This is a genomic window from Enterococcus sp. DIV2379, from assembly GCF_050542965.1.
GTDB lineage: Bacteria > Bacillota > Bacilli > Lactobacillales > Enterococcaceae > Enterococcus_D > Enterococcus_D entomosocium.
Genome location: NZ_CP172938.1, coordinates 1,625,001 through 1,855,686 on the forward strand (window position 1 = coordinate 1,625,001; position 230,686 = coordinate 1,855,686).

225 protein-coding genes, 1 rRNA gene, 1 other RNA gene, 1 pseudogene and 1 riboswitch (2 of these 229 only partly in view) are annotated in these 230,686 nt (G+C 41.6%); of the genes and pseudogenes, 156 read left to right on the forward strand and 72 right to left on the reverse strand.

Annotation, left to right across the window (positions count from 1 at the left end):
- The 5 genes from rrf to IGI92_RS07505 form a co-directional block, all read left to right on the forward strand.
- Positions 1 to 77 (forward strand): 5S ribosomal RNA (rrf, locus tag IGI92_RS07485) (it extends 39 nt beyond the left edge of the window).
- Positions 78 to 216: 139 nt separating this feature from the next.
- Positions 217 to 1,131 carry a hypothetical protein gene (locus tag IGI92_RS07490; protein ID WP_008381990.1) on the forward strand — a complete coding sequence of 305 codons (915 nt, stop codon included), beginning with the start codon at positions 217 to 219 and terminating at the stop codon, positions 1,129 to 1,131.
- Positions 1,100 to 2,161, forward strand: a complete 1,062-nt coding sequence (locus tag IGI92_RS07495) for a hypothetical protein (RefSeq protein WP_430608401.1) — start codon at positions 1,100 to 1,102, stop codon at positions 2,159 to 2,161. The genes IGI92_RS07490 and IGI92_RS07495 overlap by 32 nt, the downstream gene beginning before the upstream one ends.
- A 71-nt stretch (positions 2,162 to 2,232) precedes the next feature.
- Entirely contained in the window at positions 2,233 to 3,240 is a 1,008-nt protein-coding gene (locus IGI92_RS07500) for a zinc-binding alcohol dehydrogenase family protein (protein ID WP_086372859.1), read from the forward strand.
- Positions 3,241 to 3,954 (forward strand): class I SAM-dependent methyltransferase, encoded by a 714-nt coding sequence (locus tag IGI92_RS07505; protein ID WP_086372860.1) that lies wholly within the window; start codon positions 3,241 to 3,243, stop codon positions 3,952 to 3,954. It abuts the gene before it with no gap.
- 130 nt (positions 3,955 to 4,084) lie between these two features.
- On the opposite strand, the gene IGI92_RS07510 is transcribed toward IGI92_RS07505, so the two are convergent.
- Positions 4,085 to 5,188 (reverse strand): SLC13 family permease, encoded by a 1,104-nt coding sequence (locus tag IGI92_RS07510; protein WP_315042057.1) that lies wholly within the window; start codon positions 5,186 to 5,188, stop codon positions 4,085 to 4,087.
- Between the two features lie 162 nt (positions 5,189 to 5,350).
- Between IGI92_RS07510 and IGI92_RS07515 the strand changes: the two genes are divergently transcribed.
- The 20 genes from IGI92_RS07515 (at position 5,351) to dat (ending at position 26,814) form a co-directional block, all read left to right on the forward strand.
- Positions 5,351 to 6,820 (forward strand): helix-turn-helix domain-containing protein, encoded by a 1,470-nt coding sequence (locus IGI92_RS07515; RefSeq protein ID WP_008381983.1) that lies wholly within the window; start codon positions 5,351 to 5,353, stop codon positions 6,818 to 6,820.
- Positions 6,817 to 8,181 carry an FAD-dependent oxidoreductase gene (locus tag IGI92_RS07520; RefSeq protein WP_430608402.1) on the forward strand — a complete coding sequence of 455 codons (1,365 nt, stop codon included), beginning with the start codon at positions 6,817 to 6,819 and terminating at the stop codon, positions 8,179 to 8,181. Before IGI92_RS07515 ends, IGI92_RS07520 begins: the two co-directional genes overlap by 4 nt.
- 635 nt (positions 8,182 to 8,816) lie before the next feature.
- A complete protein-coding gene (locus IGI92_RS07525) occupies positions 8,817 to 9,767 on the forward strand; it encodes an ABC transporter permease (RefSeq protein WP_008381981.1) in 951 nt (316 codons plus the stop codon).
- Positions 9,764 to 10,708, forward strand: a complete 945-nt coding sequence (locus tag IGI92_RS07530; RefSeq protein WP_315042068.1) for an iron chelate uptake ABC transporter family permease subunit — start codon at positions 9,764 to 9,766, stop codon at positions 10,706 to 10,708. Before IGI92_RS07525 ends, IGI92_RS07530 begins: the two co-directional genes overlap by 4 nt.
- The gene (locus IGI92_RS07535) at positions 10,705 to 11,463 is read left to right on the forward strand and encodes an ABC transporter ATP-binding protein (protein WP_315042070.1); all 759 of its coding nucleotides are present in this window, start codon (positions 10,705 to 10,707) and stop codon (positions 11,461 to 11,463) included. The genes IGI92_RS07530 and IGI92_RS07535 overlap by 4 nt, the downstream gene beginning before the upstream one ends.
- A gap of 25 nt (positions 11,464 to 11,488) precedes the next feature.
- Positions 11,489 to 12,460, forward strand: coding sequence for a siderophore ABC transporter substrate-binding protein (locus IGI92_RS07540; protein WP_315042073.1), 972 nt, complete (start codon positions 11,489 to 11,491; stop codon positions 12,458 to 12,460).
- Between the two features lie 185 nt (positions 12,461 to 12,645).
- Entirely contained in the window at positions 12,646 to 12,978 is a 333-nt protein-coding gene (locus tag IGI92_RS07545) for a PadR family transcriptional regulator (protein WP_016612097.1), read from the forward strand.
- On the forward strand, positions 12,975 to 13,934 hold the full coding sequence (locus IGI92_RS07550; protein ID WP_061054073.1) for a permease prefix domain 1-containing protein: 960 nt from the start codon (positions 12,975 to 12,977) through the stop codon (positions 13,932 to 13,934). Before IGI92_RS07545 ends, IGI92_RS07550 begins: the two co-directional genes overlap by 4 nt.
- A 153-nt stretch (positions 13,935 to 14,087) precedes the next feature.
- On the forward strand, positions 14,088 to 14,291 hold the full coding sequence (locus IGI92_RS07555; protein WP_034871989.1) for a hypothetical protein: 204 nt from the start codon (positions 14,088 to 14,090) through the stop codon (positions 14,289 to 14,291).
- 309 nt (positions 14,292 to 14,600) lie between these two features.
- Complete coding sequence (ahpC, locus tag IGI92_RS07560; protein WP_005226227.1) at positions 14,601 to 15,164, forward strand: alkyl hydroperoxide reductase subunit C; 564 nt, start codon at positions 14,601 to 14,603, stop codon at positions 15,162 to 15,164.
- Between the two features lie 9 nt (positions 15,165 to 15,173).
- Entirely contained in the window at positions 15,174 to 16,703 is a 1,530-nt protein-coding gene (gene ahpF / locus IGI92_RS07565; protein WP_430608403.1) for an alkyl hydroperoxide reductase subunit F, read from the forward strand.
- Positions 16,704 to 17,062: 359 nt separating this feature from the next.
- A complete protein-coding gene (locus IGI92_RS07570; protein ID WP_430608404.1) occupies positions 17,063 to 18,958 on the forward strand; it encodes an endonuclease MutS2 in 1,896 nt (631 codons plus the stop codon).
- 288 nt (positions 18,959 to 19,246) lie between these two features.
- Positions 19,247 to 19,422: riboswitch (M-box (ykoK) riboswitch) on the forward strand.
- 126 nt (positions 19,423 to 19,548) lie between these two features.
- Positions 19,549 to 20,703, forward strand: coding sequence for an FtsW/RodA/SpoVE family cell cycle protein (locus tag IGI92_RS07575; protein ID WP_008381965.1), 1,155 nt, complete (start codon positions 19,549 to 19,551; stop codon positions 20,701 to 20,703).
- The gene (locus tag IGI92_RS07580; RefSeq protein ID WP_005236186.1) at positions 20,681 to 21,874 is read left to right on the forward strand and encodes an FtsW/RodA/SpoVE family cell cycle protein; all 1,194 of its coding nucleotides are present in this window, start codon (positions 20,681 to 20,683) and stop codon (positions 21,872 to 21,874) included. Before IGI92_RS07575 ends, IGI92_RS07580 begins: the two co-directional genes overlap by 23 nt.
- Entirely contained in the window at positions 21,871 to 22,524 is a 654-nt protein-coding gene (locus tag IGI92_RS07585; RefSeq protein WP_430608405.1) for a phosphatase PAP2 family protein, read from the forward strand. Before IGI92_RS07580 ends, IGI92_RS07585 begins: the two co-directional genes overlap by 4 nt.
- A gap of 1 nt (position 22,525) precedes the next feature.
- Positions 22,526 to 23,449: an LCP family protein gene (locus tag IGI92_RS07590; RefSeq protein WP_430608406.1), complete on the forward strand. Its 924-nt coding sequence runs from the start codon at positions 22,526 to 22,528 to the stop codon at positions 23,447 to 23,449.
- Between the two features lie 200 nt (positions 23,450 to 23,649).
- Positions 23,650 to 24,066, forward strand: coding sequence for a GNAT family N-acetyltransferase (locus tag IGI92_RS07595; RefSeq protein WP_061054078.1), 417 nt, complete (start codon positions 23,650 to 23,652; stop codon positions 24,064 to 24,066).
- A gap of 73 nt (positions 24,067 to 24,139) precedes the next feature.
- On the forward strand, positions 24,140 to 24,568 hold the full coding sequence (locus IGI92_RS07600) for a hypothetical protein (RefSeq protein ID WP_244733605.1): 429 nt from the start codon (positions 24,140 to 24,142) through the stop codon (positions 24,566 to 24,568).
- Positions 24,569 to 24,729: 161 nt separating this feature from the next.
- Positions 24,730 to 25,830, forward strand: a complete 1,101-nt coding sequence (locus tag IGI92_RS07605) for an AI-2E family transporter (RefSeq protein WP_008381956.1) — start codon at positions 24,730 to 24,732, stop codon at positions 25,828 to 25,830.
- Between the two features lie 129 nt (positions 25,831 to 25,959).
- A complete protein-coding gene (dat, locus tag IGI92_RS07610; protein WP_142424832.1) occupies positions 25,960 to 26,814 on the forward strand; it encodes a D-amino-acid transaminase in 855 nt (284 codons plus the stop codon).
- A gap of 98 nt (positions 26,815 to 26,912) precedes the next feature.
- On the opposite strand, the gene IGI92_RS07615 is transcribed toward dat, so the two are convergent.
- Together IGI92_RS07615 and IGI92_RS07620 are read right to left on the reverse strand one after the other, a co-directional pair.
- On the reverse strand, positions 26,913 to 27,086 hold the full coding sequence (locus IGI92_RS07615; protein WP_005236169.1) for a hypothetical protein: 174 nt from the start codon (positions 27,084 to 27,086) through the stop codon (positions 26,913 to 26,915).
- On the reverse strand, positions 27,086 to 27,751 hold the full coding sequence (locus IGI92_RS07620; protein ID WP_315042116.1) for an NAD(P)H-dependent oxidoreductase: 666 nt from the start codon (positions 27,749 to 27,751) through the stop codon (positions 27,086 to 27,088). The genes IGI92_RS07615 and IGI92_RS07620 overlap by 1 nt, the downstream gene beginning before the upstream one ends.
- 164 nt (positions 27,752 to 27,915) lie before the next feature.
- Here IGI92_RS07620 and IGI92_RS07625 point away from each other — a divergent pair, with 164 nt between their 5' ends.
- The 4 genes and pseudogenes from IGI92_RS07625 (at position 27,916) to IGI92_RS07640 (ending at position 31,907) form a co-directional block, all read left to right on the forward strand.
- Positions 27,916 to 28,098, forward strand: coding sequence for a hypothetical protein (locus IGI92_RS07625; RefSeq protein WP_430608408.1), 183 nt, complete (start codon positions 27,916 to 27,918; stop codon positions 28,096 to 28,098).
- A gap of 170 nt (positions 28,099 to 28,268) precedes the next feature.
- Complete coding sequence (locus tag IGI92_RS07630; RefSeq protein WP_005236161.1) at positions 28,269 to 29,051, forward strand: MurR/RpiR family transcriptional regulator; 783 nt, start codon at positions 28,269 to 28,271, stop codon at positions 29,049 to 29,051.
- Positions 29,052 to 29,154: 103 nt separating this feature from the next.
- Positions 29,155 to 30,716, forward strand: a pseudogene (gene malX / locus IGI92_RS07635) (maltose/glucose-specific PTS transporter subunit IIBC).
- 30 nt (positions 30,717 to 30,746) lie between these two features.
- On the forward strand, positions 30,747 to 31,907 hold the full coding sequence (locus IGI92_RS07640) for a MalY/PatB family protein (protein ID WP_087664168.1): 1,161 nt from the start codon (positions 30,747 to 30,749) through the stop codon (positions 31,905 to 31,907).
- A 63-nt stretch (positions 31,908 to 31,970) separates the two neighbouring features.
- Here IGI92_RS07640 and IGI92_RS07645 read toward each other — a convergent pair whose 3' ends face one another.
- Entirely contained in the window at positions 31,971 to 32,141 is a 171-nt protein-coding gene (locus IGI92_RS07645) for a hypothetical protein (RefSeq protein ID WP_005236154.1), read from the reverse strand.
- A gap of 185 nt (positions 32,142 to 32,326) precedes the next feature.
- Entirely contained in the window at positions 32,327 to 33,727 is a 1,401-nt protein-coding gene (locus IGI92_RS07650) for a C69 family dipeptidase (protein ID WP_430608409.1), read from the reverse strand.
- Positions 33,728 to 33,892: 165 nt separating this feature from the next.
- Here IGI92_RS07650 and IGI92_RS07655 point away from each other — a divergent pair, with 165 nt between their 5' ends.
- From IGI92_RS07655 to IGI92_RS07665, 3 genes are all read left to right on the forward strand, one after another.
- Positions 33,893 to 34,312, forward strand: coding sequence for a DUF4430 domain-containing protein (locus IGI92_RS07655; protein WP_016612115.1), 420 nt, complete (start codon positions 33,893 to 33,895; stop codon positions 34,310 to 34,312).
- Positions 34,296 to 34,841 (forward strand): hypothetical protein, encoded by a 546-nt coding sequence (locus IGI92_RS07660; protein ID WP_005236149.1) that lies wholly within the window; start codon positions 34,296 to 34,298, stop codon positions 34,839 to 34,841. The genes IGI92_RS07655 and IGI92_RS07660 overlap by 17 nt, the downstream gene beginning before the upstream one ends.
- 173 nt (positions 34,842 to 35,014) lie before the next feature.
- Positions 35,015 to 35,386, forward strand: coding sequence for a hypothetical protein (locus tag IGI92_RS07665; protein WP_005236147.1), 372 nt, complete (start codon positions 35,015 to 35,017; stop codon positions 35,384 to 35,386).
- 89 nt (positions 35,387 to 35,475) lie between these two features.
- Here IGI92_RS07665 and IGI92_RS07670 read toward each other — a convergent pair whose 3' ends face one another.
- A complete protein-coding gene (locus IGI92_RS07670) occupies positions 35,476 to 35,748 on the reverse strand; it encodes a hypothetical protein (RefSeq protein ID WP_005226206.1) in 273 nt (90 codons plus the stop codon).
- A gap of 135 nt (positions 35,749 to 35,883) precedes the next feature.
- Between IGI92_RS07670 and IGI92_RS07675 the strand changes: the two genes are divergently transcribed.
- Entirely contained in the window at positions 35,884 to 36,081 is a 198-nt protein-coding gene (locus tag IGI92_RS07675) for a hypothetical protein (protein WP_005236143.1), read from the forward strand.
- Positions 36,082 to 36,117: 36 nt separating this feature from the next.
- Here the strand turns inward: IGI92_RS07675 and IGI92_RS07680 are convergent, their stop codons facing one another.
- From IGI92_RS07680 to rsxC, 3 genes are read right to left on the reverse strand one after another with little or no spacing between them, the layout of a single operon-like run.
- Complete coding sequence (locus IGI92_RS07680; RefSeq protein WP_008381938.1) at positions 36,118 to 36,690, reverse strand: hypothetical protein; 573 nt, start codon at positions 36,688 to 36,690, stop codon at positions 36,118 to 36,120.
- Positions 36,691 to 36,713: 23 nt separating this feature from the next.
- Positions 36,714 to 37,784 carry an RnfABCDGE type electron transport complex subunit D gene (locus IGI92_RS07685; RefSeq protein WP_005236139.1) on the reverse strand — a complete coding sequence of 357 codons (1,071 nt, stop codon included), beginning with the start codon at positions 37,782 to 37,784 and terminating at the stop codon, positions 36,714 to 36,716.
- The gene (gene rsxC, locus IGI92_RS07690) at positions 37,777 to 39,114 is read right to left on the reverse strand and encodes an electron transport complex subunit RsxC (RefSeq protein WP_042890379.1); all 1,338 of its coding nucleotides are present in this window, start codon (positions 39,112 to 39,114) and stop codon (positions 37,777 to 37,779) included. Before rsxC ends, IGI92_RS07685 begins: the two co-directional genes overlap by 8 nt.
- Positions 39,115 to 39,298: 184 nt before the next feature.
- On the opposite strand from rsxC, the gene IGI92_RS07695 reads away from it, so the two are divergent.
- Positions 39,299 to 41,233, forward strand: a complete 1,935-nt coding sequence (locus tag IGI92_RS07695) for a heavy metal translocating P-type ATPase (protein ID WP_430608411.1) — start codon at positions 39,299 to 39,301, stop codon at positions 41,231 to 41,233.
- Between the two features lie 31 nt (positions 41,234 to 41,264).
- On the opposite strand, the gene IGI92_RS07700 is transcribed toward IGI92_RS07695, so the two are convergent.
- Together IGI92_RS07700 and IGI92_RS07705 are read right to left on the reverse strand one after the other, a co-directional pair.
- The gene (locus IGI92_RS07700; RefSeq protein WP_008381931.1) at positions 41,265 to 41,708 is read right to left on the reverse strand and encodes a hypothetical protein; all 444 of its coding nucleotides are present in this window, start codon (positions 41,706 to 41,708) and stop codon (positions 41,265 to 41,267) included.
- A 120-nt stretch (positions 41,709 to 41,828) separates the two neighbouring features.
- Positions 41,829 to 42,356, reverse strand: a complete 528-nt coding sequence (locus tag IGI92_RS07705) for an HdeD family acid-resistance protein (RefSeq protein ID WP_008381929.1) — start codon at positions 42,354 to 42,356, stop codon at positions 41,829 to 41,831.
- 137 nt (positions 42,357 to 42,493) lie between these two features.
- On the opposite strand from IGI92_RS07705, the gene IGI92_RS07710 reads away from it, so the two are divergent.
- Entirely contained in the window at positions 42,494 to 42,988 is a 495-nt protein-coding gene (locus IGI92_RS07710; RefSeq protein WP_005236128.1) for a hypothetical protein, read from the forward strand.
- 68 nt (positions 42,989 to 43,056) lie between these two features.
- Here the strand turns inward: IGI92_RS07710 and IGI92_RS07715 are convergent, their stop codons facing one another.
- Both IGI92_RS07715 and IGI92_RS07720 read right to left on the reverse strand, forming a co-directional pair.
- Positions 43,057 to 43,653 (reverse strand): nitroreductase family protein, encoded by a 597-nt coding sequence (locus IGI92_RS07715; RefSeq protein WP_008381927.1) that lies wholly within the window; start codon positions 43,651 to 43,653, stop codon positions 43,057 to 43,059.
- A gap of 112 nt (positions 43,654 to 43,765) precedes the next feature.
- On the reverse strand, positions 43,766 to 45,217 hold the full coding sequence (locus IGI92_RS07720; RefSeq protein ID WP_430608412.1) for an NAD-dependent succinate-semialdehyde dehydrogenase: 1,452 nt from the start codon (positions 45,215 to 45,217) through the stop codon (positions 43,766 to 43,768).
- A 215-nt stretch (positions 45,218 to 45,432) separates the two neighbouring features.
- Here IGI92_RS07720 and lepB (IGI92_RS07725) point away from each other — a divergent pair, with 215 nt between their 5' ends.
- The 6 genes from lepB (IGI92_RS07725) (at position 45,433) to pheT (ending at position 57,608) form a co-directional block, all read left to right on the forward strand.
- Entirely contained in the window at positions 45,433 to 45,981 is a 549-nt protein-coding gene (lepB, locus tag IGI92_RS07725) for a signal peptidase I (protein WP_142424844.1), read from the forward strand.
- A gap of 124 nt (positions 45,982 to 46,105) precedes the next feature.
- On the forward strand, positions 46,106 to 49,723 hold the full coding sequence (locus IGI92_RS07730) for a PD-(D/E)XK nuclease family protein (RefSeq protein ID WP_430608413.1): 3,618 nt from the start codon (positions 46,106 to 46,108) through the stop codon (positions 49,721 to 49,723).
- Positions 49,716 to 53,393 carry a helicase-exonuclease AddAB subunit AddA gene (gene addA / locus IGI92_RS07735; RefSeq protein ID WP_430608415.1) on the forward strand — a complete coding sequence of 1,226 codons (3,678 nt, stop codon included), beginning with the start codon at positions 49,716 to 49,718 and terminating at the stop codon, positions 53,391 to 53,393. Before IGI92_RS07730 ends, addA begins: the two co-directional genes overlap by 8 nt.
- A 67-nt stretch (positions 53,394 to 53,460) precedes the next feature.
- On the forward strand, positions 53,461 to 53,781 hold the full coding sequence (locus IGI92_RS07740; RefSeq protein ID WP_005226192.1) for a winged helix-turn-helix transcriptional regulator: 321 nt from the start codon (positions 53,461 to 53,463) through the stop codon (positions 53,779 to 53,781).
- Between the two features lie 359 nt (positions 53,782 to 54,140).
- Positions 54,141 to 55,187: a phenylalanine--tRNA ligase subunit alpha gene (gene pheS, locus IGI92_RS07745; protein WP_005236117.1), complete on the forward strand. Its 1,047-nt coding sequence runs from the start codon at positions 54,141 to 54,143 to the stop codon at positions 55,185 to 55,187.
- Positions 55,188 to 57,608: a phenylalanine--tRNA ligase subunit beta gene (pheT, locus tag IGI92_RS07750; protein ID WP_430608416.1), complete on the forward strand. Its 2,421-nt coding sequence runs from the start codon at positions 55,188 to 55,190 to the stop codon at positions 57,606 to 57,608.
- 402 nt (positions 57,609 to 58,010) lie between these two features.
- Here pheT and trpS read toward each other — a convergent pair whose 3' ends face one another.
- Positions 58,011 to 59,018, reverse strand: a complete 1,008-nt coding sequence (trpS, locus tag IGI92_RS07755; protein WP_005236112.1) for a tryptophan--tRNA ligase — start codon at positions 59,016 to 59,018, stop codon at positions 58,011 to 58,013.
- 267 nt (positions 59,019 to 59,285) lie between these two features.
- Between trpS and IGI92_RS07760 the strand changes: the two genes are divergently transcribed.
- The 8 genes from IGI92_RS07760 (at position 59,286) to cbpB (ending at position 65,706) form a co-directional block, all read left to right on the forward strand.
- A complete protein-coding gene (locus IGI92_RS07760; protein ID WP_008381909.1) occupies positions 59,286 to 60,023 on the forward strand; it encodes an amino acid ABC transporter ATP-binding protein in 738 nt (245 codons plus the stop codon).
- Between the two features lie 18 nt (positions 60,024 to 60,041).
- A complete protein-coding gene (locus IGI92_RS07765; protein ID WP_008381907.1) occupies positions 60,042 to 60,851 on the forward strand; it encodes a transporter substrate-binding domain-containing protein in 810 nt (269 codons plus the stop codon).
- 11 nt (positions 60,852 to 60,862) lie between these two features.
- Complete coding sequence (locus IGI92_RS07770) at positions 60,863 to 61,510, forward strand: amino acid ABC transporter permease (protein ID WP_005226186.1); 648 nt, start codon at positions 60,863 to 60,865, stop codon at positions 61,508 to 61,510.
- Positions 61,511 to 61,527: 17 nt separating this feature from the next.
- Entirely contained in the window at positions 61,528 to 62,184 is a 657-nt protein-coding gene (locus tag IGI92_RS07775) for an amino acid ABC transporter permease (RefSeq protein WP_005236107.1), read from the forward strand.
- Between the two features lie 231 nt (positions 62,185 to 62,415).
- A complete protein-coding gene (racE, locus tag IGI92_RS07780; protein ID WP_008381904.1) occupies positions 62,416 to 63,231 on the forward strand; it encodes a glutamate racemase in 816 nt (271 codons plus the stop codon).
- The gene (rph, locus tag IGI92_RS07785) at positions 63,232 to 64,584 is read left to right on the forward strand and encodes a ribonuclease PH (protein WP_061054088.1); all 1,353 of its coding nucleotides are present in this window, start codon (positions 63,232 to 63,234) and stop codon (positions 64,582 to 64,584) included.
- Positions 64,581 to 65,093 (forward strand): metallophosphoesterase, encoded by a 513-nt coding sequence (locus IGI92_RS07790; protein WP_005236103.1) that lies wholly within the window; start codon positions 64,581 to 64,583, stop codon positions 65,091 to 65,093. Before rph ends, IGI92_RS07790 begins: the two co-directional genes overlap by 4 nt.
- A gap of 109 nt (positions 65,094 to 65,202) precedes the next feature.
- A complete protein-coding gene (cbpB, locus tag IGI92_RS07795; RefSeq protein ID WP_005226181.1) occupies positions 65,203 to 65,706 on the forward strand; it encodes a cyclic-di-AMP-binding protein CbpB in 504 nt (167 codons plus the stop codon).
- 35 nt (positions 65,707 to 65,741) lie between these two features.
- Here cbpB and IGI92_RS07800 read toward each other — a convergent pair whose 3' ends face one another.
- Positions 65,742 to 66,659 carry a mechanosensitive ion channel family protein gene (locus IGI92_RS07800; RefSeq protein WP_061054089.1) on the reverse strand — a complete coding sequence of 306 codons (918 nt, stop codon included), beginning with the start codon at positions 66,657 to 66,659 and terminating at the stop codon, positions 65,742 to 65,744.
- 147 nt (positions 66,660 to 66,806) lie between these two features.
- A complete protein-coding gene (fabI, locus tag IGI92_RS07805) occupies positions 66,807 to 67,562 on the reverse strand; it encodes an enoyl-ACP reductase FabI (RefSeq protein WP_005236100.1) in 756 nt (251 codons plus the stop codon).
- Positions 67,563 to 67,768: 206 nt separating this feature from the next.
- Between fabI and fabZ the strand changes: the two genes are divergently transcribed.
- Positions 67,769 to 68,209 carry a 3-hydroxyacyl-ACP dehydratase FabZ gene (gene fabZ, locus IGI92_RS07810; RefSeq protein WP_005226178.1) on the forward strand — a complete coding sequence of 147 codons (441 nt, stop codon included), beginning with the start codon at positions 67,769 to 67,771 and terminating at the stop codon, positions 68,207 to 68,209.
- 51 nt (positions 68,210 to 68,260) lie between these two features.
- Here fabZ and IGI92_RS07815 read toward each other — a convergent pair whose 3' ends face one another.
- Positions 68,261 to 69,010, reverse strand: a complete 750-nt coding sequence (locus IGI92_RS07815) for a peptidylprolyl isomerase (protein WP_008381897.1) — start codon at positions 69,008 to 69,010, stop codon at positions 68,261 to 68,263.
- A 182-nt stretch (positions 69,011 to 69,192) separates the two neighbouring features.
- Between IGI92_RS07815 and IGI92_RS07820 the strand changes: the two genes are divergently transcribed.
- Positions 69,193 to 70,284, forward strand: coding sequence for a DUF871 domain-containing protein (locus tag IGI92_RS07820; protein WP_005236098.1), 1,092 nt, complete (start codon positions 69,193 to 69,195; stop codon positions 70,282 to 70,284).
- 177 nt (positions 70,285 to 70,461) lie between these two features.
- Positions 70,462 to 71,412, forward strand: a complete 951-nt coding sequence (locus IGI92_RS07825; protein WP_430608419.1) for an alpha/beta hydrolase — start codon at positions 70,462 to 70,464, stop codon at positions 71,410 to 71,412.
- A 50-nt stretch (positions 71,413 to 71,462) separates the two neighbouring features.
- Here the strand turns inward: IGI92_RS07825 and gap are convergent, their stop codons facing one another.
- The gene (gene gap, locus IGI92_RS07830; RefSeq protein WP_061054148.1) at positions 71,463 to 72,473 is read right to left on the reverse strand and encodes a type I glyceraldehyde-3-phosphate dehydrogenase; all 1,011 of its coding nucleotides are present in this window, start codon (positions 72,471 to 72,473) and stop codon (positions 71,463 to 71,465) included.
- 248 nt (positions 72,474 to 72,721) lie between these two features.
- Here gap and obgE point away from each other — a divergent pair, with 248 nt between their 5' ends.
- From obgE to IGI92_RS07865, 7 genes are all read left to right on the forward strand, one after another.
- Positions 72,722 to 74,035, forward strand: coding sequence for a GTPase ObgE (gene obgE / locus IGI92_RS07835; RefSeq protein WP_207490520.1), 1,314 nt, complete (start codon positions 72,722 to 72,724; stop codon positions 74,033 to 74,035).
- A 180-nt stretch (positions 74,036 to 74,215) separates the two neighbouring features.
- The gene (locus tag IGI92_RS07840) at positions 74,216 to 74,791 is read left to right on the forward strand and encodes a DUF456 domain-containing protein (protein ID WP_086299462.1); all 576 of its coding nucleotides are present in this window, start codon (positions 74,216 to 74,218) and stop codon (positions 74,789 to 74,791) included.
- Between the two features lie 72 nt (positions 74,792 to 74,863).
- Positions 74,864 to 75,820 (forward strand): ribonuclease Z, encoded by a 957-nt coding sequence (gene rnz, locus IGI92_RS07845; protein ID WP_008381890.1) that lies wholly within the window; start codon positions 74,864 to 74,866, stop codon positions 75,818 to 75,820.
- On the forward strand, positions 75,804 to 76,592 hold the full coding sequence (locus IGI92_RS07850; protein WP_016612306.1) for an SDR family NAD(P)-dependent oxidoreductase: 789 nt from the start codon (positions 75,804 to 75,806) through the stop codon (positions 76,590 to 76,592). Before rnz ends, IGI92_RS07850 begins: the two co-directional genes overlap by 17 nt.
- Positions 76,593 to 76,604: 12 nt before the next feature.
- A complete protein-coding gene (locus IGI92_RS07855) occupies positions 76,605 to 77,042 on the forward strand; it encodes a lipopolysaccharide assembly protein LapA domain-containing protein (protein ID WP_086299461.1) in 438 nt (145 codons plus the stop codon).
- 147 nt (positions 77,043 to 77,189) lie between these two features.
- A complete protein-coding gene (gene recJ / locus IGI92_RS07860; protein ID WP_430608420.1) occupies positions 77,190 to 79,490 on the forward strand; it encodes a single-stranded-DNA-specific exonuclease RecJ in 2,301 nt (766 codons plus the stop codon).
- Between the two features lie 11 nt (positions 79,491 to 79,501).
- On the forward strand, positions 79,502 to 80,014 hold the full coding sequence (locus IGI92_RS07865; protein WP_430608422.1) for an adenine phosphoribosyltransferase: 513 nt from the start codon (positions 79,502 to 79,504) through the stop codon (positions 80,012 to 80,014).
- A gap of 75 nt (positions 80,015 to 80,089) precedes the next feature.
- Here the strand turns inward: IGI92_RS07865 and IGI92_RS07870 are convergent, their stop codons facing one another.
- Together IGI92_RS07870 and lexA are read right to left on the reverse strand one after the other, a co-directional pair.
- Positions 80,090 to 80,302: a hypothetical protein gene (locus IGI92_RS07870; protein WP_005236082.1), complete on the reverse strand. Its 213-nt coding sequence runs from the start codon at positions 80,300 to 80,302 to the stop codon at positions 80,090 to 80,092.
- A 129-nt stretch (positions 80,303 to 80,431) separates the two neighbouring features.
- The gene (gene lexA / locus IGI92_RS07875; protein ID WP_008381880.1) at positions 80,432 to 81,052 is read right to left on the reverse strand and encodes a transcriptional repressor LexA; all 621 of its coding nucleotides are present in this window, start codon (positions 81,050 to 81,052) and stop codon (positions 80,432 to 80,434) included.
- Positions 81,053 to 81,188: 136 nt separating this feature from the next.
- Between lexA and IGI92_RS07880 the strand changes: the two genes are divergently transcribed.
- The 17 genes from IGI92_RS07880 (at position 81,189) to IGI92_RS07960 (ending at position 100,243) form a co-directional block, all read left to right on the forward strand.
- On the forward strand, positions 81,189 to 81,428 hold the full coding sequence (locus tag IGI92_RS07880; RefSeq protein ID WP_005236078.1) for a DUF896 family protein: 240 nt from the start codon (positions 81,189 to 81,191) through the stop codon (positions 81,426 to 81,428).
- Positions 81,429 to 81,528: 100 nt separating this feature from the next.
- Complete coding sequence (gene tkt / locus IGI92_RS07885; protein ID WP_430608423.1) at positions 81,529 to 83,526, forward strand: transketolase; 1,998 nt, start codon at positions 81,529 to 81,531, stop codon at positions 83,524 to 83,526.
- Positions 83,527 to 83,898: 372 nt separating this feature from the next.
- The gene (locus tag IGI92_RS07890; RefSeq protein WP_016611726.1) at positions 83,899 to 84,768 is read left to right on the forward strand and encodes a glucosaminidase domain-containing protein; all 870 of its coding nucleotides are present in this window, start codon (positions 83,899 to 83,901) and stop codon (positions 84,766 to 84,768) included.
- Positions 84,769 to 84,968: 200 nt separating this feature from the next.
- Entirely contained in the window at positions 84,969 to 85,898 is a 930-nt protein-coding gene (gene cysK, locus IGI92_RS07895; protein ID WP_005236064.1) for a cysteine synthase A, read from the forward strand.
- 167 nt (positions 85,899 to 86,065) lie between these two features.
- Positions 86,066 to 86,506, forward strand: coding sequence for a Fur family transcriptional regulator (locus tag IGI92_RS07900; RefSeq protein ID WP_005226158.1), 441 nt, complete (start codon positions 86,066 to 86,068; stop codon positions 86,504 to 86,506).
- Positions 86,503 to 86,889, forward strand: coding sequence for a RidA family protein (locus IGI92_RS07905; RefSeq protein WP_430608424.1), 387 nt, complete (start codon positions 86,503 to 86,505; stop codon positions 86,887 to 86,889). The genes IGI92_RS07900 and IGI92_RS07905 overlap by 4 nt, the downstream gene beginning before the upstream one ends.
- A gap of 111 nt (positions 86,890 to 87,000) precedes the next feature.
- Entirely contained in the window at positions 87,001 to 87,702 is a 702-nt protein-coding gene (locus IGI92_RS07910; protein WP_005236055.1) for a DnaD domain protein, read from the forward strand.
- Positions 87,703 to 87,726: 24 nt separating this feature from the next.
- Positions 87,727 to 88,383, forward strand: coding sequence for an endonuclease III (gene nth / locus IGI92_RS07915; protein WP_005236053.1), 657 nt, complete (start codon positions 87,727 to 87,729; stop codon positions 88,381 to 88,383).
- 595 nt (positions 88,384 to 88,978) lie between these two features.
- Complete coding sequence (locus IGI92_RS07920) at positions 88,979 to 89,353, forward strand: LPXTG cell wall anchor domain-containing protein (RefSeq protein WP_005236050.1); 375 nt, start codon at positions 88,979 to 88,981, stop codon at positions 89,351 to 89,353.
- 14 nt (positions 89,354 to 89,367) lie between these two features.
- A complete protein-coding gene (locus IGI92_RS07925; RefSeq protein WP_430608426.1) occupies positions 89,368 to 90,171 on the forward strand; it encodes a WxL domain-containing protein in 804 nt (267 codons plus the stop codon).
- A 42-nt stretch (positions 90,172 to 90,213) separates the two neighbouring features.
- The gene (locus tag IGI92_RS07930) at positions 90,214 to 91,026 is read left to right on the forward strand and encodes a WxL domain-containing protein (RefSeq protein ID WP_430599996.1); all 813 of its coding nucleotides are present in this window, start codon (positions 90,214 to 90,216) and stop codon (positions 91,024 to 91,026) included.
- Between the two features lie 13 nt (positions 91,027 to 91,039).
- Positions 91,040 to 92,167 carry a DUF916 and DUF3324 domain-containing protein gene (locus tag IGI92_RS07935; RefSeq protein WP_016611732.1) on the forward strand — a complete coding sequence of 376 codons (1,128 nt, stop codon included), beginning with the start codon at positions 91,040 to 91,042 and terminating at the stop codon, positions 92,165 to 92,167.
- Position 92,168: 1 nt separating this feature from the next.
- The gene (locus IGI92_RS07940) at positions 92,169 to 95,222 is read left to right on the forward strand and encodes a pectate lyase-like adhesive domain-containing protein (RefSeq protein WP_430608428.1); all 3,054 of its coding nucleotides are present in this window, start codon (positions 92,169 to 92,171) and stop codon (positions 95,220 to 95,222) included.
- Positions 95,223 to 95,521: 299 nt separating this feature from the next.
- On the forward strand, positions 95,522 to 97,573 hold the full coding sequence (locus IGI92_RS07945) for a glucosaminidase domain-containing protein (RefSeq protein ID WP_430608429.1): 2,052 nt from the start codon (positions 95,522 to 95,524) through the stop codon (positions 97,571 to 97,573).
- Between the two features lie 18 nt (positions 97,574 to 97,591).
- Positions 97,592 to 98,071: a signal peptidase I gene (gene lepB / locus IGI92_RS07950; RefSeq protein WP_430608430.1), complete on the forward strand. Its 480-nt coding sequence runs from the start codon at positions 97,592 to 97,594 to the stop codon at positions 98,069 to 98,071.
- Between the two features lie 121 nt (positions 98,072 to 98,192).
- The gene (locus IGI92_RS07955) at positions 98,193 to 99,044 is read left to right on the forward strand and encodes a hypothetical protein (RefSeq protein WP_430608431.1); all 852 of its coding nucleotides are present in this window, start codon (positions 98,193 to 98,195) and stop codon (positions 99,042 to 99,044) included.
- Positions 99,044 to 100,243, forward strand: a complete 1,200-nt coding sequence (locus IGI92_RS07960) for a hypothetical protein (protein ID WP_430608432.1) — start codon at positions 99,044 to 99,046, stop codon at positions 100,241 to 100,243. Before IGI92_RS07955 ends, IGI92_RS07960 begins: the two co-directional genes overlap by 1 nt.
- Positions 100,244 to 100,318: 75 nt before the next feature.
- On the opposite strand, the gene IGI92_RS07965 is transcribed toward IGI92_RS07960, so the two are convergent.
- Complete coding sequence (locus IGI92_RS07965) at positions 100,319 to 102,646, reverse strand: PBP1A family penicillin-binding protein (RefSeq protein ID WP_369596971.1); 2,328 nt, start codon at positions 102,644 to 102,646, stop codon at positions 100,319 to 100,321.
- Entirely contained in the window at positions 102,636 to 103,274 is a 639-nt protein-coding gene (recU, locus tag IGI92_RS07970; RefSeq protein ID WP_086372968.1) for a Holliday junction resolvase RecU, read from the reverse strand. Before recU ends, IGI92_RS07965 begins: the two co-directional genes overlap by 11 nt.
- A gap of 70 nt (positions 103,275 to 103,344) precedes the next feature.
- Here recU and IGI92_RS07975 point away from each other — a divergent pair, with 70 nt between their 5' ends.
- From IGI92_RS07975 to IGI92_RS08010, 8 genes are all read left to right on the forward strand, one after another.
- Positions 103,345 to 103,890, forward strand: a complete 546-nt coding sequence (locus IGI92_RS07975) for a DUF1273 domain-containing protein (protein WP_042890769.1) — start codon at positions 103,345 to 103,347, stop codon at positions 103,888 to 103,890.
- 71 nt (positions 103,891 to 103,961) lie between these two features.
- Positions 103,962 to 104,372 carry a cell division regulator GpsB gene (gene gpsB, locus IGI92_RS07980; protein ID WP_005226142.1) on the forward strand — a complete coding sequence of 137 codons (411 nt, stop codon included), beginning with the start codon at positions 103,962 to 103,964 and terminating at the stop codon, positions 104,370 to 104,372.
- 19 nt (positions 104,373 to 104,391) lie between these two features.
- An RNA gene (gene rnpB, locus IGI92_RS07985) (RNase P RNA component class B) lies at positions 104,392 to 104,757 on the forward strand.
- A 66-nt stretch (positions 104,758 to 104,823) separates the two neighbouring features.
- Positions 104,824 to 105,987: a THUMP domain-containing class I SAM-dependent RNA methyltransferase gene (locus IGI92_RS07990; protein ID WP_142424853.1), complete on the forward strand. Its 1,164-nt coding sequence runs from the start codon at positions 104,824 to 104,826 to the stop codon at positions 105,985 to 105,987.
- A complete protein-coding gene (locus IGI92_RS07995; RefSeq protein WP_005236028.1) occupies positions 105,984 to 107,498 on the forward strand; it encodes a carboxypeptidase M32 in 1,515 nt (504 codons plus the stop codon). Before IGI92_RS07990 ends, IGI92_RS07995 begins: the two co-directional genes overlap by 4 nt.
- A gap of 147 nt (positions 107,499 to 107,645) precedes the next feature.
- Entirely contained in the window at positions 107,646 to 108,305 is a 660-nt protein-coding gene (locus IGI92_RS08000; protein WP_430608433.1) for an HD domain-containing protein, read from the forward strand.
- Positions 108,306 to 108,388: 83 nt separating this feature from the next.
- A complete protein-coding gene (locus IGI92_RS08005; RefSeq protein WP_430608434.1) occupies positions 108,389 to 108,769 on the forward strand; it encodes a hypothetical protein in 381 nt (126 codons plus the stop codon).
- Positions 108,766 to 108,999 (forward strand): hypothetical protein, encoded by a 234-nt coding sequence (locus tag IGI92_RS08010; RefSeq protein WP_005236021.1) that lies wholly within the window; start codon positions 108,766 to 108,768, stop codon positions 108,997 to 108,999. The genes IGI92_RS08005 and IGI92_RS08010 overlap by 4 nt, the downstream gene beginning before the upstream one ends.
- Positions 109,000 to 109,157: 158 nt before the next feature.
- Here the strand turns inward: IGI92_RS08010 and IGI92_RS08015 are convergent, their stop codons facing one another.
- Positions 109,158 to 109,484, reverse strand: coding sequence for a hypothetical protein (locus IGI92_RS08015; RefSeq protein ID WP_005236019.1), 327 nt, complete (start codon positions 109,482 to 109,484; stop codon positions 109,158 to 109,160).
- Between the two features lie 93 nt (positions 109,485 to 109,577).
- On the opposite strand from IGI92_RS08015, the gene IGI92_RS08020 reads away from it, so the two are divergent.
- Positions 109,578 to 110,741, forward strand: coding sequence for a VanZ family protein (locus IGI92_RS08020; RefSeq protein ID WP_008379845.1), 1,164 nt, complete (start codon positions 109,578 to 109,580; stop codon positions 110,739 to 110,741).
- A 58-nt stretch (positions 110,742 to 110,799) separates the two neighbouring features.
- A complete protein-coding gene (locus tag IGI92_RS08025; protein WP_430608437.1) occupies positions 110,800 to 112,146 on the forward strand; it encodes a DEAD/DEAH box helicase in 1,347 nt (448 codons plus the stop codon).
- Positions 112,147 to 112,183: 37 nt separating this feature from the next.
- Here the strand turns inward: IGI92_RS08025 and IGI92_RS08030 are convergent, their stop codons facing one another.
- The gene (locus IGI92_RS08030) at positions 112,184 to 112,621 is read right to left on the reverse strand and encodes a GNAT family N-acetyltransferase (protein ID WP_430608438.1); all 438 of its coding nucleotides are present in this window, start codon (positions 112,619 to 112,621) and stop codon (positions 112,184 to 112,186) included.
- A gap of 70 nt (positions 112,622 to 112,691) precedes the next feature.
- On the opposite strand from IGI92_RS08030, the gene IGI92_RS08035 reads away from it, so the two are divergent.
- The 4 genes from IGI92_RS08035 (at position 112,692) to cls (ending at position 119,649) form a co-directional block, all read left to right on the forward strand.
- Positions 112,692 to 113,744 (forward strand): DUF7278 family profilin-like fold-containing protein, encoded by a 1,053-nt coding sequence (locus IGI92_RS08035; RefSeq protein ID WP_430608439.1) that lies wholly within the window; start codon positions 112,692 to 112,694, stop codon positions 113,742 to 113,744.
- A 351-nt stretch (positions 113,745 to 114,095) separates the two neighbouring features.
- Positions 114,096 to 116,738: an alanine--tRNA ligase gene (gene alaS / locus IGI92_RS08040; protein ID WP_430608440.1), complete on the forward strand. Its 2,643-nt coding sequence runs from the start codon at positions 114,096 to 114,098 to the stop codon at positions 116,736 to 116,738.
- 277 nt (positions 116,739 to 117,015) lie between these two features.
- On the forward strand, positions 117,016 to 118,158 hold the full coding sequence (locus IGI92_RS08045; protein ID WP_005236009.1) for a cation diffusion facilitator family transporter: 1,143 nt from the start codon (positions 117,016 to 117,018) through the stop codon (positions 118,156 to 118,158).
- 24 nt (positions 118,159 to 118,182) lie between these two features.
- Positions 118,183 to 119,649 (forward strand): cardiolipin synthase, encoded by a 1,467-nt coding sequence (gene cls / locus IGI92_RS08050; protein ID WP_008379854.1) that lies wholly within the window; start codon positions 118,183 to 118,185, stop codon positions 119,647 to 119,649.
- On the opposite strand, the gene IGI92_RS08055 is transcribed toward cls, so the two are convergent.
- A complete protein-coding gene (locus IGI92_RS08055) occupies positions 119,629 to 120,045 on the reverse strand; it encodes a ribonuclease HI family protein (RefSeq protein WP_005236004.1) in 417 nt (138 codons plus the stop codon). The genes cls and IGI92_RS08055 overlap by 21 nt on opposite strands.
- A 65-nt stretch (positions 120,046 to 120,110) precedes the next feature.
- Here IGI92_RS08055 and IGI92_RS08060 point away from each other — a divergent pair, with 65 nt between their 5' ends.
- The 19 genes from IGI92_RS08060 (at position 120,111) to IGI92_RS08150 (ending at position 139,392) form a co-directional block, all read left to right on the forward strand.
- The gene (locus IGI92_RS08060) at positions 120,111 to 120,521 is read left to right on the forward strand and encodes an EbsA family protein (protein ID WP_016611747.1); all 411 of its coding nucleotides are present in this window, start codon (positions 120,111 to 120,113) and stop codon (positions 120,519 to 120,521) included.
- Positions 120,522 to 120,730: 209 nt separating this feature from the next.
- Entirely contained in the window at positions 120,731 to 122,401 is a 1,671-nt protein-coding gene (locus tag IGI92_RS08065; protein ID WP_430608441.1) for a formate--tetrahydrofolate ligase, read from the forward strand.
- A gap of 228 nt (positions 122,402 to 122,629) precedes the next feature.
- Positions 122,630 to 123,037, forward strand: coding sequence for a hypothetical protein (locus IGI92_RS08070; RefSeq protein WP_061054169.1), 408 nt, complete (start codon positions 122,630 to 122,632; stop codon positions 123,035 to 123,037).
- Entirely contained in the window at positions 123,030 to 123,737 is a 708-nt protein-coding gene (locus IGI92_RS08075; protein WP_430608442.1) for a CBS domain-containing protein, read from the forward strand. The genes IGI92_RS08070 and IGI92_RS08075 overlap by 8 nt, the downstream gene beginning before the upstream one ends.
- Complete coding sequence (gene lspA / locus IGI92_RS08080) at positions 123,734 to 124,219, forward strand: signal peptidase II (protein ID WP_015509729.1); 486 nt, start codon at positions 123,734 to 123,736, stop codon at positions 124,217 to 124,219. The genes IGI92_RS08075 and lspA overlap by 4 nt, the downstream gene beginning before the upstream one ends.
- A complete protein-coding gene (locus IGI92_RS08085; protein ID WP_430608445.1) occupies positions 124,203 to 125,111 on the forward strand; it encodes an RluA family pseudouridine synthase in 909 nt (302 codons plus the stop codon). The genes lspA and IGI92_RS08085 overlap by 17 nt, the downstream gene beginning before the upstream one ends.
- Before the next feature lie 243 nt (positions 125,112 to 125,354).
- Positions 125,355 to 125,891 carry a bifunctional pyr operon transcriptional regulator/uracil phosphoribosyltransferase PyrR gene (gene pyrR, locus IGI92_RS08090; protein WP_005235992.1) on the forward strand — a complete coding sequence of 179 codons (537 nt, stop codon included), beginning with the start codon at positions 125,355 to 125,357 and terminating at the stop codon, positions 125,889 to 125,891.
- 19 nt (positions 125,892 to 125,910) lie between these two features.
- Positions 125,911 to 127,191: a solute carrier family 23 protein gene (locus IGI92_RS08095; protein ID WP_430608446.1), complete on the forward strand. Its 1,281-nt coding sequence runs from the start codon at positions 125,911 to 125,913 to the stop codon at positions 127,189 to 127,191.
- Between the two features lie 47 nt (positions 127,192 to 127,238).
- Positions 127,239 to 128,165, forward strand: a complete 927-nt coding sequence (locus tag IGI92_RS08100) for an aspartate carbamoyltransferase catalytic subunit (RefSeq protein WP_005235988.1) — start codon at positions 127,239 to 127,241, stop codon at positions 128,163 to 128,165.
- Positions 128,166 to 128,201: 36 nt separating this feature from the next.
- Positions 128,202 to 129,485: a dihydroorotase gene (locus tag IGI92_RS08105; protein ID WP_008379867.1), complete on the forward strand. Its 1,284-nt coding sequence runs from the start codon at positions 128,202 to 128,204 to the stop codon at positions 129,483 to 129,485.
- A gap of 1 nt (position 129,486) precedes the next feature.
- Positions 129,487 to 130,566 carry a carbamoyl phosphate synthase small subunit gene (locus tag IGI92_RS08110; RefSeq protein WP_005235984.1) on the forward strand — a complete coding sequence of 360 codons (1,080 nt, stop codon included), beginning with the start codon at positions 129,487 to 129,489 and terminating at the stop codon, positions 130,564 to 130,566.
- Position 130,567: 1 nt separating this feature from the next.
- The gene (gene carB, locus IGI92_RS08115; RefSeq protein ID WP_005235983.1) at positions 130,568 to 133,753 is read left to right on the forward strand and encodes a carbamoyl-phosphate synthase large subunit; all 3,186 of its coding nucleotides are present in this window, start codon (positions 130,568 to 130,570) and stop codon (positions 133,751 to 133,753) included.
- Positions 133,754 to 133,774: 21 nt separating this feature from the next.
- The gene (locus tag IGI92_RS08120; RefSeq protein ID WP_008379873.1) at positions 133,775 to 134,551 is read left to right on the forward strand and encodes a dihydroorotate dehydrogenase electron transfer subunit; all 777 of its coding nucleotides are present in this window, start codon (positions 133,775 to 133,777) and stop codon (positions 134,549 to 134,551) included.
- Positions 134,551 to 135,474: a dihydroorotate dehydrogenase gene (locus IGI92_RS08125; protein WP_430608448.1), complete on the forward strand. Its 924-nt coding sequence runs from the start codon at positions 134,551 to 134,553 to the stop codon at positions 135,472 to 135,474. Before IGI92_RS08120 ends, IGI92_RS08125 begins: the two co-directional genes overlap by 1 nt.
- Positions 135,474 to 136,193: an orotidine-5'-phosphate decarboxylase gene (gene pyrF, locus IGI92_RS08130; RefSeq protein WP_008379878.1), complete on the forward strand. Its 720-nt coding sequence runs from the start codon at positions 135,474 to 135,476 to the stop codon at positions 136,191 to 136,193. Before IGI92_RS08125 ends, pyrF begins: the two co-directional genes overlap by 1 nt.
- Positions 136,190 to 136,825 carry an orotate phosphoribosyltransferase gene (pyrE, locus tag IGI92_RS08135; RefSeq protein WP_430608449.1) on the forward strand — a complete coding sequence of 212 codons (636 nt, stop codon included), beginning with the start codon at positions 136,190 to 136,192 and terminating at the stop codon, positions 136,823 to 136,825. The genes pyrF and pyrE overlap by 4 nt, the downstream gene beginning before the upstream one ends.
- A 157-nt stretch (positions 136,826 to 136,982) precedes the next feature.
- Positions 136,983 to 137,660 carry a carbonic anhydrase family protein gene (locus IGI92_RS08140; protein WP_016620153.1) on the forward strand — a complete coding sequence of 226 codons (678 nt, stop codon included), beginning with the start codon at positions 136,983 to 136,985 and terminating at the stop codon, positions 137,658 to 137,660.
- A gap of 323 nt (positions 137,661 to 137,983) precedes the next feature.
- Positions 137,984 to 138,901 (forward strand): helix-turn-helix domain-containing protein, encoded by a 918-nt coding sequence (locus tag IGI92_RS08145; protein WP_430608450.1) that lies wholly within the window; start codon positions 137,984 to 137,986, stop codon positions 138,899 to 138,901.
- The gene (locus tag IGI92_RS08150) at positions 138,901 to 139,392 is read left to right on the forward strand and encodes a pyridoxamine 5'-phosphate oxidase family protein (protein ID WP_430608451.1); all 492 of its coding nucleotides are present in this window, start codon (positions 138,901 to 138,903) and stop codon (positions 139,390 to 139,392) included. The genes IGI92_RS08145 and IGI92_RS08150 overlap by 1 nt, the downstream gene beginning before the upstream one ends.
- A gap of 254 nt (positions 139,393 to 139,646) precedes the next feature.
- On the opposite strand, the gene efbA is transcribed toward IGI92_RS08150, so the two are convergent.
- Both efbA and IGI92_RS08160 read right to left on the reverse strand, forming a co-directional pair.
- Positions 139,647 to 141,347, reverse strand: coding sequence for a fibronectin-binding protein EfbA (gene efbA / locus IGI92_RS08155; RefSeq protein WP_016620149.1), 1,701 nt, complete (start codon positions 141,345 to 141,347; stop codon positions 139,647 to 139,649).
- A 108-nt stretch (positions 141,348 to 141,455) separates the two neighbouring features.
- Positions 141,456 to 141,854, reverse strand: coding sequence for a DUF1622 domain-containing protein (locus tag IGI92_RS08160; RefSeq protein ID WP_005235970.1), 399 nt, complete (start codon positions 141,852 to 141,854; stop codon positions 141,456 to 141,458).
- 126 nt (positions 141,855 to 141,980) lie between these two features.
- Here IGI92_RS08160 and IGI92_RS08165 point away from each other — a divergent pair, with 126 nt between their 5' ends.
- From IGI92_RS08165 to IGI92_RS08280, 24 genes are all read left to right on the forward strand, one after another.
- On the forward strand, positions 141,981 to 142,556 hold the full coding sequence (locus tag IGI92_RS08165; protein WP_005235969.1) for a hypothetical protein: 576 nt from the start codon (positions 141,981 to 141,983) through the stop codon (positions 142,554 to 142,556).
- A 376-nt stretch (positions 142,557 to 142,932) separates the two neighbouring features.
- Entirely contained in the window at positions 142,933 to 143,985 is a 1,053-nt protein-coding gene (gene trpX, locus IGI92_RS08170) for a tryptophan ABC transporter substrate-binding protein (protein WP_010748363.1), read from the forward strand.
- A gap of 78 nt (positions 143,986 to 144,063) precedes the next feature.
- A complete protein-coding gene (locus IGI92_RS08175; RefSeq protein ID WP_430608453.1) occupies positions 144,064 to 144,948 on the forward strand; it encodes an ABC transporter permease in 885 nt (294 codons plus the stop codon).
- Positions 144,948 to 145,706 (forward strand): ABC transporter ATP-binding protein, encoded by a 759-nt coding sequence (locus tag IGI92_RS08180; protein WP_008379891.1) that lies wholly within the window; start codon positions 144,948 to 144,950, stop codon positions 145,704 to 145,706. Before IGI92_RS08175 ends, IGI92_RS08180 begins: the two co-directional genes overlap by 1 nt.
- 414 nt (positions 145,707 to 146,120) lie before the next feature.
- A complete protein-coding gene (locus IGI92_RS08185; RefSeq protein WP_430608454.1) occupies positions 146,121 to 146,990 on the forward strand; it encodes a shikimate dehydrogenase in 870 nt (289 codons plus the stop codon).
- Between the two features lie 38 nt (positions 146,991 to 147,028).
- Entirely contained in the window at positions 147,029 to 148,054 is a 1,026-nt protein-coding gene (gene aroF, locus IGI92_RS08190) for a 3-deoxy-7-phosphoheptulonate synthase (protein WP_005226100.1), read from the forward strand.
- A 36-nt stretch (positions 148,055 to 148,090) separates the two neighbouring features.
- A complete protein-coding gene (aroB, locus tag IGI92_RS08195; protein WP_430608456.1) occupies positions 148,091 to 149,146 on the forward strand; it encodes a 3-dehydroquinate synthase in 1,056 nt (351 codons plus the stop codon).
- A 19-nt stretch (positions 149,147 to 149,165) separates the two neighbouring features.
- Positions 149,166 to 150,332: a chorismate synthase gene (aroC, locus tag IGI92_RS08200; protein ID WP_430608458.1), complete on the forward strand. Its 1,167-nt coding sequence runs from the start codon at positions 149,166 to 149,168 to the stop codon at positions 150,330 to 150,332.
- Positions 150,333 to 150,377: 45 nt separating this feature from the next.
- Positions 150,378 to 151,460 (forward strand): prephenate dehydrogenase, encoded by a 1,083-nt coding sequence (locus IGI92_RS08205; RefSeq protein ID WP_430608459.1) that lies wholly within the window; start codon positions 150,378 to 150,380, stop codon positions 151,458 to 151,460.
- A gap of 9 nt (positions 151,461 to 151,469) precedes the next feature.
- Entirely contained in the window at positions 151,470 to 152,759 is a 1,290-nt protein-coding gene (aroA, locus tag IGI92_RS08210) for a 3-phosphoshikimate 1-carboxyvinyltransferase (protein WP_430608461.1), read from the forward strand.
- The gene (locus IGI92_RS08215; protein ID WP_008379901.1) at positions 152,756 to 153,262 is read left to right on the forward strand and encodes a shikimate kinase; all 507 of its coding nucleotides are present in this window, start codon (positions 152,756 to 152,758) and stop codon (positions 153,260 to 153,262) included. Before aroA ends, IGI92_RS08215 begins: the two co-directional genes overlap by 4 nt.
- 1 nt (position 153,263) lies before the next feature.
- Positions 153,264 to 154,145, forward strand: coding sequence for a prephenate dehydratase (gene pheA, locus IGI92_RS08220; protein WP_430608462.1), 882 nt, complete (start codon positions 153,264 to 153,266; stop codon positions 154,143 to 154,145).
- A complete protein-coding gene (locus IGI92_RS08225) occupies positions 154,120 to 154,590 on the forward strand; it encodes a GNAT family N-acetyltransferase (RefSeq protein WP_005235950.1) in 471 nt (156 codons plus the stop codon). The genes pheA and IGI92_RS08225 overlap by 26 nt, the downstream gene beginning before the upstream one ends.
- A gap of 116 nt (positions 154,591 to 154,706) precedes the next feature.
- Positions 154,707 to 155,981, forward strand: coding sequence for an LCP family protein (locus tag IGI92_RS08230; protein WP_430608463.1), 1,275 nt, complete (start codon positions 154,707 to 154,709; stop codon positions 155,979 to 155,981).
- A 93-nt stretch (positions 155,982 to 156,074) separates the two neighbouring features.
- Positions 156,075 to 156,923, forward strand: coding sequence for a DegV family protein (locus IGI92_RS08235; RefSeq protein ID WP_005235946.1), 849 nt, complete (start codon positions 156,075 to 156,077; stop codon positions 156,921 to 156,923).
- Positions 156,924 to 157,100: 177 nt separating this feature from the next.
- The gene (locus IGI92_RS08240; protein ID WP_008379907.1) at positions 157,101 to 157,643 is read left to right on the forward strand and encodes a GNAT family N-acetyltransferase; all 543 of its coding nucleotides are present in this window, start codon (positions 157,101 to 157,103) and stop codon (positions 157,641 to 157,643) included.
- The gene (locus IGI92_RS08245) at positions 157,636 to 157,893 is read left to right on the forward strand and encodes a TfoX/Sxy family DNA transformation protein (protein ID WP_005235943.1); all 258 of its coding nucleotides are present in this window, start codon (positions 157,636 to 157,638) and stop codon (positions 157,891 to 157,893) included. The genes IGI92_RS08240 and IGI92_RS08245 overlap by 8 nt, the downstream gene beginning before the upstream one ends.
- Positions 157,894 to 158,082: 189 nt before the next feature.
- Positions 158,083 to 158,562, forward strand: coding sequence for a DUF6530 family protein (locus tag IGI92_RS08250; RefSeq protein WP_005235941.1), 480 nt, complete (start codon positions 158,083 to 158,085; stop codon positions 158,560 to 158,562).
- An 18-nt stretch (positions 158,563 to 158,580) separates the two neighbouring features.
- Positions 158,581 to 160,848, forward strand: coding sequence for an AAA family ATPase (locus tag IGI92_RS08255; RefSeq protein ID WP_061054175.1), 2,268 nt, complete (start codon positions 158,581 to 158,583; stop codon positions 160,846 to 160,848).
- Between the two features lie 137 nt (positions 160,849 to 160,985).
- Entirely contained in the window at positions 160,986 to 161,624 is a 639-nt protein-coding gene (locus tag IGI92_RS08260; protein ID WP_042890746.1) for a hypothetical protein, read from the forward strand.
- Positions 161,625 to 161,711: 87 nt separating this feature from the next.
- Positions 161,712 to 162,380, forward strand: a complete 669-nt coding sequence (locus IGI92_RS08265; protein ID WP_008379910.1) for a hypothetical protein — start codon at positions 161,712 to 161,714, stop codon at positions 162,378 to 162,380.
- Between the two features lie 15 nt (positions 162,381 to 162,395).
- Positions 162,396 to 163,244 carry a sce7725 family protein gene (locus IGI92_RS08270; protein WP_005235936.1) on the forward strand — a complete coding sequence of 283 codons (849 nt, stop codon included), beginning with the start codon at positions 162,396 to 162,398 and terminating at the stop codon, positions 163,242 to 163,244.
- A 120-nt stretch (positions 163,245 to 163,364) separates the two neighbouring features.
- Complete coding sequence (locus IGI92_RS08275) at positions 163,365 to 163,517, forward strand: hypothetical protein (protein WP_008379912.1); 153 nt, start codon at positions 163,365 to 163,367, stop codon at positions 163,515 to 163,517.
- 1,533 nt (positions 163,518 to 165,050) lie between these two features.
- Positions 165,051 to 165,398 carry a hypothetical protein gene (locus IGI92_RS08280; protein ID WP_301388650.1) on the forward strand — a complete coding sequence of 116 codons (348 nt, stop codon included), beginning with the start codon at positions 165,051 to 165,053 and terminating at the stop codon, positions 165,396 to 165,398.
- A gap of 161 nt (positions 165,399 to 165,559) precedes the next feature.
- Here the strand turns inward: IGI92_RS08280 and IGI92_RS08285 are convergent, their stop codons facing one another.
- The gene (locus IGI92_RS08285; protein WP_301388649.1) at positions 165,560 to 165,946 is read right to left on the reverse strand and encodes a hypothetical protein; all 387 of its coding nucleotides are present in this window, start codon (positions 165,944 to 165,946) and stop codon (positions 165,560 to 165,562) included.
- A 213-nt stretch (positions 165,947 to 166,159) separates the two neighbouring features.
- Here IGI92_RS08285 and IGI92_RS08290 point away from each other — a divergent pair, with 213 nt between their 5' ends.
- From IGI92_RS08290 to IGI92_RS08305, 4 genes are all read left to right on the forward strand, one after another.
- Positions 166,160 to 166,528: a hypothetical protein gene (locus tag IGI92_RS08290; protein WP_008379938.1), complete on the forward strand. Its 369-nt coding sequence runs from the start codon at positions 166,160 to 166,162 to the stop codon at positions 166,526 to 166,528.
- Positions 166,529 to 166,569: 41 nt separating this feature from the next.
- Entirely contained in the window at positions 166,570 to 166,848 is a 279-nt protein-coding gene (locus IGI92_RS08295; RefSeq protein WP_016611786.1) for a hypothetical protein, read from the forward strand.
- Positions 166,845 to 167,132, forward strand: a complete 288-nt coding sequence (locus IGI92_RS08300; protein WP_008379940.1) for a hypothetical protein — start codon at positions 166,845 to 166,847, stop codon at positions 167,130 to 167,132. Before IGI92_RS08295 ends, IGI92_RS08300 begins: the two co-directional genes overlap by 4 nt.
- Before the next feature lie 96 nt (positions 167,133 to 167,228).
- Positions 167,229 to 167,582, forward strand: coding sequence for a DUF2200 domain-containing protein (locus tag IGI92_RS08305; RefSeq protein WP_008379942.1), 354 nt, complete (start codon positions 167,229 to 167,231; stop codon positions 167,580 to 167,582).
- A gap of 313 nt (positions 167,583 to 167,895) precedes the next feature.
- Here the strand turns inward: IGI92_RS08305 and rsgA are convergent, their stop codons facing one another.
- On the reverse strand, positions 167,896 to 168,837 hold the full coding sequence (gene rsgA / locus IGI92_RS08310; RefSeq protein ID WP_430608466.1) for a ribosome small subunit-dependent GTPase A: 942 nt from the start codon (positions 168,835 to 168,837) through the stop codon (positions 167,896 to 167,898).
- 152 nt (positions 168,838 to 168,989) lie between these two features.
- Positions 168,990 to 170,354 (reverse strand): magnesium transporter, encoded by a 1,365-nt coding sequence (gene mgtE / locus IGI92_RS08315; RefSeq protein WP_430608467.1) that lies wholly within the window; start codon positions 170,352 to 170,354, stop codon positions 168,990 to 168,992.
- Positions 170,355 to 170,763: 409 nt separating this feature from the next.
- Between mgtE and IGI92_RS08320 the strand changes: the two genes are divergently transcribed.
- A complete protein-coding gene (locus tag IGI92_RS08320) occupies positions 170,764 to 171,750 on the forward strand; it encodes a DNA/RNA non-specific endonuclease (RefSeq protein ID WP_301388644.1) in 987 nt (328 codons plus the stop codon).
- A 32-nt stretch (positions 171,751 to 171,782) separates the two neighbouring features.
- Here IGI92_RS08320 and IGI92_RS08325 read toward each other — a convergent pair whose 3' ends face one another.
- Positions 171,783 to 172,037, reverse strand: coding sequence for a LexA family protein (locus IGI92_RS08325; RefSeq protein ID WP_301388642.1), 255 nt, complete (start codon positions 172,035 to 172,037; stop codon positions 171,783 to 171,785).
- Positions 172,038 to 172,378: 341 nt separating this feature from the next.
- On the opposite strand from IGI92_RS08325, the gene IGI92_RS08330 reads away from it, so the two are divergent.
- Positions 172,379 to 172,864: an AmiS/UreI family transporter gene (locus IGI92_RS08330; protein WP_005235922.1), complete on the forward strand. Its 486-nt coding sequence runs from the start codon at positions 172,379 to 172,381 to the stop codon at positions 172,862 to 172,864.
- 15 nt (positions 172,865 to 172,879) lie between these two features.
- Here the strand turns inward: IGI92_RS08330 and IGI92_RS08335 are convergent, their stop codons facing one another.
- The gene (locus IGI92_RS08335) at positions 172,880 to 174,124 is read right to left on the reverse strand and encodes a glycosyltransferase (protein ID WP_301389455.1); all 1,245 of its coding nucleotides are present in this window, start codon (positions 174,122 to 174,124) and stop codon (positions 172,880 to 172,882) included.
- Positions 174,125 to 174,285: 161 nt separating this feature from the next.
- Between IGI92_RS08335 and IGI92_RS08340 the strand changes: the two genes are divergently transcribed.
- The 4 genes from IGI92_RS08340 (at position 174,286) to IGI92_RS08355 (ending at position 176,539) form a co-directional block, all read left to right on the forward strand.
- The gene (locus tag IGI92_RS08340) at positions 174,286 to 174,678 is read left to right on the forward strand and encodes a hypothetical protein (protein ID WP_005235919.1); all 393 of its coding nucleotides are present in this window, start codon (positions 174,286 to 174,288) and stop codon (positions 174,676 to 174,678) included.
- Positions 174,679 to 174,739: 61 nt separating this feature from the next.
- Positions 174,740 to 175,279 carry a sigma-70 family RNA polymerase sigma factor gene (locus tag IGI92_RS08345; RefSeq protein WP_005235917.1) on the forward strand — a complete coding sequence of 180 codons (540 nt, stop codon included), beginning with the start codon at positions 174,740 to 174,742 and terminating at the stop codon, positions 175,277 to 175,279.
- Entirely contained in the window at positions 175,269 to 176,063 is a 795-nt protein-coding gene (locus IGI92_RS08350; RefSeq protein WP_005235915.1) for a hypothetical protein, read from the forward strand. Before IGI92_RS08345 ends, IGI92_RS08350 begins: the two co-directional genes overlap by 11 nt.
- A gap of 308 nt (positions 176,064 to 176,371) precedes the next feature.
- Entirely contained in the window at positions 176,372 to 176,539 is a 168-nt protein-coding gene (locus IGI92_RS08355; RefSeq protein ID WP_005235914.1) for a hypothetical protein, read from the forward strand.
- A 242-nt stretch (positions 176,540 to 176,781) separates the two neighbouring features.
- On the opposite strand, the gene IGI92_RS08360 is transcribed toward IGI92_RS08355, so the two are convergent.
- Positions 176,782 to 178,107, reverse strand: coding sequence for a dihydrolipoyl dehydrogenase family protein (locus IGI92_RS08360; RefSeq protein WP_301389456.1), 1,326 nt, complete (start codon positions 178,105 to 178,107; stop codon positions 176,782 to 176,784).
- A 180-nt stretch (positions 178,108 to 178,287) separates the two neighbouring features.
- On the opposite strand from IGI92_RS08360, the gene IGI92_RS08365 reads away from it, so the two are divergent.
- Positions 178,288 to 178,476 (forward strand): hypothetical protein, encoded by a 189-nt coding sequence (locus IGI92_RS08365; RefSeq protein ID WP_005226063.1) that lies wholly within the window; start codon positions 178,288 to 178,290, stop codon positions 178,474 to 178,476.
- Positions 178,477 to 178,538: 62 nt separating this feature from the next.
- On the opposite strand, the gene IGI92_RS08370 is transcribed toward IGI92_RS08365, so the two are convergent.
- The 3 genes from IGI92_RS08370 to IGI92_RS08380 all read right to left on the reverse strand — a co-directional run bounded on the left by IGI92_RS08370 (position 178,539) and on the right by IGI92_RS08380 (position 181,078).
- Positions 178,539 to 179,516, reverse strand: a complete 978-nt coding sequence (locus tag IGI92_RS08370) for a Gfo/Idh/MocA family protein (RefSeq protein ID WP_005235909.1) — start codon at positions 179,514 to 179,516, stop codon at positions 178,539 to 178,541.
- A 23-nt stretch (positions 179,517 to 179,539) separates the two neighbouring features.
- Complete coding sequence (locus IGI92_RS08375; RefSeq protein ID WP_308810356.1) at positions 179,540 to 179,980, reverse strand: heme-binding protein; 441 nt, start codon at positions 179,978 to 179,980, stop codon at positions 179,540 to 179,542.
- Positions 179,981 to 180,052: 72 nt separating this feature from the next.
- A complete protein-coding gene (locus IGI92_RS08380) occupies positions 180,053 to 181,078 on the reverse strand; it encodes a Gfo/Idh/MocA family oxidoreductase (protein ID WP_430608469.1) in 1,026 nt (341 codons plus the stop codon).
- A 204-nt stretch (positions 181,079 to 181,282) separates the two neighbouring features.
- Here IGI92_RS08380 and IGI92_RS08385 point away from each other — a divergent pair, with 204 nt between their 5' ends.
- The 4 genes from IGI92_RS08385 to IGI92_RS08400 all read left to right on the forward strand — a co-directional run bounded on the left by IGI92_RS08385 (position 181,283) and on the right by IGI92_RS08400 (position 184,175).
- A complete protein-coding gene (locus IGI92_RS08385; protein WP_301389458.1) occupies positions 181,283 to 182,176 on the forward strand; it encodes a MurR/RpiR family transcriptional regulator in 894 nt (297 codons plus the stop codon).
- Positions 182,173 to 183,138 carry a Gfo/Idh/MocA family protein gene (locus tag IGI92_RS08390; protein ID WP_005235903.1) on the forward strand — a complete coding sequence of 322 codons (966 nt, stop codon included), beginning with the start codon at positions 182,173 to 182,175 and terminating at the stop codon, positions 183,136 to 183,138. The genes IGI92_RS08385 and IGI92_RS08390 overlap by 4 nt, the downstream gene beginning before the upstream one ends.
- 159 nt (positions 183,139 to 183,297) lie before the next feature.
- A complete protein-coding gene (locus IGI92_RS08395; protein WP_005235901.1) occupies positions 183,298 to 183,522 on the forward strand; it encodes a hypothetical protein in 225 nt (74 codons plus the stop codon).
- Positions 183,523 to 183,698: 176 nt separating this feature from the next.
- A complete protein-coding gene (locus IGI92_RS08400; protein ID WP_008379975.1) occupies positions 183,699 to 184,175 on the forward strand; it encodes a GNAT family N-acetyltransferase in 477 nt (158 codons plus the stop codon).
- 69 nt (positions 184,176 to 184,244) lie between these two features.
- Here the strand turns inward: IGI92_RS08400 and IGI92_RS08405 are convergent, their stop codons facing one another.
- The 8 genes from IGI92_RS08405 to IGI92_RS08440 form a co-directional block, all read right to left on the reverse strand.
- A complete protein-coding gene (locus tag IGI92_RS08405) occupies positions 184,245 to 185,288 on the reverse strand; it encodes an AI-2E family transporter (protein ID WP_008379977.1) in 1,044 nt (347 codons plus the stop codon).
- A 172-nt stretch (positions 185,289 to 185,460) separates the two neighbouring features.
- Positions 185,461 to 186,318, reverse strand: a complete 858-nt coding sequence (locus IGI92_RS08410) for a triphosphoribosyl-dephospho-CoA synthase (protein ID WP_301389459.1) — start codon at positions 186,316 to 186,318, stop codon at positions 185,461 to 185,463.
- A gap of 12 nt (positions 186,319 to 186,330) precedes the next feature.
- Complete coding sequence (locus IGI92_RS08415; RefSeq protein ID WP_086372982.1) at positions 186,331 to 187,416, reverse strand: acyltransferase family protein; 1,086 nt, start codon at positions 187,414 to 187,416, stop codon at positions 186,331 to 186,333.
- 24 nt (positions 187,417 to 187,440) lie between these two features.
- Entirely contained in the window at positions 187,441 to 188,034 is a 594-nt protein-coding gene (locus IGI92_RS08420; RefSeq protein WP_005231351.1) for a malonate decarboxylase holo-ACP synthase, read from the reverse strand.
- 3 nt (positions 188,035 to 188,037) lie between these two features.
- Complete coding sequence (gene mdcD / locus IGI92_RS08425; RefSeq protein WP_301389460.1) at positions 188,038 to 189,720, reverse strand: biotin-independent malonate decarboxylase subunit beta; 1,683 nt, start codon at positions 189,718 to 189,720, stop codon at positions 188,038 to 188,040.
- Positions 189,710 to 190,009: a malonate decarboxylase subunit delta gene (locus tag IGI92_RS08430; RefSeq protein WP_005226050.1), complete on the reverse strand. Its 300-nt coding sequence runs from the start codon at positions 190,007 to 190,009 to the stop codon at positions 189,710 to 189,712. The genes mdcD and IGI92_RS08430 overlap by 11 nt, the downstream gene beginning before the upstream one ends.
- Before the next feature lie 25 nt (positions 190,010 to 190,034).
- Complete coding sequence (mdcA, locus tag IGI92_RS08435; RefSeq protein ID WP_301389461.1) at positions 190,035 to 191,681, reverse strand: malonate decarboxylase subunit alpha; 1,647 nt, start codon at positions 191,679 to 191,681, stop codon at positions 190,035 to 190,037.
- A gap of 5 nt (positions 191,682 to 191,686) precedes the next feature.
- Positions 191,687 to 192,601 carry an ACP S-malonyltransferase gene (locus tag IGI92_RS08440; protein ID WP_005235886.1) on the reverse strand — a complete coding sequence of 305 codons (915 nt, stop codon included), beginning with the start codon at positions 192,599 to 192,601 and terminating at the stop codon, positions 191,687 to 191,689.
- 117 nt (positions 192,602 to 192,718) lie between these two features.
- On the opposite strand from IGI92_RS08440, the gene IGI92_RS08445 reads away from it, so the two are divergent.
- Positions 192,719 to 193,573: a LysR family transcriptional regulator gene (locus tag IGI92_RS08445; protein WP_042890734.1), complete on the forward strand. Its 855-nt coding sequence runs from the start codon at positions 192,719 to 192,721 to the stop codon at positions 193,571 to 193,573.
- Positions 193,574 to 193,782: 209 nt separating this feature from the next.
- Here IGI92_RS08445 and IGI92_RS08450 read toward each other — a convergent pair whose 3' ends face one another.
- The 10 genes from IGI92_RS08450 to IGI92_RS08495 all read right to left on the reverse strand — a co-directional run bounded on the left by IGI92_RS08450 (position 193,783) and on the right by IGI92_RS08495 (position 204,072).
- Positions 193,783 to 194,202, reverse strand: coding sequence for a cupin domain-containing protein (locus tag IGI92_RS08450; protein ID WP_128489504.1), 420 nt, complete (start codon positions 194,200 to 194,202; stop codon positions 193,783 to 193,785).
- A complete protein-coding gene (locus IGI92_RS08455) occupies positions 194,203 to 194,547 on the reverse strand; it encodes a carboxymuconolactone decarboxylase family protein (protein ID WP_005235882.1) in 345 nt (114 codons plus the stop codon). It abuts the gene before it with no gap.
- Positions 194,516 to 195,082, reverse strand: a complete 567-nt coding sequence (locus IGI92_RS08460; protein ID WP_087664121.1) for a flavodoxin — start codon at positions 195,080 to 195,082, stop codon at positions 194,516 to 194,518. Before IGI92_RS08460 ends, IGI92_RS08455 begins: the two co-directional genes overlap by 32 nt.
- Before the next feature lie 164 nt (positions 195,083 to 195,246).
- Positions 195,247 to 196,128, reverse strand: a complete 882-nt coding sequence (locus IGI92_RS08465; protein ID WP_301389463.1) for a LysR family transcriptional regulator — start codon at positions 196,126 to 196,128, stop codon at positions 195,247 to 195,249.
- Positions 196,129 to 196,393: 265 nt separating this feature from the next.
- Positions 196,394 to 199,711 (reverse strand): polysaccharide lyase family 8 super-sandwich domain-containing protein, encoded by a 3,318-nt coding sequence (locus IGI92_RS08470; RefSeq protein WP_086372988.1) that lies wholly within the window; start codon positions 199,709 to 199,711, stop codon positions 196,394 to 196,396.
- A gap of 127 nt (positions 199,712 to 199,838) precedes the next feature.
- On the reverse strand, positions 199,839 to 200,651 hold the full coding sequence (locus IGI92_RS08475) for a PTS system mannose/fructose/sorbose family transporter subunit IID (RefSeq protein WP_016611814.1): 813 nt from the start codon (positions 200,649 to 200,651) through the stop codon (positions 199,839 to 199,841).
- Entirely contained in the window at positions 200,641 to 201,435 is a 795-nt protein-coding gene (locus tag IGI92_RS08480; protein ID WP_086372989.1) for a PTS mannose/fructose/sorbose/N-acetylgalactosamine transporter subunit IIC, read from the reverse strand. The genes IGI92_RS08475 and IGI92_RS08480 overlap by 11 nt, the downstream gene beginning before the upstream one ends.
- Positions 201,436 to 201,446: 11 nt before the next feature.
- Positions 201,447 to 201,944: a PTS system mannose/fructose/N-acetylgalactosamine-transporter subunit IIB gene (locus tag IGI92_RS08485; protein ID WP_086372990.1), complete on the reverse strand. Its 498-nt coding sequence runs from the start codon at positions 201,942 to 201,944 to the stop codon at positions 201,447 to 201,449.
- Between the two features lie 22 nt (positions 201,945 to 201,966).
- Positions 201,967 to 203,154: a glycoside hydrolase family 88 protein gene (locus IGI92_RS08490; protein WP_086372991.1), complete on the reverse strand. Its 1,188-nt coding sequence runs from the start codon at positions 203,152 to 203,154 to the stop codon at positions 201,967 to 201,969.
- Positions 203,155 to 203,310: 156 nt separating this feature from the next.
- A complete protein-coding gene (locus tag IGI92_RS08495; protein WP_016611818.1) occupies positions 203,311 to 204,072 on the reverse strand; it encodes a GntR family transcriptional regulator in 762 nt (253 codons plus the stop codon).
- Between the two features lie 368 nt (positions 204,073 to 204,440).
- On the opposite strand from IGI92_RS08495, the gene IGI92_RS08500 reads away from it, so the two are divergent.
- On the forward strand, positions 204,441 to 205,991 hold the full coding sequence (locus IGI92_RS08500; RefSeq protein ID WP_087665201.1) for an IS1182 family transposase: 1,551 nt from the start codon (positions 204,441 to 204,443) through the stop codon (positions 205,989 to 205,991).
- Positions 205,992 to 206,146: 155 nt separating this feature from the next.
- On the opposite strand, the gene IGI92_RS08505 is transcribed toward IGI92_RS08500, so the two are convergent.
- The 6 genes from IGI92_RS08505 to IGI92_RS08530 form a co-directional block, all read right to left on the reverse strand.
- Positions 206,147 to 206,851 carry a flavodoxin gene (locus IGI92_RS08505; RefSeq protein WP_301389845.1) on the reverse strand — a complete coding sequence of 235 codons (705 nt, stop codon included), beginning with the start codon at positions 206,849 to 206,851 and terminating at the stop codon, positions 206,147 to 206,149.
- A 191-nt stretch (positions 206,852 to 207,042) separates the two neighbouring features.
- Positions 207,043 to 207,984 carry an ABC transporter ATP-binding protein gene (locus tag IGI92_RS08510; protein ID WP_301389846.1) on the reverse strand — a complete coding sequence of 314 codons (942 nt, stop codon included), beginning with the start codon at positions 207,982 to 207,984 and terminating at the stop codon, positions 207,043 to 207,045.
- A 103-nt stretch (positions 207,985 to 208,087) separates the two neighbouring features.
- Entirely contained in the window at positions 208,088 to 209,518 is a 1,431-nt protein-coding gene (locus tag IGI92_RS08515; RefSeq protein WP_430606754.1) for an ATP-binding cassette domain-containing protein, read from the reverse strand.
- Positions 209,519 to 209,524: 6 nt separating this feature from the next.
- A complete protein-coding gene (locus tag IGI92_RS08520) occupies positions 209,525 to 210,421 on the reverse strand; it encodes an ABC transporter permease (protein ID WP_430606756.1) in 897 nt (298 codons plus the stop codon).
- A gap of 11 nt (positions 210,422 to 210,432) precedes the next feature.
- A complete protein-coding gene (locus IGI92_RS08525) occupies positions 210,433 to 211,362 on the reverse strand; it encodes an ABC transporter permease (RefSeq protein WP_016620097.1) in 930 nt (309 codons plus the stop codon).
- A 61-nt stretch (positions 211,363 to 211,423) separates the two neighbouring features.
- Positions 211,424 to 213,001 (reverse strand): ABC transporter substrate-binding protein, encoded by a 1,578-nt coding sequence (locus IGI92_RS08530; protein WP_042890729.1) that lies wholly within the window; start codon positions 212,999 to 213,001, stop codon positions 211,424 to 211,426.
- A 492-nt stretch (positions 213,002 to 213,493) separates the two neighbouring features.
- On the opposite strand from IGI92_RS08530, the gene IGI92_RS08535 reads away from it, so the two are divergent.
- Positions 213,494 to 214,006 carry a GNAT family N-acetyltransferase gene (locus IGI92_RS08535; protein ID WP_016620095.1) on the forward strand — a complete coding sequence of 171 codons (513 nt, stop codon included), beginning with the start codon at positions 213,494 to 213,496 and terminating at the stop codon, positions 214,004 to 214,006.
- 85 nt (positions 214,007 to 214,091) lie between these two features.
- Here IGI92_RS08535 and IGI92_RS08540 read toward each other — a convergent pair whose 3' ends face one another.
- The 8 genes from IGI92_RS08540 to IGI92_RS08575 form a co-directional block, all read right to left on the reverse strand.
- Entirely contained in the window at positions 214,092 to 216,134 is a 2,043-nt protein-coding gene (locus IGI92_RS08540) for a glycosyl hydrolase 115 family protein (protein WP_430608489.1), read from the reverse strand.
- A 498-nt stretch (positions 216,135 to 216,632) separates the two neighbouring features.
- Positions 216,633 to 216,884: a hypothetical protein gene (locus IGI92_RS08545; RefSeq protein WP_016620092.1), complete on the reverse strand. Its 252-nt coding sequence runs from the start codon at positions 216,882 to 216,884 to the stop codon at positions 216,633 to 216,635.
- A 274-nt stretch (positions 216,885 to 217,158) separates the two neighbouring features.
- Positions 217,159 to 218,109: a zinc-binding dehydrogenase gene (locus IGI92_RS08550; protein WP_430606760.1), complete on the reverse strand. Its 951-nt coding sequence runs from the start codon at positions 218,107 to 218,109 to the stop codon at positions 217,159 to 217,161.
- Between the two features lie 529 nt (positions 218,110 to 218,638).
- Positions 218,639 to 219,205, reverse strand: a complete 567-nt coding sequence (locus tag IGI92_RS08555; RefSeq protein WP_016620090.1) for an NUDIX domain-containing protein — start codon at positions 219,203 to 219,205, stop codon at positions 218,639 to 218,641.
- Positions 219,206 to 219,229: 24 nt separating this feature from the next.
- A complete protein-coding gene (locus tag IGI92_RS08560; RefSeq protein WP_016620089.1) occupies positions 219,230 to 219,679 on the reverse strand; it encodes a pyridoxamine 5'-phosphate oxidase family protein in 450 nt (149 codons plus the stop codon).
- A 10-nt stretch (positions 219,680 to 219,689) separates the two neighbouring features.
- Entirely contained in the window at positions 219,690 to 220,535 is an 846-nt protein-coding gene (locus IGI92_RS08565) for an SIR2 family NAD-dependent protein deacylase (protein ID WP_005235847.1), read from the reverse strand.
- Positions 220,489 to 221,298 (reverse strand): protein-ADP-ribose hydrolase, encoded by an 810-nt coding sequence (locus tag IGI92_RS08570; RefSeq protein WP_005235845.1) that lies wholly within the window; start codon positions 221,296 to 221,298, stop codon positions 220,489 to 220,491. Before IGI92_RS08570 ends, IGI92_RS08565 begins: the two co-directional genes overlap by 47 nt.
- Before the next feature lie 60 nt (positions 221,299 to 221,358).
- Entirely contained in the window at positions 221,359 to 222,204 is an 846-nt protein-coding gene (locus tag IGI92_RS08575) for an SDR family oxidoreductase (protein ID WP_005235843.1), read from the reverse strand.
- A gap of 115 nt (positions 222,205 to 222,319) precedes the next feature.
- Between IGI92_RS08575 and IGI92_RS08580 the strand changes: the two genes are divergently transcribed.
- Positions 222,320 to 222,787 carry an Rrf2 family transcriptional regulator gene (locus IGI92_RS08580; RefSeq protein ID WP_008380035.1) on the forward strand — a complete coding sequence of 156 codons (468 nt, stop codon included), beginning with the start codon at positions 222,320 to 222,322 and terminating at the stop codon, positions 222,785 to 222,787.
- Positions 222,788 to 223,894: 1,107 nt separating this feature from the next.
- Here the strand turns inward: IGI92_RS08580 and lepA are convergent.
- Positions 223,895 to 225,730: a translation elongation factor 4 gene (lepA, locus tag IGI92_RS08585; RefSeq protein WP_005235823.1), complete on the reverse strand. Its 1,836-nt coding sequence runs from the start codon at positions 225,728 to 225,730 to the stop codon at positions 223,895 to 223,897.
- A 145-nt stretch (positions 225,731 to 225,875) separates the two neighbouring features.
- Here lepA and IGI92_RS08590 point away from each other — a divergent pair, with 145 nt between their 5' ends.
- The 4 genes from IGI92_RS08590 (at position 225,876) to IGI92_RS08605 (ending at position 228,755) form a co-directional block, all read left to right on the forward strand.
- Positions 225,876 to 227,090, forward strand: a complete 1,215-nt coding sequence (locus tag IGI92_RS08590) for a GNAT family N-acetyltransferase (RefSeq protein WP_301389866.1) — start codon at positions 225,876 to 225,878, stop codon at positions 227,088 to 227,090.
- A gap of 51 nt (positions 227,091 to 227,141) precedes the next feature.
- On the forward strand, positions 227,142 to 227,627 hold the full coding sequence (locus IGI92_RS08595; protein ID WP_010748216.1) for a nucleoside 2-deoxyribosyltransferase: 486 nt from the start codon (positions 227,142 to 227,144) through the stop codon (positions 227,625 to 227,627).
- Positions 227,628 to 228,293: a hypothetical protein gene (locus IGI92_RS08600; RefSeq protein ID WP_008380055.1), complete on the forward strand. Its 666-nt coding sequence runs from the start codon at positions 227,628 to 227,630 to the stop codon at positions 228,291 to 228,293. It begins immediately after the preceding gene.
- Positions 228,294 to 228,569: 276 nt separating this feature from the next.
- A complete protein-coding gene (locus tag IGI92_RS08605) occupies positions 228,570 to 228,755 on the forward strand; it encodes a hypothetical protein (RefSeq protein WP_005226019.1) in 186 nt (61 codons plus the stop codon).
- Between the two features lie 59 nt (positions 228,756 to 228,814).
- Here IGI92_RS08605 and lepB (IGI92_RS08610) read toward each other — a convergent pair whose 3' ends face one another.
- From lepB (IGI92_RS08610) to IGI92_RS08620, 3 genes are all read right to left on the reverse strand, one after another.
- Positions 228,815 to 229,384, reverse strand: coding sequence for a signal peptidase I (gene lepB / locus IGI92_RS08610; RefSeq protein ID WP_008380056.1), 570 nt, complete (start codon positions 229,382 to 229,384; stop codon positions 228,815 to 228,817).
- 167 nt (positions 229,385 to 229,551) lie between these two features.
- Positions 229,552 to 230,505 carry an ABC transporter ATP-binding protein gene (locus IGI92_RS08615; protein WP_005235811.1) on the reverse strand — a complete coding sequence of 318 codons (954 nt, stop codon included), beginning with the start codon at positions 230,503 to 230,505 and terminating at the stop codon, positions 229,552 to 229,554.
- On the reverse strand, positions 230,502 to 230,686 hold the end of the coding sequence (locus IGI92_RS08620) for an ABC transporter permease/substrate-binding protein (RefSeq protein ID WP_061054205.1). 1,357 nt of this gene lie beyond the right edge of the window; 185 of the gene's 1,542 nt are visible here — the last part of the coding sequence; its start codon lies beyond the right edge, outside the window; the stop codon is at positions 230,502 to 230,504. Before IGI92_RS08620 ends, IGI92_RS08615 begins: the two co-directional genes overlap by 4 nt.

Genomic DNA, 230,686 nt, shown 5'->3' on the forward strand with positions numbered 1-230,686 from the left:
CCGAACACAGAAGTTAAGCTTCTTAGCGCCGATTGTAGTGAAGGGTTTCCCTTTGTGAGAGTAGGACGTCGCCACGCAGTCAAACACATGTCTTCATTGACATGTGTTTTTTTGTTATTACAACGATGTATCATTTTACTAAAAACAATCACTTAAAATAACTTTTTATGGAAAAAAATGATACACTAGTAGTGAAGTATTTTTAGGAGGGATCATATGACTGACGATGCCAAAAAAGAACAAAATGTTGTTCAAGATCAAGACGTTGTTTCAGTTTCAACGAATGAAGAAGTATCCTTTGGCGATATAAAACAAGTGGCCTCAAAAAATATAGGTCAGATGCTGCAAGACCTGCAAGATTTTGAAGTCGCGATCGAAAAAGAGGATATTCCTGAAATTTATCGTATATATAATGGTCGATTACACAAACAGTTAAAAGAAACATCAAATCAAAATCATGAGATTGATGAATTGTTATCAAGGAAGTTCCACGATAACTTTACCCAAGCTTTCCCATTTATGATGCATTGTGCCAAAATATCTCCTACGGTGCATTACTATAAGTTAGGAACCTATTATCATGAGCGAGCGACGATTGGTATCGATGCGAGTATTCCCGAAATTTTTGTTATCCCTGAGATAGATGAAGAATGGGAAAAGTTCCAACGAGGCAATCGTGAGATGCTGACAGCAATCGAACAGCAGATGGACAAGCTGGAAGCCAAACGGATCACTGCGTTATCAGAAGTGAAGGAAATCCAAAATCAGATCGATAAACTTACGGAAGCCGAAAATGAATTGACGGAATCAAAGGGCTTTTTCAATCGGACAAAAATCGATGAAGAACTAGAGCGTTTGACTTCTGACCGGAAAGCTCTAGAAGCCAAACGTAGAGAATGGGAAAGATATTCAAATAATAATGAAGAAGTTTTTGCTGAAAAAGAACGCCTGCAGCAGCAATATCAAACATTGCGTTTAAAGAAAGCAATCGTAGAAAAAGAATTCCGACAAATTGATACTTTTTTTGGTTCTTTTGAAGAATTCAATACTAAATTATTGGCTTTCTTAGCTCAGTATACGGGAAAGGAGCTGATTGAAATTGACGAAAGAAACACAGAAAAATCCTCTTGAACCACAACTGATGGATCAGGAAGAGACTCTAGAAGTTCAACTAGAAGAAGTCAATGAGGTCGACGAAAATTCAGCAACCAATGCGTCTACCACAGTTGATGATCGCTCTTTAGTAGAAGACAATGTAGAGAATGATTCTTTCAAATTAGTGGAAGTGGAAGAGGAAGCGGAATATGAAGATGATTACTATGCTGTAAAAGCACAAGATCATCAGCGCATCGAGTCCCTTATTGAACAAGCCGAAAATGAGCTAGCTGATTTAAAATTGCGAAAATCAATCATGGAGGCTGATTTCTCCGGGTTGCTCAACCATTATCGTCATTTGATCTTAACAGAACAAGAAATCTCTGTCATTGCAAAAAAAACCTTGCTTGAGTACTATGCCTATGAATTCTTGAAACCATTAAAAGTGATTCATTTAACAGCTACCGACAATTACGATACCTGGAAGACAAAGCACTTCAATGTCCGCTTTCGTTTAACAGAAACAAAAGAACTAGAGTTTAGTTTTAAGTTAAATCCGGTCAATTCAAGTTACCAATCAAACTATTTGCCGCTGTTGACAATCAATTCAAATTCCCAGTCGGTGGTGGTCAACGATGAACAGATTTTACATCTGATCAGTCAATGGCATGCCGATAATATTTTCTCAGTCAATCAACTTTCACTGTTTAATTACGATGTAAATTTGATACTGGCTCATTTAAAAGAATTGGATTTTACTGTCTCGCCAAGTTTGATCGACAATACCCAAACCTTAGCTGTCGATATGGAAACAGATTTTCCTGTTGCAGCGGAAGTCCTTGACCAAATTTTCATCATCACGATGGAGAATCAGTCGTATGATTTTATCACAGAAAACAAAGGCGAGATCCTTGTTCTGCTTGATAAAAATCAGCGTTTGACGATTCATTTGTACACAGAATCAACGTTACTCACGATTGACTCGGATCAATGGAAGCGATCTTTATTGGATTTCTTCACAAGTTATCCGTTTTTGGTTCCGCTTGTCGTTCAAGGTGAAGAATAAATGTTCTAAATTGGTTAAAAGTGCTAGAATGGTTTTTATAACTATTCAGCACTTTTTTTGGAAGGAGCAGTATGATGATAAATAAAGCACTAGGTTTTTATGAAGGACGATCTTTAGATGATCCAGAAGTATTTATTGAAAAGGAATTTCCAATACCAACTTGTCAGGCAAACGATCTATTGGTGGAAGTGCAAGCTGTTTCTGTGAATCCAATTGACACGAAACGCCGCCAAACAACCACTTTAAGTGAGAAATTCCATATCCAGGGATATGATGCAGTAGGTATAGTACATGAAATCGGCTCAGCAGTTAATGGCTTTGCCGTTGGTGATCGGGTGTTTTATGCTGGAACCACACAACGACCTGGTGCGAATCAAAGGTTTCAAGTCGTTGATTTTCGAATCGCAGCAAAGGCGCCAGCCGGCTTTTCTGACGGTGATCTTGCAGCTATGCCATTAACGAGTATTACGGCATGGGAATTGCTTTTTGAAAAATTTGGGTATGTGCCTGAAGAGAACGCGAATGAAGGATCAATTTTATTGGTCAATGCCAGCGGTGGTGTTGGCTCGATTGCGGCGCAACTAGCAAAATGGGCAGGATTGACAGTCTATGGCACTGCGAGTCCTAAGAACGATCAGTGGCTTAAAGACAATCAAGTGGATCAGGTACTGAATCACCGCTTGCCGTTAGCTGAACAAATCACTGAACCTTTTTCAGCCGTTGCACTTTTTTATGACGCATCTGCCTATTTGCCACAATTAACAAAAGCAATCTTGCCATTTGGCAAAGTCGGAATGATCGTGAATACGAAAGAAGCGCTAGATTTAAATCCATTTAAAAACCTCGGCATCGATTTTTATTGGGAGTATATGTTCACAAAAACAGATGCTCAGTTGATGATTGAAACACAAGGGGGCATTTTGCAACGGATCGCCTCGTTGCTCGCTGACAAAAAGATCCATACGACTGCGGTCCAAACGTTTGATGGAGGAATTACCATCGAGACCTTAAAGCACGCTACAAAAGCGGTTGAGCAAGGAACGAAAGGAAAGACAGTGATCACTGGAGGCGTCCGCTAAATGGAAGAAGAGGAAGCGATGCTGTTTTGGGATGAATTCGCGCAAGAATATGCGCAAATTCAAAGAGAATCCCAATTGAAAATCGCCGAAGAGGCAGCAGCTTTTTTGGTGGAGCAGAAAGTGTTTCCGATATCGACCTTCGTTGACTTTGCTGCGGGCACTGGTCGCTACATTTCAGCTTTTTATCCTTATGTAGATGAGTATTACGCAATTGATTTTTCAAAAGAAATGTTAAAAATCATCGAAGAAACGATGGAAGATCCGATGAGCAAGCTCCATCTGGTTCAGCAGAGCCAAAAAGACTTTTTATCTGCAGACCAGCACTGGCCCTGTATTTTTATGGCAATGAATCCAGCAGTCAGAGACAAAGAAACCTTGCTTCAGTTTCAAAGAAAGGCCCATCAATTAATTATTCTAAGAATGATCGCAGAAGAAGAGAACGTGTTTCAGCCTTATGAAAAAAATCATTCAGCGAAGAACGATCTGAACCTAAATACTTGCTACAAGAAGTGGTTTTCAGAAGAAGCGATCGATTGGCAGAGTCGGCAATTCGAGTATATTTTGAAGGAAGAGATCGATCAAGAATTATTTCATCTTTATTTTGAGGAGGATTATTCATTGGAACAGCGGCAAGAAATGGTTCAACATGTCTTTGGTGAGGCATTGACTGTCGAAAGCCAAACGAAAATCACCTTTGAGCTTCTCTTAGCCTAGGAGAAATAACACAATGGACATCAAAAAACGAGATTCTGACATAAGATCAAGAAACAGGACAGCAGGTAAACTTCTGTTGACTGCTGACTGGAAACATCTTATGCTGGAATCTCGTTTTAAAGAGAGTTTGCTACAATAAAAGGTAGACGATGCTGCCTAATAACAGTAAAAAAATGACATTGACGATAAAAAACAGCTTTTGAAATGTTCCCGCTTCTTTGGGTCTGGCTTGTTTCAATAATTTGTACCCAATCAAATTCGCCAAAGAAGCAATCAATGTACCCAAACCACCCACATTGACGCCCAAAAGAACGGCTTTTTCTAAATCGGTGAAAGGAGCAATCAAAATTGCTGCTGGAACGTTAGATATTCCTTGGGAGAGTAAAATACTACCTAAAAAAGCGCGATGCGTTTCTTGAAAATACGGTCGAATGAGATCGGTGACCAGAGATTGGTCTTGAATATTCCCAACGATCAAGAAGAAGCAGAGGAAGGTAAGTAGTAACCGATAATCAACTTTTGCGAATAATCGTTTGTTGCTAAACCAAACCACGGCTGCGACGACAAGCACGGCGATTGAAATAGGGAGAACACTAAAAATACCAAGAATCATAAGGACAAATAATCCTGCATTGAGCAGCGCTGGCTTTTTTTCAAAGGGTTCTTCTTGCAGGGCGATTTCCAATGGAGTCTTTGGGATGAGCTGGATCGAAACAAGGAGTAATAGCAAAGAAAGTCCCACAAAGGTGCCGGTAGTCCACATGAATTGTGGCAGCGAAATCTGATAGTAAGAAAATAAAAATAGATTTTGCGGATTTCCAAATGGAAACAGGCTACTTCCTAAATTGGCTGCCACAATCAAATAGACAGCGCCTAATAAGACACTGGTGCGCTGTTGTTCTTTCCTCGCTAAGAGTAAGTAGATGGGCAATAATGTTAAGATAGCCACGTCGTTTGTTAAAAACATCGAACTGAAGAAGCTTAGCAAGACGATTGAACGGATCAAGTCACGCAGATTGCGACTTTTTTCCACTAATTTTTGTCCAAATGCTCGTAAAAGACCAGCTTCTTCTAACCCATTGATTACTAACATCAATCCAAACAGTGAGAAAATCACTTTAAAGTCAATAAATGACCAACGGAAGGTGCCGAAAAAACACGCAATGAGTGCTAGTAACAGGGAAATCGAAAATAATCGATCCGTTCGAAAAAATGCTAACATTCGTTTTCCCATAGTTCACCACCTTTCTTCTCAAGAATTTTACCATTCCCGCGCTTTAGGAACAATAAATAACGCTTTTTCTATATAACTCAAAGGCATTCAGGCAATTTTTATAGTTGACAAACGACCCATTAATTGGGAAATTAGTATGTGAAAGGTGAAGGAGGTTCAAAAATGAATGTTATGCAGCTGCTTGAAAAAAATCAGCAGGTTCATTTTCAAATTTTAGCTGTTTTTTTTCAGAACGGCTCAGAAATCTCTTACAAGAAACTTGCAAAAACATTATCCATTTCCGCACCCACTTTGCAAAAAGAACTTCAAAATCTTCATCAAAATTTAGTCGCTTTCCATGAGGATGCGGCATTGACTTATTTAGAAAATGATCAAGTACAGTTAACACTTCCGCTTGATTTCTCACTAAAAAAATTCTTTTATGCGTATCTTTCAGAAGCAATCGATTTTCAGATATTGTCGTATTTGTTTTTTCATCGAGATGAGTCAACGACGAAAATGATGTTAGAACTGATGTTGAGTGAAGCTTCATTGTTTCGTCGATTCAAAGCCATCAATCAGTTATTGAAAGAATTCGACATCCAATTAAAAAATAAAAAATTGCTTGGGGATGAAAAACAGATTCGCTTTTTCTATTATCAGTTTTTTTCACAAAGTTATCCCAATGAAGAATTGATCGCTCGCTTGAATGCACCAGCCATCAACAATTTGATTCGAGTAATCGAAAAACAGCTACAGACAACGTTTAGTCAATCCGAACGCTGGAAAGTCGGGCTGTGGTTAGGTATTATGGAAGCCCGTTTTGATTATCGTGGCTCGCAGCAGCATGAAGCATCGTATCCATTGTTGAAGTCATTGGAAAATGAAGCGATGTTCCAGCTTTTGCGGAATATATTAGGACGCTATCTCAGTCGTTTTGCCGTATCCTGGAGCGATTATGAAACGGTTTATTTCTATTTATTTTTATTAGCTGAAGGCTTGATTCGCCCTTCACTGGATGACTCCTTGCAAAAATCACTTTTCTTCCAAGAGATCGATGCGTTAAATGGGGAGCTGCTGCAGGCAATTGGTGATAGTGAGAGAAAGACTACAGAAACTTCTACGGAATTATGCGTCTTCTTGACGAGTGTGACGATCCAAGCGTTGTATATTCATGGCGGCATTATTGCCTTTGCTGAATTTCAGCCGCAAAGTGTTGCGAATGAGAGCTTGATTGAAGTGGCACAGCAAGCAATCGAACAGTTGGAGAAAAACGTAAACCAGTCCTTTTCTCTTGAGAAAAAGCAGCATTTGACCAATGAATTGCTTTTGATCCGTCAATGGATTCAAGTAAAACAGGAAAAAGCATTTACGGTCGGCATTTTGTTGACTCAATCACGATTACGCAGTGGCTTTTTGCGGCGTTTTTTGATCAAAGAATTGGCTGGCTATCCGAATATTCATTTTGAGGGGACGAAGGAGAAGGATTATGATTTATTGATCGTTGATCATTCTGAGATCTCGGAAGGCTATCGTTATAAAAAACGATTGATTTTAACAGGTGGGGCAACCCCATTTGAAGAAGAGCGGCTTCATCAAATCGTGGATGAAATACGCAATGAGAACCTTGAAAGCGAGTTGGAAAAGATATGAGAATAGTGATTATTGGAGGCTCTCATGCAGGAATTGCTGCTGCCCGTCATTTAAAAAAAGTTGACCCAAAAGTCGATGTGATAATTATTGAAAAATCAAGCGTTCTGGGTTATGTTGCTAGCAGTTTGAATTTAGTGCTGGAAGGCTACATTCAACGATTGGAAGATTCCCGAACGGCAACTGCGAGTGAGCTTCTTTCTGAAGGAATCAATGTGATGTTAAACAGTGAAGTCACAAAAATCTTTCCGCAAGAACAAACGGTTCATTTTGTCACATCAACGGAATCTTATCAGCAAGAAGACGAAGTGAGTTATGATGGCTTGATTTTGGCGATGGGATCGAGTACTTTCCGTTCGGAGTTTGCCTCAGATGTCGAAGCACATATAACGACCTACAAAACCATTGGTCAATCAAAGCAAGCGTTAGAAAAAATCGAAAGTGCGCAAACCGTGGCGATCGTTGGGGCGGGTCTGATTGGGTTTGAATTGGCGGAATCTTTAAGTGGCCAGCAAAAAGCCGTTCATTTGATTGATCGAATGGATACCCTTTTGTTCCGTTATTTTGATCAAGAAATTGCTGAAATTTTGATGGCGCGCTTTCCAGAGAACTTACAAATCTATCTTAACAGCAATGTCGCCCATACGATCAAAGACGAGAAGGGTGAATATCAGGGAATCGAGCTTTCAAACGGAACCAAGATTCGAGCTGACGTGGTCGTTTATGCCGTAAATCCGCGACCGAATGTCGCATTGGTTGAAGACTTTTTAAAACTAAATCTCGATGGCACGGTATTTACAAATGAATATTTACAAACGTCTGACCCAGCGATTTATGCAATTGGTGACCTGGTTTCGATTCCTTTCAATCATTCGGATAGCTCTTTGTATATCCCTTTAGTGACTAATGCTTATCGGACGGGGATCGTTGCTGCCACCAATTTATTGGCAAATGAACGGGGAACGACGAAAATTCCTTTTCCAAATATGCAACGGACCGTCGTTAGTAAACTGTTTGGCTATTTCGTCAGCAGTTCAGGTATTAATGAGACCGAGGCACCGTATTACGGCTTTGAAGTAGCTTCAGTGACGCAGACATTTCATTCTCGGACATTTTTCGCGACAGATGAGGATTTTGAAGTAACGTTAAAACTGATTTTTGATCAGCAAACGAAAGTGATTATGGGGGGACAAATCATTACGAGTGATCGTGGAAGTTTGGAGATCATCAATACGATCTCAACCTTGATCAATAGCAAGACGACCTTGCACCAACTAGCGACAATGGATTACTTTTTCAATCCAACCATTTCTTTCCCTTTGCACTTTTTGAATCAATTAGCCCTTGATGGCTTGTTAAAGTAAAATAATAACTCTTGATAAACCTGCGATGATCGTAGGTTTATTTTTTTTAATTACAGATAATCGGGAAAGACTATCGATTACAATCAGTGACTGGTATCGCGTATTGAAAACAGGTAGGCTTTTGTCGGAGATTGAATTCAACTGGTATCATGATTTTTTGGAAGAAGAAACTCAAAACGAAAACTATAAAACTCGTTCCACGACTAAACTGTTTTTACTCACAAATTCTTATCGATAGACGAATGGTGTTTAGGTGGAGGAGACGGCGCGTCATTTGCTTTTATCTGAAAAGTTACATCACCATTGCATCAGTAAGTGCTGGCTTTACAAGGGTTTCAATAGATGAAAATAATTGCAAATCTAAGTGATCTGTTATTGAATGATCCTCATAAAATGAATATAGTATGAGCGAGCATTTTATAATTAAAGCAATAAAATAGACAATATTGAGATAAAAATAAGTTTTCTCGCAAGGATATAAGAGAAAAACATCACATAATCCTTTTCTTTACACACTCATTTTTTAGAAATTGCGATAGGAAAGGGATTTTTTTAAAAAAATTCTTGTGATTTTAAGTGAAATACGTTACCCTATTAAAGAGAGTGAGAATCATTCTCAATAAGGAGGGCGGGGCATGTTTAAAAAAATCGGATTACTGCTGATCTTTGTTCTTCTAGTGGGTTGCTCCTTGTTGGCAGGCACCCATGAATTGTCTTTATCAGGTTTACAGCAGGGTGATCCGAATCATTGGCTTGTTTTGGTAAAAGTTAGGCTTCCACGGACGATCAGTTTGATCATTGCAGGTGGGATCATTAGTATCTGTGGAAAAATTATGCAACACATGATGCAAAATAAATTTGTGGCCTCGGAGTCGATTGGACTGACGGATAGCGCCCGTTTAGGAATTTTGCTGGTTATGCTCTTTCTACCAAATGCCTCAAATTTGATTCGCACTACAGCAGCATTTGTGTTTGCCTACGCAGGTGTGTTGTTCTTTTTATTTTTAAGCCAATTTCTACCAAAGAAAGATCCAATGATGCTGCCTTTAACAGGGGTGATGTTCGGTAATATCATCGGGGCTATCAGTAGCTTCTTAGCCTATCGCTTCCAATTGGTTCAAAACGTTTCTTCTTGGCTGCAAGGAAATTTTGCCACCATTATGGTTGGACAGTATGAACTTTTGTATTTGACGATTCCCGTTTTCGGTCTATTGTATTTCTTGGCTTATGAGATCACGATCGCCGGTTTAGGAGAAAGTGCGGCTAAGAGTCTGGGAATCAATTACTTGTTCTTGCGTTTTGCTGTATTTGCGCTGGTGGCGTTTGCTAGCAGTATCGTTTTATTGACTGTGGGGCAAATTCCTTTTTTAGGGATCGTTATCCCAAATATGATCGGCATGGTTTTTGGGGATCATTTGAAAAACAATCTGCTTTTAATCAGCTTTGCCGGAAGCGCGTTCTTGCTATTGTGTGATGTATTGGCGAGAATCGTCATCGCACCTTATGAAATGCCGGTCAGTGTTGTTGCCGGCGTACTGGGTGGCTGCTGTTTCTTGATTTTGCTTCTGGGGAGGAAATTTCGATGAAGAAAAAACTCTTTCTTTTGTTGTTTCTGATCCTTTGTGCATGTGGTGCCTATCTGACCTATAACACCTATGGAAACTGGTCATTTGCTTTTGCATTAAGGGGACGCCGAATCGTGGCTTTTGCCTTAGTTGCAATCGCCATCTCCTTTAGTACCATCACCTTACAGACGCTGACAAGCAATCGCTATCTGACCCCTGGAATTTTAGGCTTGGACCAACTGTATGTTCTTGTTCAAACCCTTTGTTTCTTTTTTATCGGCGGAATTCAGATGCTGAGCCAAGAAACAGCAACGATGTTTTTGTTTTCTGTCGGCTTAACTGCCGTTCTAGGTAGCTTCTTAATTGGCTTTTTCTATCAAAAAGCAGTCGCTGGGTTGTTTTTGTTATTGATGGCAGGGATGGTCTGTGGCACGATGTTCGGTAGTCTCAGCACCTTTCTGCAAGTGTTGATGGATCCAAATGAATATGATTTACTACAAGGTCGTTTGTTTGCCAGCTTTGGCAATATCAATACCCAGCATCTACTGATTGCTGCCGCGATCATTTTGCTAGGGAGTTTTTGTCTGGTTCTGCTGATTCCAGAATTGAATTTGCTCCATTTAGGAAGTGGGCAAGCCAAAAGTTTAGGTGTATCTGTTCAATGGCTTCATAAAGGTGTTTTATTTTTGATTGCTTTACTGACAGGCACCGCCACTGCTTTAGTTGGTCCAGCAGTTTTTCTAGGCTTTGTGGTGGCAACGATCACCTATCAGCTTTTCCCAACTTATCGTCACGGCTGGTTGTTTTTCGGTGGGAGTTTGATTGGTTTTCTCCTGTTGGTAGGAGGTCAATTCCTAGTGGAACAGGTCTTTCAATGGCAAACGACCATCGGCACCGTGATCCAATTATTAGGCGGTATCTTCTTTATAAGCAAATTGCTGCTGGAAAGGAAAAAATCATGATCGAAACCAAAAATGTATCCAAGAATTATGCAAAAACACAAGTTTTGACGAAATGTTCCATAGCGTTGCCGGAACAGAAAATGATTGCCTTCATCGGGCCCAATGGTGCCGGAAAAAGTACCTTGCTTTCTTTAGTCAGTCGGATGTTGGATCAACGCACCGGTGATATTTATCTGGATGGAACGGAGATTCGTCAATGGAAGTCCAAAGAGCTAGCAAAAAAAATGGCTTTTTTGCAGCAAAGCAATCGCTATGCCGTCAATCTGACTGTAAGAGAACTGGTGGCATTTGGTCGCTATCCGTATAACCGGGGGCGACAATCGGCAGCAGATGATGGGATCATTGATGACGCTTTGTCTAAGTTATCTCTAACCGAATATAGTGATCAATCGATTCATGAACTTTCTGGTGGTCAGTTACAACGAGTTTACTTGGCGATGATTTTAGCCCAAGATACAGATTATCTACTCTTGGACGAACCGTTAAACAATTTAGATTTAAAACACGCCAACCAGCTGATGAAGCTATTGACAACCTTGGTGGAAGACTATCAGAAAACTGTTGTGATCGTTTTGCACGACATTAATTTTGCAGCACGGTATGCCGATCACATCGTCGCGATGAAAGATGGTCAGATTTTTAAAGCGGCTGACACAGAGGCAGTGATTCAAGAACAACTATTAGAATCATTGTATGAGATTCCAATCAAACTGGTACAAGTGGATGGGCGGCAATTTTGCTACACCTTCCAATAAAAAATATGTTTCAAAGGAGGAAAAAATGAAAAAAATAGTAGTAAGTTTTATGAGTATTTTCGTATTAGCGGGGTTGACCGCTTGCGGCTCGAATAATACAGGGACAACAGATTCAACGGGTACAGCTCAAACCCAAGTAGAAGAAAGTACACAAACGCCGACAGAAGTCGAGATTACGGACAGCAATGGGACTGTCACTGTTCCTTATGCGCCGGAAAAAGTTGTTGTCTTTGACAACAGTGCATTAGATACGATGGATGCACTTGGCCTTGGGGATCGAATCGTTGCTGCCGCAACCAGCAATTTGCCAGATTATTTATCAGCGTATGCGGATGTTGAATCAGCAGGGGGAATCAAAGAGCCTGATTTAGAAAAAATCAATCAACTGCAGCCAGACCTAATCATTATTTCTGGTCGACAACGTGATTTCCAAGAGGAATTGTCTGCAATCGCGCCAACCGTTTTCTTAAGCGTTGACAATAGTGATACTTGGGCATCGATCGAAGCCAACATTACGACCATTGGTCAAATTTTTGGTAAGGAAGAGGAAGCGCAAGAACAACTAGCATCGTTACAAGGTCAGATTGATACCTTGAAGGAGCAAGCGCAAAATGCTGACGAGAAAGCCTTGGTTGTTATGGTAAATGAAGGCAATCTTTCTGCTTTTGGTCCAGGTTCTCGTTACAGTATCTTGTATGACACGTTTGGTTTCCCAGCAGTAGATGAGGAATTAGAGGCGTCGACACATGGACAAAGTATTTCTTATGAGTACTTGCTTGAAAAAAATCCTGATGTCATTTTCGTGATCGATCGGACAAAAGCGATCGGTGGCAATGAAAGCGAAAGTGAATTTGTTGCAAATGAAATTGTTCAAGAAACAAATGCAGGGCAAAACGATCAAGTGATTGAATTGGATGCTGCGGTTTGGTATTTAGCTGGTTCCGGATTGGAGTCGATCCAATTGATGATGGATGATGTCAAGCCAGCCGTTGAATAAATAGGTGAAAAAAATTAAGTAATAAGGGACACGCTTATCAGTTTACTGAGAAAGCGTGTCTTTTTATTCGAACTGTTTCTAGGACCTGCGACTGATTTTTGACAAGTTATCCAGCTTTACTTTACCTGTCGTAGTAATTGATTTATAATTAGTACGACAGATGAAGTAATTTAGGAGGCGATTGCGTGATCTCGAGTGACGGAATTCGCGGCTATAACGACGCAATCATTTTATCCATTCTTTCGAAAGAAGACTCTTATGGATATGAAATATCCAAGCGTATTCGTGAAGGAACAGATGCTTTATATGTGATCAAAGAAACGACGTTGTATTCCGCTTTTACTCGGTTAGAAAAACAAGGATTGATCCGTTCGTATCCCGGAGAAGTGACACATGGCAAAAAGCGGACCTATTACCAGATAACTGCAGACGGAAAAGCAAGCCTTTCGGAGAAACTATTGGAGTGGCAGCAGACGAAGATCGTCGTTGACCAGTTCTTACAAGGAGGAGACAAATGAAAACCATTCATGACTATCTAGACAGCTTATTTTTATCAGTACCCATCACACCGGAAACGAAGAAGGCAAAAGAAGATCTTTTAGCGATTATGGAAGACCATTACTTGGAACTGATTCACCAAGGGAAAAGTGAGCATGAAGCCATCGGTGCGGTGATCAGCGAGTTTGGTTCGGTGGATGAACTGCTGCAAGAGTTAGATGTTTCAAAAGAAGAAGAGCCGATTGATGATTGGTCCGATGCCATCACAGAAGACGATGCGTTTGATTATTGGGGAACTGTGCGGCACTTTGCTTTTTCGTTGTCTTTGGGAATCGGCTTTTGTATCGCAGCTTTTGCAGCTTTGATGCTTTTTGTTAGTTTCTATGCGGAATTATTTGGTGTAATGGTGATGATCCTTTTTATCGCCATCGGGGTTGGTTTTATCATCTCTAGCAGTTTGCACTTTTCCGGTGCTCGTAAACAGTTAGATGATCGTCCGATCAAAAGGGATGCTAAACGAGAAGCCGCTCAGCAACTCGCAAATTATGAAAAAAGTTTTCGAATTGGTCTCGTTTTAGGAATTGGCGCCTGCATTTTTTCGATTGCGCCTGTTCTGTTAAGCGAGCTGATTTATTACTCTGTCGAATTCGGTATTGCGCTATTTTTCTTGACGGTTGCAGTAGGTGTGTTCTTTATTATTTATGTAAGTATTATTCGGGCAGGGTTTGCGAAATTGGCTTCGGAAACGTATTTTATTCGCGACGAAGATCATCCCGGTGATCGAGCAACACGTCATAAATATGGCGAATCCGCTGGTAGAGTTACCTTTTTTCGAACAGTCTACTGGCCAGTGATTTTGGTCGTTTACATGCTTTGGTCCTTCATGTTTCATGCCTGGGCTTACTCTTGGGTCATTTTTGTTATTGGTGGTGTTTTAGAAGACTACTTTATCGGTCAGACAAAAGCCAAAAAATAAGAGACATTTCAACCGAGAGTGCTTTCTTTACTTTTAAAAAAAGGAAGACTATAATACGCCTTGTAACTGAATTAAGCAAAAAAGAACGGCGGGAAATGAGATGTTCTCATTGCTTTTTTAAAAGTTCAGAATACAAGAAAAGAGGCAATGGATATGTTAGAAATTCATTATCTGAAAAATGGCAGCAAAGAAGTAACAACAGTTGAATCCCCGGAGCGCTTTCTTGCGAGCCAATACTTGGAAGTCCCACCTTTTCAAGACCATTACCCAGTCGAAGAAGTTTTTCTAGACGGCAAGCGGATCACGTTGAGGGAGCGAACGATCGGTGGATTGTTCAACTATTTCAATACTAAATAAAAAAATTGTCTTTTTTTATGACTCACTTTCCATTGTGAGGAATCATAGGAAGAGGCAATCTTTTTTTTGTTTAATTGAGAATAAGAGATGTAATTGAGAATCTAACAGGTAGGAACTTTGCTTAGAAATGATTAGCCAAACTTATTACTATACTCCATTTGCTTTCGATAAAAAATAAATATGCTCATTTCTGAGGATGATAACATTTTTTTTGACTATTTCTGAATAAACTATTGCATTTTGTAGTTAGATATACTAATAATTAATAGAGATTATTCTCAAATAATTATTCTAATTGGAGGAAATGATATGTCATTAATTGGAAAAGAGATTGGTTCATTCGAAGCGAAAGCTTACCACAATGGAAAATTTATCGATGTTTCATCAGAAGATTTTAAAGGAAAATGGAACGTTGTTTGTTTTTATCCTGCAGATTTCTCATTTGTTTGTCCGACAGAACTTGAGGATTTGCAAGACCAATATGCATCATTAAAAGAATTAGGCGCAGAAGTTTATTCTGTATCAACTGACACCCACTACACACATAAAGCGTGGCATGACCACTCTGATGCAATCAATAAAATCGAATATATCATGATTGCTGATCCTTCTCATGTGATCTCAGAAATCTTTGATGTATTAGACGAAGCATCAGGTTTGTCTCAACGTGGTACATTTATCATCGATCCGGATGGTGTGGTACAAACGGTTGAAATCAATGCGGATGGTATCGGTCGTGATGCTAGTGGTTTGATCGATAAAATCCGTGCCGCACAATATGTCCGTACCCATCCAGGTGAAGTATGTCCTGCAAAATGGAAAGAAGGCGAAGAAACTTTAACGCCAAGCTTAGACCTTGTAGGCAAGATTTAGGAGGCGCTCATGGCATTAGATAAGGCAATCAAAGACCAACTGACGCAATATCTAGCGATGCTAGAATCAGAGGTTGTTTTTGCGGCGACTTTAGGTGAGGATGATTCTTCAACGAAAGTACGTGAATTCTTAGAAGAAATCGCAGAAATGTCGTCAAAAATCACGATTCAAGCTGTAGCAAGTGAACGGACACCAAGCTTTTCGATCAATCGTCCCGGTGAAGAAAGCGGCATCGCTTTTGCTGGTTTACCGTTAGGACATGAGTTCACTTCATTTATTTTAGCGTTGCTTCAAGTAAGCGGTCGTCCGCCGAAAATTGACGAAGCACTACAAAAGCGTATCAAAGCGATCGATAAGCCATTATATTTTGAAACCTATGTCAGTTTGACCTGCCATAACTGTCCTGATGTTGTTCAAGCGTTAAATATCATGGCAGTGCTAAATCCTTCCATCAGCCACACCATGATCGAAGGTGGGATGTTCAAAGAAGAAATTGACAAGAAAAAAATTATGGCTGTGCCAACCGTCTTTTTAGACGGTGAAGAATTTGCAAGCGGCCGACAAACGATCGAGCAGTTGTTGGAAAAAGCAGCTGGTCCGACGAGTAAAGATGACTTTGCTGAAAAAGAGCTTTTCGATGTATTAGTTGTCGGTGGCGGACCTGCAGGCGGAAGCGCAGCGATTTATGCAGCGCGTAAAGGTATCAATACTGGGATGGTCGTCGAAACAATGGGTGGACAAGTAATGGAAACCCTGGGGATCGAAAATATGATCGGTACCCCTTATACCGAAGGTCCAAAATTAATGCGTCAGGTAGAAGAGCACATCAACGAATACAATGTAGACGTGATGAAAGGTCAGCGTGCGAAAGATATTCGCCGCAATGACGTCATCGAAGTTGAATTAGAAAATGGTGCAGTATTAAAAACCAAAACGGCCATTTTAGCAACTGGCGCTCGCTGGCGCAACATCAATGTTCCGGGAGAAAAAGAATTCAAAAATAAAGGTGTTGCCTATTGTCCGCATTGTGACGGTCCGTTATTTGCTGGGAAAGAAGTTGCCGTCATTGGTGGCGGAAACTCTGGGATCGAAGCAGCAATCGATTTAGCTGGCATGGCGAAACATGTCTATGTTCTTGAATTTTTACCAGAACTAAAAGCGGACCTTGTGCTACAAAACCGTTTGAACACGTTAGATAATGTGACTGTTATTACGAATGCGGCAACGAAGGAAATTGTTGGATCCGATCATGTCGAACAATTGACCTACGTTGATCGTGAAACGAATGGTGAATTCACTTTAGCTGTGGAGGGTGTCTTCATTTTGATTGGCTTAATGCCGAATACTGAATGGTTAAAAGACCGCATCGTTTTAAACGAGCGTAATGAGATCGTGGTAGACAAACATGGCGCAACCAACATTGAAGGCGTCTTTGCAGCGGGAGATTGTACCGATAGTGTATACAAACAGATTATCACTTCAATGGGTTCAGGTGCTACTGCTGCGTTAGGTGCGTTTGATTACCTGATTCGCTCGTAAGTAGGTAAGTAGCTTATTATTTGATCTAGATCAGAAACGTCTCAGGAGCTTCTAGCAGCTTCTGAGACGTTTTTTCTTTGAGGGGAAGGAGATTTGAAGGAAGTTGACAGAAGGACAGTTTCTATATTACAATGAAAAAAACTCGTTCAAAAAAGAAAGAGGTATATTAATGAGTGTCGTAGGTATCTAACCAGCCAATTAAAACAAATAAGCAAAAACAGACTGTTTATTTGTTGTGCCTGTAGATACCGATAAAAATCGTTATTGATGAATCAGGTGATGGGAGACTGTCGCTTTTTTTGTACACTTTTTTGGACGGGGATATTACCGGGATCCTCAGGCACAAGAAAGGATCACTCATGAATATACCAAAAGCAACTGAATTTGAACAAATCAAAGAACAAGTAAGTAAAAAAATAATCAGCGATTATGGTAAAGCACGTTTTGCCAATGAAAAACCAGCAGCTACGATCCACTCTGCACAAAAACGAGTGACAGAGACCACTGAAGCGATGGCGCTATTAGCCGCCGGTCGTCAAGTGCCTTTTATGGGGCTGCAGCATGTCTTACACCATACGGAGAAAATTGAAAAAGGGTTTGTTTTAGAACCAAAGGAGCTTATCGAATACGGAGACTTTTTACGGTCTTTTCGAATCATCCGTCAATTGTTTGAAAAAAATCAATCGATTGCCCCAAGATTGCATCACTATGCTCAAGGGTTGGACGACTTTTCTGATATCGCCGAAATGATTTTCCAAAAGATTCGCAATGGTCAGGTTGATAGTAATGCCAGCCGAGAATTACGGAAAATTCGTGGCACAATTGAGAAATATGAGGCCGATTTAAAAAAAGTTTTTGCAAAGTTTTTTAAGGAAAGTCGCTATCTACAAGAAAACCGTGTGATCAAAAAGAACGACCGTTATACGCTGCCGGTACGTGCGGAATTTCAACAACAATTTAAAGGGACGATCATCGAACGTTCTAATAAACGCGCGACTGTTTTTATTGAACCAGAGGCAGCTGCTCGTCTGAATGATCGATTGATTTTGACACAGGCGGAAGAAACGGCCGCTCAATACCAAGTTCTATCAGAATTGACCGGGGCAATCGCCGAACAAATGAATGCAGTATTTGCCTGTCTTGATATTTTAGTGGTACTAGATATTATTTTTGCTCGCGGAAAGTATTGTCGCGAAATCAATGGTCAACCGATAGCAATTACTGAAGAAGAAGTTTTGCTTCTTGATCAAGTCCGGCATCCTTTACTGGGCACTGATGCTGTTCCTCTATCTTTAAAACTAGGAGAAGAGAACCGATGTATGGTCATCACAGGGCCGAATGCTGGTGGTAAGACGGTTGTCTTAAAAACCGTCGGACTCGTTTGTGCGATGGCACATTACGGCTTGTTTCCAGCGCATAATGGCAACAGCAGCGTGCCGTTTTTAAAAAGTCTTTGGATGGATATCGGGGATCAGCAAAGTCTAGAAAATTCTTTAAGTACCTTTTCTGGACACATGTCGAATATTGCACAGATCATGACGAATGCCAGCCGGAACAGTATCGTTTTGTTAGATGAAATTGGCAGCGGGACTGAACCAAATGAAGGGGCAGCTTTAGCGATCGCCATTATGGAATCGATCTATCGATCGGGGGCGTTAATGATCGCCACGACTCATTATGGTGAAATCAAGCAGTTTGCTCTTGATCACCAAGATTTTGAAACAGCGGCGATGGCTTTTGATGCCAAGACCCTGACGCCGAAATACCGCTTGTTGACCAATGCGGTCGGTGAAAGTAATGCGTTTTGGATCGCCGAAAAAATGGCGATTCCTGCTGAGGTCGTGCAAACGGCAAAGGACTATTTAAAGAATAAATCTTATTCTTTTGAGAAGCAGCCTTTTGAGACGTCCAGAAAACGAACCGATCCTCAGGAAACAAAGTCTGAGCACATTTTTCAAAAGGGAGACCAGGTCTTTTCAGCAGAGCATGAAAAACGGGGAGTCTTTTATGAATACTTGGAACAGGGACAAGCGAAGATTTATATTGAGAAACAATGTTTCGTTGTTGCTGCTCGGCGATTGCAACTGCTCACCAAACGAGAAGCACTCTATCCAGCCGGCTATGATCTAGATCAATTATTTTCCGATTTTGCCCAACGTAAATTTACCCGAGATATTGAACGTGGGTCTAAAAAAGCGCAAAAGCAGTTACGAAAAGCAGCGCAAGAGCGTCAGGCCAAACGATCATTGGATTGATCGGCACAGATATATTTAGAGCGGGAGTATAAAATCAAGAAAGCAGCTCTTTTTCGAGTTTTAGAAAAAGAGCTGTCTTTTTTTGAAAATGACCGTTTTTTAATAACGTGTATGATCGAAGGGAATCCAGTGATGGTCGAATGATTTCCATTGATTTTTCTTTAAATATCGGAAATTACTCGAAATATCTAAATTCTTTAAGAAAAGTTAAAGAAAAATAAAAATAACAAAGAATGGGTTGTATCTTTATACGAGGAAGGGTACCATTCATAGTGGATTGAAAATAACATATAACCTTGTTAGGTGAGGCTCCTATACAAACATAAGCTATTGCGCAGAAACGTCGAAAGACGCCAATGTGTAAAACAGGAATTGTCGGATTAAGGCTTTTCATAAAATAGCTAAGAAAGGGAACAACTTTCTTTACGTTGTATAGTGCTAAAACTCGGACGATGAGATTGCTAGCAAAGTCTGACGTCCTAAGAGAAGTGAGACTTTTTTGCTTTTCTCTTTGATGGATGACTAAGCTCAAAGGGCATAATAACTGGTACCGTCTGAACACCTACTCCAAGGCAAGAGGAGTGGAAGCAATGATAGAAAAAAAGAAGATCGATTGGCTGCTGATCATAGCTTATTTGCTATTGAGCCTTATCGGTCTTTTAATGATTTATAGTGCAAGTTCTTATCGTTTATTAACGAGAGATCAGCCGCCAGCAAGCTTATTTATGCGTCAGCTTGTCTTTCTGTTACTCAGTTGGGTGCTCCTTTTCATTATTCAGCGAACACGGCGTGAGATTCTGCTCAGTAAATATTTAGCGATCGGTCTGTTGGCATTTGGCGTCTTTACTTTACTATTGGCACGTTTGCCGTTTTTCGGTGTTTCTGTCAACGGAGCGCAACGATGGGTCTCGATTGTAGGGATACAATTTCAGCCCTCAGAGATCGTGAATGTGGGCATGGTCTTATACCTTGCTCATTACTTTCAATCAGCAAAAACTACCTTGCAGGAAATGAAACGTCCGCTTTTCGTTTTATTTTTGTGCTGTGTGTTGATCCTCATTCAACCAAAAGTAGCCGGCGTGATGATTTTACTTTTCTTGGCTTTTATCATGATTACCACGGTTCAGGTACCCGTTAAACTCACGGCTCTTTTGTTTGGCGGGTTATTAATCAGTCTGTTCTTGGTTGCTATGTTGATCCTCTTTTTAGGAAACAATGATTTATTGCCCCACATGTTTATGCATGTGTATAACCGAATTCGATTAGTGGGAGATCCATTTTCCGACCCATATAATCAAGGATTCCAAATGATCCATTCCTACTATGCTTTGTTCAATGGTGGTCTTACGGGCCTTGGTTTAGGAAATAGCATCACCAAGAAAGGCTTTTTACCAGTAGCAGAGACTGATTTTATTTTCTCCGTTTTAGTAGAGGAATTAGGGTTGATTTTCGGCATTTTTGTCATCGCTTTATTATTCGTAATCATTTTACGTCTGTTTATACGATCAGCGGCAATCGCAAATCCTCAGATTGGCTTAATATTATTGGGAACCAGCACGTTGCTGTTATTACAAACAAGTATCAATATTGCCAGTATTTTAGGGTTGATGCCGATGACGGGGGTACCTTTGCCATTCATTAGTTATGGTGGCTCCAGTTACTTTATTCTTTCATTTGCCTTCAGTTTATGCCTGAAACTAGAACGAGAGGAGGGTATACTTAATGAAGTTCCTCAAACGACATGAAGCAAACTATGCTTTATTGCTGCCGATTTTCCTGCTGTTTTTGTTAAGTATCTGGGTACAACATCAGGCTTCTGTGATGGATGGCAATGATCCTTCAGGGATTGTTTTTCGGCAGATCCTCTTTTGTATCCTTTCGGCGATTGCTCTTTTTGTAACGAGTTTGATTCCTACGAATTTACTCCTCCGCTTTTCTGGTCTTTTGTACTTACTATCACTTGGTTTGATGGCCTCTCTTCATTGGTTTTACGATCAAACGATGTTTGAACAAACGCACACCAAACGGTGGATCAGATTTGGTGCGTTTACGATTCAGCCTTCTGAGTTTATGAAAGTGGCCTTTATGCTCTTTATGGTCTATCTCACTTTAGTCTATGAGAAACGTAAAGCAGAACGAACAATCAAATCCGATTTGATCTATGTTACTAAGATCCTGCTATACAGCTTACCCACATTTTTATTGATGTTTATGCAGCGGGACTTTGGAACGAGTTTGGTGTTTATCGTGATGTTAGGTGCCTTATTCATCATTTCCGGTGTTCATTGGAAAATACTGACCGTCGTGATCGGTTTGATTGCCGCTCTTGGTGCTATTTTGTTGCTACTCGTATTCACGGAATGGGGCAATCGTGTGTTGTTTCGCCTTCACTTTTCACAATATCAATTGGATCGGGTGAGAGCCTGGGCAGATCCACTCGCGTACCAAGATTCCATCGCTTTCCAACAAGTCCGCAGTATGTGGGCGATTGGTTCTGGCGGCTTATTGGGGGCACCTGATACCCATACAACGGTGTATGTGCCGGTTCGGGAGTCAGATATGATCTTTACAGTCATTGGAGAAACGTATGGCTTTTTAGGAAGTACTTTAGTCATCTTCCTTTATTTCTATCTGATCTATCAAATCATTTTTGCTGCTTTAAAAACAAATAACAAAGCATCGGTCTATATTGCGATTACCTATGTGTTTGGTTTGGTTTTTCAAATTTTTGAAAACATCGGAGCGGCGATCGGTTTGCTGCCTTTAACCGGCATTCCCTTACCATTCTTAAGTCAAGGAGGAACCTCTCTGATTGCGATCAGCATTGCTATGGGAATTATCTTTGGGTTAGACAAATTTCCGATAAAAGCCAAAAATAGGTCGTATCCATTAAAAGAAAGTAGGGGCTTAACATGAGTAAAACAGCAAAAAAAGGAGTGATAGGCGGAATACTCTGCAGCTGTTTTGCATGGCTGTTTTTCCTCGTTGCATTAGCACCGCACTGGTTCCAAAGCATCGACAACCTGTTTTCCCAGTTGCCTCAATGGCGGACACCTGCTGTGGAATCGCTTTTTCTCCCACTTGCCAGTACGGCCACGATCATTCCCATAGCGGCCATTCATTTTCTGTTAGCAAGTATTTTATTTATGCGCAAGCAGCGTTTAGAAAGTTTTTGGTTGATGGGGAATATGATTGTGATCAGTGGTGTTGGTCAAGTGATCAAGAAAGTAGTTGATCGACCGAGACCGGATTTTGCTGACAGTATGGAACGGGCATCAGCAAGTTTTCCGAGTGGACATACATTATTAGCGACCACGTTGATTATTTCTCTCCTCTTTTTCTTGGGGCAAACAGTTCCTGCCAAAAGAGGCAAGCGTCACTTTATCCAAAACATGGCCCTATTTCTAGGATTGATCTATTTGTTGCTGATTATGATGAGTCGGTTGCTATTTGGGGTTCACTATCCCAGCGACTTGCTAGCAAGTATTTTATTGGCAAGTGGGATCAGTTATATCACCTATGCTTTCGTCTTTTCAATCAAAAAATATGTACTTAGGGGGAGATAAATTGAGTACAGCAAAAAAACTAATAATCATTTTCCTGGTATTGCTGACCGGAATTATCTCAGCAGGAACTGTCTATGCGGTTAAGGTGTATTTTCAAGTAGAGGATGTTGCCCACTCGATCCATCGTCCAATCGAAGGACGAGAAGAGGCGGAAGTCATCGAAAATGCCGAGCCTCTAAGCCTTCTTTTGTTAGGGATCGCCAATGACTCTCGTCGCAAAACCGATTTTCGCGCCAACACCATCATGGTAGCAACGTTGAACCCTGCCACAAGAAAAACCACCCTCACGAGTATTCCTAGAGATGCTTATGTGGAAATCGTGGGACAAGGGTACCATGATAAAATCAATCATGCCCATTCTTTTGGTGGAGCAAAAATGATGATTGAAACCGTCGAACAATATCTTGATATACCGATCCATCATTATTTCTCCTTAAACATGGATGGGATGGCAGATCTTGTTGATGCAATTGGTGGCATCACGGTTGAAAATGAATTTGCTTTTACTGCTGAGAAAATCGATTACCCAGAGGGGGTCCTCGATTTAGATGGCTGGGAGGCGCTTCAGTATACTCGTATGCGAAAGGATGATCCAGAAGGTGACTATGGCCGTCAGCGCCGTCAGAGAGAAGTGACTGAGATTCTGGCAAAAGAGTTAGTTTCACTTTCCAGCGTGATGCGGATTCAGGATCTGCTAACGATCATTGGAGAAAATGGTGAAACCGATCTAACTTTTTCGCAAATGAGTCAATTATTTATCCAATATCAATCAGCATTAGGGACTGTCGAGTCTTACCAAATGGCTGGCAGTGGGTTCACCGGCGATGGCTTCAGAGGAGAATATGGAATTTCCTATCAAGAAGTAACGCCTGAAGAGCAACAGACGACGAGCCAACGTTTAAAAAATGAGTTGTTGATTGATTAACGTCCTGGCTTAGAAACAGAACCAGTTCAATTTTGTTCTTCAAGTATTTCGTAATTAGAGTTGACAGCCGCTTTTCCTCAGGATACTCTTTAGTCAAGCAATGCATTACGGCTTGATAACAAGAGTTTGTTTGGAAAAGAGCTGTCAACTCTATTTCTATTGTTCCACCCTGTCGCTAAGTTATTACAAGGAGGAAAAGTATGAAGATCGTCTTTAAAGACCAATTACCATCTGATTCAAATCAAGTACTCGCTTTGTATGAGGGAGTTGGCTGGAGCGCCTATACTAAAGATCCCGAGCGTCTTTTAAATGCGTTAGCCCACTCAGAGGTGATCACGGCCTATGTTGAAGAGCAGCTAGTGGGGCTTATCCGTTGCATAACCGATGGACAAACCATTCTTTATATTCAAGATCTATTAGTAGCATCCGAGTTCCAAGGTCAAAAAATTGGTCAGCGATTACTCAAAAAAATGCTGGCGAATCATCCATCAATACGGCAAAAGGTTTTGATTACGGACAACACAGAAAAAACGCGTCATTTTTATGAGGCGTGTGGCTTTTCCTCTGTGGAAGAGCAGCAAATTGCCGCATTTATCTATTCAGCAAAAAGCGAATAAGGAATAAGAAAATCGATGTGTCACTGAGAATATTTTTTTAGTTGCGTTGGGTTTGAAGAAGGAGTGGAGAAAAATGAAGATGCGCTTTGCGTTACTTTTTTTGTGTCTCTTTATTGGTGTTGGCGCTTGTGGAGGAAGTCTATTGGCGTTTAAAAGCATTGAGCCGTTAAGCAAAGGGGAGACATTTGCTGGTTTGGAAGCGGCCATGCTGCAAGGAACACCCTTCACGACCTTCTTAATTCCCGGCTTGTTTTTGTTCGCTATCTTAGGTTTGGGTAATCTGATTGTTGTTTTCCTCTTGCGGCTTAACAAAGGGTACCACGGGGTAATGCTTTTAGGCATGAGTTTAGTTGTCTGGATCATCGTGCAGGTCATCTTATTACGAGAATGGAATGTCTTGCATGTGATTTTCTTTTTGCTAGGGTTGCTCCAGTTTGCTTCAGCAGTCTACTTTGTCAGACGGTTGCATATTCCGTTGCCGTTTTCAGCTCATCAAAATTGATTAGATTCGAGATATAGAGATGAAAAAAATTAAATTAATTGAAAGTTTGCTATGAAAAACATGGATTTTTGAAAAATTCTTCTTGAAATCATCCTTCGTTTTTAAAATTATGCTAAACTGAAAGAAGTTGAATTACTTTCTAGAATCAGGAGGATTTATTATTGGAGTTTCTTAAAAAATCAAAAATTTTTGCAGGTCTAGTGATCGTCTGTCTCTTAGGGATCGCGGTCTGGATCTATTCAAATATACTGTTTGTCTTTCGACCACTGGAAGCCATTTTTTCTAGTGTCTTTTTACCAGTATTGATTTCGATTTTTATTTTTTACATCTTTTTACCTTTCTTTAATTGGGTGAAAAAAAGAACGAAAAAGAAAAGCATTGCGCTATATTCGACATTGCTGCTGATCGTTTTTGCAGCGTATTTGATCGTTCAGGTGATTGGACCAGCATTAGCCTATGAGATGGGGCGTTTTATCAATCAAATTCCCATCATCATCAATTTGGTGATCGATACTATAGATCATTCTTATTTAGAAGAATTATTTGGTCCTTTTATTGATTCGATTGATATTTCCCAAGCTAGCAACTTTGCCTTACAGTTTATTACCGGGGCAACCAATAGTCTGACGAGTTTGATCTCCATCGTTTCTCATTCAGCGATCGTCTTGTTTACGATCCCACTGTTATTAGTGTATATGTTTAAAGACGGTGAGAAAGTTCCTGATTTTTTGGCAAGTAAGACACCGAAAAACTATCAAGGCTTAATGCGACAACTTTGTAGTGATTTTCATCAAGCAGCGTCAGCGTACATCGGTGGGAAATTGCTGGTTTGTTCTTATGTTGCGGTTTCAAGCTATTTCATTTTTTCTTTGCTAGGCTTACAAAATGCCTTACTATTAGGATTAATTTGCGGCGTTCTGGACATTATTCCTTATTTCGGCCCCTTTATCGGAGCAGCACCAGCCTTTTTATTTGCGTTAAGTCAAGACATTCGAACAGCTATTTTTCTGATTGTCGGAATCACGATCATTCAGTTAGGTGAATCATATCTTGTTTCACCATTAGTGATGAAAAAAGTATTGCATATCCATCCAATCATTGCGGTTTTCTTATTATTGATTGCCGGCAACTTGCTTGGATTTGTAGGCATGATTGTGGCACTGCCAGTGTATTCGATCGTGATGGCAATGTCTGGTACATTGTTGCGTTTTTTTCAAGAACGAAAATTAGAACGATCTGTAATTGATAAAGATTCATTATAACGAAAATGTTCTACCTTGCTGTTGGAGCGGTCTCCATCAGCAGGTTTTTTTGTTTTTAAGCACTACGTAGCAAGGCCTAAAGACAAATGCTATACTTATTGAAACGAGAAGGACGATAGGAGTGAGGAAATGAAGGTTTTATGGAACGATCAAATCGTTGATCGAGAAGCTGTGAAAATTGACATTGAAGATCGCGGTTATCAGTATGGTGACGGAATCTATGAAGTGATTCGAATCTATAATGGTCGCTGCTTTATGTTAGGGGAGCATATGACTCGCTTAGAAAGTAGCGCGCAAAAAATTAAACTGACGTTGCCTTATACAATTCCCCAATTAACTGAAAACCTTAAGTTACTGGTTAAAACCGAAGGAATCACAGAAGGAGAGATCTATCTTCAAATCACCAGAGGAATCGCCTCTCCCCGCAATCACGAGTTTCCGTCTGCTGGAGCAGTCAAAGGAGTCGTGACCGCAAATGTGATCCCCTTTGAACGACCTCTGGAAATGCAGCATGCAGGGCTAACTGCGACCGTTCTTCCAGATGAGCGTTGGTTGCATTGTGATATCAAATCATTGAGCTTGTTAGGAAATCTGTTAGCGCTAGATCAAGCGATCGAAGCGGGGTTCGATGATGCACTCTTGCAACGAGATGGATGTTTCACGGAAGCTTCGGCATCAAATCTCTGGTTTGTCATTGATGGTATCGTCTATACACATCCGGATGGACGCTTGGTATTACCAGGTATCACGAAAATGAAGGTGCTACAGTTGTGTCAGCAATTAGAAATTCCTTATCGAGAAGAACCTGTCCCTGTTGAGGTACTAAACAACGCGCAAGAATGTTTTTTGACCAATTCTGTCTGGGAAATTGTGCCTATCGTCAAAGTAGATGGGAAATCAGTTGGCGATGGTACATTGGGTTCGATCACGAAACGTTTGCAAGCAGCCTATATCGCTGCTACAAAGAGTATGTGCGAATCCTAGTTAACAAGCAAAAGAAACGATTCAAAAAAACTTTGGCCCACCCAGCATGTTTTATAGCTAGGTGGACCAAAGTTTTTTCTTGGATACAAGTGCAGATTTTACCATTCACTAGGATTCCACAATTTTCCGTCAAGTTCTCCTTGTTTCAATTCGATTCGAATTTCTTGCTGATGAAGCAACTTCTCTAGTTCTTGCAAAAATGCTTTTTCGTGATAGTCAGCTGTTTCTTTTATTGACTGCTCTATCAGTGGCTTCAGCCATTCGTGATCCATCACAGCACCTCCAATTCAGTTAAAGCGTCTTCTAATTCGGTCAATGTTTCATGGTTTTCCTGCAACAGGGATAGCAAAGGAGCAAGCTGCGGTTTTTCAGAAACCAAACGCGCCAGCTTTTCGCTAAACCATTGTTGCTTTTGATCAAATGTAAAGGGAGCCGGCATTGATAACAGTTGCTGATAGGCAATGACAAAGGCTCGTTTCTCTTGTTCTGATTTATACATCAGTTGATCGAGGACAACGATGGGGAGTACCGTCATTTGGTGTTTTTTTGCCATGAGTACCAGTGGGTGCAAAATTTCATTGAAGGTCGTATTTTCTCGGCCGCCTAGCTGAAATTCTTTGGCGGCAACGCCGGTAGAAACGGCGAAACTAATTTCCTTGCCCACCAATGCAGGGGCACATTTTTCCCAAACCGTATCGATCCAAGCTTTCATTTTTGCTGGAACGCTGTACCAATATATGGGGAATTGTAGAATCAAACGATCGCATGTTTGCAACAGCATCCGTTCATTGGCGAGAGAAAAATCAGAAAGATCATCAAGGAAATGCATGGTGACGTTAGGAAGCTTGGCACTTTCACTAAAGAATCGTTGGGAAAGCGAATTGTGGAAATCCGGATGGCTGGCTACCACTAAAGTTTTTATCATGAGACTGATCATCCTTTCCTATTACATTTACCATATTTTACCAAAAAGAGAAACTAGTCTGCTTTTCTTTTTGTCGAAGTTCTTCTCTTTTAGTTTCGTTTAAGGTACTTCTTTTATACTTGTTATAAGAAAAAGCCAGTAGCGGCTTAAGCGTGATAGAAATGGGGGAATAGAGGATGGAATCAAATGATCCCTTGATGAAAGGTCTAGCAACTATAATAAGGATCGTTGCAAATACAGTGAACTATGTCGAAAATGGACTTGCCAGTTGCAAACAACGAATTGATGTAAAGCGTCAAACGAAAGAAAATGATTACGGCAACGGGCAAGAGTTTACTGAAGTGACTGTCTACAGATGACCGATGCAAAGAAAATAACAAAGATGGCTCACTCCTCAAAGGGTGAGTCCTTTTTTTTATTTCAAGCCATTCATCATCAGTTTGTACTTTTGTTGAGGGAAGGTATAATGAGTAAATGAAGCATAGTGGAGACGGAAGAATGAAGCAATAGTAGGGAGGAGAAGCAGGTGATGAATCATTTATATAAACGAATCCAATACAAAATTCCAGAGCTGAACCGAGTAGAAAGAACGGTCCTTAACTATTGTTTAAGGGCGCCCGAGAAAGTTTCAGAAATGACGGCCGATGAGTTAGCTTCCCAAACGTACACCAGTCAAGCGACGATCAGCAGAATGGCAAAAAAGCTTGGCTTTACCGGTTTTCAAGAATTCAAATTTTCACTGAAGAATTATCAAACTCTTGAAAGAAAATCATCTACTCAAGCTTCTCTTGGCTTATCCCCACTGATCAAGCAAATGATTGACCAGCTGACGACATCCTTATCAATGATTGAAGAGGCTGACTTTCAGCGTGCCGTGGAAATGTTGCAGCAAGCACAACGAATCGAATTTTTTGCTTTAGGGCAAAGTGCGCCGGTTGCATTATCTGCGAGTCGAAAGTTGCGGTTCTTAGGAAAAACGGTTGGCGCTTCAACGGATTGGGATGAATTGACAACCATCGCTAATCAACTATCAAAAAAAGATATGGCTATTTTTATTAGTCATAGTGGGGAAACAATCGGGATGCTAAATTATGCTAACCGGTTGAAACAAAGAGGTGTGCCGATTTTAGCCTGTATTGGTCAATCAACAAGCACGTTGGAAAAGCTTGCCACCTTCTCTTTTTCTGTTGAAATGACAACGATTTATCATCATGAAGTCGATTTGAGCCCACGGATCTCTTTAGCAGCGTTACTGGATATTTTAATTATTCAATACGCCAATCAAATCGAACCAGGACTTGATCCTGAATGACCATTCCATTTTGTGAATGGTCATTCTTGTTTTGGTAACTGTATTGTAAGCCTTCTTGATATCGTTTACATTTTAAGAGATAAAAGTGTTAGGAGGAAATGATATGCAAAAAGGAAAGAAAGCAAGCTGGATGGAAATTTTTCAAGGACTTGGGAAAACATTTATGTTGCCAGTCGCTTTACTCGCATTCATGGGTTTATTTTTAGGGATTGGTAGTTCATTTTCATCTTCTTCAACGATCGACGTTTTCCCATTTTTAGGTGCCTCTTGGCTTCAAGTGGTTTTTCGTTTCATGTCAACGATCGGTGGCTTTGCCTTTAGTTACTTACCCGTCATGTTTGCGATGGCGATTCCTTTAGGTCTAGCACGAAAAGAGAAGGGAGTTGCGGCATTTTCAGGCTTTGTGGGCTATGTCGTGATGCATTTATCCATCAATTTTTATTTACAAGAAACGAATCAATTAGCTACTGCAGATCAACTTCGAGAAGCAGGACAAGAGATCGTTTTTGGCATTCAAACATTATCAATGGGTGTTCTAGGTGGTATTATCGCAGGATTGATCGTTTATAAATTGCATACGCGCTTCTACCATTTTCAATTGCCAGATAGTTTTGCCTTCTTTTCAGGAGCCCGGTTTGTTCCAATCATCACCTCGCTTACTTTAGCTGTGGTCGGGGTGATCATTCCGATGATTTGGCCATTGTTTGCTATGATCATCACAGGAATCGGACATTTGATCCAACAAGCTGGTCCTTTCGGTCCGTTCTTATTTGGTTCAGGTGAGCGCTTATTACTGCCATTTGGGTTACACCATATTTTGGTTTCCATGATTCGCTTTACCGAAGCAGGGGGAAGTCAGCTGATCGATGGTCAGCAAGTCTTTGGGGCGTTAAATATTTTTATGCGGAATTACAAAACGGTTTAAGCATCTCACCAAGTGCAACGGCGTTCTTGTCTCAAGGGAAAATGCCAACCTTTATGTTTGGCTTACCGGCAGCAGCATTAGCTATGTACCAGACAGCAAAACCTGAGAATCGTTCAAAGATAAAAGGCTTGTTGATTTCAGGCGTCATTGCAACTTTTGTGACAGGAATTACTGAACCAATCGAATTTTTATTCTTATTCATCAGCCCTTTATTATGGATTTTTCATGTCATCATGACAGGTGCTGGATTTATGGTAATGAGTCTATTGGGTGTCACGATTGGAAATACCGATGGGGGCGTGCTTGATTTTCTTATCTTTGGCGTGATGCAAGGCGCATATACAAAATGGTGGCTCGTTCTGATCGTAGGAGCTTGCTGGTTTGCCCTGTATTACTTTGTTTTTAAAACAGTGAGCCTTCGCAAGAACTTGAAGACACCTGGTAGAGAAGAGAACAACGATCAAACGAATGAGTTGGAAGAGGAAATGACCTATTCTGGAAAGAGTGGCTACGATGCCCATGGTATTTTGGCAGCTTTAGGGGGAGCAAGCAATATTGATTCTTTAGACAATTGCATTACACGGCTACGCCTCGTTCTAAACGATGGTACATTGGTTGATGATGAACGGCTAAAAAAACTAGGTGCGCTTGGGGTCGTTCACTTAGATGATACGAACGTTCAAGTAATCATTGGAACGAAAGTAACAACAGTCAGAAATCAACTTGATGCGATTCTTTAGCAAAATTGTCAAGTAGTAGGAGTGAAGAAAATGTTTTTTGATGAGCCAATCAATCGTAAAGGAACCCATTGTACCCAGTGGGATTATGTGGAAGACCGTTTTGGTGAAAAAAACTTGTTGCCATTTACGATTTCCGATACGGATTTCAAGGTGCCAGCTGCAGTTGAAGCGGCACTTATCAAGCGGATGCAGCACCCGGTATTTGGGTATACACGTTGGAATCATAATGAATTCAAGCAAGCGGTCTGCAAATGGTATTCTGAACGCTTTAAAAGTAGGATCGACAGCGATTGGCTGGTCTACAGTCCTTCCGTCATGTATAGCATCAAACTACTCGTCACCTTACTCAGCAATCCAGGAGATGGGATCATTATTCAGACGCCAGCGTATGATGCGTTTTACAAAATGATCAGGGAAAATAGACGGGAAGTTGTGTCCAATGCTCTCATCTATGATGCCGGTTCTTATTGCATGGATTTTGAAGACTTAACCCAATTGATGGCACAGCCTGAAAACAAAGTTCTTCTCTTATGTAGTCCTCATAACCCAACTGGGAGAGTCTGGCAAAAAGATGAGTTGCAACGAATGATCGAATTGGCGAGAATCCATGATGTATTTATCATCTCTGATGAGATTCATATGGATATTGTAAGAAAAGGACAAAGGCATCAACCAATCATTGAATTGTTGCAAAAAAATGTAGCCCTTGTTACTTCGGGAAGCAAAACGTTTAATTTCCCAGGGTTGATTTATTCTTATGGAATTATTCCTGATTCCAAGTTGCGTGATCGCTTCTTAACTCAGTTGAAAGAAGCCGATGGGTTGAGCTCCACCAGTATTTTTGGCATGACCGCAACGATTGCTGCCTACGATAATGAAAGTAAGTGGGTGGATCAGCTCAATGACTATCTGGATGATAACATTGCTTATGTGATTGCTTATTTACAGGAATATCATCCAGAACTCGTGGTCACGAAAAGCGAAGCCACGTATCTTATGTGGATTGATTGTACAGCACTGGATTTAACGATGGTGGAATTGCAGCAACGAATGATTCGTAAGGGAAAAGTCGCGATTATGTCAGGGGAAATCTATGGGAATGAAGGGAGAAATTTTTTACGCCTAAACGTTGGCTGTTCGCGAGAAAAACTCATTGATGGATTGAACCGATTCACATTGAGTTTGACATAACAAAAAAGAACCCACTGAGCAATCAGAAAGATCCTGTATTCTTTCTGATCGCCAGTGGATTTTTTAGTCTTTCGTCCTGTGGGGAGTTGATGTAGTAGTAGCGGGGATTGGTTCAACGACATGGAAATAGCCTTTTTTGTCTTGAATGATCAGCATATCTTGCTGACTCTGGCTCTTGATGATTTCACCTTTAACAATTTCGTTGGTGACAGTCCGATAAATACTTGCAGTCATGCTCATTCCTCCCAACGTTTTTTCCCAACTGGTCTTCAATAGGGGGACCAGTACAAATCAATTGCTTGATTTGTACCAGCAAGGAAAAAGAAAACGAATTGGTATCTTTAGTATAGGAGAGCAATGTTTAGATTGCTGCAATTCCATGTAAAGTTTTTGTTAATCCTTTTATTTTCAACGATTGACTAATCGGCTAAAGAAAAACGCAAGGCCATTTTATTACTGCCAGACTCCACCATTTTTCCTAGTAACGTTGTTGCATTTTTTAAATACAGTTCGGCCATCTCAGCGTTGGCTTCTTCAAGCAGACGAGTAGGCTCCTTTTCAGCGGAAGCTTTACGATCAGTTTCTTGTTGGATGCGGCGACAAGCCGCCATCGTTTCCATTTCAAAACGGTTGGCAAGATCACTATAGCGATCGTAGTCGCTGTCCCCAATCAACGCCAAGGTGCGTCCTAACCAATAGCTATTTGTTGGATCGTAGGTCTTTGTCGTATCACAATAGCCAAGTGGGGTCTTAGTGATAGCTGCATAAAAGGGCACAACGCCGTTGAAGGTATTGGGGCCAAAGGCGAGCCAATGAATGCCAGCGATTGCTGCAGGCACGTGGTTGCGGATCTGCAAAATATGGACTTGCTGGTTGCGATTGAGAGCAATCGATCGAAATTGTGTTTTTTGTGTCTCGGTCCCTGTACCGTAAGGGTCAAAAGGCGTATTTTGGAAGTGGGAGCTCAATGCCCATTTTACATCTTCCACGGATAGCTTTTGTTTTGGGTAGCATACAAACGGGAGCTCTTGATCGATCGGTTCAGCAACTGTTCCGCTAAAGTGTTTTTGAATGTACCATGCCCGCGGGTTGTTGTAACGGGTATCTTTTTCTGAGGAGCTGCCAAAAATATGGCGTAGATTAATGCCTTCAAAATCAGGATTTAATTGATAGTCTTCAATCAACTGTTCGAGATCATGCGAACACAACGTCATTTCTGAGGCGAAATCGAAGTGATCAATGTTTAAGCGATTGGGTGCCACGACATAGGCATCATCTGGTATGCGAACAGCTGCCCAGTGATGTCCACCGATGGTTTCCATATACCAAATTTCCTCGGCATCAGAAAACGCGATCCCGTTGGCTTCGTAGGTCCCATAGGTTTCTAAGAGTTCCCCTAGGCGAAGAACACCTTCTTTAGCGGAATGAATGTAAGGCAGTACAATGCTGACGAAATCAGCTTCCCCGATACCATCTTCCACATATGGATTAATGGCCAAAACGCGTGAATTGGTCGTAATCGTTTCTGTCGCAGTCATGGCGATATTTACTTCATTGATTCCTGAAGCTGCCCAGACTCCTTGGGATTCATCTGCTTCAGGTGTCGAAGTATAACGTAAGGGATCCTTAGGTAAACGGATTCGACAGCCGCTTAAAACGGCGTAAAATTCATTTCCTTGCTGTTCTGGAGTGATGACGACGAATTTTTGCGGTTCCGAACCGCTCCCTGAATCTTCATTACGGGCAATCATGGTCGAGCCGTCAATCGATGCTTTTTTTCCTACTAGTAAAGTGGTACAGGACGCTTTTTTTCTATCCATCTTTCCAACACTCCTTCATTTCTTCTTACGAATGATTGAAGCTAGTATACCCATAGTCACATGGATTTACAATGCTTTCTATAGAGGGGAACAAAAAAATTTCGCCTTTTTTATTTATTTTTAGTACAATAAGGTGTTGTAAAAAAAATCAAAGGAGCCATTATTATGAAGAAAACAGTAATTTTTAGTTATATTTTTTTACTAAGTCTGGTTTTTGCCGGATGTGCCAAACCATCGATGGATGCGGGTAACTCCTCTAGTGACTCTTCGTCAGTCCAACAAAATGCCGAAGAGCGCACTGCCCAAATCAGCTTCAATAATAAAAGTGAAGAGCAAGACCAGGAGATCGAAACCAAAACGGTCACTTTTAAAGAAGGGGTTTCTTTGATGACTATCATGAAAGAGAACTTTGACTTGGAAGAAAATCAAGGGATGATCACCAGCATCGACGGTTTAGCCCAAGATGAAAAAGCTGGCTATTATTGGACATATACGATCAATGATGAAATGATTACGACTGGGGCAGATGATACCTTTTTAGGAAACAACGATAAAGTGGTTTTCACCTATGAAAAATTCGAATAAACCACTTGTATTTGCTGGAAAAGAAATTGCTTATTTAGGGTTGCTTGTAGCAGCAGCCGTCGTCGGCAGGACACTTTTTCAACCTTTACCCAATGTTCAACCAATGACGGTGATCTTTTTATTAGTAACCATCCATTTAGGTCTTAGTCGTGGATTGATCGTTTGTCTGCTCTCGATGCTGATTACCAATTTTTACATGGGAATGGGGGTATGGACGATTGCCCAATTGATTAGCTATGCCGTCGTAATTTTTGGAATGTATCTATTATCAAAAAGCAAACTGTTTATGAAAAAGTTGTATTTACAAGTCATTTATAGTGTATTTGCAGGTTTTGCGTATGGCTTTGTGATATCTTGGATCAGTGTCAAGCTTTATGGGTTTCCTAGCTTTGGGGCTTACTATTTTCAAGGAGTGAGCTTTGATGCGTTGCATGCAGCGGGGAATGGCATCTTTTATTTGATGCTGGCACCGATTTTTCTGCGACTTTTCCAACACTACTATCCAAATAAAGACAGCGAAGGGCACTAAGCGCCTCGCTGTCTTTTTGCTTGACTCAGCAGTCGTGGTGACAAAAACGTCTATGTCTAGAGGAAAAGTCTTTGATGATCAAACGTGTTGAATGGGGCTATGTGAGGAAACAAGCAGGCATATTGTTGTGCAAAAGCGTTTTCTGCAGGTATCCTTAAGGTATCTAAGGAAGGATGTGGCTTTTGATGAAATGGATCGTGAAAAAAGATGATTTAGAAAGCTACCGTGCGAAGTTCCATGGAAAACTGGCTGGTTATGCCGAGGAAGCCAAAATGATTGCCCTGCCAACACCAAAGTATTTTATCGTGGTGGTTGACGAAGAAAAAATCCACTTGATTCAGTTAGATCTGCAATTTCATGAAAAAGGGATGCAGACAATTATGATCCATGAGATCACAAAATTACAACTAGGCGGTGTGGTAAATAAAAAAGTTCAGATTCAGACACCTTCGTCCACTGTCAAATTAATGATCAAACCGTTGGCGATCGGTATCAAAGAGGAGCAAAAAGCCTTGATCGATCGGTTTACCAGAATGTCGCGATAAACATCGGAGGAACACGCGGGAAAAATCAGCTGGATTTTTTCAGAAAAAAAGCAAGGGCAGTTGTCTGCACTTGCTTTTCGTGAGTCCTGTTATTCTGGCGTACCGACGATTTTAATAAATTCATCGATATTCTTGATCTTCATATGTTTGATCACTAACTGTTCCCGCTTGTTCCATTTTCCTTCAACTTCTAATTGGTATTTATTTAATGGAAGGCGTAAGACATAGCTGGCTAAGTAGCGATCCTTAATAATGCAATTTACGATTTTGTGGTCTTCTAAAAGTTGGATACCTGTCAGCATCATTGGCGTTTCTTGAAAAACGCGGCTATTGACTAACAATCCAGTGTGGGTTTCGTTCATGGGATCTTCCTTTCTGATAAACCTGGGATAAATCATCTTTCTGTCTGTTATGTTACCTGATTTGCATCAGAAAGGCAATTCCTATAATAAATCCTCGTTATTATAGGTCAAGCACAAAGAAAGGAGGGAAACGACATGGTTGGGTATAATCGTTTCTCAAATGAGTTTCAAAAGGCTTCGAAAGAACTCCGTGAAGGGAAGAAGTCCAAAAATGCCAATAAGGGGCTGCGAACCCGACAAAAAATCGCTGCTGAAAAAGAGCAAAAAGCACAAAATGCTTTTTCGACTGGTTTTTTGATCGGTTCCTTCAGAGAGTTATTCCGCAAAAAATAAGCAAGTTCCGCTGCCAAAGCGGGACTTGCTTTTTGTTTAGAATAAATAATTGAAGAAGACACCATTGAGAAAGGAAAAGCTTAGATAGAATAGAAAAAGTGTTACGATATCCAGCGGTAAACCTTTTAGAATTGGCGGAATCGTGGCAATTTGATTCCGTGTATGAACCCCTGACAAAGCACAAGAAAAGAGGAAATACATGCCTACAGCAACAAATAAATTGGTTAAATAATCGGTATAGGGAAATTGGGTCACGGTGGCGATCGTCAGCAATAGAACATTGACTAGGAGCGTTTTTTTTAGATCAGTCGTCAAGAAACGTTTTTTTGCAGGAACGATCAGTAAACACAAGCCCCCCGCAATCAAGGCGATGATGGCAGCACTTACCAAGTTGGTGACCACTTGATTGCCATAGACGAAACGATTTTGAAGTAAAAGATAAAAGCTTAACCCACTGAACAAGTAAGCGACCGCAATGATCCCTGAGAGGAAAACCACCCGTGTCGTCACGTTCGGTTTTTTCTCTTTGACGGTCGGTGCCAAATTTTGACAGGCGTAATTTGTGAGTAGAATGACTAGAAAGACCACTAGCCGATTGGCGATCATCATAAGGAACCCTCCTTTTTTACGATTTAGCTCATGATTTTAAGGTTGAACGGGGTCTTTTTTCCTTCCCCTAATATGCGAAGGCGTAAGAAGCGATCAATAAGTGGGGTGAAACAATTCATGATCAAGATGGCATAGCTCATGCCTTCATTTGTAAAACCAAAGAAACGGAAGAGCACAACGAGGAGGCCAACGCCTAAGGCAAAAAGATTTTCTCCTGCTTTTGTTCCTGGTGTCGAAGAATAATCAGTCGCCATATAAATCGCACCCAACATGGCACCACCACTGATGATATGACCGATGACCGTTTGCCAACTGCCAGTAAAAAGTCCTTCTGGACCAAGGATAAAAGCAAAGAGCCCGATCGTCGCAAAGATAATCAGTGGGATACGAGGGGAGATGATTTTCTTGTAAACGAGAAAAATCCCACCCAACAGTAAAAGTAAGGCACTGGTTTCACCGATTCGTCCTCCGGTAAATCCTAAAAAGGCATCCACTAGTTCAGAGCCACTCAACGTTTCTCCTGCTTTCATGACAGCTAATGGTGTGGCACCAGAAACAACATCGTTCGCTGTAGCCTGCGAAACGACATCAGGTGCGATGCTGCCAAAAGGTGGATCAGGCCAACTGATTAGAAACATTTGGTTATAAAACAAGCCAATCAACAGGGCTCGACCGCCGAGGGCTGGATTTAGAAAATTATAACCAATACCGCCAAAAAATTCTTTGACGATGATTACGGCAAACGCCACCCCAATCACGGGAAAATACCAAGGTGCGGTTGGTGGGAGGTTCATCGTTAAAAGCAAGGCCGTCACGACGATGCTTAAATCGAAGCGAAACGGCCGTTTGACAAGATAGGACCAAAGTCCGTCGGCAGCAAACGCCGTGGCTAGTGCAATGAAAAACAAGCCATAAACTTTCAATCCAAAAAGGTAGCCAGAGAATAAAACTGCTGGCAGCAAGGCTAATACCACACACCCCATGATTTTAATGGTCTCGTCATTGCTGCGAATATGGGGGCTTGGGGGTGTTTCTTGATTTTTCCTTTGCTGAAAGAGACGTTCGCTATCGGAATCCTTGTAATAATCAGGCACTTTCCTTCGCCTCCTTTTGCAACTGGGCAACTTTGCCTTTTGCGGCAGTGATATTGGCAGCTAAGGAACGTTTAGCTGGGCAGACGAAGGTACAGGCACCACAATTGATACATGCTTCTGCCAATAATTCTTCACACTTTTGATAATCCCCCGCTCGATAAAACTGATCGATCTCCATTGGCATGAGGCGCATTGGACAAGCTTCGACACATTTGTTGCAGCGAATACAGGGGTTTTCGGCATAGAGCCAATCGGTTTCTTCATTAAAAACAACGATGCCATTGCTGCCTTTGGTGACCGGAACTTTCAAGGTTTTGACGGATTTTCCCATCATTGGTCCACCAAGAATCAATTTGCTGGGGGCTCCTTGAAATCCGCCGGCAAAGTCGATCAATTCTCCTGCGAGTGTTCCTAACGGATTTTTGACGATGCAGGGATTTTGAACATCGCCGGTAACGGTTGTATAGCGTTCAATCAACGGTTTGTCATAACAGACCGCTTCGGCGATGGCAAAGCTGGTGGCAACATTGATCAAGACGATACCGATATCGGCAGTCAAACCACCTAACGGCACCTCTTGATCGGTCAATAACTCTACTAACTGCTTTTCACCACCGGTTGGATAAACAGTTGGGACAGTAACGACTTCTATCGTGTCATCCTCTGCACTTGCGGCTTGCATGGCTGAAATGGCTCTTGGTTTGTCATCTTCGATGCCTATTATGATTTTTGGACCATCCAGTAACTTTTGGGCAATCTTTGCACCGTGAATGATTTTCTGGGCTTCTTTTTGCATTAAGAAAGCATCACTGCGTAAGAACGGTTCACATTCAGAACCATTTAAGATCAAAGTATGGATTTTTTTGGTTTCATCAATACTGAATTTGACATGGGTGGGAAACGTTGCACCGCCTTTGCCGGCGACGCCGCCTTGACGGATTTTGTTGAGGATGGTTTCGTTAGCAGCAGATTGCCAGTCGAAGGGGGCTGACAAAAAATCATTTTGATAAGCATAATCATTTTCAATGATGATGGTTTTTCCTTCTTCATTGTTTTGATTCGGCCAATCGACCATGTCGACGATTTTACCCGAAACAGATGCATGAATTTTGGCAGATACAAACGCATCAGACTCAGCGATCACTTGCCCTTGCTTGACGTAATCACCAACGGAAACAATCGGTTCCACCGGAGCACCAATATGTTGTGCTAAAGGGATAAAGACCATCGTGGGTGAAAAGGTAAGAATTTCATCTTGTTCGATCATTAATTTTTCTTTTAACATTTTTAATGGGGGACTTAGTGAAATACCGCCAGTAAATGTTCTCATAACCAACACTCCTTTCTCTCCTAAGTTTATTCTAGCATGCCATAAGGAATCACAAAACCCAAAACGCTTACATTTCACAAGAAAAACTTCTTTCGGTTGACATATGATTGTTTATTCATATATAATAAGTCTATAAATATGATTGATCGTTCATATGACAGATGGACTAGAGGAGGTTTTAATGATGGCTGAACATACTTGTCAACATGATCACACAAAAACGGAGGGGCATTCTCATACTCACGATCATGGGACTCTCCCACGTAACATTTATTTTGTAGGCTTACTGCTCTTTATACTGGCACTTTTTGTTCCGAACCAATGGGTGAAAGATGGGTTTTATTTTGCTGCGGTTTTATTAGCAGGTTATCACATTTCGTGGGAAGGAATCGAGGATACCATAAAGAGTACCAGAGCCAATCGGCGATTCACACCGAATGTACATCTTTTGATGTTGTTGGCAGCGATTGGTTCCATGGTCATAGGAAATTTTAATGAAGCAGCTTTGTTGATTTTGATTTTTGCAGGCGCTCACTTCTTAGAAGAATACGCCGAGGGACAAAGTCGAAGAGAAATCACCAATCTTCTCAAATTGAATCCCACGGAAGCCCGTTTGATGGGTCCGGATGGGAAAACCAAAAAAATTGCCGCTTCTGAGATAAAAAAAGGAGATATTTTGCAAGTGCTACCTGGTGATCAGTTAGCAACAGATGGCGTAATCCTTTCTGGAACGAGTGCCATCAATGAAGCTTCGATCAATGGGGAAAGTATTCCTCGAGAAAAGACTACAGGAGACGAAGTCTATGGGAGTACGATTAATGGAAACGGCACATTTTTGATGGAAGTCACGAAAGACAGCTCTGAAACAGTCTTCGCAAAAATTCTTTCAGTGGTGGAAGCGGCGCAATCAAATCAATCACCGACCGAAACACGAATCAAAAAAATCGAACCAATCTATGTAACAGTTGTTTTCGTTGCAGTCCCTTTGTTCATTTTGACTGCACCGTTTCTCTTTGGTTGGGATTGGTATACAAGTTTTTATCGTGGGATCGTAATGATGATTGCGGCTTCTCCTTGTGCTTTAGCGGCAAGCGCCGTCCCTGCTAGTTTGTCGGCGATCTCGAATCTAGCGAAAAAAGGGATTCTTTTTAAAGGGAGCAATTACTTGACCAATTTCGCTCAGATCAAAGCGGTAGCTTTTGACAAAACGGGAACTTTGACCGTCGGAAAACCTACAGTCACGGAAGCCGTTTTCGCTGATACGATCGATCGAGCAGAGGCAGCAGCGGTCATCGTTTCGATGGAAAAGCAAGCCAACCACCCATTAGCAGATGCGATCGTTACTTATTTCGAGAAGACAGAGAAAATACGAGAAATCGAACAGTTGACTGTCACAAACGAGATTGGTTCCGGTTTAGGTGCCGTCTCAGGAACCAAAACCTATCGATTAGGAAAAAGAACCGAAAACAACCAGTTAACAGGTTTGATGGAGCAACAGTACCGTCAATTGGAAGCGCAAGGAAAAACAATGGTCGTGTTTTCCATCAACGAAGAGGTTACGGCGATCATCGCATTGATGGATGAGCCGAACGAACAGGCAGCTTCTGTGATTCATTATTTGAAAAATGAAGGTATCCATACTGTTATGATCACCGGAGACAGTGCTTCTGCTGGTGAAGCAATCGGTCAGCGCTTAAAGGTTGACCAAGTGGCTGCCAATGTTTTGCCTGAGAACAAAGCGGAAGCGGTACGAGCACTCCAAGAAGCATACGGACAAACCGCCATGGTGGGTGATGGTATCAATGATGCCCCTGCACTTGTTCAAGCAGACATCGGCTTTGCGATGGGGGAAGGGTCAGATGTTGCGATTGAAGTAGGAGACGCAGTGATCATGAAGAATGATCTTTCGCGTTTTGCATATGCCTATCGCTTAGCGAAGAAGATGGATCGGATCATTTGGCAAAATATTTTTTTCTCCATGTTTATCGTCGCGTTATTAGTCGGCTTGAATCTATTCGGCTTGATGAACATTGGGTTGGGGGTATTTGCCCATGAAGGCAGTACATTGATCGTATTGTTTAACGGGTTACGTCTTTTGCGTAAACTGCCAGAAGCATAAAAAAAGCGGCTATCGAAAGATAGCTGCTTTTTTAATGACTGAATTGTGTCGAAGTTGGAAAATCAAAGGCATCGATTTTTTGTAATCGATTTTCGATCCTTCTTAGAATTCCTTCAGAGGATTCTAACGGTTTGATTGCATGATAAGCAGTCAGCAATAGGACTTTTTCTTTAGCAGGACGATTTTCGATGCGATAGATATTGGCTAATCGTTCAACATATTCGTAATGACTATAGTCCGTTTTATTGATCAAGAAGTGCAAGAGATCTTTTGCTTTCGCATAGTCTTCTTGAAGATAGAAACTGATCGCTTCACGATACAATTTGATATCGAGTTCTTCGATTTGTTCTGGATTCGCTTTTAACGCACGCCACTCATTGATCGAGATTTTTCGTACGACTTTGCCAGTTGCATCGGTCAAAAAAATTACCGGCACATCATTTGGATGTTTTGCTTCTTGCTTAATTTTCTTCATGTCGCACCTCCCGCCTCTCAATGGACTGACTGTTTGATATCTCCTATTTTAAAAGGAATAGCGGGAAAAGTCTACATGTAGATGTTAGATTCGTAGAAAATTTTAAAACATTCTCATTTATTAGGCTCTTTTTCGTTGAAAATGATTAATAGCGTCGGATGCCCCCATGAAAATCAAGATACCGCCAAAAATTTGGAAGAACAGTAGCCAAGTGGCGAATGGATTCAATACGAGAACGAGTCCAGCAGCAATAATCAAAAGACTGATGATTAAGCTCGTGATGTAAGGTAAGCCAATGCGTTTTTGGTTAAAGCTTGCCATTAAGCGGGTGCATCCGCTGATGGTGATCATGATCCCTAAGAAAAATGGCACGATGGCAAGTAATCCTTTGGCAAAAACTAAAATCGCAGCTGCAGCAATCAACAGTAAGATACCAGAGACCGACTGCACATTGCGATAGCCCTTTTGTTTTTCTTTGTAGCTCGTATACAAGCTGATAATCCCTAGACATGCGATGTATCCGGCAACGAGATAAACGATCGTGTTGAAGACAGATCGTGGTGCAATCAAGATAATGAAGCCGAAGACGATATATACGACGGCACGAAGCAAGTCATAGCGTTGTAATTTATCAAAAAATGCATTCATGATAATTCCTCCTTTTTTTCTTATTGTACCGAATTCTGGTGAAAATAGATATCAAAAAACCTAGGAAATAGGCTAAGCCTTTTGTAACAGATCATTTTTTGGTAAAATAGGGAAAAGAAAACAGAACGGAGAGTTTTATGAGTGGGTTAACGCTATTGATGTGTGCCTTTACGATCGTTTTGTACCTCTATTTATTGGTGGTACGCAAAGAGATTCACTTTATTGCTGTTGAGCGCAAACTAAGCAAAATCGCTATTACGATCTTTTCAGTAATGATTATCCTATCCATGTTGATGATGGATGACCAATTGGATAATCAGGTGCGAGGAATCGTTTCAGGTTTTGTCTTTTTAAGCTTTGTGCTAGACAGTCGCGGGTTAGCCCTAGATCGAATTATTGTCCATCCAATGAGTATTAAAGGGGTACTGTACCAAGACATTGATCGGGTCGTATTATTTCAAGAAAAGGAAGGGCAGCCCATCAAGATGAACTATTTTCGAAAAGGGATGCGGGGACCATTAATGAAATTCAAACAACCGTTAGCTGAATTGGTGGTATTTTTGTCGGAGCACTTGAATGAAGGAACACCGATCGATATTCTGGTCGATCATGATCAAGGAAAAAATGACTAAAAGACCCTTGATTGCTGCCTTATGTGGCCGTAATCAAGGGTCTTTTGTTTAAAAATCGGGAATCGTTTTTAATGGAAAACGCGGAAACGTTCGTCATCATTTAAAAATTCTTTTTCATTTGGTTCGCTTTGTTTTGAACCAAAAACTAATTGGGCCCGCAGCTGCCAATTTTCAGGAATTGACCATTCAGCTACAACAGCATCATCAATTACTGGATTATAATGTTGTAAGTTGGCGCCTAATCCGGCTTCTTCTAAAGCTACCCAAACATTCGCTTGGGCAATCCCATTCGATTGTTCTGCCCAGACCGGGAAGTTATCTGCATAAAGGGCAAATTGGTCTTGCAAGTTCTTAACGGTATCTGTGTGAATAAAGAATAGAACGGTTCCATAACCTGCTTTAAAGCCAGCAAGTTTTTGTTTCGTTGCTTCAAACGCCTCCGGTGGTGTCAATGGTTCTAAAGCAACCTCCGTTAACGTCCATAATTTTTCGTGGGCATCGCCAAATAAAATCACGGCACGTGGCGATTGTGCGTTAAAAGCAGTTGGACTGTTTTTTACTGCTTCTTTCACGATGGCTTCGATTTCTGTATCTGAGAGTGAAACATCTTTGCCTAATCCATAGATTGAACGGCGCTGTTTGATCGTATCAAGAAATTTTGTCATAGTATTCCACCTTTTCTATTGTCATAGAATGAAGTATACATTCTTACTTAATGTTAGTAAAACAAAATGCTTTGTAAGAAAAAAGTCAGGCAAACGCGCCTGACTTTTTTTCTTACTGAGCATCAATGGCGATAAATTTGACAGTCACGTATTCTTCAGGACCATATTTGCCGTTTTCACGACCAAAACCGGAATCTTTGACGCCGCCGAAGGGAGCCGCCGGGTTTGAGATCGCAATGTCATTGACCCCAACCATCCCATATTGGAGGTTTTGGGCTACATCCGAGATTGTTTGCAGATTCGTTGAAAAGAAGTAAGAGGCTAATCCAAATTCCGTATCATTTGCCGCAGCGATGACTGCTTGTCGATCCGTAAATGAGATCAATGGAATCACGGGTCCAAAGGTTTCTTCATAGTAAATAGTCATGTCAGGAGTGATGCCGTCGATGACCGTTGGTGCAAAGAAGTTGCCTTTTTCGTATTCACCTTCAGTAAGCTTCTTCCCACCGAATAAGACTTTAGCCCCTTTATTTACCGCATCTTCCAGCTGGTCGATGATTTTTTCAACGCCTGCTTGATTGATCAAAGGACCAACGGTGGGGTTCTCTAAACCATTACCAACAGTTACGGCTTCCATTTGCCCTAATAGCTTTTTAGTAAAGGCTTCTTTGATGGATTCTTCGACAAAAATTCGATTGGGGGATGTACAGACCTGACCGTTGTTGCGGAATTTTGCTGCAATTAATTTTTCAGCAGCTAAATCTAAATCAGCATCAGCAAAAACAAGAAACGGGGCATGGCCGCCTAACTCCAATGAAACTTTTTTCAGAGTTGGTGCAGCTTGTTCGTATAATTTCATCCCAACTTTCGTGGAGCCGGTAAAGGTGATTTTTTTGACTTGTTTGTTCTCAGTCAATTCTTTCCCGATTTCAGAAGAATCCCCTAAGACGATATTGACGACTCCGTCAGGAAGGCCCGCTTGTTGAAAAAGTTCACCTAAAGCCAATGCTGATAGGGGTGTTTCTTTAGATGGTTTCATAACAAGGGTACAGCCAACTGCCATGGCAGGAGCGATTTTTCGAGCAATCATATTGGAAGGAAAGTTCCAAGGCGTGATCGCACCAACAACACCGATGGCTTCTTTACGCACCAGCCAATGATTGTGTGCAGGAGCTGGAATCACTTCGCCGTAGACCCGTTGTGCTTCGGCGGCATTCCAACGGAAATTGTCTACGTTGGATTGGATTTCTGCCGCTGCCTCCTTTAATGGTTTTCCTTGTTCCATACTCATAATTTTTGCCAAACGGTCGCTTTCTTGTTCCATTAAATCAGCAATCTTGTTCATCAAATCGGCTCGTTCTCGAGGCGAACGTTTTGACCAATCTGTGAAGGCTTTCGCGGCGGCATCGATCGCTTGCTTTGTTTCATCGATGCCTCCTTGGCTGACTTTTACCAGTTCTTCATTAGTGGCAGGATTGGTAACTGAAACCGACTCTTTTGTTCCTTCAAGCCATTTTCCGTCAATCAATAACTTCGTGGGCACTTGTGGTAACTGTTGGTTCATTTTGGCACTTCCTTTCAATAATGGGTTCTATTTCAACCCTAGCACTGATTAGATAAGATGACAATTCATACGCAAGTCCAATGATTCCCCAAATTTTCATAAAGAACCAGAGAGGAGATGTCCTGCTCCTTTCATTTTATGGTAGAATAGAAAAATAAGAATGTTTGTTCGATTCTTGGAAAATATAGTTAAAACATTCAAGGAGTGAGGGACGCGTGCAACAAGTAAAAGAGCTTTTAAAAACAGTAGGATTTGTCGTGATCTTTACTTTATTCCTCTTGTTATTAAGACAGTATGTCTTTACCCCTGTGATCGTAAAAGGAGATTCGATGGACCCCACATTACATGATGGTGAGCGGGTGATTGCTTTGAAAAATACCGAGATCGAACGTTTCGATATCATAACGTTTGAAGCACCGGATGAAGCAGGCAAAAACTATATCAAACGCGTAATCGGATTACCTGGCGACCAGGTTTCCTATCAAAACGACACCCTTTATATCAATGGACAAGCATATGAAGAACCCTACTTGGATGAATTCAAAGCAGCTGTCGCAGATGGCTTTCCGTTGACTAGTGATTTTGATATGGGGTTATTTGGTGTTGAAGTCATTCCTGAAGGTCAAATTTTAGTGTTAGGGGATAACCGTCGAATTTCCAAAGATAGTCGTCAATTAGGTCTGATCGATGAATCAACAATTTTGGGGGATGTAAAATTTGTTTTCTGGCCAATTGCCGATTTTGGTATGGTAGGCAAAGAATGAAATTCTGCGATTGTTATTTTGTTTTTAAGGAGAGTCTCTTAAAAATAAAGACGCATTCGAAAAAGCGTGTCGCTGATTTTTTAGTGGATTTTTTTAAAAGACGATGGAGAGAAGGAGTCCTTTCATGAGTTTACGATTTATTCTTGGCGATGGCCGTTGTCGTCATGATCAAGCAGTGATAGAAAATGCAAAAAGCTGGTTAGAAAAAGACCATCAAGAAGTATTTTTTCTGGTACCTAACTACAACAAATTTGAACGAGAGCGCGAGATCCTTCAATTACTGAAAGAGGATCGCGTAGAAGATTTTGCTTCTATTCGCGCGCAAGTGTATAGTTTTCACCGTTTGGCTTGGTTTTATCTGCAGCAAACCGGCTTGCTTTCTCAAAATGCCATCACTGAAAATGGTGCCTCCATGATCATGCGTAAGCTGCTTTTGGAACTAGAAGAAGAACTCGTCTTATACCGTGGTGAGATCAACAAAGCGGGTTTTATCCAACAATTGTTGGCTTTCTATCAAGAAATGCATACAAGTCGATTGGGGATCGAAGATTTATTAGCAGGTGGTGCTGCACCAAGCGCAACCCAAGACGAAGAAAAAAAATACAGTGAATTAGCGATAATTTTTCAACGATTTGAACAAGAACTTCTAGAGCGTGCCTTGCAAGTCGAACAACCGATCACCTTACTGACACGCTTTCTGGAAGGTTCCTTGCTGGATGATTCCTCGGTGGATTATGCAATGCCAACCACTGTGTCTTTGAACAAAGCGCCAGATCTTTCCCACGCCTTATTTATTATCAGCGGTTTCTCCGCTTTTTCAACACAAGAGCAACAGTTGATTCAAGTACTGATGAAGAGAAGTCATGTAGTGATTGATCTTATTTTGGATCGCGGGTACCCACAAGAGATGCCCACGCCATTGAATTTATTTTACGAAGCAGGACGGACCTATTATCAGTTGATCAGTTTTGCTCGTGACAATCAAGTGAACATTTACTTAGATCAGAAACTTTCCGTCAACCAAGAGGTGGACAAAGAAGACGAGGGATCGATCCCGCAGGCATACAAGGAAGTAGAAACTTTTTGGCGGCAGACCCAATCACAAGCCAATTATCATCAGCAGACGTCCGTCAAAGACTTCTTGGCTGTCTGGAAAGTTGGGAATCCCGAAGAAGAGATTCGTCAAATCGCAGCGTCGATCCGCGGGAGGATGAGTGATAAGAAACGGTACCCAACATTACGGTATCGTGATATCCAATTACTGATCGCCGAACCAGAAGTCTATCATCAGTATATTCCTAAAATTTTTACTGAGTTTGAGATTCCTTTTTATATCGATGAAGAGCAGATGATGGCGCAACATCCATTGGTTGAGTTTTTGAATGCTTTTTTTGCTTGCCAATCGTATGGTTTTCGCTTAAATGATATTTTACGGTTGCTTAGAACGGAACTTTACTTACCGGCAGCCTATCGCTCCGAAGCAGATTGGCTTGTTGGGCGTGACCAGTTTCGTAAGTTGGTGGATATTACCGAGAACAAAGCGCTGGCTCATGATTTCCAAGGAGCAAGTTGGACGAGAAACGAAGATTGGGAACTGATTGAGTATTTACAATCGGAAGAAGAGCAGACGGATAAAGTGGATTTGACAGCGTATACCAACCAGTTGCGCAGGGCCTTTAAACAAGATGTTGCTGATACTCTAGACTGGCTGACAGCAGCTAGAACAAATCGAGATGCCGTAGAACTGCTGTATCGCTTTTTACTGAATGCGGGTGTCGAGCAACAGCTGAGGCATTGGCGAGACCAGGCAATCCAACAAGGAAAATTAGATCAAGCCCGCAATCATGAACAAGCATGGCAAGCTTTAATGGATCTGCTGGATGAGTATGCCACGATCTATGGAGATGAGCCCTTTGATTTTGCGCTCTTTGAAGATGTCTTATTGATTGGCTTAGAAAATGTCACATTCGGAAAGATCCCAACAGCGATCGACCAAGTCAACATCAACCGCCTTGATTTGGCACGTCCGAAACAAGCGAAGATCACATTTGCACCGGGATTGAATGAAACGGCTTTGCCAAGAAAAATGGAAAATAAAACATTGTTGACGAATGAAGAACGTCAGCATTTCAATCAGTTATTCAATGGTGAAAAATACCTTAGAGATACAGTGGTGGAAGGCAGTGTCAAAGAACCATTTGCCTTTTATTCTGTCTTGCTTTCAGCGACAGAGCACTTATCACTGTCCTATGCCGTTAATTTTGATACACAGCAAAACATCAAGATGTCGCCTTATTTAGACCGCGTGGTCAAGCATTTGGATGTACCACTGCAAGAGCGGGGGATCTTGGCGCTAGTCAGTGACCCGAGAGACTATGTTGGCAGTTATCGTGGCCTGATCTACCAAATCAATAATCTCAGTCAGCAAGCGCAAAAAAACAAAGAGAATTTGCCTCGAGTGTGGGAGCAACTGAAACAAGCGCTGTTACGTTCGGAATGGACAGATTTAGCTGCCCAAGTATTTGAAAGCCAAACCCATCAAAATATTCCGATTCCTTTGTCTCAAGCACAAGCTGCGGCGCTATATGGCCCGTCGATCTACAGCTCCATTTCTCAGATGGAGACGTTCTATCAGTGTGAATACAAGTATTTCGTCAGCTACGGATTACGGTTAAAAGAACGGGAAGTTTATGGCTTAAATCCAGCAATGACCGGTGAGTTTTTCCATGATGCGTTGGACCGCTTTGTCAAAGTCCTAATTGCTGAAAATATTTCCTTGACCCAGTTAACTGCTGACCAACGCGTGCAATTTGTGGAAGTCGTTTTGCAGGAAATTTTTGGCGAAAGCCGTTATCGCTTACTGACGAGTTCTGCTCGGATGAATTTTATTCGGTATCAATTAGGCAAGACGATTCAGCGAGTAGCGTGGGCATTAGCGAAACAAGGACAAAAAATGCATTTTAGTCCTGAAAAGACGGAGGTGCTGTTCGGCCAGATCGCTGGCTCAAATGGGATTAACGGGATCGAATTACCATTAAGTTCTGGCGGGAAACTACATGTGCGGGGGAAGATTGATCGTGTCGATACGGCGAAAACGGAAGAAGAACAATGGCTTTCCGTTGTTGACTATAAATCTAGCAGCCGAGATTTTGACCTTTCTGAAGCCTACTACGGACTTGCGATGCAGTTGATCACGTATCTCGACGTCGCATTGACGGATGCTGTCCAACTGGTTGGTTCGCCAAAGGTTCGACCAGCGGGGGCATATTATCTGCATGTGCATAATCCGCTTTTGGACGGACAAGAAGCCAGTGAAGAAGAACGTTTAAAACGTTTCAAGTATGACGGGTTGTTTATTGACGAACCGGCTGTTTTCCCGTTACTCGATGAGGAAGTTGAAGCCAGCAAAAATTCGCCGGTATTTCCTGTTCGGAAAGACAAAAACGGCAATTATCAAAAAACAACACAGGCGAAAAACAAGTTTTATACAGAAGAAGAGCTTGAACTATTAAGAAAACACAATCGGAAAAATATGCAACAAAGTGGTGAGAAGCTGTTGAGCGGTGAAATCGCCTTAAACCCGTCTTATAAATTAAAAGACAAAAAAAGGGCGTGTGAGTTTTGTCCGTTTCGCAGCATCTGTGACTTTGATGTATTATTGAAAGAAAATGAGTACCACCGTTTAGAAAACTTATCTAAAGATGAGATTATCCATCGCTTAAGGGAGGAAGAAGATGAGTAAGATCCCTTTAAAACCGCAAAATGAAACCTTTACGGATACCCAATGGCAAGCCATTTTTGATAAAGGGGATAATATCCTCGTTTCCGCTTCAGCGGGTTCAGGTAAAACCACCGTTTTGGTTCGGCGAGTGATTGAAAAGCTAAAAGCAGGAACGACGATCGATTCTTTACTGATCGTGACCTTTACCGAAGCAGCTGCTCGAGAAATGAAAGAACGGATTCAAGCGGCATTGCAGCAGGCCATCAATCAAGAAAGTGACGAGCAAAAGCGCCAGCACTTCGTCCGTCAGCTGCAGCTATTGCCGACAGCTAACATTTCTACCTTGCATGCGTTTTGTTTAACTGTGATTCGGCGTTTTTATTATTTGATCGATTTAGATCCAAATTTCCGCATGATGACTGATGAAACCGAAATTTTATTGATGAAAGAAGAAATCTGGACACAGCTGAGAGATCAACAATATGAAGCCAATGATGAAGCGTTCTTTCGTTTGACGGAAAATTTTTCTAGTGATCGTTCCGATGAAGGCGTCGGGGATCTGATCCTGTCTCTTTATGACTTTGCCCGAGCAAATCCGGATCCAGTAAACTGGTTAGCTCATCTAAGTGATCACTATATCGGCAAAGAAACCTTTGCTGAAAATACCCTGTACCAATCGCAAATCAAGCCGACTTTGCAAGAAAACTTGAAGACAGCGGCGCATTTGCTGCAGGCGGCGCAAGACTATGCCCGTTCTGATGAAGCGATGGAAAAAGCGGCACTATTGATCGATACCGAATTAGGAATGGTGGAAACCTTAAAGGCTCTGCTTGATTCAGACGATGTTGATGGCTTCTATGAGCAAATCCAAGTGTTGCGTTTTGCTCGCTACCCAGCTTTTCGCAAACCAGAACAAAAGGAACTCTCTCAAGAAATTAAACCTTTGCGAGATGATGCGAAAAAATTGGTTGAGCAATTGAAAGCGGCCTTTCCATACCCACCGGCTGAAATGATGGAGCTGCTTCATCGGTCCGCACCTGTCGTTGAAAAAATGGCAGCTATGACCGAAGCGTTTATGAAAGCATTCCAAGAAAGGAAACTTTCAAAAGGCCGTTTAGACTTTAATGATTTGGAACATTTCACCTTGCAGATTTTACAAGGAGACGGTAGTGGAAGTGAAGCGTCGACCTATTATCGTGATCGCTTTGAAGAAGTTTTAGTCGATGAATATCAAGACGTCAATCGGCTGCAAGAGGCAATTTTATATTGGGTGAGACAAGTCGATCATAACCCCGGCAATATGTTTATGGTGGGGGATGTAAAGCAGTCGATCTATTCGTTTCGACTAGCAGATCCGACGCTATTTATCGAAAAATACTTGGCATTTGAAACGGAGAATGGTGGGCGGAGAATCGTCTTAGCAGAAAATTTCCGTTCTCGCTCCGACGTATTGGATTTTACGAATCTAGTTTTTCAACAGCTGATGGATGAACGGGTTGGACAAATCCCTTATGATGAGGCGGCAGCCTTGATTACCGGTTTTCCTCATTTTCCAGAAAGCGACGCCTTTGCCACAGAGCTCTTGTTATATGAAAAAGAGCATGAATCCGAAGAACAATTGATCGATGACAAAACAGAGGGTGAAATGCAGATTACTGCATTGAAGATTCGAGAGTTGATTGAATCAAAATTCATGATCTATGACAAAAAAGCCAAAACAAATCGACCAATCACTTACAACGATATCGTCTTATTGACCCCTACACGTAAAAACAATCTTGTCATTTTAGATGTCTTTAAGCAGTTTGGGATTCCGATGGCGGTCAATGATGCTCAAAACTATTTTCAGGCAACGGAAATCCAAACCGTCGTTTCTTTGCTGCAAATCATTGACAATCCGTACCAAGATATCCCCCTTGTGGCGGTCTTGCGTTCGCCAATCGTCGGCCTAACAGAAGATCAATTGGCTGAGATCCGTTTAGCGAATCGTTCCAGCGACTACTATGATGCAGTATTGGATTATCATGTTCAAAAAGAAGAGTCACCCTTGTGGCAAACGTTGGATGGGTTTTTAGCCAAACTAAATCAATGGCGCGAAGAAGCACGCAGATTACCGATCCCAACCTTATTATGGCAAATCTATGAAGATACTGCTTACTTGGATTATGTTGTGGGACTTCCTGCAGGACAGCAGCGTTATGCAAATTTAGTGGCATTGATCCACAGAGCTGAAAAATACGAAAAGAGCAGTTTCCGTGGTTTGTACCAATTCATTCGCTTCATCGAAAAAATGCAAGAAAAAAACAAAGATTTGGCGGAGCCTGTGGCTACTCCTGTAGAAGATGCCGTTCGAGTGATGACCGTTCATGCAAGTAAAGGCTTGGAATTCCCTGTTGTGTTCTTACTGGATACAACAAAATTCTTTAACTACCAAGATTTTCAAAAGCGCTATATCTTTGAAGAACAGCTGGGGGCTGGGATCCAATATGTGAATCCAGCAGAAAACCTTAAATTTGAGACACTGCCGTTTCAAGCCATCAAGCAAGTTCGTTTGAAAAAAGCCTTGTCAGAAGAAATGCGAAAATTATACGTAGCATTGACACGAGCAGAGCAGAAGCTTTTTTTAGTGGGCTCCTATAAAAATCAAGCGGATGCCTTTAAGACTTGGCAATCTGGCCTGACACAAGCCGAGTTGGTTCTTGATCCTGCATTACGGCTTGTTGCCCGGGGGAGCTTGATGGATTGGGTCGGACGGACCCTGATGCGCCATCCAGATATGGAAGCAGTATTCTCTGAAGCGTCAGAGCGCAAGCGGACGATCGATCATCCTGCTCATTTTCGTCTGTCATGGTGGAATCAAGAAACGATCACGCAACAAGTCCAAGAGACCCTTGTGCCAGTCGAGGAGTCTAAACGATTGCTTGCGCCAGATAGCAATATCGATGATCTTTTGAAACGCCTAGCATATCGCTATCCTTATCAAAAAGCGACCCAAACGACTAGTTATCAATCTGTATCAGAATTGAAAAGACTCTATAACGATCCCGATGATCAACAGACCACTTTGTTGGAATGGCGGTCGGTTTCCGAGAAGACGAATCCTCAGCAATATCGCTACGTACAGGATGAATTGGCGAAACCGAAATTTCTGCAAGAAACGAAGCCTCTCGCCAGCAGTATCGGGACAGCAACACATACGGTTTTGCAAATGATCCCATTAGGAATGACGCCAACACAAGATACTTTGGAGCTCCTGATTGCTGAACTCGTGAAAAAGCAATTTTTTTCTGAAGAAATCGCCAAAAAAATTGACCGATCGAGCATTTTGTGGTTTTATCAAACTGAACTAGGTGAACTGCTGAACCGATCCTCTGATGTGGTGAAGCGGGAGCAGCCGTTTTCGATGCTAAAAGAGGCTGATACGATCTTTGAAGGGTTTGACGAACCAGATGCGCCGCTTTTGATCCATGGTATTATCGACGGCTATATTGAATTGGCGGATGAAATCATTTTATATGACTTTAAAACAGATGATGTTTTCGGCAGTCAGGCTCAGATTGAAAAGAAAATGCGCGAACGATATTATGGTCAATTGAAACTCTACTGCCAAGCATTGGAGAAAGCATTGAACAAACCAGTGAAACAGACCTATTTAGTGCTGTTAAAACCTAAAATGATCGTGGCATTCTAGCTGATCGATCCTAGTTTCTTACAATTCGTAAGTCATATGCTATAATAGGTAAAAGAGGTGATGGAGAATGATAAAAGTAGAATCGGATTACGCCCTTTGTCCTAAATTTGAAAAAGCTTTTTCTATTTTAGGCAAAAAGTGGAACGGCTTGATCATTGATGTCCTTCTTGAAGACGGCAAACAAAGATTTGTTGAGTTAGCAAACAAGATTCCTCAAGTGAGTGATCGGGTGTTAGTCGAACGCTTGAAAGAATTAGAGCGGGAAGAAATTGTCTGCAAAGAAAACAATCTTTACTGCTTGACGCCAAGAGGTATTGCTCTTGAAAAGAGTATGATGAGTGTGAAGCGTTGGGCAGAAACCTGGGTGCGTGAGGAAGAATGCAGTTGATTTCTCACCGGAAATTAGGTAAACTAAGCTTAAATGAATAGATAAAAAGCGTTGATAGAAACTAGTAATTTGGCTGAATCAGAAAAAGGGAGACTTGTCACAGACTGAAAGCAAGTCCTGTATTCGAAAAATGAATTTCACTTCTGGAGCTTGCTGATTACAGTCAGTCGGCAGTTTTGCTGTCGTTAGCCGAAGTGAGTGCGCGGTTTTTTTCGCGAATGAGGATGGTAACACGAGACGTCGTTCCTTTTTTTAAGGGATGATGTCTTTTTTTGTCTTTATACGAATGATACTCACTTTATTCAGTCAATCCAGTCTTTTTATTCTTACACTATTCACAGCATAGAAGGAGGAAATACATGTCTTTACAAGAGAAATTAGAAGCATTGAAGGAAACGACATTGCTTAAAATCAAAGAAAGTCCAACCATGAATGACTTAAATCAGATTCGAGTGGAAGTGCTTGGAAAAAAAGGTCCCATAACAGAAGTTCTGCGGGGAATGAAAGATCTTTCTGCGGAAGAACGGCCGAAGGTGGGGAGCTATGCCAACGAGATTCGTGATATCTTGACAGAAGCGATTGAAGAAGCCAAGACGTCTATCGAAGCAGCAAACTTGGAAAAAGCTCTTGCTGAAGAATCCATCGACGTGACGTTGCCTGGTAAAAAGATGGACCGAGGAACACGCCATGTGCTAACGCAAATCATGGAAGAAATCGAAGATATCTTTGTTGGTATGGGCTACCAAGTAGTCGAAGGTTACGAAGTGGAAAAAGATCATTACAACTTCGAACGGATGAATCTGCCAAAGGATCATCCAGCCAGAGACATGCAAGATACTTTTTATATTTCAGAGGAAGTGCTGATTCGAACCCATACGTCACCAGTGCAAGCGAGAACAATGGAGACTCATGATTTTTCTAAAGGGCCGCTGCGGATGATCTCACCCGGGAAAGTTTTCCGTCGTGACACAGATGATGCGACCCATAGCCACCAATTCCATCAAATTGAAGGTTTGGTAATCGATAAGAATATTACGATGGGTGACTTAAAAGGAACCTTAGAAGTCATGATGCAAAAAATGTTTGGGGAAGATCGCCAAATTCGCTTGCGACCAAGCTATTTCCCTTTCACAGAACCATCGGTCGAAGTCGATGTCAGCTGCTTCAAGTGCGGTGGTGCCGGTTGTAATGTTTGTAAACAAACTGGCTGGATCGAGATCCTCGGTGCTGGAATGGTGCATCCTAACGTCTTAGAAATGTCAGGGATCGATCCAACCCAATATTCAGGATTTGCTTTTGGTTTAGGTCCTGATCGAGTGGCAATGCTGCGCTACGGCGTGAACGACATTCGCCAATTCTATCAAAATGATGTGCGTTTCATTCGCCAGTTCAAGGGGGAACAATAAATGTTAGTATCATACAAATGGTTAAATGAATACCTTGATCTGTCTGAGATCACACCCAAAGAGCTGGCGGATAAAATGTCAGTGACGGGGATCGAAGTCGAAGGTATTGACGTGCCTGAAGAGGGTTTAAAAAAAATCGTTGTCGGAGAAGTGACCGACTGCCGACCACATCCAGATTCTGATCATCTATCAATTTGCCAAGTAAATATTGGCGAGGATGAAGACTCACAGATCGTTTGTGGTGCGCCGAATGTCAAAAGCGGCATCAAAGTCATCGTGGCATTACCAGGCTCTCGAATCGCGGGCAACGTAAAAATCAAAAAGGGCAAGATGCGGGGAGAAGTTTCCAACGGCATGATTTGTTCGTTGCAAGAGTTGGGATATGCAGATAGCGTGATTCCCAAAGAATACGCAGAAGGAATCTATTATTTACCAGCAGAAGCAGAAGTAGGAACACCAGTTTTTCCTTATCTTGATATGGATGATCACATTATCGAATTATCGATCACTCCGAATCGTGCGGATGCGTTGAGCATGCGGGGGGTTGCTTATGAAGTCGGTGCAATCTATCGGCAAACACCGAAGTTTCCTGAAATTGCGCTTACCGAAAGTGAAGTAGCTGCTGCCGATAAAATTCAGGTGAAGGTCACTGAAGTAACGGATGCACCCGCCTACCAAATTCGAATCATTGATGGCGTAACGATCGCCCCAAGTCCACAATGGCTGCAAAATCGCTTGATGAATGAAGGCATTCGTCCAATCAATAATGTCGTGGACGTGACGAATTATATCTTACTGTTATTTGGTCAACCATTGCATGCTTTTGATTATCAAAAGCTAGACAGCAAGGAAATACTGGTACGTCGCGGCAAAGAAAATGAAAGCCTGGTTACCTTAGATGGAGAAACTCGTCAGCTTTCCCCAGAAGACATCGTTATCACCAACGGAACGACACCCGTTGCGCTCGCAGGCGTCATGGGAGGTCTTGATTCTGAAATCACGGAAACGACGACCACAGTCGCTTTAGAAGCGGCCTTGTTCGATCCATTAGCGATTCGTTTGACTTCGAAAAAATTCAATTTAAGAAGCGAATCATCCGCTCGTTTTGAAAAAGGGATCAACCAAGCAACGGTTGCAAAAGCTTGTGATGCAGCAGCAGCACTGATTGCGGAACTTGCTGGCGGAACGGTCTTGAAAGAGGCAGTAATAGGTTCCCAAGTAGCAGTAGAACCTGTGGAGGTTGCGATTACTTTAGCACGGATCAATAGCTATTTAGGCACAGAAATCACTGATGAAGAAGTGCAAGAAATCTTTGATGCATTAGGCTTTGGTCATCGTCAAGAAGCAGACAGCTATATTGTTTCAGTCCCACCTCGTCGTTGGGATATTACGATCGAAGCAGATATCATTGAAGAAGTGGCGCGTATTTACGGTTATGATCGTTTGCCATCGACTTTACCGCAAGGAGAAACGGTTGCCGGTCATTTAACCAAAGCGCAACGTCTGACTAGAGAAGTTCGGACTCTTTTGGAAGGCAACGGGGTCAGTGAAGCCATCAGCTATGCTTTGACAACGGAAGAGAAGGCGCAACAATTTACGGATAAATCGAGCCAAGTGACTCGATTGGATTGGCCAATGACCGAAGAGCGTGCCGTCTTGCGCTTGAATCTGATTTCAGGTTTGTTAGACGACGTTGCGTACAATTTGGCACGTAAAAACAATCGTGTTGCTTTATATGAAATTGGTCGCGTCTTCTATCAAACGGGCGACAGTAAACACGAACTGCCAACAGAAGTCAATCACTTAGGGCTAGCATTGACGGGAAATATCCATGAGAAAGACTGGCAAACCCAAGCTCAAAAAGTTGATTTCTTCCATTTGAAAGGCATTTTAGAAAATCTTTTTGATTCGTTGGCATTAACCGACCGTATTCGTTATCAAAAAACGGCAGATATCAAAGAGATGCATCCTGGGCGTACGGCAAGGATCTTGCTAGATGACCTAGAAATCGGCTTCTTGGGACAAGTCCACCCATCGATCACCAAAGCCTACGAAGTGAGTGAAACCTATGTTGCTGAATTGAACTTAGATCAGTTGTTAGCAGCTAAAACAGAACAATTGGTCTATCAACCAGTTTCTAAGTTCCCATCAGTGACCCGAGATATGGCACTCTTGCTCGATGAAACGATCGATAACCAATCCGTGATGGAAATCATTCGTGAAAGTGCAGGTCGCTTCTTAAGTGATATTCGTTTATTCGATGTTTATCAAGGGAAAAACATTGAAGCAGGTAAAAAATCTCTAGGGTACAGTCTGACCTTTAGCAATCCGGAAGCTACCCTGACGGATGAAGAGATCAATCAAGCAATAGCGAAAATTACTCGTAACTTAGAAGAAAACGTTCAAGCAGAAATCCGCTAATCAAATAAGTAGAAAAACGTTCTCCACCATACAAAGAAGTTGGGTGGGGAACGTTTTTCTACTATTATAATAGATGCTCAGATGACACAAGAATGTTAGGAGTTGAGTGAAAGCCGTAAAAGATTTCTCTATAGAAGGCAATCCAGTTTTTTTGGTACAACCTTTTTTAAACACTAGCTAGGCTGAAAAAATACATTTTCTAATCAGCGTTTTATGAAGTTATTTTTTAGGACAGCTCTCTTGGTTATTGCGCAAGAAACAGCATCAAATCAAAATACACAAAGTGTCAGTCTGGGGAGGAAGTGTTCTCGTGAAATCTAACACAGAGTTTGTACATATGTTTTGCATGAAAGAATTCATTCCGATTTGTAAACAAAAAAACAAGCCGTAAAGGCTTGTTTTTTAAGCAAAGTAATTGATGCCCATTGCATTTTTGACTTCAGCTAACGTCTGAGCGGCAACTTGTTCAGCTTTTTCACTACCAAGTTTTAGTAAGTTCATCACTTCACCGGGATCTTTGGCAAAAGCTTCACGGCGCTCACGAATGGGTGCAAATTCGGCTTCCAGAACATCAATCAAATAGCGTTTGATTTTGACATCGCCTAATCCACCACGGGTGTAATGTTCTTTTAATTCAGCAATTTTTTCTTTTTCGGTACCAAATACATCAAGATAAGTGAAGACCATATTGCCTTCAACTTGTCCGGGGTCGTTGACATGAATGTGATTTGGGTCCGTGTACATGCTCATCACTTTCTTTTGTAATACATCGGCTGGATCAGCTAAGTAAATACCGTTGTTCAATGATTTGCTCATTTTCCCGTTCCCATCGATCCCCGCTAAACGTCCCATGCCTTTTGGCGGTAAAACCGCTTTTGGTTCGACTAATACTTCACTATACGTAGAATTAAAACTATGCACGATTTCTTGCGTTTGTTCCAGCATTGGTTTTTGATCTTCGCCGACTGGGACTAAATTTGCTTTAAAAGCGGTGATATCCGCTGCTTGAGAGACAGGATAGATGAAGAAACCAGAAGGAACGCCTTCACCAAATTTTTTTTGTTCAATTTCGGCTTTAACGGTTGGATTGCGTCGTACTCGAGCAACACTGACTAGATTGAGATAATACATCGTCAATTCAGAGAGCTGAGGGATTTGCGATTGAATAAACATCGTTGTTTTTGCTGGATCCAATCCAACGGCTAAATAATCCAAAGCAACTTCTAAAATATTCGCTGAGACCTTCTCAGGTGTTTTCGCATTATCTGTTAGTGCCTGCATGTCAGCGACCATGATATAAAGCTGATTTTCAGGGTCAGCTTGCATTTCGACCCGTTTTTTTAAAGACCCCACATAATGGCCAAGATGCAATTTGCCAGTTGGGCGGTCGCCAGTTAAAATCGTATTCACTTTTTTTCCACCTTTTCCTTTGTTATATGGTTTATCTTACCTTTTTTTAGCAAAAGAAACAACCGGTTCTCCTTGTGATCTGATGGGGTGAGAAAAATTTTCATGGACAAAAACCTCACATCAAAGTAAAATAGCACTTGTCTTTTCAGAAATAAGGGGGGAACATTGGAAAAGAACCTTTACAAATGAAAAAAGATTGAGCTATAATATGAATCAAATCTTTCCAATTACTCATTTAATTTTAAAAAAAGCTAGGAGTGTGAATCAATGGCAATGATCGAATTTAAGAACGTAGAGAAATATTACGGAAAGTTCCATGCATTAAAAAACATCAACCTTGAATTTGAAAAAGGTGAGGTCGTTGTTGTTATCGGGCCTTCAGGATCTGGTAAAAGTACAATGCTCCGTACGATTAATGGTCTAGAAACCATTTCAGGTGGTCAATTATTGGTCAATGGTAAGAACTTGTTTGACAAAGATGTCAAAATGACAGAAATTAGAAAAAACATCGGCATGGTGTTTCAACATTTCAACTTGTATCCAAATAAAACCGTGTTAGAAAATATTACGTTGGCACCGATTAAAGTATTAAAACAAAATGAGCAAGAAGCCATCAATTTGGCGGAAAAACTTCTTGATCGGGTAGGGATGTTAGATAAAAAAGATTCCTATCCTTCCATGTTATCCGGCGGACAACAGCAGCGGGTCGCAATTGCCAGAGGGCTTGCGATGAAACCAGAGATGCTGCTTTTTGATGAGCCAACGTCGGCATTGGATCCAGAAATGATTGGTGATGTATTGGATGTCATGAAGAAAATTGCCAGTGAAGGTATGTCCATGATCGTTGTTACCCATGAAATGAGCTTTGCCCGTGAAGTAGCAGATCGAATCGTCTTTATGGCGGAAGGACAAGTCTTAGAAGACCGGCGCGATGTCGATGGATTCTTTGATGCACCCAGAGACGAACGTGCAAAACAATTCTTGAGTAAAGTCACAAATCATTAAGCAATAGGAGGAACCCTTATGAGAAAGAAAATATTTTCCTTTCTAGTCTTAGCCTTTGCCCTTGTGACTTTCTCAGGTTGTAAAGGACAAAGTGCCGCAGATATCGATATTTTAGAAAACAGCAAAGAGACGAATCAGATCGTTTGGGGCGTAAAAAACGATACCCGTCTTTTTGGATTGATGGATATCGCGACTAGAGAAGTACGGGGATTCGATATTGATATCGCTCGTGCAATCACTGAGAAAATTTTAGGTCGTGATGGCAATGCCATCTTTGTTGAAGTTACCTCAAAAACCCGGATTCCTCTTTTGAAAAACGGCAACATCGATGCAATCATCGCCACGATGACTATCACGGAAGAACGTAAAAAACAGGTCGATTTTTCCGATGTCTACTTTGATGCAGGTCAATCTTTATTAGTTGCCAAAGACAGTCCTATTCAAGGGATCGAAGATTTGACCGCAGACACCACTGTATTGGTCGTTAAAGGCTCTACCTCAGCTGTGAACATCCGTGAAGCAGCACCAGAAGCGCAAATTTTAGAACTTGAGAATTATGCGGAAGCCTTTACTGCTTTACAATCTGGTCAAGGGGATGCTATGACCACGGATAATGCGATCTTATTAGGGATGGCGAGTGAAAATCCCAATTACCATTTAGTTGGCGAAACTTTTACAGAAGAACCTTATGGGATTGCCATCAATAAAGGACAAAAGCCGTTTCTTGATGCAGTGAATCAAGCCTTGCGGGAAATGCGTGAAGATGGAACCTATGATGAGATATACAACAAGTGGTTCCCTGAAGACGAATCAGGAAAAGTAGAGTAGGAGGAAACTGAATGGTTGAATTATTTCAAACGTATACCGGTCAGTTTATTGAAGGCTTTAAATACACAGTCATGGCGAGTTTGATCGCACTGTTTTTTAGTCTTTTGATCGGAACCTTAATGGCAATTTTTCAGTTGTCAGACAATCGCCTCATCAAAGGGATTGCCAAAGCGTATGTTGAGTTTTTTAGAAATATTCCCTTATTGATCATCGTGATGTTCTTTTATGTCGTTGTGCCAATGTATTGGGTTTCTTTTGACGGTTTTCAAGCGGGAACGATTGGCTTAACGATCTATACATCGGCATTTATCGCTGAGACGATCCGGTCAGGGATTCAAACGGTTCCTAAAGGCCAGATGGAAGCTTCCTTGTCTTCTGGTTTTACGTACAGCCAAGCGATGCGTTACATTATTTTGCCTCAGGCTTTTAAGATCGTCGTACCGCCGTTAGGCAATCAATTTATCAATCTTGTTAAAAACTCATCAATTTTGGCGATGGTCGCAGGATTAGATATTATGTATCAAGGGGATTTGATCGCAAGTGAGACCTTCAATACATTCGATACGTATATCATTGTTGGTCTTTTCTATTTGATCATTACCCTACCATTGTCTTATTTGATGGTTTACTTGGAACGGCGTTGGGCTGTCCGCTCATAGAAAGGAGCTAACGAACTATGGATTTTTTTGAAGCTTTTTCAGCGATTAACATTCGCTTCTTGATCGATGGCTTGCGGGTAACAGTTGAAGTGTCGATCCTATCGATTTTATTTAGCTTTATTATCGGAGGGATCGCCGGCATTTTGCGCTTCAGCTCGATCCCGGTCTTTTCGAAAGTATTAGGTGTCGTGATCGATGTTATTCGTAACTTGCCTTTGCTCTTGATCATCTTTTTCACTTACTTTGCATTGCCGCAGATCGGTATCCGCTTTAATATTTTTTGGTCAGCGGTTGTGGCGTTGACGATTTTTGAATCAGCGATGCTCTCTGAAATCTTTCGTGCTGGTTTGAATGCTGTGCCAAAAGGGCAGATGGAAGCTGGTTTGTCAACAGGGCTAAGCTATGTCGAAGTATTGCGGAGTATCGTCGTGCCACAGGCATTTAAAGCGATGTTGCCAGCGATCGTCAGTCAGTTGATCTCTTTGATCAAAGATACGTCATTAGCCGTGATTATTTCTTTACCAGAGCTGACTCATCATGCTCGAATCATTTATGGTCAAAATACAAACTATGTTTTGCCTATGTTTTTGGCAATGACTGTTTTATACTTTTTGGTTTGTTATGCATTATCATTGCTTTCTGGCTTTTTGGAAAAACGTCAGTACGATTACTAAAAAGAATAATCGACAAAATCATCCCCACGATCGGTCTTTTACCCATGCAAGTGCAACTTGTGGGTTGTGAGCCAATCGTTGGGGCTTTTTTTCTTTTTGACCGTTTCGTGTTTTTTGGGAAAGCTTTTTTAGCAAACGAAAGGAATACTTGAAAAATAGACAAAAAAAGTCCAAAATGAATAAGAGAGAAAAACGCACCAAACTCTTTTTTTCATGTAAAGGATGGAAACTATGACAAACAACAGACCAATTGGTTTTATCGATTCTGGTGTTGGTGGGTTGACGGTCGTCAAAGAAGCAATCAAGCAATTACCCAACGAATCGATTCTTTATCTGGGAGATACAGCCAGATGCCCGTATGGTCCGAGACCTGCTGAGCAAGTTATCGCGTATACGTGGCAAATGACCCGTTTTTTATTAGAAAAAAACATTAAAATGTTGGTGATCGCTTGTAATACAGCGACAGCGGTCGCCCTTGAAGAAATCAAAGAAAAACTAGCGATCCCGGTGATTGGCGTGATCCTGCCCGGTAGTCGAGCAGCAGTCAAAGCAAGCAAAAACCAGCGAATCGGTGTCATCGGAACAAATGGAACGATCAAAAGCGACTCTTACAAGCGCGCTCTTCATGGCAAAGCGCCCCATGCGTCAGTCGTCAGTTTGGCTTGCCCAAAGTTTGTGCCGATCGTAGAAAGCAAACAATACCATAGCTCGGTCGCCAAGAAAATCGTGGCAGAAACGTTGCGTCCATTGAAAAACAAGCGGTTAGATACAGTGATTCTGGGCTGTACTCATTATCCTTTATTGCGCCCTTTGATCCAAAATGAATTAGGCGCCCATATCCAGCTGATTGATTCAGGGGCAGAAACGGTGGGGGAAGTCAGTACCTTGTTGGACTATTTTTCCATTGCAGCAACGAGTCAGGACGATCCGCATCCGCAACATGCATTCTTTACTACTGGTTCACCGAAAATATTTGATGAGATCGCCAATGATTGGCTTGATTTAGATACGATCTCATCGATTCACACTGATTTAGGAGGCTTTTAAATGCGACATGATGGCAGAAAAGAAACAATGTTAAGACCAGTCAACATTCAAACCAACGTCTACAAACACCCCGAAGGATCGGTTGTGATCTCTTTTGGTGACACAACCGTGATTTGTTCGGCAACGATTGAAGATCGGGTCCCTCCGTTTTTACGAGATACGGGAAAAGGCTGGGTCACAGCCGAATACAGTATGCTCCCACGAGCGACCAACACTCGTAATCGTCGAGAAAGTGCCAAAGGCAAGCTTTCTGGTCGTACGATGGAGATCCAACGGCTGATCGCTCGTTCCTTACGAGCCGTAGTTGATTTAGAAAAATTAGGGGAACGTAGTATCGTCGTCGATTGTGATGTCGTCCAAGCGGATGGCGGTACCAGAACAGCCAGTATTACCGGCGCTTTTGTCGCGTTGCGTTTAGCTATCGATACCTTGTTGCGTGACAAAGCATTGACGGAAGATCCAATCAAGGAGCATTTGGCAGCAATTAGTGTCGGGATCTTACCAGATGGTACCTGTGTGACTGATCTCGATTATCAAGAAGATTCTTCAGCTGCTGTTGACATGAATTTGGTGATGACGGAATCTGGTCGATTTGTCGAATTGCAAGGAACTGGGGAAGAAGCGACCTTTGATGGTCAGCAGTTGAATGAGATGCTGATCTACGGAAAAACGGCTATCGAAGAATTGATCGCCTATCAAAAAGAGGCACTGTTTTTACCAGATGAACCCCCTTATGAGATTCCCGAAAAAACGATTGTCATTGCTACAGGCAATCCAGGAAAAGCCAAGGAGTTTAAAGCCGTATTTGGCGCAGCAGGTTACGATGTCCGCACCTTAAAAGACTATCCTTCCTTGCCGGATGTTGAAGAAACCGGCACCACCTTTGAAGAAAATGCCCGCCTTAAAGCGGAAACCATCGCCAGAATTTTGGGAAGACCGGTGTTAGCTGATGACTCAGGACTGAAAGTCGATGCATTAGGGGGGCGACCAGGGGTGTACTCTGCTCGATTTGCTGGTGAGCAAAAAAGTGACGCTGCCAATAATGCAAAATTACTTTACGAATTGACGGATGTCGAAGATGACAAGCGCAGTGCTCAATTTCACTGTACGTTAGTTTTCGCAGCGCCAGGAAAAGATAGTTTGGTGGTTGAAGCTCAATGGCCGGGAAGAATCGGCCGTATCCCCCGTGGAGAAAATGGGTTCGGTTACGATCCATTGTTTATTCCTGATGGTTCAGAGCAAAGCGCAGCCCAAATGAGTCAAGAAGAAAAGAACCGAGTCAGCCACCGTGGTCTAGCAATCAAAAAGCTGCAGGAACAGTGGCAGGAGTGGTTAGAAGGAGAAAATGTATGAAATATTTAGTTGTCAGTGACAATCATTCAGATCGTGAAATTCTTGTTGATCTTAAAAATGAATTCGAAAATCAAGTCGATTTATTCCTGCACTGTGGGGACTCCGAACTACCTGACACAGACCCTTTGTGGGATACTTTTCAAGTCGTTTGCGGCAATTGCGATTATGGCGGTGGTTTTCCCAATGAGCGTATCATCAAAACGCCGCTGGACACCATCTATATGACTCATGGCCACTTAGCAGATGTCCGTTTTGGTGTAACGAAATTAGGGCTGCAAGCGCAACAAGCCGATGCCTCGATCGCACTGTTTGGTCACACGCATCAAATTGCTTGTGAGAAAGTTGGGAATCGGCTTTTCTTGAATCCCGGCAGTATTTCCCAACCGCGAGGGCAAATTCAAATCAAAAGCTTTGCGATTATCGAAAGTACGCCAGAACAATGGGCAATCCAATACTATGATCGTTCCTTTCATAAAGTCCCTGAGCTAGCTTTTGTTTTCACACGCTAAGTAAGCGGAATCAAAAAGTAAAAATTTCATTATAATTTTGCAGGTTTCAACTTTCTATTCTCATTTTCAAGTAAAATAGAAGAGTAGCTGTGAAATGGAGGCAATTAGATTGATAGGACAGACCGTAGAAAAAATATTACTCGAGAACCAAGAAAATTTCTTGGTGCCGGCAGAAAATGTGGCATCGGTATTTTATAACCACCCTTTGAGTCACGCATTGCTTGTTTTATCAAAAGTGGGCTATTCAAAGATCCCTGTACTAGATAGTGAGGACCATTTAGTCGGCTTAATCAGCCTCTCAAACATCGTAGAACGCATGATGGATCTCACTGGCTTCAGTATGGAAAATATTGAAGGGCTGACTGTGGCAGATGTCATGGAAGTCAATGTGAATTGCATCAAAGAAAACGATGAGTTGGAAAGTATGCTGCATTTGTTAGTAGATCAAGCATTCTTGCCGATCGTTGATGATGACAATGTCTTTGTTGGGATTATCACCCGCAAAGAGATTTTAAAATCCGTCAATCATTTGGCGCACGAAATTGAAAGACGCTATTTGCTGATTTCTAAAGAAGATGCCCCAAAGATGACAGATGAACTGCATGTGGTATAGAAAAAAGGTTATCCCAGTTTCGGGATAACCTTTTTTTAAATACCGACGATCGGCGCATTGGGGATCGTATAGCCTTTGGCAGTTAATGCATCGATCGATGCGGCCAAAAATTCCTCTTTGATTTTCCATTGCGTACCGTTGGTCACATACATGGTCGTGCGAATTGCAAAGTTGTTGTTTCCTAGATCCACCAAACCGAAGACCGTAGGGGCCGTTTGAATCTCTTCTTCATGCTGCTTAGCAATCTGTTCATTGACTTCTTCAATGATGGCACGTATTTCATCTAAGCCTTCAGAGGGTAAGATACGTACGTCTACCACGACTTGCATATTGGCTCTGGATGTATTACTGATGGTCGTGATGTTACGATTTGGGATATAATGAACGGTTCCGTCCACGGATTTTAATTGAACAGTCCGAATACCGACGGCCGTCACCGTACCTTCAAGCGTCAGGTTGGTCAAGCGGACGTAATCACCAACGTTGATTTGTTGTTCGGTAATTATAAAGAAGCCAGTAATCAAGTCATTCATAAAGCCTTGGGCGCCGAGACCGAGGGCGACACCGACGACTCCGGCACCGGCTAGTAGCGAGCCTACAGGTACGCCGATGGTTGAAAGGAGTGCATAGACAAAAAAGAAGCCTAATGTGTAATGAACCGTATTGCGGATCAGGGTATGGATCGTGTTGATTCGACTCACATTGAAACTGGCTTTTTTTTCATAGGAACGATAGATCCGATCGATGATCATATTGCTTATTTTCAATAAAATACCGAATAGGATACATAAAAAAAGCAACATCAATGCTTTTTGAATCAGTAGGCCAATGATCGATTCCCAGTCGATGGACGCCCACCATTTTTGCAATGCATTGAGCTGAGCAGCTGCTGGTTCAGTAATGCTGGAACCACTTGAATCGGTCGTGCTAGCTGCGAGTAGCAGTTGTTTCATAAAATCCCTCCAAGTCTTACTGCATCTATTTTAACGAAGATAAAATAGAAATGCAAAGGAGGTTTTCTGAAATACCTGTTTTTTTCAGAAAAAGCCTGCTCAGCCAACGGGTAGGCAAATAGCAGACTTTTCTATGACTATCATTGATTAAGATAAATGAACGCCTTTATCAACAAAAATCACTTCGCCGATAATCCCGCTTGATAAAGGACTGATCAAGAAGGCACAAGCATTGCCGACTTCTTCGATCGTTACACCAATATGATCTGGTGTTCGATCCTCTGACAATTGGATCAGTTTTTGATAGTCTTTTACACCAGTTACTGCCAGCGTCTTGATGGCGCCAGCTGAAATCGCATTGACACGGATCTTTTGCGGTGAAAGTTCGGCAGCTAAATAGCGAACACTTGATTCCAAAGCAGCTTTCGCAATACCCATCATGTTGTAGTTTGGTACTGCCCGTTCGGCACCTAAGTAGGAAAGGGTAACGATTCCAGCATTTTCAGCTAAGATTGGTTTGGCATATTTAGTGACGGCAATCAATGAATAACTGCTGATGTCTTGCGCCAAAGCATAACCGTCACGAGAAATATTCAAAATGTCGCCAGAAAGATCTTCTTTATTAGCATAAGCGACGGCATGGACGACACCATGGATCTCTCCAGCATATTCTTTGATTGTATCAAAGGCGGCAGCAATGCTTTCGTCATTAGCGACGTCACACTCCACTACAAATTCATCAGATTCCAATAAGCGCTCTAAAGGCTTCTTCATGCGGTCGTTTTGATACGTGTAGATCACTTCGGCTCCTTGTGCTTTTAATGCTTGTGCACAGCCCCAAGCGATACTGCGTTTGTTGGCAACGCCCATGACGACAACTTTTTTACCGGTTAAAAAACTCATAATTCCACTCCTTAATAAATTCAACAATAATAAAATACGTATAATGACAAATAGTAAATCAAACTATCTTGATTTCTAATTATTAAGCATAATTGTTTGATTGTCAAACTATTTTTTTCTTAATAAATATTTAGTTGCGAATTCCGCTGAACTATGATACTTTGATAATCAAACTATAATAAATTCTTAAGCAAGGAAGGGAAACCATGAAAAAACTATTGACTGAAACAGAAGTCATGGATTTGATTCCAAATCGCTACCCAATTATATATATTGATTATGTCGATGAAATCGAGTCTGGCAAAAAGATTATCGCAACGAAAAATGTTACCATCAACGAAGACTTTTTCCAAGGTCATTTTCCGGGAAATCCAGTAATGCCGGGTGCCTTGATTTTAGAAACATTGGCACAAGCAGGATCGATCCTGATCTTGAAATCCGAGGAATTCCAAGGTAGAACGGCGTATATCGGCGGCATCAACAAAGCCAAATTCCGTCAAAAAGTTGTTCCGGGAGATACTATGAAACTTGTTTTTGAGATCACCAAAATCAAAGGCTCCGTTGGAACTGCTGATGCGGTAGCGACAGTGGATGGCAAAAAAGCTGCTGAGTGCGAATTTACCTTTATCGTAGGCGACCAAAAGTAAAAGAAAACCGCTGAAATTCCCGAGTATCGGAGACTTCAGCGGTTTTTTTATTTATTCTTTGGCTTCTTGTAAGACCTTGATCGTTTCGATCTTCACTGGCTCAACCGGTTGAGAATTCTCACCATTGCCAGAGTCTTGGGTTTCTGCTTGCGCAATTTTATCTACGACATCCATGCCTTCGATCACTTGACCAAAAACGGTATAGCTACCGTCCAATTGTGGTGTTCCACCATTTTTGTAGGCTTCGATGATTTTTTCAGGATAGTGTTGGATCGCTAGACCGTCGGATACGTCTTGATCATTTTGAACGATGTAGAATTGACTGCCTTGGCTGTTTGGCGCACTTGATTTTGCCATTGCCAATGCGCCTCGCAAGTGATAAAGCTGGTTCGAGTATTCTTCGCCGAATCCTTCGCCCCATATGCTTTCTCCGCCAGTGCCATCACCATTAGGGTCGCCCCCTTGGATCATAAACTCTTCTACGACACGATGGAAAGTCAAGCCGTCATAATAACCATCTTTGGCATGGGTCAAAAAGTTTTCGACTGCTTTGGGTGCAATCTCTGGGAAAAGTTTGATTTTGATCGAGCCTTCCTCCGTCACCATTTCAACTAAAGCTTCATTCTCTTGCACATCCGTTGATAATTGCGGCAATTCCAGGGCATTCAAGTCAACGGATTCTGAGGTCGACGTGCTTTCTGCCGAATTGCTTGATGAGGGATCGGTGGTACTTGAACCTGTACAAGCAGCTAATAATAAAAGGCTAGCAGCTGCTGTCAGTGTGAATAGGATTTTTTTCATTCTTTCATTCCTTCCAGTTTTCTTAATGATAATCATAACAAAAAAGAGACATAGAAGAAAGCGCAGATTTTGTGGAATGAGAAAGAAACAGGCGGAAAGGTGTAGACCACTTTTTAGATGTTTGCTATAATGAAAGAGGATTCATTATAATAAACGGATAGAATTTACAGGAGGTTTTTTTGATGGGAAAATTAGGGATATCGATTTATCCAGAGCGCTCAACGTTTGAAAAGGACAAAGCGTATTTAGACTTGGCACACAAATACGGCTTTAAACGGGTATTTACCAGTTTGCTGCAAATCAACGATGACAAAGAAAAAGTCTTGGCAGACTTTAAACAAGTCGTGGATTATGCCAATCAGTTAGGAATGGAAGTCATGGTAGATATCAATCCTGGTTTATTCGAACAGCTAGGTATTTCTTATGATGATTTGTCCTTCTTTGATGAGATGGGCGCTTACGGTGTTCGGTTAGATATTGGTTTTACTGGTTCAGAAGAAGCCAAAATGACGCGTAATCCTTACGGGATTAAAATCGAAATCAATATGAGCAGTGGTACGAGCTACGTGGATAACATCATGAGTTATTCACCTAATACTGAAAATTTACTCGGCTCGCATAACTTCTATCCTCATCGCTATTCAGGGTTGGGCTACGACCATTTCGTTTTTTGTTCGGAAAAATTCCGCAAATACAATTTAAATACGATGGCTTTCGTGAATTCTCACGAAGCTGATTTCGGTCCATGGCCAACACAAGATGGTTTATGCTCTTTGGAAGATCATCGTGATCTGCCACTAGCTACGCAAGTCAAACATTTAGTGTTGACGGGTTTGATCGATGATATCTCTGTTGGAAATGCCTATGCTTCAGAAGCAGAATTGGCAGCAATGGCTGAAGCGTTTCACGCGGATTATCCGACATTAAGAGTCGATGTCGTTGACGGAATCACTGAAGATGAACGAATTTGTCTCTTCGATAATCTGCACAGCTATCGAGGAGATCGTTCGGAATACATCTTGCGTTCAACGATGACGCGGATCTATTATAAAGACAAGGAATTTCCACCTCATGATACCCGTGATATGGTAAGAGGGGATGTCTTGATCGATAATGCTGGCTATGGACAATACAAAGGGGAGACGCAAATCGCCTTGAAAGCAATGAAAAATGATGGTCGAGTCAATGTCGTTGGTAAGATCGCTGATGAGGAACTATTCTTATTAGAATTTTTGAAACCTTGGTCAAGTTTTAAATTGGTCGAAAATAACTAATTACCACGAAAATCAGCCATTGCCAACAAAGATTGTTGGCAATGGTTTTCTTTTTGGTCGCTTGCGATTGACAAACATGAGCAAAAAACGGTAATTTATGTAGTGGGTTCTTTCCTTGAGGAATGACGAAACCATAATAATATTATGTAAACTATATAACAAGAGGACGTGACAAGTGTGAAATTGCGCTGGAAGATTGCCATCGGAGTGGCTGTATTAGCAATTGCGGGGTTAGGGTATGCAGGAAACTATTTTTATTATTATGCGGTGGTTCCTTCAGAAAAAGATTTCTTGGAAGGAGATACCCCTGGTACTGATGAAAATCAGACGGGAAATGAATCGCAAAATTGGTTTACAGATCCAGCAAATCGTGAGATGTGGCAGCTAACTTCTGAAGATGATTTAAAATTATCCGCCATTTATCTACCGGCGGAGGAGAAGAATCGTGGGAAAACGGCGATCATCGCGCATGGCTATATGGGGAACGCAGAAACGATGGCGGACTACGCTAAGATGTATCATGATTTAGGCTATAATGTCTTGGTTCCAGACGCTCGAGGGCATGGTCAAAGCGAAGGAGATTATATTGGTTTTGGGTGGCACGAACGTAAGGATTATTTGCAATGGATCGATGAGGTACTCGCAAAAAATGGTTCTGAAGAAACGATCACTTTGTATGGCATCAGTATGGGGGCTGCCACGGTAATGATGACCAGTGGGGAAGACTTACCGAAAAATGTCACTTCTATTATTGAAGATTGTGGGTATACCAACGTCAATGAAGAATTGGGTTATCAACTCGATCAATTGTTTGGTCTACCGGCCTTTCCATTGATGAATGTCACTAGTCTTGTCACAAAAATCCGAGCGGGGTATTTCTTCGGTGAAGCAGATGCAGTCAAACAACTGCAAAAGAATACGCGTCCGATCTTTTTTATCCATGGCGATGCGGATACGTTTGTTCCTTATTCGATGCTGGATATTTTGTATAACGCGACCGATGCACCAAAAGAAAAGTGGGTTGTTTCAGGTGCCGAGCATGCGAAAAGCTACAAAACAGATCCAGACCTTTATAAAGAAAAAATTGCAGCTTTTTTGGACAAATACGATCATCCAGCAAGTGAATAAAAAAGTGCCGGTTCTAAAAAAGAACCGGCACTTTTTGCTTGACCTTTAGCTTATAAACGAGCAAATTCTTCTAGCAAGCGAATCATTTGGCAAGTAAAGCCGTATTCATTATCATACCAAGCGACGGTTTTCACCAGTTGGAAATCGCCAGCAGTGGTTACTTCTGTTTGTGTCGGATCAAAGATAGACCCTTGAGTGGTACCAATCACATCTCCAGAGACGATTTCACGGTCATCGTAACCGAATGACGGATTATCGACGGTGTGTTTTCTGATCGCTTCATTGACTTCATCGGCGGTTACTTTGGTTTTCAAAATTGAGACTAATTCTGTTAAAGAACCATCGACGACCGGAACCCGTTGGGCGTGGCCTTGTAATTTGCCATTTAATTCTGGGATAACTAGACCGATCGCTTTGGCGGCACCCGTTGAGTGAGGGATCGTGTTGTCAGCAGCGGAACGAGCGGCTCTTAAGTTTCCGCCTTTTACAGGACCATCCAATAGCATTTGAGTAGAAGTATACGCATGAACCGTCGTCATCGTACCAACTTCGATCCCGAATTCCTCATTTAAAAAGTAGGCCATTGGAGCTAAGCAGTTGGTCGTACAAGAACCTGCGGATATGATAGTATCATCCGGTGTTAACGTGTCTGAGTTGACATTGTAAACGATCGTTTTCATATTACCAGCTGGTGCGGAGATCACGACTCGTTTGACACCTGCATCAAGATGGGCCTGGGCTTTTTCTGCGGAAGTGTAAAAACCCGTGCATTCTAAAACGATATCGACGCCATTTTCTTTTGCCCAAGGGATTTTGCTTGCGTCTGGTTCAGCGTACACTCGGGTCTCTTTGCCATCGACAACGATAGCATTATCCGTTGCAGTAACAGTTCCAGGGTACGTGCCGTGGGTCGAGTCAAACTGCAATAAGTGTGCTAACATGACTGGACTCGTCAAATCATTGATTGCCACAACTTCAATATCAGCAGAAACTTCTTTGATCCTACGAAAAGCCAAACGTCCAATTCGTCCAAAACCATTGATTCCAACTTTTACTGTCATTTCTTGTTTCCTCCTTTGATTGTGTCTGGTACACTTAAAAGTTTGCTACGATTTCAAGTGACTGTCAAAGAATAACCCTTAAGAATTCGCGATTTCTTACGGAAACCCATGAGAAAAGATAGACAAAAGGCGTTTCGGTCGTTACAATAAAATAGACTTTCTTATTAGAGAAATAGTAACCACTTAAAGTGAGATAACTGATAATCAAAAAGTATAGAAGGTAGTAAAAAAAGAATGGAGGACAAATAATGTCCATGTTTTTAGATCAAGTGACAATCGATGTCAAAGCAGGAAAAGGCGGCGACGGAATGGTTGCTTTTCGCCGAGAGAAATATGTCCCAGACGGCGGACCCGCAGGTGGGGACGGGGGACGTGGCGGTGATGTCATTTTAGTCGTAGACGAAGGTTTGCGTACATTAATGGATTTCCGCTTTAATCGTCATTTTAAAGCGCAACCCGGGGAAAATGGCATGAGTAAAGGAATGCACGGCCGTGGCTCAGATGATACTTACATCAAAGTACCCCAAGGCACCACCGTTCGTGATGCTGAAACAGGTGCCTTATTAGGTGATTTGATTGAGCAAGGTCAAACATTAGTAATCGCAAAAGGCGGGCGGGGCGGCCGTGGGAACATTCGGTTTGCTTCTCCAAAAAATCCAGCCCCAGAATTAGCAGAGAACGGAGAACCCGGTCAAGAAAGAAAGATCGAGCTCGAACTAAAAGTCTTAGCAGATGTTGGTTTAGTTGGTTTCCCTTCAGTTGGGAAGTCAACATTACTCTCTGTGATTTCGTCTGCTCGTCCAAAAATCGGCGCGTATCATTTTACAACACTGGTGCCAAATTTAGGCATGGTAACGACCAGTGATGGTCGTAGTTTTGCAGTAGCCGATCTGCCTGGCTTGATCGAAGGTGCTTCGCAAGGTGTTGGTTTAGGGACTCAGTTTTTACGTCATATCGAACGGACGCGGGTCATTTTACATGTGATCGATATGAGCGGCATGGAAGGGCGCGATCCATATGAAGACTATTTATCCATCAACAATGAATTGTCGACCCATAACTTGCGCTTACTAGAGCGCCCACAGATCATCGTTGCCAATAAGATGGATATGCCGGATGCTGAAGAAAACCTAGCCCTTTTCAAAGAGCAGCTGGCAAAAGAAAAAACGGATGAGTTCGCGGATGAACCAATGATTTTCCCAATCTCTGGTGTCACTCGTAAGGGAATCGATGCCTTGCTGAATGCGACAGCGGATCTATTGGAAGTCACTCCTGAGTTCCTCTTGTACGATGAAGAAATCGAAGAAGATGTGGTTCATTACGGCTTCCAATCGGATGAACCGGAGTTTGCAATCGATCGCGATCCTGATGCAACTTGGATCTTGAGCGGTGAGAAAATCGAAAAACTATTCCAAATGACGAACTTTGATCACGATGAGACTGTGATGCGTTTTGCTCGTCAATTACGTGGATTGGGTGTCGATGAAGCATTGCGTGCGAGAGGTGCCAAAGACGGTGATATTGTGCGTATCGGTAATTTTGAATTTGAGTTTGTCGAATAAGCGTTTAAAAGAACATCATTTTTTTAAAAAAATCCTTCATAGTTGAATTGGTTTTGACTGCCGATCATTGATTTTCTCTAAGAAATCAATGATCAGCAGTCTTTTTGGTTTCTTTTTTCATTTAAATGATTTACTGTTAAAATAAAGAAAAGAACAAATAAACCAAAGGGAGCGATTTTTATGTCAAAACGAGTCATTGTAATGAACTTTGATGCTAGTGCCAAAGCGTATCAAGCCTTTTCTGAAGTGAAACGGATGCATATGGAACGAAAGATCAAAGGAGAGCAAATGGCGGTTCTTACCCACACCAATGAAGGCGTGCATCAATTTAAAGTCGAGGATTTTCTTGATTTTACTGGAAACAATAAGACATCAACTGGTGGTTTGATTGGGATGCTCGTTGGTGTGTTAGGTGGGCCTTTGGGAATCATGCTGGGCTGGTTTGGCGGTAGTATGATCGGTGCTACTCGTGACGCAAAAGAGATCCAAAATGCGCAAATGCTCTTCGAACACGTCGGAAACCAAATTGGTGTAGGCGATACGGGGTTATTATTGATTGCCGATGAAGAGGACAATCGTCCTTTGAACCAACAGATCATGAATGAATTAGGCGGTGACATCACTCGTTTTGACTACGATGATGTCGAGGCAGAGATCGAGACGGCCAAAAAAGTCGAAGAATCCACCAAGGCACGTGTTCAAGAGGATTGGAAAAATTCCCATAACGATGAATCCGATAGCCAATCCGAGAAATAAAAACCGCAAGCTTCAATTGCAACTTGATTTCTTTTCCGCTAAAATTGGAAAGAGATGAAAGGAAAGAAGCTTATGGAATTAGAATTTTTAGGAACAGGTGCTGGAGTGCCTGCGAAACATCGAAACGTGACCAGCACTGCGTTACGATTATTAGATGAACGCAATGCCGTTTGGCTTTTTGATTGTGGCGAAGGGACACAAATGCAGATCTTGCATTCTACGATTAGACCGAGAAAGATTGAAAAAATCTTTATTACCCATCTTCATGGTGATCATATTTATGGATTGCCAGGATTGATCAGCAGTCGCTCCTTTCAAGGCGGAGACACACCTCTAGAGATTTATGGACCCAAGGGGATCAAAGCATACATTCAAACCGTTTTGCGGATTTCTCAGACGAAAGTCAGCTATCCATTGCATTTTTTTGAGATTGAAGAAGAAGGGATTCTTTTTAAAGATCAGCAATTTGAAGTATCTTGTCTGCGCCTTGATCACGGGATTGATAGTTTTGGCTATCGTATTGTCGAAGCAAGCCATCAAGGGGAGTTGCAAGTGCAAGCATTGCTTGAACTTGGGCTGAAACCTGGTCCTGTCTTCGGACGTTTGAAAAAAGGTGAAGTAGTTACCCTCGATGATGGTCGTCAAATCAATGGGGCTGATTTTTTAGGTCAAGCCAAAAAAGGACGGATCGTGACAATATTAGGTGACACCCGTAAATGTCAAAACGCCGTGCTTTTAGCGAAAGATGCGGATGTTTTGGTACATGAAAGTACCTTCAACAAAGAAGAAGCCAAGTTGGCTCGCGCTTATTTTCATTCGACGACGCGACAAGCTGCTGAAGTTGCCCAAGAAGCTCACGCCAAGCGTTTGCTATTGACCCATATCAGCGCGCGCTATGTTGGCAAAGATATTACAAATTTAGTAAATGAAGCAAAAGAAGTATTTCCGAATACGTTGATCGTCAAAGATTTTGATGTTGTCGAGATCCCTTTTGCCGGAGAGGAAGAATCAGATGAACTTGGAGAATAAAGTTGTCGTTGTAACAGGAGGTTCTGCCGGACTTGGAGAACAAATCTGTTATGAAGCCGCAAAACGTGGTGCGATCGTCGTGACTTGTGCCCGGAGGACGAATTTGATTGGGAAAGTCAAAGAGCAATGTATGGAATTAAGCGGCAAAGAAGCGTATGCGTTTCAATTGGACGTAGCAAATCCTGAAAGCGTGGAGCGCTTATTAGAAAAAATCAGTGAGAAAGTCGGAAAGATCGATGTCTTTGTCAATAATGCTGGCTATGGGATCTTTCAAGAGTTTACAGAGATGGATCCTGCGGTCATCCGTAATATGTTTGAAGTCAATGTACTTGGGATGATGGTTTTGACTCAGCAAGTTGCGATTCAAATGGCTGAACAAAAGCATGGTCATATCATAAACGTTGCTTCAATTGCGGGTAAGATCGCTACGCCGAAGACCGCAGTTTACTCTGCAACGAAATTTGCTGTACTTGGTTTTTCTAACGCCTTACGTTTAGAACTAAAACCACTGGGGATCAACGTAACAACGGTCAACCCAGGGCCGATCGAAACGGCATTCTTTGACCAAGCAGATCCTAGCGGTAGTTACTTATCATCGGTGGGCAGCCTTGTCCTTGAACCAAACAAATTGGCACAAACGATCGTCAAAGCCATGATTCATCCAAAACGAGAAATCAATCGCCCACATATTTTAGGGGCGGCAGCAAAACTGTATACACTGTTTCCTGCAATCGGGGATTATATGGCAGGAACGATGTTCAACAAAAAATAGGAGTTGAAACCCATGAAAAATCAATGGCGTGTTATCGTTGGTATTTTACTGATTTTAGTGATCGTTTTATTTGCGGTTGCAAACAATATGACTGTTCCGATCAATTTTGGCTTCACAACGATTCAATCGCCACTGATCTTAGTCATTATTGGTTCTGCTTTGTTAGGCGCATTGATTTTGTTGCTGGTTTCCACAAGTGCAATGTTCCGTCAAAAAAAAGAACTAAAACAATTGAGAAAAGAGCTCTCGGATTATCGCACGAATAACGAGAAAGTTCTGCAAGATGAACGAGAAGCCTTGGAACGAGAATATACCAACAAGCAGGCGGAGTTAGCAGCTAGGCAGCAACAACTCGACGATCAAGAAGCGCAACTTTCGTCACGTGCTGCAGGCGCCTCAACGCCGCCAACGATTGATGAAGAAATGAAGTCTTTTGAATCGCAAGCCTAGAATACATGAGAGCAATTAAGAAAAGAGTTTGCCGGCGCATCGTTCGCTGCAAGCTCTTTTTTGTGATATGAAAAAATAAATTGTTTCTTTCGTTGTTTTTCCTTTTTACATAAACTTTGCTATAATAACCTAGTTAGGAGTGATTTGGTGAAACGTGCAAATTTTCATTGGGTGCGACCGCAAGATAGCGAAGCTACCCCTGTATTTAAAGAATTGATCCAAGCAAGAAAGATTCCTGAGCGCATCGGCGCGTTGCTATGGCAAAGAAATATTCGAACAGCAGAAGCGCTAGACGCTTTTTTATCAACGGATCTGCAATACCTTCATGATCCGTTTCTCTTTCATGATATGGATAAGGCCGTGGAACGGATCCATGAAGCCATTTTAAATGGTGAGCGGATCTTGATTTATGGCGACTATGACGCAGATGGGATTACGAGCACCACCGTATTAAAAGAAACACTGGAGTTGCTAGGGGCTGAAGCTGAATATTATCTGCCCAATCGCTTTTCAGATGGGTATGGTCCCAACATAACTGTCTATCAAGATAAAATTGCGGCAGGGACTCAATTGATCATCACCGTTGATAATGGGGTATCTGGACATGAGGCAATTGCTTATGCTCAAGGGCAAGGGGTCGATGTGATCGTGACGGATCACCATGAACTTCCTGCAGAACTCCCAGAAGCCTTTGCCATCGTTCATCCCCGTCACCCTGAAGGAAACTATCCGTTTGGTGATTTAGCGGGAGTCGGTGTCGCATTTAAAGTGGCTTGTGCCCTATTAGAAGAAGTGCCCGTCGAACTGCTGGACCTTGTTGCAATTGGGACGATTGCTGATATGGTTTCTTTGACAGATGAGAATCGACTACTAGTCAGCAATGGCCTGAAAATGATCCAACAAACTGATCGGCTTGGTTTGAATGAGTTGTTGACGGTCAGTGGATTGAAAAAACGAACAGTCAACGAAATCGATATTGGTTTTGCTGTTGGCCCCCGCCTCAATGCAATTGGTCGGTTGGAAGATCCTAATCCTGCTGTTCGTTTGTTAACCACATTTGATGAAGAAGAAGCAGTAACCTTAGCCAAGACATTAGATACGATCAATCAGCAGCGAAAAACTTTCGTTGAAGAAATCATGAAAGAAGCGCAAGAAAAAATCGACCCTGCCAATCATGTTCATCTGGTCGTAGGTGATAACTGGCACGAAGGGGTTTTAGGAATCGTAGCTGGACGTATCATGCAAAGTACCGGACAGCCCGTGATTGTTTTGACCAAAAAAGAAAATGGGTTAGCAAAAGGGTCAGGTAGAAGTGTCGCTGCGTTGAATCTATTTGAAATGTTGGCTACGATGAAAGACATGTTTACCAGTTTTGGTGGTCATCATGCGGCGGTTGGCTTAAGTATCCCGATTGATCATTTGGACATGCTACAAGCCCAGATGAATCGCTATGTGGAAGAAAATGGAATTGATCTTAGTCAGGGAATCCCCTTAGCGATCGATGAGGAACTGCCATTGGCGGAAGTATCGATCAACTTTATTGAGTCTTTAAACGTTTTAGCGCCTTTCGGAACGGACAATCCGTTACCGAAATTTCTGTTTTCCAATTTATCGACTCAAAATGCCCGCCAGATTGGTACCGAAAACCAGCACTTGAAGTTAGTGATGACAGATGAGTCCAATCTACAGCTAGATGTGATTGGCTTTGGTTTTGGAAAAGACTCAGTAGAGTTTGAAAATGATCGACTATCGATCGTCGGTCAGCTTTCAATCAATGAATGGAATGGCAACAAAAAACCGCAGCTGATGTTGGATGACTTTGCAGTGGAAGGGCTGCAGTTGTTTGATTATCGTTCGAAAAGGAGTCGGCAAGGTGTCTCTCTGGGAAATGAAACATTAGGGGTCGTTTTCAATAAGAAACTGCCTCGAGAGCTGCAAGGATTTTGTGGACAAACGATCTTATTCGACTCGGTGGCTGCTGTGAAAGATACATTTTGTGCTGGTCCGTTCCAAGAGATCGCGTTTTTAGATTGTCCTGCTGATATTGCTGTGATCAAAGAGGTCGTTCAAGCGCTTCATGCTTCAAGAATTGCGTTTGTGTTTTACTCGACGGAAGATGCCTATTTAGACGGGGTAGGAACCAGAGAGCAATATGGTCGGCTTTTTCAATTGATCAAGCAGCAGCCTCGTTTGGATATTCGCTACAAATTAAAGATGGTCGCTAACTATCTAAAAATTCCAGAAAAATTACTTATTTTTATGATTCAGGTGTTTTCTGAGCTGGAATTTGTTACAATACAAGATGGTGTTTTGAATAAAACGGCTGATCCTGTTTCTCGTCCGCTGACAGAGAGTCATTTGTATCAGCAACGACAAAAAATGATCAAAACAGAAGAATTTTTATTAATGAGTGATTTATCAACCCTACGTCAGTGGTTGACAGTCTAGGAGGAAAAAAAATGGATTTAAAAGAGTATATTGCTAGTATTCCGGATTATCCCCAAGAGGGAATTATTTTTCGGGACATCTCGCCGCTAATGGCTGATGGAGAAGCGTATCGTTATGCGACACAGCAGATCGTTGAGTATGCACAAGAAAAAGGCATCGATATGGTGGTAGGACCAGAAGCCCGCGGATTTATCGTTGGTTGCCCAGTTGCGTACCAGTTAGGTGTCGGCTTTGCCCCAGTACGTAAAAAAGGCAAATTGCCACGGGAAACCATTGAAGCAGAGTATGAAAAAGAGTATGGCGTGGATGTTTTGACGTTGCATGCCGATGCTATCAAATCAGGACAACGTGTCTTGATTTGTGACGATCTACTAGCAACTGGCGGAACGATCAAAGCAACGATTGAACTCGTAGAAAAACTAGGCGGTATCGTTGTGGGCTGTGCCTTTTTGATCGAACTAATGGATTTACATGGAAGAGATAAAATCCAAGGTGTTGAAATCAAGACGTTAATGGAATACTAAAAAAGAAGAAACAAAAAAGGACTCGCAGGAGTCCTTTTTTGTTTCTTCTGCCTTATGGCGTATGTAGGGGAAGGATCATGGTTCGTAACGATAAAAATCATGATCGTGATAATAATGGCGGTTACGTTTGCGCTCTGCTTGGCGGAATTTCTTTTCATCCCATAGCATGAACCAAAGCATCATTAGAGGACAAAAAATCAGAACAGCACTTAGAACGCCAAAATAGCCAATAACAATACCCATCAATAAAACCCATAACATAAAACCAAATCGACGAACTGCTTTCATCTCATTCACTCCTTAAATAATACGAACTTATGTTTGTATGCTTATTATACGAATGTTTGTTCGGTTTGTAAAGAGGAAAGAAAAAAAATCTTCGTAAAAACGAAGATTTCCTAGTCAGCTCGTTGAGCATCAAAGCAGATGTCGATACAACCCAACAACCAATCCTAAAATCGTTACGTCAGGCAAAATGATTGGTTCTAAGTAATCATTTTCCGGTTGTAAACGAATGTAATTCTTTTCTTTATAGAATCGTTTGCAAGTAGCTTCATCTTCATCTGTCATAGCGATCACAATATCACCATTTTGCGCACTTTGTTGTTTGCGAACGATCACTTGATCGCCGTCAAGGATGCCAGCATTGATCATACTTTCTCCTCGGATCGTCAACATAAACAAACTACCGGTACTATTTGCTAAATCTGGCGGAATCGGAAAGAAATCGGATGCATCTTCCACTGCTAAAATCGGTTCTCCCGCAGTTACGACACCAAGCATCGGAATGGATGCTGGCTGAACATCGATTTTTTCAAGACCGGAAGAAGTTAATTCAATGGCTCTGGGTTTTGTAGGATCTCGCAAGATCAACCCCTTTTTTTCAAGTCGGGACAAATGGCCATGAACAGTTGAGGTAGAAGATAACTGAACGGCTTCGCCAATTTCGCGAACAGTCGGCGGATAGCCTTTTTCAGTGACACGGGTATGAATGAACTTAAGAATTTCGATTTGTCGATTTTCTGTTCGTTTTGCCAAAACTGACACCTTCTTTCATTTGATAACATTAGTGTACCATAGGTATATCGAATATTCAAACAAATGTTCGCTTTTTACACTATTGTTTTTATTCGCTAGTTTGTAGTAAAATCAAGAGGGAAAAGGAGGAACGAATATGCTATCTCAAGAAAAATTAGCTCGAATCAATGAACTTGCCAACAAGAAAAAAACAGAGGGTTTGACTGAGGCAGAAACGAACGAACAAAAAGTTCTACGTGACGAGTATTTAACCGCCTTTCGTGGAGGAATGCGTCACCATATCGAAGGAATGAAGATCGTTGATCCTGAAGGTGCTGATGTGACACCAGAGAAATTAAAAGAGATTCAAAAGAAAAAAGGTCTCCACGGCAGATAATTGTGAATTCCTTTTCATTGCTATTGAAATAAGCATCTGAATCACGTATAATAAAAGATGTAATAAAGGTAAAAAAAACCTAAATTAGGAGGAACTACCATTGTTTGATAAAATCGATCAATTAGGAGTGAACACCCTTCGTACATTAAGTATCGAAGCCGTACAAAAAGCCAATTCAGGACATCCAGGATTACCGATGGGGGCAGCACCCATGGCCTATGCCTTGTGGACCAAACACTTGAAAGTCAATCCAACGACTTCTCGCAAGTGGGTGGATCGTGACCGTTTTGTTTTGTCTGCTGGACACGGTTCGGCGTTATTGTACAGCTTGTTGCATGTGTCTGGTTACGATGTGACCATTGAGGATCTAAAAAACTTCCGTCAATGGGATAGCCGCACGCCAGGACATCCAGAAGTCGATCACACAGACGGCGTGGAAGCAACCACTGGACCTTTAGGACAAGGGATCGCCATGGCAGTCGGTATGGCAATGGCCGAAGCCCACTTGGCTGCAACCTACAATCGCGACAAGTATCAAGTCATCGATCACTATACCTATGCCTTATGTGGCGATGGGGATTTGATGGAAGGTGTTTCGCAAGAAGCTGCATCCATGGCGGGTCACATGAAATTAGATAAACTGATCGTCTTGTACGATTCAAATGACATTTCCCTAGATGGTCCGACTTCAAAAGCCTTTACAGAAAATGTCGGTGCGCGTTTTGAAGCGTATGGCTGGCAACACATTCTCGTTGAAGACGGCAATGATTTAGAAGCAATCTCAAAAGCGATCGACGAAGCAAAAGCTGAAAGCGACAAACCAACCTTGATCGAAATCAAGACTGTGATCGGATACGGTGCGCCAAATCAAGGCACCTCTGCCGTTCATGGTGCGCCGATCGGTGCCGAAGGCATTTCTGCAGCTAAAGCGATTTATGGTTGGGAATACCCAGAATTTACCGTACCTGAAGAAGTTGCCGCGCGCTTCAAAGAAACCATGGTCGATGAAGGACAAAAAGCTGAAGCAGCTTGGAACGAAACCTTCCGTGCTTATGAAGCAGCCTACTCAGAACTTGCTGCGCAATTCAAACAAGCCTTTGCGGGTGAATTGCCAGCAGATTGGGATGCAACATTACCAAGCTACGAAGTTGGCAGCTCACAAGCTAGTCGGGTTTCCAGCAAAGAGATGATCCAAGCCTTATCCCAAGCCGTCCCTAGTCTCTGGGGTGGATCGGCTGACCTTTCTGGTTCCAACAACACGATGGTGGCAGCAGAAAAAGACTTTGAACCTGGCCAATACGAAGGCCGCAACATTTGGTTTGGTGTCCGAGAATTTGCGATGGCGGCAGCCATGAACGGCATCCAATTGCATGGCGGTACCCGAATCTATGGCGGGACCTTCTTCGTCTTCGTTGATTACTTGCGTCCAGCGGTGCGCTTGTCTGCGATCCAGCATGCACCTGTGATCTATGTCTTGACACATGACTCCGTGGCGGTTGGGGAAGATGGACCGACCCACGAGCCAATCGAGCAATTAGCTAGCGTCCGTTGCATGCCAAATGTCCAAGTGATTCGTCCAGCAGACGGCAACGAAACCCGTGCTGCTTGGAAACTGGCTATGACAACAACGGATAAACCAACGGTCTTAGTCTTAAGCCGACAAAACCTACCAGTGATCGAAGGCACGCAAACCGGTGCGGATGAAAATGTCGCAAAAGGTGGTTACGTGATTTCAAAACAAGCTGGTGAAACACCAGCGGGTATTTTGATCGCCACAGGTTCTGAAGTGAATCTTGCGGTCCAAGCACAAGCTAAATTGGCAGAAGAAGGCATCGATGTATCGGTGGTCTCCTTACCAAGCTTTGATTTGTTTGAAGCACAAAGCTCAGAATACAAAGAAAGCGTCTTGCCAAAAGCAGTGAAGAAACGGGTAGCGATTGAAGCGGCTTCCCCATTTGGTTGGGAACGTTACACCGGTTGCCATGGAAAAGTGATCGCGATCGATCACTTCGGTGCATCAGCACCTGGCGACAAAGTATTAGCAGAATTCGGCTTTAGTGTTGAAAATGTTGTGAATACTTTTAAATCAATCGATTAATTGATCGACAATCAATCAAAGCTAGCACGTTCGAGAATCTTTTCGATTTTCGAGCGTGTTTTTTTCGAGTACTGCTCACTCTGAAAGTGCCAGAGTGACTTATTTAAGGTAGTAGTGGCTAAGATTTCTGAAAAATGGTTTCACCACAAGATATAGACTTTTTTAAATAGTAAGAAAGAAGCAATACAACCCCATTCTAATAGTTTTTTTAAAAACTTCTCAGTGATTAACAAACTGAGAGGGATGTCCAGGAAGTTTTTTAAAAGTCTTTTGTCGGGTCGGAAGTGAACATTGTTTGCACTGCTAGGCATTTTTCCGTATAATAGCTGTATTGATTTATTTGAAAAAACGTACAGTTACTGGAGGAAAAAGATGGGAAGTTATCAAACAAGAAGTGAAAGACATCATCAACCAAAGAAGACGATGAAAAGACCTAGTAAAAAGGCGGTGGTCTCTTTGATGGGTGCAGGAATGATGTTAGCGCCAATGACGGTCACTTTCGTTCCTCAACAGGTACAAGCTGCTGAGAATCAATATGCGACGCAGGACATCTCAGGGTTCATCGAACAAATTGGCTGGTCAGCACAAGATGTTGCTGCCAACAATGATCTATATGCTTCTGTGATGATCGCTCAAGCGATTTTGGAAAGCGGCTATGGTTCTTCCGCATTATCCAATGCCCCCTATTACAATTTATTTGGGGTCAAAGGCAGTTACAACGGACAAAGTGTGTATATGCCTACCCAAGAGTATTTGAATGGTCAGTGGGTAGAGATGAATGAACCGTTTCGTCAATATAACTCTTATTGGGAATCGTTTCAGGATCATGCGAACGTCTTGCGAAGTACAAGTTTCGCGACAGGGACTGCTCATTACAGTGGTGTCTGGAAAAGCCAAACAACCTCATTTTATGATGCAACGAATTACTTGACGGGACGTTATGCTACCGATCCAGGTTACGCACAAAAACTGAACTGGTTGATCGAAACCTATCAGCTTACACGGTTCGATACAGGAACGACACAAAATACAGCCTGGACAAACACAACTAGCACAACGACCAGCGAAACAACGACGACCACGTATTCAGGTAGTACATCTTCAGCACAGAGCTATCAAGTTGCTTCTGGGGATACGCTTTGGGATATCGCCAACCGATTTGGCACAACCGTTGATGCGTTGATGGCATCGAATGGATTATCCAGTGAGATCATCGTTATCGGACAAGAGTTGATCGTATAAGTAAGTTAAAAACCTTAAGATGGATTGCTACAATTGCAGCCAATCTTAAGGTTTTTTTGACGTGGCAATCAAACTCTAGTCAGTGGAAATAGAACAAAGTATAAAACTATATGAAAAAAAATTTGAAATTGCTTACTTTTTATTCGCAACTCCGAGGTATTTTAGGTAGAATGGAAGAATAAGAACGGGAGGGATTTTCAATGACAAAAATCTATCAATCGGTCAATGAATTAGTTGGTCATACGCCAATCGTCAAATTAAATCATATCGTAGAAGAAGGTTCTGCTGATGTGTATGTGAAATTAGAGTTTTTCAATCCTGGGGGTAGCGTAAAGGATAGAATTGCTTTAGCCATGATTGAAAAAGCCGAAAAAAGCGGCTTATTGAAAGCCGGCGATACGATTATCGAGCCAACCTCAGGAAATACGGGGATCGGTTTAGCCATGATCGGTACGGCAAAAGGCTATCGGGTTGTGTTGGTTATGCCAGAAACGATGAGTATCGAAAGACGGAAAATCGTACAAGCTTATGGTGCAGAGTTGATTTTGACGCCTGGGTCTGAAGGGATCACAGGATCCATTAACAAAGCAAAAGAATTAGCGGAGCAAGACGGCTACTATATGCCATTACAATTTGAAAATCCAGCTAACCCAGAAATTCATGAAAAAACGACAGGAAAAGAAATTGAGGATGCATTTGAATCAAAAGGTTTAGATGCTTTTGTCGCTGGAATCGGCACTGGTGGAACGATCACTGGAGCGGGCAAAGAACTGAAGCGCGTCTATCCTAATTTGAAAATAGTTGGTGTTGAGCCTGCTGAATCTGCGATTTTAGAAGGTGGTAAGCCAGGACCGCATAAGATTCAAGGGATCGGTACTGGATTTGTCCCTAAAGTATTAGATACCGAAATTTATGATCAAGTCATTGCAATTGCCAGTGACGATGCGATGAAAACTGCACGGCAAGTTGGGATGAAAGAAGGGATTTTAGTTGGAATCTCTTCAGGGGCTGCGATCCAAGCTGCTTTACAGGTAGCAAAAGAACTAGGCAAAGGCAAAAAAGTTTTAGCAATCGTGCCTGACAATGGCGAACGTTATTTGTCCACAGCACTGTATCAGTTTGAAGACTAACAATCGAGAGAAAGCAGGCATTGAAATGTCTGCTTTTCTTTCTCGAAAAAAGGGGACGGAAGCGGGCTGAAAAAAGCGTTTTGCCTTTGAAAAAATAAGGAAAGCTGTTTGAATTTTTAGGTTTTACATAGTATGATAGGTGAGATAAGAGAAATGGAGGAACTCCTGTGAGTACGATCTACGATGAAGCGATCAAACGATTAAAACATGAAAATATTCGTATTACACCGCAGCGAGTAGCGATATTAGAGTTTTTAGCCAGTCACGATGCCCATCCGACCGCTGAAGAGATTTATCGAGCGATTGAAGTTCATTTTCCTGGTATTAGTGTCGCAACGGTATACAATAACTTACGTTTATTCACAGAAATTGGCTTTGTAAAAGAAATGAATTATGGAGATGCCTCCAGTCGTTTTGATTTTACAACGGAGCCTCATTATCATGCTATCTGCCAAAAGTGTGGAAAGATCGCTGATTTTTACTATCCAGGATTGGAAGATGTCGAAATGGCGGCTTCGAAATTAACTGGGTATCAAATAAATAACCATCGACTAGAAGTTTATGGTCTATGTCCCGAATGCCAAGTGAAAGAGGAGGAAACAAAATGAAGATAATTTCTACAGATCAAGCACCACAAGCAATCGGTCCTTATGTTCAAGCAAAAATCGCAAACGGCTTTTTGTTTGCTTCTGGTCAAGTGCCATTAGATCCTGTTTCGGGGGAAGTTGTCGGTACGACGATTGAAGTACAGACTCAGCAAGTATTGAAAAATATCAACGCGATTCTTGAAGCGGCGGAACTTACGCCAGATGACATCGTTAAGACGACATGTTTTTTAAAAAATATGAATGATTTCGTTCCTTTCAATAATACCTATAGCACATTGTTCAATGAAGAGTTACCTGCACGTTCTGCTGTAGAAGTTGCCCGCTTGCCAAAAGATGTTTTGGTTGAAGTTGAGATCATCGCAGCAGTCAAAGAAAAAGTGTAACCAAGAATGAATCGTGGGACGTCCGCCTTTGCGTCGTCCCCTTTTTATTGGATCGATCTTGGACCAAAGGATCATAGAGTTTCAGGTGAATCAAGGAGAAGAGGATACAGTATGGTTTCGTTAAAGGACTATTTAGCAAAAGGGCAAACAACGATATCAAATTTGCTTTTAGAAAATTACCATCATCTTGGATTGACAAATGACGAATTTTTGTTATGGCTGCAGTTGTATCGCAGTCATGAGCAAGGAAATGATTTCCCCGATTTACGTGAGATTGCCTCTGTGATGGGGAGTGATCAAAAAGAAATTTATCATTGGTTAAATCAATTACTTAAAAAAGATGTACTGCGAATGGAATCAAAAAAAGATGCTGCCGGAAAAATGGTTGATTATTATGATTTCACAGGAATCTATGACCGTTTAGAATTTCTCTTGACACAGCAATCGAAAAATGAGGCAGTAGAATCAAATGAAGAAAAAATCCGTGGGTTATATCGCTTGTTTGAAGGCGAGTTTGGTCGGCCATTGTCAGCAATCGAATACCAACGGATCGGGCAGTGGTTGGATGAGGACCATTACGATCCGGAACTGATTCAGTTTGCTTTGCGAGAAGCGGTTTTGAATCAGGCTTATAGCTTAAATTACATCGATCGTATCTTACTTTCTTGGGAACGTAAGAATATCACGTCGAAAGCGCAAGTTGAGGAAGAACAAAAAAGAAGAAAAAAACAATTTCTTCAAAATGAGAATATTTCACAGGAAGAAGGGCCAATGCCCAAAATCCCTATGCATAATTGGTTAGAAGGAGAGTAACAGACAAGGAGTTCAAATAGTCCTATGATCAGCAAAGAAAAAACAATGATCGCCATCGAAACAATGTACGAGATGTTTCCCGAAGCGCATGGTGAATTGGTATCCAAAAATGCGTTTGAATTATTGATCGCAGTCATTTTAAGTGCGCAAGCAACAGATGTCTCGGTAAATAAAGTCACCCCGGCACTTTTTGAGGCTTATCCTACACCGCAAGCTTTGAGCGAAGCACCTTTAGAAGATGTGATTGCAAAAATCAAGTCGATCGGTCTGTATCGAAACAAGGCAAAAAATATCAAAGCTTGTGCTTCGGAACTATTGCTACGTTTTGGTGGTGAAGTGCCGAAAACAAGAGAAGATTTGGTTTCTTTGCCAGGTGTCGGCAGAAAAACTGCGAATGTGGTACTTGGTGATGCCTATGGGATACCGGCAATCGCTGTCGATACCCACGTCGAACGGGTGTCAAAAAGATTGCGCATTTGTAAATTAGATGCCAATGTACTAGAAGTTGAACAAACGTTGATGAAAAAGATTCCCGAACCATTATGGGTCAAAACCCACCATACGATGATTTTCTTTGGCCGTTATCATTGTACCGCGAGGGCGCCAAAGTGTGAGATTTGCCCTTTGTTGGCGATGTGCCAAGAAGGAAAGCTTCGCATGAAGGGGAAGAAAACCATTTAATGGTGAACATAGACCAAAAGTATCTAGGATCAAGACGCTAAGCGAAATCGCTTAGCGTTTTTTTTTGCACAAATTGATAAAAGAACAGGTAATTAACGTAATACCCTTTATTAAAGCCCTTTCAAGTAACTGGAAAAACATAAGCTTACTGAATTTTTTTGATTACACCACTCAAAATCAGGTGTTTTTTCACAAAGAGATCGTGTGAGGGGTGATGCTCGATGCGAAATGAACCTTCCAATACGCCTTTTTTTTGAAACTATTTGTAAGCTTAGTATGATGGGCTTCTTTCGCAAAATTTTTACCCTTTCTTTTTATAAAAATGCTTATTTTTGGTCAATAAAAAGGAATATTAATAAGAAAATTCACCCATTGGTGAAAAATAATATTTCAAATCTGTGAAAATCATCAGTATAGTGAACTTTGTCAAAAGTTATAAGTCTTTCTCTGCTATTTTACGAATGACAGAAAAAGCGTTGCACAGTTCAAATGATTCTAAAACGATCTCAAAATCATTTTTGTTAACGGGTCTTAGGCAAACGCTGTTTTGAAAAGATCACTTATAAGACGTGGCAAGTATAGAGGAGGAGGGAGAATGAAAGGAGAAAAGGTATGGAAATTAGTTCGTATGGTTCTGTTTTGCACTCTTTTTTATGGGATAACTATTTCTACGGCAGCGGTGAATGCTCAGGAAGTGCAGTCGGTTGAAACAGAAAGCTCTGTGCTCTTTACCGGTGTTTATGAGCCTATTGGGCAACCCGAACCAGCACCGCCAGCAGGCCCTACAGAGAATATATCGCCACCAAACAAGGTAGCAAAACCAGGTGGTATTTTACCAAAGACCAACGAGACAAGAACTTACGGCGTAATCTTTCTTGGATTACTGCTTGTACTGGTTGTATTGTATGTGCAATATACCAAACATCGATCAAAATTTGTGATGGTTAAAAAGAAAAGACAAATAATTTGAAAGCAGGGATGAATTTGAAATTCGTACGATTTGCATCGGCAGCTGTTTTAGCTGCAACTTTATTTACTTTTAGCGCGGAAGCCTTCGCTACTGAGAGTGTAACAAACCATGATACAGAAGGGAAAGTTCTCTTTGTACCAAACGATAGCGAAGCGACAGTAGTTCAACCACCAAATCCTGGTCCTAATGGTCCAGATGTAGAGATCAATCCAGTCGGCCCGGAAGGACAAACGGGACCATTGACCATTGCTTACGCACCTACGCTTAATTTCGGTGAGCAAGTGATTTCTAATACCGATCAAGAATATAAGCTAGTGGCTGAATTACACAAGCTAAAAGACGCGGAAGATAGTGAAGAAAGAGTTCCTTATGTTTCATTTGCCCAAGTCCAAGATACGCGTGGGACAAATGCTGGTTGGGATTTAAAAGTTTCCTTAAGTGCTTTTGAATCAGGAACACAGAATAATGAACTGACTGGAGCAAGAATTCGTTTTAATTCGCCAAAATTGGAATATAACGGAAGCAACCAAGAAAATGAGCCACAAATTCATGCGGATGGATTGATTTTAGATGCTACAAATAGTGAACGTTCGGTTCTGACCGCTGCTCAAACAAAAGGTGCTGGCGTATCGTCAGTCGTTTGGGGCGATCAGGAAGAAATCAATCGACAAGTAGAAGCAGGTGCAGAGGTTGTTGAAAATGCTGGAATTGAGTTACTTATTCCTGGATCAACAGCAAAAGACGCTGCTCTTTATGAAGCAACTCTTACTTGGACTTTGGCTGCAACAGCAGGACCGGACGGAGAAACGGTTCAGTAACTTGGTTTTGTACTGAATAAAAAAAGAAAGAAGGAACTAGAAATGAAAAAGATTCGTTTAGCTACGGTCGCTGTATTATCCACCACTTTACTAGCAGGAGGCGTTCAAGCCTTTGCCCAATCTTCATTAGAAACGATTACCGATAACGTTGTAGGGTTTACCTCAGACGGAAGCGATCTAACAGTGGTACAACCGCCAGTCGTGCACCCAGAAGTAGAAACAATCGAACCAACACCGCCAGGACAAACGGGCCCATTTACCATTGCTTATGCACCACAAACATTCGATTTTGGTCAGAATGCTATTTCTACCAGTGATCGTTGGTATTCAATCGTTGCTGATGAGCGTAATTTGGCTGATCAATCAGGGACGACACCGTACGTATCGTTTGCCCAAGTGCAAGATACCCGAGGAACGCATGCTGGTTGGACATTAAATGTTAGTCTAACTGATTTTACTTCTGAATCAGGAGATGTCTTGACTGGGGCAAAAATCAAGTTGGCAAACCCTGAAATCGTGTTCAACAAAGGCGAGGGTGATCGAGACTTACAGCCAAGTGCCGTTATCAATAATGAAGAACAAAATGCGTTGATCCTAGATGTCAACGATCAAGACATTCCTGTCATGCGTGCTTCGGTCGGTCAAGGCGCGGGCGCTTCATCGATTTACTGGGGAGATCAGGAAAAATTGACGGAACAAAATCTTAATAAACAAGAAGGCGAAATGATCAGAAATGATGATATTCAACTATTTGTACCAGGCTCTACCACGCAGCTAGCAACTAACTATACTGCGGAAATGACATGGACGCTAACTGCTTCTGTTGATAGTGGCGGCGAAACAGTAAATCCGTAAGAAGGATCATAGCTTGCAACAAGAAACAACTGGCAGGAATAGTAAATTATTCCTGCCTTTTTTGGAAGGAGAACCACTTTTGACTGAACAACGTATGAGAATGAAATGGATAAAAACGGTTACCTGTGCGGTCATCCTACTATCATTCTTTTTTTCACCAAGAATGAGCTATGCTCAGACAGAATCAGAATTAAACTTTTATGTGACGCCTATCTTACCGGAAAGTCAGCTGGAAGGAGGGGCGTTGGGGTATTTCGATTTAAATCTTGGGGCAGGAGAACGTGATGAATTGGCTTTAGAGATCGAAAATGGTTCTGATCAAGCGATCGAAATAGAAATTTCTGCCCATACGGCATTTACGAATGTGAATGGTGTTGTGGAATATGGCAGGGATGCAGAATCCCCTGATCCGACTTTACCTGCATCAATTGATGAACTGGTAGAGGTGCCTGAAACCGTATTGTTCGATCCATTAGAAAAACGAATCATTTCTTTACCGATTACGATGCCGGAAGAGGAATTCAAAGGGGTTTTGGCAGGTGGCATTCGAATCAAAGAGGTTATTTCGGAAGAGGAGCAAACACAATCTGCTGAAGAAGGATTAGGTATTCGGAATGCATTTTCCTATGTCATTGGTGTGGTAGTAAGCAACAATCGGTCCGCAACGGATCCGGGATTGGAACTGCTTGATGTTTTTGCCGATCAAGTAAACTACCGAAACGTATTTAGTGCTGTTATCCAAAATTATACAGCAACATTTGTCAATCAATTGGAAGTAACAGCTGAAATTCGTTCTGTTGGTGGTGAGACGATCTTATATGAAACAAGTCAATCATCTATGCAAATGGCTCCTAATTCACATATGCATTTCCCAATTCCCTTGGATGGCGATCGTTTTCGTAATGGGGAGTATGTATTGAATCTTACTGCGCGGTCAGGAGAGGAAGAGTGGTCTTGGGAACAGATATTTAGCGTAGAGGCAGAAGATGCTCGCCGCTTAAATGAACTCGATGTCACTGTAGATACGTCACTCAATTGGTGGATGATCGCCACGGCTGGTCTAATCAGCTTGCTTCTAATTATTGCGATCATCCTAATTGTTCATAAGAAAAAAAATGCAAAGGAAGGTGGGAAAAGTTGAAATGAAGAATACCCCGCACAAGGTAATAATTGCGATCATTATTGGATTACTAAGTGTGCAAACTTTTTTTCCAAGTCTGAGCAGTATCCTATTGCCGGAAATCCACGCCATCGATCACACGATTGAACCGTTGGATGAAACGCAGAATATGTCCTTGCTTGATAAAGCAACACAACCGATCCAAACAAAAGAATTTGACATCCATAACCCTTTTTTTCAGTTTCCAGTTAGTGTGATTGAAGGTGTCGTGGATCAACCGATCGACGTTTTCGTCGTATCAAGCCAACCTTTAAATGAGATTACGCTAGTTGTAGCGAAAGAAGCAGCGATCGTGGAAGAAGAATTTGCTGCAGAAGTGAAGAATAAGAAGCTGTCTGAAGAAGAACAGGAATGGACGCTTACCTTTGATGAAGAGCTAATGGAGTTCGAGATTCCTATCGTCTTTAATAAAATAGGCGATTATCGACTTTTTATAGGTGAAGCGGAACTAACGATCGAAGTACAGGCAGAAGATGACGGGGAAGAGGACTTGGATGATGATGCAGATAATGAAACGATCGAGACAGAGGTCTCACCATCAGACACGCCGCAGGAAGGGAAACGAACCACGCAACCTCCTAATGACGCGAACCTAAATGAGAATCAGCAAGACACAGAAGCTGACCAAGCAGAAGCAATTGCCCAATTGACAGAACCGGTCACACCGTTAGACGAAATCAGTCATCGGGATGTTTCCAACTGGCAAGAGTTTATGGCGGCAATCGTGAATAGAGAAGTAAATTATATCAATATCGTAAATGACTTTGAATCATCAAACAATCCTACTCAAGGAGTTTCCGGAGTGGCTGCGGGAAGTGCAACTTCCAACCCGTCGAATGGGGTAGCCTATATTTGGACCAATGCTTCTGGAATTTCGAGAACGCTTGTGATCGAAGGCAATGGGTATCAAATCGACTTTAGAGCTGTTGCTGTCGGATTTTATGATAGTACCGTCAATAGTGCATCGCCGTGGGATATCACGTACCAAAATATCGATATCGTTCATGGCAACTATTATGGCTTCATGAATTTTACAAATATGAGTATTCCGCAACAAAATCTATCCAGAATGCGTTACCACAATTTAACCAACGCGGGCAATCAGTTGATCCACTCGTTAGCGACACCTGTTATTATGTCTGGCGAAGTAATATCGCATCAAACTCCGACATATACTTCCAGATCTGGACGTGTGCAAACGATCAATGCAACCAACCAAGCAAATATGGAAGTAACACAATTGGAAATTCTTGATAACGCAACAGTTGACATGTCGACAATAAATTCCGGCAATATCTATTTATATTATGCAACGGGGCGTATGACTATTGGCAATGATGCAAAGATGTCTCTGCGTGCAGCTGGAACAGCCGGTGAGGCTTTTGGAGCAAATATTTATATAGCGAATGGACGGATCAATATCGGTAATCGATCAGAGCTTCATTTGACTGCCCGAGCCAACTCCCCCGCAATCAGTATGTATGCTAGCGGCGCCCACTTTGAAATGTCTGAGGATAGCAAAGTGGTAATCAAAGCTGATGGACGTACCACAAGCCTCAATGGATGGGGCTATAACATTATCTACATGGGTGCTGGAAGCACGATGCTTATTGGAAATAAAAGCAGTGTCGAAATTGATGCAGTGAATCAAGGGACCACCACCTCCGGAGTGATCCATGTAGCCGGTGCCGCCACATTTATTGTTGCTAAAGAAGGAGTCTTGGATATTAAGTCGGACGGAACCAATCCCTCTCATTCCTTGATGACATTTTTGAGCTCGGCCTCAACCTTCACTTTTGCGGATGCACAACGCATCAATTTAGAGAAAACAAGGGCGGTTACCGGAAATGCAGCAAATAGTAGCCTTATTTCGATTTCCGGCAGCGGCGGGCTATTAGATGTGGATATTCAAGCTGCGAAGCAATGGCGGCATGGAAACTTGACGGAGGAACCAGACTTCAGTTGGAGTCCAATCTTCAATTTAAAAGTGAATTTTGCCTCTACCTTGTCATCGATTTCGAATGTTTCTTCCATCTCACAAGAGATCGTTGATCATTTTCGCGCGAATTTTACCACAAGAGCACAACGTATCCTATTTGAATATATTCCAGATGTCGAGGTTCATTTAGAACCATTAACGGAAGACCCGGCACTGGAAGGCTCAAGAATCATTAAGGGAAAAGCCACACCTTATAGTGTGATTCGTTTTGACGGAGATCCAGCAATTCCCGCACCGCAACTGCAATCACCCTCTTTTGATGATAACAGCTTGTTTCATCTTCAAGCAGATGCAAATGGTGATTTCAGCTTGACCTTAGCCGAGGGGGATCGGTTTACAAAACATAATACGGTGACGGCTTACGCTTTCTTAAATGGAAAATTCGATACAGCTGAAACAGTTGTTCAAGAGATTGCCACAATGAATCCACGAGATCCGATCGCGCCAGATATTGAAGTGAACCCAGAAAATAAACCGGATATACCAGAACATTTAGGGTTTATCAGTATCGATTTCATCTCCCAGTATAGCTTTGGAGATGTATCAATAAGTGCAGATACCAAACAGTACAATGCATTGCCGCAACGTCTTAGCAGTGCAGATGGCTCAGTAACTGAGGAACGGCCAAATTACGTGCAGATTTCTGACCGGCGCGCTCAATTTACCGGCTGGGAACTAAACGCGACATTATCTGCTGCAGGATTTCGTAATGATCGAGGAGAAGAACTTCGGGGTGCACGAATTATTTTAGAAAATGCAGTTATGCTGACGAATGCCGCCAATTCAGCAATTCCTCCCACTTATAGTGAATCAATGATCCTTGATCCTGGGGTACCCGCTTTGATCGCTGAAGCGGATGCAAATGAAGGAAGCGGTACCTGGATTCAGCGCTACGGGGATATGGGGACGATGGGGGATAGTGTCAAACTTGAAGTACCCATTGGATCAAATCCGCGTAACATGACCTATCAAGCAACGATTGAATGGGAGTTAAGTTTTGTCCCATCTACCGAATGATCGATGCTCAATCTTATCAAATGGAAGCTGTTGACGCCTATGACAGCTTCCATTCTTGATAGGAAGACAGTGAGTAAATCGTTTGAAAAGCAGTGGATTTTAACGCTTTTTTATGGTAGATCACGCTGCTGAGCAAAATCTGCTTAAGCTGGCTGAATCAATCGTTTGCTTCAAAAATAATCGCGAAGATACAGAGTTCACCTAAACTCGTGCAAAAACTATTCAAGCAACTTTGAATCAGTTCGTCAGGTTTTGATCAAAACCAAGGATGCCGGCTGAAACAAGAGAAAGGAAACTGTATGAAGAGTAGAAAAAAGAAGTCATATTTAACATTATTCAGTGCTGGGATTTTAGCAAGCCAACTTTTTGTTTCTCCCGTATTACTGGCGAACGAAAGCCCTCAGCCTGATAACTATTCAGAAAATACAAATGTCGAACAGGAACTTGATGATCTAGATTCATCGGCAGCAGAAGCCCAAGAGAGTCAAGAAGATGTCAGCAAAGAGCAAACGGAGGGCTCGACCGAGTTATCCTCCGAATCAAATGAGCCGCTTATGGATTCAGAAACAGCAGATACCGTTGTAGAATCTCTTGATTCGTCTGGAGAAGCAGACTCAACGCAAACGACCGAGTCATCAGAAACGGAGAAAATAGAGGAATCAGAGTCCACAGAACCTTCCGAGGAAGAGGAAAAAATAGATGCTGAAACGGACGATCTAGAAGTAGAAACAGAGAACAAGCCAAAAGAGACCGACTTGATTGATGAGTCATTGGTACCAAAAGAAAATGAAATTTCAACTGAGAGCAACGAAAATACTGAAAATGCAAAAAAAGAGGAGCCGAAAACACCTCCGATTATTGCACCTGAGCAAGTAATAAACCCTGTCGTTCAATCACCAGATGCTACTTCTGACTTGAAAAATTCTTTTTATGATGGACGTACCATTGATTTACCAGAGAGTTTTCGGGCAGCAAAGATCGCAGATTCGAATCTGTTAGATTTCACCTTGCCGATATTAGCTGATTATGATGCGCAATGGCAAGCGGCATTCGTCTACGAGATCATCGGGCAAATTGGTGAACTAGAAGAACCATTGACGATGGACGAATGGATCAATGAACGGATCAAAGCGGTTATAAAAGGAGAAGCTAGCTGGATAGAAAAAGAACAGCAGGTTGAACAATTACAACCGGGGGATCTTTTATATGACGCAAATAAGTTAATCGGTATCTACCTCGCAGATGGTTACCAAGCAAGTTTAGTGACAAATCAAGAAGAGCCAACGAAAACTGCCATCGAAGTTCAGCGGGTTTCTATCGAAGAGCCGCTATCGATCAGACGGCTATCAAATCCTGAATTGGCTACATATGGCGAAAAGCTAGTTACTGAATATCCAGCCCCTTACGAATTTACAGTGAATCAAAAGACCCAGACGTTTATTGAAACATTGGCACAAGAAGCCCAAAGCTTAGGGCAAGAATACGATGTCTTTGCTTCTGTATTGATCGCGCAAGCGATCCTTGAAAGCGGCAGTGGCGACAGCGGGCTTTCCAGCAGTCCCCACTATAACCTTTTTGGGATCAAAGGCAGTTATCAAGGAAACAGCGTGACTTTACCAACAATGGAAGATAAAGGCAACGGAGAACTATTCCAAATTCAAGCCGCCTTTCGTTCCTATTCAAGTTATCGAGATTCCATGGCTGATTATGTCAAATTGATTCGCGGAGGAATCACTGGAAATCCAACCTTTTATCAAGACGTGTGGCGCTCTGAATCAAAAAACTATCTTCGGGCAGCAGATGCTTTGACGGGCACTTATGCGACCGATGTTAATTATAGTAAAAAAATCAATTCACTGATTGCGGTCTATGGATTGACGCAATATGACCAAGTGATCGCAACAGAAACAGGCTTGTTTATCCAAGGGAAAGAACAAATTCCAGAAGAGTATCGCTCCCTCATGACATTTCGAGAATACAACGGTCGTGACTACAATCTTTCTGGTTCGTATCCTGTTGGACAATGTACTTGGTATGTGTTCAATCGCGTGAGTCAATTAGGCGGTCAAGTAGATGACTACATGGGAAATGGTGGTCAATGGGGCAATACCGGACGACGTTTAGGTTACAACGTCAGTCAAACGCCTAAAGCAGGCAGTATGATCTCTTTTGCACCTGGAACAGCTGGATCTGATCCTCGTTATGGGCATGTCGCTTTTGTTGAAGCCGTTGGTCCAAATGGTATTTTGGTTTCAGAAGGAAATGTCTATGGTGGAACCACAATCTCTTATCGCGTGATCAGCAATGAATTGGCGCACTCATCAAGTGTTTCATATATTATGCCAAAATAAGGATGGAGGGCTGGCAATATGAGTAAAAGGCATAGACAAATAGGTCTTCCTATCAGCGGTATCTTTTTGATGGTCCTTTTGCTTATTGCGTTTCTTCAGCCGTATCGACTGGCGTTAGTCAGAGGAGCGTCCATGCTGCCGACGATCGAGGATCGACAAGTTGTGCTGATCCATAAAAAGCGCCAGCCAAATCGCTATCAGCTGATCGCTTTCGAACAGGAAGGGAAATTTTTGATCAAGAGAGTGATTGGTGTGCCGGGAGATTCCTTCGTTCGTACACAGGAGCGTTTGTTGATTGGGGCGGAGGATACTGACTTTGATTTTTCATTTATGATCACTGTGAAGGATGAAGCCTTTGAGGCGTTGCCGATTCGGGGGTACCTCAAAGAAGATGAGTACTTTGTCGTTGGCGATGCACTGCTCACTTCAAGTGATAGTAGAGAATTTGGAATCGTTTCAAGTAAAACCTTTTATGGTGTGGTGATCACGTTCTTCTGACACATCAGCTTCTTGAAAGGAAGCTTGCGATGATTCATTTCTTGCAACATATCAACGAGACTAAGTTTGTATCAAAAGGGATGAATAAAACGAATTTTAGTTTTGATGGAAGGAAGAGACTGTGATTTTTATTTATATTGGGATGATACTGCTTGCCATTGGAGCAGGTAGTATCATCGGTTGGCGATTGTATCGAGAATATTTATTAAGAAAAGTTGAAAAGCAGCTGTCGTCAGATGCTTTAGCCAAAAGGAAACTTCGTTTATTTAAGCACAACCTGCGTAGTGGGCACTTGCTAATTGTATTGGGCTGCAGTAGTGCCATAATCGTAAGTGTCTTGCTATTAACAGTTTTTCAACTGACAGGCGGCATTCATTTGCAAAAGCTGCAAGAAGAAACCAGTCAATTGAAAGAGGAAGTCTTCGCGCTAAGAACTGAGCAAACGGAATTGATGCGTATGCCGATTTTTGCTTATCCTGAGAACGGCTTTGCTTTTGAAGCGATTGATTGGGAGCATTTACTCGTATCCAATGATCGTGAAGCACAGTTTGCAGCTGAATATGAGTTGGCCTATCAGTTATCACCATATCTAGGCCGCACTGTAGCGATGATTTTTGTTGATCAGCCCTTGCAAGAAATCTCGATTGTTCTATCTAGCAAATTACCATCAATTGATGACCTAAACGGATGGGAAGAAAATTTTTCTCGTCTACTACATGATATGCAGAACGTTCCCTTGATCACCCAAGGAACCTTATCTGTTCAATTTTCCAAGGATTCTGATCAGTCCTTTGAGCAGACGATCATTCGTGACGAGAATGGAGTTTGGACCCTTTTAGAACGCAGCTTTCCAAACACTGACGCTCAAGAAGTAGCTAATAACGAGGGGAGCGAAAGCATATCCTCTACTCCTCGAACGGATCAAAGTGAAACGATCAATACAAATGAACAAAAAGGCAGTGTGAAAAATTAATGATGAAAAAGAAAAACAAAGGTTTGTTTTCTGTCCAAAAGCTAATGGATGAAGTAAATCAATTATCCATAGAAGAGTTGAATGAATTTGAGGAGACAAATCAAGAAGAGGGAATCATTGAGGATCAAGGGTTCGCAAAGGCTACGCCTGAAAAAAAAGAGAAAGGAACCAATCGACAAGCGGACAATGAACCCCCTAAAACCCAGAAAGAAACAGCGAAACCTGTCGCACAGACTTTAGCAAAACCGATTTCTCAGCAAAGAGTGTCTGTTGATCAACAGACAGATCAAAGTGTCAAAAAGATAGCAGTGCAGCAAAAATCCTCTGGGAACCGTGATAACCACGCCAAGGATAGTCAACTCGTTGAAGATAAAGGAGAACGTATGGAGAAAGAATTGAGTATAAACCAGACACATCAGCAAGAGTCAGAAGAACAAGAAAAGGATCATATGATTGAAAATTTATCTTTTGAAATTAAAGAATTGATTTTAGAAAACGAGCAACTACAGGAAGAAAAAAAACAGTTAAAAAAACAGCAGAAGGTAGTGGCTCAACAAGAAGCAGAGGCAAAAGAATTAAAAGCTTCGCTAGTAGAAGCGAATAAGAAAGTCAAAGACCTAGAAGAACAGCTTACAAAAGTAGATACAGAAAAACTTGAAGCAAAGATCCAGCAATTAGAAGCTAAGTTAGCTGTTCAGCAAGAAAAAGAGCAAAAAGAGAAACAAAATTACGAAAAGGAACGCGCTGAATGGACGTTGAAGCGGCAAGAAATCCAGCAGTTGCAAGAAGTAATTGCTGATTTGAAACAGCAATTGGCAGAAAAAGAAGAGCTTGCAGCAAAAGTTTCAGCTAGCGAATCAAATGAAGAAGTCGCAGAGCTTCAGGCGAAGATCGAAGCACTACGGGAAGAAAATGCAACCCTACAAATCGAAAACGAGCAGTTCCAAACAGAAATCAGTGAGGTTTTAGTCTTTGCTAGAAGAAAAGCAAATCGCACGATTCAAGAAGCGAAGATCGAATCTGAACGAATGATCCGTACGACAGAAATGCGAATCGATGGCATTCATGATCGTGCCAAGGAGATTCTTTTTGAAGTGAACGAAACGAAAGAAAATGTGATTCATTTGTTTGACGATCTGCATAATCAAGTTAATCAGCTTTCAGATAAAAAATTGCTTTTTGAAGAGCTTGAAAAGTAAGCTTCTACATTTATATGGTCGTTATTAAAAAAACAGTAGATCAAAATCTGATCTACTGTTTTTCACTATTCTCAGTTATTCGGAGTTACCATCATTTGGTTCTGGTGGATCCGGCGGTGAGGAAGGATTTTCTTCACTGCTGGAAGGCGTTGTTGAGCCAGGATCCTGACTAGAAGCAGGAGGTGTAACGACCGAAGATGAATCATCCTCATCAGGTGTTGTCACTGGGGGTGTCACTTCGCTTGATGATTCTGTTGTACTTGATGGTGTTGCTTCACTACTTTCTGTAGAAGGTGTCGTCGGTTCAACGTACGAACTACTGCTGGACGAACTTGGTGCTGAATAGCTTGGCTGCGTGTATGTCCCTTCAAGATAAAGCTCTCTTCCGATCCGTGTCAGTCCATCTGGCATTGTCCAGTCCGTGTTTTCTACAGAAGCAGAAACATAGCGCATCAATTCACGATAGACATCAGAAGCCACATGGGTACTGCTATCAGTGATCGGTGTCATTTTGTCGTTGTATCCGGTCCATACCGCCAATGAGTAGGAGGGAGTATAGCCGGCAAAAGTTATATCCGGATAAGCACCGTTTGATGTATCCAGTTGTGCTAGCTGGTCATCGGTGTAATTGGAAGTTCCCGTTTTCCCTGCTTGGTATAACCCATCGATTTGCGCATTGGTCCCAGTACCGACAGAAATAACATCTTTCAAAATATCGGTCACCATATAAGCCGTCGTATCATCCATTGCTTCTTGACCATCAACTTTAAAGGATTCTTCATCTTCGGTCCCATCTTGCATGACGATTTTGTTGACGTACTGAGGTTCATAATAGGTTCCACCGTTTGAAAAAGCAGCGTAAGCAGCGGCCATTTTCAGGCTGGAGATCCCATATTTTGTGCCATCTAATTTATCCGTATTGCTAGAAATCGCATTAGATTGAGTAATCGTGTGGTATTCGATACCCAACCCGCTAAGAAAGTCGGCGATATTATCCGCTCCAACTTCATCAAACAATTTCACTGCTGGTACATTTCTGGATTCTGCTAAAGCAGTTCGAAGCGTGATATTGCCCATATATTGGCGATCCCAGTTGTACACAGGAATATCGGTTCCTTTATAAGTATAAGGTTCATCTAAAATCATTCTACCGGTAGAGTCTTGTAGAAATTGGAAGGCAGGGCCGTAGTCTGTGATCGGTTTAACGGTCGATCCAAAGTCCCGAGCGACGTTGACAGCCAGGTTGTTTGCTAGAACGTCATCAACGTTGCGGGCACCAATTTGAGCCGTGACTTTGCCCGTATTGACATCAACTAAAGTAGCGGCAACTTGCATCTTGTCGTCTGGATAATTAACATAATCATCGCTGTTGACGATGTCATATAACCGTTTTTGCGCATCTATATCGACATTGGTGTAAATATCTAAGCCATCGGTATAAACATCTTTGCCGGTTTTTTCTTTGACTTCTGCGATCACTTCGTTGAAGTAATTATCAAAGTACTTCCACTCTTGGTTTTCTCGCGGGTTTTCTTGCAATCCTTCTTGAATATCTTCGGCAACGGCCGCATCATATTCCGCTTGCGTGATTTTCTCGTTTTCAAGCATTGCGCCTAAAACCACATCTCGACGACTTTTCGCATTATCAGGATGAGCGAAAGGATCAAACGCAGAAGGGGCATTTGGTAAACCAGCAATCAAAGCGGTTTGCGCTAGGTCTAGTTCAGCCAAAGGTTTGCCGTAAAACTTCATAGCAGCTGTTTGCATTCCATAAACCCCGTTGGACATATATACCTTATTAATATAGTAAGTCAAAATTTCCTGCTTTGATTTGGTTTGTTCAAGCCGAACCGCCATCCAAGCTTCTTGTGCTTTTCTTCGTAACGTTTGATCTTCGGCGCTGGTAGAAAAGAAGGACAGCTTGATCAATTGCTGAGTCAACGTACTTCCGCCTTGCATACCGCCGGTTGTGGCATTGGATAATGCAGAACCAACGATTCGGATCGGATCGACCCCGATATGCTGATAGAACCGACGATCTTCGACAGAGACGATCGCATCTTCCAGCAGTTGGGGAATCTCACTTGCGGTGATTTTTTCTCTCGTTTCACTTCCGAATTCAGTGATCAATTCACCGTTGGAGGCATAAAAGCGCGAAGAAACAGTCGAATCCAAACGTGTTTCATCAAGTGCTGGTGCATCTTTGGCGTACCACCAAAACAGCCCCATTCCTGATAAAATCCCGATACAGCCTAAGAAAAATAGGCCCATAAACACTTTTAAAAGAATACTCCCAATACTTCGTTTGCCTTTGGCTTTGGTTTTAGGGGGCTTTGGTGCTTTTTTAGCAGTGCCTTTCTTAGAATCATGCCGAGAGGTCCTCGATTGTGATTCATTTGCCATACTCATCATTCTCCTTCATCGTTAAAAATTGATCAACTGCTTTTAAATAGGGAATACGCGGCGCAATAGTGGGGATGATTTCGATCCCATTGGTTTCGATATAGGCCAACGTCAATGATTTTTTTCCCGTTTCCTTTTGCAGGTGCCACTGAGAAACTAAGCACTTGCTATCTAGAAAAAAGCAGCGTTGTAGACTAGAAAACCATAAAAGAACAAAACATAATCCCGCTTGTTCCAAACAGTCTTCCATATGCTTGATTTGGTGTGGATGAAAATTTTTAAAGGGAAATGACGTTTTGTTTTGAGTCTCTTTCGCTTCAAAGTCGATATATTGCCCTTGATAAACCCCATTGTAATCGGTAGTAGAGGCCTCTCGAAAGTAGGCTTCTTTGATTACGGCGGCGCTTCTTCTCGGATAATCTACCTTGACGATTTGAACTGGTGTCGGTTTCTTATGAATGACCGCAAGTTTGCGATTTAAATAATAAAGGTTGCTTTCATTGATCGCTTCTTCAAAACGCATCCCACGATTGGCATACGTTTTTGGCTTTATTAGTTTTTCTTGCATTTTTTGTTTTTTGCCGTCATCATAGGTAGTAGATTGTCCATTCGGGTAACGAATAACCATGTTGTTCACACTCCTAGGCAACATTATACCAAAAAGTCGTTTGGAAAGAAAAGAGATGACCAGAGAAACAATGAAAACCTTATACTTTACTGGCTATCGTAATTATGAATTAGGTGTCTTTCAAGCAAAAGATCCCAAGATTGCAGTTATTAAGAAAGTAATAATGTCGGCATTGACCAATTATGTCGAAGAAGGGCTAGAATGGCTCTTGATCAGCGGGAATCTTGGAGCAGAGCTGTGGTGTGCCGAAGTCATTGAACAATTAAAACAAACATACCCGGAACTGAAACTAGGAATTATTTTTCCTTTTGAAGGGTTTGGTGAAAATTGGAACGAAACGAATCAGCAGGCACTGCAAACAGCGAAGTCATTTGCCGATTATGTCAATGCCACCAGCCATAAGCCTTACCAAGACCCCAGTCAATTAAGAAATCACACAGCGTTTTTACTGGAGCATACTGAAGGTGCACTTGTGTTATATGATGACGAATTTCCAGGAAAACCTAATTATTTCTTAAGAGATGCGAAAGCCTATAGTGAGCAAAATCCCTACTTTATTCATCAAATAACAATGGATGATTTACAAAACGCAACATTTGATAGTAATTTACTTTGATTTTCGTATATTTTTTGATAGAATGGTCTAGAAAGTGAAAACCATTTGGAATAAACAATGAGGTGTAAATAATGGCAAATTTAATTTATAGTCCAAAAGATATTCTGCAACAAGAATTCAAAACAAAAATGCGTGGATATGATCCAGTGGAAGTGGACGAGTTTTTAGATAATATCATTAAAGACTACGAAAGCTACAATAAAGAGATCTTAGCCCTGCAAGAAGAAAACGATCGTCTGACAGCGAAAATCGATCAATTGTCGAAAAACCAAGCAATCGCTTCTCGTGTTCAACAAGAAGCACCGAAAAGCCAAACAGTCACAAATTTTGATATTTTAAAACGTTTGTCTAATCTTGAAAAAGAAGTTTTTGGCAAAAAGCTTGATCGTGAATCAGAACCTGTCACTCGTTCTTCTTCCTACAACAGCAACTATACAAATGCTGATTTTGAAGATGACAACGAAAAAACCCGTCAATTCTAATGTAGAAAAGATAGTTGTGGTTTTCGGGTAATTGCGGCATAACTCGATTATGCTGAGGAAAGTCCATGCTCGCACAAGCTGAGACGCTTGTAGTGTTCGTGCCTAGCGAAACCATAAGCTAGGGTACTTGAGAAAGTAACGGCAGGAAAAATGGCTAAGGTGCAAGCTATGCCAAAGTATCCTTGAAAGTGCCACAGTGACGAAGCAAGCCGGGAAACCGTCTTGGTGGAACGCGGTAAACCCCTCGAGCGAGCAACCCAAACAATGGTAGGGGCACTTTTTGCACGGAAATGAACGGAGCAAGAAGGCAAGTAATTGCAGATAGATAATTACCCAGTGTTTTCTTCTCCCTGAGGAAAATACGGACAAAACATGGCTTATAGAAAATCACAACCTATCAGGGAATCCTTCCAGCAACGGAAGGTTTTTTTATACCAAGAAGGAGAGCGTTATGACTGAAAAAACATTTAATTGTATTGCCACCGCTGCGAGCGGTTTAGAAGCACTAGTGGGCAAAGAATTACGGGATTTAGGGATCGAGTGTGAGGTTGAAAACGGCCGAGCGCGCTTTAAAGGGACAATGGAGACCATTGCTACCGCGAACTTGTGGCTCCGTACAGCGGACCGTATCAAAATCGTCGTTGGGGAATTTGACGTATTGACTTTCGATCAGCTGTTTGAAGAAGTTAAAGCGTTACCGTGGGAAGACTTTTTACCGTTAGACGCTGAATTTCCAGTAGCCGGAAAATCAATCAAATCAAAATTGTATAGTGTACCTGACTGCCAAGCGATTACCAAAAAAGCAATCGTCAATCGCTTAAGAGAAGTATATCATCGTCCGGCAAGTGTGCCGCTGACTGAAACTGGCGCTTTTTTCCAATTAGAAGTCGCTTTATTGAAAGACCATGCGATGATCACATTGGATACGACTGGCCCTAGTTTGTTTAAACGCGGCTATCGTTTAGAAAAAGGGGGCGCACCTCTGAAAGAAAACATGGCTGCGGCTTTAGTGATGCTGACAAATTGGTACAAAGACAAGCCTTTTGTCGATCCCGTTTGTGGATCAGGCACATTGTGTATTGAAGCAGCTTTGATCGGCCATAATATCGCCCCTGGATTTAATCGGGAATTTGTTTGCGAAACGTGGGATTGGTTCCCAGCAGAAGTTTTTGAAAAAGTACGGAAAGAAGCAGATGAAGCAGCAGATTATGATGTCGAATTAGATATTACCGGTTCGGATATCAATGGTCGAATGATTGAGATTGCCCGCCGGAATGCGGAAGAAATCGGTCTAGGAGACTCGATCACCTTCAAACAACAAGCTGTTAAAGACTTTAAAACAGAAAAAGAGTATGGTGTCGTTGTGGCTAACCCTCCTTATGGCGAACGCTTAGGAGAAGAAGAGTCTGTTCAGCGACTTTATCAAGAAATGGGCCAAGTGTTTCGACCGCTTAAAACCTGGAGCAAGTACTTTTTGACCAGTGACTTGACTTTTGAGACCCATTACGGCGAAAAAGCGACAAAAAAACGCAAATTATACAACGGTGCGATTCGTACCGATCTCTTCCAATACTGGGGGCAACGTCCGCCACGCAAAAAGGAGTCTGCTGAATGAAAGAACAAGAATTTCTGAAAGAATTAAAAGAAATCGATCTATTACAACAAGCAATGGGGATCTTAGGCTGGGACAATCAAACGGGGATGCCAGAAAAAGCCAGTGATTACCGGGCGGAAGTTGATAGCTATTTGTATGGCCTCTATTTTGACAAAAAAATTGGAGAGCCGATCCAAGAAGCAATCAGCTATTTTGGGAAACACCCAGAAGAATTATCAGAAGTTGGGAAAGCGGCTTATCAGCTAGTCAAAGAAGAGTATGAATTGCAAAAAGATGTACCAAATGAGTTGGCGATGGCGGCTTCCGCAGCAACGTCAAAAGCACATACTGCTTGGCTCAAAGCCCGTAAAGAAAAAGATTTTTCTTTATTTAAAGACGCACTTTCTGAAAATATTCGCTTGACGAAAGAATTGATTCCTTATTGGAAGAAGAATGAGCTGACAAACTATGATGTGTTGTTAAACCAATACGAACCAAATATGACGGTTGAGATCTTGGATAATGTTTTCTCACAAGTGAGAGACGGTATCATGGATATTCGTCGTCAATTGGCTGAAAAAGGAACAGCACCAGATACTTCGATCCTGTCACGTAAGATGACCGAAGCGCAGCAACGTAAATTTATCTCAAAAGTGATTGCCGACTTAGGCTATGACTTTTCTCGCGGCCGCTTGGATAATACGGTCCACCCATTTGCTACGGGGATCAATCACAACGATGTGCGTTTGACTACTCGTTGGAGCGAAAACGATTTTTCAATGGGACTATTCGGTGTAATTCATGAAGCCGGACATGGAATGTACGAGCAAAATATTGACGAAAAATACGAAGGAACACCGGTTCATGAAGGAGCGTCTATGGGGATCCACGAATCTCAATCGCTTTTTAATGAAATCATTATCGGCAGTAATCGCAATTTCTGGGCCAAGCAATACCCATTTTTCCAAGAATGTGCGGAAGGCTCGTTTGATGATGTGTCTTTTGACACCTTCTATGATTCTTTGAAGCATTCTAAAGCCAGCTTGATCCGTATTGAAGCTGACAGTTTGACTTACGTAATCCATATCATTATTCGTTACGAGATCGAAAAAATGATCTTTAACGAAACCGTATCGATCGATGAACTGCCGAAAATCTGGAATGACAAATACGAGGAATATTTAGGGATTCGTCCAGAGAATGACCTTGAAGGAATCTTACAAGATGTTCATTGGTCAGGTTCCAGCTTTGGTTACTTCCCATCCTATGCGTTAGGGTATATGTATGCCGCGCAATTACTGCATGCGATGGAAAAAGAAATCAATGTCGATGAAGTGTTGGCTTCAGATGATTATTCACCGATTCGTAAATGGCTGACTGAAAATATCCATCAATATGGGGCATCAAAGAAACCAAATGAATTGATTTTAGATGCAACGGATGAATTATTGAATCCTCAATATCTATTAGACTATTTACGTAAGATCTATTTTAGTGTCTATAAAATCAGCGAGACGCAAGATTTCGCTTAAAAGAAACGAGTGAAAAGAAGCTTCGCAAGACGTTGCCGCCCTAACTGTTTCGTGGGGTGCTCGTTTTGTTGAACTTCTTTTCCTTTTGTATCGATAACCATTGAAAAAAGGAAGGCTTGCTGCTTTCGTATCGAAAGAAGGAGAAAGATGAAGGAAGAAAACAATGTTACCGATCTTAGCAAAGTAATTGCCTATGCCGAAAGTATTTTGGGAAATGATTACACAGGACATGGGTTTGATCATGTCAAACGGGTGGCGGGCTTAAGTCAAGCTATCATCGATGCCGACGAATTGGCGGTTGATCGTTTTGTCGTACAGGCAGCAGCTTACTTGCATGATACGGTGGATGACAAAGTTGTGGCGGATGTCACAGCGGCTTATGCCGAAGTGCGAGTTTGTTTGACCGCAGCAGGGGCAAGTGAAGCACAAACGAAAGAAATTTTTTCTATTATCGAAAATCTGTCTTTTTCAAAAGAACTTTTGCAAGGCGCACAAGTTGTCTCAGTAGAAGGCCGCGTCGTTCGTGATGCAGATCGTCTCGATGCTTTAGGTGCGATCGGTATTTTACGGACGAGCTATTTTGGTGGCAGTCATCAACACCCGATCCATGTCAGTGACTTAGCCCCAAAGACGTTTCAAAATCATCAGGATTACCGAAAAGGGACGACGGTGATCAATCATTTTTATGAGAAACTATTTTTGCTCCCTGAAAAGATGACCACGGATTATGGCAAAAAAGAAGCTCAGCGACGCGTGGCTTTCATGAAGGATTTTTTAGAAGAATTCTATGCAGAATGGGATGTCTAACTTTGTTTAGAGTTTTTTAAACTGAAATTCGATTATTTCCTTTTTCCTTTATTGTTCTTTATAATAGTAAGTACAAAGGAGGGATGGAAATGTACTACCAACAGGCATTACAACCGAGTGAACTATTGCCAGCGATTTCCAATTCAGGGGAATGCTTTTTTGTCATTCGGGCTGAGCTACCCATCCGGCAATATCAAATCGCAGTCTATCTTTACGACGATCAATTCTTTTTGTTGCAAGATGATCGCTTGTTTGATCAAATCGACCAAATCTCTAGTGAGACATTAGGGGACGAGGAAGAGATTTTACCATTTATCGAAGAAGCGTTGGAAGAAAACCATTATTTATTAGTGGAAAAAGCGTTTATTCGTTTAGATCTATCTACTTTACAAAAGATGACCGATCTTACTAGTTTCGATATCTTGTTTTATGAATTTTTTGATTCATGGGGGGAAGAAGAATGAAACGGACTGAATACGTAACACTCCAAGACAAAACATTGATTGACCTATTCCAGCAGTTAGGAGAGGATGTTTCGAATCTCGAGCTGATCGATGAAGAAAAGAATATCGATGTGGTGGTTGTGTCGAATAGTGACTGGCAATATTTATTGGAACAAGTCAATGATGATGTGAAAGAATCTTTTGCTGATACGTCAGAGACAGACCTGGATGAAGAACTAGCCGACGAATAAACGCTTTTTGTGGTTGATAAACTGTTTTACTACGGGAGTGGTGGTTGGATCTTTTGAAGGGGTTTAGCAATCTAGGCAGCTTACCAAAAAAAATACGAAGCGATCTCATTTCCCATTAAGAGGAACAGGATCATTTCGTATTTCTAGGTAGGTTGCTTTTATTTTGTCCGCAGACGAACGTTTTTGACTTTTAGATAGCCGCGAATCAAGTTGAGAATAAGTAAAAGAATGCCCACAATCAATGGAATCGCTAATAAGTAGGGCGAGTAAAGATGGGTTTCTTGCACGTGTTCAAGAGATGTTTTTTCTACTTCATTGATGGCTTGTTGAATGACTTGTAAACTAAATCCAGTCAGAAAACCAGCAATGATGAATAGGGCAAATCCTAAGTAGGGTATATCGGAAGACCGGCGAAAAAGAGCAAAAGCTACATATAAAACCAAAAGGAATGCCGGTACGCCAAAGGCAAAATAGGGATTTAACATGGTTTTTTAACCTCCTTTTCTTTTATGATACTCCAAAATTTACGTTTTGGGAAATAGCGTGTAAGATAAAAAGAAAACGTGAAGGAGTTCTTTATGTCCGCTTATATTACCCCAATAAAAGTTGCTCTGCTGGTTTTTCCATTTCTAGCATTGGCGATATCAATGATTTTTTTTGTTATCCAATATCGAAAATACGGTCGTTTTATCTTTTCTCGTGCACTGGTTCTTTATTCGTTTGTCTTCTATTTATTATGCGCCTATTTTTTAGTTATTTTGCCATTGCCCTCGATTGAAGAGGTAGCTCATATGACTGGTCCTAAGATGGAATTGCAGCTAGGAGCATCCTGGCACCATTTTGTCCAACAGACGGTCTTAAATATCCACGACCCGCAAACCTATCTTCCTGCCATGAAGCAGGGGGTCTTTCTCGAACCACTCTTTAATTTATTGTTGACCTTGCCTTTCGGCGTTTACTTACGTTATTACTTCAAGTGTTCTTTTCTGAAAACGCTGGCGATTACGTTTTGTCTGACGTTGTTTTTTGAATTGACTCAGCTGACAGGACTTTATTTTATTTATCCCCGTCCTTATCGCTTATTTGATGTTAATGATCTCTTTGTCAATACACTAGGAGGATTGTTGGGGTGGAGCATTGCCCCGCTATTTACGTTCTTATTGCCATCAAGAGAAGAGATGGATGCCGATTCATACGCCAAAGGTACTCGGGTAACCGTAACCCGAAGGATATTTGCTTGGTTGATCGATTGGGGAATACTGAATGTGGTCAGTTTCATTGTGGTGATCGCTGTTCGTTTGCTTACTCAACAGACGGTAAGAGACTTTAGTGGGGACTATTGGTACTTTGCTCTTGAAGTATTACTGTACTTTGTGTTGTTTGCTTATCTTGCCAAAGGACAAACGATTGGAAAAAAACTCGTACGAATCAAAATCATGCAAGAAGCTCGTCAGAGGGTCAGCTTGGCTGCGTTATTGAAACGTTATGGTTTGTTTTATCTGATTTATGCCAGCATCAGTCGGGTCAACATCTTTTTTGCACCGTTTCTTGATTCGGATAATACGCTGCTTCTGGTCGTCAGTTTATTGATGGTGGTCATTTTTGGCTTGATCCAGTTTGGCTTTTACATGAATCTCTTTTGGGCTGCAATAAAAAAAGAAAGCCGCTTTTTCTATGAACGCCGCAGTGCAACGTATACAATTAGCACGATTGATCCAAAACCCGTGACAAAAGAAAGTTAGGAAATCAAGGCAACATATGCTATAATCCAAAGGATGCTAAAAGAAAGAAGGTGTTTGAATGTCTTTTGAGTCATTTAAATTTCAACCATTTATTTATGAAGCACTTGCTGATAAAAAGTTCTCTAATCCAACAGAAGTGCAAGAAAAATTGATACCTGTTATCCAAAAAGGCCGTAGTGTTGTTGGACAATCTCAGACTGGGAGTGGTAAGACCCATACATTTTTACTGCCATTGATGGATAAAATTGATGCCGAAAAAGATGAAGTGCAAGTCGTGATTACTGCACCGAGTCGTGAATTAGCCACACAAATTTATCAAGCCGCAAAACAGATCGGCGGGTTTCATGATCCGGAGATTCGTGTGTCAAATTTTGTTGGAGGAACGGATAAACAGCGCCAATTGAGCCGTCTGCAAAACCAGCAACCTCATGTCGTGATTGGAACACCTGGTCGTATTTTAGATATGATCAACGAACAAGCCTTAGGGGTTCACACTGCGAATGTATTCGTCGTGGATGAAGCAGATATGACCTTGGATATGGGCTTTTTAGAAGAAGTCGATCAAATTGCGGGTCGTTTGCCTGAGAAACTACAAATGCTGGTTTTCTCGGCAACGATTCCAGAGAAATTACGACCATTCTTGAAAAAATACATGGCCAATCCATTGATTGAAGAAATCAAATCGAAAGCAGTCATCTCTGATACGATCGAGAATTGGTTGATTTCTACCAAAGGGAAAAATACCAATAAATTGATCTACCAATTATTGACTACAGGCCATCCCTATCTTGCCATCGTTTTTGCCAACACGAAGAGCCGTGTGGATGAAATTACGGATTACTTAAAGGAACAAGGCTTGAAAGTGGCGAAAATCCACGGTGACATCAGTCCTCGTGAAAGAAAACGGATCATGCGCCAAGTGCAAAATTTGGACTACCAATATGTTGTCGCAACAGATTTAGCGGCGCGTGGGATTGATATCGAAGGGGTTTCTCATGTCATCAATGCTGAGATTCCAGCTGATTTGGATTTCTTTATCCATCGTGTTGGTCGGACCGGTCGAAACCAAATGAATGGGACTGCGATCACGTTATATGATCCAAGCGATGAAGGAGCAATCCAAGCAATCGAAGATTTAGGGGTTGTTTTCCAACCGAAGGAAATCAAAAATGGCGAGATCGTTGCTACCTATGATCGGAATCGTCGTCAAAAACGGGAAAAATCTCGAGACGAATTAGATCCAACCTTAATTGGTTTAGTCAAGAAGAAGAAGAAGAAAATCAAGCCTGGCTACAAGAAAAAAATTCAATGGGCTGTTGATAAGAAGAACAAAGAAAAACGGAAGATCGAACGTCGTCAAACGACTCGAACTGCTCGCAAAAACAAAAAAAATTCGAATAGTTAATGCTTACCAAAACAGCAGTCAAGGAAGAGTAGTTCTCTTACTTGACTGCTGTTTTTAATTGTTTGGTCATTTCTACACACAATACGCCATCTTCAGCATAGGGGTCAGATGTTTTTTGATACCCACAGGATTCATAAAACGCACAAGCGTCGATCTCTGCGGATAACACTGATTGGAGGGCACCCTCTTGGACACCACGCATTTCGAGGTAATGCAATAATTTGGTGCCGTATCCTTGGTGCCGAAAGGCCTTAGCTACGCAAAAGCGATCAGGTTGCAGAGTGTTCGGTGTAGAGAATTGATAGCGAATGGTAGCGATCGGTGTGTTTCCATCAAGCCAAAGAAAGTATGGACAGGTTTGGTCTTTTTCATCAAATTCCCATTCTGCCGGAATGTGCTGTTCTTCTACAAAAACGGCTTGCCGCAAGGCGAAAACCGCTTGTAGCATCCACGGACTGCGTCCAAAATAAAGCATCAGTCGTTTTCCTCCTTTTTCGTGGTATACTCGTTATATAGTAATTGTAGCAGATGAGAGGAGAAATGACGTGGATTTTTTTGAGGCGTTACAATGGTCAAATTGGAAGACACTGTCCTTTGAAATCAAAGAACAGCTGATCCAGCAAATTTTAATGTATTTTGTCAGTCCTTTAAAGGAGATCACCGATGTCCATTTTAGTCAGTTGACGTATGCAGGATTGAAATGTGCTACCTTTGAATTAACGATCGATGGCGAAGACTTTGTCTTTATACCAGGGAATTCTGAGGCGATCTTAGGTTGGGATCTCGGTGTGCAAGGATTACCGGCTACTTGCTGGAGTAAAAATTGGCAGTCACCACCCAATGAGATCATTCGCCAACTGGAAACAATCTATGAGTTAGAAACCAGCCAGGATTGGGGGATTTTTGTCAATGAGTCGACGAGCCCTTTGCGTAAAGCTGTGATTGATCCCATGCTAGTCCAAAAAAGTTCTCTGCCTGCTGGCGCAAGGTATATCGGGCAGTTAAATACGATCACTGGGGAGTTTCACGGGTTAGTCGATCAATTCAGTGTTTTCGAAAAAGAGCTAAAGGCACAATTCACAGCACCAGCGTCCTTTGAGGAAAGCTTGCGTTGGGAATTACCCGCTTTTTATCACGAAGAGAATCGCTATTTTGCTGCACTAGAGCCGTTATCGGAAACCTATCAGTTATTTACCCACGAATCCGTCAGTCAAACAGAATTGAAACAGCAGTTAGATAAACAAGGCTTTCAGCTGCTTTCAGAGGATCAATGGGAATATGTCTGCGGTGCTGCTACTCGGCGACTTTTTCGCTGGGGCAATGAAAAGTCTTGCGACGATGGTGTCTCTTTGCCAACCGCTGAATTGCTTGAACCGAATTTATTTGGCTGCACCTATGGGCTTGCGGATGCGTGGGAGCTGACAGATGGCTTGTCTTTAAAAATGGAGAACTGGCAAATTTGTGGGCATCCCTTATTCGATGCCTTGCCTTATGCCAGTTATTACCGTTCACGGAAAATGCTACAGCCAGATCAAAAGCTTTCTCCGCAGAGCTATCGTTACCGCAAAGCGATTCTGATCAATAGAGACCGGATTTGAGGATTGACTTTTTCGACACATTTCCTTATACTTTGAATGACGAAGGATATGGTCGGTTTGATGATTCATTACAGAAAGTTTTTCACTGCTGAGAGAAAAACATGAATTCAGACGGATTGCTCCCTTTGGTGCTCAACTGCAGCAGAAATGTTGCCGTCCACTCCGCGTTAACGAGTCTAAGAGGTAATGAGTCACATCATTGCAAGCAAGGTGGTACCGCGTATCGACGTCCTTGCTCTGCAATGGTGTTTTTTTATCGTCAAAACGACTCTACAGGCATAAGAGCGCCTTACCAGCAATTTTGTCAGCCCCTGTATCTTAAGCGAACACAGAAGAAAGTAGGAGAATAACGTGAAACAATTATCCAGTGCAGAAGTACGCCAAATGTTTTTGGACTTCTTTCAATCAAAAGGTCATTCAATTGAACCAAGTGCGTCCCTTGTCCCAGTCAACGATCCAACCCTATTATGGATCAATTCAGGGGTGGCAACGCTAAAAAAATATTTTGACGGCAGTGTTGTTCCTGAAAACCCAAGAATGACCAATGCGCAAAAATCAATTCGGACCAACGACATCGAAAACGTTGGGAAAACAGCAAGACACCATACGATGTTTGAAATGCTAGGAAACTTTTCGATCGGCGATTATTTCAAAAATGAAGCGATTCATTGGGCATGGGAGTTTTTGACTTCCCCAGAATGGATGGCTTTTGATCCAGAAAAGTTATATGTCACGGTTTATCCAAAAGACACAGAAGCAAAACGGATCTGGGCAGAAGAAGTCGGCTTGACACCAGAGCATATCGTTGAGATTGAAGACAACTTTTGGGACATTGGTGCAGGACCATGTGGACCGGATTCGGAGATTTTCTATGACCGTGGTCCTGAGTTTAATGACGTAGCGGAAGATGATCCCGAAAACTATCCTGGTGGCGAAAACGAGCGCTATTTGGAAATCTGGAATCTGGTCTTTTCAGAATTCAATCATCAATCAGATGGCTCCTATGAACCACTACCACATAAAAACATTGATACGGGGATGGGGCTGGAACGAATGGTTTCCATCGTTCAAAATGCACCAACCAATTTTGAAACAGACTTGTTTCTGCCGATCATCAATGCAGTGGCAGATTTAAGCGGTCGTGTGAACTACGGCGACAGCAAAACGACAGATATCTCCTTTAAAGTGATTGCAGACCATATCCGCGCGCTTTCTTTTGCGATCGGCGATGGGGCACTTCCTTCAAATGAAGGCCGTGGCTATGTTTTACGTCGTTTATTACGTCGTGCAGTCATGCATGGGAAAAAATTAGGGATCGATGCTGCCTTCTTATACAAATTAGTACCGATCGTTGGCGAGATCATGGAAAGCTACTATCCTGAAGTACTAGAGCAGCAAGAATTTATTGAAAAAGTGATCCGCAACGAGGAAGAACGTTTCCATGAAACCATCAATGAAGGGTTAGATATTTTAAATCAAGTGATCGCCCAAGTAAAAGCAGACAACCAAGATACGTTAGCTGGTCAAGATATTTTCAAATTGTATGATACTTACGGCTTCCCAGTTGAATTGACAGAAGAAGTGGCGGAAGACGAAGGGTTGAAAGTGGACCATCAAGGATTTGAACAAGAAATGGATGCACAACGTGCCCGCGCTCGTGCGGCTCGACAAACAGAGCTTTCAATGGGCGTACAATCCGCTTTATTGACGGATATCAAAGTAGACAGCCGTTTCGTTGGCTATGATTCACTTGAAGCTAACAGTGAATTATTAGTGATCATCCAAGACGAAGCGTTACACGATTCTGTTTCGACAGGTGAAGCAAAACTGATTTTTGCTGAAACACCATTTTACGCAGAAATGGGTGGACAAGTTGCGGATACAGGCACGATCGTAGCAGAAGATGGTACGATCGTAGCGGAAGTGACGGATGTCAAAAAAGCACCGAACGGTCAGTTCTTGCATACTGCTACAGTCAAAGCGCCACTACAAGAAGGCGTGAACTATTTCTTACAAGTGGATCAGCATCGTCGCAATAAGATTATCAAAAATCATACGGCGACTCACTTATTGCATAAAGCGTTAAAAGAAGTATTAGGTAGCCATGCGAACCAAGCAGGTTCATTAGTTGCTCCAGGACATTTGCGCTTTGACTTTAGTCATTTCGGGCAAGTGACCAGCGAAGAACTGAGCCAAATGGAACAAATCGTCAACCAAAAAATTTGGGAAGCCCTCCCTGTTGTGACGATCGAAACGGATATCGATACCGCAAAAGGCATGGGAGCGATGGCACTCTTTGGTGAAAAATATGGGCATGACGTTCGCGTCGTCAATGTTGCCGATTGGTCGATCGAATTATGTGGGGGAACCCATGTGGCAAATACGGAGGATATCGGTATTTTCAAAATCGTTTCTGAATCAGGGATCGGTGCTGGTGTTCGTCGGATCGAAGCCGTGACTAGTCAAGAGGCCTATACGTTATTGCATGAAGAAGAAACGCAATTAAAAGCAATCGCAGGAATCGTTAAATCTGCCCAATTAAAAGAAGTCGTTGCCAAAACAGAACAACTGCAAGCGCAGCTACGTGAATTGCAAAAAGAAAACGAAGCTCTTGCCAGCAAGTTAGCAAATCAGCAAGCAGGGGATGTTTTCAAAGATGTCAAAGAAGTAAATGGTCTGCGTCTAATCACAGCGAAAGTGACTGTTAAGGACATGAACCAATTACGTCAACTAGCCGATCAATGGAAACAAAAAGACCATTCTGATATTTTAGTGTTAGCTACCGCGAATGATGGCAAAGTGAATCTTTTAGCTGCTATGAACAAAGTAGCCAATGAAAAAGGATTGAAAGCGGGCGATTTGATCAAAGAGATCGCACCTAAAGTTGGTGGCGGCGGTGGCGGCCGTCCTGATATGGCACAAGCCGGCGGGAAGAATCCTGAAGGAATCACAGCAGCACTTGAGACCGCAGCAGCGTGGTTAGCTGCCAAGTAAGCACACTATGGTTGAATCTGTACCCGCGAGTTCCTTTCCTTCTAAGAAGATAGGTGAAAGAGGAGCATAGGTCTTTAACACATTCCTTTTTTGAACGAAGATGACGGAGGGGGAGACCCTTCCGTTATCTTTTTCCTTTTTTCCTACGTGTTATCTGAAAATGCGTTTGATAATTGAAGGGAATTCGCTTTTTTTTCGAAAAAACGATACGAATAGTTGTTTAATTGAATTCCTTCGGGGTAAAATAAGAAAGATGGTTTTTTGAGAGGGTGATGATTTGCTAAACTTTTTTTTAAATCGTAGCAAAAAAAATGGTGTCTACGAACGTACAGCCATCGGGAAGTTAGCAGGTAGCCTCGGGTTGCTTTCCAACCTCCTATTATTTGCCGGAAAATTTATCATTGGCTTATCTGCACAATCTGTTTCGATTATGGCCGATGCCATCAACAGTCTTTCAGATACAGCCTCGTCTATTTTAACATTGATCGGTTTTCGGATCTCGGCGAAACCAGCCGACAGTGAACATCCATATGGACATGAGCGATTTGAAGCCATCAGTGGGTTTGTGGTATCTTTGATCATCACGTTTGTTGGCGGTCAATTTCTCATCAGCTCTGTGCAACGCATCATGGAACCGACGAGTATCCGTCTTTCACCACTATTGTTTATCGTTTTGGTTTTATCGATTTTGATCAAAATCTGGCAGGGAGCGATGTACCGCAAACTGGCGAACCTGATTGGCTCTCAAACACTTAAAGCCAGTGGGCAAGACAGTCTCAACGATGTGTATACAACGGGTGCGGTTTTGTTTTCAGCGACGATCGAGTGGTTGACTGGCCTACGTATCGATGGCTTTGTCGGCTGTCTGATTGCCTTGTATATTTTGATTAGCGGAATCAAAATGATTCGTTCCTTTATCAACGAATTATTAGGGGCACGCCCAACGCAAGAAGAAGTAGCTGCCATGGAGCAGCGCTTGGATCACTATCCGACGATTCTCGGTTACCATGATTTACTGGTTCATAATTATGGACCGAAAAATCGCTTTGCCAGTGTGCATATCGAAGTGGATGAAACGTGGTCTTTACGAGAAGCGCATGAGGTGATTGATGCTATTGAACAAGATTTTCGCCAATCTTTAAAGGTCGACCTTGTCTGTCATCTTGATCCAGTACCAATTCAAGATCAGCAGTATCGGTATTTAAAAAAAGAAGTGTCAAAGATCATTCGCTTCGTTGATCCGCAGTTACGGATGCATGATTTTCAGGTCAAAGGAGATCTGTTGGCGTTTGATTTAGTGATTCCCGCAAAATCGGCGTATAGTGATCAAGAAATCGAAGAAATGCTGAAACAAAAAATCAAAGAAACACTAGGGGACTATGAATTGAAGCTTGCTTTCGATCATAGTTACCTATTATAGGGTTACAGGATATAGGAGGAAACTATGATAAAAATGGATATGAGCATGATTTCCACGGTATTATTGGCACTTTTGTTTATTAATACGATTGCTGCCTTTATTACTGTTTTTCGGAAACCACGCTCGATTGCAAGTGTCTTTGCTTGGATGATGACGTTGGTATTCATCCCCGGCATCGGGTTTTTGTTGTACTTGTTTTGTGGTCGGGGGATCGACGGAGAAATTATTTATAAATTTAGTGAGCACCACCAAAGTAGGATCAATGAGTTGAATCAAATCATCAAAGTGCACAATTATTCTTTTCCTGAACATCCTTACTCAGATGACAATCATCTATTAGAGCGCTATTTTAAGAACCTTGATGAATCGCCCTTGACTAAAGGAAACAAAGTAGAATTTTATACAGATGGAAAAGAAAAATTTGCAGCATTGTTTGAAGACATGAAGCAAGCAGAAGATAATCTGCATGTGGAATATTATTCGTTTTTTAATGATGAGATCGGTGGCCAATTTCTGTCTATCTTGATCGATAAAGCCCGTGAAGGTGTTGAAGTGCGTTTGGTCTATGATCCATGGGGGTCACCGAAAGCCAATCGGAAATTCTTTCAACCGTTGATTGATGCCGGTGGAAAAGTCGTGCCTTTCATCACTTCGAAGAACCTGATCCGTAACACACGATTGAACTATCATCTACATCGAAAAATCGTTGTGATCGATGGTCAAATTGGGTGGACTGGCGGCTTTAATGTCGGCGATCAATATTTAGGGAAAAAGGCCAAATTTGGCTATTGGCGAGACACCCATGCGAGAATCGTAGGTACTGCCAGTTTTACACTACAAGAGATTTTTATTCGTGACTGGAACGCATCTGTAAAAAAAGAAGAGGATCAACTGGAATACGAGGATCGCTACTTTATTCTACCGCCGAAAGAGCTCTCTGGAAATGTTGATTTGCAGATTGTCGCTGATGGTCCTGAAAGTGAGACCCAAATTCTCAAAGGCGGTTTTGTAAAAATGATCTTAGCTGCCAAAGAATCGATTTGGATCCAAACACCTTATTTGATTCCTGATGACAGTATGATGAACGCATTGGAAATTGCCATCCACTCAGGTGTAGACGTCCGAATCATGATCCCATGTATGCCTGACCACCCATTCATTTACCGGGCAACACAGCATTATGCCAATTATTTGCATCGTCGTGGTGCAAAAATCTACATCTATAACAATGGTTTCCTCCATGCGAAGACGGTCATGATGGATGATACCATTAGTTCCTTTGGGACGACAAATCAAGACATTCGGAGTTATGCCTTGAATTTTGAAGTCAATGCTTTTGCCTACGATCACGATGTCACGCAAACGTTGAAAGGCTTCTTTGAAGAGGATATGGCGCAATCCACATTACTGACGGATGAAATTTTAGCTAAGCAGTCTTACTGGTTGCGCTTCAAACAAAACTTCTCTCGGTTATTGTCTCCGATCCTTTAATTTCAACGCCTTTGCTAATCCTTGGCGTGCCAAATGGTCGGCACCTTTGTTTTGGCTCTCAGGGATCCATTGGATGATCGCTAAAGGGAACTGTTTCAACAAGCATTGAATTTCCGTTAAATAATCAGAAAAAGCAGGGTTTTTGGTATAATTCTTGTCGATAGTCTGCGCAACGACTTTGCTGTCGGTATAGAGCATAATCGTCTGTTCCTGTAACCCTTTGTCAATCAGCAGCTGCAACGCGTTGACCATCACAGCGAACTCTGCTTGGTGGTTGGTTGAATCAGGTAGCGGAAACGCAATTTGCTCATGCAGATCAGTACCGACAATGACGATTCCACCGCCACTAGGGCCGGGGTTGCCTTTCGTGGAAGCATCAAGATAAACTTTTAACATTGTCTCACCCTTTTTTGATATGATAAAGATAGTATACTAGAAATTTTATGTTGTGAGGAACTTTTATGAAGCGTAAATTGTATTGGCAACCGGAAGCTGCTACAGCGATCATTTATTGGTCGTTTACTATGATGATATTATTTATCAGTTTGATTCTTTCGTTAGAAAATACCAGACCTTATTGGAAAAGCAACCTCGTTTTAGCCGTCTTTTTCTTTTTTGTATGGTTAGGTATTCATCGAAGCATACTCATCAGGAATGATTTGCTCCTTATTCGCTATGCCCGCTTATGGAAGAAAAGCCTTGTTTCTTTACCTGAGATAGAAAAATGGCAAATTGAAAACCATTTAATAAGCATTACCGATCATCAAAAAACGTATACCTTCACGTTACGTAAAAAAGATGTGGTATGGTTAGAAACTTTTTTTCAAGAAAAAATCCCTGAAAAAAGGGTGCAGGTCGAAACCAACGAGTAATTCATAGAAATCTAGAAAACAGCGATCACTCCTTTTGGCGGCACAGCCTTAGGAAGGACGTTGTTTTTTGTTTACATAGAGGATTCGGCAAACTTCTTGTAAAAGTGTGGAAAATCTCTCTTTCTTTCTGAATAAAATCAAGTATAATAAGAGCATAGCAAACAAAATACATTTTAAAGTGCTAAATAGTTCGTGAATTGAGGGTAAAAATGAAATCAGATATCGAAATTGCACAAGAATCAATGCCTAAACCGATTATTGAAATTGCTGAACCACTTGGTTTAACAGGGGATGACCTGGAACTTTATGGCAAATATAAAGCAAAAATCGAATGGTCAGCAATCAACGAAAAAGCAAACAATCCGCTGGGTAAACTCATTTTAGTCACAGCGATCAGCCCAACGCCAGCAGGGGAAGGTAAATCAACCGTGACCATTGGACTTGCAGATGCGTTAAATCAAATCGGCAAGCAAACCGTCATCGCCTTACGTGAGCCATCTTTAGGACCAGTAATGGGCATCAAAGGCGGCGCCACCGGCGGCGGCAAAGCACAAGTGTTGCCGATGGAGGATATCAACTTACACTTCACTGGCGATATGCATGCGATCACAGCAGCAAACAACGCCTTGTCTGCATTGATCGACAATCATATCCAGCAAGGCAATGAGTTGGGGATCGACGGACGTCGGGTCACATGGAAACGCGTTGTCGATTTGAATGATCGAGTGTTACGACAAGTGATTGTCGGTCTAGGGGGACCGTTACAAGGCGTTCCCCGAGAAGACGGTTTTGACATCACCGTTGCTAGTGAAATCATGGCGATTTTGTGCTTGGCAACAAGCATTGATAATTTAAAAGAGCGATTAGGAAAGATTTTAATTGGTTATTCTTTTGAGAAACAACCAATTTACGTAAAAGATTTGGCGGTCCAAGGTGCTTTAGCCTTACTTTTAAAAGATGCCCTCAAACCGAATCTCGTTCAAACGATTGAAGGAACCCCTGCGCTGATCCATGGCGGACCTTTTGCGAATATCGCCCATGGGTGTAACAGTGTCATCGCAACCGAGACGGCTTTGCACTTAGGCAAATACACGGTGACCGAAGCTGGGTTTGGTGCTGACTTAGGCGCAGAGAAATTTCTTGATATCAAAACACCGAACTTATCAAAGGCACCAGATGCGATCGTAGTGGTAGCAACGATCAGAGCACTGAAGATGCATGGTGGGGTCGCTGTCGCTGATTTAGGGACAGAAAACTTAAAAGCATTAGAGCGAGGCTTCAGTAATTTAAAGCGTCATGTTGAAAACATGCGTAAATATGGTATTCCAGTTGTCGTTGCGCTTAATGAGTTCTCACAAGACACAGAAGCGGAGCGAACATTAGTCGAAACCTTGTGCCAGCAAATCGACGTCACCATCGCACGGACAGCCGTTTGGGCAGAAGGTGGCGCCGGTGGAACGGATCTAGCAAAAGCAGTGGTTCAACTAATCGAGGAAAAACCCGCCAACTATCATCGCTTGTATACCGACGATTTGCCTTTAGCGGATAAAGCTTCTTTGATCGTGCGGGAAATCTATGGAGGAGCTGAGGTTGAGTTTGCACCAAAAGCCAAAGCGCAGTTACAAAGCTTCAAAGAGCAAGGCTGGGATCAGCTGCCGATTTGTATGGCAAAAACCCAGTATTCCTTCAGTGATGATCCAAAGCGATTGGGCGCACCAGATGACTTTACAGTAACGATTCGCGAATTCGTGCCAAAATTAGGTGCTGGCTTTATCGTTGCCTTGACTGGTGCCGTGATGACAATGCCTGGATTACCGAAGAAACCTGCGGCTATCAATATGGACGTGACTTCTGATGGCCAAGCGATCGGTCTTTTCTAAAAGAGTGATCACAAGCAAAGAAGACATTCGCTGCATTTGAAACGAAAAAACGGAAAGAGATGATTTGAAAGGACGGATGCAAGCGGCATTCGTCTTTTTCTCGTTCATTAGACGTGATGGAAGATAAAAGTAGGGATTCTTGTTATAATAATCAAGGAAGCAAGCAAAAGTCTATTTTCTTTCTTTTGATAATCAAGTATACTTAACCAATTGAGGTGATCCTTGTCAATGGAGCTACAACTGACCAGACGGACTGGCTTTTATGGAATGGGCAGTCCCCTAGAGATTATGCAGGAGAAAAAAAGAATCGCTGCAGTCAATCATCAGCAAACGATTTATTTAGAGTTAGCTGAGCAGACACCGATTCGTGTGCGCATGTTTTTTTTAGAAAGTCAGCCCTTTCAGCTACCACAAGGCCAATCAGCACTCAAGCTGGAGATCGTGATGAATCCTGCGCTTAAAAGAATATATATCGGCTTTTATTTAAGCCTTTTTCTCATGATAGGGGTATTGGGCTTATTATCACTCTCTCTCTACTCGTTGATTTTTGTTGGTGTGTATTTGGTGGCTTATTTTGCCTTTGTTTTGATTTATTTAAAAAAAGCATATCTTATCAAGGAGGTTCCTCATGGCTAGTGGTGCAGATCAATTTTTGAGTAGTTTTAATCGAATCGAAAAGCGTCTTCGTGACGAATTGGATAACCCGCGGAATATGGGGTTTTCTGAAATGGTTCGTCGCTTATCAAAGAGTAAAAATATCAATGTCAGAAGAGCAGAAGATGATCTTTTGCAAATGGCTCAGCTGCGCAATGCCATCGTTCATGAAAAAATTGGTGAGAACTTTGTCATTGCTGAACCGAATGAATGGGTCGTCAATCGCATTCAAGAAATTGAACGCTCTTTACTGGCACCTGAAAAAGTCATGCCGCGTTTTGCGAAACGAGTGACTGGTTTTGAAAAGCACCTGCCATTACCAGAGTTATTGAAAATCGTTGCCCAAAAGCGCTATTCACAATTTCCGATCTATGATAATGGTCGATTTTTGGGCTTGATCACTTTGCGGATGCTGGGGTACTGGTTAGCGAGAGAAAGCCTCCATGGTGAAATCAAGTTGACAGGCAGAACGGCAGATGAATTATTAGCAGGAGATGGGAAACGATCGAATTATTGTTTCGTGTCGGCTGAAACGACCATCGTAGAAGTGGAAGAATTGTTTCAAAAAAATGCCCTGCTTGAGGCGGTATTGATCACCAAAGATAAAAATCCGAATGGAAATCTCTTGGGCATCATCCGTCCACGAGATATTTTTAAAGAAGAAAGAGTGGAAAATTTATGATCGCGTTGTTTTTTTTGTTAAGTGCTGTTGTCATTGGCTTGGATCAATGGCTAAAAATTTGGATCGTTGCCAATTATCAACTAGGTGAAACACATTCTCTAATCGACAATGTGTTGTCCCTGACCTATCTTCAGAATACGGGGGCAGCTTGGAGTATTCTAGAAGGAAAAATCACCTTTTTTGCGATCATCACCGTTATCGCGGTTGCTGTCGTTGTCTACCTATTGTTTCGTTACCAAAAAAGCAGTTTGTGGTTTCGCTTCGGACTGGCATTTGTGCTAGGTGGCGCTATCGGAAACTTCATCGATCGCTTGCAGCATGGCTTTGTGGTGGACATGTTCCAGCTTGATTTTATCAATTTCCCAATATTCAATATCGCTGATATGTCATTAGTGTTTGGGGTAATCTTGATTTTTATTTATGCACTGGTAGATGATGTAGCAAAAGGGAAACAAGGAGAATCAAATGGAAAAGCAAATTGAAGTAATCATTAAAGAAGAAAAAGGGCGGGTCGACAAAGTGTTGGCTGAACGCTTGCCTGACCATAGCCGTTCACAAGTCCAACAATGGCTGAAAGAAGATGCCGTTACTTTAGAAGGTGAGACGGTTCGGGCTAATTATAAAGTAAAAGCAGGCGATCACTTGGTCATCCAAGTGCCAGAGCCGGAAGTAGTAGATTTAGAGCCAGAAAATATTCCCTTGACGATCGTCTATCAAGATGCTGATGTGGCAGTCATCAACAAGCCGCAAGGGATGGTGGTTCATCCATCCGCTGGTCATCCGAGTGGCACTTTAGTCAACGCATTGTTGTACCATATGGAGGACCTATCGACGATCAACGATGTTGTTCGGCCGGGCATCGTTCATCGAATCGACAAAGATACGTCGGGTCTGTTAATGATTGCCAAAAATGATCAGGCGCATGAGTCGTTAGCGAAACAATTGAAAGACAAAACCTCGTTACGCAAGTATGTGGCATTGGTCCATGGCAATATCAGCCACGAAAAAGGCACGATCAATGCACCGATCGGCCGCTCGAAAGTCAATCGTAAAATGCAGGCGGTGATTGAGAACGGCAAACCCGCAGTGACGCATTTCACCGTGTTGGAACGCTTTGATCAATTTACCTTGGTGGAATTGCAATTGGAAACTGGACGAACCCACCAAATTAGAGTGCATATGCAATATATCGGGTTTCCGTTAGCCGGTGACCCAATCTACGGACCAAAGCGCACCTTAAAAGGCAACGGCCAGTTTTTACATGCCAAGCTTTTAGGTTTCACACATCCCACAACGGGTGAGTCAATGGTCTTTGAAGCCCCATTACCAGAACTATTTGAGGACACCCTAAAAAAATTGCGAAAAAATGATTGATTTTTTTGTGTGAGAACTGTATAGTAATTGTAACAACTAAATAACTCCTTTAAATGTAGTCCCGTGAGGCTAAGAAGGAATGAGTAAGCAGACGACTCCCGCGTTGGAGATTCGAACCCTTACTAGATGATAACGTGTACCCAAAATCCACAGAATGGGATTTTAGGCAACGATCGGAAAACATGACTCCTACCTCAAGCAGGTAGGAGTTTTTTTATGTTCAAAATTAGGAGGGAATAACATATGGCAGCGAAAGAAGTAGTAGATGCAGTAACAATGAAACGAGCGTTAACGCGGATCACCTATGAAATTATAGAAAGAAATCGCGGCATTGATAACTTGGTGCTGGTAGGGATCAAAACCCGCGGCATCTATATCGCGCAACGAATAGCAGAACGTTTAAAACAACTAGAAGGCGTAGAAGTACCTGTCGGTGAATTGGACATCACCTTGTACCGAGATGACAAAAAGGCAGAAGATGATCCAGAGATCCATTCATCAGACATCCCGACTGCCATTGATGGCAAAGAAGTCATCTTGATCGATGATGTCTTGTTTACAGGACGGACGATTCGGGCAGCTTTGGATGCCATCATGGATATTGGTCGACCAAAAAGAATCTCACTCGCCGTTTTAGTTGACCGCGGTCATCGTGAACTGCCGATTCGGGCAGATTTTGTTGGAAAAAATATTCCAACTGCTTTAAGTGAAGAAATTATCGTGGAGATGGAAGAATCCGATGGTTCTGACCGGATCATGATCAATAAAGAAAACGACTAGGAAGAAGAGTGACAGCAACATGCAGAAGCAAGAATTTCGTAATCCAGACGCAGTTTTAGACATCAAAGATCGGCCCAAAGCACTGCCTTGGTTAGGCCTAAGCTTACAACATCTTTTCACGATGTTTGGGGCAACCGTTTTAGTTCCGATCCTCGTTGGGATCAACCCAAGCATCGCTTTAGTTAGTTCAGGTATTGGAACATTGGTTTACTTGGTCACGACGAAAGGGAAGATTCCAGCGTATCTAGGCAGCAGCTTTGCGTTTATCGCAGCGATGCAGATGCTGATGAAATCTGACGGCTACCCAGCTATCGCACAAGGCGCCATCACGACTGGGTTGGTCTACGTGATCGTTTCGATGATCATTAAACGTGCAGGTGCTGCTTGGTTGGATAAGATCTTACCACCGATCATTGTCGGTCCTGTGATTATGGTGATTGGATTAGGGTTAGCCGCTAACGCAGCTCAGAATGCGATGTACAATGACTCAGTCTACGATTTCAAGTACATTCTGGTAGCGTTGGCTACCTTAGGATTAACGATTTTCTTCAATATGTTTCTGCGAGGGTTCTTAGGACTGATTCCGATCCTTCTGGGGATCGTGGGCGGATACTTGATCGCCTTAGCAGCGGGAATCGTCGATGTACAGCCCATCATTGACGCCAACTGGTTTGGCATGCCGAGCTTCGAGATTCCCTTCATTAACTATGAACCAAAACTGTATCTGAATGCGATCACGACGATGGCGCCGATCGCTTTTGTTACCATGACCGAACACATCGGTCATCTGATGGTCTTGAACAAATTAACCAAGCGGAACTTTTTTGAAGAGCCCGGCTTGAACCGAACACTTTTGGGCGATGGTTTTGCTCAAATCGCAGCCGGTCTCGTTGGGGGACCCCCAGTGACAAGTTACGGAGAAAACATCGGGGTTTTAGCAATTACACGGGTCCACAGTGTGTTCGTCATCGGTGGTGCGGCAATTCTAGCCATCGTACTAGGCTTCGTTGGAAAACTAAGCGCATTGATCTTAAGTATTCCTGGTCCAGTCATCTCAGGGATCAGCTTCCTGCTCTTTGGCGTCATCGCTGCCAGCGGGTTGAAAATTTTGATCGACAACAAAATCGATTTTGATCGTAAGAAGAATTTGATCATTGCGTCAGTGATCCTTGTGGTAGGAATCGGCGGTCTTGTCTTCACGATCGGTACCTTCACATTATCCGCAATGGCGTTAGCAACTGTCCTAGGAATCTTCTTGAATCTTATTTTACCTGACAGCTCTCGCAGCGAAGAAAAATAACTTGTGCCAACTCATCGTTTAAACAGAATCAAAGGAGGAATTCATTCATGATTATTCAATCCGAAAGAATCAGCTTAAAGCATCTTTTGACGGTAGAAGCATTGACGGACCGTGAAGTGATGGGACTCATCCGCAGAGGACAAGAATTCAAAAGAGGGGCGAAATGGATGCCCCAAAAAGAACAATATTTCGCAACAAATCTCTTTTTTGAGAACAGTACCAGAACCCACAAAAGCTTCGATGTTGCTGAGAAAAAACTAGGGATCGAAGTCATCGAATTTGAAGCCTCCACCAGCTCTGTTCAAAAAGGCGAGACCTTGTATGACACGGTCTTGACGATGTCAGCTTTAGGTGTAGACGTTGCGGTCATTCGCCACGGCGATGAAAACTACTACGACGCTTTGATCCAAAGCAAAACGATCCAGTGCAGTATCATCAATGGCGGGGACGGCAGCGGCCAACACCCAACGCAATGCTTGCTAGATCTGATGACGATCTATGAAGAGTTTGGGCATTTTGACGACTTGAAAGTCGCAATCGTAGGTGATATCACCCACTCACGGGTCGCAAAATCAAACATGCAAATGTTGAAGCGTCTCGGAGCGAAAGTCTTCTTCTCAGGTCCAAAGGAATGGTATGACGAAGAATTTGAAGTATACGGTCATTGGCTACCATTAGACGAATTGGTTGCAGAAGTCGATGTTATGATGATGCTTCGTGTCCAGCACGAGCGCCATGATGGAACGGAAAGCTTTTCCAAAGAAGAATACTTAAAAAATCACGGGTTGACCGTCGAACGGGCCGCAAGAATGAAAGAGCATGCGATCATAATGCACCCAGCGCCGGTCAATCGCGATGTGGAATTGGCTGATGCGCTAGTTGAAAGCTTACGCTCACGAATCATCACACAGATGTCCAATGGCGTCTTTGTTCGAATGGCGATTCTTGAAGCGGTGTTGAACGGTAAGGCCTAACAGGCAAAAAGGAAAGAATTAGAGGAGGAAGTTTACATGAAAACACTCATTAAAAACGGTAAAATCATCAAAAAAGACAATCACTGTGTTCCTGCAGCAATTTGGATCGAAGAAGGAATCATTCGCGGGATCGGTACAGCATTTCCCGAAACAGATTTTGACGAAGTCATCGATGCCAAAGAGCAATTGATCACGCCAGGTTTAGTGGATGTTCATGTACACTTCAGAGAACCAGGCTTTGAATACAAAGAAACAATTGAAACGGGCAGCATCGCAGCAGCTCGCGGTGGGTTCACGACAGTTTGCGCAATGCCAAACCTTGACCCAGTTCCCGATACACCGGAAAAATTAACAGCTGTTTACGAAAAAATCAACGCAGATGCGTCAATCAATGTCTTACAATACGCCCCGATCACAGAAAACTTACGCAGTGAAACGTTGACGGATGCAGCTGGAATGAAAGCTGCTGGCGCTTTCGCCTTGACGAACGATGGCGTGGGTGTTCAGACTGCTGGCACAATGTATCTGGCCATGAAGCAAGCAGCCGAAAATGACTTGGCCTTGGTTGCCCATACAGAAGATGACTCCTTACTCTTTGGCGGCGTGATGCATGCTGGTAAAAAAGCAGAAGAACTTGGACTACCGGGGATCTTGAGTGTAACGGAAGCTTCTCAAATCGCTCGTGATGTACTTTTGGCGGAAGCAACAGGTGCTCATTACCATGTCTGCCATGTCTCGACCAAAGAAAGTGTTCGAGTGATCCGAGATGCCAAAAAAGCTGGTATCCATGTGACAGCTGAAGTTTCTCCTCATCATTTGCTTCTAATCGATGAAGATATTCCTGCCGATGAAGGCTTTTGGAAAATGAACCCACCGTTACGTGGGCAAGAAGACCGTGAAGCGTTGATCAAAGGTCTGCTGGATGGCACGATCGATTGTATCGCGACGGATCATGCCCCACATGGCTATGAAGAAAAAATGCAAAGCTTTTTAAAAGCACCATTTGGCATCGTCGGATCAGAATATGCCTTCCAATTGTTGTACACTCATTTTGTCAAAACAGGACGCTTTACCTTGCAGCAACTAGTGGATTGGATGACCGTGAAACCAGCATCAATCTTTGGTCTAAGCGCCGGAACGATGATGGTCGGAGACAAAGCCGATCTCGCGATTTTTGACTTAGAATCAGCTTATAACGTGGATCCTAAGCAATTTCTATCAAAAGGAGTCAATACGCCTTTCGGTGGATGGACGTTATATGGGGATACAAGTTATACATTTGTAAATGGAAAATTAGTATGGCAAAAAGGTGGGCAATAATATGAAACGTTGGCTTATTTTAGAAGATGGAACATACTTTGAAGGCGAAGGCTTTGGTGCCAGTATCAATGTTTTTGGTGAGATTGTTTTTACCACCAGCATGACGGGCTATCAAGAAGCCATTACGGATCAAAGTTTTAACGGACAAATCATTACGTTTACGTATCCGATGGTTGGAAATTACGGCGTCAACCGAGACGACTACGAATCAATTTCACCGACTTGTAAAGGGGTCGTTGTGAAAGAACACGCGCGTCTAGCGAGCAATTGGCGGAAACAGCTGACGTTAGATGAATTTTTAAAACGCAAAAATATTCCAGGGATCGCAGGAATCGATACACGTGCGCTGACAAGAAAGATCCGTCAACATGGGACCATGAAAGCGAGTATCGTTGATGCAGGAGATGTCTTTGACCATGCCTTTGATCAATTAAAAGCGGCGGTTTTACCAACCAATCAAGTGGCACAAGTTTCTACCTCAAAACCTTATCCAAGTCCTGGAACGGGTCGCAATATCGTGGTCATCGACTTCGGCTTGAAGCACAGTATTTTACGGGAATTGTCACGCCGCAACTGCAATTTAACGATTTTACCATACAATACGACAGCGCAAGAAATTTTAGACCTCGCACCAGATGGTGTAATGCTGACAAATGGACCGGGTGATCCTAAAAGCTTGCCAGAAGCAATTAAAATGATACAAGGGATTCAAGGCAAGGTACCGATCTTCGGGATTTGTTTAGGCCATCAGCTCTTCTCATTAGCGAATGGGGCAGATACCTATAAAATGAAGTTCGGTCACCGCGGATTGAACCATCCGGTAAGAGAGATCGCCACTGGTCGGATCGATTTTACCTCACAAAACCATGGCTTTGCTGTGGATGAAGCATCCATCGATCCTGAAAAACTAATGGTGACACACGTCGAAGTGAACGATGGCACGATCGAAGGGGTTCGTCATCGCCGCTACCCAGCATTCAGTGTCCAATACCACCCAGATGCGGCACCGGGCCCGCATGATGCGGTCCACTTATTTGACGAATTTTTAGAGATGATCGATGCATGGAAGGAGCAGAACTAATATGCCAAAACGTACAGATATCAAGAAAATCATGGTAATCGGTTCTGGACCGATTATTATAGGACAAGCGGCAGAATTTGATTATGCCGGTACACAAGCTTGTTTAGCTTTACGAGAAGAAGGCTACGAAGTGGTGTTAGTCAATTCGAATCCCGCAACGATCATGACGGACAAAGAAATTGCTGACAAAGTCTACATTGAACCAATCACATTTGAGTTTGTCTCACGGATTTTACGTAAAGAACAGCCTGATGCAATTTTACCGACATTAGGCGGACAAACGGGCTTGAATATGGCGATGGAATTAGCCAACTCAGGTATTTTGGATGAATTAGGAATTGAGTTGCTAGGAACCAAATTAGCGGCAATCGATCAGGCAGAAGATCGAGATTTATTCAAACAATTAATGGAAGAATTGGATCAACCGATCCCAGAATCCGAAATCGTATCAACGGTGGAAGCAGCAGTTGAATTTGCGAAAAAAATCGGCTTTCCAATCATTGTTCGTCCAGCATTTACGCTAGGAGGAACGGGCGGTGGCATGTGTAACAATGAAGAAGAATTACGCCAAATCGCTGAAAACGGCTTGAAGCTCTCGCCCGTGACCCAATGCTTGATTGAACGTAGTATTGCTGGGTTTAAAGAGATCGAATATGAAGTGATGCGGGATTCTGCAGACAACGCGATCGTTGTTTGTAATATGGAAAACTTCGATCCAGTCGGCATCCACACCGGCGATTCCATCGTCTTTGCCCCTAGTCAAACACTGTCAGACCATGAATACCAAATGTTGCGAGATGCGTCATTAAAAATTATTCGCGCATTAAAAATAGAAGGTGGTTGTAACGTTCAGTTGGCACTTGATCCACATAGCTTTAATTACTATGTGATTGAAGTAAATCCAAGGGTTTCTCGTTCGTCTGCACTAGCAAGTAAAGCAACAGGTTATCCAATTGCCAAATTGGCAGCGAAAATTGCCGTCGGTTTAACATTGGATGAAATGAAAAATCCAGTCACAGAAACCACCTATGCAGAATTTGAACCCGCCCTTGACTATGTTGTGGCAAAAATTCCTCGCTGGCCGTTTGACAAGTTTGAAACCGGGGAACGTCGATTAGGAACACAAATGAAAGCAACTGGAGAAGTGATGGCCATTGGTCGTAATATTGAAGAGTCATTACTGAAAGCTGTTCGTTCATTGGAAATCGGCACACATCATATCGAAATGAAAGAACTAGAAGCTCTTTCTGACAATGATCTGATGGAGAAGGTCATCAAGGCCCAAGATGATCGCCTGTTCTACGTCATGGAAGCCATCCGAAGAGGGTATACTATCGAAGATTTGAATGAAATGACGAAAATCGATTTATTCTTCTTAGATAAAATGCTTCACATCTTTGAGATCGAACAAGCATTAGCAAACGAACCACATTCCCTTGATGTGTTGAAAAAAGCCAAGCAAAACGGCTTTACGGATAAAAAGATCGCTGAGCTGTGGGAAACCACGGAAGCTGAGATCCGCACGCTGCGTCATGAGCAAAAGATTTTGCCCGTCTACAAAATGGTAGATACATGTGCCGCAGAATTTGAATCAGCAACACCTTATTTCTACAGCACCTATGAGTTTGAGAATGAAAGCAAGCGCAGTGAAAAAGAATCTGTTCTTGTCCTAGGTTCTGGACCGATCCGAATCGGACAAGGGGTGGAGTTCGACTATGCAACAGTGCACTCGGTGAAAGCGATCCAAGCTGCTGGCTATGAAGCGATCATCATGAACAGTAATCCTGAAACGGTTTCGACTGATTTTTCTATCTCCGACAAGCTGTATTTTGAACCGTTGACCTTAGAAGATGTCTTGCATGTGATCGATTTGGAACAGCCAATTGGGGTCATCGTCCAATTTGGCGGGCAAACGGCGATCAATTTAGCCGAACCTTTGGTGAAAGCCGGAGTCAAAATCCTAGGCACCAGCATTGAAGATCTTGATCGTGCCGAAAACCGCGATCTCTTTGAGCAAGCATTACAAGCATTAGATATTCCGCAACCACCAGGCGACACGGCGACGAACGAACAAGAAGCGATCGCCATCGCACAAAAAATCGGCTATCCTGTTTTAGTCCGCCCAAGTTATGTCTTAGGGGGACGTGCGATGGAAATCGTGGAAAACCAAGCCGATTTAGAAGATTATATGCGTCATGCAGTGAAAGCATCACCAGAACATCCTGTCTTGGTCGATCGTTACTTGGTTGGTAAAGAATGTGAAGTCGATGCTATCTGTGACGGCAAAACTGTTTTGATTCCTGGAATCATGGAACATATCGAGCGTGCAGGGGTCCATTCAGGAGATTCAATGGCGGTCTATCCACCGCAAAATCTTTCGGATGAACTAATCGCTACGATCGAAGAATATACCAAACGCTTGGCATTAGGTTTAAATTGTATCGGTATGATGAATATCCAATTTGTCATCCATGAGAACAAAGTGTATGTCATTGAAGTAAATCCTCGTGCTAGCCGAACCGTGCCATTTTTAAGCAAGGTAACAGAGATCCCAATGGCACAAATTGCCACGAAGGCGATTCTCGGGGAAGAGATCACAGCGTTAGGTTATCAAGACGGACTTGCTCCAACACCAAATGAAGTACACATCAAAGCACCTGTCTTCTCCTTTACAAAACTTTTAAAAGTCGATACTTACTTAGGCCCTGAAATGAAATCAACGGGTGAAGTAATGGGATCAGATAAAGATTTGGCAAAAGCACTTTATAAAGCTTTTGAGGCATCAGGCCTGCATATTCCTGAATTTGGAAAAGCACTTTTCACCGTTGCAGACGAAAGCAAAGAAGAGGCAGCAGCACTGGCGGCGCGTTTCGTAGAGGTCGGCTTCACCTTAATGGCTACCAATGGAACCGCTGATTACTTTGAAGAAAAAGGCCTGCAAGTGACACGAGTTGCTAAAATCTCTGATCAACAAGCAGAAGAAACGGTTGTTGATTTGATCCGTAAAGGAACGACCCAAGTAGTAGTCAATACCATGGACAAAGATCGCCAAAATGCAACGGAAGACGGATTTATCATTCGCCGAGAAGCAGTGGAGCATGGTGTACCGACCTTTACTTCTCTTGATACAGCGGATGCAATTCTAAAAGTGATGGAATCCCGCAGTTTTTCAACAAAAGCAATTTAACGCAGATAAAGGAGTTTTTTGATGAAGCAAGAAATCATGACCATCAGCAAACAGCGTCAACTGGCACCACGGATTTTTGAAATGACATTGACTGGTGAATTAGTCAATGAGATGAGGACCCCAGGGCAGTTTCTGCACCTGCGGGTTCCTCAAAATGCCTTTCTTCTTCGCCGACCGATCAGTATCAATCATATCGATGCTGAGAAAAAAGAATGCCGAATCATTTACCGGGTCGAAGGAGATGGCACACGAATTTTTTCAGAAATGACCGTTGGGGATCCAATCGATGTGATGGGGCCGTTAGGAAATGGGTTTCGCTATCATCATTTAAACCAAGGGGACACTGCATTTATCGTAGGTGGCGGTATCGGTGTACCGCCGCTCTACGAACTATCGAAACGTCTGACGCAACAAGGGATCCACGTCATTCACTTTTTGGGCTTTGCCAGCAAAGACGTCATGTATTATGAAGAGGAATTTCGCGCACTGGGAGATACGAGGATCGCTACCGATGATGGCAGCGCTGGTTTACAAGGAAATGTTGGCAACCTGTTATTAGCTGCAGAGCAAACACCTGCGGCAGTCTTTGCCTGCGGAAATAACGGTCTTTTAAAAACCACCGCCCAGCTTTTCGAAGACCTTTCAGATGTTCAATTATCCATGGAAGCGCGAATGGCTTGCGGGATGGGTGCCTGTTATGCCTGTGTTTGCCATACGAAAGATGACGAACAAGGTACAAAAAGTGTCAAAGTTTGTGACGAAGGGCCTGTATTTCAGGCGAGAAAGGTGGTCATTTAATGTCGATCAACGTCGAGCTACCCGGATTGAGTCTAAAAAATCCGATCATGCCTGCCAGCGGCTGTTTTGGGTTTGGTGCAGAATATGATAAATATTATGACATCAGTCAATTAGGTGCGGTGATGATCAAAGCGACCACACCTGAACCACGTTTCGGCAATCCAACCCTAAGGGTAGCGGAAACGCCTAGTGGTATGTTAAATGCCATCGGGTTGCAAAATCCTGGGTTAGAAACGGTCATGAATCAAATATTGCCGGACTTAGCTCAAAAACATCCAGAGTTACCGATCATTGCAAACGTTGCTGGTTCGACCGTCGAAGATTACGTTCTTGTGTGTCAGGAAATCAGTCAGGCAGAAAATGTCAAAGCGATCGAATTGAATATCTCTTGCCCTAACGTCAAACATGGCGGTATCACTTTCGGAACCGATCCTGCGGTTGCTGGTGCATTGACTGAATCGGTCAAAAAAGTCTCGCAAGTGCCGATCTATGTCAAACTTTCGCCGAATGTGACGGATATTGTCCCAATTGCAAAAGCGATCGAAGCAGGCGGCGCCGACGGGTTTACGATGATCAATACGCTTTTGGGCATGCGGATCGATTTAAAAACACGAAAACCGATTTTAGCCAACCAAACCGGGGGCTTGTCTGGTCCATCAATCAAACCAGTGGCGATCCGCCTGATCAAACAAGTGGCGCAAGTTTCTCAATTACCAATTATTGGCATGGGGGGCGTGATGTCAGTGGATGATGTACTTGAAATGTATCTGGCAGGTGCAAGTGCAGTTGCAGTAGGAACTGCAAACTTTACCGATCCTTACATTTGCCCAAAATTGATTGAAGAATTGCCTATCCGAATGGCAGAATTAGGGATCACTTCTTTGGAACAGTTGATAAAAGAAGTGAGAGAGGAGCACGTGTGATGAGTGAACGACCAATTATTGCCTTAGATTTCCCCAACAAACAGGCTATTGAAACATTTTTAGCGCAATTTCCTGCGGGAGAAAAATTATTTGTAAAAGTTGGAATGGAGATTTTCTACCAAGAAGGACCAGCGATCGTCACTTGGTTGAAATCCTTTGGCCATGACATTTTTTTAGATTTAAAATTACATGATATCCCTAATACTGTTGGACGAGCAATGGAGCGCTTAGCTTCTTTAGGTGTTGCTTTGACGAATGTTCATGCAGCCGGCGGGATTGAAATGATGACTGCTGCTAAAAAAGGTCTGCAACAAGGAACCCCCGCTGGAGACAAAGTCCCTGATTTGATTGCAGTTACCCAATTGACCTCCACTAGTGAGGCACAAATGCATCATGATCAGCAGATCATGACGTCACTGCAAGAAAGTGTTATCCATTACGCCACTTGTGCCCAAAAAGCTGGATTAGACGGTGTTGTTTGCTCCGCACACGAAGCAAAACAGATCAAGCAAAGAACAACCGATGCCTTCATACGCTTGACGCCTGGTATCCGACCAGCTGGCAGTGAAGTTGGCGATCAAAAACGAATCATGACACCTGCACAAGCTCGCAATGCGGGGGCTACCATGATCGTTGTGGGACGTCCAATCACCCAGTCTAAGACACCGTATGAAAGTTATCTGCAAATAAAACAAGAATGGAAGGAAGCTAGCCAATGAAAGAACAATCCAATCAAATTGCCAAAGATCTTTTAGACATCGAGGCGATTTTTTTACGACCGAATGAACCATTTACTTGGGCAAGCGGCATCAAAAGCCCTATTTACTGCGACAATCGAATCACTATGAGTTATCCTCATGTACGTCGCGCCATTGCGAAAGGCTTAGCTGCAGTCATCAAAACGACTTATCCCGAAGCAGAAGTGATTGCAGGGACCGCAACAGCCGGGATTCCCCATGCTGCTTGGGTCGCTGAATTGTTAGATTTGCCAATGGTTTATATTCGCAGCAAAGCAAAAGAACATGGCAAAGGCAATCAAATTGAAGGTCGTATTCAGCCAAATCAAAAAATGGTCGTCATTGAAGATTTATTGTCAACAGGTGGCAGTGTCTTAGAAGCTAGTGAAGCAGCCAAAAGAGAAGGAGCCGACGTATTAGGCGTCGCTGCGATCTTTACTTACGAGCTGCCTCAAGTCCAAGAGAATTTTGACCAAGCAGGTCTATCCTATGTGACTTTGACAAACTATACAGCGTTGATCGAGTCGGCTTTAGAAACGGGTGCTATTCAAGAGTCTGATGTTGCCCTGTTACAAGAGTGGCGAAAAGATCCTGCTGCTTGGTTGAGTGAATAAGGAATTGAAATAAGAAACGGATATGTGAGGGAATGACCAAGCATATTCGTTTTATTTTTACCTATTTTCTGATAGCATTGGGAGAAAGTTTTTTTGATAGGAAGGGCTATTCCTTGCTGTCAACTTGAATTAGGAGGCTGTTTTTTTGAAAAGAAATATGGATGTTCCCTGGAGTTATTCCGGAGACAATGGACCTGAACATTGGCACACTTTGTGCGATTGGTATGCACAAGGCGCCGAATTTCCTTACCAATCCCCAATTGCTTTAGTTCACGATGAAACCGAAGAACCTATCGATCAGGACTTGGCTTTTCACTATAAACGAGAGCGGTTCACGGAAAAAGAATTCAAAAATACGATTCACTTCGTTCCATATAACAAAGAAAGTTATGTCACATTTAAAGGGATCAACTACTATTTGACGGATATTCATTTCCACATGCCGTCTGAACATATTATCGATGATGAACAGCAAGAATTAGAGTTTCATCTCGTCCATATGAATGAGGACGGAGAAAACTTGGTTGTGGGCATCTTATTCAAATTGACGGATAAGCTCAACTGGATCTGCAATCAGCAAGACGACAGCATCTGGGACTTTGAAAACCATACGCAATGGTTTGATCCGACTATGTTCTTACCAGAACGCACCCACCATTTCCATTATGTGGGTTCGTTGACGACACCGCCAACCAAAGGGCCAATCAATTGGTTCGTCTTTGACTGGATCGGGGAGATGAGCCGCCGCTTCATTTTGGAATTCCGGGAAGAAGTGTTAGAAAACAATAATCGCCCATTACAAGACCGCAAAGATCGGCCTATTTATTTCTATTAATTTATAAAAATAGATCCTTTTACGTAGTGTTTCTCACTGACTTCATTTGATGGTCAGTATAGAAACCACTTCGTAAGGGTAATCTATAAAAATGATGTTAGAATTTTTAGAATGTCATTGACTAGAAAAAGACGAAAACTCTTCGTCTTTTTTTATTTTTATATTCTAGGACCATGAAGGCTATGCTAAAATATTAAATAAGCTGATTCTCGGCAGTTAATGCATTGTGAAAATAAATACAAATATAGTTTTTTTTAGAAAAAGAGCAGACACGGTAAAGCTTTTTTGGCTGAGTATTTTATAGTGAAAGAAAGGAAATCCATATGCATGCATGGGAAGCAATCCAAAAATCCATCGATTTTATCGAAGACAATCTTGCTGAGTCGCTAGAGATCGAAACGTTAGCACAAGTCGCATCACTTTCTGTATTTTATTATCAACGCTTATTTACTCGCTTAGTTAAAATTTCTGTTAGGGAATATATAAAACTGCGTCGTCTGGCCAGAGCCGCTGTTTTATTAAAAGACAGAAAAAGTCGAGTCATTGAGGTCGCTTTTGAGGTTGGTTTTAGTAGCCATGCAGTATTTTCAAGAACCTTTAAGACCGTTTATGGACTTTCACCTTCTCTTTACCAAAAAGCGCCGATCGGCTTGCAAAATTTTGATAAGCCGGATCTATCTTTAGGGTATATTGTCACAGAAGAAGGCAATCCATTGATCAGCGAAGGAGTCGTTTTGGAGATTCAGAAGAAGCGAAATCAGCAACCGCTGGTTTTTTGTGGCGTTGTTGGTTACTATCCATTTAAGTATGGAAAAATGCTGGGCCAACGAACAGGGATTGATCCGATTGATGATATTTGGCATGATTTTTATCAAAAGACTGCCAATCAGCCTCGCACCGATCATTGCCTGATCGGTGTTTCATTTTTGGGAGATGCGCCTGAAGGCTATTCAAGTTATTTTGTTGGTCAAATATCTGATGGTTCGCAATTTCTCAACTGCACTGAATGGACTTTACCAGAACGTGAGTATATTGTTTGCAGCTTTGATACGGTCTCAGAGCAACTGATCATCAATATGGGAAAGGCGATGCGTTATACCCGTTTTTGGCTCAAGAAAAATGGCTGGATTGCTGAGAATTTTTTTCCTGAGCTTTATCGTAAAGGGGAAAATCATGTGGTTCATGTCGAATTATGGATTCCTTTTAAAAAAAGAATTAAGATGCAGGGAGGAACAGAATAATGACCCACCAGTATGAAGAAGGAATAAAGCTGCTTGAAGAAAAATTCGGATATTTTAAAGACAATGTGATTGCCCTTGCGACGACAGCTTGTGACAAAACTGTAGAGGGACACATACAACCAGTCGTTCGAGAAGTTGATGCTTTTTATGAAGAGGGCGTTTTTTACGTGTCGACACACGAGCAATCCAATAAAATCAAGCAAATCAAAAAGAACCCAGCAGTTTCCATTGCTGTTAGCGGTGAATGGTTTACTGCGGTCGGTCAAGGGGAGAATTTAGGTTGGGTGCTAGACCCTAAAAATGCAGAATTAAGATGCAAAATTCGCAAAGCCTTTGTCTGGTACGACGAAGTCAACAATGAGAATGATAAAGGCTGTTGCTTTCTAGCAATCCATTTGACCAAAGGAACGTTGAATATCAATCACTGGGAAAAGCTGTATCATTTTGATTTCGAGAAGAAAGTCACTATGGAGGATGGTGGAATTTATTAGCTAGCAGAAGCTACTTTCTCACGGTGATTTTCGAATGCCATTCTATCGGATCTAGCAGATACGTCGATGGCTAAATTCTGAGAAGGCTTGCCTTTTGTGTTTCAAGCTAAGCAAAATTGTCGCTGAAAGAGCAGTAGATAGAAGGAAAAAGCATAAAAACCGATCACAAGCGCGTGTAGTTTCGCAGCGCTTTTGTGGTCGGTTCTTCTATTGATTACACTATGATTTTTTGATCCGAATAGACTGAGGAGCAGCTAGGACTGTTTTAATCTCAAAATTCCCTCATCAGGTGTCACAAAAAGCGTTTTTTGATTCTCATAAATGACGAATCCAGGTTTGGCACCATTCGGTTTCCGAATATGTTTGACTTGCACATAGTCCACCGGTACTTGGGCAGATTGACGATATTTTGAGAAATATGCGGCAAGCTCTGCAGCTTCCATTAAGGTTGTCTCACTAGGATCATCCGAACGAATGATGACATGAGAGCCAGGAATATTTTTGGTATGCAGCCAGATATCACTCTTACGAGCTGTTTTTAAGGTCAGTTGGTCATTTTGTAAATTGTTTTTTCCAACGAAAATTTCTGTTCCGTCTGAAGAAAGAAATCGTTCTGGTTGCGAAGGAGCGGCTTTTTTACGCTGTTTCGTCCGATTTTTGACATAGCCTTGTGCAATCAGTTCTTCCCGAATAACCGCCAGATCCATTGGAGAGGCGATTTCTAATTGGGCTAACACGGATTCGAGATACGCGATTTCTTCTTTCGTTTCGGCAATCTGCTGATGGACCAATTTGACTGCATTTTTTAATTTCTGATAACGTTGAAAATATTTCTGAGCATTTTGATTGGGAGAAAGAGCGGGATCTAATTTGATCGTCAAAAGCCGATTCTCATCATAGTAATTTTCCAAATCAACTGAAGCAGCACCACGGGGGACTTGATTCATAAAGGTCGTCAAAAGCTCACCTTTTTGACGAAATTCTTCGGCGTTTTCTGAATCGATTAACGTTTGTTGGCGTTTCTTTAACTTCAATTGGTTCCGTTTCAGTTCATTCTCAATCTTCTTTAGTAATTCGCCACCTTGTTGTTTGACCCGATCTCTTTCCGCCTTGTCGTGATAAAACGCATCTAAAAGCTCGCTCAGACTCTGATAATGGGTGACAGTGGTGGTCGCATCGATCAATGATGGATAGGGAATTGGTGTGAAATATTCCTTTTTCTCTGACTGAAGATAACTTGGCGCTAGCTCCTGGGTAAGCTCTGTAAAGAAAGCTTCCCACTGACGCAGTTTTTCATTGGGATTGGCATTGATTCGAGCGATTAATTCTTCTGCTGTATCGCGGCCTAAGCCTTGGAATCGTTGTTGAAGTTCTTTTGCCGTCAAGGGATCGATGGTCGATAATTCTTCAAAAATTTTGGTGCGAGAGGCTGTAAAAGGATTAAGTGTTGTTTGCTTTGGTGGTGCAATATAAGTAGCACCCGGTAATAAAGTACGATACGTATTTTGTGAATGACCAATGTGTTTGATTGTATCGACAATTTTTCCGCTCGTCTTATTCATTAATAAAATCGTGCTGTGACGGCCCATCAATTCGACAATCAAGACGAGGGATTGTAAATCACCTAGTTCATCTCGTCGAGTAAAATGAAAATGGATCACACGGTCATTGTCGATTTGTTCGATTGATTCTAAGATCGCCCCTTCTAAATATTTCCGCAGCATCATCAAGAAATTCGGTGGGGTTTCTGGATTGCTATAGGCGATCGTTGTGCATTGCACACGAGCATAGGTGGGATGTGCGGATAGCAAAAGTTTATGATTTTTCCCTTGGGCACGGATCACAAATACGACCTCATTTTCATAAGGTTGATGAATTTTGTTCACACGTCCACTGGTTAATTGATTTTGTAATTCTTTGACCATTAAATGGGTAAAAACACCATCAAAAGACATATTGTTTCCCTCTTTTCTTATAAGGATAGTTTGACTGAGGGATTGATCCTTCCAATGTCAAATATTCCTATCTATTATACCGAAGAATCCAAAGAAAAGCCATGGCAGCTAGCTTTCCTTTTTCTTGTTAGGTTGGTGATCGGTGGTTTGCAGTGCACGCTCAATTTCTTTGTTCAAGAAATAAGAGATGACTGTTCGAATAATAACGACTGCAGCTAGACGTACGATGTCTTCGAAAGTAGGGTGGATGATCGTCTCAATAATATCTGCTGCAATCAAGATCTCAAGACCTAATAAGACATAACTCCCTAAATAATTGCGGATAAAATTATTCTCTCTGGCTGCCACCAAACGGTCCTTTTCTGTTAATTCGTAGCGCACGAAATCAATGCCTGCGATCAATACACCCCAAACGATGACGAAAATGGAGAGAAAGTTTAAACAGACAACAATGAAATCGAAGATTGGGTTGGCTCCAGTCATCAAAGAACTAGCTAGATTATGCATAATGACTCCTTTACCGTTTTCTTTTATCTTACCGAATTATCGAAGAAATGTGAAGTTTCTTGACGTTCTAGAAGGGAATTGATAGTATGAATTAATAGTAGGATTTTTAAAAAAGGTGGGCAAATTATGGAACAAGTTAGGAACTTTGTTCATTACACGAAAGAAAAAACAGTGGAAAGCTGGCAAGCTTTGTTAGATGATCTATACCGTGATCAGAAAAAAACGATTTTCACGCTGATCGGAGGCATTCTTTTCGCGCTGGTTTTTGCAGGCTTGATCGTTTTTTCTCAAAATCGCATCAACGCCTCTTTAGTGGATCGAATCGCTTTCGACAAGTTACCTTCGGAAAAAGTACAGCCATTACCATATTTGACAGCTGATAAGACGATTCGCGAAACAAGAGCGATTTCTGTGATGTACAGTAAACCAAATGGCCCACAGCTGGATCAAGTGTTTGATCTGATCCAAGCACAGGAAGACGAAATGAATCGAACATTTTTTTATTATCCGATCGTCTATGACGTGGCATTTTTCTCCAATGAATATGACATTGATCCTGATAAAGTGACCTTTGTCTTCTATGAAGAAGGAGTCGAGAAAAATCGCTTTACTTTTGATTCATTTGAGCAGCCAACGACGGAATTCATCCCAGAATTGAATCGTTTACCCATGTGGACGATTCGTTCTTCTGCCAATGATTGATAAAAAAATCTGACAATTTGACAGAAAATTGTTGACGTTTTTTTATCAATAGGCTAAACTGAATTCAATCAAGAAAGAAAACAAGTTGAGAAGGAGGAACAATCATGAAACTATTTATTCCATTGCAAGTGAAATCATGGCAAAACTGGCGTAGATAGTTGTATTGATGGGACCTCATTCCATAGATACAACTTTTTAGAGAACCTTCTAAAGTGCTGTATCTATGCTGGTAGTTGAATTTATCGCCGCATAGGACAAGCTTCTATGCGGCTTTTGCTTACTTGCAATTGCCGTCACATAGGCAGTTGCTTTTTTTGTTCTCAAAAACCGTAAAACGAAAACACGAAAAACGTAAGCAGAAAAAGGAGAATGAAAAATGAAAAACAAGGGATTAATTGCATCGGTTGCCGTTATTTTATTATTTTTAGGAGCGACCTTCGTCTATCAGTTAGGAATGAGAAGTGGAACCAATCAAGCCAGTGAGACTTCGGAACCAGTAGAAAAAGCTGAAAAAACAGTTGGGATTCTGCAATTTGTCAGTCACGAAGCGTTAGATGCGATCACGGAGGGGATCAAAGAAGGCCTTAAAGAATCAGGCTATACCGAAGGGGACAACTTGACGATCGAATTCCAAAACGGCCAAGCGGATCAAAGCAAATTGGCGACGATGAGTCAGCAACTGCTAAATAAAGATGCCGACGTTTTGGTTGGGGTAGCAACACCCGCAGCACAAGCGTTGGCGAATGTCACTCAGGATGTACCAATCGTTTTAGGAGCGGTCACTGATCCAGTTGGGGCAAATCTCGTGGCAGATATGGATCAACCCGGTGGAAATATCACTGGTGTTTCAGATAAAGCACCCGTCGCTGCGCAAATCAAACTAGCAAAAGATTTGCTGCCGGAGGCAAAAACAGTCGGCATTTTGTATTCTTCGACTGAAGACAATTCGAAATACCAAGTGGCAGAAGCAGAAGCTGCTGCCGAAGAAAATGGCTTGACCAGCAAATCGTATGCCGTTCCTTCAAGTAACGAAATTGCTCAAATGGTGCAAGTGATGGCACGAGAAGTCGACTTTATCTATATTCCGTTAGATAACACGATCGCAAACGCAATGCAGACGGTAGTACAAGAAGCCAATAAATCAAAAACGCCCATCATCACGTCTGTTGATACGATGGTGGAACAAGGCGGCTTAGCAACGGTTGGGCAAGATCAATTTACGATTGGGGTCGAAACTGGGAAGATGGTGGCAGCAATTCTTGACGGGACGGCCGAACCTGCGACAACGCCGATCTATACATTCAGCGATGGCGAAACGATCATTAATGAAACACAAGCGCAGTTATTGGGCATCACTATCCCAGAAAACCTCAAAGACGAGGCAAAATTGATTACAACGACACCGGAAAGTGAAGCAAGTGATGAGTAACAATTAGGAACAGCAATCACCTGCGATCACCGAGAGAGTCTTGAAAGAGAAAACTTGTAAGAATATGGAGGAAGAATGATGATTGTTTCAGCAATAGGGCAAGGGCTACTTTGGGGAATCCTGGGATTAGGGATTTTTATGACCTATCGTATTTTGAATTTCCCGGATATGACGACGGAAGGGTCCTTTCCGTTAGGCGGTGCTGTCTGTGTGACAGCGATCACCCATGGGGTGTCGCCCGTCTTAGCGACTTTGTTAGGAGTATTGGCTGGGATGTGTGCGGGCTATGTGACAGGACTTCTTTATACAAAAGGCAAAATTCCCGTGATTTTAGCAGGTATTTTGGTGATGTCTTCATTGAACTCGGTCATGCTGTTTGTGATGCGCTCACCAAACCTCTCTTTATTAAACCAACCGAAAATTCAAGATTTTTTTACTAGAATGAATTTACCGAATTATTATGATACGGTGATTATCGGATTGATCATGGTCTTGTTGATTGGGGGCGTCTTGGTTTACTTTTTCCATACCAACTTGGGTCAAGCTTATATTGCTACCGGGGATAATGAACACATGGCCAAGTCAATGGGGATCAATACGGATCGAATGAAAATCATTGGACTGATCGTCTCCAATGGCGTGATCGCACTCTCAGGCGCATTGATCGCTCAAAACGACGGCTACGCCGACATAAGCAAGGGAATCGGTGTGATCGTTATCGGACTGGCGTCAATCATCATTGGTGAGGTATTATATGGTGAATTGACCTTGCTGGAACGTCTGATCGCTATCGTGATCGGCAGCATTATCTACCAATTATTGATCCTATTTGTGATCAAAGCTGGATTTGATACGACTTACTTGAAGATCTTCTCTGCAATCGTCTTGACGATCTGCCTGTTGATCCCTCAATTTAAACAAGCCTTGCATCTACGCACTGGTTTTGAAACGGAGGATGAATAATGTTAGCCTTAAAAAAAGCCTTTAAAGTTGTCGGCAACGGACCGAATGAGAAAAAAGTGCTCTTGAATAAAATCGATCTTTCTTTAAAACCAGGAGAATTTGTCACGGTCGTCGGAGGAAATGGCGCCGGCAAAAGTACGTTATTCAACTGCATCTCAGGCACCATGCCCTTGACGAGTGGGCAAGTGATGATCGATGATCAAAACGTGACCGCACTTTCGGAAGAAAAACGCGCCCGCTTTTTGGCACGTGTCTTCCAAGACCCGAAAATGGGGACGGCTCCCCGTATGACAGTGGCAGAAAATCTTCTATTAGCACAAAAAAGAGGGGAAAAACGGTCACTAGGTCTTCGACAACTCCAAGGGCAAAGAGAAACGTTCTATGCCCTTTGTAAAGAAATCGGCAATGGGTTGGAAAATCATTTGGATACGCCAACGGGCAGTTTATCTGGTGGTCAACGACAGGCACTAAGTTTATTGATGGCAACGATTCAAACACCAAAACTGTTGTTGCTAGATGAACATACGGCTGCGTTAGACCCAAAGACCTCCAAACAGCTGATGCAAATCACAGCAAAACGCGTGGAAGAACAAAATCTAACTTGTCTCATGATCACCCATCGGATGGAAGATGCATTAAAATACGGAGACCGCCTGATCCTGCTCAGAAAAGGGGAAATCGTCAAGGATCTTTCAGCAGATGAAAAAGCTCGCTTAAGTTTACCAGAACTGTTACTGTTCTTTGAAGACGACTTATAAACCCTTGATAGAACAGTGTTTTCAAAAAAAATAATCAAATAAATGAAAAAAATAAGAAAAAATCATTGACATCTTTCAAAGTTAAACCTATACTTAGGTCAATCTTACATCAGTTTGGAGCGAAGGACTATGCAAAAATTATTGCTAACGAACCCCACACAACTGAATAAATATTACTTTAGCTATTTTAGATAGGTTTGTATTCATGAAGGCATGGGTACAAACGCTAAGTTTGTATCTATGATGGCTAGAGCATTTCGTAATGAATTCGCAGCCACGTAGATCGTAAAATCTATAGTGGCTATTTTTTATATTCACATATCTAGCTTTGCCGATATGTAATGTTTGAAGGTGTCCACTGTAGATTCTTATATCTACGGTGGACATCTTTTTTTGTTGAAAGGAATGAACCAGATGAAACAAATGATAACCGGTCACACACGGTTGGCGGCACTATTTGCCAAACCAGCCAAACACAGCATCTCTCCAGCGATGCACAATCTTTCTTTTGAAGAACAAGGGATCGACGCCGTGTATCTGGCCTTTGATGTTGAGCCGGATGATTTAGCCGCTAGTATCCAAAGCATCCGTCAGTTGGATCTCTTAGGTGTCAATCTATCAATGCCCCATAAAATGGCAGCAGTACCGTTGATGGATGAATGCTCACCAGCAGCCGAGCTGATCGGCGCAATCAATACAATCGTCAATCGAGAGGGGCGATTGATTGGGCACAATACAGATGGTATCGGCTTTATGCGCGCACTTGAAGACATTCAAGTGTCGATCATTGGAAAAACGATGACTGTGATCGGTGCAGGTGGAGCAGCGACAGCAATCATTAGTCAAGCTGCACTAGATGGTGTCAAAACGATCCGTGTCTTTAACCGCAAGGATGAGTTTTATCCAATCATTCAGGAAAAATTGACACAGATCGCAGAAAAGACCGCCTCTGAGATCACATTAACGGATTTAGAAGATCAGACGGCTCTAAAAACAGCCATCGATCAAAGCAGTCTTTTAGTTAATGCTACTGGCGTGGGGATGAAGCCGAATGATACGGTAAGTCCTCTAAAAGACAAAACACTCTTGCGGGAATCATTAGCTGTCTATGATGTCATCTATAATCCAAGAGAAACGCAGCTTTTGAAAGATGCGAAAGCAGTCGGTGCCAAAACTGCAAACGGCTTAAGCATGTTGCTGTATCAAGGTGCAGCTGCATTTAAACTTTGGACAGGCCAAGAAATGCCTGTTGAAAAAGTAAAAGCACTTATTGAATCCATGTAAAAAAAAAAAATTAGAAAAAACGAAAGTAGGAAGAAAAAATGATCGTAATTATGAAACCAGGCGCTACGCCAGAACAAGTTGAAGTTGTTGTAACTAGAATCAAAAAAGAAGGCTTAGATGTTCAAGTCAACCAAGGAAAAGAACAGGTCGTTATCGGGTTAAAAGGGGATACACGCCGCATCCAAGATGTTGCTTTTCGCAGCTACGAAGGTGTCGAAGATGCCATTCGGATCTCAAATACTTACAAATTGACCTCTCGTGAGTTCCATCCGCAAGATACGGTTGTGGATGTAGATGGTGTGAAAATCGGTGACGGCAACTTTGTTACGATGGCTGGTCCATGTTCGATTGAAGGCTTAGACCAAATTCGTGAATGTGCTCGAATCGCCAAAGCTGGTGGTGCACAAATCTTACGTGGTGGTGCCTTCAAACCCCGCACGTCGCCTTACGCATTCCAAGGGCTTGAAGAAGAAGGGCTAAAATACATTCGCCAAGCTGCTGATGAAACTGGCATGAAAGTCATCACAGAAGTCATGGACGAAGGACATATCGATATGGTGGCGGAATACAGTGATATTTTGCAGATTGGTGCTCGGAACATGCAAAACTTCAAATTGCTAGCTGCCGTTGGAAAAACTGGGAAACCAATTGGCCTTAAACGAGGCATCTCAGGCACGATCGACGAATGGTTGAATGCAGCGGAATACATCGCTGTTCAAGATAAAAGTGAAGTGATTTTCATTGAACGTGGGATCCGAACTTACGAAACAGCAACCCGTAATACCTTTGATCTAAGTGCAGTACCAATCATCAAAAAACTGAGCCACTTCCCAATCATCGTCGATCCTAGTCATGGAACAGGTATCTGGGATCTCGTACCACCAATGGCAAGAGCGGGTGTTGCTGCCGGCGCCGATGGGATGATCGTAGAGATCCATCCAGATCCAGCCAATGCTTGGTCTGATGGTCCTCAATCACTTAACGAAAAAACGTACATGAACATGATGAAAGAAGTCCATATCATGGAAAAAGCGATGAAAGAAATCAAAGCGTTGCAAGACTAAGCGTGAAGACAACCAATAAAAGAGGTGCAAAAATCAATGTTACACATTCACTTAGAAGACCATTCCTATGATATCCTCATTAAACGAGGGGCGTTTCAAAAAGTCGGAACCTGGGTACAACAGTTGTGGGACAAACAGCGCATTGCCGTCATTACAGACAGCAATGTCGCACCCCTGTATGGCGGACAAATCGTTGATTCCATAACCGCTGCCGGGTTTGAAGCGACACTGTTAATCGTACCAGCCGGCGAAAAAAGCAAATCACTAGAGCAAGCAGCTAGTTTATATGATGGTCTTGCCCAATTCGGAATGACCAGAAGCGATGGAATCATTGCCCTTGGTGGCGGTGTGATCGGTGATCTCGGAGGATTTGTTGCTTCTACGTATATGCGCGGCATTGATTTCTTGCAGATTCCGACGACGTTATTGGCACAGGTCGATTCAAGTATCGGCGGGAAAACAGCTGTAAATACTGGCAGTGCCAAAAATCTCGTTGGCACGTTTGCCCAACCAGCTGGTGTGATGATCGATCCAGATTTACTTGAAAGTTTGCCGCTTAAACGCGTCCAAGAAGGCATTGCTGAAATCATCAAGTCAGCCGCTATTGCAGATCCTGAACTTTGGCAAACGTTAGCAGGTTTGAAAGATGAAGCCGATTTGTTGGCTCACGCTGAAAATGTGATCACAGCTTCTTTAAAGGTTAAACAAAAAGTAGTGGAAGAAGACCCCTTTGATCATGGTAGTCGTCTGACACTGAACTTCGGTCATACGATCGGTCATGGCTTAGAAAGAACGGCTGCTTTTGAGACTAGTCACGGAGAAGGCGTTGCGATGGGGATGATTATGATCACCCGACATGCAGAAGCCACCGGATTAACACCAAAAGGTACGACCCAGCAGCTTACAGAAATGGTTGAGAAGTTTCACTTGCCGATTACACCAAGGGAAATAGATAAAGAGCAATTATACCAAGCAATCACTCATGATAAAAAAGCCCGCGGGCAACAATTGAAGATTATTCTATTAGAAGCGATCGGACAGGCGAAAATCGTGACGATCCCGACTGAAAAAATCAAAGACTACCTAGTATAAGAAAGGAAGGTAACGGATCATGCGTTATATTACAGCAGGCGAATCACATGGACCAGAGTTGACCGCCATTATCGAAGGGTTACCGGCAGGATTGCCATTAACAGCAGAAGACATCAATTTTGAATTAGCGAGACGACAAACCGGCTATGGCCGTGGGGGGCGGATGTTGATTGAAAAAGACCAAGTCCGTATCACTTCCGGTATCCGTCATGGAAAAACATTAGGCTCTCCTGTGACTTTAGTGGTCGAGAACAAAGATTGGAAAAATTGGACCAAGGTCATGGCAATCGAAGAGGTACCAGATAAAGACCGCAAACTACGACGAGTGGCACGACCAAGACCTGGCCATGCTGACTTGGTCGGCGGCATGAAATACCACCATCAAGATCTACGAAACGTCCTGGAACGTTCATCTGCCCGGGAAACGACTATGCGGGTAGCCATCGGCGCAATCGCGAAGAAAATTTTGAAGGAGCTTGGCATCGATGTGGCAGGTCATGTAACGATGTTAGGCGGCATCAAAGCAGAAATTCCAGAAGGCTTGACCGTCAAAGAAATCGCACAACGCTCTGAAGCCTCGGAAGTAAGAGTCTTAGATCCATCTGTCGAAGAAGAAATCAAGCAGTTGATCGATCAAACGAAGAAAAATGGTGATACGATCGGCGGCGTAGTGGAAGTGCTTGTTGGCGGCGTTCCTGCTGGTCTTGGCAGTTACGTGCAATGGGACAAAAAACTTGATGCAAAGATTGCCCAAGCCGTGGTCAGTATCAACGCCTTTAAAGGGGCTGAGTTTGGTGTTGGCTTTGAGGCAGGTGTTTTACCGGGTTCAAAAGTCATGGATGAGATTTTATGGGACGAACAACGGGGCTACACCCGTCGCAGCAACAACCTAGGTGGTTTTGAAGGCGGCATGACGAACGGGGAACCAATTGTGGTTCGCGGGGTTATGAAGCCGATCCCGACCTTGTACAAGCCGTTGCAAAGTGTTGATATCGACAGCAAAGAACCGTATAAAGCAAGCGTCGAACGCTCAGATAGCACCGCTGTACCAGCAGCTAGTGTTGTTTGTGAGAGTGTGGTGGCAACAGTGGTGGCCAATGAACTATTAGAAAAGTTTCCAAGTGATTCTTTCGAAGAATTGACCGCATCTGTTCAGGCGTATCGAGAATACTTGTTAACCTACTGATTAAAGAAATAGCAAAAAATTCCAGTAGAAATGAGGATTCTTTTCATGAGCCAAAATATCTTCGTCGCCGGTCTAGGATTGATCGGCGCTTCCTTAGCAACATGTATCAAAAAGGCACACCCGCAAGCATATTTGATGGGGTGGGATTGTCAGGAAACCAATGAGATCGCATTGGCAACAAGTTTAGTAGACGAAGTGCCCCCTTCATTTTCTGAAGGTGCTGTCCGTGCCGACGTGATTTTGTTGGCATTGCCGGTAGAGATCACCAAAAACTATCTTGCCGAACTGGGGGCACTTTCATTAAAGCCTTCGGTCCTGGTAACAGACACCGGCAGTACCAAAGCGGAAATCACGCAATTTGCCGAGTCCTTTTCCTTTGATTTTATTGGGGGCCATCCGATGGCTGGCTCTCATAAATCAGGGATCACAGCAGCCGATGAGAACCTTTTCGAGAATGCTTACTATATCTTCACACCAACGAAAAGTCAGCGGGTGGAAGAACTACAAGAGCTTTTTCGCGGCACTAGAGCCAAATATGTGGCACTTGCTCCCCAAGAGCATGATCAAATCACAGGTATGTTGAGCCATCTGCCCCATATTATTGCTTCGGGATTAGTCAATCAGGCAGATGCCTTCAACCACGAACATCCTAGAGCGCAGCAACTTGCAGCAGGCGGTTTTCGCGATATCACTCGCATTGCTTCTTCAGATCCTCGTATGTGGACCGATATCTTATTGAGTAATCGACAGGAGCTGCTGCAGTTGATCGATGAGTGGCAAAAACAAATGACGACCATGGCTCACTGGTTGCAGAAAAAAGACGAAAGGGCGATCTTTCGATTTTTTGAATCCGCGAAGGAAACACGGGATCAATTGCCGGGTCATCAAAATGGGGCGATCCCAGCATTCTATGATCTATTCATCGATGTACCGGATCATCCCGGCGTTGTCGCTGAAGTGACGGGGCTATTGAGCGAACATCAGCTCTCTTTGATCAACTTGAAAATTCTTGAAACTCGAGAAGATATTATTGGTGTTTTACAGATTTCATTCAAAACGCAAAATGATTTGCTGCAAGCAGAGCAGCTGATTCAAAAAAAGACGACCTATTCATGTCGAAAAAAATAGGAGGCCGTTATGAAACTAAAAAAAGCAACACATCTAAAAGGGACGATAGCAGTCCCTGCTGACAAATCAATCTCGCATCGTAGTATCATGTTTGGGGCGTTAGCCGAAGGGACAACGATTGTCCGTAATTTCTTGCGTGGAGAAGACTGCTATAGCACCCTTCATGCATTTCAATCATTAGGCGTTCCAATCCATGATGACGGTCAGACGATCACGATTGAAGGACAGGGCTTTAATGGCCTTAAGCCTGCCCAAGACCCAATTGATATCGGCAATTCTGGTACAACGATTCGCTTAATGATGGGGATTTTGGCTGGACAGCCATTTACAACCACCTTATTCGGCGATAACTCTTTGAATAAACGTCCGATGAACCGAGTGATGCTGCCATTAAGAGAAATGGGTGCCAATGTGAGAGGGCATGAGCAGACGGAGTTCCCACCGATCACCGTTAGTGGTACTGCTTCTTTACAGCCCATCAATTATCAGATGTCCGTAGCAAGTGCCCAAGTAAAATCGGCGCTGATTTTTGCGGCATTGCAAGCACAAGGTACCTCGACGATTATTGAAAAAGAGGCGAGCCGTAACCATACTGAAGAAATGATCCGTCAATTCGGTGGCGTCATCACAACACAAGGCAAAACGATCACTGTGACGGGACCTCAAACACTCCAAGGACAAGAAGTAATTGTTCCTGGTGATATTTCCTCCGCTGCTTTTTTCCTAACAGCCGGCGCGATTATGCCAGAAAGTGAGATCGTTTTAAAAAATGTCGGGATCAACCCCACTCGTACAGGAATTCTTGACGTGCTAGAGGAGATGGGTGCTTCGATTGCTTGTTCCAATCAAGACGATCAGAATCAATCAGCTGACCTTACCGTTCGAAGTTCTACCTTGCAGGCAGTAACCATCGCTGGCGATATTATCCCACGCTTGATCGATGAATTGCCGATCATTGCGTTGTTAGCCACGCAGGCTCATGGCAAAACGGTGATCAAAGATGCGGAAGAACTGAAAGTAAAAGAAACCAACCGAATTGATGCAACTGCCGAAGAGTTGACAAAACTTGGGGCGGACATCACTCCCACCGAGGACGGGTTGATCATCAACGGTCCAACCCCTTTGCATGGCGGACGTGTGTCAAGTCGGGGGGACCATCGCATCGGCATGATGCTGCAAATTGCCGCCTTATTGACAGATGAAGAGGTAGAATTAGAAAAAGCCGAAGCCGTAGCAGTTTCTTATCCTGATTTTTTTGAGGATGTCGCACGTTTGGCTAAAGGAGGAAACAGCGAGTGAAAAAAGTGATATTAATTGGATTTATGGGTGCTGGAAAAACCACGATTGGTCGTCTTTTGGCTGAAGAAACGAAACAGTCTCATGTGGATTTTGATGACTTGATCGTTGCTGAGATCGGCATGACCATTCAAGAATTTTTCGACCAACACGGTGAGGAAGCCTTTCGCAAAATCGAAACGGATATTTTAGCTAAAACTTTGGCAAAGGAACAAATTATTTCCACTGGTGGGGGCATCGTATTAAAAGAAGAAAATCGTCAACTTTTAAAAGAGATGCCGCTCGTCGTGTATTTAAAAACAGATCCCGAGGAGCTGATTCATCGCTTAAAGGCGGATAATGGCAGCATTCGTCCCTTAGTCGTCTCAAAATCACCAGAAGAAATATTGGCTGTTTACCGTCCTCGGATCCCTCTTTATGAAGAAACTGCTTCATTAATCGTTGAAACGACGAACAAAGCACCAGAAGAAATCGTACAGGAAATTTTGATCAAAGCGGGTGCATAAAATGAAGATTGGTTATTTAGGACCGAAAAGTTCCTTTACGCATTTAGCTGCGCAAGAAGCTTATCCGGAAAATACCTGTATCCCCTATGGATCGATTCCGCTTTGTATTCAAGCGCTAGCTAACGGCGTGATCGATCGCGCGGTCGTTCCGAACGAGAACTCATTAGAAGGGTCTGTTCATGCCACGATTGATACGCTCTTTCGTCAAAATCAGTTGAGCATCGAACAGGAAGTTATTTTACCGATCAATCATCAATTGTTAGTTTCTCAGCAAACATCAAAAGACAACCGTCCCATCACTAAGATAATTTCTCATCCGCAAGCCTTAGCGCAATGTGCCGACTTCATCGAAGCCCGATTTGCTGGAGCTACTGTTGAGGCGGTTGCTTCCACAACGACTGCAGCAGCCTACGTAGCAAAACATCCAGAAGAAGCAGTTGCGGCGATTGCTTCCAAAGAAGCGGCATTGGCCTATCAATTAACGATCAAAGAAACCAATATTCAAGATGTTGCCTTTAATCAAACCCGTTTTTGGGTTTTGACGAAGAAAGTAGCAAACACCCAGTTACCAGAGCAGTCTGCTGAGAAAGCAACGATTTTTGTGACGCTGCCAGCAAACCGACCGGGGATCTTGCACAAAATCTTAGCAACCTTTGGCTGGCGAGAAATTGATTTAAGCAAAATTGAATCGCGGCCTTCAAAAACCACCTTAGGGGAATACTTTTTCGTGATCGATCTGGTGATGGACAAGCCGTGGCAACTGATTGTAAATGCCTTTGAAGAAATTCAGTTGTTGGGTGGTCAAGTCCATCTTCTCGGCGTGTATTCCGTAAATGTTGTTGAGGAAGTGACCAAGAATGACTCAAGTCAAAATAAAATTTAGCCAAGATGAAACCCTATTAGCAACGTTTCATAAAGAGATCCAAACACAGCACCATCAATGGTACCCAACGATTTTTAAGCCCTTTGATCAGTCAAGATTTGAACAAGCAATCACACAGCAGCTGCAAGAGCCAAGCCACCACTTTTTTATCGCTTGGTTGGCGGACCAGCCTTGTGGCTTTGTGCATCTTCAAGAGGTCTGTTTGCCACAAAATGCGATGATGCATGAACGAAAGTGGCTGGAAATTGCAGCGATCGCTGTTGACCCTCGGTACCAAGGGATGCATATTGGAAAACAATTGTTGGCATTTGCTGAAAATGTTGCGCTGGAAAAAGGCTTCGATGATCTCTCACTAAACTTTTGGTCGGCAAACCAAGTGAAATCATTTTATGAGCAAGCAGGATTTGTGAGCATACGACAAGGCGCATCAAAGCATCTAAGGTAAAATATGAAGAAATTTCCTAGAAAAAGGTTAAAATTTCAGAAAATAGCTTTCTTTCTATAAGGTCTAGGGTATCCTTATAGACAGAGAGCTATTTTTTAGTTGGAGGATCAGAAGCAATGAGCAGGATGGAAAAAAATAAAAAACTGCATGAACGGCTAGAAAAGGAATCCAGTCAGGCAGCCAAAGAAAGTATCTTTGCCCGTCGAGAAGCCAAAAGAAGAAACCAGCGCGTCAGACCGAGTGATTCTACTTTTTCTGCTGATGAGCGAGTAGGAGACATTCCTTATCAAAACACCGATCATCCTAGGGCAAGCGACTCTCGTGCGGCTCAAAGTTCTCGAGAACAGTCACAAGTAGGAGCAATAAAATCTGAGGGACGAAAAAGCGCGATCCCTCCGCTATCTGCTCAGAAGCCTGCGATGCATCAAAGCCAGGAACAAAGCAAACAAAAACCGCCAAAGCTTAAGAAGACCAAGCAACTCAAACAAAAGAAAAAGCGGAAGCACCCAGTTCTGCGTATTGTGGTTCGGGTACTATTGGTGCTTTTTGCCTATTCATTGATTGCGTTTCTTGTCGGTCAGCAAGTCGCAAGAAGTGACGCTGCTTTTGCTACGACTGATGAAGAGACCTTTAATGGTACGGCCGCTGCAAATGGTGCTCGGAATATATTGCTCATTGGTAGTGATAGTCGTGAAGGAGAAGCTGGACGAGCAGACACTATTATGGTTTTGCAATTAGATGGTCCCAGTAAGCAACCGAAGCTACTTTCCTTTATGCGGGATACTTTAGTTACGATTCCCGGTTATGGCGAAAACAAGATCAATGCGGCTTATGCCTTTGGTGGTGCTGATTTGGTTAGACAAACGTTAGCGGAGAACTTCGGGCTAGAAACCAACTATTATGCAAAAGTTGACTTTCGTTCCTTTGAAAAAGTGATCGACACATTGTTTCCCTCAGGCGTTGCTATCAACGCGGAAAAAGATATGAGTAAAAATCTTGAAGTTGCCATCAAGCAAGGGCAACAACAAATGAATGGGCTTGAGCTGTTGCAATACGCACGCTTTCGGATGGACGAAGAAGGTGACTTCGGTCGTGTAAGACGACAGCAGCAAGTAATGGATGCGATCTTTAGCGAAATGAAAAATCCTTTAGCTATTTTAAAATTGCCTTATGCAGCTGGAAAAGTCTTAGGCTATGCTTCCACCAACCTGCCAATGTCTTTCCTATTAAAAAATACCTTCTCGATTGCTCGAGGGGCGGGAGGAGTCGACAGCTTAACTGTCCCAGTCGCTGACTCTTGGCAATACGGTTCAAGTGCGAGTGCCGGAAGTGTGTTAGTCGTCAATCTTGAAACCAATCAACAAGCGATCAGGAATTTTCTTAATGAGTAAGCAGAATGAAAAGTTCTGAAAACCATTTGAAAGTAAGTAAATTTATGCTATATTATTAATGACGTTTGAAATTTGTTGAAACGAGGAAAAAGAATGAAATTAGCCGTTGTTACTGACAGTACAGCTTATCTGCCGGAACGGATCAAAAACCATGAAGATTTGTTTATCATACCGATCCCTGTTATTTTAGATGGAAAAGTCTACAATGAGGGCATCGACATTGAAGCTGATGAGTATTACGCTTTGTTGAAAAACAGCAAAGAATTCCCAACCACTTCTCAACCGGTATTAGGAGAAGTGTTAGCCTTATATGAGTCATTGAAAGATCGCGGTTACGACACGATCATTAGTATCCACTTATCAAGCGGTATCTCTGGATTTATCGGAACGCTTTATGGAATTACCGATGAAATCGAAGGCGTTCAAATCATTCCTTACGATTCGAAAATCACAAGTATGCCGATGGGGCACATGGTAGAAACCGCTCTTGATCTGTCAAGTCAAGGCAAAACCGTAGAAGAGATCATTTCCCATCTGGACACTATCAGAGACAATACCTATGCCTATTTGATCGTTGACGACTTGAATAACTTGGTTCGTGGCGGTCGCTTAACCAATGGAGCAGCCTTGATTGGCGGATTATTAAAAATCAAACCGATTTTGACCTTTGATCAAGGAAAAATTGTGCTTTACGAGCGCATTCGTTCCAGCAAAAAAGCATTCAATCGCGCGGAAGATATCATTGGTCAACGGGAGCAAGAAATCGCATTGCCTGTTAAATTTTATGTAATCCACGCCAATAATTTAGAAGTAGCGAAAGAAGAAAAAGCGAAGCTACAAGCGAAATATCCAAATGCAGAAATTGAGATTGGTCACTTCGGACCAGTTATCGGCACGCATTTAGGGGAAAAAGCCATTGGCATCGCTATTTCAGCGCAATAATTTTTATTTTTTCTATGTTTATTCACGCCATTATCTCCTCAAGACAATGTATGTAAGAATCAGTTAGACGTTCGTCTAGCTGGTTCTTTTTTCTGCTTTTTTGAGATTCGCTTGTAAAAAATCACACAAACTCGTACAATAGGATCAAAATGAAGGACTGGCAAAGGAGGAATTGCTATGAAGTGTTCCTTAAGAAGGTGGCAAATGAGCGATGCGCAAGATTTAGCCCATGCGTTAAATAATCAATCCATCCACGATTATTTACGGGAGGGGTTGCCATTCCCGTATACGGTCGCAGATGCACAAGCCTATATTCGATCTGTGGAAGAAGCAGAATTTGCCTTTGCAATCACTGTGGATGACCGAGCAGTCGGCAGTATCCGTGCTGTTCGCAAAGAAAATATCCATTATAGAACGGCTGAGATTGGCTACTCTATTGCACAAGAGTACTGGGGAAAAGGTTTGATGACACAAGCCGTTCAACAACTATGTGACTATATATTTACTACTTCAACTATCGTTCGTATTTCTGCTGAATCTTTTGCGAAGAATCATTCCTCTTGTCGTGTGTTGGAAAAGGCAGGTTTTACATTAGAAGGCGTTTTGCGAAAGCATGCGGAGAAAAACCATCAGCTGTTAGATATGAAACTCTATGCGTTGATTCGTCAAGAGGAAGACGGGCAGGATGACAACAATCAAAAAGGAGAAACCTATGAATGAACTGCAAAAGTTACCAAATGTAGGCCAAGTTTTAGCGGATCACCTGGTTCGTATCGGCATCAGTACCCCTGAACAATTGCGCACAAAAACGGCCGAAGCCATTTTTGTGACGATCCGCCAACAATGTGATGCGGGCGCTTGCCTCCATATGCTCTATGGTATTGAAGGGGCGATCCAAGGCATTCCCAAAGCCCAACTTGCAAGTCAGAGAAAGCAAGAATTGCGCCTTTTTTTCAATCAATTGAGCTAGTGAAGTAATGCGTCTTAAAAAAGCACTTTTTAAGAGCGTTTGTTTTTAGATACTTCTTATCAAGTGCTTTTTCTATAGACATCTGTCCCTAGCTACTAGAAAAGACCTTTTGCTTGTCCCAAACTAGCTTCCTCATTATACTTACTCTATCTAGTAAATTAGTAATTTACTAAACAAGGAGTGAGAACAATGAAAATACCAGAAAACTTGAAACATAAGCCCGTCATTAAAGTGGAAGACTATGATACTGTTGACGGAAAAAATGCGTTACATACGGATGCAAAAGGCCTTTCCCTCGGATTGGCACAATGGAACGACCGGGGAAAAGTCGATATCTCAGGCAAGGTTTGGCGCCACACAGGTGAAAAATGGTCTCGTCAGTCAGAAGAACTACCGCTCACTAGAATCTTAGATCTAGCAATCTTAGTGGCGCAATCCAGTTTGTATTTTCAAGAGGCTTATCGCCATGAAAAGTTTTACGATCCTGAAAATCCGTTGATCGAGATTATTGGCTTACAAGGAAATCGTATGACCGTTGAAGTAGACACCGAAAATCCTAAGATCGATGAAGACATTCTACTTTTTTATGATTCCTTGCAAAAAGATGGCGAACTTTATGGTGAACGCTTCAAAATCCTAAAACGGCTTTTGGATGAGCTAGGTTATTAAGAAAAGGAGCAGATTACCATGACACAAATTCAACCGTCTTTTGTCGTAACGAAAGGACGCGCTTTTAGCAAATTAGAACAAACAATGATTTGGAAGAAACCACAAAGTCATCAGACCAGTGCCGAAGAACTGCGAATCGCTTCAGAGATCGCGTTGAACTGGACGGATCCAGAAATGAAGATCTTCAATGTGTTGTTGGAAGGCGATGCTGGTTCCGGCAAGACCCAGTTGGCAAAGGCACTTTCTGCCGACCTGCAACTGCCCTACACCAAAATCACCTGCTTTGCGGATATGGATAAGTCAGATGTGTTTGGTGCTTTATTACCAGTGATCAACACCGACCAAGAAGAGGACAAGGACTTGCTGGATGCGATTTATCAAAGTGATTGTTTTGAAGATGTTTTGGGGTTGATCCAGCGGCATTTTTCCCTGACTCGTGAGCGGGCACGGGCGAAATTTGCAGAACTGATCGAACGAATCGAAACCAGTGATCAACAACCTACGATTCAATACAAATTTTATCCCTCCGAAATCGTACGGGCGCTGGAAAAAGGCTACTTGCTTGAGATTCAAGAGCCAACGGTCATTCGTGATGCTTCGGTACTAGTGGCACTAAACTCGGCCCTTGAACAAAATGGAATGCTGAATATCCCGACTGGCTTCGTCCGACGACACCCTGACTGTGTGGTGATCATCACAACGAATCGGAATTACCAAGGCAACCGCCCCTTGAACGAATCCTTGCGAGACCGGATGCAGCATGCTGAAAAAATGGATTTACCTGAGCTGGCAGTCATGGTGCAGCGAGGCATTGCCAAAACCAATTATCCAGACAAAACGACTGCGGAGAAAATGGCTGAGATCATACGCTTGCTAGACGTGACCGCCAAAGCCAATGCCATCAAAGGGGTGGCGGGCATGCGTTCCTATTTTTATTGGCTAAATGCAGTCAAACAAGGACAAGATCCTTTTACTGCAATTGATAGCAAAGTGCTATACAAAATCACCACCGATCCAAATGAGCTTTCTCTGTTACAACAGGCACTAGAAGCTTCAGGGTTATTGGCGCAACTGCGACTTTTGTTTTCTGGACAACCACTAAATGCTTTTAAACAACAAATCAAAGGGCGTCGAATCAGCAGCGAAGAGGCGGACCAGCGCAATGTAGTGGAAGAAGGTACGCCCGTCCTAAAAAATGAACAAGTCCTTGAGACGCCCAATCAAGAAACTGAGGCGGAAACGATGGAAACCAGTGATTCTGACAAACAAGAAGCGAAAAGCGCAGCAACTGAGGCGACGTTTTCAGAAGAACTGGAACGCAATAGTCATGATGGCCAAGCAAAAGCTGGGAGTGAGGCACAAGAGGCAGCTCCTGCTGCTCATTCTTTGTCGATCGAAGCGTATGAAACCCAGGAGAAAGAAAAGAAAACCACGGCATCAAAGACAGCACGACAAGCATTGAAAGAATCAATCCATGCCAAAGAAGGGCTGATCGTTCATCGACCACCCGTCGATTTAGAAAAAGCGACTGAAGCCCAACAGCGTTTGCAGCCGTTGCTGCCGATCGTAGAGTCATTGATCAAGCAAACCCAAGAAGTATTGGAAAATGAACAAGCTTCGGCATACAGTAAAGGTAAGTACAGCGGCACACGCTTTGATGCCAGCAAGGTTGCGTATCAAGATTTCCGGACCTTTGACAAGAAGAATCCACCTCATGAACAGCCTTCCTTAGCTCTTGCTTTGCGCATCGATGAATCGGGTTCGATGATTCGAGAAGATCGGATATTGTATGCGCAACAGGCGGTCTTAGCGGTGAATGCTTTTGCCGAACGTTTATCTTTGCCATTGATGATCTATGGCGATACAGCAGACGTGACCGCTCGTGAAAAAACCTCGCTTTTTGCATACAAAGAATTTAATGAAGGCTTTGAATTTGTGCCAGAGAAACTCATGACAATGAAGCCTCGGCAAAATAACCGTGATGGAGCTGTCTTGCGCGTGCTAGCTGAAAAGCTCGCTCATCAGCCGGCAACCACTAAATTACTCTTGAATATCAGTGATGGCCAGCCAAAAGCTCTTCCTGATTATACAGGGGGAAAAGCCAAAGAAGATATTCAGCAGGTGATCGCTGACTATGAACGACAAGGGGTGCTGTTTCTTGCAGCTGCTATTGGGCAAGACAAAGAGGTGATCAAAGCGATTTATGGGGAAGAACGCTTTATTGATCTTTCCAATCTAACAGAATTTCCGCAGCGTTTGTTGCAGCTACTGACAAGGTATCTGTAAACGTCGATAGCTAAAGGGAAAAGAGTGTGGACTGCATGCCGCACTCTTTTTTTGATCATAATTATATTATGTAAACAAGATGATATTTTTCTAAATTTGGATAGTTCTGTAAAATAGACGCCAAAAGGAGAGATATCATGAACAAATGGCGGTACTTCTACTATCCTTGCCAATTCGGCTGGCACGCGGCTCTTCGTAGGCGCAGATTGCTGATGAGTGGTGTATTGGCGATTCTTCTACTGATCATCGCCATCTTTGCAGAGCATTGGCTAGTGTTTTTTCATCAATGGCTACAATATGAAACAAATAGCAGTGAGAATCAGATGGATCTCACATATGCCAGTTGGCTTTTCTTTTTGCAATTGCTGCGCTTCGTACTTAGCATTCTAGCTATAGGCTTGATCGCCACCTTTTTATGGCACTGCAATCACATGTATCGTTTTCATTTGATGGGGGAGGAGCAGCAATCCCTGAGTATTCGGTTGTTGTTAGGACAGTCTCCGTTGGTGGTCACCTTAGAAGAGCTTTTCTTTGTAGGCATTCAAAGCATTGTTATTGGTTTGATAGGGCTTGTCAGCGGTTTGTGGCTTAGTCAAAAAGCACTGCAGGATATTTTTCATTTCTTTCATCTTCCCGCAGGCTTTACTTTTGAATTTCCCTTTAAAGGTCTATTAATCACGCAACTTGGTGTGCTCTTGCTGCTTTTTTTGTTACGATTCCGCGGTACAAAGAGGACGGTTGAAGAGATTCTCGGTAACGGATGCCCGAATGAGTGAGGGGATGATAGGTTGCTTTTATTTCCCTCTTTTAAAATGCGAACATATGTTTTATAATAGGTGAAACAAGATAAAGGTCGTGAATTTGTGAAGACATCCTTAACTTTAGAAATGGAAGAGGCACTTTATTATTATTGTCGTGAAAACAGTGATATTGTGGTAGAAGAGGTAGTCATGCCAGATGATCACGGCATCGTGGATACTTTGAGTTGTCGCTTGACGACTGAAAATACATTTGAATGGCGTTGCTACGAACTCAAAGTTAGTTTGGCAGATTTTCGCTCAAAAGCAAAACTATCCTTTATTGGGAATTATAATTATTTTGTCTTACCCAAGTCATTGTATGAAAAAGTCAAAGATCAGATTGCACCTACAATTGGTGTTTTGGTCTATCATGCATTTCTTGAAAAAGAAACGGGCAGCAAAGGGTATTTCAGTGTCGAAAAGAAACCCCAACGGCAAGAGCTGCAGGTTCCAGAAAATGGCTTATTGTTTCGGTTGATTTCGGCACAAGCGAGAGAAGTCGGCAAAGCAAAACAGACTGCTCGAGGATTGCGGGTATTTTCAACAGAACGTTTGTACCAAGAACTGAAGAAACGCCAGCCTGAGTATGACTTGTTCGGTGGTGGAGTCAATTACTATGATCGATTTATTGAAGATACTCAGCTGCAAGCGATCGAAGCCTTGAAAGAAGAATTGGCCGCTACGAGAGCAGCCTATGAAGCGCTGGAAAAACGTTTTTTATCAGGCGAGTAAGAAGGAGAGAAGAAGATGTACTTCCCGTATATTCGTGGAAAACAATTTGATTTATTGGCGTTGAAAGCACTGTTGGAACAAGATCGCTTGTCAGAAGCGATCCAGCCGATCATTGAACCGGTCAAGCAATCAAAAACGTTTTGGACGACCATTGACCTGTTTCAAAGGAAGCAGCATCCTTTTTATCTTGTTCGCAATCCACAGGCTGGGGCTTTTCTGACTGCAGAGGGGTTAGCAGAGTTGCAAAATGTTGCTACCCCTAAAGCAATGATCGTAGATCGACCCATTGAAACAGTGGAAGAAACGCCTGATCTTTGGATCGTTCATCAAGCGGACCAAGCACTCGCTAGTGATTGGCGGGAAAATACACTGCCGGTGCTGGTAGGCAAAGAGTTTCGTTTGTTAAATAAAATCAACGGACCGAAACTACTGATGGAAGATCCGTTTACCCGTTTACCTAAAAATAGTTTTTATACAGAATGTCCGGACGAAGGGTTTTCAAAAACCCATCATCTTTATCAAAAATTGGGTTATGCTGGGTTTAGTGATTTTTCTGTCGATAGCAAAATTTATTATGAGCACAGTTATCCCTCAAAGCGGTTGGTTTTGCATTGGATCTATCCGACAACTGAGCAAGATTTGCGAATCGTTCACTTATTTTCTGAGGAAGAATTACCAAATCAGAAAGAAAAGTTTTTCGAAGTCATGGAAGCTTTGTTACAGCATGAAGAAGAGTATCCTACACAAACAGCTGGGCTGCAGCTATTAATTGCTGCCTATCAGCAAAGGTCGTTTCCAGGTATGGGCGTTATTCGGAAAGCTGCGGTTATGAATCACTTGGAACTCGTCAGTCGTCTTATTTAGTCTCTATACGTATACGATGGTAAGCTCTAACAAAATACTGCCATTTATTGTACAAAACACCTTGATTGCACCCATTGTTTTCAGGATAGTGATAAAATCAGGGAAAAGGAGTTGGCGCTCGTGGGAACAAAAGATAGAGAATATTATCGAAATGAAGGAAAAGAATTTGAAAAAAATAAGAAAAACCTGCTTATTCGACGTTTAAATCAACTAATCATTGTTTTGGTCGTTTTGATCATTGTCTTTTCGGCGATCCTGTATTACATAGTTTGAAACTTTCCGTAGCTGTCATTGCTTTATTAGCAGCAACAAAAAGAAAATTGTACTTAGATGACTGTGATCCCTTGATTAGGACTCGCTATGGGAATTGGATCCGTTTAGGTGAAAACTGAACGCAACTCAACTTTTCTTGTTTATCGTTGCTGGTTTGCCTGTGATCAAGATTCCCATTAGGCTATTTAGTTAGCACAAATTTGGCTGGGTTATGTACGAATCACTACTGATAAAATCGTGAACAGCGATTCATTAAGCGCTGAGTGATTCATTGAGATTGGCTAGCAGTTGCAAGCAATGTTTGAATTCAAAGATTAAAGGATCAACAAGATCAAATACAGACAAAGTACAGATATAATTTGTCAATTGATTTTCTTGTCAGTCGTAAAATAAACAAAAATCTTAAACTATCGCTTAAATAACCGTTTTTTTGGATTATGCTGCTATTTAGGTTAATTTGAAGGAAATAATCATGAATAAGAGAGAGGAGAGTCGCACAATTACTAGCTAAATACGGTATTCAAAAAATTTTTTATTTTAGTTTACATAATATATATTATACAAAGTTATATTCGAAAAAGAGTTCGTGATATTTTAGACAGTTCAAGTCAATTTTGCATCATTTTACCTCCCTCCGAATGACTTTTATCAGTAAAATGTCACTAATTCACCTAAAATTCAACTAAAGCTAAGAATTTCTTATTTTACAAGTTTCTTCAGATTCTTTTTGGATTTACTGATCAACAGATTTTTCATTGTTAACTGTCTTGTAGCAAGTTACTTGCGGATTCGTCTTTTTTATCTCAGCAAATACAGATTCAAGCTATCAGCCTTGATTCACGAACCAATCGGTTTGATTGCATGCTATAATCATTTTGAAAATCTTTGAGCTTTTACCTAGAACTTTATTCATATAGCCAATCCGTTTCAAAATTCTGACACAAGTGCTTAGACGTTGCAAATGCCAACAAATATCTATTACATGATCCGATAAAAAAGAACCCTAAAATCATGTAGATAACTTAGGGTATTTCGTTATTTAATATAATTGTAATGTTCATAGGTCGCCATAAACGTCCATATTTTGCTAAAAAAGTCTGAATAAAGCGCCGTTGATCATTCCTTGGAATACTAGAACCATGGCAAGTAAAATCAAACCAGCAGCTATCCACAAGCTTATTTTTCCTTTTCGTCGACTGCTGAACGGGTTTTGCTTCAAATTGCCACTCGTCAGGATGAAATACATAATCATGCTGAATGATATGAGCAAAATAATTTCTATCCCTATACCTAACCATAATCGCTGATTGTTTATTATTGTCATTTTATCACCTCAACTCATTTTACCATTAATGAGTTGCAGACTACTGATTTGCCTAGTTTGCAGCTTGTTTTTTCCATTTGTGTAATTAACACCCGATAAAAGCAATTCCATCCGTATAAGCTGACAATTCTAAAAGGAGAATAAAAATGAAAACGAATAAGCAATGAAAGCTAGCCTTTTTACCAAAACTATGGGCGTCACTCCTCTACTTGCTTTTTGTGTTCACAGCCCTTTTCCTCTATTTATCAAAGTACTTGGACATTTCTTTCTTTACTTCGAGGTATGCTGACTTTTATCTTCATATCTCCAATTTTTCGATTAGTTTGATTATTGGCTTACTGGGGTACTTTTGGCTTCTTGTAGGTGCGCCATTTAAAGCCGTCACGCTATTGACCCTGCTTTTGCTCATTGCCAATCTATTGAGTGAGACTGTCTTCGGCTTTATGAACACCCCTGATCGAATCGATTTACTTTTTGGTATTGCAGGAACGCTCATCGCATATTTTACTTTGGCAATGATCAAAAGACACGGTTTAGTCAAGAATCAATCGTTTTGATTTAAACAGTCATGACTTCTCCTTATATGATCCCCTCGTTACTTAGGTCTAACCTATTTTTTGGGGAAAAGAAACACCTTGCTGCAGTTATTTAGCCGAAAAAAAGCACTCCCTTTATTGAGTGCTTTTTTTGCGTTTCCATTGGTGATACTTTCGTATGGCTAGTCACTTGGCAGCCAATACAATGGACTTAGCTGTAGATTTTCCCAATACGGGTTATGAAACCCTATCAAATAGTGCAAAGCTAAATACCCGAAAATCATAAAGCCAAATGACAAAGTCACGATCCGTCCCCACCGTGGTATTTCTTTGATAAATAAACCTAGCATACATATCAATAAGGGAAACGAATAATTAAACAGTAAATCACTTCTAATATTTTGGTTCAGAGGATCCTTCATTATTTTGTCATTTAAGCCCAAACTTATGCCGACGATCACAAACATAAGCGCCAGAATAGTCAATCGTTTGCGATCAAAAAGCCACTGTTCTTTATCTTTCCTACTTGCAAAGTAGATCGTAAGCAGGACCACGATTAATCCAGACATACTATTCTCCTTTTTCGCCAGCTATTTTCCAAATCGTTCATCGTCGCTTCAGGATAAATTATAACAGATATAGTGCAAAAAAACGATACCCACCACTAGCCCCTTGTTTGATGCCCTTTTTAGATGTTTCATAGAAGAATCAGAAATTTAAAAATCTGTTCGCTTTACAAAAGAGAACGTATGTTTGTATTATATAGATAAGAGGTGATTGCTATGGGTATGCTACAACCATATGAAGATCGAAAAAAGCTAAAGTGGCAAGGATTCTTTTTATCTGAGCATACAACTGAAATTGAAGAGGAACCGACACGTAAGTTTGATTGTCCACCTAAGCCGTCACTCACAACGGAAGAAATCAATCAGTGTTTATTTGAAGCCATGAAAAAGAACCTAACTGTGGCGATCCAACGAGAAGAAGTTAATGAAGAAGGCGGCTATCCTCCAGATATTATCGGGAAAATCAGCGGTTATGACCCATTAGGTATTTATTTGACGGGAGAAACAACGGAAAAAATCCATTATGATGAGATTCGTCACGTTGCTTTCTACGAAGAAAGAAAATGGTTTGATCTCAGCGAATAATACAACTGTTTACACTACTTAAACTAAAGGAGGAAGAAATGATGGAAACACAAAAAGGATCTGTCTCAAAAATAAGAATCGTCTCCTTTGCCCCCTCCCCTTTGGTCCGCTTTACACTAGGTACCACCAACTGTTTGATTGCGAAACACAGTTTGAATTTTTTAGGGGATGTTGATGACGGCATGTTTCTAACCGTGGGCGGCTATTGGAATAAGCGCCGTCAATTCGTGGTGCAAAAGTATACGGTGTACGGCAAAACAAAAATCATGTTGGATATCGATGCCTATCGACAAAAAACAGTAAAGGCGGGTTCATTATGAGAGCAAGAGACCTCTTGACAGCACTGACAACGTCGTCGAGTGCAGCAGATTACCAAGGAATTTATTTAATGTACAAAGAAAACTTGATTCCTTTTACGACGATCGCCCAAGATAGCCATAACCAATTGATTTTATTTTTTGAACCAAAAAAACCCGCTCTGACGCTGAAAGAATTATATACACAGCTAATGCTGCATAAGAATTTGGACTTACTCTATTGGGATGGCGAGTCACGTCAAAAAGTTCTAGGGTTTCGTGAACAAGAAGAAAAGATCATTCTTTAGTCCCCTCGCCTATTTTTGACACACAGCAAGTGTCGAAAATCTCGGCAAAACGAAGAAAATAAAGTATACTTTGTGTAAAGACTAAAGGAGTATATCATGAAAAATCAAAAGATCACCCAAATGAGTTTCGCGAAAGTCTATCCCCTATATATTGCCAAAGCAGAGCGGAAAAATCGAACAAAAGAAGAAGTAGATCAGATTATTACCTGGCTGACCGGTTATGACCAAGAAACGCTGCAACAGATGAATGAAGAGCTTTCTTTTGAACGTTTTTTTAGTCAAGCCCCTCAGCTCAATCCCGCACGAAAGCAGATCACTGGTGTCATTTGCGGCATTCGGGTAGAAGAGATCGAAGAGCCAATGGTTCAAGAAATTCGTTATCTAGATAAACTGATCGATGAACTGGCGAAAGGAAAAGCCATGGCAAAAATTTTACGCTCTGCTGAATGAGGCGATTTTTTTCGAGTTGCTATTTAAGAATCAACGCTTTATACTTGAAATACCTTGGCAGGGGCAAATCATTGCTCAAAACACAGTGGGAAAACACCCCACTGTGTTTTTTTATACTGCCTTTCTTGACGGTAGCTTGCAACCAGACAGGCGTTCTTAGCTTAGTTCAACCACTTAGCATGTAGTGCCCTGTGGAATTGGCCGCCTTTTCGTGAAAACACAAGGACATTGTCTACGTCCCTCTTCTTTACTCAACAAGACTCTCTTAACACGTACAAAAAAGCACTCCTCTTAAAGAAAGGAGTGCTAACTTTTACTTTTTCAATTCTTTGATCTGTTCTTTTCGCTTCAAATACGCCAGTTCTTTTTCCATTTTACGATAGCGGGCGAAAGCTTCTTCTGAAAGTTCACCGGCAGCAATAGCTGCTTTGACCGCACATTTCGGTTCTGTTTCATGACGACAGTCTCTGAAGAAACAACCTTCAGCATACTGGCTGATCGCTTCAAAAGATTGGTCGATCGAAGCTGACCGGACGGTACTGATGCCAACTTCCCGCATACCAGGAGTATCGATGATCATTGCGCCAGAGGACAGAGTGAACAACTGGCGACTCGTCGTCGTATGTCGTCCTCGACTATCCTCTCTTATGTCATTGGTTTTTTGTACGTCTTGCGCCATAAGCTGATTTAATAAGCTGGACTTTCCGACCCCAGATGAACCGATAAATGCGCTGATCTGTCCGTCAGAAAAATACGTTTCCATCAGCAATTCGTTTGGTTCAAAAATGGACGTAGCAAATGTTTTCACACCAAATGCATCGTTTAATGCTTGCAGCAGCTCTGCTTTTTTATCAGCAGTAACTTGATCGGCTTTGGTCAAGAGAATCACCGGATTAGCCCCACTGTCCCAAGCGATCGTTACAAAGCGCTCTAACCGAGCCAAATTGAATTCTTCATTGGCACTAGTTGCAATAAAAACTGTGTCGATGTTCGCCGCAATGCCTTGCTCGTCCGTGCGATTTCCAGCTACTTTTCGTTGTAAAAAACTTTTTCGTGGCAGCAAAGCATCAATCAAGAAATGATCTTGATCGTACACCTGTCCTTGTACAAAATCACCAACGATCGGATAATCCTTTGGCGCTAGTGCCTGTTGGCGAAATTTTCCTGAAACCGTTGCTAAACATTCTTCTCCTGTGGTCAAGCAGACTTTTGCAATATCTTTGGCCTGAAAGACCACAATTCCTTGTTTTTCCATGATTTCCCTCCAGTTAGTTAGGAGGCCGCACTTAAAAAGAGAAACCTCCGAGTTGATGTTGCTTCATTTGATTTGTCATAAGGCATTTCCCCTTTCTATGTTGTGCTCATCATGTGATGTCGCTTTATTATACCACCGGAACGGACAGTATGCTAAAGCAAATGACCCAAAAGAACATTTACTGAAACGAAGTAGATAAACAAGCCGGCGATATCTTTGATCGATGTGATGATCGGTGCCGAACCGGCTGCTTGGTCGATGTTTAGTTTAATCAGTACAAACGGGACTAAGAAGCCAAGTGCTGCGGCTAAGGTCATGGCAAAAACTAACGAAATACCAACAGCCACACCTAACATCGGGATTCCTTGCCAAAGTGATGCAGCAGCCCCAGAGATGACCCCTACGATCAATCCTAGACTTAAGCCGATCCAAACTTCTTTAAAGAAATGGCGAGTGAAGGTCGAAAGATCAATATGCCCTAATGACATCCCGCGAACAAAAACAGTTGAGGACTGTGTACCAACGTTTCCACCCATATCCATGATCAAAGGGATAAAAATCGCAACGGCTGCCACCGATTCCAATGTTTGTTCAAATTCATCAATGACTACCCCAGCTAAAAGACCGGCAACCAAAGTGATCACTAGGAACGGCAATCGGACTTTCCAAATTTGCCAAAGGTTGCCGTTGATCAGAACGTTACTACGGTCTGCTTCATTAGAAGCAACATCGACTAAACCAGCGGCATTAAACATGTCTTCTGTCGTTTCTTGCTCGATGACATCGATGGCGTCATCGACAGTGATGATCCCAACGATTCGCGATTCCTTGTCTACGACTGGTAGCGCAATGATATCTAGTTCATTTAGCAAACGTGCCGCTTCTTCCTGGTCCGTGTCCGTGGTAACATAAATAACTTTTTGGGACATGATTTCACTGATGAGTTGATCCCCTTGCGCCATTAAGAGATCTTTCAGTGACAAAACACCTTCTAATGTTTTCGTTTGATCAGTAACATAAAGCGTATAAATCGTTTCTTTTTCTTTGGCTTGCATTCGCACTTTTTCTAACGCTTGATTGACCGTCATATCTTTCTTCAATGTGATGAATTCCGGTGTCATCAAACGTCCAGCAGTCTCAGCCTCATACCCTAATAAGAGGTTTGTTGCAGCACGTTCATCCGGTGCCATTGATTGTAAAAGTTTTTGTGTTACGGTCGCTGGCAACTCATCCAAGAGTCTTACCCGGACATCTGGTGCCATTTCGTTCACAAACTCGGTTGCCCGTTCATCGGTGAAAGAGCGTAATAAGTGTTGTTGTGTAGCTGGTGTCAAATCTTCAAACAGGATAAGTGCTTTATCTTTCGGTAATAGTCGGAAAACGATCACTTTTTCATCCGCGGATAAATTGCTGAACAATTGTAACAGCGGCAGCTCTTCCATTCCTGATACGAGTTCTTTTAATTTTTCAGAGTCTTTCTGATTTAAATAATGTAAGATGGTTTCTTGCTGGTTCATGGGATACACTCCTTCTCCTGTAATTTTGCTCAAAGAAAGAAAGGAAATCGTTCAGAAAATTGTCCAGATTTCTTTCGTTTGAAGGTTGCGTGCTATACAGCTGAAATTTCGTTCCGCAGCTGGAGATGCCTGTTATTAAAACAAGCATCAAAGGGAAATAGCAACAACTTTATTCATTATATCACATAGTTTTTTTAAAACATGAAAAATTTGACTTACAAATAAAAAAAACCATTCAGGCATGTTCCCTTGGTAAAGAAAGTGGGTTAAGAACATTTGAGATCAAAAAGCAAAAGAAACCTGAAAGTTCTGTAAAACGCTCCATGCAAATGGTATGATGAATGGGTTGCAGTTTTTTTACTCCCCGTTTATGCTAACTATACATCAATGAAAAGAGAGGCAAAAAAAGATGGCAAAGAAAAAAACATTTATCGGATCGGTCACTGCGCTTCTCGCACTCGCAGCAGTCGGATTTAGTTTCCTACACAGTAATGATCTATTCCCAAATCACAAAACACCATCATCAGAAGTGGCAGTCACTTCTGCTAAGGATATTCGTGCAGATGAGCTGGCACAGTTAACTTACCAAGGCACCCAAACGATTGAAGTCAATCAGAACATTCCTGAGTTTTCAGAAGATGATCTTTCCCTTGAAAATGGCGCCTGGGAAGCATACGGCGACCTCGATCACCTCAATCGTGCGACCTCTGCTGAAGCAATGTTGAATCAATCCTTGATGCCCACGGAAAAGCGTGGCGATATTTCCAGTGTGAAACCGAAAGGTTGGCGTAATAAACAGCTCCCCAATGGGAAATATTTATATAATCGAACCCACTTGATTGGCTTTGCTTTAGCTGGCGAAAATGCAAACTGGAAGAATCTGATCACAGGGACAAGTCAGTTGAACAATCCCGAGATGTTGCGTTTAGAAATGGATATCAACTATTATCTCAAGCAAGATAAAAATCATTATGTCCGATATTCCGTCACCCCGATCTATCGCGATGACGAGCTGGTTGCCCGTGGGGTACAGATGCAAGCCCAATCTATTGGCGAGGATACGATCCAATTCAACTATTATATCTTCAACATCCAAGATGGTGTCACAATCAACTATGCGGATGGTAGCAGCGAGATTTCCAACGAAGATATGACGCAGCCGGAGAATGTTACAAGTAGTGAAAACAACACGACAACAGCCACTTCTCAAAGCAGTGAAACAGAGGAAAAACAGAAAGAATATGTCGATCAACAAGGAAACGGTTTGATCAAAGGATCAAGAAGCGGCATCTATCATTTGCCCGGATCTAAATACTACGAGGATACTACCAACCCGAAAGAATGGTTCAAAACGATCGCTGAAGCGGAAGCTGCCGGCTACCGTGCACCAAAATAAAAAAGCCTTAGGCTTTTTTATTTTGGTTTTATTTATTCTTCGTTGGCTTGTGCTTGTCGCAACGCTTTGACATAGGCCTTCCCTTCGTCTGTAAAACGAACCGAACGTGACTTAAAGCGATAAGCTCGGTAAATCAGGCCTCTTTTTTCAAGACGCAATAAATGACGATAAACCAAAGAAGTTGTTTTTATCTCTTCATTGGCACAGATTTCTCGTATGGTAGGTGCGCAACCTTGAGCTTGCATATATTCGTCAATAAAAAGTAAGATTCGATCTTTTCTCGGCATAATTCCTCCTTTCCGCAAAACAGTCTTCACTGCTGCAAATTCGTAAAAACCGATAAGCTACTGCCTCGTCAGCTTTTTGTCCAATTAATACACTGAAAATCTATTGTTCCTCTCTCTTTTCCCATTCTTCCAACGAGTTAAAGTTCCTTTTAAACGCTGGAATTTTCCCCTTAACGAGAAAAACATCGGCAAGCAGCGCTCTTTGTTATTGATTTTATCAAATTTAACAGCAAAAAATAGTAAATTTGAAAATTATTTTCCTTTTTATTGACATAAAAATAAATAAAGGTATTATTTTTTCTTGGAATTTGTTATTCTAAATTTAAGTAAAGGAGGATTTTATGTTAGGGATCGGCTTATTTTTTGTAGGAATTACTTTGATAATCAACGGCTGGGGAAGTTTACTTCACATTGACTATCGTTCACTTGCTTTAATTAATCTTTTTACAGGTTCGTTATCTTTCATTATCAATCTAATCTATATGCTCCAAGGTGCTTATTATGAAGCAGGCACAGGCTTTCTCTTTGCCTTCACGTATTTACTAGTAGGAATTATTTATCTCTTTGGTTTGGATCTACGGATTTATGGAATTTTTGCGCTATTCGTAGCCATCAATACCTTGCCTTTTGCCTGGGTCTCTTGGCAATGGGAGCAAGATCCCCTTTTTGCACTGATTTGGTTAACATGGGGAGCATTATGGTTTTGCGGCTTTTTGGATACGATCGTGAAGGTAAACTTTGGTCGTAAGATTCATTATTTTGCGATCGCTTGCGGTATCTTCACTACGTGGGTCCCAGGTTTGCTGATGCTATTAGATCTCTATTAAACAATAGTGATTATCTCAATGATAATCACTATTGTTTATTTCTAAAAAGTGCTCAATCTCCTGCATCGCCTTCTGAGGACCATTTGTCGGGAAATGATTCTTTAGCTGGCAGGCTTGTTGGCAAATCTTCAGATCTCCAACCTCTGTCAGAGCAGTTTCCAGATTTTTCTCAGTTACTGGTTTTGTCAGTGCAATTGCATTGCCATACGCCACGCAGTACTGAATATTGCAGCTTTGCTCATAGTGCATCCCGATTCCGATAAACGGCTTCCCAGAGGCACAAGCTGTTTGAACAGTCCCTTCCCCACCATGGATAAAAGAAAAATCGATATGCTCATGCAATAGATGACTTGGCAGATATTCGGTCAGGAACAAATTCTCTGAGACGTTGTGTTTCCCCTTGAGTAGATGCGTAACCGGAGCAATGATCGCTAGTTCCGGACGGTTTTGTAAGAAAGCTAAGATTTTTCGCACCATGCGCGGATTCCCCGAACTGCCCATTGCAAAATAAACGATTCGTTTTCTTTCCCGCCGCTTTTGTTCAATAAAAGTCAACACTTCTTCTGGCAAGGACGCCCCCATCTTGGCAAAAATCGGCCCCACGATTCGATAATTATCTGGCAGCAGCTCTTTTGTTATAAAGCGTTCAGGAGTGGTGATGAGATTTAAATCAGCGTCCATCATTCGTAAGCTCGTTTCAGGCATAGAAAGTTTTTCTGTTTGGGCAGCGTGTTTGAATGCTCGGGGCATCCAGCGGGATTTTACCAATTGTTTTCTTGTCCAATACCAAAGTGGTTTCCTTAACGGTCCGAAGAAACGCAAACTAGAAGGGATAAACGCGCTATCTGATCGAAAAAAGGGATCACTCATCGCATAGGGTTTTACGTAGACTAAGGGAATCTGTTTGCTGCGAGCAGATAGAAAGATCGTGACATTCGATCCAGTTACAATCACCTGAGGAGCAAGCTTGTCGACCAGTTTTTTTTCGCTCAGAATACGCGCAGCAACCATCTCTTTGGTGAAGGGATTTTTGAATGAGCGCAGTTGATCTAATTTTATGATCTGTTCCTCTTGTTTTTCTGTAAGAGTCGGCGTCAATAAATGGTACGTAAAACCACTTTCAATGATAAGTGAAGCAAAGGTCTTTGAAAAACCAAAGAACTCACAGTGGTGATTTCCTTGCATTTGTTTAGCGACTTTGATCATCCGTGTCGTTTCAGCCAAGTTGAATACCGCAGGTGCAAAAAGAATCATTGGCATGCAATCCTCCTCATGTATCGAGTCCATCCACTCGTTTCTTTCAAGTATACTAAAAGAGCGCATACTTAGGAGAAGTTTTTTGCAGACCTTCTCGTTCATCTTTTTACATTGTTTAACTAAAAATTTGCTATAATAAAGAAAACCTTTCAAGGAGTAAACCAATGCGAAAAAAAATATCTTCCTTGCGGCTTAGTATATTCTCACGCGGGCTCATTCTCTTTGCTTTCTTTTTCTTGATTCAACAATTTTGGGAAATGGTTGTTTCTGACTTTGCACTTTTGCCTTCGCTGGCATTCATCCAAATTCTCTTGATGATCCTTTCAACCTTTCTCATTAGCAAGTTTGTTAAAAAACGCTCGTGGCGGCAAGTGCTTTTTGGCAGCTACCTATTCATCATCGGCTCGCTATTTTCTTTCTGGCTAGCAAATAATCCATTGGAGCTGCAAGCAGTCATTCTTTATATGATAGGCGCTTTTTTTGGCGGCATTCTTTGGGAATATTTGGCCCAGCGCTTGGCAACAGATCTTCTGGCCAAAGAACATGAACCTCGTTAACAGAGGTTTTTTTCTTTTTCTGATAGAAAAGGCAAACATTCTTCGTATATAGTGTGAAGGGGTGAAAAAGGTGCAGGATGAAGAAATCATTGAACGAATCAAAAAGAAAGACTATGCCGGCTTAGAAGAACTGTTAGCTGTTTATGGTGATAGCATGCTGAGGACGATTCATAGTGTCCTCTCCCAACCGCATGAAGTGAGCGAGCGCCAAGATGTAGCGAACGAAGTTTTTTACGAGGTTTGGCAAAAGATTGCTGCGTATCAACCTGACAGAAGCCGCTTGATTACTTGGCTGCTTTTGATCAGTCGTAGTCGTGCGATTGACCACAAGCGAAAGTTGAACAAGCGCTCATTGGAAGAAAAACCTGTTGATGAGCAGGAACTAGCTATTGAAGAATCACCTTTAACAAAGGAAAACTTTTTGGGCTTTATTGAAGACCTTGAAGCCCTTGATCAAAGGATCTTTCTGCTCTACTATTTTTATCAGGAATCACCCGAAACCATCGCAGAGCAGACGGACTTAAATGTCTCAGCAATCTACAATCGTCTTTCCCGTGGCCGCAAACGCTTAAAAGAAAGGATGACTATCGATGGATTTTAAACAGTTAGTCTTAAATGAAAATAAATCACTGATAAAAGTAACTGAACAAGAAAAAGCAACAACCTTCGAGCTGTCCAAACAATATGTTTTCTTGCAAGATCTATTAGAGGAGCTTCGGACGCTTTTAGCAAAAGACGAAACGATTCTTGGCTATCTGCCTTTGACGCCAGATGGAAACCTCGCCTTCGCCAACCAAGGGCTTGGCGCCTATGCGTATGCAACAACTGAGAAAGCAAAAGCATACCGTGACATCTTTCATGATACCCGCGGCAATCGTTTGTTGGTTTTCACAGAAACCCGAATGCTTTTTCTGGTCATCATCGACTATTTAGAAAGTAACACCTATTTCAGTTACCCCTATGAGAACATCAAAGCCTTCACCATCAAGCCAAGAAAGCTGATGAAGCACGAATCACCAGAGGATAAAGAACAATTCCATTGGGGCTATTTCGACTTTCAAGCGGGGACGCACATTTTCTCAGAAGTGCTGACGAAAAAAGACTACGAATTATTTACGTCCTATCATGAATCGATCCCTGCACTCAAGAAAATTCCAATTCAAAACAAAATTTACAGAGCAGCCAAATATCAGTATTTCTTGAGTAATTGGCATTTCAGTTTTCGCTTGATGACCATTTTCAACCTGCTCTTCCTGCTGCTGTTTGTATTACTGATTCTCGGATTTTTCTTACACTTTGGTCCACTGAAAGGATTTTATTATAAGGATCTATTGGATATAGGTATGATCATTTCCCTTTTGTATAGTAAGAATATCTTGCCATAAAAAAAGACTGCCGTTCCTTCCTAATCATTTCTTTGATATCAATTGAATAAAGCACCAGATTTTCTACGGAAGAGCACCTCTTGCAGGATTCAAGTGAAAACGAATGCTGCAAGAGGTGCTTTCTTGTCTCGGACTATTGGGACATTCCTAACCGCCCGTTTTTTCATTTCCTTTTGAAATTCTCAGATTTCTTGTGAACTTTTCAGAAGACTCCACTCATAATTTCATACATGCCTAATGAGATTATTTTTTCATTCACGCTTGCTTTTTAGGAAGAAACGTTATGATGATTTTACTTGCTAGGAGGTGTGAAAAATCGAACTTATCGGACATTTGGTCTTTTGGATCCCGTTTTGTCTTTTTCTAGTGATTGGATCGTTTTTCATACAATGGCGGAAACGTTTCGTTTCAACCCTTATTGCAGCGATCCCGTTTCTCTTTTTTATGGTAAAAATATTCAATTATCGGCACTATGAGCCAGATTCTATTTTCATCATCTATTTGGTCGGACTCTTCTTGTCATCGATCTTACTGATTGTTGCTGTCCGTCGGCTTTCAAAAAAAGCCTAAACCTAGGGTTACTAGAAAACAAAGACATTGCTTAAATGAAACCCAGCCTAACTTTAAGGTTCATTTAAGGTTGGCAGACTATAGTCAATACGGACATAATAATTTAGAGCCTGTGCTAGCGGAAACTAGCGCAGGCTTGTTTGTTTATTTATAGAAAATAGGACAAATCGCTAGCAGGTGTGGGGTAGGCAAAAATCATTTGTGCCAGTGCTTCTTTCGATAGCTGATTTTCCAACACAAAAACGAAGTGGTTGATCAACTCATCCGCCAGTGCAGAAAAAATCGTGACAGCAACGATTGTATCAAATGTGTCATAAACCAATTTGATTTTTGCCTCTTGATCATTGATTCGTCGATAGGTATACCAAGAAGAAAGATCTATCACCTCACTATGATATTCTGAGGCATTATCGGCAATCTCTTGCTCACTGATCCCGACTCTTGCCAGTTTTTCCGCACCAAAAACTAGTGTAGGGATCAGTGGATAGCGGATGGGCGTTTTCTGGTCATCTATATGCTCGACAAGATAGGCGGCTTCAAAGCTAGCAACAGGCGTCAGTTTTGGCTGCTTTTTCGCTAGCACATCTCCGATTGCGTAGATGTGTGTTTGACTAGTCTGCAAAAACTCATTTACAACAATCCCTTGTTTTGACGTTTCTACCCCTGCCTTTTCCAGTTGCAGCTGATCGCTATTGGGTCTGTGTCCCGTGGCACCAATCACTGCTTCTACGGTGAGAGACAATGCTTGTGTCTGAATTGTATAGTGGTTTTGTTCTTTCATGATTCGCTGTGTGTTCTGGTTAAAGTGAAACGAAACACCTTGGTCCTGCATTGAACGAACCATTTCTGCGGTCAATGCAGCATCAAATCCTTTTAATGGCTGGTCATTATGATGAATCACATGAACTTCAGCACCTGCTGCTTGAGCGATCATCGCCAATTCGAAGGTAATATATCCAGCACCTATGAAAGCAATCGTTGCTGGCATCTTTTCAAAGGAAAGAAAATCAGTACTGTTTTGTAAATGCTCCTTGCCGACGATTGGCAGTACGGCTGGACGCTGTCCTGTCGCAATGATTATTTTTTCTGCTTGAATCTCTTCTGCGCCCACGATGACCGTATGGACATCACGAAAAGCGGCTTGTCCGTAGTAAGTAGTGATCCCTTCTGCCAGTAGCCCTTGTTTGGTTGACTCCGGCACACGATCAGTATACGAGCGTTTAAACGCCATCAGTGCCGGCCAATCAATGGCTACCTGCCCTTGAACGCCATTGCCTTGCATACGTTTCGCCTCTGTTTTGACTTCTACGCCTCGCATCAGTAGTTTTTTCGGATCGCACCCGCGATTGGGGCACGTGCCACCCCATAAATCAGCTTCGACGATCGCCACTGTCTTTCCTTTGGCTTTTAACCCGTAGGCAGCAGCCGTACCAGCTGGACCCGCTCCGATAATCAGTACATCCACCTTTTTCATCTGTCTCCTCCTTCTCTTAAAAAAATCCTGCTCTTTCTCTTCCCTTCAAGTATAGCGAATCACGGTCAGCCCACAAAACAATTCGCCTTTAACGGCTCCTGCGAATGATCACAATCATTCCTTAAAATTGCGTTTGATATGGTATACTTTTCTTGTCAGTTTAACGACAAAGGAGAATGAATGACTGTGAGTTTTAAACGTTTTTTTCAGCTCTTTCTTTTTTATTTTCTCTCGATTCTGGTGGCCTATGGCCTGATTGCGTTTCTAGCAGTAGATAACTTTTGGCTGGTCGTCTGTTTGATGACAATTGTCGGCTATCTCACCTTGGGTATCCCACTAACCTTATTGAGTTTAAAGAAGAAAAAATAAGACAACACACAAAGACACCAGCAACTTCTCTAAGAAGCTGGTGTCTTTCCAAATTGATGCGATTATCCTAATACGATCTGGGCATCTGCCAATGCTTTTTCCACTACTTCCATCACCAGCTTGCTATGTGCAAGGCGTTCCTTGACAAAGACATGATCATTTTCGTGAATGGCTTGTGCAAAACGGGCAAATTCTTCAAACATACGATGTCCGTGAACGCTTTGATCCTGATGGATTTTTTCCCCATTGACCGGTTCAACGTCATAGCTGGCAAGCATATTCGTCGGCCCGTTGACGATGATCGATCCTTTCGTCCCTTGGATCGTTGAGCGAATCGTCGCTGTCGAATCTTTGGCGCCAATACAAACGACTTTTGTTTGTTCATAGTCTAAAAACAGCATGCCAGAAGTATCGATCCCCTCTTCGACATTAGCAAAATAGCGGACACTTTTAGGTTTTCCTAAAAGCCCGACCACAAAATGAATATTATAGATATTGATATCCATCAATGCCCCACCACCCATTTTTGGGTTAAATGCAGGTAAAACGGTTCCCTCTTTGAATGAATCATAACGAGAAGAATATTGCGAATAGTTGCATTCAATCACTTTCAGCTCTCCCAATGTTTCAAGCTGCGCTTTTATTCCTTGGTAGTTGGCTAAGTACTGATTCGTGATGGCTTCCATCAAAAGCACCCCATGGGCAGCAGCCAATTCTGTTAATTCTACTAATTCTCGTGCCTGCAACGTAAATGGCTTTTCACAAATGACGTGTTTGCCAGCGAGGATCGCTTCTTTGGCAAAGGAATAATGCAAATGATTGGGCAATGCGACATACACGGTGTCAACGAAGGGATCCGCCAAACATGCCCCTAACTCTGTATAGACGGTTTGAATCCCGTATTGCTGTTTTAAGTGATTCATTTTCTCTAAATCATTTTCTGTCCCAAAAATAGCGGACAGTTCAAGCTGCGGGACATCCCCTGCCACCGTCAAAAAATCATGGACGATCATGCCTGCCCCTAAAATCGCTAAGTTCATCTTGCTTCCCCTTTTCTATTTTCTTAGATCATTTGTTTCAATACCTCGGTGATCACTTTATGATCCTCTAAATGGGCCAAACCTGACACACAGATAGCACCAGTGACTTCTCTATCTTCGATAATTGGAAAACCACCACCACAAACTGCATAATGTTCGTCTTGTGCCCATTTAGCAAATTGTATATCTCTATCTTTTTGCGCATAGACGTATAGTGAACTATGCCCGCTTTCTAGTACCGTTCGTTCTTTTCTTTCAAGCCAAGGGCTTTCTTTTCGCCCTGCCATTAAAAATCGAATGATCGGCAAGCCATGATGAACAACTTTGATCCCTACAGGCTTCGGGTAGTTCCTTTTAACGTACTGATCAATGGCAATTACCAATCGCAATGCGAGGTCATTGTCAAAATGAGCAAACTGCAGCTGCTGTTCTTCTTGCAGGATTTCTGAAGATTCGATTCGTATCTACTCCTTTACGTTGAGTCAGTTGATGCCTTCAGGCGCTTTGTTTGTCAAAAGCCTCGTAATCACTCTGCCTTATGACTCAGTGATCATTTGATTGATGCCTGTTTCTAGCATTTCGATTTGTAAAATCGTTTCTTCGTCTTTCACGATTTTCTCTTTGCCATTGATGATCGTTTCATAGACGCCCTCGTACACACGGCTATAATCACCAATTTCAGAGATGACTTTTTCTTCATGGTAGTCACCGTTAGCATCCATATAAGTTAGTGTGCCATAGTGTTCCGGTAAATCGATCCCAAAATCGGCATGATCCGGGAGATAAAACTGTTTTAGATGCTCTTCTTGTCGATCCTTCGTTTGTTTAACAAAAACGCCGTTTTCACCATAAACGACGAAACTAGGCCGTTCTTTTAATCGGAAGTAACTAGATTTGACTGAGACTTTCATTCGACCATAAAACAGATCCAAATCGAAGTAATCATTCATGCGATTTTTTCCAAGCAATTGCCGAACCTCATAATGGACATCGTCTGGTTGCCCAAAATAGGAGATCACTTGGTCCAGTGTATGACAAGCGTGTCCGTACAAGTAGCTAGTATTCAATGAAAATTCGGTCACTGACCGTGGAATCTCTGGACGAAAATAATCATAATGCATCTCTACTTCTAAGAGATCTCCGAGCACGCCGCTTTCGATCACTTTTTGCGTAGTCAAAAAATCGGAATCAAAGCGGCGATTTTGATAGCATTGCACAAATAAGCCTTTCTCTTGCGCCAGTGCGAACAATTCCTTTGCTTGTGCCGAAGTTTCCGTAAAAGGTTTTTCGATCAAGACATTTTTCCCATGGAGCAAGACATCCTTGCCTAATTCATAATGCAAATGACTGAGGGTCGTGACCACAACTAATTGAATTTCAGGATCACGGTAGATATCCTCTAAGTCAGAGGTGTAATGAACGCCTTCTAGTGTTGGCCAGGTCAGCTTGCCGCTTGGTGAATAGATCGTCTTTACTTTGATCTTATCCTGCAGCTTGGTTGAAAAAGGCAGATGGTAGCGATTGGTGCTTTTTCCGTTTCCGAGATATGCGATAGTTAACATTGTGACACCTCCTATGAATTGATAGCTTGATTATTGCTGATATCCTTCGAAATGAGAAGTCTTTTGCCAAAAACAGGTTCTTTTGACCAGACTTTTTCGCAAACTGCTGAGTGGTTCTGAACATTTTTACCAAATTGCCAAAAAGGTACAGTTTTTGCTTTTGGTTTTCTTTGTCCTAGGCTATGATTAGAAAGAGGTGGTTTGATGTTATTAGGAGATAAATTACGGCTTCAAGAAGGATTGACCAATACGGAGAAGCGGATTGCCGATTATATTTTGCAAAATATCAATGATGTGCCTTCGTTGACGATTGAAGTCATCGCTAAGCATACATACACATCCCACTCTTCCGTCATTCGTCTAGCCAAAAAGATGGGGTTTGAAGGATTTAAAAGTTTTCGCTTAGGTCTGGCTGAAATTGCCCATAATCAGATGTTCAACCCAACCTTTGTTGACGCGAATTTTCCCTTTTCGCCCAAGGATCAAACACCTGATATTATGAAAAAAATGGCCGATCTAACGATCAACTCGATCCACAAAACCCACGCTCAGGTCGCTCCAGAAACGATGGAAGCAGTGGTGCAATCGTTGGAAGCTGCGCAGCGGATTTTCTTATTTGCTCGCGGTGATTCTCAGATCCGGGCAAGAAGTTTTCAAAATAAGTTGGTCAAAATCAATAAGTATCTGATCATTGCGGATGAATATGGGGATGATGCGTGGAATGCATCGAACGTCACGCAAAATGATTGTGCCGTGTTTATTACCTATCGTGGGAAAAATACACAATACGAAAAAATCATGCAACACTTTCGTGATGTTGGGGTACCAGTGATCGTAATCTCTGGCAACGCCCATGCGAAAATCATCCCATTAGCGACCCATGCGATCATCGCTTCTCATGATGAACGTGATTTTCTCAAAGTCGGTACCTTTTCTTCACAGGTCGCCTTTGAGTATATTTTAGATTCACTGTTTGCCTTGCTGTATGCCAAAGAATATCAAAAAAATATTGTCGAGTTAAGAAAAAAACAATCTGTTTTGGAATCAGGGATTCTCTCAGAATACCCGTCAACTGAAGAAAAGAGGGAAATGAAATGATCAATTGGGGAATTATTGGTGCCGGAAATATCGCCAATCGCTTTGCTGCAAGTTTAGAAAATTTTCAAGATGCCCAGCTTTATGGGGTTGCTTGTCGTACGATGGAAAAAGCGCAAGCGTTTCAAGCAAAATTTCCGTGTGATGCCGTCTTTGATAACTACCAAAACCTATTAGATGATCCAGCTATCGATATCGTTTATATTGCTTTGCCGCATTTGTATCACTATGAATGGATCATCAAAGCCTTTCAAGCAAAAAAAGCTGTTTTATGTGAAAAACCAGCAACCTTGACTGCACAAGAAATGCGCGATGTACAAAAACAAGCCCAAGCACACGAAGTCTTCTTTATGGAAGCCATGAAGCCACGCTTCACCCCAGCGTATCGCAAACTAAAAGAACTTGTGGATGGTGGTCATATCGGTGAGCTAACAAGTGTCACGACTACTTTTCGCCGCCATTTACCAGTCGAAGTCAGTTCTTACCATTATCTGCCAAAACAAGGGGGTGCTTTACTGGATATGGGGATCTATAACTTAGCCTTTATCCAAGATTTTTCACCAGAAAATTTAACTGCCGAAATAATCGATTACAGCCTTTATGAAACTGGGGTTGATACCTATGTTGAAGCACGCTTTGTCAGTGAAGACTTTGTTGCAGTGATTGAGACTGGATTTGACCAAACAAAAGAGACGGTGGCGGAATTACAAGGAACAAAAGGGAAAATCACGATCCCCAACTTCCATCGCCCCGCTTCTTTTACCGTGACGATTGACCAAGAAGACACGGTCTATGATATTGGGTACGAGATCGATGATTTCCATTCAGAGATTCAAGCAGTTCACACCGCTCTTGCACAAGGACAACTCGAAAATTCCCTGATGTCCTTAACGGATAGTATTGCCTGTATCGCTTTAGCAGATGAACTAAGAAGCTTGCTAGATGCGGAAAAAAAAGACAATTAAGATCATGCCCCATCGTTTTTGAATAGAACTGACCAGTGGCTACCACTCGGTCAGTTTTTTGTATCAAAAATTGAGCGCTTTCTTTGACGGTATCGAAATGGTTATATTATATTTATTGAGTATATTTTTATACAAATAGAAAAAGAAAGGAAAACGCCCATGACACCAGAAATTATTACTTATCTTATTTGTTTATTGACCTTCGCTTATCTAGCTGTGACGATTTTTACTTTTGTAAAAAATCGCCGGACAGGTGACGGTTATCGCCTCCGAATTTTTTACGTGCTGGCAGCAGCCCTCGTCTTTTTGCTTTCCGTTTATGCAATCGCTACCGGTCAAACCTATGACGACTTGGTTACATCGATAAATGATCTTTTTCAATAAAACACCGTTGGCACGAAGCCCTGCGGATCTCTTCGTTTTTGAACCTCTGGTTGAGGGAAGGATCAAAACGGAAACGAGCCAATGAAAGACTGCTCTTCGATGGCTTTTCATCAGGACCTTCTATACCGAATCAATGTCTTTCAACAAATGATGTCTGACATTTTATGGAGGTGTGCATGCTCATTCAGCTTAAAGAAGCGAAGCTTTCCGATTTACTTTCTATCTACTTGATACAAAAAGCTGCTTTCAAATCTCTCTTTCTCCGTTATCAAGATGGAGAAACTTCTCCCTATTTACAAAGTTTTGAGAAGCTAAACGCAAAGTTTTCTGCGTCGAATACCACTTATTATTTAATCATGACCGCTCAGAAAACCGTGGGATTCCTAAAACTGACGGTTGAGCAGGAGCATACGACGAAGCTATCTTCCATCGCCCTTCTTCCCTCCTACGAGAACCGCGGGATCGGTAGACAAGCAATGACCTTGATTGAAAGGAACGTACAAACAGATACGATACATTTGAATACGATCCTGCAAGAACCCAAGCTGGTTCACTTTTATCATTCTTTGGGGTATTCCCAAACAGGCAGGTTTCAAAGCACCTCTTCAGCAATCTGCTTTGTCTCCTTTACGAAAAAAATTGCTGCGAAATAAAAAAGCCATCTCGCCTTTCATCGGCAGAGATGGTTTTTCTATCAATTGCCATCCTTTACAGCAATCATTTTATTGGTCCTGCAAGGTGTCATCGGTTTTTTTACGCAATCGCGGAATCTCTTTCACATTCATTAAATCTAAAAAGAAAGTAAACAATGGGATCCCAATGATCAAGCCCCACAAACCAAAGAGATGTTCGCTAAGATACAGGAGAATAAACGTGTAAAACATCGGAATCTCTGTTTTATTGGCCATCAAGCGGGGATTTAAGATATAGGATTCCAACGCATGAACAAACACTATGATCAAAAGAATATAGATCACGTCATTAAATCCGCCGATGGAATAGGCAATAAACGTCAATGGAATACACGAGATGATCACACCAGCAACAGGAATCAAGCTGAGAAAGAAAATCATCAACGCCAAACTCAACAGCTGCGGAAAGCCCATCACCGCTAAGGCGAAGACAGTGATTGCTGTATTAACTAAGGCGATCACCAACTGCGTCTCAATCACATTTCCGAAAGCACGCGTAAACTTAGCTCCTAAATAGTAAACATCTTCAAAGAACCACGCCCCTCGCCCTTGCAAAAATAGCCGAGAAAACGCAACGGTCTTTTTGTTATCGATCATAAAGAAGAAACTAAGCAGAAATGAGATCAGCACCGTCAATGCCAACTCACCGAAATTATACAGATAATTGATCACGACTAGAACGCCGCTTTGTAATTTCTGAATATATTCACTGGTTTGCAATAAATTCAAGACATATTCGATCAATTCATTGTTGGAGTCTGTCCGTTGGTAGAAATCAGCAACGGAATTGACTAATTGGACGGATTGTTTGATGATGATGGGTACATAATTTGTTGCTACTAAATAAAGAATAAAAACAATCAAGCTGTAAGTCAGGATGCTCGTAAGCTTAATGGGCAGATGACTTTTTCGATGGAGCAAAAGAACCAGCCGATAAATCAGATACGTAAAGATAAAGGTCAGCAAAAGAATGGTCATCATACTGCGAAACAAAAAAAGAATGCCCGCAAGCATAAACAGGACCGTCCAGCGCCGCAACACAAGATTTTGAAGAAAAGCATTATAGTATTTCATCTGTAACTCCTTTATTCGTTGCAATGGAGCAACGAAGCATTTCAGTAGTGCCTAAGAATTATCTAATCATTAAACTATGCAAATAGCAAGAGATTTTATTTTTCTTAATCGAGCGAAAAAATGAAACAAAAAATCCTTAGAAGAATCGTTGGCTTTCTTCTAAGGAAAAGAGTTATTGGTAAACGGTCTTTCCTTCGTTTACGGGTAAAACCGAGTTGATGGACAATAAAAAGAAGCTGGCAGCCAATAGATCAGCACTGCCGCCTGGAGACACATTTTCTGACTGGCAGAAGGCTGCTAGTGCATGAAATGCTGGGTTCGGCAACGCTTGCTGATTGGCTTTTTGTGCGAGTTGCTGAACCAGTGCCAGTACCTCTTGATTGCTGCGGTATAAAATACACGTATCGTCCAGTGTAGCGATGATCGCCAACAGCATGTGGAGCCTTTTTTCAGTCTCATTGGAACAATCCCGAGAAAAATAATCCGCTAGAGCGATTTGAACATGGGGGAACCCAGCAGCAGCTTCCCCATACGCACCGAGATGTCCATATTTGGCTTGAACAGTTTTGCCATGACTTTCCGTTTGTTGAGTCAGCGCACGATCAGGAAATGCAGTGAGAAGCTGGATGTCAGAAAAGACTTCTGGCAAAAAAATCCGCTGTTTGCGACTAAGTTGGCTACTGACGGCGCTGATGAGCAAGCCTAATGCCCAAATGGCTCCTTTATGAGTGTTGATGCCACCAGTGGCTGCCAACATCGCCTGTTCTGCCTTCCGACCGATTGCAGCGATTGCTTCCCGCAACTCTTGAGACATGCTGCTTCCCCAAGACACCAAGGCCATTTCTTCAAAGTATGGCGTCAATGCTCGAGCTGATCGCAGAAAGAGTGCTTGATCCATATCGTGATGGGCACCTGAATCAATGGCATCCACTAACCCAGGTTTTGGGGACAATGTCACTTCTACAATCAAGGCTTCTTCTACCAATTGGGCGAGTCGTTGACAATTTTCTTCTACAGCAAATGCAAACATCCAACTCCTCCTCTATTTTTTGATTTGACCTTTGATCGTTACCCATAAAACATGCAAAACATAGCTTGTTAAAAAACCACAGCTGGCAGTTGCCAAATAAGCGACGATGATCATGATGCCCATTGGCAGTTGCAGCAACAAATCTTTGAAGCATAGCAACAAAACTTGAAAGACAAAAACATTGGCAAGATAGGTTCGATACGCATAAGTAGATAGCCACTTAAATGTCCCTAACTGAGGGGCATTGTTCTTGATCATAGTTGACCCAAACATAAAGACTGCAAAAATCAATACTAAGCTATATAAGCTTTGCAATGTATTTAAATACGGTGCATGAGCGAAACTTAGATCACCTGCATAATGTAGCAGATGATTGGCAGATAATAGCCCCAATGCTAAACCCACTGGCAAGAAAGCATAGCGAATCTTGTATAGGAAGCGATAGACGGTTTCGTGATAAATCAAAGCGGCTTCGCCATAGATCCCATAGATCACAAAGCTAAAGACAAACCGATCCAATAAATACCAGCTTTCATGATGCGGTCCTTCAAAAACTTGGCGATCATAAAACACATACCAAGCGACATACAAAGCAGTTGCGACGATCAATACTGGCCAAACAGTTTTTTTCTTCGTCAACACTTTGTAGCCTAACCAGACAAAAAACGGCATCAACAATTGGATCTGCAGCATCATGATCGTATACCACAAGTGTGGCGCCGCATCCCCCGTCACATATTTCAGTAAAAACGTTGCTGTATCAGTATAAGGTTTTCCTTGTTGGACAGCGGGAAAGAGCCATAAATAAGCCGTCGTCCAAAGCACATATGGCACGACAAGTTCAAAAAACTTTTCTTTCAAAAATTCTAGATAAGACAGATGTTGACTTGTCTTAACCATGTTATAAACAATAGCAAAAATAAACAGGGGTGCGGTAAATTTCACCAAGACATAAAAGGTACCGATGAATGCTGCAGTCTTTTCATCTTGGGTATTGGATAAGGCAAAAGTCAAAATCGTTTGCATCATTACTGCTGTCACGGCAAATACTTTTTGGAAATCACTGATGTTGATTTTTAAATCGTTGTTCTCAAACATGTTTTTCGCTCACTTTTCTAATAATTACCAAATCTCAGTGGTGAGTTTTGGCCCTTCGTCTGTTTTTACTAAGATTTTTTTTGATGGATGTTCCAAATACTCCTTTAAGGCAAACCCGCCTTGTTTTGTGATAACTTGAACATCGATCTGTTGAAAAAAGGCTGCCTGCTTTTCCAATAGTTCCAGTGGCAGCTTTTCTTTCGTGTCGGCATAAAGCAACAGATCTAAATCACTTGTCGGCTTGATTGCTGCCTGTTTTGCAGCCAATTCAAAACCCAAGCTGCCACCGATTCCCCAAGAATAGTGCTTCAATAAAAGCCGTGCTTGTTGATAGTTGCGGTAAACTGGATAATTGGCTACTTCATTGAATCGAAAGCTCTCACGAGTGATCAATTCCCAAGGATGGATCGTTCGTTTGATCATGTTGCAAGGTGCCTCAAAGGCAAAACGTTCTTGCCGCTTTTCCCCGCGCAACCCCACGGGTAAATAGCTGGGGTTACGGGGTTTCCCACGACGGACGGTCGCAAAAAGCTGTTCTTTTTCAGAAAACCATTTGGGAATATCAATCATATCAAGAACTTCTTTATCTAATTGAACGATATCGTGGGCACGGTTCATTCGTTACTCATTCCATTCTGCATTCATTTTTTCAAATACGTTATTCGTTTCCAGCCGGCCGCTCTTTTTAGCGATCGGATTGGTGTAGCGACTGGTCAACATCGTGTCATTCGTTTTACGCACATCATCAATCGCCTCATTGATCGCTTCAATTACAGTCGCTTTGCTTTCAGAGGTGACAGACTGATCCGTAATGGAGGATAAGAAAGTGAAGATTGCCCCAAGTTTCGTATAATTTTTGATATCATAAGCAATACTTGGTACTTTTTCCGCCGCGGCTTCAATCGCTGCAATCGACCGTTTGGTGACCCGACTTGCACTTTCTTTTGACATTGCTTGAACAGTGATCTTTTCACTATTTAATGCGATCAGACGACTTGATTGCAAGCCATGCGCTAAGAAAGCCCCAGAGATCGCATTACCAGCGATAAAACCGATCACTGGATGACCCGCTTGGCGTAGTTTGGCATAAGCTGCCGCACTGTTTGCTAAAGCTGCATGAATACCAATCAATTCTTCATTGTAGCCATACGCTTGGCTAGGGACATCGATGACCGCAATGATTGGTCGTTTGACTGCTTTCTCTTTGTCTTCTTGATAAACAGTTTCTAACAGGTGGCCCATCTCGTACCCTTCGACTAAACCAACTTCTCCCTTGCGTACCCGATACATCGGATTAGTTGGGTTTGGCACGATCGCTGTAACAACGACTTCTTCAGTAAAAAGGTCAGATGCAGCTGCATAGACTGTTGCACTAGTTGAGGTTGGGAACTGCAGATTCGTCAATGCTGAAAACCAATGATAACCGATACTGTCAGCAGCAGCTTCTTGGCCTTCTGTTACAGTAATAGGTGCCACTTCAGTTGCTTTATGCGTTGCAAGAGCCTTATTGTATGCCTCGATAGTCAGCGGCTTTGATAGATCAAGTTCGTTTAAAAGAGAAAGATAAAAACCACTTTTTTCGCTGCGATGACTGTCTTTCTTTTCAACCATCGCCGCAATCACAGCTTCTTGGATCGATTCGACACTGTCAGTCACTAGTTCATCGATCATTTGTGCTGCCAAACGTTGTTTGGCGCCAATGGTATTCCAAATCAAATCTTTATCACTGGAATCAAATTCTCTCACGCCAGCTTCTTGTTCGATGACTTCAGGACCGTTCAAACCGATACGGGCTTTCTTCGTCGCTATCAAGTAGCTCATAAGTGCTGAGGTAATCGACATACCGCCAAAAGAACCCACCCGACCTGGCACTAATCCAATCACTGGCACATACGATTTTATTGCAACGATCAAATTGCCGATTTCTGCAATCGACAATAAGCCGTAATTCGCTTCTTGGAGGCGTACGCCACCAGTATCGAGGATGATGATCGGTGTGATCGGATTGCCCTTTTGGTTTTCTTCCAACACATGAGTCAATGCCGCGATGATTTTAGCACCAGAAACTTCACCGATCCCGCCACCTTGGAATTTTCCTTCCATAGCGATCACGACCACGTTTTCTCCAGAAATCGTTCCACGGCAAACAACGATCCCATCATCGCTTTGTGGCACGATGTCTTGAGCCACCAGATTGGGTGCGATCATTTGGTCGAATGGATCGATCAATTCACGACCGCTCTTGGCATCCAATAATGCGTGCACCCGTTCTCGGGCATTTAATTCTACAAAACTATTCTTCATCTGCTAGTTCCTCCATTGCTTGGGTTAATCGTAGGTAAACCACACCGGGAGTGGCGCCAAAGTCGTTGATCACTATTTGCGCACTGATTGGATAGCGCTCAAAAAAACGTGTCAAGACATTTTGCCACACATCGCCAAAGCCATCACTTCCTGTACAAACTGAAACGGTGGTTTCTTGTTTGTCCGTTGGAAAAAGCAGAATTTCCAAGTCACCAGAACCAACCACGCCAACATGGACTTTTTTGGTGACTGGTTTCGTTGTTTGATACGTATAAGCTAATTTTTCCATCTCTTCTTCTCTCCTCTTGCTCTTATTAAGACCACGTTCTGAATTTCATTGGCGGTTCATACAACCCATCGGACCATTCGATCAAATCATCAACGGTTTGAGCTGCTAGCAATGATCGTTTGGCATCACTGCGTTTGATCCCTAAGTCTTCTGGTAATTTCACGATTCCCGCTTTGCGCAAGGCATCCAGAGAAGCTTTTGTGCTGGTCATTCCTAGTGGGGTTACACCACCGATGGCTGCGATTGCTACTTGTTTTTCCTCTTTTGAGTTTGCTTTATAAAGATAAGCGATGCCTTCTTCTGTCACGATATGCGTCGTATCTTCGCTATAGATCATAATTGGGGCATTGGCTAAACCAGCTTGCTTTTGGACAGCCAACGCATCTAACGTTTCTACAAAAACAGGTTTTTTATTGGAACCATACGTTTCAACCATTTGAACGACTAATTTTTGTCCTTTTGCTAAAGGATCTGTTTCATCCCGCAAGGATTGCCAAGCTGGAGTCGAATGCCGACGGCCCCCCGGATTATGCCCCATATTTGGTGCACCACCAAATCCAGATAAGCGGCCTTTCGTCACTGTAGAAGAATTTCCTTGATAATCCAGTTGTAAGGTCGAACCGATAAACATATCGATGGCATATTGACCTGCAGTTTGGGATAATGCTCGATTGCTGCGCATCGTGCCGTCTTTTCCGACAAAGAATACATCTGGACGAGCGGCAATGTATTTTTCCATACCAACTTCCCCACCAAAACTGTGGATGCTTTCGACCCAACCAGATTCGATAGCTGGAATCATCGTTGGATGAGGATTCAAGACCCAATTTTTCGCTACTTTTCCTTTGATTCCAAGGGTTTCTCCATAGGTTGGTAAAAGTAACTCGATCGCAGCGGTATTAAAACCGATCCCATGATTCAACGATTGTACTTCATGTTCTGCATAGATTCCTTTTAATGCCATCATCGCCATCAAAATTTGTAATTCCGTAATGTTTTGCGGATCTCTCGTAAAGAGCGCTTCTAATTGATACGGTTGGTCTGCTACCACGACGACATCGATCCAATCGCTGGGAATGTCGACCCGCGGCAAACGATCGACCACTTCATTAACTTGGACGATCACAATCCCATCTTTAAAGGCTGCTGCTTCGACGATCGTTGGCGTTTCTTCCGTATTGTAACCTGTATAAAGATTTCCTTGGCGATCGGCTTTGTCCGCCGCCACAAGGACCACATTCGGAATCAAGTCGATAAATAAGCGACCATATAATTCCAAATACGTATGAATGTCCCCTAATTTCATGGTTTTGTCTTCAATCATTTGGGCAACGCGCGTACTTTGTGCGCCTGCATAAGAAAAATCGATTTTCGCTGCAATGCCTTTTTCAAATATCGTCAAATGTTCTGGCCGGGAGATGCTTGACATGATCATATGCAAATTGTTGACTTTTTGAGCATCGACTTGTTCTAAGCTTTCTGATAGAAAGCTTGCTTGTTTTTGATTGTCGCCTTCAAGGACCACTTTGTCTCCCGGACGGATCAACTGTTCTAAGACTTCAATGATTGCTTCCGTTGGGACATATTTTCCATCGAGAAGATGCTCGATTTTTTTCATGGTTTGGGCTTTCTTTTCACGTTTACTTGCCCAGTTTCTTGCAGGTTTTTCCATTGTATTCATCTCCATTTTTGATATAGGAATAAAGCATCATCCATGCCATGTTGATCCAAATTGATCACACGAATCCCTTTGTTTTCAACAAATTTTGCTTGGATCAGTTTTGTTAAGGTATTGCCCGGAGGAAATTCAAGAGCCAAATCAAGTCCTGCTTCGTAGGCAACATCCATGATCTTGTTCCACTGCACCGGAAAAGCAATATTTTGCAGCAAATCACGACGGATCTCTTCAGGATTCATGGTCATCCGACCATCCGTGTTTTTGAGGTACGGACAGATAGGCACATCAAGGGATACCGTGTTCATAAATGGCGCAAACCGTTTCACGGGTTCTGTCATCAACACACAATGGGACGGCACAGGCACTGCTAAAAGTTTGGCGGTTTGTGCATGATAGTCTTTCGCTTGAGCCAGCGTCTTGTGCAAGCCTGTGAGATGACCAGAGATCGTATGCTGCATGAGGCAATTTTCATTTGATAAATAGACGGGAGCAGCAGGATCAAATGTATTTGCCACGAGCGCTTCTGCTTCACTTCTCGTTACACCAACCAGTACCCCCATGGCATAATCAGTCGGATAGGCTTCTTTCATCAGTGTCGCCCGATGATAGACCAAGCTAGCGGCGTTTTCGAAACTTAAGCTTTCACAAGCTAACGCAGCGGAAAAAGCGCCAATCGAATGCCCCGCCACAAGCTGAGGTTGCACACCAGATGCTTTCATCTGGTCCGTGTAAAAAGCCGCTTTTACTAAAAGGGCCAACTGAATATAGACGGTATCTTGTTCGAGATTCTCCGATACAGGGTGTAAATCAAAGCCTGTCGCCTGTTCTAGCCGATGGAAATAACTGGCAGGCACGTCCTCAAGCATCTTGCTGGTCTGACTGCCTTGTCCTGGGTATAAGAAACCTGTACTCATGAAACACCTCCTAAACAATTTCTCTTTCCTGTGTCATAATAACGGAAGTTTGTTATAATAAAAAATACCAGTTTCGTGAATATCCATAACCAAAAGGTATGGAAAGAGGAGTATCTGATGAACCTTGATCATTTACGCTACTTTAAAAAAGTAGCCGAATCGAAAAATATTACCCAATCTGCACAAGAATTATACATCTCACAACCTGCCTTGAGCCGTGCCATGAAACACCTAGAAAGTGAACTAGGCGTTCCTTTGTTCTATCATGCCGGTCGGCATATCGAGTTGACGATGTATGCTGAAGAATTTTATCCCTATGTCGTTGAGACGTTAGCACGTTTCGACGAAGGAATGAGTGCGATCCAAGCCTTAAATGGAGAAATGGTCCCGGCAGTGACGATCTACTCTGAAGTCGCTTCTGTTTCCTTGCCCAACTTGGTGGCGACATTCGTTGAAAAGCACCCTGAGATCCAACTTTCGATCAAGCAGCACGGCAGTAAGGAGACCAACAAAGAACAAGCCTTCTACATTACCTCTGAGCCAAAGAACGGCTTGACTAATCTGCCGATATTCACGGAACCCATCTTATTGGCGATCCCCCAAAAGCACCCCATGGCAGAAAAAAAAGACTTGCAAGTTGCCGATATCCAACACGTGCCTCTGCTGATGCTGGTTGAAAACAGCCCGCTGCGTAGAACCATCGACGAAGCTTTTGAAGCAAAAAAAATCAGTTTGACTATCGGCTCAACGACGGACGATCCAGCGACGCTGCGCTCCCTTATCAATCAAGGACTAGGAATCACCTTCTTTCCTAAAATTACTTGGGGTTATGAAGATGAGGCACCTTTCGTTTTACGTGAACTAGCAGATTTCCCCTTATCAAGGACGATCTATTTGGCATCAAGCTTTACGAAAGGTCATCCCATGACAAAATTGATTGCAAAAACCTTGATTGAATTTTATCTTGGTTAAACAAAAAGAAGCGTCCACTCGCACGTTAATTGTGCAAGTGGACACTTCTTTTTGTTTCCTATTTACCCCGGTTGAATCATCGAATCGACCGTACCTTCATTCACATTGATCTCTTCAATCTCTTTTGACTAGCCACAGTATTGGCTGCAGTCAAGTGAGACCCCATAAGATTTGTTACACGCCTTCAAGTACGGCTGCCTTACCATCACTTATGCGTCAGGCAATTGATCGTATTCTTCATCACTGACTGCTTCTAACCATTCTGAAGCACCAGCAGTAATCGCTACATGGGCAAACCAACTATTTTTTGCTGCACCATGCCAATGTTTGACCCCTTCCTTGATGACTACGACATCCCCAACAGTAAGTTTTTGCGGTTTCTTACCTGCTTCTTGGTACCAGCCTTTTCCTGCGGTCACCAACAACAATTGATACCCACCATTGATATGCCGATGCCAATTGTTGCGACAACCCGGTTCAAAGGTCACATTGCCAACGTTGACTGGAATCGCTGGATCAGCTACTAACGGATTCAAGTAACTCTGACCGCTAAAATATTGCGCATAGGCATCATTTGTGTTGCCCAATAAAAAGATTCCTGCTTCTTTTGCTGCATCGAGTTCTGACATTTATTTATCCTCCAGTTCTGCTAACTCTTCTTGATAAACCGTTTTGGCGATGTTAAAAGCAGACCAAGCTTTAGGCCAGCCAACATAGAAAGCCAGATGAGTGATTACTTCTGCAATTTCTTCTGCAGTGATCCCGTTTTCCTTGCCAATCGTCAGATGGGCAGTCAATTGTTCGAAATTGCCACCGGAAATCAAGGCCGATATCGTTAATAAACTTCTCGTATGAGGAGCCAACTCTGCCTCACGTGACCAAACTTCACCAAATAACACATCATCATTTAGTTGCGCGAATTTCGGCGCAAAGTTGCCTAAGTTATCTCTTCCTGCTGTTTGTTTCTTGACCATATCGAACGACTCCTTCATCTATTTTAATGAAATGCTGGTTTAACCAATTTTGAATAGCTATATCCGCTTTCTCTATTCTTGAACCACGAACAGCTAATCCAGGATAAACAACTGCATCAGGACAAGTCTTTTTAAAGTCTTCAATGCTATTGCCGAATCCTGAGCCTTCATGAGTACAAAACGGAAAAATAATCTTCCCTTCCAATCGGTGATCTTTTAAAAAACTCGCTAGGATCATCGGGTATGTGCCCCACCAATTGGGAAAACCGATAAACAAGACCCGTTCTTTAAAAAACGCTGTCGATACCTCTTGATAGAGGGGGAAATCATTAGCCGCCTTTTCTTTTTTTGCTAGCTCGACCATTGCTTGATAGCTTTCAGGGTAAGGATAAGTCGGTTCAAGAGAATAAAGCGGGCATTGTAATTTCTCTGCTATTTTCTCTGCTAGAACCCGCGTATTTCCCACTATCAGCTTTTTTCGCTGCCCTTCAATAAGATTCTCCCCTGCTCGTGAATACACAAGTATTGCCGGCATTTTGTCACCTCCTTGGTTTCTCTTCTTGGTATATTTAATAGTAAGGCAAAGCGGAGCCGTTGAATAATGCTTTCTATAAAAAGTCCCTATGCTTACGAAGCATAGGGAGAGGTGGAAGCCAAAAGAAGCGGATCACTCCACTTCTTTTGGCTTTTAGGATGCAATTATTCAAAAGCGTCACGAAAGCGGGCAATGAACGCCGTCACAACCGGCGACATCACACGATTTCTTTTCCACACCAAGACACAGCTGGTTTCGATTTGAGGGACTAAAGGCAAAAATTTGATCGTTTCATCCCTCCGTTCTCCGACTGCTCCGCTGATGGTCAACGCCGACCCAACATGGTTTTCTACCAAGGAAAAGACATTGAAAATCAAGTTATATGTTCCAACGATCGGTAATTCTTCTATTGGTGTTTTTGACCATTGACTGAACATTTGCTGCACCTCCGGACGCCTTGAAAGTAGCAATGGCACCCCTTTGATATCTGCTGGTGTGATCTCCTCTTTATGGGCGAGAAAAGAATCAGCCGATGTCATTATGCCCCAAATTTCTTTTCTTGGTAGAACGATTTTTTCGTATTTCTCGATCTCGATGGGTTCGATCAAAATCGCCAAATCCAATAAGCCTTTCTCTAAACGCTCGTTGATATCATCTCCTGTGCCACTGTGAATATGAAAGCGGACATCTGGATAGTCACTGATAAATTCTTCCAACATCAAGGAAAGCGTGTCGGAATTATCTGCTTCCACACAGCCAATTGTGAAATGACCACTAAACAACTGTTTCTTACGATCTTCAAACTCTTGCATGGTTTGATCCGTTAGACTCAATATCTCCTCGGCACGGCTTTTTAAAAAACGACCTGCTTCCGTTAAGAGCATTGTACGATTATCACGAATGAAAAGAGCCGTTCCTAATTCATCTTCTAATTCTTTTAATTGACGGCTCAATGTCGGTTGGGTGATGTGGAGCACTTCTGCAGCTTGAGAAATTGTCCCTTCCTCTGCAATCGTGAAGAAATATTTTAATAAACGAAATTCCACTAAATCGCCTCCTCTTTTTTGCAACATTGTAACTCTTAGCAATGAAAAGAATCATCCTACTTCTTGGTCTATTCATTTTTAATAATAACAAAGAATCGCTAATTCAGCGAATCATGCTAAAAAAGCGGAGAAGACTGTAGAATTTTAAGAAGATCGTTTTATGGAATGACATGAGAAAATTGTTCGCACATTAATAATAGAGGGACAAAAAGACTTGCCCCACTATTATGATAGCCAATCAAGTTAAGCTATTATTTGGTTTTCTTTACTTTTTGTTAAATAGAATCTGGCTATTTTGACCATTTGAACCTGTTGGATCAATTTCGATTTCCCAGTAATCGAGACCATCTAAAGAAGTGATTTTTTTCGCTGAAATATTACTATCTGCTTCTTTAATACGATAACCATCGTCTTTTAGATGAATCAAATCCTTTTGAGCACGCTTCATTGTAGGATCTGAATGTGAAAGTATAATCGTTTCATCGCTGTCCACTCGTGTAAGTGCCATTGGGGTTTGAAATTTCATATCAAGGATTTCGACTTCGGTTTCATTATAGACATTAATACCAATTACATTATTTGACTGTACTGCATGAATGTTTTTATCATTGCGCAATATTTTAGCGGGTTCAATTTTTTCGAATTCAGTTCTGTCCCTATTAGGATAGATAGCATAGTTGTACTCATCTTCTTGATGGATATGCGTTTTCCACATTGTAAAGTAGCTTCTCGTAATCGGGTCAATGCTCCCTGATCCATTGATCCGATTCCAACTATCTGTACGTTCTTCAATCATCAAAGTTAAATCTTGAGGGTTGATAAATTTATATCCGATAGATTGTTGCGGATCAGAAGCCTCCAAATAAACACTTTCAACATTAGAAAAGCTTTGTTGTCCATTTGATAAATCAATCTGTTCATTATTCACAAATAATCTGTAATCAATCGTCTCATTTAGCTTTCGGTTCTCTATAACTGTTTCAATGATACGGTCATTTTGAAAGTTTATATTACTTCCAATAGCAACAAGCTCGTCACCAAGGATGAACCATGACTTTTGAGCTGTCAACGTTCTTTCATAATTGATAAAATCCATGACAAAACTACCATAACGATCATCAACGGTGGAACCTCCCACGAAGTCTGTTTCCGCTACACTATAACCGCTTTGATCAAGTCGAATTTGCTTATCCACAGTAATACCTGGCAATCTATAGGGATCAACTGTCGCCCAAAAGTCTTGATTAAATTGATTTAGATCATCATTATATAGATAAAGCATTCCATCGCCCGTATGCCATCCTTGAAGGTTTTCATTATTCATTGTTTCGTATCGTTTGATTCTACTAGAGGACATACTTAACCCAAAACTAAAATCAAAATCTTTATTAAAATAGGTCATTCGATCCATATTCGCAAAATTTGTAAGTTTTGTTGTGTAAGGACTATCGGAGGCTATATCAGGATTAGATAATATTGTTTTTGCTAGTGCAATATCTCTAAAGCTTGATAAACTATTTAAGTAGTCAAAATTCGCACTATTTGCTTCTATCCAATGCTTAGCAAAATGAAAATATCTTTCGCTGTTCGATAGTTCTGGAATACTCGCAAAACGAATCATCGCTTTTGTCATTTCAGCTCCAGCAACATTGCTCTCCATTTGGCTCCTTGAGATAGCTCTTCCTCTGACCATATCCATCATATTTCCTTTATACATGAACGGGACGATTGATTCTTGAATCCAGAAATCTATCACTTTAACTATACTATCAGCTGGAAAATAGTCTGTTGACTGAGTCATTGTGAATATCTGTGAGATACCATCAAGAAGAACATTTCCATATGAACCAATATAAGGAACGTTGTCATGTTGTAAAAACGAACCATCAGTATAAAAGCCATCACCCTCGGTTACAAAAGGATAAACTTTTTCTAATGCGCTTATCGCTTCACTAACACCAGAATCATTTTCTTCCAAGATGCTTTTAATTAGTATTATTCGGGTATTATCCACTTGATTAGCTCCAGTTGCTTCAAGTGCAAGTTCTGGATTTACACTATATCTATTATAATTGACATCTGGCAAAAAACGTTCAATCGGTCTTAAAAAATCGCCAATTTGTTCTTGTGATAAAAAAGGATGTAAAGTGGTAACTAAGTCATTAATTGCTCGCGGAACGCCAATTTCCCAATCCCACCAGTTTCCATACGTTTGGACAGAGAGATTATACTTATAAATGTACATCCATTCTAATCCCGAAAAGACATCCTCTAATAAATTTCTGTTGAGATAATATTCTGAACAAGGATTGGTTGCTGACAGAGCTAAAGTCGTTAAATTTCTAAAACTAGTTGTTAAATTAGCTGATGCTGTCAATTCAGATTGTTCTTCCCACAAAGCTTCCTTATCTTCATCTTTATTCAATGTTTCCCATAATAGGTTGGCTGTTCTATCCATTGATCTTTGCTTATCAATCATTAACGAATCATCAGAATTAAAATAGTTAGCTCCCAGAATCATTTCGTGCCACTTTGTTCTCATGTCATCAAATTTGTTGTGGTCACCTTTATCAATAGATACATCAACGAGAACGATCAGCTCACCACTTGTATTGGTTATTTTTATTCGTGTTGTTCCCTCTCTTTTAGGCAGAATAATCCCATCAAAGACCTCTAATAAATCTTGGTTTTCCACAAAAACGTCTAATTCTTCAAGTGGTTGGAAGAGAGGTATGATATGCATTTGATCTAATGTAAGATGTACATTATCATGTCTATCTTTTGTAACAAAAATGGGGATACTTACTTGAATAGTCTCATTTTTATCGCTAATAATGATCTCACTGGTCCCTGATGCTACACCAGTAACATACCCCCGCTCATTTACTTGAGCTACCTTTGGATCACTTGAAGAAAAAGATAGGTTTTTCCGAGGGAAATCTTCGGGGTAAGTTTCCAGCTCGATTAACTGGCGTTCACCAATTTGCAAATGCAGCTCTTCTTGAGAAATGATAATCTCTTGAATTTCTTCATATATGCGATCATACAAACGTGCATTTCTGTATTCAATTAATCCCGAGGTATTATCAAAAAAAAGCTCCAATTTTACTTGTTCCGTATCTGCTCCAGTCGTAAAAGTAACTGCAAGGCTTTCCCATCCCGAAGTTCCTGAAACAGCTTCACTAGAGTAAAGAGATATCTGAGTTCCATTTTCCATGTACTGAACCCTTATTCTTCCACCAAGTGCATTAGAAATATCTGTTGCTTTCACCTCGACAATTGCGCGATATTCTGTATTTGGACGAACAGGTATACCTTCTTGAAAAACTGCTGCACGACTGACTTGATTGGAAGAAATTTCAATGCTGTTTTCTTCTGTTACTCTCACTTTTGGACGGATATCTGAAGGGAACCAAAGGCGCCAGTGATCTGCTCCAATTGAATCATGCCACCCATTCGTATTCTCAGATTGTTGTGAAAAGTCCCCGTTCAATAATAAATTATGTTCAATCGTTGTGCTGTGAACATTGATTGGTAGTATAAGCAAATGGATCAGAAACAGAAATAAAGCAAGTATTTTCATATTTTTCCTTTCTGCATTAGGCGGAGGCTTCTTGTCATCATATACATAAAGAAACTGTCATTGAGTTGAATAAAAACCGAATAACTATTAAATTGATAGAACTATGGTCTAATAACTACATGAAAAGTCATCCAAGGATACCTGACAGCGACCCTAAAATACCCAAAACAAACAATAAAATGAGCAGCTTGTAAACATTCCAATTCTTCTTTTTAATTAGATAATAAACCATAATCGTAACTAATCCAGGCAAGAGCCGAGGCAAAATTTGATCAAAAACAGTTTGGAGCGCTACTACTTGTTGTTCGCCATCAATAGTTGTTGCGTACTCGATCGCCATTTCAGCTTTTACGAAGCTCACCGCTAAACCAGAGATAACTGTGACTCCTACAATATTCGCTGCCCGAGAGATTTGGTTGATTTTTTGGCTGAGCATTTCAATCGCACTTGTGCCCATTCGATAACCTAGCCAGCCTAAAAGACACTTAAGAAACAGATTAAAGCCAATCATACAAACCAAAAACATGATTGGACTAGCAGTAATACCCGCAATCGCCATGCTAGCAAAAATCGTTGAAAATAACGGTGCTACACCAAATTGAGATATTGCATCCCCAATTCCTGCCAAAGGACCCATTAATGCCATTTTTATACTTCTAATTTTTGATACATCTTCCCCGTGATCAAGCATTGCTAATTGTAAGCTAGTAACAAAGGGAACTGTTTGAGGATTGACATTATAAAATTCCAAGTTATCAATAGTGGCTTTTTTCAATGCTTCCTGATCATCTTTGTAGATCTTTTTTAATCCCGGAAAAATAATATTTGCATAACCCGTTCCTTGATACGTGTTATAGTTGAAGCCATTTTGGAGGAAATATGAGCGCATAGTTGCTATAAAATAATCGTTTTTCGTTAGTTTTTGTTCTTTAGATTCCATCTTCTTTGATTCCTCCTTGTTGAGCGAAAGTCATTGAAAGTTCTTGTCTTTTTTCTTGATTATAGTAATCGATCATTGCAAATACTGCTCCTACTAATGCAATCGCCATAACAGGTAAATCTAAATACGCAATACAAATGTAGCCTAAGATCACGTAAGGAATAACGTCTTTGGAAACCATGACCGATAGAATCATCGCAAAACCGATTGCGGGTAGTAAGCCTCCAGCAACAGTCAGTGCTTGAACCAATTCATTCGGAATCATTTCGACAAATTTTCTAAGAGGCTCCATACTTAAAGCAGAAAGTAATGCAATAAAGAATCCCACAAAGAAAAAACTAATGAAAGTTGTATGTGCAAACCATTTAAAGCGTTTGAAACGGCCATTTTCTACCGAAACTCTTGCAGCTTCGGATGAACCAGCACATACTGTATAAATGAGTGTCTGGCAAATTTGAAATAATACTGCAAATGGATAAGATAATGCCAAGGCACTTTCAGGTGTGACCCCTTTATCTTTTAAAGTTATCGCCATTATGGTCCCCACCACTCCTGGACCTAAAGGATTAGGCGGAACCGTTCCCCCAGCGCCAACGCCAAATCCCATAAAAGCAAGTTCACCAATGGCACCCATCATTAATCCAGTCTGAACATCACCAAGAATCAACCCTACAAAAAAGGAAAGGACAATGCAACGATTTGTAAAAATGCCTAGCAATAGACCCGAATAACAAACGCCTGCCATAAGTGCCAGTAAAAAAGCTTGCATAATTGATATATTCATTTTATTATCTCCTATTCTTTTTCAAGATGAGACATGAGTTGTTTCAATGAATCAACGTCTGGAGCCATCGGTGAGGTACGAGTATCAAACTTGATGTGGAATGTATTCTTTAATTCTTTTAACGCTCTTTTATCTTCTTCACCGATAAAAATATAGTTGGATATTTTCGTTTTTCCTACTGCATTGTGAATGTTCCCCACATTGATTTGCTTAATCGGTACACCACCTTTGACAAGTACTAATGCATCCTGCGGATTAGCCACAACGATAAAAATCATTTGCTTAGGCGAGGCTTTATGAATGATTTCGCATGTTTGTTGAATCGTGAAAAAGCGCATGCTCACATTTTGTGCCACCGCTTTCATCAATTGTTGTTGAAATGGATCATTTGCGGCTTGATCGTTAGCTACGATACATAAGTTGACACCCAATGATTTGATCCACATTTGACCTTGACCATGTATCAAGCGTTCATCAATTCGTGTCATTTTAATATTTGGTTGTGCCATTTGATTCCCTCCTTTAGTCTTTTTACCAAAATAATTGCCAGTTTTTTTTATGTCTTACCAGTGCTTCCATATAGAAGTAATCTCCCCAGATATTCCCTTCATTCACACCCTTTCCGGAATGCCAGGAATAGACCCCTTCATTGATGAGCGCTACAGCCCCTGTGCCCTTTTTTTCTGTGTAACGGTTTATTAAATTTCTTAGCATAACTTGTTGGATATTGTGATACATTTCTTTCATAGGATGGTTGTCCGCTAGATATTTTTCCATTTCATTCATACCACAAAGGGTTATTGCACTAGCAGAAGTATCCCGAGGTTGGTCAGATCCCTCTTCAAAAATCAAATCCCAAAAACAGATTAAATCACTAGGCAAACGATTTAAAAAGTAATTCGTTACAGCTTCATAAAGCTTTATATTTTCCTCCTTTCTACAATAATGCTGATTTAATGCTATTCCATAAATCAACCAGCTTTGACCGCGTGCCCAACTGGAGTCGTCAGAAAATCCTTGCTTCGTTTTACCATATAGGGGCTGACCTGTTGTGGGATCGAAATAATAAGTATGGAATGCTGAAGCATTTTCTCGAATCGCATATTTAATGGTGGTCTTATAATGTTTCTCTGCCACAGCTTTATAGATATCGTCACCTGTCTCCTCATATGACCAATGCAATAATGGTAGATTTAAGAGACAGTCAACAATTAAACGATATTCATTAGAGTCATCCAAATCTCCCCAAGCTTGTATAAATTTCCCTTTATTTTGAAATCGCTCAACGAGTTTGTCAGCTGCGCTAATGGAAAGTTCTCTAGCTTGGGAATTGCCTGTGATTTTGTAACAACTGACACACGAAAGAGTATAAAGGAAACCTAGATCATGATGATTGATTTCTATATTTTGAGACAATCTTCTGGAAAAGCTTTCTATATGCTTTTCTGCTAAATCCTTATACTTATTTTCCTTGGTAATATCATATGCAATCCATAAAATGCCTGTCCAAAAAGCCGTCGTCCATTCTGTGTTATCAATAACTTGGTAATTTTGGTTTTTAGTGGCAGGTGCAGGAAATTTCTCTCCAAATATAGCCATATTTTGATCAATTTTTTGTAAACACTCGTTAATCGCTTGATCAATTTCTTTCGTACTTAATTCTGATACTTCTAGTTTTTGATAATTCTCCTTTAAAGGTTCAATTCTTTTCAAAAGCATGTTTTTCCTCCATTCACAACTTATAGCGTTAACGTGTTATCTGATTGCAGTATATAATATTCTCGTTTGCTACGCAAGCGTTTTCAAGATTATTTATTTTAATGGAATAAAAAAAGCATATAACGCAGCTATATGCTTTTGAAATATAGATGTTAACTAATTAATAATATCAATACTATAGTAATCAGGATGAATAAATGCCTGGTCATATTCAATAGCATTTTCAAAACGATCATAAACAATTCGATTCCTCACAAACAAAGCTGCTGGTCGATTATTCTTAAAATAGCTTTTCATTATTTTCTGATCTTTCTCTGATAAACTATCTATGATCGATTCAAAGTCAGATACAGAGATTGTCATTTTCTCTGATTCTGGTATTTGGTTTAAATCTTCTAGTACTTTAGTAAATGACAGCCCCTTTTTCAGCTGAGCGATTGGAATATCTGTCGGTCCACTGATATGTGCATATCTAAATTGAAGTTTCCACGGCTTATTATTAATAAATGCAACTTGACTTAGTTTTAAAAACGGTACTTTTGTCTCTTCAAACGAAGGAGCATGTAAAATCTTTGCTATATCTGAATTCGTTATTTGTTGAATGAGATCTACCGCTTCCACGACAGTCTTTTCAGATATTGGTTCTTTTTTATCATTAGTCAAGGGGCGTGTATTTTCACTAAAGAAAACACGTTTATTTAGAATGTTTTTTCGTACAAATGTTCCTTCGCCTTGTCTCCGAATGAGATAACCTTGTGCAACCAGATCATTCATCACTTTGATGACGGTTGTATTACTTACCCCATATTTTGCTTTCAAGTCTCCCTCTGAATAGATACGGTCCCCCGGTTTAAATTTACCAGCTTCAATATCTCGAAGAATATCTTGTTTGATTTTTTCATATTTTAATACAGCCACTTTTAGTCCCCCTAAAACAATCTTTATGTACGCAATTTTAGCTAAATGGAATAATATTTAATTTACCTAAATTAAGACAGCAATTGATTAAAAATTTTTATTGAATCGACGAGTATTATAGCTGAAAATAAGATTCTTTGCTTTTACGCTAAATCATTAGATTAATCATATCATATATCTCAAATAGACGTCTAACAGTCTCATAGAAAAATAAAACAAAGAAGAAGGGACTGTGACATAAGTCCATAGAAGAAAACCGCAAGAACTGACGAGAAATCGTTCATTTCTTGCGGTTTTTTGGGTAAAATAAAAAGGAGCATCGGTTGCCGCCAATGCCCCATCATTTAATCCTGAAAGGACTAAACAAAATGTATACTAATTATAACATGAATCAACTCACTTTGGATCTATCTACTTCATTTTCTCCAAAAGAAAATCATGTCGCCGTTTTTATCCATGAACTGGTTGAAGCGCTTCAGATTAATGACCCGTATCTTTTTGGTCGACCAAGAGAATATGATTTAGGTGCCATGATGAAGTTGGTTCTTTTTGCGTATACGCGAGAAACCTTTACAAGTCGCAAGATTGAACGTTTAGCTGAAGAAAACCTATATGCTCGCTGGTTGACGCAAGAACGGGTTCCGACTTATCGAACGATCGCCCGTTTTTGTGTATCTAACGATGTGCAGGAGTTGACTAATAAAGGCTTAGATCAGTTGACAGAGTATCTGCGTGCACGGAATCTGATTGATGATGCGTTGTTTATTGACGGTACAAAAATCTTGGCAGATGCGAATAAGTACAGCTTTGTCTGGAAGAAAAACACGATCCGATTCGATCAAATGAATCGCGAAAAACTGCTTACTATGATGACGGAACTAAGAGAAGCGTATGCCCTGAAACAGATTCCCGAAGGGACGACCTTGACAGTAGACATGATAGATGAACTGTTAACACGGATGGAACTACGTCTGGAAGAACTAGAAAAAGAAGTTGAGGCAACGAAACGTCTTTCGCCAAATCCAGCGAAACAACAACGGCGAACGTTGAAAAGCCAAGTACGCAAATTAAATACAAAACGAGAAAAAGTTCTGGAACATCAAACGCAGTTTTCTACTTATGGGACAAGAAACAGTTATTCAAAAACTGATCATGATGCGACATTCATGCGCGTAAAAGAAGACCCTATGAAAAATGGCCAACTTAAGCCTGCGTATAACCTGCAAATCGCTACTTGTAATCAATTTGTACTCGGCTACGATGTCTTTCAAAACCCAACAGACACTAAGACACTGAAACCATTACTGGAAAAGATGAAGATTGCACAAAAGTCCCCTCATTATTTGGTCGCCGATGCAGGCTATGGTTCAGAAAGCAATTACCGCTATATAGAAGATGAACTTCCCCAACATACTGCACTGATTCCTTATGGAACGATGTTTAAAGAACAAAGCAAGAAATGGCAGACAGATGATCGGAAAGTAATGAATTGGGATTATGAGCCTAAGGAGGACTTTTACATCGACCCCAAAGGGGTACGATTCAATTTTCATGCTTACCGTCAACGAACAGATGCGGATGGCTTTATCCGAGATTTTAAAGAATACCAAGCAGAAAAAACGGATGCGAACCAAGCGCTCATTCCTGAAGCCTTAACCCCAAAGGGGAATCGCAGAAAGATCACTGTAAATCCGTCTTGGGAATACCATAAAGAAAAACAAAAAGAGCGCTTATCAACGCCTGAAATTCAAAAAATATATGGTCGGAGAAAGATCGACGTGGAAACAGTCTTCGGATTTATGAAGGCTTGTTTGGGTTTCACTCGATACACGGTTAGGGGCTTAGAAAAAGTCAGAAAACAGACGGGTTTACTCATTACGGCAATCAATATGATGAAATTGACAAAAATAGGTACTTGAACTACCCAAAATGAATAAAAAAAACAAGGAGCACTCGAAAAATCACATGATTTTCGAGTGCTCCTTATATTTTAGAGAGCGTAACTAGTTAACTTATGTCACGCCCCCTCCCTCTATAATTAAAGATATTCTTTTATTCTTTATTGATGCTTTTTCTATAATCCCAAATGATTTAGCCACTCTAATACTTCTGGTTCAGCATCTTCAACACTTCCCGCTCTAGCTGCAAACCCTTCGAGAAACTGGTAATCTGGATACAATGTTCGAAGTTCGTTTCGACTATTGGTCAATCCACTTCCACCGTGGGTTGCAAAGGGAATGATTTGTTTATCAGCAAGATCATAGGCTTCAAGAAATGTTAAAACAGCTCGCGGTGCACGGTTCCACCAAACAGGAAAGCCGATAAAAATAACATCAAAATCAGACATCTGTGCAACGTCAGCCATCAACATTGGTCGAGCATCTTCTTCCACCTCTCTAGTAGCAAAAGCTGTATGTTCATCGTAAACGTTAGGGTAACCTACTTCTGTTTGAATCGAAAATAACTCACCTCCTGTCTGTTCAGCGATCATCTCTGCTATGACTTGGACATCTCCTATTAAAGTGTTATCGATCACATTAAAACTACTTCCAGAAACTGCTTCGACTGCTGGTTCATGCTCTAAATTTTCTGGTCTTGTGAAGTAGGCGATCAAAATATCGGCATCCCCATCAATCCCTGTTTCTCTCATTTGTTGCGTAATGGTGTCACTAGTACTTGTTTCTGTTGTACCAATGTCTGGCTCGTCATTCATTGAATCACTGCTACATCCTGTTAGAAAAAGCATTGTCAGAAAAAGTCCTTTTGTCCATTTGTTCATTGAATTACTCCTTTCTTTTTCCACCAAAAATGGTAGTTCCAGTATAATTCTTGAAGTGGACTTTAAGGCAAGACTCTTGAGCAAACCTTCCCCTATTTTTTACATCTTTCTCACAACTTCCTCACAAAAAAATTTCCTTCCCAGCATACTGAAAAAGCCGTAAACAAAGCTTTGTTTTACGACTTTTTCATTTAGTTATCGATTTTTCTCAAACTGGCAGCGACAAAATGATTTGTTCCTACCTGAACCCAATTCGGGTCCGCTGTTTCTTCTGTTTTAAATGTGGTGAAATCAAAGACATTGTTTTCCTTACTGTAAAAATCATCAGGCGCTGTTTTCTTGTTTCGAATGTCGGTTCTTAAAAACGCAGCAAGTAAGCGCCTTGTGTACGGATGGTAAGCATTTTTGAATATCTCATTGATTGGGGCACTCTCGACGATTTTTCCCCCATGCATCACGATCACATCATCGGCCATTTTACTAATGACACCCAAATCATGGGTAATAAACAAAATACTTGTATCCAGCTTGTCTTTTAACTCATTCATTAACTTAAGGATTTCTGCTTGGATGATCACATCGAGTGCGGTAGTCGGTTCATCGGCAATCAATAGCTTCGGATTGCAGGCTAATGCCATTGCGATCATTACTCGCTGACTCATTCCTCCAGATAACTGATGAGGATATTGCTTGGCTACTCGTTTAGGATCTGTGATCTTGACAGCTTCTAACAGCTCATATGCCCGTAAAGTCGCCGTCTTATTGTCGACGTGCTGATGAAGTTTCAAAGCTTCTGTCAGTTGTGCTTTGATTGTAAATACCGGATTCAAACTTGTCATAGGCTCTTGAAAGATCATTGAAATATCATTTCCACGAATTTTCAAAAGCTCTTTTTTGCTTAATTCGAGGATATTTTTTCCTTCAAAACGGATCTGCCCTTCCGCTATATACTGATTTCGCTGAAAAAGTTGAAGGATCGACATGGCTGTTTGACTTTTTCCACTCCCACTTTCTCCAACAATTCCTAATGTCTTCCCTCTTTTCAATGAAAAAGTAACGCCTTTGACAGCTTTGACAGTGCCCCGTTTCGTATCAAAATACGTATGCAGATTCTCAACTTCTAGTAAATCCATCTGGACCTCCTTTTGATTTTTTCCCATCAAACCAATCGTATCAGGCTTATGGTTCGTTTGATTGACTCATCAACCATGTTTCAATTCCTATGTTCTAAAAAAACTATTTTCGCGTACACTTCACAAAATGATTTGGCTCGACTTCTACCCAATCTGGATCAGCCTCGGTTTCTTTTGAATAGTTGAATGCCAAATCAGGATGGGTTTCATCAAGAGCCCATGGGCGATACTCTTCGTCTAGCGTTGGAATGGCATTTAATAATTGCCGTGTGTACGGATGGATCGGGTTAGAAAAAATCGTCTCAGCTGAAGCTAATTCTACAAGATGCCCAAAATACATCACACCGATCCGATCAGAAATAAATTTTACGACTCCAAGATCATGGGTGATGAACAAGTAAGTCAAATTGAGTTCTTCCCGCAAATCATGAAGCAAATTGATGATCTGTGACTGAATCGAAACATCTAACGCTGAAACAGCTTCATCGCAAACAATGAATTTGGGCTTTAAAGCTAAGGCACGAGCAATCCCGATTCGTTGTCGTTGTCCACCAGAAAATTGATGCGGATAGCGATGAATAAATTCTTTCTTTAACCCGCATTTTTCCATGATATCAAGAATATAGGTTTCATAGTTTGGGTCCTTTTTACTAGCAAAAAATTTGTGTATCAACAAACCTTCTCCAATAATATCACCCACTGTTAACCGTGGATCTAGTGAGGAGTAAGGGTCCTGAAAGATAATTTGCAGGTCTTTTCGTAAAACTCTTGATTCCTTTTGAGTCAAAGCAGCTAGATCGATGCCAGAATCAAGCTGCTCTTCATAGTATGAAAAATCTTTTTTGTTCATAACTTCTTTTTTTAGTTGTGCGACTTGCTTATCAATAGCTGCTAAGTCATTTTGTTGTTCAGCGATCGTTTTTTCCAAGTTCATGAGCCCTGTTTGATCTACTGCCCCATTCATCGCTTGTTTTTGCTGATTAAATGTTAACGCTCGCTTGCTAGCGGCAACTTTTGCTGCAGCTTCGTAACGAGACGAAAGAAGCTTACTGACCTTTTGTAGATCATCATGCAAAATCAAGCCTCCGACTAATCGCAGGGTATTGCCATATTCATTTTCAAAAGCGATTTTCTTTAGACGCAACCGTTCCGTTGTTGCTTCTACATCAGCAGCTGAATCAGTAGCGAGTTTTGATTCGATCGACTGGAGCTCATTGACAGAATCAGTAAACTGTTTCATCTTTTGTGGCAGTTGTTGATAGACTTTTTTTACGTAACGAGGCATGAAATCTTCGATCGTCTCTCCATAGTAAAGGGTCGAGCCTCCGGTTTGTCGCTGGAGCTGAATAATCGTGCGTCCAAAGGTCGATTTTCCACAGCCACTTTCACCGACGATGCCTAATGTTTCTCCTTCATATATATCGATCGTAAGATCTTTATTTGCTTTCACATAGTCTTTTCCCACCCCAAAAAAGTTTTTCTTCTTCACAGGAAAATACTTTTGTAGATTCTTGACGCGCATGATCGTGTCCATAACTGCTTACCTCTCTCTCATCTTCGGATCGATGGCATCTCGGATTCCGTCACCGATCAAATTGAAGGATAAAATGGTCAACATGATCGCGATCCCTGGATAAATCGTCAGGTAGGGATGTGTTCGGATATAGCCTCGTCCAAAATTTAACATCGTTCCCCATTCCGCAACGGAAGCCTCCATACCTAAGCCAATAAATCCTAAGCCAACAGCAGATAAAATTGCTGTGGCAACGCCCATTGATGAATGCACGATGACTGGTGAAAGGATATTTGGCAAGATGTGTTTAAAAATCAGCAATCCATTATTTGTGCCCAGCGCTTTTCCAGCTTCAATAAATTGCTTCTCTTTGACCGCCATCACACTTGCCCGAATAATACGAGCAAAAATGGGGATATTCGCCAACCCGATCGCCAAGATCATGTTCGGCAGACTGGATCCCAAAGAAGCCACGATGGCGATTGCCAACAAAATGGAAGGGATGGATAGTAAAATGTCACAAAAACGCATAATCAGCGTATCGATCCACCCTCTGAAATAACCGGATAAGACACCTAAGATGCCACCAAAAAAGAGTGCCAGTAACACCGCACAAACGCCTACAGTCAGCGATATTCTCGTGCCGTAAATCAAACGAGACAATACGTCACGTCCCAAGTCATCTGTCCCAAACCAATGAGAACGACTTGGAAATTGCAATGCATTGTCTAGATTTTGCTCCCTCATACCATAGGGAGCTATAAAGTCTGCAAAAATCGCAGTAATCGTCAGTAACGTGATAAATAGTAACCCAAACATTGCTCGGCGATTTGCTTTTAAGGAAAGCCAAATCTCTTGTTTCGATCCTTCTGGTACGCCTGCAAGTGCTTGCGTTTTCGCTATGGCCTTTTTTCTAGAAAACATGAGTTCCTCCCTTAATCATATGAGGTTTTAATTCGCGGATCGATATATGCATAGAGAATATCGACACATAGATTAACCATCGTAAAAATAAATGCAATAAATAAAACGCCGCCTTGGACGATCATTGTGTCTCTTGTACGGATCGCATTCACCATCAATGTCCCGATCCCATTGATACTAAACACAGTCTCGGTCAATACAGCCCCACCTAATAAAGCCCCAAACTGCAAACCAATGACTGTCACTACGGGAATCAAGGCATTTCTTAAAGCATGATGGAACGTCACCTTTGAACCATTTACTCCTTTGGCTTTTGCCGTACGAATATAATCTTGGTCTAAAACGTCCATCATACTCGACCTTGTGATTCGGGCGATCGTGCCAATTGACGAGGAAGCCAATGCAAATACTGGCATGATCATTTGCTGCCAAGTATCAAAACCAGATGCTGGCAACCAGCCCAGGGTAGAAGTAAAAAGAATAATTAAAAGGAGTGCCTGCCAAAAGGTTGGCATAGAAACCCCCACTAGTGAAAGAAACATCACGAAATTATCAACCTTGGAATAAGGTCTCGAAGCAGAGATCACTCCCAGTGGAATCCCAATCAGCGAGGCAAATAACACACTCCATACTGATAATTTGATTGTGTTGGGCAAACGGACTAGGATTTCATCCATGACCACCCGGCCAGAAACATACGATCTCCCAAGATCAAATTCGACAACAACATTTTTTATATAATGAAAAAATTGTTCGATAAAACTACGGTCAAGCCCCATTTGCACACGCATGGCCTCATATTGTTCAGGAGTCGCTCCTTCCCCCAACACCATCGTTACAGGGTCTCCAGGTGATAGATACATAATCGCAAATACAATAAAAGAGACGCCTAGCAGGATAGGAAACAACCACAGAATTCGTTTTACAATATATTGGAACATCTATTCATCTCCTCAAAATAAAGAGCCATTGCGGCTCTTTATTTTATACTCTCAATCCAATTTAGTTTTTTGACACCGTATCTAAGAAGTAACTTCCAGTTGGATGATGTTCGAACCCTTGCACCCAGTTGCGGATACCTGAAACATTTTCTCTGGTTTGTAAGTAAACCCATGGCATCTCATCATTGATAATCTCTTGCGCCTCATGATAATAGGCCAAGCGTTCCTCTTGGTCAGAAGTGCTACGAGCTGCATCAAGTAATTCATCTACCCGTTGATTATGATAGAACGTACGATTTCCAGCTTCGCCAAAGCTACTTGAATGGAACAGTGGATACAATCCATAGTCAGCATCTGTTGTGATCGTTGTCCAACCTAGTAAGAACATATCTGGTTCACCAGCTGCTGCAGCATCTAAAAATGCTCCCCACTCCATTTGGTTGACCTCAACAGTGATACCTAATTCTTCTAAAGCAGCGGAAACAACCTGCGAGACACGGATTCGTTCTTGATTGTTATCACCGACGTACAACGAAAGGGAAAACCCGCCATCTGGATAACCAGCTTCTGCTAATAGTTCTTTTGCTAATTCAACGTCATAAGGAGTAGCTTCCAAGTTTTCATTAAATCCAAAAACCAATTCGTTGATCGGTCCACTCATTTGAGTCCCGATCCCCATATGAACCGTTCGGATAATTGATTCGACATCGATAGCATGGGCAATCGCGCGACGTACCCCTACTTCTTGCAATGGTGTATCATTTCGAACGTTGAAACCTAAGTATTCCGTTCCTAAATTTTCTGTCGCTAATAAGGTCAACTCATCGTTTTCTTCAACCTTTTCATTATCAGAAGGAGCGATATCATAAACAATATCGACGGTTCCTGACTCTAGTTCAATCAAACGAACACTTGAATCTGTAATTGTCCGGAACTCGATTCTTTCCATTCCCGCTGGCTCATCCCAGTGATCGTCAAATCGATCCAATGTCACGTGACTACCGGTTGCCCATTCAACAAATTCAAAGGGACCCGTTCCTACAACGCTGCTGATACCATAATCTTCACCAGCTTCTTCCACAGCTTTCTCACTCAAAATTCCAACCGCAGGATGTGCTAAATGAGTCAAGAAAGGCCCGAAGGCACCATTTGTCCCGATAAGGATCGTATGATCATCGATCACTTCGATCGTATCAGGATCGATCGAACCAATGATATGACTGATCGAAGGTGAGGCAACCGCCCGTCGAAGGGTGTAGGCAACATCAGAAGCTGTCATCGCTTCCCCATTATGAAAGACAACATCTTCTCGCAACTTGAACTCATAAAGGTTCTCTTCAATTTCTTCCCACTCTGTTGCTAACCCTGGCACTAACTCAAGATCGTTGGTCTGTTTGATCAGTGTTTCGTAAATCTGTCTTGCTACCCTGGTAGTTGCTTGGTCGTTCGTTTGATGGATATCTAATGTCACTGGATCCGCACCTGATGCGACCACTAATACATTAGGATCAGAACTAGCTCCCCCTGACACATTCCCTCCCGAACTATCTGTTGGGTCTTGGCCTCCACTACCACAAGCACCTAATACCATCAGACTTGTTAACAATACGAGAGCCCAGCTTGTTTTCCTTTTTTTCATGTTATCCTCCATTTCGTCCCCTGTAACTTAAGGATTTTTTTTTGCGCTCTTCTTCATACCAGCAAATATAGAAATTAGACGCATTGGCGTGTAACTTGGATCGAAAACACATACGCTCGTCCTGTTTTCTATCAACTAACTATAAAAAATTTGCTCATAATGAAGAAGCTTTTATCTGAATGATGAAAATTTTCAGATAATAACAAACTTTAGCTTGGAAATGTGATAGATTTGTGATGAATACCTAAGAAAATTGTCATTTTGTTAGAATAAAATGAAGAATTGCGGATTATTATCATTAATTTGACTTTTTCTTATAAGAACCCATTCAGTTAACAATTACTAATTCTTATTTTTGTTTCATTTGATTGAAAGTGTGACAACGATTCTGTATTAGGAATTTTAAGTCTCTAAATTTTTATCGTTATCAAATATAAACGTTATATATCATTATGTGATAAACTATTTTTGAATAAAGATGGGAGTGATTGAATGAACATTTTCTTCAGACCACCAAAAGAAGATGATATCGATCAAATCATGCAGATTGAAAATGCAGGATTTACAGCTGATGAAGCAGCATCCAAATCTGCGATGATGGATCGTATACTTACAATAAGTGACAGTTTTATTGTTGCAGTAAATGAAAAGGATTGTCCGATCGGCTACGTTGTAGGGCCCATTATTTTTAAACGTTATCTTTCTGACGATCTCTTTGAAAGTACTTGTCCTAATCAGCCTTTTGGTGGCTACCAAAGTATTCTGAGCTTAGCTGTCGCTCCTGATTATAGAAACTGCCAAATTGGTAACAAACTACTGTCAGCCCTTGAAGAAAAATGTCGTCTTCAAAACAGAAAAGGAATCACCTTAACTTGTTTAGAATCATTGGTTCCATATTACAAAAAGCATGGCTATCAACTAGAAGGACTGTCAGAATCACAACATGCAGGTGTTGCTTGGTATAATATGGTGCTAGAATTGGCCAACACGCCTAATGAATTCTAATAAAAAACTGCATACTAGATTAAACGCCATTCAAAAGTAAGATATTAAGTCTAACTTTTGAATGGCGTTTCATCTCAAATTAATATTATTTACGAACTTTTCTAAAACTTACTCTGATTTTTCTTGCTAACTTTTCATCCGTCAACGCTTTTTTAGTATTTGAAAGCAACATAACTCTTGATTCAATGGAGTCCATAATATATTTTCTCTCCCACTGGTCTTGATCTGGACCATCGCCAATGATGCGAATGTAAGACAACAGACTTTTAATCATCTCTTTTGTCAATGTTAGGTTGGTATAGCCATCGTTTTCATAAAAATCATACCATGTATCACTTGGATTTTCTTTCAGTATTTGAATTAGTTGATGGATTTCTTCTAACGCATCGAAAACTTTTACAAATACAAAAACCATTTCTTCCCGATCAATCATCTGATAAGCGTCTAACAAACGGAGCAGTGCTTTTAATGTTTTGCATTGAACGGCTACTGAGAGGTAAATATCATTAAAAAAGCGAGCATTTTCCGGATTTTTATCCTGAAGGGATAATGTAATCTGCTGGCATCTCAGCAATAGATTCTCCCAGGCTACTATCTTTTCTCCTACCATAGAGAAAATTTCTGTGACTTGCTCCTTGATTTTCCGATCACCCGTCAACCATTCTAACCTCGGAATTTTTGTTTCTTGCTTGAGCCAGGATTGAATAATTTTTCGAATCAAATAACAGGCAAACTCATCCCCAGCGGTTTGATCCTCATATGTTCCATAGCGGATAACCGCTTCAAAGCAAGCTTCATAGACAGCTTGGATCTCTTCTTGCTGATTTTGATAGTATTGTGTTACATGCTCTAAAATTATCTCTTGATTGGTTCGTAACTGATAATCTGCTCGCCAGAAATTCGCTATTTCTTGTAAGAACAAAATATGCGGTTTTATGTTACCTGTATTAACTAAGACAAACTTATCCATCTTGACTTCTCTAACCGCCATTAACTCTCTAGAAACAAATTCTGGGCTATTAGGCAAGATCGTCAAGAAATTAGATGCTTGTAAATCATGAAAGGCAACGTGATAATAGATTCCTCTTGATTGATTTGGTTTTGGTGTGTTTGTTAACACCTCATCTCGTGGATCGTGATTCCCTTGTCTACGAGAAACCATTTTGCCATAACCATTATCCGCCCAAATCTCAATCACATCATCTGGAAGCTCAAGTAAGCCAAGATTAAATAATTCCGTCATCTCCCCATAAATGTTCATCGAGCATACTGCATGAGGATCGACTTCTTTAACCATATGATATTGTAGATGGACGATTTCATTGATCACTGCTGCTTTTTCCGCTGCAGACCACTGTCGATCAAGATCTTCTGACCAAAAAGGACAATCCCCTTGTCCACGAAAACCGAGTGTGTAAATAACCTTGGTACCTTTTTGCTCGTGTAAGGCTTTTTTCCATAATTCCTGAAACAACACAAAATGTTCCTCGTATGAAGCCTTCAAACTGGGATACCTTCTAGCAAACATCTCAGCGCCTAGTGGCTCGGCATGATGATGTGTATAGATCAACCCCATCGCTTGCGCACTTTCTCGATGTCTATGACTGTTCTTATCTGTTCCAGGGATGATGACATTTCCGCCTAAACGTAACAATGTTTCATAAATACGTTCCCATACATATTCATTTGAACCATTATCTTCCCATTGATCCAGCAGCAACTCATCATTAACGAACCAGCCCCGATAGTCCGTTGCAAAATCAGGCAATGTTAAGTCAAAACCTGTCCATTCAATAAATGGCTTTTTTATTGGGGGAATCTCCATGAAATACCAAAAGGGTTGAACACCTAAAATTTTATGAGAGATTTCAAGAACCCCATACATTAATCCTAACGGTGTTTCAGCACACACTTTTACTTTATCTGGCGATACGAAAAGTATATGAAAAGCATCCGTTTCATTTTTTTCATCAAGTAAAACCAATATAATTTTATTTGCCTTCCTCGTGTCTGTCACAACGGTTAAAATGTCACGTTGCAAGATCTCGCAAGCATGTCCAATCACTTCATTTTCCAACTGTTTTGACGTAACAGAAGTATTTTTAGAAATGAAAAATGTTGTTTCCATGTAATCACCCGTTTCATCCATATAGTTTATTATTTTATCTTCAATAAAGAACTTTCTACTATGTTGTAAAAGGCAATCGAATTGCATATCAGCCATAAATCTCTCGTCACTATTTTCTGCAAAGGTATTTTCAAATGGTCTAAACGTTTTGTTAACTTTTTACTTTGATACCGCTCATAAATTTAGAATAAGCGAAAAGCTTGTCTAAAAAAATGGAGAAAGTCGATGAAAAAAACGAAAAAACAGACTTTCTTTGTTTTTTTTGATTTTTCCCCGTCTCCCTTTAACTAAGGTTTTATCTTGTCGTTGTAGAACATGATCTTTTATGCCTATTCAGCTTGTCGTGTTTAATCATATGTACAGCAAACAAGCCCACACTCATAAGAGCATGGGCTTAGTGAGATCATCGTCCATTCTAAATCTTCAATTAGAATCTGGCTTTTATCAATTCAGATTTCAATTGCTGAATAATGAAGACAATTTCTTATTTTTCTTCAATTACATATACTTCTCAACTTCATTAATTTCTTTTTGTAGTGCTTTTTCATCGTACTTTTCATACTTACCGGCTTCGTGTGCGATCTTTTTGATTTCGTGAATCGCTTTTTTCTCAACGATCCATTTCTTCATACTATGTTTTTTTGCGTCAGCATCTAGTGTGTCTAATTCAACTAAATTCTCATCTAACTTATCAAGAACCTCTGCAATCTTTACCAATGCTTTTGCTTCCTTTTCTTCATAGTTTGTCATAGATATCACTCCTTAAGTATTTGATATATTTATCTTACTGCTGTAATTAAATATTTTCAAATTAAATGTACTGTTTATCACAAAGTTTTATCTGATTCTCACTTAAGAAATAGAAAACATTAGATTTTTGCAATATTCTACTCATTTTATACTTATTTTTATCCTTAATGATTTATCATAAGAAAAGTATCGATTATATAAAAAGATAATTTAGTGAATTAGCAAACATTCGGTGTATCTTTTATGATAAAGTCATTTAGCTTTTTTTACTTTCTTATGGTTGCAGCAAAATTTTCCCGACACTTTTTCCAGATTCTAAATAATCATGGGCAGCTTTTCCGTCAACTAAGGAAAAAATGGTTGGTTGACTGATTTTCATTTGATCCTTGCTAAAGTAAGTAAACAGTCGGGTGCTTCTTCTCTCCCGCTCTTGAAAACTTGTCAAGTAATCCCACAGATCCCCTGTCAAAATACTTTTTGATTTTGATAACAAGGGAATAAAGTCGATCGCTGGCGGATTTCCGCCGGCCATGCCAAAAAAGATAACCTTCCCTCTATTTTTGAGCAAGTCGACGCTTTCGGCTAATGTATGCCCAATGCCATCATAAACGGTATCAAAGAAAGAAGTATAGGTTTCTTGCCATTCTGTATTTCTTAAAAAGACTTGTTTTGCTCCTTGGTCTAAAGCCAGTTGTCGCTTTTCTTCCGTGGAAGTGACGCCATAAACTTCTAGACCATCTGCGGTTAATAGTTGCGATAAAATTTGTCCAACACCACCACTTATCCCATGGACGAAGACCTTACTATTATTCACATTATTGCCAAGATCATGAGCTAAAAAATCAGCTGTCAACCCTTGCAGACCAATACTGGCTGCTAATTTAGATGGTATACCTGATGGAATATGGATGGCATTTTCCTCAGGAACAGCCACCAATTCTGCATTAGCAAAAGGAACATCCACAAAAAGAATCGTTTCCCCTAGCTGAAACTTAGAGACTGATCTTCCTTTTTGAACAATCCTTCCTACACCTTCATAGCCATTATTAAGAGGGTCTCGGGATTCAATATGATAGCTGCCCTTTCTTCGATAAATATCTGCATAATTTAACCCAATATACATCATTTCTATCATTAGCTCATTTTCTTGAATGACTGGATCAGGCAATTCACCATAAGTTAACACATCTGAATCGCCAAATTCTTTAAAGTACAATGCCTTCATGCACAAAACATCTCCTATCTTTTGCCAATCAAAATCGTGTGATTTTCTTTATGAAACCAAAGCTCTATCACTTAGCCAACTATCATTAGATTGAAATCATATAAAAATAAATAATTTAAGTTCTTTTGGTCATTTTTTACTATAAAAAAAGCACCTTCTCACGAAGGTACTTTCATTCTATTCTTCTAGATGAGATTCGTCAAAGTAGATTATTCGTTCAGATCCTCCTTATCAATTCCAGTTATGTCTAACCCACCTTATTCCTAAATAAATCAACTACTTTTGTGTAAAACAGGATTATAACAAAGCTGACTATTACTAAGAGAAAGAAGTGAGGATTGGAAGCCATCATCTTTTAAGTCTGACAAATCCTCAGAAGTAGTTCATTACATCGGAACCAAACTGACTATCCATGGTTTTTAGAGGATATCAGGAAAGCGATGGCAAAAGTCGCCCGGCGATCAATCAATTGTATCCTATAAATAATTATCCCCACTCGAAAAAAATTAAGCCACATCGCTTCTACTTGTTAAAGGCCTCTTTGCCTTAATTCGTCGTTCAACCACTTAAATCCATCATGGATGATTTGCGCATGATCAAAAGCAAAAAGAGATTCCCAGTTCTCCGTAAAGGATCGTTCTTTTGACGTAACATATTGATAGAGTACTTTATCCTTATCAACCCTATACCAAAAAGCCTCAGAAGCATCATCTCCTGCATAAAGAGTCTTCATCTGCTGTAGAACAGTTATATAGACAGCAGAAATAGTCCATCCACGGGGACGATTTTTATCTCCATATACACCTAATAAAGAAACTTCCTGCACTTCCACGCCCGTTTCTTCCTTTAACTCTCTGATGGCGGCTTTAATGATATTTTCTCCTTCGTTAACGAAGCCACCTGGCAAAGCGAACCTTCCTTTGAAAGGATGATTTTTTCTTTTGACAAGTAAAATGTATACTGCATCCGACGTGACATTGAATATCAAATTGTCAACAGTAAATGCTGGTTTTGGATATTGTGGTAATTCCTGCTTCTTATACCAGCTTAACCACTCTTCTTCGTTCATTTCCTCTTCTGATACTTTATTTGCCATGTGATTGTCTCCTTTTGCTTTGAGTTATCCGAAAGATTTAACGTTTTGATAGATAGGCTTTTTGCTTAAATCAAAGATTGACATAACGCCTTTATAAATTTCAAAGACTCGTAAAACATTTCGGTCTTCTACAGAGGGGTATATTTTTGCCATGTAAGGATTTTTCTCGAAAATTTCATCTAAATAGGTAGAGCCTATTTCATTTACTCTCCCTTGTAAGGTAATAGAAAACGATTCCATTGATGTTTCTCCTTCTATACCTGTGATGGAAACGACCGGGTTCATTTTGAGCTGTTTATAAAACGGCTTGGATATTGCAGTCAAAAAATACAGCTTCGTTTCTTTCACCAACATAATATCGATTACTCTGGTGACCGGATTTCCGTTTTCGTCTACTGTGGCGAACACAGTAGAATGAATCTCATTTTTTAAATAATTCAAATAATCTTCTGTCTTCATTTTTGAATGGTCCATGAATGCGCTCCTATCTAAAATGATCGATTTCTCTGATCGCTTCAACTATATTTCCTTGCAGAATAATCGTTTTATCCATGAGTTCATCTGGTATGCGTTGTGCTTGTTGGTTACAGACGATATAGGTCGACTGATTCGTTGCCCTCGTCATTTCTTGGAATGGATATTTTATAATGGAAGGCGTGTTGTTACCAATGCCGATCTCCCAAAAAACGATTTTAGTACCTAAATAATTTTCTAGAAATTCTTTGTATCGGTTAGCTGCGCTTTCCCAACCATCATCTTGTACAAAAAATTGATCTATCCGTAAATTGACCCGCATCGGTTGTCCACATTTGGGGCAATATGGTATGAGGTGCTTGGGAATTTTGAACTGACTCTGCTGATGGACCATTTGCATAATCAATGATTCATTCTCGTACGTCTTGTTATGGCAGGCACGTGAACATTGAAATAACCCATAATCACCTTGTGTATAAAATAATCGTCTCTTATCAAAGCCCGTCTTTTGGAACTGATGATCTACATTAGTAGTAATGACAAAGTAATTTTTTTCTTCTACCAAAGATAGAAGCTCTTTATATAGCGGCAAAGCCTCAGGCTGATATCGATTATGAAAAACATGTTTACTCCAATAACCCCAATACGTCTCTAATGAATCGAAGGGATAAAATCCGGCAGAATACATATCGGTTAAATGATAATGATCAATATAGTCTCTGAAATATTTTTTGAACCGTTCACCAGAATAGGTTAAACCGGCAGCAGCAGAAAGGCCTGATCCAGCACCGATAACGATTGCCTCTGCTTCAGTTATCTTTTGATAAACTTTCTGATAATTGTTGTAGTTTTTCATGGTACAACTCCTTATCAATGTCTTTAAACACATTGAAAATAATTTTTATAGGTGAATGAACACGCGTTACATATTCTTGCGTTGTTTTGATAGCGATCTCTGCAGCTAACTCATTGGGAAAACGAAATTCTCCTGTTGAGATACAACAAAAAGCGACGCTCTTCAATTGATACTCTTCGCAAAGCAACAAGACGCGACGATAACAGTCAGCCAATAAGGATACGTGTTCTTTAGTTACGGTATCTTTTATGATTGGCCCAACAGTATGTATCACTTTTTTTGCAGGCAAGTTATAGCCGTCGGTGATTTTTGCATAGCCGGTTTCTTCCAAATGCCCTTGTGCGTCCATGATTTCTTTGCATGCTAGTCTTAATTGAATACCTGCTGCAGAGTGGATCGCATTGTCGATGCACCTGTGTAATGGAACAAAACATCCTAGTAGCTGTGCGTTTGCAGCGTTTACGATGGCGTCCACTTCCAACCTCGTGATATCTCCTTGCCAGAGATAAAGGTTTTTTGTATACTGTTGCGCATCGTTTAGTGAAAAAATCTGATTTTCAGCTCTTTCTTCTAAAAGAAATTGATTTTGAATGTCAATAAAGTCCTTATGAATAGGTCGCGCTTCTCTTATATTTAATAAGCATCGCAATAAATCATTTTGTTCTTTCGGATCATCCGAGCTAGCATCTACTATTTTACTTAAGTGACTGTTTTCCTCTAATAAATAGTTAATCAGCCATTTCCTCTTTTCGCTATGGTTCATCGTCAACACCTTCTTTATAAAAATTTCCCGATTATTTTCGATAATCGGGAAATAGCAAGACTAATTTAACAACTCTTTGATTGCTTCTACGCGACTCGTCAAAGGCTTACCCAAAGCTTGTTCAAAGTCACTAGATGTCACATCTAATTGATTATTTTTAATATCATGTTGGAAAGACAAGAACATTTCTGCAACAGGTTGTGGTAAACCGCCTGCTGTCAAACTATCTACAAAGGTTTGATCATCAGATGAAACTACTTCGATTTCCTTCCTTGTTGCTTCTTTTAAAGCTGCTGCTAATTCAGCATAAGTAATAGGGCTGCCCGATAATTCAAGGATTTCAGGGTATTCTGTTCCTGCTAGTGCTTTTGCAGCAACCTCAGCATATTCGCGCTTCAAAGCCCAGCCGGTTTTGCCTTCTTTAGCTGCGTAAACGAATTTCCCACTAGCTAAAGCACCGCCAATAATCGGCATTTCATTTTCTAAATACCAGTTATTACGTAAAAATGTATGCGCAATTCCCGCTTCTTTGATTTGTTTTTCAGTAAAGATGTGATCAGCAGCTAATGCACTTGTTGAGTGATCTGCATCAGCAAAACTTGTATAAGCAATATACTGAACACCAGCGTCTTTGGCTGCCTTAACCACATTAGCATGTTCTTCTTGACGATTGCCTGGTGCGCCAGACACAAAAAGCAAGCGGTCAATGCCGTCAAAAGCGTTACTCAACGAATTGATGTCAGAATAATCCCCTACTCTTACATTGTAGCCTTTCTCTTTTAGTGTAGCTGCTTTTTCTTCAGATCGTACCAAAGCATAGATCTGATCTTTAGAAACTAAATCTTTCAAGAATTCAAGTGCATATCCTCCAAAACCACCAGTAGCTCCTGTTACTAAATATGTCATATAAAACACTCCTTTTTAGTTCGTACATTCAGCTGTACAATTATAAGATACACCTATATAATAAATAGTATGTTAAGATAAGTCAAGAAGAAAATCTAAAAAGGACTGAATTCACTTGAAATATTCTATTCAACTCAGTGATGCAATTCATATTATGTGTTATATCGTCATCTATAAAGATACTAATATGCTCTCAAGTGAGATGATTGCTCAAAGTGTAGAAACTAATGCTGCAAATGTCAGAAAAATAATGGCAAACTTAAAAAAATCTGGACTGATTCGAACAACTACTGGGAAACCAAAGCCCTATTTAGCAAAGGACCCCAAAGATATTAGTCTACTTGATATATATAAAAGTATTCATGGAAACACAAATCTCATTCAAGTCGATCCTAAAACGAATCCAGACTGCATTGTTGGTGCAAATATACAAGAAGTACTGGATGGTGCGTATAATGAATTGCAAGTAACTGTCGAAGAAAAAATGGCGAAAATCAATCTGTTCTCTCTATTAACAAGTATTGCAAGTTTAGAGGAAAGCAAACGACCGGAAAACAAATCTTTTCTTGAGCCATTTTTATAAAACCAAAAAACCCATTGAGATACTGACATCTCAGTGGGCTTTTTCGTTACAAATGAAATTGATTTACGTCTTCACATCTTTCGACACCACTCATAAGAAATAGCGTTGTCATTCACTTGCTTTTTCTGCAGCTCTGACTATTGCTCATAGAGACAGTGTATGCACAAGAGCAAATATTTCTTTCTTATCGACCAAACGACTAAATTCTTTCACTACTCGACTGCCTAAATTCACTGTGGCACCAGTAACTGCCTACTTCATTTCCGTTCCTCTTTTCTTTTACTCGTGGATGTAAAACAGCTTGATCTATCGGCCTGCTACTTAGATCAACTACAGAAACATTTCATTCTTAAAGTTCAAATACCCGTAAAACATGTTTGTTTCCCTCTGATGATCGATGTCATTTCAATACGGATTTTGCATCCAAAAATTTAGTTACTCTCTGAATTTTCCATTGACGATATTTGAGTGAGCTGGCGTCGATTGCTCACCCTTCATTTAATTATCGAATCATACGGAGGGCTATCAATTTGATAGTAGAACGGTTTGGTGATCGCCGTCAAGAAATAAAGCTTCTTCTCTTTTTCTAGCGTGCTTTCTTGATGATCATTTAAAAGTGGCATCTCAATTTAGTTTTTTGATAGTGTTTCAGGAGAGAAGTAATTAATACGCTGCTATTTCTTTATCTCTGTTAATAGCCGAGACTTTTTTTTGAGCTACTTCTCTTATACATTTGTATCATACTCAAAACTTTATCACACTGCTAAGATAGGTCACTCAACCCATTTTTTTTTTCAATAGCAGCTTGAAAAGAATTTTCTTCATCGCTAAATATTCCAGAGTTGAACGATTGGATAATCTGCTTTTCTTTAAATGCTTTCCTCTATGGATTCATTCATTTTTATGTAATGGTATGAAAAAAGCACCTCCTTATGAGATGCTCTTTCATACGCTGACAACTAAAAATTCTCAAGCAAGAGATTTTTTTCTTGTCCTTTTATTCAACAGTGACAATCCGTATAACTGTTTAAATTTTATAAACGGTTAAATCACTTTTTTCTAACACAAGAAAAGATTGCTTTATTAGACTTTTCAAATTGAAACGAGTTACTTCTTCGGTTCATCCTCATCCATCTTAAGAACTGCCATGAAGGCTTCTTGCGGTACTTCGACAGAGCCGATTTGTTTCATCCGCTTCTTCCCTTCTTTTTGTTTCTCTAGGAGTTTGCGTTTTCGAGAAACGTCACCGCCGTAACACTTCGCCAATACGTTTTTACGCAAGGCTTTAATGTCTGAACGGGCAACGATTTTTTGTCCGATGGCTGCTTGGATCGGTACTTCAAATTGTTGTCGTGGGATCAGTTTCTTCAGTTTTTCAACGATGGCTTTGCCTCGTTCATAAGCAAAGTCACGGTGAACGATAAAGCTCAATGCATCGACTTTTTCAGTGTTCAGCAAGATGTCCATCTTCACTAGCTTGCTAGTGCGGTAACCAGACATTTCGTAATCGAGTGATGCATACCCTTTCGTGCTGGATTTCAATTTATCAAAGAAATCAAAGACGATTTCCGATAATGGGATCTCATAAACGACGTTTACTCGATAATCATCCAAGTAATCCATCGTGACAAAGTCTCCCCGTTTGCGTTGGGACAATTCCATTACAGCACCGACGTAATCATTAGGAACCATGATTTGTGCTTTTACGTATGGTTCTTGTACATTGTCGATCGTGACTGGTTCAGGAAATTCTGCTGGGTTATCAACGACGACCATTGAGCCATCTGTCTTGTTGACATGATAGATTACGGATGGTGCAGTCGTAATCAGCTCAAGGTTAAATTCACGTTCTAGCCGTTCTTGCACGACATCCATGTGTAATAGGCCTAAGAAGCCGCATCGGAACCCAAATCCTAACGCTTGAGAGGTTTCTGGCTCAAATTGCAATGCTGCATCATTCAGTTGTAATTTTTCCAATGCTTCTCGAAGGTCGTTGTAGCGTGAGGTATCGATTGGGTACAATCCGCAATAAACCATTGGATTCATTTGGCGGTAGCCTTCCAATGCTTCGGCTGCTGGATTGTTGGCTAAAGTCACCGTATCTCCGACTTGCGTATCTTTAACAGTCTTGATGGCAGCAGTGATATACCCAACATCGCCCACCATCAACGCATCTCGTTGAATAGCTTTGGGTGAAAAGACACCGACTTCCGTGACGTCAAAGGTCTTGCCATTGCTCATCATTTTGATTTTATCTCCAGGTTTGACCATCCCGTCCATAATGCGGACGTTTAAGACCACCCCACGATAGGAATCGTACACGGAGTCAAAGATCAACGCTTTTAACGGTGCTTCAATATCACCTGCTGGAGCTGGGACATACTCAACGATTTGTTCCAAAATGTCTTCGATCCCAATACCTGCTTTGGCACTAGCTAAAACAGCTTCACTGGCATCGATACCTATAACATCTTCGATCTCTGTTCGTACTCGCTCAGGATCGGCAGCTGGCAAGTCTATTTTGTTAATAACTGGTAGGATCTCTAAATCATTGTCTAACGCCAAGTAGACGTTTGCCAATGTCTGTGCTTCGATCCCTTGAGCCGCATCAACGACGAGTACGGCGCCTTCACAAGCGGCCAAACTGCGGGAAACTTCATAGGTGAAATCGACGTGCCCTGGGGTGTCGATCAAATGGAAGATGTAGGTTTCTCCATCTTTGGCGGTATAGTTAAGTTCCACAGCATTTAATTTGATCGTGATTCCTCGTTCACGTTCAAGATCCATGGAGTCTAATAATTGGTTTTGCATTTCCCGAGACGTCACCGTATGGGTTTGTTCCAAAATACGGTCCGCCAGTGTTGATTTCCCATGGTCGATATGGGCGATAATGGAGAAATTACGAATCTTCTCCTGTCGTTTTTTCATTTCTTCTATGTTCATGGATACGTTCCTCATTTCTTTTAGTCAGCTTTTCTATTATACCAACGAAACGCCAATAGTTAAAGTATTTTTCTTAACCGTTATTTAGACATATTCATTCAGGTTTTGCTATACTAGAGCTAGCAAATAAATTGGAGTTGAAAGAATGGACAATAATTTTCATCAAAATCTACATATTCGAGCGGTGGATGAAAAAGACGTTGATCAGTTCAACGAACTGTTAAGCTACGTTTTTCAGATCACTGAATCGGATATTGAAGAAAGCGGCTATGAGAGCAAACGGGAAATGATTAAATCTAAGCGCCCGATCTTAGAGCTTTCCAAGGTCTTTGGCTGGTTCAATGAAGACAAGTTGATCTCGCAAATCGCCGTTTATCCTTGTGAAGTCAATATACACGGCAAATTAATCAAAATGGGCGGAGTGACCGGTGTTGGGACCTACCCTGAATATGCCGGACATGGCCTGATGAAAGACTTGATCAAGCTTGCCTTAGAAACCATGCGGGAAGATCAGCAATGGATCTCCTACCTTTATCCATACAATGTGCCCTACTATCGTCGCAAAGGCTGGGAGATCATGTCCGACAAGCTGACCTTCAAAATTCGTGATACCCAGCTTCCGAAAACCAAAGAAGTCCCTGGGATCGTAGAGCGCAAAGAAGTGGATGACCCTGATGTTTTTACTGTCTACAACCAATTCTCCCGCGACAACCATGGCGCCTTGCAGCGGACCTCTTTTCACTGGGAAGAGTATTGGCGCTATGAAAATGAAGAAGAGCGCACCGCGGCTGTCTATTACAATGCCAGTGGTCATCCGACTGGTGTACTTTTTTATTGGGTAGCCGAAGAAGTCTTCCATGTAAAGGAAATGTTCTACTTAGATCAAGAAGCCCGCAATGGTCTTTGGAATTTTATCTCTGCTCATTTCTCAATGGTCTATTGGGTCAAAGGAGACATTTATTCAAATGAACCCCTGTCCTTCTACCTGGATGATAGCCAAATCAAAGAAACCATTGAGCCTTATTACATGGCGCGGATCGTCGATGTTGAACAGTTTTTGAAAAACTTCCCATTTGAAGCCTTTCAAACACCCTTTCACTTTGTTGTTTCTGACCCAGTTGCCGATTGGAACAACGGAATCTTCGGTGTCCAATACAATCACGGGGAGATCGTGGTTTCAAGAGAAGCCATCGGAAAAGCTGTCCAGCTGGATATTCAGACATTGTCTTGTCTGTTGATGAATTACCGCCGTCCAGCTTACTTAGAGCGTGTGGAACGGCTAAATACCGATTCAGAAACACTGGCATTACTAGAATCGATCATCCCTGATATGGAAGCCTATTTCAGTGATTATTTCTAAACAACGAATCAACAAAACGTACAACTATGAATGATTAAGGAGTGTTTTTGAATGAAACTATATTTTGCTGCTCCCCTGTTTGCTGCTAGTGACCTTCGCTACAACGCCGAACTTGTTGCGTCGATTCGTCAGCAGTATCCGCAGCTGGAGATTTATTTACCTCAAGAAAATGCCGCGATCAATGATAAGTCCGCCTACGCGGATAGCAAAATGATTGCGTTGGCAGATACCGAAAAAGTACTGGAAAGCGATTTGATGATCGCTTTGCTGGATGGTTTGACCATCGATGCTGGGGTTGCCTCTGAGATCGGTGTCGCCTATGCAAAAGGCATTCCTGTGTTAGGGCTTTATACAGATAGTCGCCAACAAGGTGCCGATAATCAGCAAAAGCTGGCAGCATTACAAACCGTTGCGGAAAATCAGTTCCACTATGTCAATCTTTATACGGTGGGTTTGATCAAGCTAAACGGTGAGATTTATTCCTCTGAAGCAGCCCTTTTAGCTGGCTTAGCAGACTATCTTTCGGAGGACAACTAAATGGGGCAAAATTATCAGCGACTGCAAAAGGTATTCACTATTTTCGGTATTCTCGTGTTTTGTTTTTCTTTGTGGGAATTTTTCCGTGGCGTCTATCCGCAAACACAAGGACTGATTTTCTTGGGTCAAGCCTTACTTGGGATTTTATTGATCTTTGTCCCAGAAATGAGTAAAAAGTTCTTAAAAATCCAGCTACCAAATGCCACCGTCTACTTTTATTGGTTTTTCTTGCTGATCTCCGTATTCATGGGGACGATCTTACATTTGATCGAAACCATTGCTTTCTGGGATAAAATTCTGCATGCGGTGAGTCCTATGGTCTTGACGGCTGTAGGCTATGGATTGATCTGTCTCTTACTAAAAGAAGTGCCCGTTTCAAAAGTTTCGCCTTGGTTATTTTTACTGATGGGCTTTGCTTTTGCTGGCTTGTGTGGTGTTTTCTGGGAGTTTTGGGAATTCATCTGCGACTCTGTTGGTGGAATGAATCTCCAACGTTATGCAACCTTAGATGGCACCCCGTTTATTGGTCGTGAAGCATTGATGGATACGATGGGTGATTTACTAACCAACACGATTGGTGCTGCTTTGATGGGCGTGATCGCGTATGTTCAAGGACGAGGCAAACCTGATTACTTTGAAAGTTATCGGATTAAAAAATTATCATAACCAACCTTTAAAAGCTTGTTGAAACCATCGTTTTTCAACAAGCTTTTTTCTTTTGTTCTTTTATTGATAAAGAAAAATTTATAAAAATACTTAAATAACACATCTTATTTTTATGGATTCGCTGTCTAACAAGGTTCGACCTTCCTTACACTTCCCTATAAAACGGTTACAACTACAAGAAAATTCCCTCGTTTAATCATTTTTATTTCCCCAAAAAACCATGGTCTGTTATAATTACATTATTCATTTGACATTGCGTCAGTAAAGGAGAGGCTTATGGTTCTAACAGTGTTTTTTATTTTATGCTGCTTGATTTTTTCATCGATCACCTATGCGTTCTCTAAAGATGCCCGAAAATTTGTCCAACCTTTATCAATCAAAATTATTTTTATCGCATCAGCTATTATTGCGGTTTGGACGATGTTCTTTTCAATGGTTGCATTTGTCGCTTGGGTCATCTAAAAAAACATTCTTGCCAGTTGCGGCGTTTTCGCTGCATTGGCAAGAATGTTTTTTTGTGATTAGAAAAGTTTGATTTGATTCAAAGGCCAAAAACGCAGCAGCACTTTCCCTTCCATTTGATCTTCTGTTACAACCCCGAAACTGCGACTGTCCCGAGAGATCAAACGATTGTCTCCCATCACAAAATAGCTGCCTTCAGGAACCGTTACCGTGAAATCATCGGTAAAGTGTTCGGCACCAGCGGCGATTTGCTGAAACATTTCGCGATAAGAATATTCGTCTTGTAATTGATCGTCCGCAAATTTCTCTTTAAAATCATCTAAATAGGGTTCTTCGTATACTTCTCCATTGATTGTTAGGACATCATCTTTCATTTCAATGGTATCACCGGGTAAACCAATCAGCCGCTTGACAGCGATTTTGCTTGGATCATCTGGTTCAACACATATCACGATGTCTTGGCGGTCATATGAAGAAATTTTTGATGCAATCAAACGCTGCTTATCGGCCAAAGTTGGATCCATAGAATGGCCACTGACTTGAACTGGCGTCAGGACAAACAAACGGATGAGAACCACGGCGACGATAAAGAAAAGCAGTAACCAATTCTCTTTTAGGATTTTTACCATAGCTGCTCTTTCGCTCCTTTACTGCATCTTTTGTCATTATCAAAGCTCGTTTCTGGCATTCTGACAAAAGATATCTTCCTCAATCTTACGTGGAATTTTTACATTGAGCAAGAGAAATCATCGATTTTTAAAAAAATATGACATTTCTAGTGGCCATAAAGAACCTTTTACGTTCGATCACGACTCAAGAAAGCAAACACATCTTTTCGACTTAGACTCCCTACGAGTTTCTGCTCTTCTTCAATCACTACCGTGTCATGAGTTGCAAATAAGGTATACAACTCATTTAAAGTAGTAGATGCAGCGATTTGAGGAGCCACTGGGTTGACTTCATCGCTGAAAAAGTTCATCCGCATCAAATCCCCTGCAGTGACCAGTTTTGCTTCGTCTTCACCGGTCTCTTCAAAAAAACTTTTCACAAAAGCAGTTTTTGGTTGCGAGACAATCACTTCCGGTGTATCACATTGGACGATCTTCCCTTGATTCATGACAGCAATGCGCGTACCTAGTTTTACCGCTTCTTTCATGTTATGCGTGACAAAAATAATCGTCGTCCCAAGCTCTTGGTGCAAATCGAGGACTAACTCCTGTAAGGAATTTCGAGAAATTGGATCAAGAGCACTAAAGGGCTCGTCCATCAGAATAATTTCTGGGTTAGCAGCTAACGCTCTTAAAATCCCGATCCGCTGCTGTTCTCCTCCTGACAACTCTTTAGGCATTCGATGGCGGTATTGCTCTGGGTCAAGTTTGACCTGTGTCAGCAAACGATCCACGGCTTCTGAGCGATCTTTTTTCGACCACCCTAACATCTCTGGGATTACTTCAATATTTTGCTTCACATCCATTGTCGGAAACAGGGCGATTTGTTGGAGAACATACCCCATTTGCCAACGCATTTTTTGGATATTGTATTCTTTGATTCGTTTTTCTTTGAAGTAAATATCGCCATCCGTTGGTTCTGACAACGCGTTGATCATCTTCAAAGTCGTCGTTTTCCCACTCCCAGAAGGACCGACCAAAACAAAGATTTCCCCTTTATTGATGCTCAGATCTAATTGATCGATCACTATTTTTTGATCAAACTTTTTACTGACGTTTTTAAATTCAATAATTGGTGTCATTCTTGTCCCTCCTTAATTAATCCTTCATCTATCAGGAAGGTACGCGCGACTTCTGCTGGATTTTTTCCTTCGACATTGACCTGATAATTCATTTCACTCATTTGTTCTTCGGTGATTTTACCTGCCAACTTTTCCAATGCACGGACGACTTCTGGATGTTCCTTGGCAAAGGCTTCTTTCA

Coding starts and splice junctions, on each gene's coding strand:
- IGI92_RS08270 (WP_005235936.1), top strand. CDS start 162,396: ATGTACTTCCCGTATATTCGTGGAAAACAATTTGATTTATTGGCGTTG.
- IGI92_RS08525 (WP_016620097.1), bottom strand. CDS start 211,362: ATGTTCCAATATATTGTAAAACGAATTCTGTGGTTGTTTCCTATCCTG.
- lepA (WP_005235823.1), bottom strand. CDS start 225,730: ATGAACATAGAAGAAATGAAAAAACGACAGGAGAAGATTCGTAATTTC.
- pheT (WP_430608416.1), top strand. CDS start 55,188: ATGTTAGTATCATACAAATGGTTAAATGAATACCTTGATCTGTCTGAG.
- IGI92_RS08125 (WP_430608448.1), top strand. CDS start 134,551: ATGTCGATCAACGTCGAGCTACCCGGATTGAGTCTAAAAAATCCGATC.
- IGI92_RS08500 (WP_087665201.1), top strand. CDS start 204,441: ATGTATACTAATTATAACATGAATCAACTCACTTTGGATCTATCTACT.
- IGI92_RS08085 (WP_430608445.1), top strand. CDS start 124,203: ATGGAAAAGCAAATTGAAGTAATCATTAAAGAAGAAAAAGGGCGGGTC.
- aroC (WP_430608458.1), top strand. CDS start 149,166: ATGCGTTATATTACAGCAGGCGAATCACATGGACCAGAGTTGACCGCC.
- IGI92_RS07920 (WP_005236050.1), top strand. CDS start 88,979: ATGAAAGGAGAAAAGGTATGGAAATTAGTTCGTATGGTTCTGTTTTGC.
- IGI92_RS08395 (WP_005235901.1), top strand. CDS start 183,298: ATGACACCAGAAATTATTACTTATCTTATTTGTTTATTGACCTTCGCT.
- IGI92_RS07665 (WP_005236147.1), top strand. CDS start 35,015: ATGTGGCTTTTGATGAAATGGATCGTGAAAAAAGATGATTTAGAAAGC.
- racE (WP_008381904.1), top strand. CDS start 62,416: ATGACAAACAACAGACCAATTGGTTTTATCGATTCTGGTGTTGGTGGG.
- IGI92_RS08245 (WP_005235943.1), top strand. CDS start 157,636: ATGAATGAACTGCAAAAGTTACCAAATGTAGGCCAAGTTTTAGCGGAT.
- IGI92_RS07490 (WP_008381990.1), top strand. CDS start 217: ATGACTGACGATGCCAAAAAAGAACAAAATGTTGTTCAAGATCAAGAC.
- IGI92_RS07520 (WP_430608402.1), top strand. CDS start 6,817: ATGAGAATAGTGATTATTGGAGGCTCTCATGCAGGAATTGCTGCTGCC.
- IGI92_RS08485 (WP_086372990.1), bottom strand. CDS start 201,944: ATGGCACAACCAAATATTAAAATGACACGAATTGATGAACGCTTGATA.
- IGI92_RS07585 (WP_430608405.1), top strand. CDS start 21,871: ATGAGTAAAACAGCAAAAAAAGGAGTGATAGGCGGAATACTCTGCAGC.
- IGI92_RS08015 (WP_005236019.1), bottom strand. CDS start 109,484: ATGTTAAATCCCTATTTTGCCTTTGGCGTACCGGCATTCCTTTTGGTT.
- IGI92_RS08590 (WP_301389866.1), top strand. CDS start 225,876: ATGGACAATAATTTTCATCAAAATCTACATATTCGAGCGGTGGATGAA.
- IGI92_RS08160 (WP_005235970.1), bottom strand. CDS start 141,854: ATGCATAATCTAGCTAGTTCTTTGATGACTGGAGCCAACCCAATCTTC.
- rph (WP_061054088.1), top strand. CDS start 63,232: ATGCGACATGATGGCAGAAAAGAAACAATGTTAAGACCAGTCAACATT.
- IGI92_RS07840 (WP_086299462.1), top strand. CDS start 74,216: ATGTCAAAACGAGTCATTGTAATGAACTTTGATGCTAGTGCCAAAGCG.
- IGI92_RS08510 (WP_301389846.1), bottom strand. CDS start 207,984: ATGGATTTACTAGAAGTTGAGAATCTGCATACGTATTTTGATACGAAA.
- IGI92_RS07770 (WP_005226186.1), top strand. CDS start 60,863: ATGGTTGAATTATTTCAAACGTATACCGGTCAGTTTATTGAAGGCTTT.
- IGI92_RS08605 (WP_005226019.1), top strand. CDS start 228,570: ATGGTTCTAACAGTGTTTTTTATTTTATGCTGCTTGATTTTTTCATCG.
- IGI92_RS08120 (WP_008379873.1), top strand. CDS start 133,775: ATGAAGCAAGAAATCATGACCATCAGCAAACAGCGTCAACTGGCACCA.
- IGI92_RS07720 (WP_430608412.1), bottom strand. CDS start 45,217: ATGAACCAACAGTTACCACAAGTGCCCACGAAGTTATTGATTGACGGA.
- IGI92_RS07575 (WP_008381965.1), top strand. CDS start 19,549: ATGATAGAAAAAAAGAAGATCGATTGGCTGCTGATCATAGCTTATTTG.
- mdcA (WP_301389461.1), bottom strand. CDS start 191,681: ATGGAAAAACCTGCAAGAAACTGGGCAAGTAAACGTGAAAAGAAAGCC.
- lspA (WP_015509729.1), top strand. CDS start 123,734: ATGATCGCGTTGTTTTTTTTGTTAAGTGCTGTTGTCATTGGCTTGGAT.
- IGI92_RS07550 (WP_061054073.1), top strand. CDS start 12,975: ATGAAAACCATTCATGACTATCTAGACAGCTTATTTTTATCAGTACCC.
- IGI92_RS08415 (WP_086372982.1), bottom strand. CDS start 187,416: ATGTTTGAGAACAACGATTTAAAAATCAACATCAGTGATTTCCAAAAA.
- IGI92_RS08110 (WP_005235984.1), top strand. CDS start 129,487: ATGAAACGTTGGCTTATTTTAGAAGATGGAACATACTTTGAAGGCGAA.
- IGI92_RS08145 (WP_430608450.1), top strand. CDS start 137,984: ATGCATGCATGGGAAGCAATCCAAAAATCCATCGATTTTATCGAAGAC.
- IGI92_RS08475 (WP_016611814.1), bottom strand. CDS start 200,651: ATGGAATCTAAAGAACAAAAACTAACGAAAAACGATTATTTTATAGCA.
- IGI92_RS08365 (WP_005226063.1), top strand. CDS start 178,288: ATGACTGTGAGTTTTAAACGTTTTTTTCAGCTCTTTCTTTTTTATTTT.
- IGI92_RS07595 (WP_061054078.1), top strand. CDS start 23,650: ATGAAGATCGTCTTTAAAGACCAATTACCATCTGATTCAAATCAAGTA.
- IGI92_RS07535 (WP_315042070.1), top strand. CDS start 10,705: ATGATCGAAACCAAAAATGTATCCAAGAATTATGCAAAAACACAAGTT.
- IGI92_RS08540 (WP_430608489.1), bottom strand. CDS start 216,134: ATGGAAACAACATTTTTCATTTCTAAAAATACTTCTGTTACGTCAAAA.
- IGI92_RS07865 (WP_430608422.1), top strand. CDS start 79,502: ATGGATTTAAAAGAGTATATTGCTAGTATTCCGGATTATCCCCAAGAG.
- rsgA (WP_430608466.1), bottom strand. CDS start 168,837: ATGGAAAAACAAGGAATTGTGGTCTTTCAGGCCAAAGATATTGCAAAA.
- lepB (WP_008380056.1), bottom strand. CDS start 229,384: ATGGTAAAAATCCTAAAAGAGAATTGGTTACTGCTTTTCTTTATCGTC.
- IGI92_RS08100 (WP_005235988.1), top strand. CDS start 127,239: ATGATTATTCAATCCGAAAGAATCAGCTTAAAGCATCTTTTGACGGTA.
- rsxC (WP_042890379.1), bottom strand. CDS start 39,114: ATGAGAACATTTACTGGCGGTATTTCACTAAGTCCCCCATTAAAAATG.
- IGI92_RS07850 (WP_016612306.1), top strand. CDS start 75,804: ATGAACTTGGAGAATAAAGTTGTCGTTGTAACAGGAGGTTCTGCCGGA.
- IGI92_RS08235 (WP_005235946.1), top strand. CDS start 156,075: ATGAAATTAGCCGTTGTTACTGACAGTACAGCTTATCTGCCGGAACGG.
- fabZ (WP_005226178.1), top strand. CDS start 67,769: ATGAAAAAACTATTGACTGAAACAGAAGTCATGGATTTGATTCCAAAT.
- IGI92_RS08570 (WP_005235845.1), bottom strand. CDS start 221,298: ATGAACCATAGCGAAAAGAGGAAATGGCTGATTAACTATTTATTAGAG.
- IGI92_RS07880 (WP_005236078.1), top strand. CDS start 81,189: ATGCTATCTCAAGAAAAATTAGCTCGAATCAATGAACTTGCCAACAAG.
- IGI92_RS08055 (WP_005236004.1), bottom strand. CDS start 120,045: ATGTTAAAAGTTTATCTTGATGCTTCCACGAAAGGCAACCCCGGCCCT.
- IGI92_RS08225 (WP_005235950.1), top strand. CDS start 154,120: ATGACTCAAGTCAAAATAAAATTTAGCCAAGATGAAACCCTATTAGCA.
- IGI92_RS08295 (WP_016611786.1), top strand. CDS start 166,570: ATGGAAACACAAAAAGGATCTGTCTCAAAAATAAGAATCGTCTCCTTT.
- IGI92_RS07705 (WP_008381929.1), bottom strand. CDS start 42,356: ATGAATGCATTTTTTGATAAATTACAACGCTATGACTTGCTTCGTGCC.
- IGI92_RS08360 (WP_301389456.1), bottom strand. CDS start 178,107: ATGAAAAAGGTGGATGTACTGATTATCGGAGCGGGTCCAGCTGGTACG.
- IGI92_RS08185 (WP_430608454.1), top strand. CDS start 146,121: ATGAAACAAATGATAACCGGTCACACACGGTTGGCGGCACTATTTGCC.
- IGI92_RS08555 (WP_016620090.1), bottom strand. CDS start 219,205: ATGGCAAATAAAGTATCAGAAGAGGAAATGAACGAAGAAGAGTGGTTA.
- IGI92_RS07965 (WP_369596971.1), bottom strand. CDS start 102,646: ATGGCAAATGAATCACAATCGAGGACCTCTCGGCATGATTCTAAGAAA.
- IGI92_RS07530 (WP_315042068.1), top strand. CDS start 9,764: ATGAAGAAAAAACTCTTTCTTTTGTTGTTTCTGATCCTTTGTGCATGT.
- IGI92_RS07995 (WP_005236028.1), top strand. CDS start 105,984: ATGAAAGAACAAGAATTTCTGAAAGAATTAAAAGAAATCGATCTATTA.
- IGI92_RS08065 (WP_430608441.1), top strand. CDS start 120,731: ATGAAATCAGATATCGAAATTGCACAAGAATCAATGCCTAAACCGATT.
- IGI92_RS07715 (WP_008381927.1), bottom strand. CDS start 43,653: ATGACAAAATTTCTTGATACGATCAAACAGCGCCGTTCAATCTATGGA.
- aroA (WP_430608461.1), top strand. CDS start 151,470: ATGAAACTAAAAAAAGCAACACATCTAAAAGGGACGATAGCAGTCCCT.
- IGI92_RS07710 (WP_005236128.1), top strand. CDS start 42,494: ATGAGTGGGTTAACGCTATTGATGTGTGCCTTTACGATCGTTTTGTAC.
- IGI92_RS08430 (WP_005226050.1), bottom strand. CDS start 190,009: ATGGAAAAATTAGCTTATACGTATCAAACAACGAAACCAGTCACCAAA.
- IGI92_RS07615 (WP_005236169.1), bottom strand. CDS start 27,086: ATGGATCACGAATGGCTGAAGCCACTGATAGAGCAGTCAATAAAAGAA.
- IGI92_RS07540 (WP_315042073.1), top strand. CDS start 11,489: ATGAAAAAAATAGTAGTAAGTTTTATGAGTATTTTCGTATTAGCGGGG.
- IGI92_RS07775 (WP_005236107.1), top strand. CDS start 61,528: ATGGATTTTTTTGAAGCTTTTTCAGCGATTAACATTCGCTTCTTGATC.
- IGI92_RS07910 (WP_005236055.1), top strand. CDS start 87,001: ATGGTTTCGTTAAAGGACTATTTAGCAAAAGGGCAAACAACGATATCA.
- IGI92_RS07765 (WP_008381907.1), top strand. CDS start 60,042: ATGAGAAAGAAAATATTTTCCTTTCTAGTCTTAGCCTTTGCCCTTGTG.
- IGI92_RS08600 (WP_008380055.1), top strand. CDS start 227,628: ATGGGGCAAAATTATCAGCGACTGCAAAAGGTATTCACTATTTTCGGT.
- gpsB (WP_005226142.1), top strand. CDS start 103,962: ATGGCAAATTTAATTTATAGTCCAAAAGATATTCTGCAACAAGAATTC.
- IGI92_RS08460 (WP_087664121.1), bottom strand. CDS start 195,082: ATGCCGGCAATACTTGTGTATTCACGAGCAGGGGAGAATCTTATTGAA.
- carB (WP_005235983.1), top strand. CDS start 130,568: ATGCCAAAACGTACAGATATCAAGAAAATCATGGTAATCGGTTCTGGA.
- pheA (WP_430608462.1), top strand. CDS start 153,264: ATGAAGATTGGTTATTTAGGACCGAAAAGTTCCTTTACGCATTTAGCT.
- IGI92_RS08305 (WP_008379942.1), top strand. CDS start 167,229: ATGAAAAATCAAAAGATCACCCAAATGAGTTTCGCGAAAGTCTATCCC.
- pyrE (WP_430608449.1), top strand. CDS start 136,190: ATGAAAGAACAATCCAATCAAATTGCCAAAGATCTTTTAGACATCGAG.
- IGI92_RS07505 (WP_086372860.1), top strand. CDS start 3,241: ATGGAAGAAGAGGAAGCGATGCTGTTTTGGGATGAATTCGCGCAAGAA.
- IGI92_RS08385 (WP_301389458.1), top strand. CDS start 181,283: ATGTTATTAGGAGATAAATTACGGCTTCAAGAAGGATTGACCAATACG.
- IGI92_RS07555 (WP_034871989.1), top strand. CDS start 14,088: ATGTTAGAAATTCATTATCTGAAAAATGGCAGCAAAGAAGTAACAACA.
- aroF (WP_005226100.1), top strand. CDS start 147,029: ATGATCGTAATTATGAAACCAGGCGCTACGCCAGAACAAGTTGAAGTT.
- IGI92_RS08390 (WP_005235903.1), top strand. CDS start 182,173: ATGATCAATTGGGGAATTATTGGTGCCGGAAATATCGCCAATCGCTTT.
- IGI92_RS08380 (WP_430608469.1), bottom strand. CDS start 181,078: ATGTTAACTATCGCATATCTCGGAAACGGAAAAAGCACCAATCGCTAC.
- IGI92_RS07645 (WP_005236154.1), bottom strand. CDS start 32,141: ATGACTGCAAGTATTTATCGGACTGTCACCAACGAAATTGTTAAAGGT.
- IGI92_RS08420 (WP_005231351.1), bottom strand. CDS start 188,034: ATGAACCGTGCCCACGATATCGTTCAATTAGATAAAGAAGTTCTTGAT.
- IGI92_RS08290 (WP_008379938.1), top strand. CDS start 166,160: ATGGGTATGCTACAACCATATGAAGATCGAAAAAAGCTAAAGTGGCAA.
- IGI92_RS08350 (WP_005235915.1), top strand. CDS start 175,269: ATGGATTTTAAACAGTTAGTCTTAAATGAAAATAAATCACTGATAAAA.
- IGI92_RS07760 (WP_008381909.1), top strand. CDS start 59,286: ATGGCAATGATCGAATTTAAGAACGTAGAGAAATATTACGGAAAGTTC.
- IGI92_RS08520 (WP_430606756.1), bottom strand. CDS start 210,421: ATGTTTTCTAGAAAAAAGGCCATAGCGAAAACGCAAGCACTTGCAGGC.
- IGI92_RS08140 (WP_016620153.1), top strand. CDS start 136,983: ATGGATGTTCCCTGGAGTTATTCCGGAGACAATGGACCTGAACATTGG.
- IGI92_RS08180 (WP_008379891.1), top strand. CDS start 144,948: ATGTTAGCCTTAAAAAAAGCCTTTAAAGTTGTCGGCAACGGACCGAAT.
- IGI92_RS07960 (WP_430608432.1), top strand. CDS start 99,044: ATGATGAAAAAGAAAAACAAAGGTTTGTTTTCTGTCCAAAAGCTAATG.
- IGI92_RS07510 (WP_315042057.1), bottom strand. CDS start 5,188: ATGGGAAAACGAATGTTAGCATTTTTTCGAACGGATCGATTATTTTCG.
- IGI92_RS08010 (WP_005236021.1), top strand. CDS start 108,766: ATGAAACGGACTGAATACGTAACACTCCAAGACAAAACATTGATTGAC.
- lepB (WP_430608430.1), top strand. CDS start 97,592: ATGAGTAAAAGGCATAGACAAATAGGTCTTCCTATCAGCGGTATCTTT.
- IGI92_RS08075 (WP_430608442.1), top strand. CDS start 123,030: ATGGCTAGTGGTGCAGATCAATTTTTGAGTAGTTTTAATCGAATCGAA.
- IGI92_RS08150 (WP_430608451.1), top strand. CDS start 138,901: ATGACCCACCAGTATGAAGAAGGAATAAAGCTGCTTGAAGAAAAATTC.
- aroB (WP_430608456.1), top strand. CDS start 148,091: ATGTTACACATTCACTTAGAAGACCATTCCTATGATATCCTCATTAAA.
- recU (WP_086372968.1), bottom strand. CDS start 103,274: ATGGTTATTCGTTACCCGAATGGACAATCTACTACCTATGATGACGGC.
- IGI92_RS07570 (WP_430608404.1), top strand. CDS start 17,063: ATGAATATACCAAAAGCAACTGAATTTGAACAAATCAAAGAACAAGTA.
- efbA (WP_016620149.1), bottom strand. CDS start 141,347: ATGTCTTTTGATGGTGTTTTTACCCATTTAATGGTCAAAGAATTACAA.
- fabI (WP_005236100.1), bottom strand. CDS start 67,562: ATGAGTTTTTTAACCGGTAAAAAAGTTGTCGTCATGGGCGTTGCCAAC.
- IGI92_RS07800 (WP_061054089.1), bottom strand. CDS start 66,659: ATGAAACAACTGCTACTCGCAGCTAGCACGACCGATTCAAGTGGTTCC.
- IGI92_RS08325 (WP_301388642.1), bottom strand. CDS start 172,037: ATGCCGAGAAAAGATCGAATCTTACTTTTTATTGACGAATATATGCAA.
- IGI92_RS07525 (WP_008381981.1), top strand. CDS start 8,817: ATGTTTAAAAAAATCGGATTACTGCTGATCTTTGTTCTTCTAGTGGGT.
- IGI92_RS08565 (WP_005235847.1), bottom strand. CDS start 220,535: ATGAAAAACTACAACAATTATCAGAAAGTTTATCAAAAGATAACTGAA.
- trpX (WP_010748363.1), top strand. CDS start 142,933: ATGAAAAACAAGGGATTAATTGCATCGGTTGCCGTTATTTTATTATTT.
- IGI92_RS07660 (WP_005236149.1), top strand. CDS start 34,296: ATGAAAAATTCGAATAAACCACTTGTATTTGCTGGAAAAGAAATTGCT.
- IGI92_RS08405 (WP_008379977.1), bottom strand. CDS start 185,288: ATGAAATACTATAATGCTTTTCTTCAAAATCTTGTGTTGCGGCGCTGG.
- IGI92_RS07905 (WP_430608424.1), top strand. CDS start 86,503: ATGAAGATAATTTCTACAGATCAAGCACCACAAGCAATCGGTCCTTAT.
- IGI92_RS08535 (WP_016620095.1), top strand. CDS start 213,494: ATGAACATTTTCTTCAGACCACCAAAAGAAGATGATATCGATCAAATC.
- pyrR (WP_005235992.1), top strand. CDS start 125,355: ATGGCAGCGAAAGAAGTAGTAGATGCAGTAACAATGAAACGAGCGTTA.
- IGI92_RS08575 (WP_005235843.1), bottom strand. CDS start 222,204: ATGACATATTTAGTAACAGGAGCTACTGGTGGTTTTGGAGGATATGCA.
- IGI92_RS07680 (WP_008381938.1), bottom strand. CDS start 36,690: ATGATGATCGCCAATCGGCTAGTGGTCTTTCTAGTCATTCTACTCACA.
- IGI92_RS08560 (WP_016620089.1), bottom strand. CDS start 219,679: ATGGACCATTCAAAAATGAAGACAGAAGATTATTTGAATTATTTAAAA.
- IGI92_RS08095 (WP_430608446.1), top strand. CDS start 125,911: ATGCAGAAGCAAGAATTTCGTAATCCAGACGCAGTTTTAGACATCAAA.
- IGI92_RS08060 (WP_016611747.1), top strand. CDS start 120,111: ATGAAGCGTAAATTGTATTGGCAACCGGAAGCTGCTACAGCGATCATT.
- IGI92_RS08250 (WP_005235941.1), top strand. CDS start 158,083: ATGAAAATACCAGAAAACTTGAAACATAAGCCCGTCATTAAAGTGGAA.
- IGI92_RS07990 (WP_142424853.1), top strand. CDS start 104,824: ATGACTGAAAAAACATTTAATTGTATTGCCACCGCTGCGAGCGGTTTA.
- rnz (WP_008381890.1), top strand. CDS start 74,864: ATGGAATTAGAATTTTTAGGAACAGGTGCTGGAGTGCCTGCGAAACAT.
- IGI92_RS08030 (WP_430608438.1), bottom strand. CDS start 112,621: ATGCTTTATTTTGGACGCAGTCCGTGGATGCTACAAGCGGTTTTCGCC.
- IGI92_RS08440 (WP_005235886.1), bottom strand. CDS start 192,601: ATGAGTACAGGTTTCTTATACCCAGGACAAGGCAGTCAGACCAGCAAG.
- IGI92_RS08320 (WP_301388644.1), top strand. CDS start 170,764: ATGGCAAAGAAAAAAACATTTATCGGATCGGTCACTGCGCTTCTCGCA.
- IGI92_RS07640 (WP_087664168.1), top strand. CDS start 30,747: ATGTTTTTTGATGAGCCAATCAATCGTAAAGGAACCCATTGTACCCAG.
- IGI92_RS08230 (WP_430608463.1), top strand. CDS start 154,707: ATGAGCAGGATGGAAAAAAATAAAAAACTGCATGAACGGCTAGAAAAG.
- obgE (WP_207490520.1), top strand. CDS start 72,722: ATGTCCATGTTTTTAGATCAAGTGACAATCGATGTCAAAGCAGGAAAA.
- IGI92_RS08595 (WP_010748216.1), top strand. CDS start 227,142: ATGAAACTATATTTTGCTGCTCCCCTGTTTGCTGCTAGTGACCTTCGC.
- ahpF (WP_430608403.1), top strand. CDS start 15,174: ATGGCATTAGATAAGGCAATCAAAGACCAACTGACGCAATATCTAGCG.
- pyrF (WP_008379878.1), top strand. CDS start 135,474: ATGAGTGAACGACCAATTATTGCCTTAGATTTCCCCAACAAACAGGCT.
- IGI92_RS07655 (WP_016612115.1), top strand. CDS start 33,893: ATGAAGAAAACAGTAATTTTTAGTTATATTTTTTTACTAAGTCTGGTT.
- IGI92_RS08330 (WP_005235922.1), top strand. CDS start 172,379: ATGTTAGGGATCGGCTTATTTTTTGTAGGAATTACTTTGATAATCAAC.
- IGI92_RS08175 (WP_430608453.1), top strand. CDS start 144,064: ATGATTGTTTCAGCAATAGGGCAAGGGCTACTTTGGGGAATCCTGGGA.
- IGI92_RS07625 (WP_430608408.1), top strand. CDS start 27,916: ATGGAATCAAATGATCCCTTGATGAAAGGTCTAGCAACTATAATAAGG.
- IGI92_RS08070 (WP_061054169.1), top strand. CDS start 122,630: ATGGAGCTACAACTGACCAGACGGACTGGCTTTTATGGAATGGGCAGT.
- addA (WP_430608415.1), top strand. CDS start 49,716: ATGAGTAAGATCCCTTTAAAACCGCAAAATGAAACCTTTACGGATACC.
- IGI92_RS08105 (WP_008379867.1), top strand. CDS start 128,202: ATGAAAACACTCATTAAAAACGGTAAAATCATCAAAAAAGACAATCAC.
- IGI92_RS07695 (WP_430608411.1), top strand. CDS start 39,299: ATGGCTGAACATACTTGTCAACATGATCACACAAAAACGGAGGGGCAT.
- IGI92_RS08000 (WP_430608433.1), top strand. CDS start 107,646: ATGAAGGAAGAAAACAATGTTACCGATCTTAGCAAAGTAATTGCCTAT.
- cysK (WP_005236064.1), top strand. CDS start 84,969: ATGACAAAAATCTATCAATCGGTCAATGAATTAGTTGGTCATACGCCA.
- IGI92_RS08545 (WP_016620092.1), bottom strand. CDS start 216,884: ATGACAAACTATGAAGAAAAGGAAGCAAAAGCATTGGTAAAGATTGCA.
- IGI92_RS08025 (WP_430608437.1), top strand. CDS start 110,800: ATGTCTTTTGAGTCATTTAAATTTCAACCATTTATTTATGAAGCACTT.
- IGI92_RS07500 (WP_086372859.1), top strand. CDS start 2,233: ATGATGATAAATAAAGCACTAGGTTTTTATGAAGGACGATCTTTAGAT.
- IGI92_RS08410 (WP_301389459.1), bottom strand. CDS start 186,318: ATGTTTGCATTTGCTGTAGAAGAAAATTGTCAACGACTCGCCCAATTG.
- IGI92_RS08285 (WP_301388649.1), bottom strand. CDS start 165,946: ATGTCTGGATTAATCGTGGTCCTGCTTACGATCTACTTTGCAAGTAGG.
- IGI92_RS08340 (WP_005235919.1), top strand. CDS start 174,286: ATGCGAAAAAAAATATCTTCCTTGCGGCTTAGTATATTCTCACGCGGG.
- IGI92_RS07820 (WP_005236098.1), top strand. CDS start 69,193: ATGGGAAAATTAGGGATATCGATTTATCCAGAGCGCTCAACGTTTGAA.
- IGI92_RS07600 (WP_244733605.1), top strand. CDS start 24,140: ATGAAGATGCGCTTTGCGTTACTTTTTTTGTGTCTCTTTATTGGTGTT.
- IGI92_RS08615 (WP_005235811.1), bottom strand. CDS start 230,505: ATGACACCAATTATTGAATTTAAAAACGTCAGTAAAAAGTTTGATCAA.
- IGI92_RS07580 (WP_005236186.1), top strand. CDS start 20,681: ATGAAGTTCCTCAAACGACATGAAGCAAACTATGCTTTATTGCTGCCG.
- IGI92_RS07700 (WP_008381931.1), bottom strand. CDS start 41,708: ATGAAGAAAATTAAGCAAGAAGCAAAACATCCAAATGATGTGCCGGTA.
- IGI92_RS08370 (WP_005235909.1), bottom strand. CDS start 179,516: ATGAACTTAGCGATTTTAGGGGCAGGCATGATCGTCCATGATTTTTTG.
- IGI92_RS08480 (WP_086372989.1), bottom strand. CDS start 201,435: ATGAATATATCAATTATGCAAGCTTTTTTACTGGCACTTATGGCAGGC.
- IGI92_RS07730 (WP_430608413.1), top strand. CDS start 46,106: ATGAGTTTACGATTTATTCTTGGCGATGGCCGTTGTCGTCATGATCAA.
- IGI92_RS08490 (WP_086372991.1), bottom strand. CDS start 203,154: ATGCTTTTGAAAAGAATTGAACCTTTAAAGGAGAATTATCAAAAACTA.
- IGI92_RS07650 (WP_430608409.1), bottom strand. CDS start 33,727: ATGGATAGAAAAAAAGCGTCCTGTACCACTTTACTAGTAGGAAAAAAA.
- IGI92_RS08550 (WP_430606760.1), bottom strand. CDS start 218,109: ATGAAGGCATTGTACTTTAAAGAATTTGGCGATTCAGATGTGTTAACT.
- IGI92_RS08505 (WP_301389845.1), bottom strand. CDS start 206,851: ATGAACAAATGGACAAAAGGACTTTTTCTGACAATGCTTTTTCTAACA.
- IGI92_RS07815 (WP_008381897.1), bottom strand. CDS start 69,010: ATGAAAAAAATCCTATTCACACTGACAGCAGCTGCTAGCCTTTTATTA.
- IGI92_RS07945 (WP_430608429.1), top strand. CDS start 95,522: ATGAAGAGTAGAAAAAAGAAGTCATATTTAACATTATTCAGTGCTGGG.
- IGI92_RS08240 (WP_008379907.1), top strand. CDS start 157,101: ATGAAGTGTTCCTTAAGAAGGTGGCAAATGAGCGATGCGCAAGATTTA.
- IGI92_RS08205 (WP_430608459.1), top strand. CDS start 150,378: ATGAGCCAAAATATCTTCGTCGCCGGTCTAGGATTGATCGGCGCTTCC.
- IGI92_RS07975 (WP_042890769.1), top strand. CDS start 103,345: ATGAAAACCTTATACTTTACTGGCTATCGTAATTATGAATTAGGTGTC.
- IGI92_RS07670 (WP_005226206.1), bottom strand. CDS start 35,748: ATGAACGAAACCCACACTGGATTGTTAGTCAATAGCCGCGTTTTTCAA.
- IGI92_RS08300 (WP_008379940.1), top strand. CDS start 166,845: ATGAGAGCAAGAGACCTCTTGACAGCACTGACAACGTCGTCGAGTGCA.
- nth (WP_005236053.1), top strand. CDS start 87,727: ATGATCAGCAAAGAAAAAACAATGATCGCCATCGAAACAATGTACGAG.
- mgtE (WP_430608467.1), bottom strand. CDS start 170,354: ATGAACCAGCAAGAAACCATCTTACATTATTTAAATCAGAAAGACTCT.
- IGI92_RS07790 (WP_005236103.1), top strand. CDS start 64,581: ATGAAATATTTAGTTGTCAGTGACAATCATTCAGATCGTGAAATTCTT.
- gap (WP_061054148.1), bottom strand. CDS start 72,473: ATGACAGTAAAAGTTGGAATCAATGGTTTTGGACGAATTGGACGTTTG.
- cls (WP_008379854.1), top strand. CDS start 118,183: ATGATAAAAATGGATATGAGCATGATTTCCACGGTATTATTGGCACTT.
- ahpC (WP_005226227.1), top strand. CDS start 14,601: ATGTCATTAATTGGAAAAGAGATTGGTTCATTCGAAGCGAAAGCTTAC.
- IGI92_RS07620 (WP_315042116.1), bottom strand. CDS start 27,751: ATGATCAGTCTCATGATAAAAACTTTAGTGGTAGCCAGCCATCCGGAT.
- IGI92_RS07870 (WP_005236082.1), bottom strand. CDS start 80,302: ATGAAAGCAGTTCGTCGATTTGGTTTTATGTTATGGGTTTTATTGATG.
- IGI92_RS08255 (WP_061054175.1), top strand. CDS start 158,581: ATGACACAAATTCAACCGTCTTTTGTCGTAACGAAAGGACGCGCTTTT.
- IGI92_RS08165 (WP_005235969.1), top strand. CDS start 141,981: ATGGAACAAGTTAGGAACTTTGTTCATTACACGAAAGAAAAAACAGTG.
- IGI92_RS07930 (WP_430599996.1), top strand. CDS start 90,214: ATGAAAAAGATTCGTTTAGCTACGGTCGCTGTATTATCCACCACTTTA.
- IGI92_RS08530 (WP_042890729.1), bottom strand. CDS start 213,001: ATGAAAAAAAGGAAAACAAGCTGGGCTCTCGTATTGTTAACAAGTCTG.
- IGI92_RS08020 (WP_008379845.1), top strand. CDS start 109,578: ATGTCCGCTTATATTACCCCAATAAAAGTTGCTCTGCTGGTTTTTCCA.
- IGI92_RS08515 (WP_430606754.1), bottom strand. CDS start 209,518: ATGGACACGATCATGCGCGTCAAGAATCTACAAAAGTATTTTCCTGTG.
- IGI92_RS08455 (WP_005235882.1), bottom strand. CDS start 194,547: ATGGTCAAGAAACAAACAGCAGGAAGAGATAACTTAGGCAACTTTGCG.
- IGI92_RS07940 (WP_430608428.1), top strand. CDS start 92,169: ATGAAGAATACCCCGCACAAGGTAATAATTGCGATCATTATTGGATTA.
- IGI92_RS08260 (WP_042890746.1), top strand. CDS start 160,986: ATGAACAAATGGCGGTACTTCTACTATCCTTGCCAATTCGGCTGGCAC.
- IGI92_RS08470 (WP_086372988.1), bottom strand. CDS start 199,711: ATGAAAATACTTGCTTTATTTCTGTTTCTGATCCATTTGCTTATACTA.
- IGI92_RS08445 (WP_042890734.1), top strand. CDS start 192,719: ATGAACCTTGATCATTTACGCTACTTTAAAAAAGTAGCCGAATCGAAA.
- IGI92_RS08450 (WP_128489504.1), bottom strand. CDS start 194,202: ATGTCAGAACTCGATGCAGCAAAAGAAGCAGGAATCTTTTTATTGGGC.
- IGI92_RS07740 (WP_005226192.1), top strand. CDS start 53,461: ATGATAAAAGTAGAATCGGATTACGCCCTTTGTCCTAAATTTGAAAAA.
- mdcD (WP_301389460.1), bottom strand. CDS start 189,720: ATGAAGAATAGTTTTGTAGAATTAAATGCCCGAGAACGGGTGCACGCA.
- IGI92_RS08400 (WP_008379975.1), top strand. CDS start 183,699: ATGCTCATTCAGCTTAAAGAAGCGAAGCTTTCCGATTTACTTTCTATC.
- IGI92_RS07515 (WP_008381983.1), top strand. CDS start 5,351: ATGAATGTTATGCAGCTGCTTGAAAAAAATCAGCAGGTTCATTTTCAA.
- IGI92_RS07630 (WP_005236161.1), top strand. CDS start 28,269: ATGAATCATTTATATAAACGAATCCAATACAAAATTCCAGAGCTGAAC.
- pheS (WP_005236117.1), top strand. CDS start 54,141: ATGTCTTTACAAGAGAAATTAGAAGCATTGAAGGAAACGACATTGCTT.
- IGI92_RS07675 (WP_005236143.1), top strand. CDS start 35,884: ATGGTTGGGTATAATCGTTTCTCAAATGAGTTTCAAAAGGCTTCGAAA.
- dat (WP_142424832.1), top strand. CDS start 25,960: ATGAAGGTTTTATGGAACGATCAAATCGTTGATCGAGAAGCTGTGAAA.
- IGI92_RS07855 (WP_086299461.1), top strand. CDS start 76,605: ATGAAAAATCAATGGCGTGTTATCGTTGGTATTTTACTGATTTTAGTG.
- IGI92_RS07890 (WP_016611726.1), top strand. CDS start 83,899: ATGGGAAGTTATCAAACAAGAAGTGAAAGACATCATCAACCAAAGAAG.
- IGI92_RS08005 (WP_430608434.1), top strand. CDS start 108,389: ATGGAAATGTACTACCAACAGGCATTACAACCGAGTGAACTATTGCCA.
- IGI92_RS08335 (WP_301389455.1), bottom strand. CDS start 174,124: ATGCCAATGATTCTTTTTGCACCTGCGGTATTCAACTTGGCTGAAACG.